A 210,658-nucleotide genomic window follows, 5' to 3' on the forward strand; every position below is an offset into this window, starting at 1 on the left:
CACATGATGGCCGCGGTTGGGCTCGATGAAGAAGTGTCCGTAACAGGTCTGGGCCAAGGCGTTCTTGGGGAGCCATCGCTCGCCCGCCTCCTTCTGGTGGCCGGGCTCGTGCGCGGTGTTGATACCGATGCCCGCCACTGTGCCGAGCGAGATGGTCAGTCCCAGCCTGTCCGGCCATGACAGTCCGCCGCTGGTCAGCAGCCAGCATCCGACTACCAGTCCGGCGTACTGCAGGGGCAGGTAGAGGAAGGTGCACCAGCGGTAGTAGCGGTCCTTCTCCAGCCAGGCCAGCGCATCGGCGGGCGGGTTGACCGAATCCTTGCCGATCAGCTGGTCCACGACCGGGAAGATCACGTACAGCACGATCACCGCGGTCCACCAGAAGGCGCCCAGCCCGGTGGCCTCGGCTAGTCCCCACCCCAAGAACGGGAACAGGGGGACCACCAGACCGATCAGCCACAGATAACGCTTGGGGTCCCGCCAGGTGACCGGTGCCCCCTCGATGTCGGCTGTTGCTGCCATGTTGCCTCCTCGGCCTCGCGTTTACACGCTCGTACTCGAACGTCCAGCATTTAGACAGTTGTTCGGTAAAGTGTCAATGAGTTGAGCGGAATTCGCTCGCTAAAGTGGGGGGCACGATGACACGATTTCGCGAGAACGTTCGATCCTTGCTCCGTGAACAAGTTCTGGACGCGGCCTACGAACTCGTCGCCGCCGAGGGCTGGAGCAAGCTGCGGCTCGCCGCGATCGCACGCGTGGCCGGCATCAGCCGGCAGACCCTCTACAACGAGTTCGGTTCGAAGGAGGCAATCGGGCAGGCCCTCCTCCTGCGTGAGGCGGAACGATTTCTGCTCGGTATCCAGCAGGAGCTCGACGCCCACCGCGACGACCTGGAGACAGCGGCCGCCGCGGGGGTCGGCTTCGCTCTCCGGCAGGCCGCCGACAACGCACTGATCAAGGCCATCCTCACCGCCGCGCGCGGGGGCGATGACGAACTGCTCGCGTACCTGACGACCCGGCCCGAACCGGTCTTCGACACCGCTGTCGCGATGCTGGACGCATACGCTGCGGACGCCTGGCCCGACGTGGACACCGAGTCGCGCAGCCTCGCCGTGGAGACGGTGGTGCGGCTCACTGTCAGTCACATCGTCCAACCGGCGTCCTCGTCCGAGGAGTCAGCCCGGCGCATCGGCCGGATCACCGCCCGGATCGCTCACGCTCCCTGACAGAGCCCGCTCTCGCCTCCCAACGGAACCAGGCTCCGAGGAGCCGCCACGGTTCAGCGACTCCGAGTTCGTCTGCGTGGCGGTGGTCCAGGCGCTGCTCGGTTACCGCTCCGGGGCGCGACGGCTGAGCCTTGCCGGTATATGCCTGCGGTTACGCCTCGTGGCGGATTCCGAGCGGCATCTCCCCGATCGGCGTGCGGTGGGGGCATTGCTGCCCTCGACGATCTGCAGGACCTTGGCGTCCCGGAAGAGCCGGCCGATCCGGCACTCCGAGGGCACTCCGTACGCACCGTGGATTGGAACGTGTCCGCGGCTGATCGGAACGCCACGTCGCTGGCGTACATCTTGGCCATGCTGGTGAGCTTCCGGGGCCGCTGTCCGTCGTCCATCGCCCGCGCGGCGCTGTCGACCAGCAGCCGGGCCGTCTCAACGCCCACCGCCATGTCGCAGACCTTGGCCTGCACGATCTGCAACTCCGCGATGGTGCGGTCGAAGGCCTGCCGCTCACGGGCGTAGCCGACCGCGTCGTCCAGGCAGGCCTGCGCCAGCCTGACCGCGGGGCCTCGCCACGCCCAGCCGGCCCCGCTCGACGGCGTGGCTGCCCGGAACCCCTGCCCCTCCTCGCCGAGGAGCGTCTCAGGGCCCAGCCGGAGGTTGTCGAATACGACATCCCCGGTGGTCAGCGGACGGAAGCCGAGCTTGTCGTGGTACGGGCCCAGCCGCAGGCCCGGGGTGTCGCGGGGGATGATGAAAGCCGAGATGCCCCGGTGCCGCAGCGACCGGTCGAAGGACGTGAAGGAGGCGAAGAAGTCGGCGACGTCGAGGTTGGACATCCAGGCCTTGCTGCCATGGAGGACGAACCCCTCGCCGTCGCGGTGGCTTGTGGTGCGCATTCCGCCGACGTTGCTGCCCGCCCCCGGTTCGGTGACCGCCGCCGTACCGAAGGACCGTCCCTCGGCCAGCGGCCGCAACTGCCGTACTGCGGCATCGACTCGGAGCAATCTGTTCACGCCTAGGACCGGAACATTCCCCGTTCCAGGGGCGTCTACGTGCGCATTGCGGCTTGCTTCATGAACGGGCGATCCACCGTTGCGGAGCCCAGCTGGGGGCGAGAACGATGTTGTCGAGCGTGTGCAGCGTCGTATGCGCTGTCGGCTCGTTCTCGTACACATCGAGGCCGGCACCCGCGATCATCCCTGTGGACAACGCCTGTGCCAGCGCGGCTTCGTCCACGACCGGTTCGTGGGCTGTGGTGATGAGGAACGCGCCCGGATTCATTCACTCGAGCGCGGCGGCGTCGATCAGGTGTCGGGTCTGCGGCGGCAACGGGCGGTGCAGGGAGACGACGTCCGATGTCTGCAGCAATTCGCTGAGCCCGGCCGCCCCGGAGAGAGCCTCAGTGTGGGCCCAGCGGCGGGAATGGTGCACAATCTCCATGTCGAACGCCGCACCGCGCCTTGCCACGGCTCTGCCGATGTGGCCCATCCCGATGATCCCGAGCCGCTTGGATCATGCCGCCCCGGAGCTCACGAGACGGTCGCCTTCGGCGATGCGGCTCGTTACCGCCAGGATGAGGGCTAGCGTGAGATCGGCCGTGGCATCGACCGGTACGCCCGGGGTGTTCGTGGCCCGTTTGCGGCACGGCGTCCATCAGGATGAACTCCGAGTGGGCGGCGTAGTGACACCCCCGACATGTAACAGCGCTTCAACCTGCTGTCGGTGTGGCGTCGAAGGCAGCCTTGAGTCTTCACGTCAAGGGCACCGCGCTGGACGACAGCACCCAGTGGGCTTCGGTCGTCTCAGCCCGGGGGGTGGGGCTCCTGCGAGGAAAGGCCCCGCAATATGACATCGACCAAATGTGCCACGGGCTGGTCGGAGTGTGCCGTGCGGCCGGTCGCCGCCAGCACGCTCCGCTCCCACAGGGCGCCGAACAGCAGCAGCGAGATGTCCCGGGCGCAGTCATCCGCAATCTCGCCCCGGGCCCGTGCTCGTTCGACGGAGCGATGGACCAGGTCTTCGCGCCGCTCGCTGACCTCCGCGCTGACCCGGGCGAAGAGGTCGGGGTGGAAGTGTGCGTCGGACATGAGCCTGGTGCCGGCCAGACCGCGGGAGCCGCGCATCATGTTCGCGTAGTCCCCTCCCAGTCGTATGAGCTCCTGCCGCAGTGAGCCAAGGTCCTCGTCGACCAGTCCGGGAGTGAGCTCCTTGAATGCATCGACGAGCAGCGCCGTGCGGTCGGCCCAGCGCCGGTAGAGGGCTGGGCGGCCGACTCCGGCGCGTGTGGCCACGACGTCGAAGTTGAAGCCGCTCCAGCCCTTCTCGGCGTAAGCCTCGATCGCGGCGCGCAGGACGTTGTCCCGCAGCTCGGGATTCTCCGGTCGGCCGATCCGCCGTCTGGTGGGGGAAGACACAAATGACAAGGCTACTCGATCAACCCGTGGCGCCTTGCGGCCTCGCGTGCACCGGCGATGCCGAGGAAGTCGTCGTAGTCCCACAGCGAGCCGAGTTCACCCTCCAAGGAGACCGTGGAGGCGTTCTTGGCGAGGACCTGGTACGCGGCTTCCATGCCCGCCTTGGCGGCCACGTGCCCGAGGGCGAAGTAGATGACGACGTCCGCGCCCTGCCTGGCGTGATCGGCTGCCGACTGCCCGGGCACGTCGATGGCGTAGACGGGTACCCGGGCCTCCTTCTTCAGCCGCTCGTAGGAGGTGTCGTCCAGTACCTGGGGGGTCGCGATGAACAGACCGTCGGCTCCGGCCTCCTGGTAGGCAAGGACCCGGTCGACCGCCGCCGCCGGGCCTTCGACTCCGGCCGCATCGGTTCGGGCGATGATGGCGAAGTCCTCCGAGGCCCGTGCGTCGACCGCAGCCCTGACCTTCTCGACGGCCTGGGCGACCGGGAGCACCCGTGGCTGCATGGTGAGGTGCTTGCCGAAGTCGTGGTCCTCGATGTGCACCGCGGCGGCACCGGCCCGCTCCAGTACCTGGACGGCCCGGGCGACGTGCAGCGGGTTGCCCCACCCGCCTTCACCGTCGACGATGAGCGGCACGCCGGCGATCGGCGCGAGACGACGTACCTGATCCGCCATGTCCTCCAGGCCGAGGTAGCCGATGTCGGGGATCCCGTACCTGGTCGCGCCGGTGGCGTAGCTGCCGATGTACGCGGCTTGGAACCCGGCGTCGCGTACCAGCCGGGCGGAGATCCCGTCGTAGATCGACGGAACGATCAGCGGGTCGTTCGAGGCGATCGCTTCGCTGAGCGTCGGCATGGTCATCCTTCCCAGGGCGCGCGCAGCGCCGGACGGTCGATCGGAACGCCGCCGATGATCACTTGGGAGATCCGGCGGGTGTGTGCGATGTCCTCAAGTGGATCGGCGTCGAGGACGAGCAGGTCGGCGCGTTTGCCGGGCGTGATGCTGCCGCGGTCGGCCAGACCCAGCAGCTGGGCGGGCAGCAGGGTGGCCGCCCGGATCGCCGCCAGTGCGGGCATCCCGGCCCGCACCATCGCTTCCAGTTCCAGGTGCTCGGCGAAGCCGATGAACTGGGAGCCGACGCCGCTGTCGGCCGACAGCAGAACCCTCACGCCGTTCTCGGCGAGCAGGCGCAGCCCGCTCTCGAGGATCTCGTAGGCCTTGCGCCAGTCGGTGTCCACCGATGCGGCGAAGGCCTGCAACTGGGCGCGTACGGCGGCCCGGTGGGCCGGCAGCACGGTCTCGGCCAGTGCGGGGTCGTCCAGCCACGCGGTGTCGCCGAAGAAGCCCTTCTGGATGCTCATCGACGTGAACACGAAGGCGTCGTGTTCCAGCAGCAGGTCGATGAGCTCCTGGTCCGGGCCTGGCTCGCGGACCATGTGGGCGATCCCGTCCGCTCCGGCCCGTACGACGGCCTTGGCGTCTTCGAGATCGAAGATGTGCGCGATCGCCCGCAGACCCTGCGCGTGCGCCTCCGCGATGATCGCCGCGGAGATCTCTGGCCCGAACTTGGACTTCTGCCCCCACCGGTCGTCGACCCAGAACTTGATCACGTCGGGCTTCTGGGCGGCAAGTTCCCGCACCGTGCGACGTGCCTGCTCGGGGCCGGTGACCTCGTGCAGCACATCGGTGGCGAAGAACGGCCCGGCGTTTTCCGAACCTGGGGTCGGCGCGACCAGCCCGCTCCCGGCGCTGAGCAGAAGCGCCAGCTCGGGGTCGGCCAGCTCACCGGACCGCTGGGCGTCCCGGATGGCCAGTTCGGTGCCGTCCCGGTCGGTGCCGAGCGACTGGAAGACGCTGACCCCGTAATACGTGAGCCGGCGCAGGTGGTCCAGGACGTTCTCGCGCGAGTAGTTGCGCGGGTGCGTCTCGCCGTCCTTGAGATACCCGATATGCCCGTGCGGGTTGACGATCGTCGGCATGACGGTTTTCCCGCTGAGGTCGACCCGCTTCCCGCCTTCGGGGACGGGTACGTCCCGGGCCGGGCCCGCCGACTCGATGATCCCGTCGCGTACGGCGATCACCGCGTCGTCCAGCGGCGCGCCGCCGTCGCCGGTGATCAGCCGGCAGCCGGTGTAGTACGTGAGGGACATCTCACTGCTCCGGGATGAAGCGGAAGGAATCGCCGTGGCGCTTGATGCGGCCGCCGCTCGGGGTGCCGAAGTGCGTCCCGATCACGAGCGTGGAGGTGTCGGCGAACCGGTCCAGGAACGCCTGCCGGGTCTCCGCCGACGCCTTCTGGTCGGAGTCCAGGCTGGCCGACCAGTCGGGACGCCCGACCTGGCAGGCGGTGTGCATCAGGTCCCCGGTGATCACGGCACTCTCGCCCCGGGATTCGATGAGCACCGCTACGTGGCCGGGCGTGTGGCCCGAGGTGTCGATCAGCGACACCTCGGGTGTGACCTGGCTGCCCGCGTCGGCCCACGTGATCAGACCGGCGTCGGCGATGGGCCGCACGGAGTCCTCGTACACCGCGACGCCGTCGACCATGTCGTGCGCCCACTCCGAGTATCCGTCACCGGACCCGGCACTGCCGCTGCGCGCCTCCGCGTACGCCTTCCAGTGGTCGAACTCGTGCCTGACGAAGAAGTACTCGGCGTTCGGGAAGGTCGGCACCCACGCGCCGTCCACCAGCCGCGTGTTCCAGCCGACGTGGTCGACGTGCAGGTGCGTACAGACGACACCGTCGACCTCGGCCGGGGACCAGACCTGCTCGAACCGCTCCATGAAGTCGGTGTCGAGCATGTTGAACAGCTCCATGGCGCGCTTCTTGCTGTTGCCGATGCCGGTGTCGATCACCAGCTTCTTCTCCGGCGTCTCGACCAGGAGGGCATGGACGCTCATGTTGATCTGGCCGTCCTTGACATAGACGGGCCGCAGCCAGTCCATCTCATCGATCTCCGCGCGAGTCGAGCCGGGCAGAGCGTCGCCCAGCCACTCCAGCGGCTGCCAGTGGGCGACCTCGTCGACCTTCGTGACGGTGACGTCACCGATGTTCCATCGCTCCGTTGCCATGGATCTCTCGTTTCTGTTTGACCTTGTCGGAGTCCGAGTGCGACCCCTGCCCTGAGTTTCGAACGAGAAGTGTACGTAAGTCAATGCTGGTGAGTGGCATTTCTGACGAGTCGAGGAGTCACGGGTCCGGTCGGCATGTTCGGGTGTGCCACGAGGGTGGCGCCCAAACCCTTGTCGGGTAACGGGAGGAGACTGGCGGATGGACCGCACTGATCGGTGCATCGGCCGGCGGGAGGATTTTGAAGACAGCAGCCACCCGGACGGCCGTCGCGATGGCGCACTGGCCGGGTCCCGAGTTCCTGCGCTCGTCCGTCGCCGGTGGGGAACAGGCCGACCCGCGGCCACGCAGCCGTCGCGGTCGACGCCAGCCCGCATTGGATACTGCACGCTGGCAACGCCTTCGGTCACCACGGCACCCTCGACGGTCACTCCCTGTCCCCACCTACCTGCGGCGCATGGGGGCAGTCATCGCGTACGACGGAAAGAAGATGCGCGACAACCACGCCCGCCTCGCCGATCTGTACCGTCGGGCCGAGCATCTCGTGATCGTCAATGCCCACGACCCGGTCCTGTACGAAAGTGCGCGCACGTGCGAAGGGCGAGGCGGAATAATGACGATGCGGTACGGCTGCACTTTACGAGCCGTGAGCGGCGGGAGATTTTCCGGCCGTCCGCGGCCCGGGGAAGGTCCTTTCAGAGTCCATCGGCGGTCGGCCACGGCACCGTCGGCCCCTGGTCGTACGAGCCGGCTCGGACCGGCCTGCGCACCGCAGAGGGCGAGTGATCGAACGGATCGGTGAGCACCTGTTGCTCACCCTGCGCGGCCGCCTCCCCCTGAACAGCCTGCGAGGCGAGGGCGACCGCGCCGCCGTGGAGTACTTCCTGCGCTGGCCCGACCCGGGACCGCCAGCCCGACAAACGTCTTGAAAGGTGGGGTCTATGGTCTGCCCTGCGGCCTCCGGCCAGCAGGTCGCGATCTGCGGCTGTACTCGAGTGGGGCTGCGTCAATTCCCACTGGTCAGGGGCGTAGTTTGGAGCTAAGCGGGTTGACGGTGCATCAGGGGGCCGGGGGCTGGTCCCGGACGCGTGTTCGTCGTTGGTGGTGGCCGTCGCGGTCAGTGGCCTGGTGGAATCTGTGCTCGAGAAGCCAAGTTGGTCGACCAATGGCGCACTGCGGCGAACTGGCCTTCAGTTTGTTCTGGCTAGTCGTGGTCAAGTACCGCGAATTGCACGGCGGCATCCTCCGGTTGAGTGCCCGGGAGTCCTGGTCTGGAGATCTTGGGACGAGCAGTACCTGGCCCTCCCCTTGGGGGAGCCTTGCTGCGGCGGGACAACGCGGGACATTTCTGTGTTGTACGGTGCGGGCGTGGCCCGCGAAACCCCCGTTCGCGCGCCACACCTGTATGACGGGCTGGCGACTGCTCGGTCACCGCGCTCAGCGTCGAAGGCCCTTAGAGGGAACAGGAGTTGGTGCTGCGGGCGGACTGCTGGTGATCCGCTTCGTGGGCTGGGCTGGGGCGGTGTGTGTTTGGCGGGGGCCGGTTCCGTGGGCGAGTTCCTCGGTGAGGTGGTCGAGGAGGCCGGCGGGGGCGTAGGGGGAGGCATGGATGGCCCAGGTGGGGTGGTCGATGCTCGGGCCGACCCAGATCGTCCATGTGTCGAGGGGGGTGTGGAGTGCCTGGGCGGCGAAGGCGTCGAATTGCACGCCGACATCCTCCTGAAGGGTCTGCCAGCGCAGCCAGCGTCCGTCCACGGTGTGCGTCCAGCCTGCTTCGGCGACGGGGCGGGTTGCGTCGGTGACGGTCTTCTCGGTGACAGGACTGCCGACGGCTGTTTCCCATGCGTCTCCGGCGGCGAGGACGGTCAGCAGGGTGTTGAGGATGGGGGCGGGTGTGGTGGCGGCGATGGTCATGTGCCACATACGGTCGCTGACCGGTGTCTCGTACGCGGCGATGGTCCACTTCGGGTCACGGGACCGGGCATCGTGGTCGAAGAGGACGCGTAAGGTGAGCGATTCGTGGTTGGCGATAGTGGTGTTGTCGTCCCAGGTGCGGTACTTCTCCCAGTCGTTGTTCTCCGTGAGGAAGTCGTTCAGCAGGGCTTCGTGATCGCCGGGGGCGGCTTCGTAGGAGGGGACCCTCTCGATACGCGGGGCAGCGGGGGCTTGCGCCGTGTCGGGTGAACGGAGGCTGGTGCGTGCCTGGGCGGTCTGCTGTTCGATGTCGGTCATAGGTGCGGGTCCGGGGCGTACGGCGTCGCCGTGAAGGCGTTGGAAGGAGGCGAGGGCCTGGGCGGGGGATTCGAGTCTGTCGGCGATGGAGCGCAGGTGGTTCTCGCCGTGCAGGGCGACGGTCCCTCCGTCGAGATAGGTGCCGATGGCGACGGTGGTCCAGCCGTCGTGGGCATGGGCGTGGATGATGAGCCGACCATGGCGGATGTCGTCGTAGATGGTCTGGGCTGCGTTGGAGGCCTCCCGTACCTCAGCGCGGGTCAGCCAGTGCATGGGGTAGTTCGCCCAGGTCCATTCCTCGTCGATGGCTTCACGTAGCCGGGGTGTGATCTCGGTGGTGATGCCTTCGGCGTGCAGGGCGTGGGTGGCTTGGTGGGCCCAGTAGGGCTCTTCGTGGTCGATCCGGCCCAGGACCATGGTGTGGTCGTCGAGGTTCTCGAAGCCGCGGGCGGCCAGGAGGGCCTGAGCGGCGCGGTGGTGGGTGCCGGTGAGGGTGGCGGTCACGGCGCTGGTGTGGGAGGGGTGGGTGTCGAAGCGGACGTGGGCGTCGATCGGGTGGTCGGACATGGAAGTGGGGCTCGATTCGGGTTCGGTCCCGGCTGGTGGGTTGGCCGGGTCCGGTGATTGAGGTCATTGGTGGGCGCGTGCGGAGGTGAAGGCCGGCCGGTTGGGCGGACCGGCCCGGGGGGCCGGGGCGGGGCGTGCCGAGGTCCGGGTGGCGGGCGAGGGGGCTGGAGCTGTGGCGCGGTTCCAACGGGTGCGCAGGGAACTGAGCTCGGCCAGGGCGCGGCGGCTGCCGGTGATGACCTGGTGGGGGGTGTTCGCGGTGTCGTCGGTGTAGGCGGTGATCCGGTCGGCAACCGCGCGGGCGCGGGCGAGGACGGCGCGCCGGAGGATTCTCTCGCCCCAGTACTCGGGGGAGCCGGCGGGCGTGGAGACCAGGGCCATCAGGTCTTTGGGGGTGAGGGAGTCGGTGAGCAGCCCGCGGTGCTGGGCCTCGCCGAGGACGGTGACCGGGTCGACCATGTCGCCGCGGTGGACCAGCGCGGTGATGGACTGCCAGAGCGCGGCGTGCAGCGGCAGCAGGAAGTCCGCCTCGGTCAGCCACCGCATCTGGCGGACCTCCGCCGGATAGGCGGTGGCGGTCGCCAAGAGGAGACGCTCTTCGCCGAGGTCCTCCTCGCTGGGCCGCCGTGAGACATCCGGAGGGAGTGCGGTACGGGGGAAGGAGCCGGGGTGCGGGGCGAACTGTTCGGCGAGGGAATCCAGGACGCGGCCGATGTCGTCGGCCAGGCCGAGCGTCGCGGCTACCGGGTTGGGCAGACTAGGGTCGGTTGCGGTGGAGGTGAGGCGCTCGGCGTGCCCACGCAGAATCCGGCGAGCGTTGTCGGCGCGGATCATCCTGGCGTATGCCGCAGCGTGCTTGGGCTGCGGGCAGAACTGGATGAGGGCGTGGACGTAGGAGGCGTTCAGGCCGCGAGCGTGCGGGCGGGCGTGGTCCAGCACGGCGTTGAGCCAGGCGGTGTCCTTGGCGTGGTCGGCGGGTTCGGGCGGCGGGAGCGTGCGGATCGCGGTGAACAACGCGGCGTGGGTGTGGCTTTCGAAGTGGCGGGCGATCAGCGGCTCGGTGTCGGTCAGACGGGCGGGTTCGAGGAGGAGGGCGCCGAGCAGGGCCTGCTCGGCGTAGTGGACCGGCTTCGGCGGCGGCGTGAGGTCGAGGTCGTCGGATTCGGGGGTGTGGGGCATCAGGTGGCGAGGGCGAAGTCGTCGGGGTTGAAGGGCTTGTTGAGGTGTGGGGCGAGCAGGTGGGCGGCCAGGCGCGGGGGGACGGCGTTGCCGATCTGCGAGAAGCTTTGGCCTTTGTTGCCCTGCCACGGATAGTCGGCGGGGAAGCTCTGCAGCACGCCCGCTTCCCGCGCTGTGATCTTGATCGGAGCCGATGGCGCTTGCTGCTCGTCGTCCGGAAGGCTGGAGGCGTGGTCCGGGATCCGGGCGCATTCGTTGGCGCGGTGGCCGAAGAACAGGGTGTCGGCGGGCTCGTCGGCCCGGCGCACGGTGGCGTTGGTCTGGTTGTTGCTGCGCAGTGACCACGACCAGCGGTGCGCCTCGGCGGTGAACGTGGGTGCCGGAGTGTCTGCGGGGCGGTTCTCACCGTGCCGGTCGGCCCAGCCGGAGCCTTCCCGGCGGGAGGCCAGGACGTGTTCGGCGTTGGGGTGGGGTGTCCAGGTGCCGCGGTCGCGGGCGTCGGTGAGGGTCTTGCGGGAGCCGGAAGGGAAGGGTTCGGGGCCGCCTCCTGGTCCGCCGCCGGCGCACACGGTGGGCACGGGCCGGTCGGTGGCGCCCCAGCCCAGGGCTTCGGCCATGGACACCCAGCGGTCGCGGCCGGGCCCGAAGAGTGATTCGGGTTCGGCGGACTGTGCGTGGGTGGGCGGCGGAGGTGCGGCGGTGCGGGTGCGGGAGGCGAGCAGGATCGCCCGCCGCCTTGTCTGGGGTACGCCGTAATCGGCGGCGTTGAGGATGCCGGTCCATACGGAGAATCCCCAGGTCCGCAGGATCGCCGCGTACTGCCGCCACAGGGGCAGGACGTCGGGGACCTCCTCCATGAGCACCCACTCGGGCTCGCCCGCCAGGTTCAGGGTGTGCAGGTAGCGCATGGGTTCGGCGGCGAGGAGCGAGCGTGCGTCCGCGCACGCGCCGAGCAGCCGCTCGCGGGTGTCGCGTCCGGCGGCGAGGTCGGCGACGGCCTGGTGGACGAGGGGCTGGTCGACCAGGCCGAGGCGCTTGCCCGCCATGCTCCATGCCTGACAGGGAGGGGAGGCGATCAGCCCGAGGATCCGGCCGGAGAAGATCCATGCTGGGTAGACGGCGACGTCGGTTCGGATCGTCAACTGCCCGGCCCGGGCACGGGTCTTGCAGGCCCATTCGTCCCACTCCAGGCCGACATCCCGCGCGCTGAGGACGGTGAGTGCGTGGCTCCAGCCGCCGGGACCGGCGAACAGATCGAGGATGATCCGCCTCAAGAAGCCAGCCCGAAGTCGTCCTGCACCGGCTCGGCTTCACCCCGGCAGGCCCAGGGAGAACAGCCGTCGACCACACCGTCCTCCAACTCCTCGACCACGGCTGTCCGGTCGTCGAGCCCCTGCTGACGCGCTGCCCATTCGGCGGCCGTGACGTGATCGATGGGGGCCTGGTCGAGCGGGACGCGGGAGCGGTGCAGGAACGCCTGCCCGAGCAGACGGTTCCCGGAGGCGGTGGCGCGGGCGTTGCCCTGGCGGATGGCCGCGTCGAACGCCACCACGTCCGCCCATTCCTCAGGACTGGTGTCCCGGATATTCCGCCACTGCTGATTTCCGTGAAATGGACAACCCAAACAACTTGATTTTGGTGTATTCCCCAGGCCGATAGAGGTCAGGAAATGGATACAATCCGTGCGAGACCAGTTGAGGTCGATGAGTGGATGCCGGTTGCGCATGTACTTGACGTCGGCGTCCTTGGCCCGGTGGAATTCGTCTGTCGAGATGCCCACCCACTGCTCGACGAATACATCCTTCGGGATGCGCTGCGGGTATGGGTATCCGAGGATTTCCCGGACTTTCTTCTTGATCGGCTTAATTTTATATTCACCGGTGCACTTGCGCCTGGTCATGCCCTGTTTCCCGTCCTTGTTGAGGACGTAAAGAGGCATGGAGGCGAAACGGTGTTCAGGGTCGAGAGCATCGTCGCGGATATTTCCGGAGGAGACCCGCAGGACGGGTATTCCGGCGGGGATGGCGATCTCCCGTTCGAGGCGGTCGAGATGCTTGTAGACCGCTCGCGGTTCCCAGCCGGTATCGGCAAAGATAGCGTAATCTACTTTCGGGAGAATCCCCTTGGCGGAGAGGGCGAGCATGGCGCTGGACTGAATTCCGGCACCGAGTGAAATGCAGGTGAGCGCAGGGGTTGCGGAGATGGCGGGTCCTTGTGTTGGGCGGGGACGGTCGGGCAGCGTCCGTGGGAGAAGGAAGGGCGGTCAGCGCCGTGCGCGGGCCGCGGTGGTCGCGGTGGGAACGGGTAGGCTGGGCTGAGGAGCGGAGACTCCACGGGCGGGAGACGCGCTCAGCGGGAGGGTGCGCGACGCTGCTGGGACGGGCCGGCTGGCCGGCCTGGTGAGCCGGAACGGACCGCGGCGAGCTGTGCGGGTGGTGCCGGTGGCGGGTGTTGGAGGACGGTGAGCCCGGTCAGCAGGCTGGTGTGACCGGCCTTGGTGAGATGCAGGCGCCAGCTGGCGAAACTCGTGTGGTTGACCTCGCGGCGGACCAGGCCCCGGGATTCCAGGGAGTTGGTCGTGGCCCGGGTGACGTGCAGATTTCCGTCGCAGAAGGCATAGGTGTGGCCGGCCTGCTCGGACAGGGAGACGGTGCCGAGGGAGACCTCGCGCAACACGGCGTACTGCAGCGGGGAGAGCCGCCCGGCCGGCGCCGTGACGACGGTGGCGTTGTCGGCGGGCGGCAGGACGGGGCCCAGCGACTCGACGGCGTGGATGCACGCGGCGGGCACCTGGGCGAGGAGGCTGCGGGCGGCGTGCAGGGGCTTGCTGGCCGCAGCGGTGAGCCGGTGATCCCAGTCCGGCCCTTCTGCTTCCGGCTGAAGCCGACGGCCGTGGGTGACGAGTCCGGCGACGATCTGCTCGGAGGCGAGCTCGACGTGGTGAACAGCGGTGACAAGCCGCGACGTCGTCTCGCGGAGCTCTCGGTGCCCGTGGGCCAGGACCCGGCACGTACCGGCCCAGGGGCGCAGTCTGGAGGCGATCGCATCGGCTGTGTCCGCGAGTTCCGTGAGCACGCGCAGCTTCAGGGGGAGACCGACATCGAAGGTGCACCACAGATCATCACGCAGCGCCATGGTCTTGCTGCCGAGCTCGAACAGGTCGCCGAGCGTGCCGCGGGCAGGAGGGATCACGCGGCCGTCCCGAAGTCACCCGGCTGCGGTGCGTGCTTGGCAACAGCGCGGGCAGTGATGCCCCGGGACGCGCGGGCGGAGGCCGCGGACAGCTGCTCGGCGCCGGGCTCCGCGTACCAGGGGCGCAGGTCGAGCATGGCGGCGCGCAGGCCGGTGGCGAAGACGAGGGCGGTGCCCTTGGGCAGGGCGCGGATCGCGTCTGCGGGCAGGATGCGTTCCTGGCGCATCGACACACTGGTGGACTTGCCCGAGTCGGAGGTCGAGGTCGAGGTGGTGGCCACGTCGTGGTCGCCGATGAGCCGGGACAGTTTGTCGGCGAAGTCGGGGTCGTCGATCCCGGAGCCGATCACCTTGACCGTGCTGGCGGACCACATGGCGTCCATGCCGGCGTCGCCCCACACCTTCTGTCCCTGGCGGTAGGACTGCAGGATGGTGATCGGGATGATCCCGCGCGAGCCCAAGTGGCTGTACAGGTCGGGCAGATCGGAGATTTTGCACACGTTGGCGGCCTCGTCGAGGATCGCGAGCATCGGCGGGTCGAGGCGTCCGCCGGCGCGTTCGGCCTGGGCGGTCGCGGCCCGCATGACGGAGTCCGCGCACGCGGCGATCAGCGCGGACGCTCCGCCTCCGCCGTCCTTGGACAGCAGGTAGAGGGTGTCGGTGGACGTGACGAACGCGGACGGCCGGAACTCGGGGACGTCCTTCTGCGGGGTGACCCAGCGGGCGATCTCGGTGTTGAGGAGGGCGGCGGCGTACTGGCGGGCGGTCTCGTAGATGCCGTCCCGCGTTTCCGGCGGCCCTTCGACGGTGCCCTTGAGCTGGGCGGCGACCGCGGTGAAGGAGTGGTCGCGCAGGATGTCGAGCGGGGTGCGGTCGGCGGGGTATGCCAGCCACTGCATGACGTCGGTGACCGGCCGTTCGTCCAGGGCGGCGGCGAGGAAGAGCTGGGAGAGGATGTTGCTGCCGGCCTTGGACCAGAAGTCGCCCTGCTGGGAGGCGTCTACGGACGCGGCGAGGAAGTGGCCGGCCAGGCGGCCTGCGCCGTCGAGGGTCTTGGCGTCGGCGAGCGGGTTCCACCACATCGCCCGTTCGGCGTGGGCGATCTGCTGCGGGTCCATCGACCACGTCCGGCCCGCCGCCGCGCGGGCGTCGAGGGTGGCGGTGTAGGCGTCGCCCGCCGCCTTGTTGGAGGTGAGCAGGACCGGGCCGGGCGCGTTGAGCATGGACGGGATCGCCAGCGAGGTGGTCTTGCCGGAGCGCGGCGCCATGATCGCGACGGCGACGTCCTCGTACCCCATGCGGACCTCGTGGCGGGTGCCCTGGAGGTTGCCGAGCAGAATGCCGGTGTCGGCGGCGTCGATGTGCTTGACGCCCGTGAGACTTGGCCGCAGGGAGCGGGCTTTGGCGGTGATCGCCTTGGCCAGGAGCGGCTCGATGTCCCTCGGCTTCGCCATTCCGGCGGTCTTCTTCTTCCGGCCGCCGCCGGCGTTTGCGTGCCGGGACCACACGACGGCGACGGTGAGGGCAAGGGCGATCATCGCGGTGGCGGGGATGATGCGGGTGGCGATGAGCAGGGACGTTTCTCCGGCATGCGGCCAGAGCTGGTCGGGGTGGAGGAGTGCGCCGGTGGGCTGGTACGGCGCCCAGGGGCCGGAGTTGGTGGCCCGGGCGGCGAGGTTGCCGCACAGCCAGGCGAGGTTGGACAGGGGGACGGCGATCGCGAGGGCGCCGAGGAGCACCTTGAAGGCGATGTCGTAGCCGTCGCTGCTGGAGGAGGCGGAGGGGTTGTTGGGCAAGGGCAGGGTTCCGGGGGTAGAGGGGGACCGGGTCAGCGCGTACGGCGGTGCAGCTCCGGCTGGTGCGGCGGAGGGGGTGGCGCGGGGCGTGCGTGCCGGGCGGCGAGGTATCGGACGCGCTGTTCCAGCGGATCCGGCAGGTCGGCCGGACCGTCCGGCGCGGTGGCGGTCTGGACGTGGGGACGGATCCAGCGGGGCAGGGCCCGCAGATCGCGGCGCAGGGGTGCGGGATCGGTAAGGGCCCGGATGAGCGGGGTGATGAGGTGGGCTGGGGTGGTGGCGTCGAGGCGGGCCTGCCAGACCCAGTCCCCGGGGTCGTCACTGAGCGAGGTCGTGATGAACCAACGGTCGGAGCCGTGAAGGACGAAGCGGTCCACCTGGACGTGTCCGTCGGGAGAGGCGAACATGCCGTCGTCGATCTGGTCCCAGTCGGCCTGCCGGAGCGGCTCGAAGGGATCGCTTACAGCCGTCCCGGCGGGTGCGTCATCGGGGGCGGTCAGGGCGTCGGTCAGGGCCGCGATGATCTCGACCGGAGTGCGGGCATCGAAGCTCGCGGACCAGGCGGGCCAACCGGGTCCGGGGGCGTGGTTCAGGCTCCACCACGGTGCGTCGGGGGCCGGCTCCAGTCGCAGGAGGGTCTTCTGGTCGGGGCTGGTGAGCATGACCCGGGGCGTCAGGGGGTCGTGGCTGTAATTCCAGCCGCAGGCGCGGTGAAGGGGGACGGTGATCCAGGTGGGATCACCGCCGCCGTCCAGGTGTCGGCGTCGCGGCGGGCGGCGCGCCGCCCGTAGGTCTCGTCGTCGTAGGGCCAGCAGTCGGGATCGGCGTGCTGGTCGGAGTAGGCGTCCCACGCGGCCAGGACCTGTTCGCCGGCGCGGAGGAACGCGGCGAGCCGGTCGAGGCGCTGCTGGTGGATGACGCTCGGCGGGGAGGGCGGGGAGGTCACAGGGGGTCTTTCATCGGTCATCGGGTGCGAGCCGCCGAGGCGGCGGCACCGGCGGGGTACTCCCTGGTGCGGACCCGCCAGAAGAAGGAAGAGAGGGGCACGTCGTTGTTGAGGTGGCTGTATTCGGCGACCGCCCGCTGGTCGGGGGAGCGGGCCTCGAAGCCGGTGCCGTTCTCGCTCTGGGTGATCTTCCAGCCGGCGGCGCGGACGACGTCCCACGGTTCGGGCGCGTCCGCGGGTGCGGGGATGAGGAGCGTGTCGGTGAGTCCGGCCAGGACCTCGGCCGGGATCCGCCAGGTGAATCTGGCGGACTAGGCGCGGGAGTTGGGCGGCTGGACGGTGAGGCGCCACCAGTTGCCGGACGGGGCGAACTGGGGTGCGGCTTGCAGCCGGGCCTGCAGGTCGGGGCTGGTGACCTCGGTCTCCGGGGACGCCGGGTCGGAGGTGATGGTCCAGCCGGCGGTGAGCAGGGCGTGGGTGACGTGGCGGGCGTCGCCGGGACCTGCGAGGTGCCGGGGGCTGGTGGAATGGAGGATCGTCGACTCGTGGTCGCGCCGGAAGGCGGTCAGTTGCCGCTCGGTCACCGGCATGTACCGCTCCTTGCGGTATCGCCGTGCCCGGTACGGATCGGGGTTTGTTCCAGCCAGCGCAGTGTCTGGTTGAGCGGGTGGCGCAGCTGGTCGACGGCCGTGGCGGCGTCGAGGTACTCGCGCACCAGGCTGGTCACGGTTGCGTCCCACGGGCAGTCCCCGTGCTGGGTCAGGCGGCGGGAGACTTCGCGCAGAACCTGGGCGAGGGTGCCGACAAGGGCGGGGCGGCGTGGACAAGCGGGGCGAGCAGAACGGCGGCGCCGACGTTGTCGGGGCTGACGCGTAGATGGGCGGTGAGCCGGGCCAGGCTGTGGACAGCCCTGTGGATATCTTCCGCAGTAAGGGCGTCGTCGCAGGTCAGGTCGATCATGAACCTCCTTGTGGCCGAGGGGAGTTGGGGACAGGGGGTCGGACGGGACCGCCCGAGGTGGGTCAGCGGCGTCGGGCGCCGGCCGTGGCGTACGGGCCGGTGGTGCCGGACGGGTTGCGGGTACCGGTGGTGGCGAAGCGGGCCCAGGTGGCGGCGCGGGCGGTGGTGATACGGGCCTGCTGCCAGGCGGAGAGCTGGGAGGGCAGGACCGACACGGAGGTGGTGCGCACCCGGCGCGTGGGCGGGACGTGCCCGCGCGGACGCATCACCGGCTGCGGGTCGGCCAGCGCCGTGGCGAACGCCTCGACGAGGTGCAGCGGGGCGGTCGGGGTGAACACGGCGTCCCAGGTCTGCCCGTGTTCGGTGCGCGCTCCCGCCCACCACAGGGCCTGGCCGCGCTCGTCTTGTCGGTACTGCAGCCAGGTGTCGCGGCCGGGGTGGACGGCGGTGAACGTCTGGTCCTCACCCCGCTCGGTGGTCCAGCCCTGTTGCTCCAGCGGCGCCCAGGCGTTGGGCGCGTGCGCCAAGCGGGACCGGGTGAGGGTGTCGGTTACGCCGGCCACGATCTCCACCGGGGTCTGCCGGCCGAACGTGGCATGCCACGCTGGCTGAGAGCCGGTGGCCTTGCCGGAGATGGTCCAGCCGCCGGGATCGGTGTGCGGGTCGTAGCCGATGCGGACCGTGTGGTCGGGGCTGTCGAAGACGAACGGGCCACCTCGGTGGGAGGAGTCCTTCCAGCCGGAGGCACGCAGGAACTCGGTGACATGCCCGAGGTTGCCGCCGCCGGCGAGAGAGCGGGGCTCGATGAGGTAGTGCTGCTCGGCCTGTTCGCCTCCGGCGCGCGGTGTGCTCCAGCCGGTCCACTGTTTCCCGCTCACCGGCGTCTCCTCACGACCATGGCGGTCGGCACCGGCTTCGGCGCCGTCGTGGGAGCCGGGGCCACGGTGCTGGCGAGGGCGTCGAGGACCTCGGTGTGTTCGTCGAGGTCCATGCCGATGTCATGGAGTTCGTTGGCGGCGCGGCCGATGGCGAGCCAGACCTCGGGCGGGAGGAGGCCATGCTCGGACGTGTCCTTGGCGAAGTGGGCCCCGGTGACCATCAGCGTGGTGAATCGGCCAAGGACGCCCTCGTCGCAGTCGAGGACTCGTCCCAGGATCTGGGCTGCCTGGCGCGACGGGGCCTGGGAGAGATGTTCGGCGAGCTGGGTGAGCTGTCGGGCGATGTCGTCAGCGAGGCGGACGGGGTAGGAGATCGGGTCGGTCACGGGCCTCCTGGAGGCAGACGGGTCGGGGTCAGGTGTGGTGGCCGAGGCGCCGGGATTCATCCAGCGCGGGTTCGGGGCGGCCGGTGGACAGGGGGTTGGCCCTGCCCCGGGTGCTTGGGACGAAGGCGCGCAGGTATCGGCGGAAGAGGAAGACGGCCAGTCGGGGTGGACGATCAGCGGTGATCGGCGGCGGACGTCGGTGTGGTGCGCGGGGTACGGAAAGCTCCTGAAACGGGGGTGATGAGCGGGGAACCAGGGGGTGTGGTCAGCGGGTACGGGTGAGGGGCGTACGGCCGGTGGAGAGCGGCGGTGCGGCGGTCGGTGAAGCGGCGTGTCGACGGCCACGGGCTTCGGCGATCCGTGCTTCGAGTTGTGCCTGTTCGTCGTCGTAGCCGCGCGGGGTCTGGGTGATGCGGGTGTAGGGCGCGCAGCCGTGCAGCGGTGTTCCGATGGCCATCCGCGGCAGTGGGTCGTCGCGGGCGAGGCTGTGGGTGAACGCGGCGATGATGCCGGGCGGGGTGTGCGTGCTGAAGGCGGCCGTCCACCATCGGAATCCGTCGACCGTGCAGGTGGCGTGCCACGGGCGTGGCGCACGGTTGGGTGCGGGCTCCTCGGTGAAGCGGACCAGGCCGTCCGGTGACACGGTCGTGGGTGTTGCGGCAGTGGCATCTGTCGTCCACCCGGCCTCGTGCAACGGGCCAAGAACAGCAGGCAGTTTGCGGGAGGCCGGGCGCGCCATGGCGTCGACGAGTGCGGTGACGTACTCGACGGGTAGGTGCGCGCCAAGGAGTGCTGCCCAGTCCTCCCCGAGAGAGGTGGTGGCGCGCAGGCTCCAGGTCCAGGCTCCCCGGCGGTTGAGGACGACGTGCAGACGGCCGTCGGGGCTGGTCAGGGCGGTGTGCTGGTCGATAGTGGACACGTTCCGCCAGTTGTGGCCGCGTAGCAGCAACTCGGTCAGGTGTTCACAGTCGCCGCCGCCGGCGAGATAGCCGGGTGCCGCCAGGACATAGGGGGTGGGGTGGGGCATGGGCTCCTGTAGAACGGACAGAGGGCCGGGTCGAATTCAGCCGGCGCGACGAGAACGGCGGGGCCGGGACGGCTCGCCGGCCGCGGATGTGCGAGCGGGCGGTGCGGAGCGCTGAGCGCGGACCTCCGCAACGGCGCTTCGGTAGGCGGCTTGGTCGAAGAGATAGTCCGGGATGGAGACGACGTACCCGGCTACCAGCAGCGTGGGAACGGCACGGGAGGCGAGCTGCTTCTTCTCGTCCTCCCCGAGGTGGGCGGGGGCCTCGTGCCAGACGTAGGCCGGACCTGCCGGGCTGGCGGGCCGGACGGTCCGGCGTTCGAAGCCGAGCTCGTCGAGCAGCGCGAGGAGCCGCTCGGGGGCGCCGGTGGGGGTGTCGGCGTGGACCGTGTCGGTCAGGGGCTTGCGGTAGATCTCGACGTCGGTGCCTTCGTCGTCGGCACGATTTCCCATGAGGGTGGAACTCCTGGTGTGGTGTTGCGGCTCCCGGAAAAGGGCGTGTTACCGGGTCCGGTGCGGGGCCCGGGCCGGTGAGGCGGGCGGCTGGGCCGGCGCCGTGTCCGGTGCGGACCGGCCAGGCGGGCGGGACAGCAGGACGCCGACGCCCAGCTCGGACAGCCGGTGGCCGACGGCACGGACGGACGCGGCCACCCGGGCCGAATCGCCGTCGGACAGCACGAACATGTGCCGGGCCTCGTCGAAGACGAAGCCGTACTCGGTCAGGGCCGTGGCGACGTCGTCGCGGTCGGGCTCGGCGGCCACGAGGTCCTCGCCGGACCAGGTCAGCACCACACGGCCCTGCTGGCCGGCCTGGGTGGTGGCGAGGCGGGAGGCGTTGTCCCGCACCTGGGCGAGGGCCGTGTCGTAGCGGGACAGCAGGCGGAGCGAGACGTGCTTGGCGGCACGGAAGGGGTCCTCGTCGACGGCGATGCCGTCGGGTTCGCGGACCCCGTGGAACGCCTCGACGGGCAGGTCCTCGGGCGCCATGGCGGCGATGAGGAAGCCGTCGTCGTGGCCCTTGCGGTCCATGACGAACAGCCGGGTGCCGTCCGCGTGCCGGGTCAGGACGGCGCAGTGGTCGACGAGGTGCTCGGCCATGGCATCGGCGACCTGGTCCATGTCCCAGACATCGGCGGTCAGTTCGTCGTGGTCGGTGTCGCCGCCGCGGTCGGGGTGGTACTGGCTGCTCCACTGGCCGGGCAGTTCGCCGGCGAGGACGGCGGCGAAGGAGGCCAGGGAGTCATCGGGCGCGTGCAAAAGTCTCCTCGGGGAAAGGGGCGGGTCATCTCCGGCGGCCGGTGGGGACCGGCGCGGCGGGGAGAACACCGGGGCTGGTGGGGATACGGGGTGGCGAGCAGGCGCAGACGGCGGAGGCTTCCGTCTCGCCCGGGCCGGTCTCGGCCGTGCACGGCCGCCGAGCGGGGTGGGGTGCATGCCGGTCGGCGAGCTCGGTGCGGGTGTGCGCGAGGTCGGACCGAACGATCTGGAGCCGTTCGTCGGCGAGGTAGCGCAGCCGCTTCGCGATGTGCCGGTCGGACGGCTGGCCGAGCCCGTCGTAGAAGTCGGCTGCCGCGATCAGCACGTCGCCCAGGGCGGTCAGGACACCGTCGTGCGTGGCGGTCCACTCCGTGAGGACGTCGGCGGCTTCGTCCGTCGTGGCTGCCTCGCGCAGTCGCTCGGCGAGGTGTGCGACCTGGGCGCCGAGCGGGAGTTCGTATGGTTCGCGGCGGTCGGTGTCGAAGGCTTCGTCGCAGTCGACGTGGTAACCCACCGCGCGCAGCCGGGCGACGGCGCGGGTGGCGATCTGTTGTTCTTCGGCCTCGTGGAGGCCGGTGGGGAGGCGGTGGTAGCGCTCGTGTAGCCGGGTGACGAGGACGAACCCGGTGCGTTCCAGGATGCTGTGGGCTTCGGGGTCTCCTCCGCGGGCGAGGACTTCGCCGGAATGGACGTCGCACCGGAGGGTCAGCAGGCGGTCGGCCAGGGCCAAGGGCAGGAACCTTCTAGTGGGTTGGTCGAGCACGGGCGGACGCGGCCGGGGGTCGCGGGACGGGCTGTGCGGTGGTGGGAATCGGCCGGTGGGGTGCGGTGGCCAGGTCTGCCGCGGTGGTGTCGAGGTCCTGCTGGATGCCGTACAAGCGGTGGGCGATCCACTCCAGCTGCTGCCGGGCTCGGTCGGCTCCGGGTGAGTCGGGCTGCAGGCCGAGGCGCTGTGCGGTGTGCTCGACGACCGCACGGACGGCGGCCAGCGGCCCGTCAGCCTCATCGCTCACCTGCGTGAGCAGCGCCGAGAACTGCATCGCAGCGCTCAGGACGACGGGCGGCGAGGACAGTGAGTCCGCTACGGCGGAGCGGAGCCTACGGGGTGCGGTGTTCGGGACGGGGAGGAGTCGGAGGTCGGATTCGATGCGCCGTGCCTCGTCCGACAGCCGGCGGAGCAGGGTGTGGGGCTGCTTCTGCCAGGTGCCGTCCTCGCGGATGAGGCTCGCGAGGAGGTCGAGGCGTCCGGGCTGGGCCTGGATGGCGAACCAGCGACAGCCCTGCTCGTCGCCGGGGACCGCGAGGTGCGCGGTGCGGGCGAGGCGGTGGGCGATCTCCGACCACTCGGGTCCGGTGAGCGCCCGGTCGTCGGGGTGCAGACGAATTGCCGCGTGCCAGATGGCATCCCGGCCGCCGTGCCGGTCCGTGGTGGCGGGCCACTTCCAGCACGGGTCGTCCAGGTGCTCGGCCCACTCGTCGGACGTCCAGATGTCCGTACCGTCAGGGCGGTCCGACGCGGCGTAGTCCACGTGGCCCGGCCAGTGGGCGACCACCGTGTGCTCGGTCAGCCCCTCCTCGACGCAGACAGGACGGCCCAGAGCCTCGGCGAGCGCCTCGGAGGCGGAGTCCCCCAGGGGCGCCACGCGCACGATCATGTACGCACCTCGGCGGCGCCTCGCCCTGCCAGCTGGTGGATGTCCTGGCTGGCGGCAATCAGCGATCGCTCGCGGACCAGATCGGCGTGCACGGACACATCACCGGGCGGCAGCAGGTCCAGCGCACGGTCGATCGACTCCAGCGCGGCCTGGTGCCGGCCGAGTTGACGCAAAGCACCCGCTGCACGGAAGAGCACGATCGGATCGGTGCGTACGTCGAAGGGAGGCCGGGCGGCGATGGCCAGCATCCGCTCCGCACGCCCGGGCAGGTGGTGGCCGAGCCACAGGCCGTGCAGCAGCACATGCAGTGTCTTGGGGTGATCACCGGCATCTGCGAGGACCCGGTCCATCAGGGTCAGACCCTCGGTCTTGGACTGGCCCAGCAACGCGAAGGCATACAGGGCGCGGCTGTAGCAGTCCAGGCTCTCGCGCGCGGTGGGCGGCAGCTGGTCGACGAGCGACTGAAGGGTGGGGCAGCGGAAGTCGTAGCGCAGCGCGCTCAGATACAGGTGCCGGTAGGTCCGCGCGGTGATCGAGTCGGGCCCGGGCGTGCGGATCTGCTCCGGACGCAGCTGGCCGAGCACACTGCGTCCGGCGGACCGGGCCGTCCACGCGGCGTCGGCGCACACCTGCGCCGATTCCTGCCAGGTGGCGTCGAGTTCCCGCAGGTCGCACGCGAGCCGGGCGGGCCACTGGTGACTGGCAGTGGCGTTCCGGGCCCGGCTGTCGGCACGGAGCAGGGCGAGGGCGCGCCCCGGGCGGCGGGCAGGGACCGTCATCGGCCGCCCCGGGCGTCGGTGATGTGCACGAGCTGGTTGAGATGGGTGAGCGTGTACCAGCCGCAGTCGAAGGAGCCGCTGCCGACGGGCACCCTGGGCAGCACGTAGTCCTCCAGAGCGCGCCGGTAAATCAGACAGTCGGGGCAGTGATGGGAGAGGTGGACCATGTAGCGGGGGTGGGCGGTGATGAAGGTGCGCTCCTGGCCCTTGGGGTTGCGCAGCCGCCAGCCGTCTTCGTCCGTCGGCAGGTGCCAGGAGGGGGCGACGATCGTCATGACGTCGCCCGAGAGCCTGCCGTCGCCGACGCCTGTAGGGATCACGACCGTGTCGCCGGGGGTGAAGTGGGCGTGGGTGATGTCCCTTTCGGCGGTCAGAGTTTCCAGGGAGGGTCTCCAGACGGAGGGTATGTGGGAGGGATGAGAGGCGTCGGGCACGGCAGCAGGTCCTTCCACGAAGAGCACTCGGTGGCGGTGGGAGGATCAATACTCCGGACGAACTCCGGTTTCGCTAACCGGGGACCGTCGGGTATACGCGCCGGTCGGCTACCGGTACGGGTTTTCGGTGCCGCGGTCGTTCGCGGTTGCGGCGTCGAGGAGTTCGGGCAGGTCGGTGCCCTCGGCATCCCTCTGGTCGATCCACCACCCGGCCCGGGTGATCGCGCGGATCTTCTCCTCCAGCACCGTCCAGTCGGCCTCGGTCCAGGTGCCCTCGGTGACCAGGGCGGCGTACGCGCGGGTGGCCAACTGGTGGCGGGAGCGTTCGCCCCAGTCCCGGGCGCGTTCGGTGCCCTCCAGCGGCGGCATCTCGAACTGCTCGGCCCACACAGCGGCGGTCTGCTGTTCCTCGGCGCGCCTGGCGGCGAGCCACTCCTCCTTGCCGGCGCTGTCGGCGTCGCGGGCGGCCTTCCAGCAGTCGGTGCAGTCCCGGGAGGCGAGCCAGCGGGCGAAGCCGGCGCGCTGGTCGGCGGGGCGGTCGGACAGGTCGTGGACGACGTCGTGGGTACAGGGGTGGGTGACGGTCCAGTGCGTTCGGACCCCTGGGGAATGCCGTTTGATGGGCGTTGCGTTCGAGGTCGGGCTGCTGGTCTGGGGCTTCAAATCGAGTGTCTTTCGTTGGCGGTTGGGGTGGTGGCCTGCGTCGTTGTGGAGGGTTGTGCGTCAGATGCGCGGTTCATGCGGAGGACGGGGGTGGTCTGGAGTGCTTGGCGGTGGTCGCGGGGACGCTTCCGCTTTCTGCGTTGTCTCAGCGTGTCCTGCGGATGGCGTTGGTGGCCGCCGTGGCGATGGCGGCGGGAGCGCTGGAGGGCCGGGGTAGGTGCAGCAGGGTGGTCCCCGGCAAGTGGTGGGACTTGGCGGTGAGGGTGAGTTGGAGTACGGCGCAGCCGGCGGTCGTGAGCTGCTTGACGCGGGTGACGGCTTGAGCGGTTTCGTCGCTGGCGTACCGGGCGTCGGTGACGATCACGAGGAGGCGGCCGGCGCCGGGGCGGCTGAGTTCGAGGCCGTGGTCGAGTGCGTCGATGGCGTCGCCGAGGTTGTGGTGGCCGCCCTTGGCGTCGAACGTCGTCACGCGTTCTGGTGCTCGGTGGGTGGGTCGGGTCAGTGCGGTCAGGTGCCTGTCATAGGCGATGGTGGCGGTAAGGGAGTCGGGGTCGGTGAGGGCTGCTGCGCGTGCCACGATCCAGGCAGCGGACGCGACGGGCGCGCAGGCGGCACGCATGGAGCCGGAGACGTCGACGGCGATACCCACACGCAGCGGTGGGGTGGGGGAGTTGCGGCGGCGGGTGTGGGTGAACGGCTCGGCGGTGGGGACCGACCCGGCCGCGCGCTGAGCGTCGCGGGCGAGGGCCGCGCGCATGTTGAGGCGGCCGGGCGGGGTGGGGCTGGTGGTCCGTTCCTCGGTCCGCTCGCGGTAGGCGGCGGCGCGCAGGGCGCGGCTCAGGCGGGCGGCGGCACTCTGCTCGGCGGCGGTGGGCCTGCGGGTGCCGGTGACCGGGTTGCCGTAGGGCGCCGGTGTGCCGTCGGGGGTGACGGTGGTGCCACGGGCGTTGAAGACCGACTTGGCGGTGGCGGCTGCTTTGCGTCGCCGGCCGGCCCGCTGGGCGCGGTCCTGAGCCTGCGCCGTGGACTGCGCGGCCATGGCATTGGCCGCTGCGGCCTGTGCCGCGAGGTCGGCGGCGTCGGTGGCTGCCGTGCTGTCCATGACGACCCCCACGGCGCCGGACAGCAGATCGGTGAGGTTCTCCGGCACGGGCAGGGCGGGGGCCGCGGTGTCCAGAGCGTCGCACCATTGTTGAGCGTGCGCGAGCATGGTCGTGGCGTCGTGGTCGGCGCACTGATGGGCTGCGGTCCAGATGCGGGTGAGGGCGGCCAGCAGGTTGGCGCCCAGCACCTTCTCGCACAGATCGGCGACGGCCCGGGTCTCGCCGACGTCCAGGATGCCGACGTCACGGCGGCCGAGGACCAGGGCAGCCACGCCGGCGGCGTGCTCGATGCCCTGGAGGGTGGGATGCGCGATGTCGGGCATGGCCAGGGTTCGGGCACTGGTGCGCAGGTACGTGCGGTCCGTGGGCCGCCGGTTCAGGTGTGCGCCTTCGACACGGCTCTCCTCCAGCAGGAGCGCGGCCTCGACGACACGAGGGTCCGCTCCGGCAGGCGGTGTCCAGACGGAGTGGGCCGCGTGCGCGGCCTCGTGGACGAACACTCCCCAGGCGGCGGGATACCGCTCCTCGTCGCCCACGATCCGCGGATGGATCTCGTGGGGCTGGAGCGGGGCGAACAGGCCGGCGTCGAACTCGACCTCGCCCAGAGTGGGGAAGAACGCGGCCGGTGCGCCGCTGCGCGTGCCGGGGCGGCAGGTGACGAGGAGGTCCTGGCGGCCGGAGAGGTCGACCAGCCGGTCGCCGAGTTCGGCTCCCACGCGCAGCCACGCGTGAGGGGAGGACCGGGGCTGCGCGGGCGGGGCGCCGTCGTCGACCCAGCGCGCGAGGTCGGCGTCGTCGTCCCGGGCGGTGGCGGGGGACTGGACGTGGTGGTGGGCGCTCATCGCGAGCGGCCCCGGTGCGCGGAGCCGATGCCCGGGGGCTGCCGGACGGCCGAGGCGGAGAGCTGCTTGCCGAGAGTGAGGGGAGCGACCTCCTTGACACCGGCAGCCTTGATGACGGCAGCGGCGACGGCGTCGCGATCCTCCACAGGAGCGATGCCGACCAGGTTCGCGAGCGCGGCCCTGGTGCCGAGGACGGCCTCGGTCTTCTGGTAGCTGAGCAGTTCCCGCAGTTGGGGGGCCCAGCCCAGCTCGCCGAGTTCGACCTGGCGGGCGAGGTGTCGGGCGACCCGGACCACCCGGGCATCGATCCTCAAGGCCAGGGCGAGGTCGTAGTCCGTGCCGATCTGGATCTGTACGCTGAACCGGCTCGCGAGCGCCTCCGTCAACACCGCGCCGTGGACGCCGGGATTGTGGCCCGCCACCACGTAGAAGCCCGGCTCGGCCTTGATGGTCTCGCCCTTGTGGGCCTTGACCTGGATCTGCCTGCGCCCGTCCATCGCGGGATACAGCGCCGCCAGGACCTTCGGTGAGATCAGGGTGGCGTCGTCGATCAGCAGGGCGCGGCCCTCGGTCATCGCGGTGACCAGCGGACCGTACTGGAAGACGTAGGCTCCCGCGTCGTCCTGTGTGTACTCGCCGATCAAGTCGCCGACCGTGGTGTCGCCGTCACCGGCGACGGTGAGCAGGTCCTCGAACGCCGCCTCGACCAGACTCGTCTTGCCGGTGCCCGGAGGGCCGTAGAGCAGCACCGGCACGTCGGCGTCGCGCAGGCGATTCAACGCCTCGACGTCGGGCAGATCGGCCAGCTCCCGGGGGTGGTAGACCTGGCCCCCCGCGCGGCGGATCGGGCCGGTCTGCCTGGGCGGCGTGGGCGCTGCGGGAATGGTCGTGCGGGCCGTGGCCGCCTGGGCGCGGGGAGAGTGGGTGCCCGGTGGGCTGATCACAGCGGTCTGCGCGGCTGCGGCGGTTTTCGCGTTCGCGCGGAACTCCGGTTGTCCGGTTCCGCCTTGGTCGGCCTCGCCGCGTCGCACCAGGGTGAGGGCGGCGTTGCGGACGGCGCCGTGGGAGTGGCCCAGCTGCCTGGCCATGTCCCCGATGGTGAGCGTGTCCGCCGGCCGGTCGGCCAGCAGTCGGGCCACCTTGGCCCGTAGTTCGCCCCCCTTGGTGCGCGCTGGACTGGTAGGCGTTCCGGGTGTGGTCACAACGAGGGTCCTTCAACAGGTGCGGGTGCGGGCGGGGTTGGCGATGCGCTGGAGAGGCTGGCCGCTCTCGGAGCGGATCACGGACTGTGCCGACATCGGCGACCGGGCCGACCGGGGCGTACCGTCGGCGCTCACCGGCCGACCGAGGGCTCGGTCCAGGTGCACGGGACGGCCGGCAACGAGCAGCTCGCCGGCTGCCGAGCAGGCCCGTGCGTCCGCTCCGTACCGGGTTCCGTCGCTCGGCAGGCGCAGCCTGGCGTCTCTTCGAAGCCGTCCTGGAGCAGGATCCGCCGGGCGGCGGCGTTGTAGCCGGTGGTGGTGATCTCGCCGGTGGTGGTGTGCCGGATCGTCATGAACGGCTCTGCTGGTGCTTCGGGCAAGGCGGATCTCCTATCGGTGGTGGCGGGAAAGCGGTGGGGTGTCGGGCGAAGGCGAGGCGGGCCCGGAGCTTCCAGCACATCAACGGTGCGTGGCGGGACCACGAACGATGGGCAATGACTGCCGACATGCTCCAGGGCGGGCCTCACCGCCCCGCAGCTACCTGACTCGCCTCTCCGCACGTTCCGATAGCCGGGTGTACCAACAACTCCCATGTACAAGATCTCCTTGTGTCGGGGTGCGGCGTGGGGCGCCGGTGGGTTCAGCGGGTGTGCGCGGGGCGCGGGTGGTGCTGGGTGAACTGCCGGGCGGCGCGGTCGAGTAGGTCTATGTGGCGTTGCGAGCACCGGGAGGCTTCGGTGGCCAGCGTGCTGTCGATGCGGGGGTCGAGGGTGCTGACGGCGTCCAGCCCGGCGGCGCGGGCGACAGCCAAGCGCAGCTCGGCGTCTACCCAGGCCCGTTGATCGGCCGAGGGGACCGGGGTGTTGTCGTCGCCGGGGCCGGCGAGGCGGGCCAGGTATTCGCTGGCGCCGCCGAGGATCTCGGGCAGCGGGATCTCGTCGGAGGCCATCCAGCGTCCGTGCTCCAGCAGCGTGACGATGGCACAGCGCAACACGGTCATCTCATCGTGGTGCGGCGAGGTGCAGATCTGGCAGCTCCAGTTGTGACAGTCCCACGAGGACGAGGACGGATCGGGGTCGGGCAAGGCAGAAGGGCCTTTCAGAGCGGGGCGGATGAGGAGCGGGGTGGTCGTGACGTCCCCGGGGCGTCAGCGGCTCTGCCGGCGTACGCCGGCAGGCGGTGTGGGCTGGGCGGTCATCGCGGGGCTCGCGCGGCGTGCCGACGGCGGGGCGGATGCGGCGGGGGGTGCGGGGCGCAGGTCCGGGTCGAGGTCGACCGCGTAGCGGGCAGCGAGGAGCATGTCCGCTGCCCAGCTGGCGTGTTCGTTTTCCCAGGCGCGGCCGAGGTCGAAGGGCAGTCGGACCCATTGCCCGCGCAGCGTCGGGTACGTCAGGAACCCCGCGCGGGCCAGGATGTTCGCTGCGAACGCGTCGTACCGTCCTTCGACTTCGACCTCGCCGCCTTCGCCGCGGGTGATGCGGATCGGATCGCTGGTCATGCTCACCGGCCCCGTCCCTGCCCGGAAGCCGGGGCGCCGCCGACGGCGGGCAGCGTCGCCGGTGCGGAGGCGGCCAGGGCGCTGATGCGGGAGGGGCGTACGGCGGCGGCCTGCGCGATACGAGAACGCCGTACGGCCAGGTCGTTGCTGGTCGTCGGCCGGGGAGGAGCCGATGCGCGGGCGGGATCGAGAGTGCTGTCGGCCTGCACTCGGTAGCCGAGGCTGCGCAGGTCGTGAACGGCTTGGAGAGTGCGGCGCAGCCAGTCGCGTTCCGGCTCGGTGAGCCGGTACAGGCCCGGCGAAAAGGGAACGGGCTCGAATTGCTCGCGGACGAGGAACCAATCGGCCAGATGGGAGGTGAAGCTTGCGTCGGCGGTGGCGACGAAGCCGTGTTCGGGGTGGGTGCGGAAGTGGAAGTGGTGGGACAGAGAGGAATCCTTTCTGCTGATCAGCGGCGTGGGCCTGGCGGACGGGAAGGGCTTGGCACGGCGAGCTGGGCGGAAGGAGCGGGCCCGTTTCCGGGCGGCTGGGCGGGGCTGCCGGGCACAGCGGAACGGGCGATGCGCACGAACGCGTCGCGCGCGCCGAGCCAGGTCTCGATGGCCGGCACCGCCTGCAGCCCGAGCTGCGTGCGAACCTCGGCCGGGGGCCGCAGACGCCACGGCTGGGCTGAGCCGGGGTGACGACGGTGCCGCCAGGCGTCGAGCGCGGCCTGGCTGCCAGCGAGTGTCTCGCTCAGCTGGGCCACGATGTCGGCGTCCGCGGAACGTTCCGAAACCGCGGCAGCGCACTGCTGGAGAAGGCCGGGTGCGTGAGTGAGGACGGGGTGGAAGGCCCGCCAAGCGCGCACGGTGAAGGCCCTGTTCGCTGTCGCCACCTCATCCCCGTTGAGGAGGGTGCCGTCGCTGGAGCGGCCGGATTCCCAGATCGCTGTCACGGCGTCGTACTCGGCACGGAGTTCGTCGAGTGCGGTGACCACGGCGTCCAGACGCCGTGCGTGCAGGGCCTGGTGGTAGGCGGGCAGGAACGTGTCCGTGATGGCCTTGGCCGCCTGGCCGGGCCGGCTGGGGAGGGCGATGCCAGTCGGCGCGTAGGGGTTGTCGTAGCTGTTGTCGAACTCCTGGTGGGAGGCGAGCGCCCCGACCAGATAGCCGAGTCGGGGATCCTCGCCCCGGTGGGCGAGCAGCAGTTCGACTCCGGTGTCGCTGGTGAGCTTCGCTGCGTACGGCACCCGCTGGTCCTCCACCGTCCGGACGAGTTCACCGCGGTCCCACAGCCAGGGCAGCAGGTCTCCCTGCCAGACGGGGTGGCTGTAGATCTCGACCTGGGCAGTCCACGTCCCGGGCAGCAGTTCGGCGATCCGGTCGGCGACGTCGCCGAGGAACGGGCGCTGGCTGACGGCCACGGTGGTGCGGTGGCGGTGGGCGAGAGACAGCAGCTTCACTGCGGCTGTCCGGATGTCCGGGCCGGGCGTGCTGTAGGCGCCGTCGTTGCGTTTGGTGAATCCGGCCTGTTCCAGGGCGGTGTGGGCCCACTTGTACTGCTCGCCGTGGGCGACGGCGACCAGGCCGACGGTGCGGCTGTAGGCGAGCGTGATCGCGGCAGGAGGGTTCGCAGGCAACTCGGGTTCCTTCGGTGGACTTCACGGGCGGGCCCGCTGCCGTGGCTGCGCGACGGCAGTCGGCTGGGTTCGTAGGCCGGTCGTTCGCGGCGTGGAGGGCCCGGGCGGTGTGGTCGTCGCGCGCAGGTCGGCGGCGGTGTTGCGCAGACGGGCGCGGGCCGCGACGTATTTCTCGGCCGTCATGATCCGCAGAACCCCGGGGTCGTTGCGCAGATGCGAGTGGGCGAGGTCCCCCACTGCCTCGCGTTGGAAGCCGGTCGTGGCGAACGTCAGAGCCTCGGAGAGGATGTCCAGCGCCTTCGCGATGCCAGCCGTGGCCCTGGTCAGCCGGACCAGGGCAGCGCGTTCAGGCGGGTGGACCGCGGCCGGTGCGGTGAAACGTTCCTGTGCGCGCTCGGTGGCCTGCTGCAGGTGGTGGGCCAGGACGGCGATGTCGTCGGTGAGCGTGACCAGGTCGACGGCCCCGGGATCAGTGGGGAACTCGGCGGCCAACTCGTCCAGACGCCGGGCCAGGTGATCGAAGGCGGCCTGGGCGATCGAGGAGGACATCAGACCACCCCGGCCCTATCTCTCGGCTGCTGTAGGTTCCGCTTTTCTGTGAGCATCCGCCGTCCAGCCACCTGGGGCGTTGACCGCAGTGAGCATTCTTGGAGGTGGGGCTAGTCGCCGATCATGAGCACTCGCCTCTGCGATCGATGCTTGGGTGGTGGCGGTGAGTAACGGGCATTGCCCTTTGCGGGCAGGCTCGTGGCCGTGAGGGAGGGATTGGGCTGCTCCTTCGAGGGTCGGCTTCGCAGGCCATGCGCGAGCCGGGCCCGCTGAGATTTGCGGCTGGAGGGGAGCTTCAAGTGTCGTGACGATCGCCGGTTGGGCTAACCGGCGATCGTCGGCTATGTTGCGCCGTGACCGCGACCCAGGCTCCTCGGAGGCGGATGTTCGATCCCGCCCGGCAGTCATGAATGGGAGAATCGTTCCATGCCGGATCTCTTGCCTTCGGACGACTCGGACGCCGGGACCTCCGCTCTCGACACCAGCGTCATCCCGCTCGGTGAGCGCGCCCTACGGGGCGTTCTTGGGCACGTAGTCGCTGTCGGCGACGAGGCCGAGGCGACCTACCTCGAGGTCAAGAGCCCACTCGACATGAACAGCAAGGCGACCGCGGCCAAGATCGCAAAGTTCCTCCTGGGCGCAGCGAACCGGCGTCCGGGGGAGGCTGCCCGACACTTCCACGGCTACGCGGTCCTGGTCATCGGCGCACAGACGAACAGTGCTCCCGGAGTACTGCGCGGAACCGAGGCGCACGAGCTTGAGGACCGGCTCCGCCCCTACCTCGGGCCCCAGTTCCCGGCCTTCGAGTTCGGCCGGATCGGCGTCGACTCCGACCACGAGGTCCTGTTCATCATCGCCCAGCCGCCGGAGGACGGCCAGACGATCTTCCCGTGTCACAAGAGCTATCAGAGTGACGACCGCCGCGACAGTCTCGAGGACGGCGCGATCTACGTTCGAGGCACCAGCAACACGCGGCCCGCACGTTCCGGAGAAGTCCTCGCCCTCGTCGAGCGCGTCCGCCGGGGCGGGAGGTCACCGATTGACCTTGAGGTGCAACTGCTCGGCCCGATCTGCAGGGTCGACGGCGTGGACGAGGTCCTGGAGAGCCTGCGCCGCTACGAAGAGGAGCAGTTCAGCAAGCAGCCGACACCGGCTGCAGACACTCTCGCCTCGACGCCGTTCGTATTGCCGTCGAGCGTCTTCGGTAACCCGAAGCCGCTGTCGACGGAGGACCGAGAGCAGGCGCTCGCCGCATGGCAGAGCAAGAAGGCCGAGCACATCGCCAAGGGTCGGGAGCACCTCCTAGGCGCCGGGATGCCGGGTGCCGGCGTCCAGGTGGTCAGTCGCGATCGTTTCGTGTCCAAGCCGCACCTGATTCTGACGTTCCATAACTGCGAGGTGTTGGATTACCTCGACCCGGACGACGCAGACTTCGAGAAGGCCGTCGAACCAGTGCTGGGGCCGCACGAGCCGTTCCTGCCGAGCTTCGACCACTCGACTATCCGACCCCTCCCGCGGGGCTATCCCGTGACCTGGAGCACCCACGGCGAGGACGCCGAAGTTGTGCTCACTCCGGAGTCGTTCCGTCCGAACGTACTTTGGACGAGCGACCAAGACGACTACGTCATCATCGCGAAGGATCCTGATGCCAGTTCGGTGGAGGTCTCGTGGGAACTTACCGAGGACGGCAACGACGCGGTGACCAGTGGGGAGCTCCGGGTGCCCACCGAGCCCCTCGTCGACGCGGCCGACCTGTTCAAGTCGGTCTTCCTCAGCACGGACGAAGACCTCTGATAATGATCTTGTGGTGGGTCGTGGTGACCGGACGGATGTGGCGTGGGAACGCGTAGCGCCCCTGCTGCCAGGTGTTGCTGGTCGTAGGCGGCCGTGGCGTGATCATCGGCAGGTGATCAACGGGGTGTTGTGGCGTTAGCGGACGGGTGCTCCGTGGCGTGAACTGCCGGAACGCTATGGGCCGTGGCAGACGGCCTACGAGCGGTTCGCCCGCTGGGAGGCGGACGGAACCTGGGCCTGTCTGCTGGAACAGGCCCAGGTCCGGGACGACTCCGTCGGGGCCGTGGAGTGGACCGTGTTGGTCGACTTCACGATCAGCCGGGCCCATCAGCACGCCGCCGGCGCCCGTAAAAGGGTGCGGAGGCGGGGGGAGAGAGCTGGAAGATCCGGCACGCGCGGCGGCTCGCAAGGCGCTGGGGCGCTCGCGCGGCGGACTGACGACCGACAACTGACCGCTACTAAACGTTACCTCTGCTCATGATCACGCGGGAATGCTCGATCGGTGCTCATGATCACGCGGAAGTGCTCGCGAAACTGCGGAACCTACAGCTGCTGGGACGAGAGAGCGGACCGCAGGGCGCGTCCGTAGCACCATGCGTGCCGTCGAGCACTGGCCTCCAGTACGTCGTAGGAGTCCTGGCGGGTCATCTGGCCCGCGTGTTTGCGGTAGCGGTATACCGGGACGGGCAGCAGGATGCCCGGCGCGAGGCTGGTGACGCCGATCGCGGCCATGTAGTCCTCGCCCTGGACGAGCCCGCCCATCGGGGCGGCGCGCACGAGGTCGGTGCGGGCGAGGATCGTGGTCGGCCCGATCGGGATGGTGTCCGCAGGGTTCTTCCAGTATGTCCAGACGTCGCCGGCCGCGTGCCGTCCGGGCGGCGTGGGGCAGCGCCACAGGGAGATCGTGCCGTCGGGGCGGAGGTCCTGGCTGTATCCGGCGCACCAGCCCACCCCCGCCGTCTCCAGCACACGCAGTCGCACGGCCATCGCGTGGTCGGGGAACGTATCGTCGTCGTCCGCCCAGTTGACGTAGTCGGTGCGCACCTCGTTCAGCGCGAGGTTGCGGGCGCACGCCGCCCCCACCGGGCGGGGCAGCGGCAGGACGCGGACACGGACATCGTCGGCGAGCGGGGCCGGCAGCCGGGCGGGGTCGGCGCCGTCGAGCGCGATGACCGCCTCCCAGGGCACCTCTTGGCGAGTGAGGCTTTCGTACAGGGCCGTCAGGTGGCCGAGCCGGTCGGGCCGCAACTGGGTGGCGATGACGACCGTGATCTTGGCGGTTTGGGGGTGCAGGAGGTTCTCCGCGGCAGAAGGGCGTGAAGGGTCAGCGGCGCGGTGCGGTCCGCGCCGTCGGAGCGGGGGCGGAAGCCGGTGTCGGCGTGCTGGGGGCGGTGGTCCGGGGCGGCAGGGTGGCGGGGATCGGGTGGCCGGGGCGCCAGCGGTAGGTGCCGTTGCTGAACCGGGCGCGTGGGTCGGTGTCCCAGGCCACGACGGGGCCGCGGTCTTCCGCGTCGAGCGGGATGACTTCGATGCCGCCGCGATGCAGGACGTATCCCCAGTCCAGGCCACCATGGGATGTCTCGGTGACGGTCCACTGCTCGGGCTCGGCCGCTCCAACGTTGATCACGCGGACGTTGTCGAGCTTCCTGCTGGGGTGTTCGTCGCCGCCGACGAGTTCGGCGCGCACGGGTTCGGGGGCGCCGTCGAGGAGGTCGGTGCCCAGCTGGGACCAGCCCTCGGGCGCTTCGTCGATCAGGTGCCGGCACAGGGCGTCGAGGTCACCGGCGAAGCGGTACTGGTGGGCGCCGAGCAGCAAAGGGAGGTGGTGGCTGGGGTAGCCGTCCCAGTGGACGTACACGCCGGCATACCCGGTGTCGGTGGGGCGGGCGATGAAGGATCGGGTGGCCAGAAGTTCTCCAAGGTCGTTCGGACGGTGGGTAGTTGACGCCCCGATCAGGGGCGGCGGCGCACGGGATGGGTCGAGCCGCTGTCGGCGGCTCGGCGGTGCTGCTCGATGACGGTGGGCGCCGGGGCAGCTCCCTGGCCGGGCGGAGTGTCGGTGAGCCGGCCGGTGACGGCGGCCAGTGCACGCTTCAGGCTGCGCAGCGCGGCGTCGTGGCCGAGCGTGATGTCCAGCTGGCTCTCGGCCGGGGTGGCGGTGCCGGGGCGGGGCGCGAGCCGGTGAATGTCGGCGAGGCCGGTCACGGCCGTACTCAAGTGTGCGGCCGTCCGGTTGGTGTGTTCGAGCGCGGTGGCCAGCTGGACGAGGTAGGCGCGTCCCGTGTCGGTGGTGGCGAGGGGGCTGTCGGCCGACCGGAGTATCTCGCCTATGAGGCCGGAGGCGACGTTGTACACGGAGACGAGCTGATGGAGCAGGGGCGCGAGGGCCGACTGCGGGCTGCCGGTCTGCGGTGAGGTCAGGCCGGTGGCGGTCTGCTGGATGCGGCGCTGCCAGGTGGCGAGCTGGGTGCGGATGTCGGCGTCGTCGGTGGTGCTCATCGGCGGCGCCCCTGGCGCGGGTTGCCCGGTGGAAGGGGTGGGTGGGAGCGCGGGCCGTCCAAGGAGTGCATGGTGATGTGGAAGTCACGGCGCCGCAGGCGCTGCAGGCTCTTGACCAGCTGGTGTCTGGTCTGCTCGGGGGTGAGGGCGTCCGGCAGGTGGCATTCGCCGGTGGCGGGGTCGAGGAGAAAGCCGCCGTGCGCGAGGAGTTCGATGAAGGCGCTGATGTAGCCGGTGCGGATCCGCGGACGCTGCCGGTCGTCGAGGGTGACGTGGACCTGGAAGGGGCCGGGACTGCTGCGCCGGATCGGGGTCGACGAGGCGAAGCGGTAGTCGCCCAGCAGCCGGCGGTGCACCCGGGCCGCGGCCCGGACGGGATCGGCGGGCACGGCGATGCCGCGCGGGGCCCTGAGGCCCTGGACGTGCTGATGGCTGGTGTTGGCGGGCAGCATCGGCAGCACCAGGAATTGGTCCGGGCGGTGGGGACGGGGCATGACGTACAGCTGCAGGCCCCAGTGGTTCGTCAGCACACTCCGCTGGACGGCGTCCGTCTGGAAAGCGGCGCACGGCAGGGGGCCGCTGTCCCAGATCCGGTTGCTGGCCGGGTCATCGGCGATGGGCACCGCGGTGGCGGCAGGCCGCCAGCCGGGCAGGCGCTCGGCGAGCCCGTGGGTGAATTCGGTTACGTGCAAGGGCGGTTCGGTTCCTTGTGCGGGCGGGTCGCGTGAGGGGCGGCGGTTACGAGGAGGTGGTCATGCCGTGGGCGTCAGTGCGGCGGCAGGTATAGCCGAGCAGCGTCGACTTGGCGGGCGTGGTGGGGACGGTGGCGACGTCGGAGCAGGTGAACGTGTACGTGAAGGACGGGGAGTTGGTGGTGCCGAGCCAGGCGCGGTCGTCCTTGTCCGGAATGATCTTCAGTCCGGCGGCGACGGTGTCGCGCTGGGTGTGGGTGTGCGCGAAGACGACGAGGGCGCTGCCGGTGGTGGTCTTGAGCGCGTAGCTGTCGGTGAACTCCGGGCCGGCGGCGGAGAACACGGTGGTGCCCCGGGTGCCGAACTTGCGGGTCGTCTTGTCGTGCACCGTGATCTGCCGGGCCGACGCCTTGGCCGTGGCGAACACCTTCTTGCCGCTCAGGTCGCCGCCGGTGGCGAAGTTGTCGCCGACCGCGGAACGCAGGACATCGACCGGGGCGGCGACGTTCTTGGCGGAGGTGGCGTCGAGGGCGGTGGCGTAGCCGTCCGCGTCGAGGGCAATCTTCGGGAGCTGCTTCTTGTCGTCGAGGTCGACGGCGGCGACCACCTCCCACCGCTTCGTCGTCGCCTGCTCGGCCATGACGAGGAGACGCGGGTACTTGTCGGTCTTGCCGCTGTAGGTGACGGCGGCGAACCACTTCTGCTGGCCGGCGGTGAAGCGGGGGATGTAGACGGTGGTGGAGGCGAGGTTGTACGACCACGGCTTGTACGTTTCGCGGTCGGCCTTGGGCAGGCCCTCGTCCTGCTCGTAGTCGGCGATGGACATCGCGTACAGCGGGCCGTCCTCGATGGTGTCGAGCAGGCGGCGGTTGTGGGTGGCGTTCGCCTCATTGTTGATCTTGGAGTAGTGGGCGATCTGGGCGAGGGCGGCCTTCTTCGTCAGCGCCGGTTCGGCGGTCGGCGCGGGTGAAGCGGTGCGGTCGGCCTTGGCCTTGGTGGTGTCGGTGCTGCCCGGGGTGGTGCAGGCGGACGCGGTGAGTGTGGCCGTCACGACGGCGGTGAACAGGAGGGCGGTACGACGGGTGGAGGCGTGCAGCGGAATGAGGATGCTCCGGGGAAGTGGGGCTAGCGGGTACGGGAGGTGGCGGCGGAGGCCGCGGGCGCGGGGTACGGCGGGGCCGCGTGCGGTGCCGTCCGGGTGTCCGCCGCCGTCCGCAGGTCCTTCGCGGCGCGGGCGAGGAGCATACGAACCTCGCGCATACAGTTCGTAAGTCCCTGGTGCACGGCGGCGGTTGACCGGGCGTGGGCCGGGCTCGGGGGTTGGTGGGCGAGGTCGGCGAGGTGGCCGAGGTGGTGGACGGCGTGGCCGAGGGCGGCGAGCGCGGCGCCGGTGGGCTCGGCGGCGGAGGCGAGCGCGAGCGCGGTGCGACGGCCGGTGACCGTGAGTCGGCTGGGGTAGTTGGCGGCGGCCCGGTGAAGGCGCGCGTGCTCTCCGGCCAGGTAGCCCAGCAGGCCGGCCAGGTGGCGGATTTCATCGTCCAGGATCTCGCTCACTCCGGGATCCAGGCGGATCTGGTCGGGCAGCGGAAGGCGGTCGGCCACACTTCCCAGACGGTCGGCCAGGCTGTGCAGCAACGCCTGCTGGTCGAGATCGGAAGGGTCAGGACCGGACAGCGACAACTCCGGGATGGCAATAGGGGAAGGGGCTACCGTCGCGCCGAGGGCGGCGGCTTCGTGGGCACAGGCGGTACGCCCGGCCCGGTTGCGGGTGGGCGGGGCGGCTGGGCGGGGACGGCCGGCGCGGCGTGGCGGAAGTTGACGCCGATGCCCTGGGCGGTGAGCAGCCGGACGGCGGTCTGGAGCAGATGGGCGCGCACCATGTCGGGGTAGGAGGCGGGCAGCACGAACGCGAACTGGTCCAGGTTGTAGGAGAAGTGGCAGCCGAACAGCACCAGACGGGCATCCTTGGGCACGCTGTCGTACGGTGCGCCCACCACGCCGTCGGGGTACCAGACCAGCGTGACGCTCTGGGCGACCTCCGGCGCGGGCCGGCGGTACGGAGGCTCGGGCCGGGCACGAGCGTCCTCGCGTACGGCATCCAGGGCTGCGCGGTAGCGGGGCAGCAGGCGGCGCGCGATCGCGGAGGCGGCACGGACCGGATCGTCGGTGACGCTGATGTCCATCACCCGGTTGTCCACCACGCTGAAGTTGTGCGGCTTGACGCCATCCGGTTTCAGCGGTGCCACCAGGAACCGGTGCGGCTTGTGCGGCCGGTCGATGACCAACAGCCGTGCGTCACCGGGGCCGTGGAGCACCGCACCCTGATGAAGGTCGTAGTCGTACAGCGCCGCGTGGGCGAAGCCGTGCTCCCAGAGCCGGTCGGCGGCCGGCCCCTGGTCCTCGAAGGCGGGATAGGTCTCGTCCTCGCTGCGCCATGGACCCGGCAGGTGCTGGGCGAGGGCGGTGGCGAAGGCGGACAGGTCGGCGGCGGACGTTATGGGCTCCTTAGGCGTGGTCAGCGGGTACGCCCACGGGCCGGTGCGGACGGCGGGGACGGGACGGCCGGTGGGTGGGGCGTGCTATGGGCTGTGCTGTAGTGATCGGCCACGGCTGCCTGCTGGTTCTGGCGCGGAGGGTGGGCCAGGGCCTGCATCCGGTCGACGACGACGTGCAGATCCTCGCCGAGCGCGCGCACGGTGGCCGCGGCGTCCTGGAGGTCGTCGTGCAGATCGAACCCGTCGTCGTGTTCGGACTCCTTGGCCTTCTCGGCCGCTGCCTCGAAGAACTCGGCGAGGCGTTCTAGGAGCCCGTCGGTCGGTTCCAGGACCTGGTCGGCGAGGCGGGCGGCTTCGTCGTACGACGTGGCGGCGTTGAGCCGATCCGTCAGGTCCAGGACGTGGCGGCCGAGTATGTACCGGCCCGCCGGATCGGTGGGTGTGCTGGGCAGGGTCATCGGCGGTGTTTCGGTGTCGTGGTGGTCGGAGGAGGCCGTATTTGGCCGGAGGTGCTGGGCGGGGCGGACGTTCATGCCGAAGCCGTGACCGGCGAGATCGCGGGCGGCGGCCTGGATCCGCGCGAGGCCCTCATCGACTCCGTCAAGGGTGGCCGGCAGGAGGAGGGTGTTGTCGCGCGGGCAGTCCTGGAAGCCGTAGCCGTACAAGGCGTTGCGGACCTCTGCGGGCAGGCCGTCGTCCGGGGTGGTGAAGGTTCCGTCCGGGTGCCAGGTGACCTTCACGGTGCCCATGACCTGCTGGGGGTGCACAGCGGCGCACGGGGCTGGGCAGCGGGCGGGCGTTGTTCCGCACGGCAGCCAGCGCGTGCTGATACCGAGGCAGGAGCCGGCGTACGACAGCGGCGGCGGCCCGGACCGGGTCGTCGGGGACGGCAATGCCGTTCGGCTCACGCACCACCGAGACCTGGTCGGGAGTGAAGCCCTCGGGCTCCAGCGGGGCCACCACGAACTGGCGGCGGTAGCGGGGCCGGTCGGCGACGTAGAGCTGCTGTCCGTGGGGCCCGTTCAGGACGGCATCGTGGCCGAGGACCTGCTGGCTGACGATGTGGTCCACATGGCCGAGGCCCCAGAGCCGCTCCACGGCGGGGAACTGGTCCTTGTAGGCGGCGTGGCGGTGATACTCGCTCGTCCACGTACCAGGCAGACGGTCGGCGAGAGACGCGGCGAAGACGGACAGGAAGGTGGTGCGGGGCGTGGGCATGGGTTCCTGAGGTACTGCGGCGGGTGGTGGACCCGTCGCCGGTCAGTGCCGTGGTCCTCCGAACCCGGGCTGAGAGCCGGGCGGGGCCGGGGGCGTGCCGGGGGAGACACGGTTCTGCTTCGTGAGCGCGTCGGGATCCGGGGGCGGGTCGTAGTGCGCGTGGAGGATCTTCAGGTCTGCTTCGGCCGCCATGGCCAGTGCTGAAGCGATGCTGCTTGCGGCGCTGCGGAGCAGCCAGGGTGGTGACTCGGGTTCGGCTCCGCGGTTTTGGCCCTTCCACGTGGCTGTGGCGGCCAGGTGCTCGATGACCTCGTTCAGGAACGGCGTGACGGCGTCCAGCAGGGCGTTGAGGGCGGTGCTGAACTCGGCGGGAGTCTCGGCCGCGTCCAACGCCGTGGTGTAAGGGCTCAGGTCCGGGGCGGGGAAGGGCTCGGGCGGCAGGGTGTGCCGAGTGTGGAAGGCTTCGGCGTCGCGATCGGCCCAGCGGTACAGGTCGTCCCTGGTGGCGGAGCGGGTGTGGTGGGCGTGGATCTGGTCGGCGGTGCGGCCGACGTTGTCGTACAACTCGAAGTCGGGGTGCTGCAGGGGTACTCCAGGTCAGGTGTGTGTGTCAGCGGTGCCGTCGGGCCCTGTGCGCTGACGGGTGAGGGCTGATGGGCGTGGCGGAGGCAGGTACTGTCCGCGCGGCAAGACGGCGGATCCCGTCGTCGACAGCTGCATCGAGTGTTTCGGTGACCGGCAGGCCCGCGGCATGGAGCCGTCCGGCTGCTTCGAGGCCGCCGGAGTGCAGGACGGCTTGAGCGCCGACGGCTTGCGCGGCACGTCCGTCGTCGACGGTGTCGCCGATGAGGAGGACGGGGTGGGGGCGGAGGTGGGAAGGGAGGGTCTTGAGGTGGTCGGCGAGCACGTTTGCCTTGGTCCCGTCCGAGCCGCGGCGTCCGTCGATCTGGTCGAAGAAGCCGGCGATTCCCAGCCGTTGGACTTCACCGCGCAAGAGGTCTTCGGGATACAGGGAGAGGAGGGACTGGCTGTGTCCGAGGCATCGCACACGGGCCAGGACCTGCTCGGCTCCCGTACGGAGTCGCGGTGGCCGGGAGCGCAGGAAGTTCGCGAAATCCACCTGAGCCTGGGCCCATTCGCTGTCGGTGAGGGGCCGGTTCACCAGCCGGGTGTAGAAGCGGCGAATGGGCAGGACATGCTGTGCCTGGTAGGTGGCGAGGTCGATGGGGGCGGCTTGCAGCCTTTCGAGCGTGTGGTTCACGGCATCGAGCAGGTCAGCCCGGTCGTCCTTGAGAGTGCCGTTCCAGTCCCAGACGATGTGGATGGGCATAGCGGTAATGGCTCCAGCGGGTCACAGGGGCTTGCGGAGGTGCATGCGGGCGTCGGTGTCGAAAAGTGCCAGCTCGTGGGGGTGGAGTTGATGTTGGACGATGAAAGATCGTCCGGCGACCCGCCAGAGCCCGCGTCCGCGGTTGAGATGGGCGATGGCCTCGGTCTCCACGGCGGTCAGGCCCAGCAGGGAAGCCGCGGCGTGGAGTTGGTCGGTTTCCTGGCGGTAGATGATGCGGGTGGAGCAGTCGGCGAGGAGGCCCTCGGCCAGCGCGCGGCCCCTCGATCCGGCGTCGCCGGCGGTGAGCAGGTCGGACAGGCGGTGGATCACCATCAGGTTGGCGATGCCGAGGCCGCGGGAGAGTTTCCACTGGGACTGCATGCGCTGGAGGAGTCCGGGGTGGCGCATGAGGCGCCAGGCTTCGTCGTAGACGATCCAGCGCCGTCCGCCGTGCGGATCGGAGAGCGCGGATTCCATCCAGGCACTCGCGCAGGTCATGGCGAGGACGAGGGCAACGTCGTCGCCGGAGCCGCCGAGGTGGGACAGGTCGATGGTGAGCATCGGCGCGTTGGGGTCGAAGGCGACGGTGGAGGGGGCGTCGAACATCCCGGCGAGATCGCCGTGGACCAGTCTCCGCATGGCGTGGGCGAGGTCGCGGGAGGCGTCGCCGAGGTGGCCGGACATCGTGCCGCCGGCGGTGTCGAGTTCGGCCGGGTTGTTGAGGGTGGCGGCGATGTCGCCGAGCAGCGGGGTGCGTCCGGTCGCGGCTGCGCGGGTGACCACGGTGTCCAGGGCCACGTCGAGGCCGGTGTGTTCCATCGGCATCAGGTCGCGTCCGAGGACGGTGCGGGCCAGGGAGCCGAGCAGCAGCAGGCGGCGCTTGCGGATCTCACCGGCCCAGTCGGCTTCGGAGACGCTGTTGGGGCGGGGTGCGGCATCCAGCGGGTTCAGCTTGCCCGGCAGGCCGGGGCCGAGGGCGACGGAGGTGCCGCCGAGTGCGGCGGCGACGGGGGTCCACTCGCCTTTCGGGTCGCACGGGACGTAGATGCGGTATCCGAAGGCGACCGACCGGAGGGCGAAGCTCTTGGCGAGCGCGGACTTGCCCTGACCGATGACACCGGCCAGCAGGAGGTTCGGGTTGGTGAAGCCCTCGACCTTGCCGTATAGGGCGAACGGATCGAAACAGAAGCTCGCTTCGGCGTGGACGTCGCGGCCGATGTAGATGCCCTCGGCGCCGAGCCCGCCTTCGGCGAGAAACGGATATGCGCCGGACGCGGTGGCGGTGGTCATGCGGTGGGAGGGCAGCTTGAGCTTGTTGCCGCGGGCCGAGGCGGGTCCGGTCCGGCCCGCGGGAGGGTAGAGGGCGAGGGGTGTCTGCTGCTCGGCGGTCTCGGTCCCGGCCGGGTGAGAGGCGGCCTCGGCGCGGGCCTTGGCGGCGGCTTCGGAGAGCTGACGGCGAGCGGCCTTGCGGGTGGCCCGGTCGGTGCCGTGCGGGGTGAACAGGGGGGAGGCCGAAGCGCGTCGGGCGCGTCGGGTGGGCCGGTGGGTCATGGCGGAGCGTGCTCGATTCGGCGCGGGGTCTAGAGAGTGCAGTTGGTGGTGTGGCCGTGCAGTGGCGTGGCGAGGTCGGTGGGGGTGGTCTTGCGGCGGATCGCGTGGGAGGCGGCCAGGTGCCGCTGGCAGATGGTCAGCACCAGCGGGCCGTCCGGGAGACGTTCTGGCCGGCACTCTTCGGCTCCGGGGCTTTCGTCGCCGGCGGGCACGGTGTGGAAGGCGTCGTGGACGGCGGCGGTGGCCTGCCACAACCGCAGGTGCGCGGCGGCCAGATGGCGTCCGGCGGCCGGATGTGGGGGCCGGGTGGAGTCGGTCAGCTGGTCGAGCAGTTGGTGGGCTGCGGTGAGGTGGGCGTGCAGCGTGTCCAGGTGCAGGCGGTCGGCCGGTGCGCCGGAGGTGGTGTGGGCGCGGGTGTGGTGGCGTAGACCGGCGGTGGCGGCGCGGAGGTAGGGGTGCGCGTCGGTGGGGCGAGGTGCGTTCAAGGGGGTCCTTGGTGCCGCGGAACGGCGAGGTCAGTGAGGGCGGGAACCGGCCCCGGGCGCTGCGGGGTTCGGTGGCGGCATAGGGGCGGGCACCGTGTGGCAGCTGGAGCGGAGGGTGAGCGGGGGGCCGTCATAGTGCGGTGCGTGCGAGGGGCAGGGCGGCGAGGGTGAATGCCTCGGGCTGCTGGTAGTACAGCCGTCGCAGGTCGACCTGGGCGGTGACCGCGGCGGTTTCGATCTGCGCGCAGGCGGCGTCGAGGGCGGCGTCGGAGTCCGCGCTGACGGTGAGCAGGCCGGTCAGGGCGATGTCGGCGTGTCCGGCGATCAACTGGCGCTCCCGGACCTTGACGTCCGCGTACTCGACCGAGTCGGCTTCGGAATCCACCTGTCCGCGGCGGGCGCGTTCGTTGGCGTCGGCGATGATCGCGGCCTTCTTGCGCTGGACGTCGCGCAGTGCGGACTCGAGCCCCTGCGGCACGTATATAAGGGACAGGCTGCGGCGCACCCCGGCGGTGAACATCAGCCCGTGCAGGAACCCGGAAGTGGTCTCGGTGCGGGGCCAGTTCTCGATCCAGTACGTGGTGTGGCGGGCGCTGTCGGTGCCGAGGCGGTCGTACTCCTCGACCTGGACGACCGGCCCGGCCGCGTGCGGGTCCGCCTCGGCCCGCCCGTTCGGCGACCATTGCTGGAGAGCGGAGAGGGCGTGCGGGTCGTAGGCGGTGCGGATGACCGCGGCGATCTCCCGCGCATTGAGCCAGCCGGTCACCATCAGCCCCGCACTGCGCGCAGCGAGGGCAATGGCCGAGGTGGTCTGCTCCAGCACGGTGAACGCGCCGGGAAGTCCGCCGCCGGCCTGGCTGATGAGGCGCTTGGCGGCCTTGAGGTCCAGGCTGATGGCGAGGTATGCCTCGTGCGGGGCGGCGGCAGGTCCTGCGGAGGCGACCAGCTCGGAGTACACCTGCCCGGCGACGGGGGTGTCGGGCCGGCCGTGCTGGGTCCAGTGGCGGGCGAGGGTGTCGCCGGAGTCGGGGACAGTGCGTTCCAGGACCTGAACGGTGGCGACGTGTCCGGTGCGGGCGATGCCGGCCAGGGCCCTGCCCCAGCTCGCCACGTTCGCGTTCTGCGCGGCCGGATCGAGCAGCGCGAACGCGCGGCTGCTGACCCGGGCGACGGCGGTGAGCCGCTGGTGGTGCGGGTCGTGGACGGCGGCAGCCTGATTGGCGGAGTCGCCGGGTGTGACGACCTTCAACGAGGCAGCCGTGCCGGGCAGGTGCAGCACGCCGTCCTGGCGGGGCCGGGAGGCCGGCCGGGCCAGCCACAGCGTCTGGCCGGTGCGGCGGCGCTGGGCGTAGCGAGCGACGACCGGTGCCCAGTCGATCAGTGACCTGCCGTTGCGGCGGATGGCGACCAGCGCGGTGACGACCGCCCACAGCGGGGTCAGGGCGATTGCGCCGAGCAGTCCGGTCGTGACCACCGTGATGAGCAGCAGAGCCAACGCGGCGGAGACGAGGGTGAGTTGGGGGAGGGAGAGGCCGAGGAGGATGCCGCGCCGGGAGCGGTGCGGGAATTTGACCGTGATCGGGGAGACGGAGAGTTCAGACAAGGGCCGGTTTCCGGTGAGGCGCGGGGCGGAGCCGGGACGGCGCACCCGAACGCGGAGTGCGGGGCGCCGTCCCGGCGTGGGGTTGGGTCAGAGGCCGGTGGGCGGAGGCGGTGGAGTACCGGTCCCGGCCGTACTCGCGGAGTTCGGCCCAGGCGGGGAGCCCTGCGGTGGAGGGGAGGCGGCTGCGGTCGGGGGTGCGGACATGAACCCGCTGCCCTGACCGGTGGATCCGCCACCGGACTGCGGTCCGGGGGTGCCGCCGAGGTGGCCGCTGGTGTCGTCTCGCGGGCTGGTCGGCGGGGGCTGCACAGCCTTCTCCAGACCGCTGGCGGCCCCTGCGCCTGCGGATGACGCGGCGTTCGAACCGCCCGAGTCCGTGCCGGTGTCCAATGTGGGGTTGGCGGCGATGTCGCCGGGGAAACCACCCACGTCCGGACCCTGGGGAGCGGCGCCCGCTCCGGCCGCAGCACCACCGACTCCGGCGGTCGTGACCGCGGCAGCGGCCTTCCGGCCGGCACGTTCGGCGTGCTGGCGGGCGATCTGCGCGCCTGCACCACCAGAACGGTGCAGTGATTCGGCGTCCGAGCCTTCGGAGGCGGCCCAGTGCACGAACTTGAACGTGGCGTAGGGGCAGAGCAAAACGAGCGTCAGGATGACGATGCCGGCCATGACGTCGGCGAGGGCGGCGGTGCCGTCCTTGGCCTCGGTCTTGCCCATGGCCGCGATTCCGAGGACGAAGATCACGGTCATCAGGAGCTTGGAGACGACGAGGGTGGCGGTGGCTTCGATCCAGCCCTTGCGCCAGCGCCGGGCGACCTCCCAGCCGCCGCCGGCTCCGGCGAAGACGGCGAGGGTGACCATGACGAGGATGCCGACCTTGCGGACCATCATCACGCACCAGTAGAGGAAGGCGCCGATCGCGGCGCCGACACCGACGAAGACCGTCACCAGCCAGCCCAGGCCGGACAGGGAGGCGATCTGGCTCACCTTGACGATGCGCCGCACTGCCGTGGCGATGTCCAGGTTGGCGGCTTTGAACAGTCCGTCGGACAGGGCGTCGACCACTTCGATGGCGACGGTGGTGAAGGCGATCGCGGTGAAGGCGAACAGCACGCCGCCGGCGGTGCCCGTGAATGCCTGGATGAGGGCCTGGCCGTCGCGGCGGATCGCCGCTCTGACAAGTTGTGCGCAGAAGGTGGCGACGAGGACGATCAGCCCGATCGGCAGGATCATCTCGTAGTTGTCGCGGAACCACGTCGCGTTCAGGTCGACCTTGGTGGTGGTGTCGACCGCCTCGGCGGCTAGGTCGGCTGCGGCGGCGGCGAGTTCGCCCGCGCTCTTGGCCATCCAGTTGCCGATGGCCTCGCCGGGATTGGAAGCGAAACTGGCTGCGTCTCCGACGGCACAGAGCTTGTCCGCGAGGGGGAGGTCGCAGAAGCCCAAGGGGGTCACCCCTCCTTTCACAGGTGGGTTGGGGGCGTGTCAGGGCACGACGTGGGGGGCGATGGAGACCAGGGAGCAGTCGGCATTGGGGCGGCACTGCACGGCGAGGGTGATCGAGCGGTCCTCGGCGCCGGCTCCGCCCTTCTTCCAGGCGATCTGCTGCTTGCCGGTGACGGTGACGGCGTAGATGTACGCCTCGGTGATCGCCGACGGGTCGTCCGCCAGGGCCTGTTTGAACGCCGAGGGGTAGTGGGCCTCGGACACGGTGGCGGTGGCGTACTGGTCCTGGTCGGCCATCCGCGACCACAGCACCGGATCCGGCACCTGCGCGGTGAGGGAGGACCAGTCGGCGTACTTGGTCTCCGCCGTCAGCCACGCCCTCATGCCGGCGAGTTGCTGGTCACGGCTGGTGGCACGGGTGTCGTACGACCACAGCATCGCCGCCGCGGCCTGGGCGAAGGCCAGCGGGTCGGCCACCGGTGGCGGCTTTGCCACCGAACCGGCCCCGGCAGACGCAGTCGGGCCGGCGGAGGCCGAGGTGCTGCTGCTCGCGTCGTACGGAGTGCTGGTGGTGCTGTCGCTGGTTCCGGTGCGGCCGGTGAACACGGCGACGGTGGCGGCGAGGGCGAGCAGGACGGCGAGGCCGATCGCGATGACCGTGATGCGCTGTCGGGTCGACCAGCCGAGGCCGTAGCCGGACAGGGAGGGGAATCGTTTCGGCATCAGTGGACTTGCGATCCCAGGGCGGAGAAGAACGCCACGACCCCGTTCGCGGCGCCGAGGCCGAGGGCGGCGCCGGCCGAGACGACGGCGCCCTTCTTGCCGTTGGCCTCGGCCTGGTGGCCGCCGGTGTGATGGCCCCAGGCCCACACGCCGAGCGAGACGGCGAGTGCGCCGACCACGGCGACGATGGCGAACAGGTTGATCGAGTTGACGACGTTCTTCAGCACGGCGAGGCCGGGCAGGCCACCGCCCGAGGGCGTGATGCCGGGGTCGTAGGCCAGGTACTGCACGGTGTCGAGCAGGTGCAAAGGGAGGCTCCTTGCGCACGCCGAAGCTGACGCGCGGGAATCAAAGAAGAAGAGAGGAGGAGGGCGAGGCGGCGGCCTCGGGGAGGCGGGCCGACAGCCGTGCGGGGACCGGCCAGGGCAGGTCGGCGCACGAGAAGCGGCGCGCACGAGGGCCCAGCAGCATTCGTGCCGAGCCTGGGGAGCGATCGCACGCCGGCCGGCGCCGCCTCAACGGCGCCTCGGCTCAGACTTCGAGCCGGCCGCCGGGGCGTCCTACTTCGGGATCGGCGGGGTGGGCGCGCCGTTGCTGCCGTACGGGTTCGCGCACTGGTAGATCACGTAGCCGCGGATCTTCTTCCCGTCGGACTTCCGGGTCACCGTGCCCCGGGTGAACCAGGTCTTCTGGCTGCGCTTGTACGCGAACTGGTCGTAGGCGATCTTGTCGTGCCGGTAGGCGACACCCAGAACAGCGGCGGTCTTCGACGGGGCCTTGCGTACCTTGACCGCGCTGCACGAGATGGTCGTGTGGCCGGTGTCGTACGCCTGCGCCGTGGAGGCGGTGGCCAGACCGCCGGCGGCGACGGCCAGGCCCATCGAGGCGGCTACAAGGGCATGCCGGACGCGGTGGTGAACAATCATGCAGATACTCCGTGGTGTTGAGAGATAGAGGGGAGGGAGATGAGGAACTCGTCCTGCCGGCGGGAATCGCCAGAGGAGTGAGGACGCGGCCCCGAGGGATGGAGCGGTGGGCAATCCCGCGCAGGTGCCGTGTCAGCGCTGTGCTGGTGATGGCGGAAGGAGGCCTGGGCGGCGGCTAGAGGACACGGCGGGCGGCGAGGATGTCCCAGTCCGCCAGCGGCGTGATTCGAACAGGCTTTCCCGTTCTGGGGGCCTCGATCGCGAGTCCCGAGCCGATGAAAAGGCCGACGTGCTCGGGGCGAGCGGCACTGCCGCGGGAGAAGATCAGGTCACCGGGCTTCAGCGCCTTCGGGGAGACGGCCTTGCCCTCGCTGATCTGCGTGTACGTGGTGCGGGTGAGCTGGATCCCGGCGTGCGCGTACGCCTGCTGGGTCAGCGAACTGCAGTCGCAGCGGCCCATCGGATCCGGACCGCGTGGCGCTGTGCAGGTACCGCCCCACTGGTACATCGTGCCGAGTTGCTGCATCGCCCAGACGATCGCCGTGCGTGCCTTCGGGTCGGCGTCCCCCGGGATCGAGTAGCCCTTGGGTACCGAGCCTTCGGGGATGGTGCCGTACCCGGAGCCGTCCTCGGTCGCCGCACACGATGTCGTGCTGGAGGTCGTGTCCGGGTCCGTGCCGGCGGCGTCGGGGAACGTCTGGGCGATCGCCTTCTGCAGGGCGGTCGCCAGCTCCTCCCACTTCGCGTAGGCGTCGGGGTAGGCGGAGCGCTGGACCTTCTGCGCGGCCTGGGTGACGGTCAGCTGCTGCCAACCGTCCACCGCGAGCAGGTGCTCGTAGAACTGGGTGGAGGCGTAGACGGGGTCGCGGATCTTCTCGGCGGTGCCCCAGCCCTGGCTCGGGCGCTGCTGGAACAGCCCCAGCGAGTCGCGGTCGCCCGAGTTGAGGTTGCGCAGCCGCGATTCCTGCATCGCGGTGGCCAGCGCGATGATCTGGCCCTTCTTCGGCACGTGGAGGCTGATCCCGGTGGCCACGATGGTGCGGGCGTTGGGGACCTGCTCCTCGGGCAGGGACAGGCCCTCGACGTGGACGTCCTTGGCGGACGCACCATTGAGGATCTTGGTGACCTGCTCGACGACGGCGTCGGTGTCGACGTCGCCCACGCACGCGAAGGACGCGTAGGTGGTCTGCGCGGCCTCGCTGCTGGTGGCCATCAGCATGGCAGTGCCGGCGAGGAGGAGAGGGGAGAGGACGAAGACGCCGATGCCGGCGGCTATGCCCTTCAACCGGGGGCGCCTCCGGAACGGCACTTACGGCCCGGTGGCCGGGTTTCGGGCAGGGGAGAGCAGAGAACTGTCACAGGGGGTCCTTCGAGGGCAAGATCCCGGCCGCGGTGGCAGAGACGGAAAGGGCACTGCGGCACGGGTGTTGGGTGAGTCGGGGAGTGCCTGGCGAGCAGCGGCTCGGCTCGTGAGGCGGGGGGTGTCAGGTCATGTGGGCCGGGACACGGAGGATCTCCATAAGGGCAGGGGTAGGGGATTGCGCCATCGGCGGTGTTCGCCGGGCAGTTCCAAAACAGTAAGGGCCAATCCCCGGTTGCCGAAATCGCGGGCGGTCAAGCCCTGAATTCCGGGGCCGGGAAGTGGCGATGCGTCTCAACCGGGGATCGTGCCCTACAGTTTTGACTCCTCCCCTCGCCACCCCACTTTCATAGGACTGCGGTGCCCTCATGCCCGCATTCGGCTTGACCGGGGTTACGTGCGCGAGCCGGAGTTCCCTTCACCCGACCCGAAACTGGGGTACCTCTTTGCCTTTTTCCCTGCACCAGGGCGACGCGCTCAACGCCCTCGTCGATCTTCCGGATGGCTGCGTCGACTCCGTCATCACCGACCCGCCGTACAACTCCGGTGGCCGGACGGCGAAGGAACGCACGAGCCGCAGCGCCAAGCAGAAGTACACCTCCGCCGACGCCCAGCACGCGCTGCCGGACTTCACCGGCGAGAACATGGACCAACGCAGCTATGGGTTCTGGCTGACGCAGATCATGACCGAGGCCCACCGCCTCACGCGCACCGGTGGAACGGCGCTGCTGTTCACCGACTGGCGCCAACTGCCCGTCACCACCGATGCCATCCAGGCCGCCGGATGGCTGTGGCGTGGCGTGCTGGCCTGGCACAAGCCGCAGGCCAGGCCCCAGAAGGCCCGCTTCACCCAGAACTGCGAGTTCATCGTCTGGGCCTCCAAGGGCGCCATCGACGCCTCCCGCAATCCGGTCTACCTGCCCGGCTTGTACTCGGCCTCACAGCCGTCGGGCAAGAAGCGGCAGCACATCACCCAGAAGCCGGTCGAGGTGATGCGCGAGCTCGTCAAGATCGCCCCGCCGGGCGGTACGGTGCTCGACTTCTGCGCCGGATCCGGCTCGACCGGTGTGGCCGCCCTTCTGGAGGGCCGCGATTTCATCGGCGTGGAGAAGACCGAGCACTACGCGGCGATCGCCGCCGACCGGCTGACCGAGACCCTGCAACAGACCCTGGCCCAGGACGATTTCGTTCTCTCCTCCTGACCCGCGCGGACTGCTGGACATGGCCGGAAACCGCCTTCCCGGATTCCTTCCCGGCCGCCGCGTGCAGGCGTTATAGCACCGGATCCCCGGTTAGCGAAACCGGGGATTGTCCGGATGGTTGGAGCCGCTATCCCAGTCCATTTGGAAGCGGCTTCAAGGAGGACCCTTTCGTGCCTGAATCCATAAGTCCCAGCGATGACGGGGAAATGGAACCGGTCCGGTTGCCGGACACGGATCTGGAAAGTATTGACGCGAGTGTCCGCAAGCTGCTGGCGCAGTCGGCGGAGCAGGCCAAGCAGCTCGACAGCCTCTCGACTGTGCCGGGACCGCGTGAGTTCGAAGGCTTCGGCATGCCGGGATTCGCCGGCCTGCCGGTGCCGCCCGCACCGCCGGAGCCCCGCCCGATCCTGGAACTGGACGGCGAGGAGTACGAGGACGAGCTCGACGCGCTCTCCGACTGGGTGGACGACTTCCTCATGCCCGTCTACGGCACGGAGGTCACCACCGCCACGCCGTGGTGCCACAAGTGGCAGGAACACGACGGAGTCGTCGCCTGGCTCCACGCCCTGTGCCTGTCCTACCAGCAGCACAAGGACCCCGAGGCAGGCCTGTCGGGTCTGTTCGTGTGGCACCGAGACTTCCTCACCCACGCCATGGCCGCCGTCCGTGCCCCCGGCGGTCCGCTGTCGGCCTGCATGACCGACCCGGACCGACCCGCCCACCGCCTGCTGCCCGGCCCCAAACCCTCCACCCGGTCGGCGAGTTCCCGCAGCGAAGGACCACAGTCGTCCGGCGAGCCGGGCCGGACCGCCGCATGAGCGGCTCCGAAGCCCGGCCGGCCTTCGGCCTGTCCTTCGACCCCCGCGCGCTGACCGACCTGCTCCAGGCCCCCGGCGACATCCGCGACCTGGCCCTCGACCAGCTCCAGAAGGTCGTCAACGCCCAGCTGTTCGGCGGCAAACTGACCGAGGAACTCGCCGGATACCGCAAGCTCTACGTCGACCACCGCAATGCCTGGCGCCTCGTCTACGCCCAGCGCCCGGCCCCGCCCGGCGCGGTCCACCGCACCGAGATCCACGTTGTCGCCGTCCGCCCGCGCGCCCGGCACGACGTGTACAAGACGGCCCGGGCCCGTCTTGGTATCGCCCGGCGTCCGATCGGCGTGCGCACGCACGCCGCCCGCTCCCGCTCCCCGCAGTTGGACGCCCAACGGCCGCCGGTCCCCAAGCCGGCACCGCCGCCGTACGCCATGCCCGGCCTTCCCCACCCCGCACCCACGTCCAACTCCCTGAAAGGCCCTGCCCGTTGACCCGTCTGCCCTTCATATTCGACCGCGTCGCGGAGGTGCTGGCCGTCGAGCCCCCGCGCGCCAACCCGCACCACCTGATGATTCTGGACATAGCCGGGGACTGCCACGACCTCGACCAGGAACTCGACTCCCTCGTCGGCGACCACGCGGACGGCGTCTTCGCCATCGAACGTCCCGAACTGTTCGCCCGCCAGCTTGCCGAACGCCTGCGCCTCGAAGTCGAGTTGACCCGGCTGGTGTCCCAGACTTGCTGCTGCGCACCCGCCTCCGGCGCCACCGAGGCTGAGGACGATGCCCCGCTGCACTGTCGGAGCCGGCCCGAGACGATCCTGCACGCCTGTCTCGACGCGTTCGCCGCCGCCGGGGACCCGCCCGCCCTGTCCGCAGAAGCGCTGGTCGACGTGCTCGGCGACCTCTCCGGGGGCATCGACGGGCGTGGCCCGTACGCCGGGCTGACCGAGGTCCGCCTCGCCAAGTTCCTGGCCCTGAACAACGTGTACGCCTGCGCCATGGACGACGACCGGGAGGTCAAGGGATACCGGCGCGGTGCCGTGCAGTTCGCCCTGAAGGGCTACCCCGGCTGAACCCTCGTCCGTTCACGATCCGCCCGGCGACCGCAGCGGACTGGCCTCTGGCCGACCGTCTCCACCAGCGCTGCTCTGACACGAATCTGCTCCTGCGCTGGGGGCGGACCCGCATCACCCGGCACGACTTCATCCGGCTGCTGGACCACTGCGAGGTCTGGCTCGGCCTCGACAGCGAGGGCGGTCCGCTCGCGATGGCCTCGGCCGGGTTCGTCAGCCGCGAGGGGGGCGTCGTCGATCTCGGACTGCAGGTCGCCGACGCCCACCAGCGCCGCGGCATCGGCACCCGGCTGGCCCGGCACGCAGCCGCCCACGCCCGCCGCCGAGGCGCCCACACGCTGACCGCGTTCACCGACGCCTCCAACACGGCGATGCTGCGCCTTCTCGCTCATCTCGGGCCCGCGGAACACACCCGCGACGGCACGTACCTCGATGTCCGTATTCCGCTCGGCGATACGCGTTCCGACCACAGTCCGCCCTGATCGCCCCACCGAGAAACCACCCCGTCCATGCCTCCCACGCCACCGCACGTGTCCACGAAGAAGGTGCTCACGGCGCTCGATCACCGCATCGAGGCCGCTGTCGGCCACAGCATCGATCAGCTGTGGCAGCACCGTGACCGCGACCTCCTCGACGAGCCGCACGCCCGCCTGGCCGACGTCCACCGCGCTCTGGTCCAGGCCGAACAGGCCGTGACCTTCTACCGGGTCCTGCTCCAGCGGCTGGCCTCCGGCGAGTTCGAAGTCGACCAGGCGTTGTTCACGCGCATCCACCGCACCGTTGCCACCCTGGAGGAGGCCGCTGTCACCCGCGACGAGCGCGAGCACCAGGTCACTGCGGCGCTGGAAGGCATCGAGGCCGCCACCCGCACGCTCGGAACGGGGTCGGTGACGGAGCTGTCGGCCCCGGACCAGGCGGCCCTGCTGGCCATCGCCCAGGGAGCCAAGCTGCACGAACACCTGCTCACGCAGCGCCTGTCGGTCGTGACGGCCTCCGGCGTCCGGGTCGCCTACAGCCAGTTCCAGCGGTTCGAGGCGGCCGGTCTTGTCGTGCGCGACGACTCCCATCCGCTGCACGCCGGGCAGCCCATCACCCTCACCGACGCCGGCCGCACCCTCCTGGCCCCACCGCGAGCGCCCGGGGTGCCGACCGCGGCGCCCGTACAGCGGGCCGGAGCCTGGCCGACCTCCCACACCTCCCGTCGCTGAACCCCTCGGCGCTGCGTCGCCCGGGCAGCCGTTCCTGCCGCCGATCCGAAAGCATCGATGACCGAAACCACCCCTGACTTTCGCCTTGGCGGCTATGCGGCCGTCAACGACCGGGTTGCCGAGCAGTTCTGGCAGCAGATCACCATCAACGACAACTCGCTCAGCGTGCTGGCCGAACACCACACCGGCGATGACCAGCACAGTTACTACGTCCTGCACGACCGGAGCGCCACCTGGGGCTTCCCCGGCGACCCCCAGATCGTGGCCCTGCACCTCAAGCGCGATGCCGCCACGCGTACCTTCCGCTTCGACCGAGCCGAACTCCCCCTGCCAGCCATGGCCCAGTCCTGGCTGATCGCCCGCGGCTGCCCCGAGGAAGCGATCCTTGTGCCCGAGGGACTAGGCACCACTCCGGCCGATGACGCCACCCGGGCTCTGGAGGAGCGGCTGCGCCGAGACGGCGATCACTTCGCCCTCCTGCGTAGTTACACCCACGACGTGACGCAGCCCATCCAGACCACGGTGCTCCTGCGCGCCCTGGACGAGCGGGCACCCGTGCCCTTCCGGGTGCTGCTGGAAGAGGTGGACGCCGACACCTGGACGCACACGCTGCGCGAGGGCGGCTTCGCCACCTATGAGGCCGCCACGATGTGGTGGGCAGCGCACTGGAGCGGCGACGACATCCCGCTGCCCACCGTGCCACCGCCTGCCCGCCAGCTCACGCCGCCTGTGGCCGCGCCGCGCGCCGTGCCGCCTACACCACGGGGCGGGCCCGGCCGCTGAGGCTGCCCCAACGCCCCGGGATTTCCTGGCGATTCACGCCGACGGCCATCGGCGGCGGCGAAACATAGCACCCCATCTCCGGTTAGCGAAACCGGAGATTCTCCGGACTCTTGAATCCGGCCCGCACAGGCAACTGTCCGGCCTGCATTACCTGTTCCTTCTTCCCTGACATGGAGCTCAATTTCCCATGCGCTCAACCCGAATTGCGATATCCGCCGCACTGCTCGGTGCGCTCGCCCTGCCCCTCGCGGCGGCTTCTTCGGCCGCCGCAGCGCCGACGTCCGTCGCCACTGCGGTGTCCGCGTCGTCCTGCACCAGCAACCCCTACCTTCCGTGGGCGGTCCACGGCACCAACGCCGTGACCATCCGCTCGAAGGCCACGACCAAGTCCACTGCCGTCGGCATCCTCTACAAGTCGCACAAGTTCAAGGTGCACAAGACCACCAAGGGTGCGAAGTGGGTGTACATCACCGACAAGACAACCGGTGTCAAGGGCTGGGTTTCCGGGACCTACGTCTATCGCGACGTCCGCATGTGCCTCGACTAACCAGTCCGCCACCTTCTCCGAATCGTCCCTGAATCGCACTCGTCTGTAAGGCAGTTGGGACGTGAAGTGCCACGCGCTGTCTCCCCGAGTCCAACGGAAAGGAATTTTCCTGTGCCCGATGCCGACGACGTGCTGGGCGTCCTCACCGAGCAGATCCAGTCCCGCTTCCAGATGCCGATCGCGGAGCTGTGCCGTGCGGTAGCCGCCGCCCCGCAGGCCCACCCGGACGCCACCACGATCGTGCGCTGGCACGGGCTGCTCACCGAGGCCCAGCAGGTGCTGGACCGGGCCGAAGACGCCCTGGCCGAAGCCCTCGCCCAGCACGCGGACACGGTGCCCGACGGTGAATTCGTCGAGCTGCCCGAGCAGGTCATGCAACTCGCGGACATGGTGAACATCGCGCACACCGTCCGGGCGGGCCGTGCCATGAGCCTGGCCCACCTTCTCGACCCTCAGGCGATCGGGAACCGGGGCTCGGGGACATGGCGGGGCGCGGCGCCCGCCGCCCGCCGGGGCCCGGCCCTGCCCACCGCCGCACCGTCCGTGCCCGCCACCGCGCAGGCACCCGTACGAGGAGCGGCCCGGTGAGCGTGACCGACAAGACCTCCAGCCAAGACAGCCTGCTGGAGCAGACGTTCGGTGCCCCCGTGCGTGACCTGTACGCGCAGGCGTCCGTCCGCGATGCGTCCAAGGCGCTGCGGCGGGCGCTGGAGCTGCGCTCCTTCCTCGTGGTGGCTGAGGAGCAGGTGGCCTGGGTACGGGACCGTGTCCACGAGGCCACCGCCGCCGACCGTGACATGAGCGAGCTGTCCACCGACGACCTTCGCTTCGACGCGCAGTGGCTGGAGGCGGCCTTGGCCGGACGCGACGGCTACGTCGCCGCCCTCGGCCGGCTGCTGCGCACCATGCCACCGCCCGGCCCGGTGACCCGCCGGCCCGTACGGCTCATCCAGCCGGTGCTCCCCACCGGCCTTCCGCCCGCCGCCGGCGCCCGCGCCGGGGCGGCGCGAAGGCCCCCTTCGTGAAAGCCCCGATTGCCCGAACCCCGTGCCACCGCCCAGACGATCGCCGAGCGCATCGAGGACCTCTACGCCAGACCGCTGGCCGACCTCGAAGCCCTCGCCGCCACCCACCCCGACGCCAGCATGCTCGCCGCCCTGATCACCGGCCTCACCGACCTGCAGTTCGCCGAACGCAACATCGCCTTCCAGCGACAGCGGCTGCTTCAACTGGCTGACCCGGAACGGGAGATCGGCTCCTTCGCAGCAGGCCACATCCGCGACTGCGCCCGCCGCCTCTCCGAATCCGTGGCCACCCGCGATGCCCACACCAAGACCCTGAGCGGCGTCCTGGCCGGCCTGCACCGCGTCCCCGCCCCGGACCCGAAGCCCGAGCCGACCGTGTCCGCCGCACCGGTTCCCACTCCCGCGCGTGCCATCGCCCGCACCCGCTGACTTCCCCATCCCCGTCCGAGGAGTACCCCGTTGGCCGCCACCGGTCCGTCCCGCACCACCCTGAACGATCTGTCACGCGTCACCGAGAGCCTGCAGATGCTCGCCCCCAGCTGGAGCGTGTGGGTGCTGATGACCCTCTCCTCCCAGCCCCTGCGCTACACCGAGGTCAAGGCCAAGCTCGTGCTCCTGGCGGACGGCCAACTCCACCCGAAGCTGGGCAAGCTCGTCGACGCCGGTCTCGTCGAACGCACCGAGCACACCCCACGGCACGTCACCTACGGCCTGACCCGCCGCGGCGCCGACCTGATCCCCGTCCTGCCCGCACTCGCCACCTGGGGCGACACACACCTGGAGAAGCCCCTCGTACGGAACAAGACCACCGGCGAACTTCAGCCGCAGCCGATACCGGTGGCCCAGCACATCGAAGACACGATCGCCCTGATCAGTCCGCGGCACTCGACGCCACTGGTGTGGGCACTCAAGACCCGCGGACCGGCGAGCGCGAAGGCACTGGCCGCCGAGGTCATGCCCCACTACAGCCTCAGCCGCGTCTACCCGCCGCTGCGCAGGGTGATCGACGACGGGCTGGCCGAGGTCACGCCCGACGGCGAATTCCAGCTGTCCGCCAGCGGCCGGGCCCTCGCCCCGGTCTACCAGGCCCTCTCCGCCTGGGCGGCCGGACGCCCACTCACCGACGTCCACCCGCTGTGGGGTCAGGCCCTGACACCGGCTCAGGCCCGGCCGGGACCGTGGCTGACCACCCAGTCCCGCCAGCCCACGCCCCCGGCCGTGGCTGCCCCAGCCCTGCCGGCCAAGACCCCGGCCACGCCGTGGCAGGCCAGCGACCTCTTCTCCCACCAGATACCCGCCCGCCCCCTGGCAATCTCGCCGGCCGGAGGCCCGCGCCGATGACCAACACCGCGATCCTCCACCACCCCCACGTGGGCCGGGTCATCAACGCCCTGTGCCGGCCAGCAGTGATCCGGCTGGTCAGCGAGATCGACGACAACGGCCCCATCAGCCGCAGCCGCGGCAGCCTGCGAAGCGCGTTCGGCGACCTCACCACCCACCAGCTGCGCCACGCCATCGACGTCGCCCGCACGCTCGGCGTGGTCCACGCCGGCCCACACGCCACCGCCCGCTACCGGCTCACCCCAGCCGGCGAAGACCTCGCCGCGCTGTACGACACCGCCGCCCGCTGGTCCCGCACCCACCAATACCCCAGCACTGCCAGCGACTTCGTCACCCGCGTCCAGCACACCCTGAAACTGCTCGGAGACGGGGGCGCCGTCCTTCCCGCCGAGGCGGCCTTCGCGCTTCCTACGCTGCAGTCGGCGCTGGCCGAGTGGCTCCGGACACATCCGCAGGTCCTGCACGCCGTGGCCTCCCGCTCCTCCCACGCAGCGGATGAGACGGAGCACGCCGCGTGAGAGCCCGTCCCGGAAACCGGCCCTCCCGCCGGCCGGTTTCCCCCTTGCTGCGGGGCGTCTATCTGCCGCGCAGCATGGACGCCGCCGCGTTCGCCATGACGACGTACGGCATCCCCCTGCTGGTGCTCGCCACCACCCACTCCGCCGCCCTCACGGGTCTCGCCTTCGCTCTGGAATGGGCGCCGCGACTGATGGCCTTCGCCGTGGCCGGAGCCCTGGTCGACCGCCACGGCACCACCCGCGTCTTCCGCCTCGCCGCGACCGCGCGGGCCGCCCTCGTCCTGGCCGCCGCGATGATCCTCAAGGCCCAGACCGGCGGGCTCGGCGAGACCGTCACCGTCATGGCGCTCGCCGCCGGCACCGGCGTGCTCACCGAGTTCAGCTACATCGCGGCCGAAACCGCCGGCGGGACCGCCAGCCGCGCTGTCGGCTCGCGCGCCCACCGGGTGCAGTCGGTGCTCCTCGGCATCGACCAGACGGCGACCCTGGCCGGACCCGCGCTCGCCGGCCTGCTCCTCAACTACACCGGCGCCACCGGCATACTCGCCGCCACCGCCGCCTTCTCCCTACTTGCTGCCACCCTCGCCCCACAGAAGCACGCGGACCAGCACACCGCCTCTCCAGCCGTCGTACGACAGGGACTGCGGACGGGCTGGCAGGCCTTGTGTGCGCTGCCGGCGCTCGGCTGGCTCGTCGCCGGGCTGACGCTGTCGAACCTCGCCATCGGCGTCCTCCAGGCAGCCGCGCCCGTGATCGTCGTCCAGGAACTCGGCCACTCCAGCGCCGATGTCGGCCTGCTCTGGTCGGCCGCCGCCGCGGCCTCCCTGATCGCGATCGCCCTGTGCCGCCGCGGCATCGACCGCTACGGCCTGTGGCCGGTCGGCGCCGCTTCAGCGGCGATCGCGACCTCGGCCTGCCTCGCCCTCTCGCTCGCCGGCACCTACTCCGCCTATGTGGGGCTGATCGCGGTCCTCATGGCTGGCGAGGGCGGCATGACCGTCGTGCTGCGCACCCTGCGCTCCCATCTGATCCCCGCCGACGTGTTCGGCAGCACCCTCGCGCTGACGATCCTGCTGCTCCTGCTGCCCTTCCCGATCGCCGGGCTGGTGGTCGCCGCCGTTCCGCCCAGCCAGCTCGGCCACGCGATCAGTGTGTGCGCCGTCCTGCGGGCCATCGGCCTGGCCACCGCCTTCACCCGGCTGCGCACCCTCCCGGGCCTGCGCCCTTCGGCCGCCTGACCTTCACGCCCTCCCGCCCCGTCCACCCGTCCGCCTTCCTAGAGGGCAGCCAGATGCCCATGCCCCACGCCGTGCAGCAGGACTTCCTGCCTCTTGTCGACGTTGTTCCCTCTCGCGCCGGCCGGCCCACGATTCACCGAGCAGTTCCTTGCGTGCGACGCCGAACACCCCTACGTCTACCGGGTGTTGGAGCGGCTGACTGCTCACCGGCTCACAGCGGGGGCCACTCGTATCGGCCTCAAGGTCCTCTTCGAAGCCCTGCGCTGGCGCCTTTCGTCAGGCGTGATGGGGCTGACCAGCAACTTCACGGTCCTGTACGCCCGCGAGCTGATCGCCCATGACCCCCACTGGGCTTCCGCGTTCGAGCTGCGCCGCCGTCGCACTCCCTGATCCGGCGGTGAGCCACCGGTCCGACTCCCCTTTCCTCACCCGTTCCCACTTGGAGACTTCTGTTGCCGTTTCGCCCCGTCGTCCTGGTCGTCGCCGCCGCTGATATGGAGGCCGAGGCGTACCGCGCGTACTGCCTTCAGAGCATCGCCGCCCACTACGACGTCGTCCTGATCACCGGTGCCGAACCGACGTGGGAACGCCCCTACCTCCTGGACTGGGAAGTCGCCGATCCCATGGAGCAGTCGGCCCTCTCCGCTGCCGGCCAGGCCCTCGCCGAGCGGCACCCGGTGGTGGGTGTGATGACGTGGACCGAGTGGCACCTCGTGCCCGTGGCCCGCCTTGCCCGTCGGCTCGGCCTGCCCACCGCCGGACCGGAGGTGATGCAGGGCTGCCGCAACAAGGCGACTTCCCGGGCCCTGTTCGCCCGGCACGCGGTGCCCTCGGCCGCCTCGACCGGCGTCCGAACCATCCAGGAGGCGGTCCGTGCCGCCCAGCACCTCGGTTACCCGGTGGTCCTCAAGCCCGCCTCCCACGCCGCGAGTGTCGGCGTGATCCGCGTCGACAGCCCTGAAGAACTGCCGGACGCGTACGCCTTCGCCGCGCAGGCCGCCGGCCTCGGGGTGGAGAGCACTGAAGTGCTGGTCGAGGAGTATCTCGACGGCCCGGAGGTGAGCGTCGAATGTGTCACTTACCAGGGCACCACCACCGTGGTCGCCGTCACCCGCAAGACCGTGGGCATTCCGCCGTACTTCGAGGAGATCGCGCACGCGGTCGACGCGGTCGACCCGCTGCTGGCCACGGTGTCCCCGGCAGCGCAGGCGGCCCTGAAGGCCCTCGGGGTTCCCGACGGCGTCAGCCATGTCGAACTCCGTCTGGTGGACGGCCGGCCCCGGCTGATCGAGGTCAACGCCCGGCTCGCCGGTGACATGATCGGCCACCTCGTCCACCTCGCCACCGGCGTCGACCTCGCCCGAGCGGCGGCGGACATCGCCTGCTCACGTGCACCGGACCTCACCCGTACGCGCAGCCGTGCGGCGGCGATCCGCATGATCTACCCCGCCCACCCGGGCACCCTCACTGCCCGCCGCCTCACCGACGGCTTCAACGAGCAGACGCCGTGGCTGGAGCGGGCCCACTTCCAGCGCGACGTCGGCGACCAACTGGTGCTGCCGCCGGACGGTGACCTGTTCACCGCCCGCATCGGGTTCCTGATCACCACCGGACCGACCGCCGCCGTCGCCCAGGCCCGTTCCCAGGACGCATACCGCCACCTCACCGTCCAGGTCGAACCCCAGCTGGCCACCACTTCCGCGCCGGGCTCGGCGGAGTGAGCGCGACGACTGCTCGCCGGGCTGTCCACGATCGCCGTCTGCTGACCGGGTACTTCGCCGCGCTCGGGGTCGTGATGGCCGTCTGGGGCGCGCGGATGCCGGCCGTTCAGCGGTCGGCCGACCTGAGCACCGCGGGGCTTTCCCTGGTCCTCCTCGCCGCCGCCGTCGGCATGGTCGCCGGCCTTCAGGCCGGCGGGCGCATCGCCGTTCCTGCCCGTCAGCCGCTGCTGCTGACCAGCGGCACCGTCGGCCTCGCCGCCGCCCTGGCGGTGCTCGGCGCCTGCCGCACGCCGACCGCTCTCGCGCTGGGGGCGTTCGTATTCGGCATCGCGCACGGTGTACTGGACGTGGCCGTCAACGCTGCGGCAGTCCGCTGCCAGGGCCACCTCGGCCGTCTCATCATGGGGTCCTTGCACGCCGCTTATAGCCTTGGCGCTCTCGGTGGGGCCGCGCTCGCCGCCCTCACCTCCCAGACCTCCCACACCTGGCTGTTCGCCATGACCGGGACCGCCGTCGCCGCGGTCGCTCTGGCGATGGCTCCAGCAGCACGCTCCCTGGGCGCGCTCGACGAGCCGACGCCGACGCCGACGCCGGCCCAGCGTTCGCCGGACCTGAAGGACTCGCAGGGCCTGCCCCGGGTGCGGTTGTGGCTGCTGGGGGCGTTGGCTGGGGCTTGTCTGCTGGGAGAGGGGGCTGCGGCCGACTGGGCGGCCGTGCACCTGCACAGCCTCGACGCGTCGACGGCCGTCAGCGCCGCCGCGTTCGCCCTCTACAGCGCGGCCATGGTCACCGGACGGCTCGCCGGGGACCGCCTCACTGCCCGTTTTGGTGCTCCGGCGGTCGTACGCACCGGCGCCGTCCTCGCCGCGGCCGGCCTCACAGGGGGTTTGACCCTGGCCACCGTCCCGGCGGCTCTGGTCGGCTGGGCGGCGCTCGGGCTGGGTCTGTCCGTCACCGTCCCCAGTCTGATCACCGCCGCCGGAGTCGGCGGACCCCGCGCGGTCGCAAGCGTCGCGGTCACCGGCTACGCCGGCCTGCTCGCCGGCCCCGCCCTCATCGGCGCGCTCGCCACCGTCACTTCCCTGCCCTACGCGCTGCTGCTGCCTGCCCTGCTCGCGGCCGTCGTCGCCGCCCTGTCCCACAAAGCCCTGGAGAACCCCACCCCTTGACCAGCACTTTCCTCACACCGACCGGTGTGGACGCCGTGATCCTCGACTACAACGGAGTCCTCGGCCTCCAGCCCACCCCCGACCAATGGCAACACCTTGCCCGCACCGCCGACTGGCCCGATCAGGACCTAGCCGGCTTCCAGAGCGCCTTCTGGAACGTCCGCGAGGCGTACGACGCCGGACAGTTGAGCGACCTGGCGTACTGGGCCAAGGTCCTCGGCGCCCACCCGGGTCCGCGCCTGCTGCGCCAACTGCGCGCCGCCGACACCGCCATGTGGACCACCACCGACGACCGTGTCCTCGCCGTCCTGGAGCGCGCCCACCGCAGCGGACTGCCTCTGTTCCTGCTGTCGAACGCCCCGCTTCATCTCAGTGATGTTCTCGACGCCACCGACTGGTGCCGCCGGCTCATGACCCGCGCCTTCTACTCGGCCCGGCTCCTGACGGTGAAGCCCGACCCCGCCGCCTACCAGCAGGTTCTGGCCGCGACGGGAGTCCGCGACCCGCGGCGGGTGCTGTTCGTCGACGACCGGGCCGACAACTGCCACGCAGCAGCCGCTCTGGGCCTGCGGACCCTGCACCACACCGGCCGGATTGCCGACCTCGAAGCAGCCCTCCTGCACACCCCGGGCTGATCCGCCTCCCCGAACCCCCTTACCTCTCAGGACTCCTGTGCCTTCGAACGACGACCTTTGGACCGGCGGGGACGTCTACGTCTTTCCGCGCTACCTCGCCGGGCTGCCCGGGCACGCCGACCCCAGCTTCGCCCCGGTGACCCACTGGCCCCACCATCATCCCGACGTCGGGCCGTGCCAGCTCGTCATCACCTCGCCGGACCACCGCATCCGCATCGGATGGTTCGGCGATGACTACGACACGTGGCTGATCAGTGCGGCCCAGGACCCCGTCTCCGCTCCCTGCTGGACTGCCCGGATCAACCAGAACACGCCGCCCGAGATCGTCGAAGGACTCACACGTGCCCTCGCCGCCGAATGGGACGCAGACAGCGACTCCTTCCTCACCAGGCCCTCGGCGTCCTGGAGCGACGCGGTACAGCCTCTGCTCGACGCGGGCTGGGACCGCGAGCCCCTCTCGCGCGGCATGGTGGAGATCGTCTCCCCGGACGGGCTGGCCGGAGCGAGCATCGACGTCGTCAGCACCGGCCCCGACGCCGAGGCGGTGACGTTGTGGGCCGGACCGCCGGGCTGGGGAACCCGTGCCGAAGCGACCTTCACCGCACGCACGCCGAAGCATCTGATCGCCGCCACCGCTGCCGCCCTCGCCGATCCCACCCCCGTCCTTCGCTACGAGGCCAGCCTGCATCCGCGGCTCGCCAGCCTTGTCCGGCTCGCCCCCGTCGAGCCGCCACGTCCGGCCACGCCGACCCCGCTGGATGTCCAGCGTGCTGCGGCAGCCCGGCGCCCGGCCGCTACGCCGGCCCGCAACGTGCGCCGATGGACTACCAGCACGCCCCCGCCCGCACCGGCGGTCGGCTCCCGCCCCGGGCTTCGCCGCTGATCCACACCACCCACCCATGTGAAAGGGCGCGAAATGCCCCTGCACGCCGAGCAGTTCTTCACCCGGCAGCTCACCCTTACCGGCGGCACCGTCATCGGGGACACCTACTACGCCACCCCACAGCCGGGCTCCCCACTGCGGCTGAGGATCGGCTTCTCCCGCACCATCGGCGCCGACGAGTACGACGGGCTGCGGCTGCAGATCCTCCATGCCGAACAGGGCGGCGTCCTGGACACCGTGATCCTCACGTTCGCCGACCACGACACCTTCCGTAGCCGCGACACCGCCATCGGCCGCTACCCGGGCCACGACGGCTACGCCCTGGTGCGCGACTGGCACCAGCGCGACGAGCCGCCGTGGCAGGGAGCCGCGACCACGAAGTTGCGCCGCGCGATCGAGCAGTACACCCTCCTCTGGTTCCCCCAACCCCCGGCGACGCCCCAGCCGAACGCGGCAGTGACGCAACGGGCCTTGTCCGGTCATCCGCCGGCGCCCGAGCCGAACGGGTTCTGGCTGGTGGATCCCGATTTCCGCGCCCGGCTGCAGTCCGCCACCCACCTGCTGCTCGACATCGTCGCCGACTGCTTGGACGACGACTTCCGCCTCATCCAGGCCCTTGACGGCGCCCGCTACCACGCGGGTGAACTCCTCGGGATCCCGGACGAATTCGGGGTGCTGGTCGAAGCCGAGGCGGCGGCAGAGATCGTCGGACTCGGGACCCGCTCACCCTTCGACCCCGCCGTCACCCGTGGCCTGGTCCTCCTCGACCAGCGCCCGGCCGAGGAACAGGAACGAGCCGTGAGGGCCGCACTGCGCCGCTGCGCCAGCACCGCGCTCGGCAGCCACAAACCCATGCCCGCAGCGGCGCCGCCGCCCCCGGCATCCGCCCGCACCCGCTGACCCCCTCCTACCAGGAGCCGCGTGCCACCCCACGACGACACCATCGACGGCGACGTCTACGTCTCCCCGCGCTACCTCGCCAGCACCACGGGGACCGGCGACCCCGCCCTCGCGCCCTTCCTCGACCTCGGCTGGAACCTGCAGCACGACAACCTCGGCAACGTCTACGTCCACGCGCCCGACCGCAAGGTCCGCCTCGGCTACCTCCCCGAAGGCGAGGACGACGGCCTGTGGCGCATCAACGCCTACCGGGACCCCTTCGGCCCGCCGACCTGGGGCGCCTGCTTCAACGACTCCTGCCCGACCGAGTTCGTCACCGCGTTCACCACCGCACTCGCCGAGGCGTACGAGCAGGGCCCGAACGCCTACCTCGCGACACCGGATCCCGAGAGCACGACCCGTGACCCGTTCCTCGCGGTCGTCCCGCTCATCAAGCGGGGCTGGCAGATCGACCACCCCCGCTGGGGCGTCTTCGCGATCCACTCCGCCGACCAGTTCGCCGGACTGGAGTTCGCCACCGGACGCCTCGACGCGGAAGCCGAGCTGACCACCCGCGACGCCCGCTGGCAGATGTGGGCCGGCACGTCCATCGACCGCCCCGCCTGGTACGTCACCGCCAGCACCAACACCCCCGTCGCCCTGATCACAGCCGTCACCGAGTGTGTTTCCGACCCCGCGCCGCTGCCTCGCTGGCGTGAGGACACCTACAGCTACGTCCAGGGCACGGCCCAACTCACCCCGATCCTCCCGCCGAGCCCACCGGCTCCCACTCCGCTCGACGTCCAGCGCGCCGCCGCCCGCCGCCCGGCAGCCCTCACCGCCTCCAGCGTCCCGCGCTGGAGCACCACCAGCCGCCCCGCCTTGCCCGGCCCCCGCCGCTGACAGGCACCAGAGAGCCCAAATGTCTTTCCACGCCCGCGAGTTCTTCGCCGAGCTGATGCTCCCCTTTCCCCACAGCACCGTGGTGGGCAACACCTACTACGCCACTCCCACCCCGGGCAGCTCGCTGCGCCTGTGCATCGAGTTTGCGCCCACCATCTACGCGGACACCTACGGCGGCCTGCGTGCGTCAGTCGTCCACTCTGACCGGGGCGAGATCAACGCCGTCGCCCTCAGCTTCGTGGACCACGGCACCTTCCACCGTCGCGACGAAGCCAAGAACACCCCCAGGAACAACTCCACTTACGCCACCTTCAACACGCGCTACCACCAGGCCGACCAGCCCCCGTGGGAGGGAGTCGTCACCACCGGACTGCGCGACGCGATCGAGCAGTACTGCTCCGTCTGGTTCCCCGGCTCCTGGCCGGCATCCCCACCGCCCCGGACAACAGCCCGCACCGCCCGGCACGTGCCCGCTTCTGCCAGCTCGCCTGCCCGCCGAAGGACCTGACCCACCTCCCCATCAAGACCAATGAGTCCCTCACCTCGTGCACGCCCGTACCTTCCGCAGCGTCCTCCGACCGACGGCCCTGGCCGGCGCAGTAGCCGTCACACTCGCCTGGGCCCCGGCCGCTTCCGCCCTGTCGGCCGAGCCGACTCCCTCCCCGACGGCCACCGAGACCTCCGACGAAGTCGGCAGCGTCGCGATCACGAAGAAGGACCCGGCCGGCGACGTCATGCAGGGCGCTTCCTTCCCGGCCGACGTGAGCCAGTGACAAGCACGGCCTGTGTGCAGGTACTCATGGCCTGCCGGGGCTGCCGCCCCAACCTGTGTCACCAGGGACCCCAGGGATCTCCTGAAGACGTAACCTCGTCTTCGGCGGAGGCCCGCGCGACGGTGCCCATCAACTCCACTGCCTCTGGGAGCCGTTCCATGACCGCTCCAAACGTCGTCCAGCCGCCTTGGTCGGTGCGGTTGTGGCAGTACCGTGACACCCCGACCCGCGGCTGGACGACCCGGCTGTTCTCGGACACAAATGTCCAAGGGACACCAGACAGCGAATCGGTAGGCCCCTACCGGATCGCCTCGCGTGACGCTCCGCCCGACCATCAGCCGGGTCAGCTGCGCCCCGTTATGGAACTGGCCAGTTGGTTCCGCGACCCCGGGGACGAGGCACCGGCCTCCGACAGCGCAGGCTGGACAGGGTTGTCGATCCATCAGGAGATCACCGCGATGCTGTCCCTGATCCTCGGAGTCCGACTTCGAGGCGACGATCCGGTCATCCACCGCAACAACGGCGGGACCATCACCTCCTACCACCCGAGCACGCGCTCCGTGCCGAGTGCGCCGACGTCGCCGTGGGCCTCGCCGATCATCCCGGACCTGCCGGATACGCCAGCAGACACCGCGTCAGCCCGTGGATACCTGGAATCCCTGCCGGGCCTTGCACCGCAACACGCCGTCGACCTTGTGCGGGCCGCCCGGCAGTACGCCGACGCACTGTGGATCGCCGAGGGCGAGCCGGAACTTGCCTGGCTGATGCTGGTCAGCGCGGTGGAGGTCGCCGCGACCTCGCAGCAGGTCGCCACCGCCGACTATGCACAGCTGGTCACGAGTGGTTTCCCTCTCGCTGCCGAGGCGCTGGTCGAGCGAGGCGGTGACGAACTATTGGTGCGAGCCGCCGATACGGAGTTCGCCGGTCTGATCAAGGCCACCGGCCGGTTCCTCGCCTTCGCATGCGCGTTTCAGCCCGACCCACCTGAGCCGCGTACCGCCGATCAGGCCGCCCAACTGCCGTGGTCCCGGCGGGGAATGGAAGGCGCGCTCAAGAAGGTGTACGAGTACCGCTCGGCGCGCCTGCACGCCGGGGCGCCCTTTCCCTGGCCGCTACTCATTCCGCCCCCAATCGCCGGCGACGGGCTGCCGGCCGAACGGTTCACCAATGGCCCGTACGGGAGCGGCGATACGACCTGGTCGGCCGAGGAACTCCCGATGACTCTGGCGCTCTTCGCCCATCTCGTCCGTGGCATGCTGCTGCGCTGGTGGAGCACGATGGCCGACGGAGCAAGTGCAGCCACCGCGTAATCACCAGCAGAATCGGGAAGCACCTTTTCAGTTCCAGCTGGCCGGCGCCAAGAACGCCCCCGGATACGGCCTGAACACGCTGTCCACGGCCGCTGGCAGCGGGCACTGGGCGGTCCTGCCCGACTGCCCCGCCCCGGGCGCGGAGCGGCGGGACGTCACCATGGTCACTCACCGGCTCGGCCGCTTGACCGAAATTTTTGGCACCGGCAGCGAGTACGCCGAACTCACCTGTTACCAGGATCGGTAGTTGGCATCAGGCGACGTTCGCGACCTGCGCTGATGCCAACTAGGTTCTACGACTGGAAATACGCAATCAGAGGGATAGTTGGCACTTTGGTACACCGCAGGTCAGGGGATGTTTCTCTGGCAACCCCGATGCAGTGTCCCTGCTGATGATCCGTACGGTGATGCATTCACAGCGCCACGTCGCAACAACCTGTGACCAGCACTTTTAGGTGACACTCAACGTCTTGTCTGGCCTGGGGTGATGTCAACTACAGTAGTTCGGGTAGTCCGCAGTCAGGTGTAGCAACTCTTGTTGGCACCGTCGTACAGAATCCATGCCGCCGGACTCAACAGCAGTGGTTTGCTTCATCAGGCTCTTCACCAAGTGGTAATTATCCGGGGCCACTTCCTGCAACACTGAACGCTTTAACCAGCACCGCGTTGGCGACCGCTGTCAATTGGCCGAGGAGCAATGCTTCAAATCCGAAGTAAGGACTGGCCTGGAACATCCCGGTGCGGGCGTATCCGAAAACCTCTTCCGATCCGAAAAGCGTTCCTCGATGTCCCGTGTGCGACCGCTTGTCGTACAGCGGGCCAGCGATTTCTTTCACCTCGCGTTGCGTCAGCACTGTTTTGAGTGCTTTTCGGAAGCGTTTCTCGGCAACTCCCTTGCTGTGAGTACATTCGGGATGGCAGTTACAGAGATCGTCTGGGACGAAGCGCATACCGACGCCCTCAATTGCGGCGACGTAAGTGAGCAGCGCAAGCGAGGGGTGGCGCCTCTGCAGGCGCACGGCCTCGTAGTACGCGTTGAGCGCGATGGCTAGTCCGGAGTCGTTATCGAGCCTCTCCCACGCCTGGTCCACCCACCACGGCAATTTCCAGTTCCCGGTTCCCGGAGGGACGTCGCCGGTCCATTCCTGGCCTTCCGGCATCGAGAACCCAGGGTTGACCGAGATAGGAACCTTCAAGGTCGGACCGGTGGGGCTCTGGGGCCAAGGGTGTGACCGCGGCTCCCAGAGCAGTCTGGTACTCAGCGTCAACAGGGCGCAGACGCGGCGCAACTGGACCTGCGCAACCGGAACGACGCGATCCCAGTGGTATGTCGTGACTCGACCAGTGACGATCACCGGGAAGGTGCGGCGGATGCCGATGAAGTGGGAGTCGACGCGCTCTGGTCCTCGGAACTCGCGCATGTAGACACCAGCAGAGGCCAGGTCAAGAGGCCCGAGGCTCCTTGCTGTGAGCTCTCCCAGGGTGTCAGGTCCAAGGCCGACCGAGGGGCTCAGACCTACCAGTGCATCCCAGACCTGAGGCTGCTGGTGGCGGCCGATCTCGCTCACTGCCATGTGCGCACCAATACGCCAGGGATCGACCTGGTCAGGGGCCAGTGTGCCGTCCTCGCCGACGACAGTGCAGGCGATGCCGACGGGGTGAGGGTGAACGCGAAGGATGCTCGTTACAGATCCGTGCAGGGGCGGCCCCATCTCCACAGGCCCTCCGACACCATCGGTACCACTGATGCGGTGAAAACCGGAACCGCCCATCGCATTCCCGAGGTGGTGAGCCCATTCGTCACCGTCTTCCGCGAAGGCGACCGGGAAGCAACCGATGTCCTGCTCCCACATGATGGACTCCTGCCCCTTCAACTACACCAATGTCGGTCGGTCGCCACTACCGCGGCCGGCTCATTTAGCGTCGCACGATCTATGTCATCGTCCCGTTTCACTCGGGTGCGACGCTACCGAATAGACTGTCGCGATTGGCACCGCTCATCGCTGCCTGTTCACGTCCTGTGCCAACAGTCGCGGTCTGGGGCGCTGATCGTGGCCACGTTAAGCGGGTGGCACGAGGCGGCGCTGCCCAGATGCTGGACGAGTTCGTCCCGTCGGCTGGCTAGCGCAATGACGATGTCCCTCGGTGCGTCGTCTGGCAGTCCCCGTCCCCGTTGGTCCTGATGCCAGTGCCCGAGAAATTCCAGGATCAGGTCGGCGATTCCTCTGCCTGCGTGGGCAGTCAGGATGTCGGCGGGGAGAGCGAACTGACCGGTGTGGATGGCCAGGTTTCGGCTTGCGTACATCCACGCCAAAAGGCCGTGGAAGAGTTCCTGTTGATCTTTGAGCCAGTCAACGAGAGCTGACGGTGCCGCGAGTCGGTGTTGCCAGGCGGTCAGCTGCTCCCGGGCCAGGCCGCCTGCCACATCAGCCAGTACGGTCAGTGCGTCCGACGTCTGCTGAACGGTGGGGGGAGTCGACACCTGCCGTGGTAGTACGGCATCCAGGAAGTCGTTCAGATCCAATTTCCAGCTGGACATGTTCAATGGATGGTCGCGGTCGCCACCCTGCAGGAGGTTCTGCCGGACGACGTCAATGGCCGGGGCGAGAACCTTCTCCAGCTGCACGGCATTCACTTGAGCCTCGGCTTGCCGTCGGCGGATAACTGCCAGCGAGTCCGTGAGGCGGGATGCCGCCTCTTGTGCGGCGGCAGTGGTGCCCCGGTTGGCTGCCGCGAGCGAGCGCTCGGCCTTAGCCAGCACAGTTACGAAGCTGTCTGCATACCATCGTGTGTGACGCAGCTGAGCGTTCGCTGAATCCGTCACAGACTTATAGACGCTCAACAACTGCTGTCTCACGCTGTGCAGAGCACACGCTTTGGCGATGGTCTCGAAGTCAGCCGCCGTGACCCCGGTCGATTCGATGGCGCTCCAGGCCAGGGCCACACTGGCCACCGGGGCATCCACCTGGCCGGCCAGATTCGCCATGCGCAGAGCTGGTCTGAGAGAAGCGGACCACCCGCTGGTGAGGGGGCGAGCACTCTTGCCACCACTCACTCGGCTCTCCGTCAGCAGCGGCCTATTAGTGGGGTCGATTACGACCGAAAGCGGGCTGAGACCCAACTCCATGAGTCGCTGCCCTGCCGCATATTGGTCCAGTGTCTCCGTCAGCTCCCTCCGGGCCTGGGCGATCGCAGTGTGGGCGTCCGCGGCCTGCACAGGTACCTGAACCAGCGTGCCGGAGCCGACCCCTCCGATCACGGCCGTGACCAGGCCGCGCACCGCAGGGCTTCGAGGAACCCCTGGAGGAAGGGCGGGTCCGACCAATGGCCACTGCGCCGCTCCAGGGAGGAGCCGATCCAGTTCTTCCAAGAGCCGTGTGCCCGATACAGTCAGGGCGACCCGGTACTGCTTCCGCGCGGGCCATAGGATGTCAGCCAGTTTTGCCGCATCCACCGGACCGCGATTGAACGCCGCAACGAGATCGTCCTTGAGAGCGAGCCCGTCCCGCCCTTCGAGCGCTACGAGAACTGCGACTTGGCCGCGGATTTGACCGGCTACGGCCGGGGTCAGAACGGCGCCGTTCCACAATGTGGCAAGCGCGGAGCGGACGGCGCTCGCGACGGGCTGGACGAGAGCCTCAAGTTGCTGGGCGTACGTCTGTTTTACCACTGGCGTGAGACTTCCCGCCATGGCGCTGTTCACCAGCGTCAGAAGCTGTTGGGCCTGCCCGATAACGAAGGCGCCGTTCGGCGTGACGCTGTGCGCGGGTACCGCCGCCTCCACATTGCTCAGGGCCTGCGCAAGTACAGTTCGAGTCAGGCCCACACGCGGCTGATCGACGCGGGTGTGGCTCTCAAGCACGTGGTGGGACCGGGTGAGCGCCAGCACGGCACTGTTCGCGCCGACGACGTGTTCGCTCAGATAGGTGCCGGGTTCGAGTGCACGAAGCACACCTTCCGCCAAGGCCCGCTGTTGTTGAGTGAGGTTAGCCCGGTCGAACGATCGAACTGCATGCGGATCCCACACCGTGTAGCGCATCGCCGAACACTACTGTGTACGTCATCGATCCTGCCTGCCCAGCCGTTGCAGAGAGTCGGAGTTGGCGGCGCGCGGCTTCTCCGGGCCGACCGATGAAGCCGACTCGGTGCGCTTCCACAGGTCCAGCCAAGGCGTCACCACCGTTGGCACGCCGAGCCGATGTCCGTCGAGGATCGAACCGCTCTGCCTCGAGGACACGAAACGAGGACGCTGTACGTGACATTGGGTGCGATGCTGTCTGCTGACCATCGAGAGGGGAGAGAGCGTGCTGCGCGAAGGCGTGAGACCCGAGACGGTTGTCCTGGCAGTAGCGAAAGCGATCGAGGCCAAGTTCAGCCGCAGTGACTGGATCGAACTCAGTCTCCTCACGGGTGTGCGGGAAGAAGTGGTCAGCCACGATCGGCTGCTCCGCAGCCTCAACTGGGGTGACGACGACTACTTCGGTCATGTCGCTGACATGGTGCCGCTTCTTCTGGGCGCTTCCGAGCGACAGCCGGGCTCACAGCGGCGATCGGTCAGTTCCAGGTTTCCCAACTTCGCACAGGTTGAGCAGTTTCTCGACCTCCCGGCCTGGCTACGCACGTCCGAGCCTGACCTCTATGCGAAGCTGTACGGCGGCCCTGTTCCGGTGGATGCTCTGCAGGCCGCTGCCGCCGAGTTGGGTGTCATCGATGTCGACGAGCATGCAGTTCGAATCCGTCGAGGTCTACGGGAGGACCCGGCACAAGCTATCGGTTCGGCCAAGGAACTACTGGAGACCGTCCTCAAATCCATCCTGGGGCTCCATGGCACGGGCAAAGAAACCAAGCTGGATGTGCCTGTGCTGCTTCGGAAGGCCAATGTCCAACTGGGCCTGGACGCCGGTGGCGTTCGTGGAAGCGATGCCGCGGCGGAGCAACGCCGCAGGATGCTGGGGTCTCTCGCCCAACTGGTGATTTCCACAGCGGAGTTGCGTAACGCGGGTTTCGGGACTGGACACGGCTTGAGTCAGCGCCCTGAGCTGGATGTTCCAACCGCTCGCATGGTCGTTGCCGCAGCAGTCACGGTGGCCCAGTTCTACATTGAGGCGCATGCTGCAACCGCCCAGAACGTTTGACGGCGACGGCCGATCTCGATGCAAACGCCGACGATCGACAAGTCCTGTCCTGGCCAACGCCGCTGCGTTAGCCGTTCGGGTTGGGCGTCAAGCACCTGGTCATGGGGCGGGACCCCGAGTAGTTCCTGTGGTGTCGAGCCCAGGAACGAGTGCCCGGAGGTCCCGTGTTGCAGCAGTCTGCCAGTGTCGGGCGGAGCCTGACACCCCTCGACTGTATGCCCCAGGCCATCTGGGCGAGTTGACCGAGATCATCGATCCCTGCCTGGTCGACGCGGTTGTCGCCGAGACAGGAGCCCAGGAACAGCGGCTGCGGCTGTTGCCCGCGCGGGTGGTGTACTTCGTGCTCGCGCTCGCCGTGTTCGAGTGTGTCTCGAATACAGGGGTGTGGGCGAAACTGACCGCCGGTCTCGGCAAGGTGGTGACGGCATGCCCGTGTACGTCCTCGCTGTCGCGTGCGCGACGCCGGTTGGGCACCGCACCGCTGCGCCGACTCTTCGAGGTCCTGGCCAGCCCGGTCGTGACTCCGACTGACGGGACTCGTTCTACCGCGGACGGCGCCTGGTCGCCCTGGACGGCACCACCCAGTGCGTCCCCGACGATCCCGCCGTGACTTGGCACTTCCCCAAGCACATCGGCGAGGTGAAGGAGTTCGGCTATCCGATGGTCCGCCTGGTGGCCCTGGTGGAGTGCGGCACCCGTGCCCTGCTCGACGCCGCTTTCGGCCCCGGCCGCATCGGCGAACTGTCCTACGCTCACCACCTCCTGGCCAGTCTGGACGCCTCCATGCTGCTGCTGGCCGACGCCGATTACGACGCGGTGGACTTCCTCAACGCGGTGTCCGGGACCGGTGCCGCGTTCCTGCTGCGCTCCACCCGTAAACGCTGCCCCACCACCCGACACACGCTCCCGGACGGCTCCTATCTGACCTTCATCCGCTCCCAGCACTACCGTGCCGGCCGAGGATACGGCCGACGCCTGGAGGTCCGGATCATCGAAGCCTGGATCACCGTCCGTCTCGAAGATGGCACTCAGCGCACCGAGTTATGGCGCCTGATCACCAGCCTGCTCGACGCCGACCGCTATCCCGCCCTGAAACTGATCGAGATCTATCACCGCCGTTGGGAGGCCGAGACCTGCTACTTCTCGCTGAAGTCGGCCATCCTGGACGGCCGGATCCTGCGATCGAGGACCGTTCCCGGCATCGAGCAGGAGTTGTACGCCCTGCTCACGGTCTACCAGGCCCTGATCCGCACTGCGGATGATCTCGTCTTCGTCCGCCCGGCACTGCCCGCACACCGCATCAGCTTCACGGTCCTGCTGCGGGCCGCCGCCGACAATATCGTCACGGGCGACAGCTCCCACCGATCACGGCTCCGGCCACGTTGGTGGGCTCCATCGGCTGGGCCGCCCTGGCTGACCTTCACTCGCCACGACCCCGCCACCGACTGAAGGCGCGGATGCGTAAACGACACAGCAAATATCCCTTTACCCGCCACCGTCATCCCCGCAGGTGCATGGGCTACAAGCTCCACACCGCGATCATCACGGACGGCATCCTTGACAAGACAACACCCGGCTAAGCGCAGCGGCGTTGCCGCCGAGTGGTGTAGCCGATCAAGGCGCCGGAATCCGCAGGTCGGGGCCGGTGGCTCAGGCTGGTCGGGCGTTCAACTCGCCTGTGAGGCTGGGTCAGGACTGGAGCAACACGAGCAGCTCCCGAATGTCGGCCGCTTCGCTGGTAAGACCAAGGCTTTCGAACATGCTTGCTGCACGCGTGAGATGAACGGCGGCCTGGTTGATGTCGCCTGCGGTGATCCATGCCAGGCCGATGGCGCCCAGAGTGTGCGCGTACAGATCGTGGGCGTTGGCGCGTTGGCACGCTGCTTGGGCTTGCAGTAGGTAGGCGATCTTCTGCTGGGGCGTGAGGATGGTCAGCAACTCGGCGCAGGTCATCAGGATTGCCGCTTCGTCGCGGGGATTGCCCATGGCGCGGCTGACGGCTTCGATGGCCCGCTCGCAGACAACCTGTGCTTCGTTGGACTGTCCCGATGCCTGGAGTGCGAATGCTGCCGTGCAGAGCGCTTTCGCTTCGTTGGTGGTGTCGCCGAGTTGCTGGAACAGTGAGGCGGCCTCTTCTGCTGCGGCGCACGCAGCTGTGACGTTCCCCAGCTCCTGGTGGTCAAGGGACAGGTTGTTCAGTACCGCGGCCTGTTCCTGCAGGTCTTCACAAGCCCGTTGGATCGTCAGGGCTTCCTGGTGGATCTGCAGTGCGTCGGCGGGTTTCCCCCAATCGCGCAGGGCCGAACCGAGCCCGTTGAGTGCCTTGCCGCGTTCCTTGTGGTTGTCGATTGAGGCGAAGAGGTCGGCGGCCCGCCTGTGAGCGGGGACAGCCTCCTCGTAGCGTGAGGCCTCGGCCAGGGCGATGCCGAGGTTGTTCCACGCTCCTGCCTCGGCGGCGAGCGCTCCCGCTTGGTGGGCAATGCTGCACGCGATCGTGGTCACGGCGATCAAGTCATCGAAGTACCCGTGCCAGATGAGGTAGTCGTAAAGGATCACCGGGAGTCGGAGAGCGATGTCCTGGTGCCCGATGCCGGCTGCGGCGGCCACGGACGCGGTGAGGTTGACACGCTCGCTGTCCAGCCAGGCGAGCGCCTTGTCTTGGTCGGCGAATTCGCCTGGCGCAGATGAGTGTGCCCCCAAGGTGAGGTGCGCGCTTGCCGCGAGGGCGGTTGTGGTGTAGTGCTCGAGCAGTCGGCTGCGTGCCTGAGCGTGAGTCCCTGCCGTACCCAGCGCCCCTTCTCCTCCGGCATTGTTTGCTGCAGCCTGCTGGGTGTCGAGCGCGAGTTCGGTGGCGTAGTCGCGGACGAGGTCGTGCATCGACCAGCGCTTGTTCACGCAATCGAGCAGGTGCGCTTGGACGAGAGCGCGGAGTATGGTGCGGACGGCTGGCAGCGGGCGGGCGGCCAGCACTGTCACTGCTTCAAGGCCGATGTCGGGACCGGGGTTCAGCGCCAGGAGCCGAAAGAGCTCGGCATGATCCGGGGAAAGCCGGTGGTAGGAGAGATCGAAGGAGGCACGGACAGCCCGTTCTCCGTCGTCCAGGAGGCTCAGTCGTGACCGGGCCGTGGCTAGCTCGGCCGTGAGTTCGGCGATGGTCTGGTCGGGTTCCAGGATCAGCAGGGCGGCGCTGATGTGCAGGGCTAGCGGCAGGTACCCGCACAGACCGGCCAGTTCTTCGATGCCGTCTGCGGCGTCCAGGACGCGTCGGTCGGCGGGGTTGGCTCTCTGCAGGGCATGCCGCAGGAGTGCCACCGCCGCCTCGGGGCTGAGCACGGCAAGATCCACGAGCCGGGCGTTGAGGGTCGGCAGGGTGTGCCGGGAAGTGATCAGGACTTGGTGCCGGTGGTTGCCGGGGAGCAGGAGACGGACCTGGTCGGCGCTGGCGGCGTTGTCGGCCACGATGAGTAGACGTTGTCCCTGGTCGGCCCGGTTTTCCAGCGCGGACCGGTACAACGCTGCCCGTTCCTCAGCCGCTGCAGGAATGCCGGCCGGGTCGACGCCGAGGGCCCGCAGGAACGCCTCCAGAGCCTGGCCTGGCTGCACCGGGCTCTCGTCGTATCCGTGCAGGTCGATGAAGAGGCTGCCGGTGAACCAGCCGGCCTCGGCGGCAGCATGTCCGCAGGTCAGGGCGAGTGCCGTCTTGCCCACGCCGGCGAGCCCGGCGACTGAGGTGACCAGTATGGGCGGTATGACATCATCCGCAGCCGAGGCGGTGGTCGGCCCGGCCCCTGAGCAGTCCGCGTCCTGCTGCGGTGACCCGGTGCGCGGCCGCAGGACTGACAGAACCTGCTCCACCTCTGTGCCCCGGCCGCTGAGTTTTGAGGGCGCAGCGGGAAGAGAAGCCAGCGCGGTCGGCGCTGGCGCGGGCGGGTACACACTGATCGTCAGAGGGCTGTAGTCGCCCGTGGTGACTGCGCCTATGCTCCCGGCGGCCGCGACGGAGCGCGGGCCGGATGCCGCCACGTCGGCATCCGGCATCAAGGACTGCCGGTCAGCAGGCGAATTCTGCGCTTCGGGAGTGGGTTTGGGCTTCCTCTGCCACGGATTCATGCGCGTGTGTCGTCTCCGGTGAAGGCCTCGCCGACCTCGCCGGCCGCTGCGACGCCTCGATCACCCATCGCCTGTGCCGAACCGGACGTCCCTGCTGCTGCCGGGGGTGCCGCAGGGGGTGCGGCGAGTGTGACGCGATCACCGGTGACCACTCGTCCGATGCTGCCGCCGGCCGCGACGGAACGTGCTCCCGCCGCTGTCGCAGCCGCCCCATGGTCGCCGACCGCAGACGACCGCACCAGTGTGTAGCAACTCAACGCAACCCCGACCAGGCTGGCGACCGAACCAGCCACGCTCGCTACCTGACCAGCCGTGTCGAGATCAGCAAAAGCCGCGACGACACCCAGCCCCACCGCTACCAGGCCGCACAGCACTGCCAGCAGCCACATCACAGTCCTCAGCCGTCCCGTCACACACGCATCATCGCATTGGGGACTGACATCCCCGTCTGCTCGACGCCCGCGTGATACCGGGCCCCAAGACGCCCGCCCGCCTACGGGTGGACACAGCCGATGCTTCCGCTTCCCCACCGGCACGCAGGGACACGGACCCAGTGGCGGCCGGCGGATGACTCGAAAGCGAAGTCGGGGCGGGCAGATAGCGTCGTGAAGCGCAAAAGGGGCGGAGCGGTCGGCGTTGTCGGTGGTGCCTGAGACAGTGATGGGGTGGATAGCCAGGCAGAGCGAATTTTCGATGATGCGGTCAGGACCGGCCGCAGGAACGCCGTCACCGTGGAGATGGCTCGCCGTCATTGTCTGAACATGACGTTCACCGAGTTCGGCGGGCGGGGAACGGCCGAAGCGGTAACCGGGTTGCCGATCAACACGCGGCAGGTGGGCTGCCTGGTGGCGCACGGCGGTATCGGCGCCAATCTGGCCTGGATCGCTGGCGAGTTCTACGAACAACACTGCGTGGGATGCACTCATCGCCGTCCCACGGGCGACGTGCCGAACCTCGCCACGGTCATGGACGAGCAGAAAGATGCAGCGGCCCAAGTCGAGGCGGCCGAGCGTGCTGAAACGGCGCAGCGGCACCGCGAGTGGGAGCAGCGTGCCGAGCACCGTCGGGGCGTGCAGGCGTCCTCGGACATGGCGATGGCCAGTGCTCTCAACGATATCGGTGTCCTGGACCAGGAGCCCGGTGCGGAGCGGGACAGGGCGGCCTGTGACGGTGCGCTGCGGCGGTTGACTGCGCTGGCGGAGCGGGCGCCGGAGACCTTCAGCACCGTGGTGATCGAGTTGGCCCTGGCTCTGGTGGCCGACGTGCACCGCTCGGAGTTGTTGACGCCGTTGCGGCACGTGGCCCGTGTCCGCAGCGAGTGTGCCGCGGATGTAGTGCGGGCAGCCCTGGACGCGTTGAGGCGCAGTCCTGTCGAGGAAGCCGGCCGCTGTGTGGCCGACCTTTTGACTTCGCGCGATGCTGGCCAGCTCGACGGGGCGGTGATCCGGTCGTTGGTGTATCTGGCTGATCCGCGAAGTCGGCGTTTTGGGTCCTATGAAGGCGGAACCGGGGACGCCAGCGCTCTACGTGCGGCAGCCGGAGCGGCCCCTCGATCGGTGGCCGCTGTGCTTGCCGGCATGCTGCCCGCCCCCCGACCGTCCGCGTCACTTGTGGTGCCTGCCGGAGTGCGGCCCGCACCCCGGACACGAAGAGAGGCCGAGACCGATCGGCGAGCTGCCGCAGCCGCGGTGCGGGCCCTGGCGTTCACCCACGCGGACGTTGCGGGTCCGCTCGTGCCGGCGATGCTGCTGAATCTGGGCGTTGACGGCGACCACCACGACGACCCCGCGCCGGTGGGCACGATCCAAAAAGCCCTCGCCACCCTGCTCGTCCTGACGGTGGGCGACGTCCCTGCCCAGCTCGAGCGGGCCGGCAGCACCGCCGCAGACACCGTGCGCCAGCGCCACTTCGGGGTCCTGGAACAAGCCGGCCGCCTCATCGACCCCGGATACAGATTCCGGACCGCCAGCGATCCCCAACTCGATGAGAGCCAGCAGCGGACCGTCTTCGAGTACCTGCTTTCCACGTGCCTGACCCGCATCGGGGGAGACTGGGGCGACGACGTACGCGTCCCGGCCGCGACCCTGGTCGAGCAGCTGGCCCACACCCACCCGGCCTGGGCCCAGCCACATCTTGATGCCCTCCTGGGCTCGGCGCTGACCGCCATCGACACGCTGGAGTCGACGGACACCGCCTCCGCCCCGCTCCTGGCCACCCCCGAAACAGTCCCGCCCCAACTGCGCTTCCTCGAACGGATGGGGCACCAGCAGTCTCTGGCGTCCAGTATCGCCAGGCTCCTGCACGCCCTGGAACACATCGCCACCGTCGACGTAACGGCCGTGTGCGGGGCGGTCGTCGACACCATCGCCGACGAACGCGACAGCCAGCGCGGACCGGTCATCGTGCCGCGACTGCTGCCGTTGCTGGGGAAACTCGGACGACGCCACGGCGACCATCCCGGCCTGCTGCGGATGATCCTCCCGTCGCTGCACACCTACGTCGTCGGCTCCGATATCGCCTCACGGTCGGCCGCACTGAGCGCCTGGGCAGACATCGGCGGCACCCACCGTCTGCCCTCCAGCATCTCCGATCTCCTACCGGCTCTGCTCACCGACTCCTACCTCGGTGTTATCAACGGCGTTCTCGACACCGCTGTCCGTCTGGACTGGAGCACCCAGGACACAGCCTCTCTGCTGGACTACGCGCTGTTGGTCTGCACACACGTCAACGCCGACCAGTTCCCGGACACCGTCAAGAAGGCCATGGCGGCGGCCTCCCGTCTCTCCCGGAGCGATGCGGCCCTCAGGATCCACACGGAACGGGAGATCCTCCGGCGCGCCGCCGACCTCGACCGCTACGACCTGCGCGACGCCCTGAGCCGTGACTGGCTGCCGCAGACCGCCTCCACTGTGGCCATGGCGCAGCTGCGCCTGCGCCAGGTGCGCGACCCGTACATCAACGACCAGTTCAACGTCCACGACAACGAGCAGCTGTGCGCACTGTTGGACTGCGGCCCGGGCCTGGCCGGCCTCTTGGTGGAGGACCTGAAGGCGGCCGCCCTCGAACTCGGGCCGCACGGCATGTTCGGGGCGGCCGAATACGCCGAGGTCGCCTGGCGGGCAGCTCGCCCGGGAGATGCCGCCGCCATCATGAACGCTGTGCTTGAGGTGATCCCGGACCAGCCCGCCTTCACCGCCTACAGGGCCCTGTCCTCGCTGATCGCCGCTGCGGCCGCGTTCGACGCAGCCGCAGCAGCCCACGACGACACGAGTGCGGCCGCCCTCGCGCTGACACACGCCGCTCACGCCATCGGTGCAGACAGCGACACCCACGCTCTGGCGGAGCAGGCTCGCACCCGTGTCACTGTTCGCAGCCTTCTCGCGGGCCACGAACCAGTGCCGGTCACTGGCACAGACCAGCACGATCCAGACCAGCGCCCCGGCCATACCAGCAGCGACCCGGCCGCCGACCTGCGTGCCCGCGCAGCCCACCTACGTGCCACCGCGGACACACTCAGGGGCCAGTCCCAAAAGGCAACACCGACCGCCGCCTACGTGTGGTGCTTCGCCGGGCTGTGCGAAGTGGCCGCCGTTCTGATCACGCTCGACGCGGCCGAACTCGACGCCGACACTACGCAGATGACCGCGCTGGCCACCGCGGCCCGCCGACGCGCAGCCGTCATCACCACCGAGCTTCGGAAGCGATTCACTGACGCTGACCCGCTGGCCGGCCCCGTGTTGGCCGCCCTCGCGCGGGTGCAGTCCCTCACCGACGCCAGCGGCGTCGCGGACCTTCTCGCCGACTGGGCCGCCCTGCCCCTGCCACTGGTGGTCGCCCGCGGCCCGCGCCGCACGCTGCTCACTTCCGGCACGGCCGCCGCGGACAACGCCCCGGACTCCCAGTTGGCAGAGGACCAGCCGGCTGTCGCCGTGGTACTGGCCAGCGTCGACGGACACCTCATCACCGGCCCGCAGGTCCTGCGCCCCTCGACGGTCTACGAACTCCGCCTCGACGTACGCACCGGCCCCTGGCCCGAGTGGGCCGAGACCCTAGAAGCCGAACTCCTCAGCCACTTCACCCCCAACGAGGCACAAACACCCGCCTACTTCTGGCCGCGCCCGCCAAGCCCGAACGGCCCGGCGACACTGAACGCCACCGGCACGCTCATCCTTCGCTTTGGGCTCCCCGCTGGCAGCCCTGCTCCACCGTTCCTGGTACATCTGCGATGGCGCGGCACCCGGGACGGCAAACCGGTCACCCAGCGCCTCGACGTCGCCGGACACCACGAAATCCGCTTCCGCCCCTTCCACCCCGCACGCGACTTTCTGACCAACTTCCCTGTCTTCGACGAACGCCTGCTCGCCCTCTACGAACGCCTCCACCACGCCGGCTACGACGAGGACCAGCTCCAGGCCTTCTGCCGCCTGTTCACTGCCATCTGCCGTACCGGGCTCACCATGACGTGGAACAAGCAGTACAAGCGCGGCAGCCACGTGACAGAACGCAAGTTCCACGACGACCTGTACAAGGAACTGCAGGCAGAGCCGGAAATCGGCGGGCGCCTGGAGCGGGGCAACCCGCTCGCCCTGGGCTACCTCGACGTCCGGCACGACGGAATCACCGCCGAGCTGAAGGTCGAGCGCAAAACCCCGGTCACCCAAGAGAGCGCCCCCAAGTACATGGGGCAGCCCACACAGTACGCAGCCGCGGACGGCGCCCGCCTGTCGATCCTGTGCATCCTGGACATGAGCCGCAAGACATCGCCTGTCGGAGTGCCGGAGAACTACCTTTTCACCCTCCAGCCGGCGCTCCATGGACTGGCCAATCCGGAGGCGCCTTCACTCGTCGCAGCCATCGTCGTCAACGGCAACCTGCCGACCCCCAGTACATGGTCGCGCCGCAAGACACCCGTACAGCCCGCCTCCTCGCCCTGAACCCCCTGACACCCGGCCGCCTGTGCGGAGGGCGGCCGAGGCTCTGGCCGACTGCCCTGAATCGGATTGCTGTTGGTGTGGCTACCGCGTCATGCTTGCTGAAGCCGTGCGGTTGCGGACCAGGCGGTTCACCTATTCCTGGAGGGGCTGATGGGAACCCACGGTCAAGCGGGGGCGGATCCAGGGGCGCTGCACCGCAGCAGACTTGAGGCGTTCGTGCTGCGCGCCCGCCGGGTGGAGGCACACTCCCTGGCGGCGGGCTGGGACGCGCTGGTTGCTCTAGCCGGTGCCCCGTATGCGGTGACGGCCCTCGACGACGGCGAGGTACAGGTCCGACAGGATTACCCGGCCGAGGAGATCGTGGAGTCGGCCGCCGCCCGGGTCAGGCCGCTGCTGCTGGAAGGTGACGCCTGCTCGTATCTGAAAGCGCTGGCCGCGGTGGGGTACTTCTGCCGGGAGCCGCACGACACGACATGGACGAAGGCCGCGCGGGTCGAGTGGCGGACGCGAGCGGACGCGAATGCCCCATGGGAGGACGGCGGCTACCAGGTCATGATCGGAGACGACGTCACGGGCTGGACCGCCGAACTCGACGACCGCAAGCTGGCCACGGCATGGATCTACGGCGACGTGGTTCACCATGACACCGACCTCCTCGAAGAGGCCGATCCCTTTGGCCTGTCCGAACGGTTCCGTGCTGCTGTGCCTCTGGTCGCCTGGGCCATGGTCAAGGCGATCGAACTCCTCAACTACGTCCGGGCCCTCCAGACCGATGGGCTTCTCGGGCTCCCGACAGCACTGTTCGACCGGGAGGTCGTGCTGACGTCGACCTGCTGGGAGCACAAGGTGCGGGCGTACGCGGCACCGGTCGGAACGCCTGCACCCGCTGATGCACTGGATCCCTTCACTGATCCGTGGACCCCCTGGTCGGGCAGCACTGTCCTGCTGCACGCAGACGACTGATCCCGGCCGGCAGTCCGCATATCTGCGTGGGCGACAGCCTCGTCACGGAGGCTGCGGGCAGCCTGTGCATCCGCCGGACCCGCACCCGTGCCTCTTACCGGAAGATCTGCTGTCACAGGGCGGGTTCGTGACTTTCCCACCGCCGGAAGTGGAGGCCCGGAAGGATGAGCCGTGGTACCAGGGAGCAGGCCTGTTACGGGAGAGCCCATGGACAAGACGAGCCGACCATCAGCACGACGCCGCAGCGCAGGGGCTACGGTCCTTCCCGCCGTCCCGGGCACACCGCATATGCGAACTGCCCGCGCCGTTTCCCCACGTACTGGACCAGCTTACCTACGCGACGCTGGATGACTGTCGGCAGTGCCAGCCCACACTGCTGGACAGTGTCGCAGGTGATACGCGAGCGACGCTGGAGGCTGGTGTCCTGGGCCTGTTTCCTCACGTCGGAAACGTACTGTGGCATCCCGTTGTGGAAGTTCGCGTAATTCCCCCGGCTGAAGTTCATGAGCGTCTCCATGGGGAGCGCGGAGTTGCTTTGCCGAGACCCGGGGGATGTCGCAACTTCCCGGGCCGCCCCAACCAACAGTAGGGGTGGAATCCGTCGACGAGCGGATGCTGCGGCGAGCCCGTGACGAGCACTGGCACGACTGGCAGCAGTACCAGAGGGTGCGGACTGACTGGGCGTCCCGAGCCGGATCGATGGCGCATTATCTTCGAGCTGCCGGACGACCAGGAGCAGGCCACCCGACAGCGTCTGAACGCCTTCGTCACGGTCCTTGGCAACACCCTCGACCTTGGCAGCCGCCCTTCGCCCGCGTCCAGGCCAGAGCCCGACTCTGCTAGCAGCGAGGACGAAGGCTCCACTCCACACTCCCGCTCAACACGACCGGAACGCTCCCGCCACACGTCTGGGTTTCTGATGGCCACCAGGATCAGCGAGATGCGGGCGACGGCCGCCTCCGGGCTGAGGAGCCGTACGGCGGTCCCGGCGGCGGCCCTCGCGGCGCCGTAACGGGCATGAGTTTTGGTGGGGTCGTGCCCTCTGTATTCGGCACGACCCCACGTCACTCGGATGCCCACGAAAATGCGGGCGTGACGCACGGCAGTGGGTCACCATAGGTGGGGTGAGTACCAGCAAGAAGCATCACTACGTTCCACAGATGTATCTGCGGAACTTCGCGGACACCAAGCTGCGGACGCAGGTCGTGCGGCTGGAAACCAAGCAGTCGACAACCGCGCGGATCAGCACGGTCGCTGCGACGAACCACTTCACCGGCTCACGGTCAACGGCGAGCACAGTCTGCATCTTGAGGACGCGGCAACCGCGTTGGAGGGCCGCGCGGCGCAGCCGCTGCTCAGGTTGATCGACCCAGGCAAGCATATGTGGCCGCTGCCTGACGAGGAGCGGCTGACTTTGGCCTTCTTCATCACCTTCCAGTACCTGCGCGTGCCCGCGGCGCGGGACACGTTCAGCAGTCTTGTCGAACAGCTTCCTGAGATGCTCGGCCAGCGCCTTCCGGCGGAGCTCCAGAACCTGGACATCCCGCTGGCCCATGCCGCCTCCATGATCGGCGACGCTCTGCCGGAAGGGACGGGAGAGCTCTGTAACCGCTCCTGGGCCGTGATCGACTTCCAGCGAAAGCGCCTGGCTACCTCGGACGTTCCCGTGGTCCCACTGCCGGACGAGAACACGACCGAACAAACTGCTGCCGGCCTGAGATCCCCAGACGGCGTGTACTTTCCGTTGTCCCGCCAGACGGCGCTACTCATCGGTCCACCTGGCACCATTCCCGAGGATGATCAGATTCTGTTCGGCAATGCGCGCACCGCACGCATGTTCACCGCTGCCACGCTCGCCTGGGCTCGTGACTGTCTCTTCCACCACCCCGACGACGACCCGCTGCGCGGCTTCGACCTGCCGCAGCCCTGGCGCGGGGAAATCCGGTGGGAACGCATGGGGCCATCGCAATCCGTGCCATAGCCCACTGTCGCGAAGACAATCGCGTCATGACTGGATCAGGTGAGACGCGTGGGATCGGCTTGTTGAGATCACGACTCGAACGAGTGAGACGGGACAGTTCGCCTGAGGCAGACGAGAAAGATCGCGAAGGGGACTGGCCAACGCTTCGGGGGCATGTCAACGTAGACACCTTCCCGGAAAATGCCAGGTCAGAGAGGTGATGCCGGTGACGGTGGAGGTTGTCCAGCCCGGATTTTCCACGACCGTCGAGGCTCTGCGGCTGCACTCCTGGAAGCTCGGTCCTGGTCAGCCGACGCTGGTGACCGACCAGTTCACGGACGCTGGCTTCAAGCTGGTCGTGGACGACCGTGCCGATGTCCATGTGAACAGCAAGGACGGGCGGTTCTACCTTGGCTGGTTCCCGACAGGGCGCCCTGGCACCGATGGTGAGGGCTGGGTCATCGCGGTCACCGGCACAGCGAAGGACCCCGGGTATCGGATGTCGTTCGACACCGAGACCCCGGCGGACATCGTCGCCGCCGCTGTGGCGCGGGTCCTGGCCACATCCCAGGCTGTCTGAACGGCGTTGCGGCCGATGGCCGTCACCGGGTTGTTCGTCACACCCCATCCTCTGCGGTGCCCTACTCCGGGGCGCCCTTGTCCGCTACTGCTAGGAGAACGTTGTGGACCCTCACCTGCCCGATATGACTGTCGGCGAGGTCATCGATCTTCTGGCCGCTTGCGACCGTCAGGCGCCGGCCCGGCTCGCCATCAACCCCCTCTTCCCCATGGCCCACCGTCTTGGCGGCGTGATCAACACCCGCGACGAGATGGGCAGCCCGGTGGTCTACATCGCCGAAAGCAGGGACGCCGAACAACTCGGCTACCTTCCGCCCGACGTCGCCGTTGCTCTGACCTGGCAGGAGCCGACCGAGGCACCCCCGCGCCGGCGACGCAAGGCGACCGGGCCCGACCACGACGGCCACTGACCCACCCACGACGTCCCGGAGGCGCCCCTGAACTCGCACTACCCCATCGACCCCACCCACCCCGCCTCGCCGGACCCGGTGTACTGGGTCACCCCGCGTCATCTGGCCGGAGACGACGATGCTCTCGCCGAGAGAACCGGCGACCTTTTGACCGGCATGGGCTGGCGACTGTGGCCGACCTCCCGCCACACCCTGCTGTACGTGAGCCCGGACGAGCTGCGCGGCGCCGAGTGGATCCTCGCCAGCTACCCCTTCGAACTCGGCGGACTGCCCGTGGCCTGGCAACTGTCCGCCCGGCCGCACGCCACGAGTGCCCTGACGGAGTGGAACGCCTACTTCACCACCGGCGTCCCCCACGAGGCGCTCGCGGACCTCCTCGTCGCCCTCGACGCCCGCGAGGCGCCCGAGACCGGTTTCGACGACCCGGAGGCGGTCCTGACGGCGCTCGTCGCCCAGGGCTGGATCAGGGACGTGGACCGTCCCACGAACGCTGCCACGGACCCCGGCTTCGCCTCCAGCATGTCGCTGGAGGAACTGCCCTCGCTTATCCAGGACGTCGACCCGCGCCCCGACCTGATGGGCTGGCAGGCGTGGGCGGAACCCGTCCTGGGTGCCCCGTATCTGTGGTGCGCCAGCTTCAGCGCCAGCGTCCCGCACGACCTCGTCGCCGTCTTCGCCGCCTCGCTCGCCTCGCCGGTCCCGGTTACGCGCCGCACGCTGCCGGACAGCGCGGAAGGCCGGCTCACCGTGATCCGCCGCAACTGAAATCCCATGCGCCCCGAACCGGCGCCCCGACCGACCGTCGCCTTCCCACGAGCGGCTGCGAGTCGTCCTGCCGCCCGCGGATCCGTGCGCTCCCGCGCCGTCCCGTTTCGCGTCTCCCTTCCCTGGAGGTCTTGTTTGTCCCTGCCGCTGATCCGACTGGCCATCGGCCGTACGAACGGCACCGCCCACCACGGTGTCCTGCTCGACACCGGGCCGCTGACCGCCTGCGCGACCCACACGCGCGATCTCGAACCCATCGGGGAGAACACCGCGCACCACATGTGCCAGAGCTGCACCCGCGCCTTGCTCGTCCTCACCACGCTCCCCCACGAGGGTGGCGAACCGGAGTTCCGTCCCGGTGCCGACACGGGCAAGAGCGCGGTCGCGCACAGGCCGATCCCCGGGCACCTGCTGGGATACTGCGGTAAGCCGCTCGACAACCGGTGTTCGGCCGCCCGACGGGTGTGTGCCAACTGCACCGGCCTCGGCGCCGCCCTCGACGGCCTCCGCCACCGCGCCGGTGACCTGTTGGTGAGCGCCGGCGAGCCGTGCCACACCGACGACACGGTGCTGTGGGCACCCAGCGGCCGAGACAACCTCGTCACCGGCCACTGCCGAGACGTGACGACCGGCCAGGCCCTGTGCGCGCGGCCTCTCTCCGGCCCCAACCCCGGTGCCCCCAACGAGTGCGCCCCCTGTCGGCGGATCTGGCAGGAGGCCGAGGCCGCCCGTCAGACCCACACGCTCCCCAGGCTACGGAGGCGTGCCCGATGGTGGCCGCAGCGACGTCAACTCGACACATTCGACGACCGTACCGGCACCCTCCGGCCGGGCGACGCCTATGCGCTCTCCGGCTGCGTCGAGACGCATCACGTCGTGACCGCGGTCGACCGCAGCCGCAGAAGCCACACCCATCTCGTCGCCTACCTCCCCACCGCCGACCGGATCGTGGATGTACGGCTGCACCGCGACCGCCTGGTCACCGTCCAGCGCCCCTACTGAACGGCTGACGTGGAATGCGGCACCTTCGTAGGCACGTTCCGTGCCGCATTCCGTAACTCATTGGCCCGGCAGGCCCTTTCGGCCTGCCGGGCCTTCGCCGTTATCCGGCGTTTTCCTCGGGCGGCTGGGCGTACCGGATGAAACGCGCGACGCCTTCTCCGACCGCCAGGTGGACGTGCAGATGGCGATTGCCCTGCTCGTCGCCGATGCTGGTGATGGCCTGGCATCCGCCGTGCCGACGGATCACCTCGGCTGATGTCTCCTGCACCATGGGCGGGCGGAACGCGAGCACCTCAGGTGTTTCCCGCACCACGTCGACCGCGACGCGCCCTGGCAGAACGTGCGTGCAGTACCAGTCTGGTTCGTCGGCTTCCACGACACGCACCGTAGAGCCACCGCACCGCACTGGGAGCCGGTCTGGATACGGGTGTGCCCCTGCCAGCGAGGGCAGGGGCACACCCGTGGGCGGGCGGGGTTCAGTTGGTGGTCTGGGCCTTGGCCAGCGCCTTGTCGAGGTGGGCGTCCACGAGCCCCGGCGAGCCGGAGACGATCACCAGAACGTTGCCGGTGCGGATAGCCGTCTGCTTGACGACGCTGCGCTGCCCGCCGACCGAGTAGGTCAGCAGCTGGCTCCACCGCTCGTCACCCAGGTCTGGGGCGGCCGTCTCCTGGGCGCTCATGTCGATGACGGTGTTGCCCGACACGAGCTGGTAGGCGGGGCAGGAGACCATCGCGTCGAAGATCTCGCCGATGCCCGTCGACAGTTTTGCCGCGGTGTCGCTGTAGAGCTCCTCGGAAACCTCGGAGTCGCTGCCGCCGGCGTACGTGAACGATGCCTTCGCCTGGCGAGGGAAGGTCAAGTCGGTGCCGGTCGCCGCGTTACTTCCGAGCTTGGCCAGTGCCGGGCAGCCGAGCACGGCGACATCGTCGTGTGAGGCCGATCGCTGCGGCTTGCGGGTGTAGCCCTCGCCCAGGTCGCTCTCGTCCAGGAGCCGCTCGGCCAGCGCGGCCGAGGACAGCGGCGCGGACGACGGGGCGTTTCCGTCCGCCTGACGTGCGGGAGCGGCGGTGGAGGACGTCGGATCGGCGGAGGTGGTGTTGCCGTTCGAGCAGCCGGTCAGAGCCAGAGCGGCGAGAGCGCTGAGGCTGAGGACGGTCGTGGTGGGAAGGCGCATGCGAAACCCCTAAGTGGCCTGTGAAGCGGACGGGTTGACTGGTCCGGCCCTCCGGGCACCGGCAGACAGAAGGGGAGTTGGGGTTTCAGGGGTTTCGTCGGCTCAGTGGCCGAGGTGGCGCAGACCCTCGTCGAGGGTGGGGTGGAAATGGTCGACCGGACCGGAGTTGCGGTTGAACCAGGCCGGGTCGAGGCGGGGCTCCGTCGTCTCGTGGCTGGCCCGGCAGCGCAGCCGGATCGTGTCGTCGCGCATGCTGAAGATGATCCAGTCCCGGTATGCGCCGCACTCGGGGCACGCGGTGACCTCCCCGTCGATGACGAGTGGCTGCTGCCAGCGCATCATCAGGCCCTCTACGTCCTGGCGCGAAGGGACTCGCAGATCCGGCGGCAGGAAGTCGGGCACCACCGAATCCGCGACCGGTACCGGGGTCGGTGCGGGCGGCTGGACGTGGGGATGTGACTGAACGGCGTGCAGCAGCGCATGACCCGCACGCTGGGCTTCGCGGAACTCACGGTCGGCGCGAGCGCGTCCGAACATCCGGTCTCCTTCTTTCGTCTGACAGGCCACAAGGAGGGTGCCTCATGCGCCTGACCTGCTGCAACTCTCAGACTCCGTAATCACCGGGCCTTGCCCGACCCCTCGCTTCGGCTCGCCTTGGGCGTCGTCGTGCGCCGTGTCGGGGTGGTACTGGAGTGGTGGGGCATCGTGGACGCGTCGGCTGGCAGATCGGCCATGCGGCGCAGCCGCCACACCAGCACGTCGCTGACCGAGTCCGCAGTGTCCATCTCCCGCCGCTCGGCGGCCTCGGCCAGCAGTGCCGCCGGATCGTGCCCGAGGCTCTCGGCGTCGGCGAGGGTGGCCGCGAGGGCGTACCAGCCCGGCTCGGCCAGGATCTGCTCGGCCAGCTCGGGCACCGCCGCCCGCAGATGGGCGGCCTGCTTGTGGCGCAGAGGCTGCGACAGATGCCGGCCCCGCTGGTACAGCACCCCCAACGGAACGCTGGCGGCGGCCTGGTAGGCCGCACGCAGGTGCTCGGCGGCCTCGCGGGCGGCGGCGGCCTGCTGGGCATGGTTCTTCTTCGCGTGCCAGTGGGCGGCGGCGGTGACGAGGAAGAACGCTATGTCGATCAGCATCGCCGTGGTCGCCCCGTCCTCCCCGCGGCCGAGCGCGGGCCCGCTGTAGACGAGGTCGCGGGCGGCCTGGCGCAGGGCGCGGTCGTGCCCGCGCTCGGCCTTGACGTGGGAGCGGGTGGCCCGCTCGAACGCGAAGGCCGCCTCGCGCAGTTGATCGCGGGTGTGGGCGGCGGAGGTGTTGGCGAGCGCGTCCAGCACCTCCCCGGCCGCCGCGATGTGCGCGGCCACCTGCGCGTCCTCACCGTCGTCGATGACCAGCACCGCCTGCCAAGCCACCGCGGCGGCGCGCCGCCGCGCCGTTGCCGGACCGCTCGGCGCCGGGCCCGTGGCCTGGTCCGAGGGCGCGCCGGTGTCCTGGGAGGAGGTGTTGCCGGACCAGCGTTCATGGATACGGGGCAAGGACAGGTCGGGCGAGAGCGTGGAGCCCGCGTAGAAGACCGGCTCCTGGTCCTCGTTGCGGTCGTCGGGCAGCGCGACCTTGTAACCGAGCAGGTCACCCGAGGGTGCGACGCGCTTGCGGATCAGTACACCGGCGGCGGCCAGGCGGTCGAAGAACTCCGTCTCGCTGGTGGCGCCGGCCACCGCGCGGCGTACGGTCTCGCGCAGTTCCTCGCGGGAAGCGCGGTCCTTGCCCAGACGTTCAGCCTTGTGGCGTTCGGCGCTGGTAGGGCGCTTGGCGGCAGTGCCGTCCCCCTTGTTGAGCCGCCGCAGCCCCAGTTCGGCTTCCAGGAGACGGGCTTTGGCCTGGACGCGTGCGGCGTCGTGGTCGAGATCGGGCTTGTAGCCGTCTTCGCGCACCAGGGTGGCGATGATGTGGATGTGGTCGTCGGCGTGCCGGACGGCGGCCCACCGGCAGCCCGCGCCCTGGTCGGGGTCGTCGATGCCGGCTGCGGCGACCATGCGGCGGGCGATGTCGCCCCACTGTTCGTCGGACAGGATCCGGTCCTCGGGGGCGTTGCGGACCGACAGGTGCCAGACGTGCTTGGCGGGGCGGTCGGCTGCGTCGATGTTGTCCAGAGGCTGGTCGAGCAGCTGCTGGAGCTGTTTGTACGTGGCGTTCGCATCGCGGCCGGGGTCGGGGGCGTTGTTGTCCCAGGACGCGACGAGGTGGGGGTCGATGTGCTCCTCGTGCGTGCCCTTCCCGTACAGGTAGTACAGCAGGCCGACCGTGCGCTTCCCGCGCTTGTGAATCTTGGGAACCATGCCGTGACCTCGGTTCCTAGTTCTGGGCGAGGAACTGGTCGGTGGCGTCCTGGACACGCTGTACCGCACGCTGGGTGGCGGCGATGACGGCATCGAGTTCGGCGGGCTGGGCACCGGAGTTGATGGCGCGGGCCACCTGGTTGAGGTTGTTGCCGACGTGGCCGAGATGCCGGCGGGCGGCGAAAAACTCGGAGACCAGCTCGCGGCGTCCGGCGATGGCGGCGACGGTGTTGTCGAGGTCGCTGGCGGCGGCGAGGCCGCTGCGCGCGAGGAACGCGGGCAGGCTCGTACGCGCGGCGGTCGCGGCGCTGGCGAGCAGGGTCTTCTCTTCGTCGTTGAGGCGGACGCTGCACACGTGGACACGCTTGTGAGCACGGGACTTCGGCGAGCGTTTACGCGAGGCGTTCTTCGCGGCGCGGCGCTTGCGCGGCGTCTGCTTCTCCTCCGGCTGCGATCCGCCCTCGGTCGCTGCCTCGTGGACCAGCGCCCCCCGGTGCTGGTCCGCTCCCGCCACCCCCGGGGCGGGATTGGCCAAGGACGCCTTCCCCGACGGGGAAGAGCGTCTTGGCCGATAACTTGCTCGCCCTGAGACCGAGTTGGGAACCGGCTCATCGGGGGTGGGGGCGGGGCTTGTACTCGGGTGCGTCATCGGGTGCGGTCCCTGGTGGTGCGGAGGCGGTACTGGATTTCGGCGGCGAGGTCGACCACGGCGGCCGGTCCGTCGAGGACCCGGACGCGCGATTCGGGCGTGTCCTGGACGAGCCACTGGTTGGTCGGCACACGGACGGCCGCGTGCAGGAGCCGGTGGCGGACCAGGACGTCCGCCCAGGCGCTCGCCTCGGCGGCTGTGGGGACGTATGTGCGTGGGTGGCGGGGACGGATGGCGGACCCTCCCTGGCGGTGGCGGGGGCGGTGGCGGTGGCGGTGGCGGTGGCGGTGGCGGTGGCCCAGCACGAGGCCGGGCCACCCAAGCGACTGGGTGAAGTGGGGGCCGCCTGACCTGCATCTATGTGGCCTGTCAGCCGCACTCGGGGCAGCGTGCGAAGTGCCGGCTCATCGCGCGGGCCATGTTGTGCTTGACCGTGATCGCCTGCTTCGCGCTGGTCTTGGCCGGTGGGGTGCCGGCTTTGCGCTCCGCATAGGCGGTCAGGAAGCGGATGTCCTTCTCGAAATCGGACCTGATGCGCGACAGGCGCGGGCACGTCTTCACCGTGCACTCCTCTTCTTCGTGGTGGACGTGGCCGTTTCGTGGCGCAGACGCTCCAGGACCGGCGTGAGGCGGTCGTTGCGGATGCCGATGTCGTGGGCGCGCATGATCTCCCTGAGCTGGGTGCGCGTGACTTCGGCGTTCCCGTCCCGTTCCAGCAGCTTGGGCACGTGGGGACGGAGCTGGGTGACGAGCTGGTCCACACTCACCTTCCCCTGCCTTCGGGACGGCTTGCCCTGACCGCCTCGGGACCGGCTCCGGGACGCCTTCGGCCTCCTGCGCGCGGGGACCGAGTGGGGACGGTCCCCGCCCGACTCGGTCCCCGTTCCGGTGCCGGGGGCAGCGTGGTCCCCGTCGTTGGGGACCGGTTGGGGACGGTCCCCGTTGGGCTCGGTCCCCGTTTCGGAGTCGCGGGCATCGTGGTCCCGGTTATGGGGAACCGGCGTCGGGGACGGGAGGTCTGGGCTCTGAGCTGCGGTTTTGTCCCCGCGTTCCGGGCTCGCGTCCGTGCTGTTCCCGGTGTTGTCGGTCCCGGGGACCGCGTTGTCCCGGTACCCGTTCACGGCCTCGCCAGTGGCGGCCTCCATGTCCAGGTCCCCTATTGCGTCCCGGTCCCCGGTCGGCGTGCGGTCCCCTGTTTCGGGGACCGCGGGGGGACGGTCCCTGCTCTCGGCGGGTGCCGTCTCGGGGACCGGATTCGCATGGTCCCCTTCGGGACCGTCCCCGATCGGCGTGGTGTTCGCGCTGGGGACCGAGAGCAGGCGGATCGGCCGGTCCCGGGATGCCGTCCCGCCGGCGAGGGACGGGCGGACGGGACCGTGGTCCGTGTCCCGTGACGGCTGCGTCCAGGGCGAGGGCAGGTGGACGGTCGCGAGCGCGGTGGCATGGCGGCGGACGGCGAGCTGGTCCAGGAGATCGCACCTTTGCTGGAGGTCGGTGCCGACGCCGGCCTTTGCGAGGGCCTTGGACAGCCGCCGGGTGATCCGTCGGCCCCGCCAGCTCTCGCGGCTCTTGGGAGAACGTTCCGCCAGGCGGGCGGCCAGGGCGACGGCCTGGGCGGTGGCCCGGTCGCGGGTGATCTGGGCGGCGTCACGGTCACGTTCGGCGATGCCGAGGCGGGACAGCAGGCGCTCGCGCGCTTCCCGCCCGAGGGTGGCCAGGATTCCGTGCGAGGCGGCGCCGGGCTTGCGCAGCCGCAGCTCGATGCCCATGGCCTGGTGCCACAGCATCGCCGCCATGATGGGGCCGACGAAGGCCCGCACGGTCCCGCCGATCGGTCCGGACTCGGCGTAGGCGGGGATCACCTGCACGCCAGTGATCATCCAGACCAGGACTCCGGGCAGGCCCGGTGCGCCCTGGGTGTTGAGGTTCTGGCGGGCCATCAGCGCGGTGGTGAACAGCGCGAGTTCGGCGGCGCCGAACATGGCGATGCGCTCGGCGGTGCCGGCCATGTCGAGGTAGTCGGCGGCGAAGCGCCAGCTGGTGTCGGCGCTGTAGGCGGTGCAGCCGATCGCGGCGAGCGCCGCGACCCACACCGCCGGCGCGGATGAACGCACCGTTCCGGCGCGGGTACGGCGGCGCAGGATAAGCCACCCGCCCACGAGCACGGCAAGGACCGGCAGCGCGACGGCGGCGGTGATCACGGGAGGCATCTCGAAGGAGAAGGCAGCCAGGGGGATGGCGGTGGGGTGGGTCATGCTGCCCTACCTTCTTTCGCACGACCCGGTCGTTCGCGACGATGGGGTCGCGCGAGCGGGGCAGGGATGGGTTTCATGCTGGCTGCCGTCGATGGCTGGAGAGGCTGTTCCCCCTGTCCCGCCACTTCTTCCGGACTGCTGATTAGGCTCTGCGGACCATCGCTGAGTAGGGCGAGGACAGGCGGAAGGGGTCGCGCCACACGTTGCACGGCGAGGGGAGCGTCATGGCCGCCACTGCAGGCTTCGACATCGGCAAGGACTTCCACTGGCTGGCCGCCATCGACGACCGCGGCCGGCCACTGCTCAGCCACCGGGTCGGCAACGACCCGGAATCGATCGAACAGGCCGTCGATGAACTGCTCACTGTCCGGGCCGAGCACCACGGTCTCACCACCGGGCTCGACGTGATGGGCGGCATCGCCGGACTGCTGACCGCGATGCTGCTGGCCGCGGGCTTTCGCTGCGTCCACGTGCCCGGCCTGGCCGTCAACCGGGCCCGCCGCGGCACGCGGGGCGGCGAGAACAAGTCCGACCCGCGTGATGCCAGGGTGATCGCCGAACAGGTCTTGCTCCGCGACGACTTGCGGGCCATCACCCTGCCCGAGGAGGCCACCGTCGAACTGCGGCTCCTGGTCAGCTACCGCACCGCGCTGGCCAAGGAGACCACCGCCCGCATCAGCCGCCTGCGCGACCTGCTGGCGGGCATCCACCCGGGTCTGGAACGCGTGGTGGACCCGACCCAGAAGACCAGCCTGTTGCTGCTCGCCCGCTATGTCACGCCCGCCGAGATCCGGCAGGCCGGCGCCGCGCGGATCAGCAGCTACCTGGGCCGGCACGGCGCCTACCGGCCCGCCGTCGGGAAGCTGACCGAGGCCGCGCTCGACGCGGCGCGTGCTCAGCGCACCAGCGTGGTCGGGGAACGCCGCACCGCCCAGCTCGTCCGTGAACTCGCCACCGACCTGATGGCCGCCAAGGACCGCCTCAAAACGCTGGAGGCCGAGATCGAGGAGCTGGTGGCCGCCCACCCTGACGGGGCCCTCATCCGCAGCCTGCCGGGGATGGGGGCCGTCCTCACCGCGGAGTTCATCGCGCTGGTCGGCGCCATCGACCGGTTCACCAGCCCCGACGCCCTGGCCGCAGCGGCCGGACTTGCCCCGGTCCTGTCCCAGTCCGGCAGGATCCGCTACTCGCGCAGTGCCACAGGCGGCGACAAAGCCCTCAAACGCGTCTTCTACCAGTCCGCGTTCTGTGCCATCCAGCGCGATCCCGTCTCCAGGACCTACTACGACCGCAAGAGAAGCGAGGGCAAGCGGCACCATCAGGCTCTGATCGCCCTCGCCCGACGCCGCGTCAACGTCGTCTACGCCATGCTCCGCGATCGCAAGCCCTACGAAGGCCGACCTCAACTCCGCCTCATCGCTTGACATCAGCATTAGGCAGCCTTTCCGAGCGCGGTGATCAGAGCGTGGGTATGCACCTGGCGGGGCACGGGCGAGGAGGTGACCTCGTCCTCGTCCTCGTCGGTGGAGGGCTCGGCCTCGTCGTACAGGCCCCAGTAGCGGTCGCGGTCGGCGACGGCGTGGGCCGCCTTGCGCATCAGGTCGCGGGCCCAGTCGAGTTCGAGCTGGAGAGTGTGGGCGAGGCGCTCGGGAGACCATCCGCGGGCGTAGGCGTGGCGGATGATGGCCTCGCGTTCGGCGTCGCTGAGGTGGACGTCGCGGCCCTGGAAGGCCGCCTTGACCCGGGCGTAGTCGAGGCGCTTGCTGACCCGGGCGTGCCAGGGGCGGCGCTCGATCTCGGTCAGTCCGCCCCACATCCCGTGGCGGTTGTCGTTGTCGAGGGCGTAGTTGAAGCAGTCCTTCTTGACCGGGCACCGGCCGCAGATGGACTTGGCCTCCGCGGCGGCCTCGTGGTCGCGCGGGGCGTGGAAGAACAGCTCGTCGGCGTCCTCGGCAGGCATCCCGTGGCACAGGCCCCGGGCATGCCAGCTGTGGTCGGCGATTCCGCGCAGCGTCGGGCGCGCGGTGTCGTTCGTGGTGATGGTGCGCAAGAGGATCTCCGGGTACGCCTCAGCGGTCGTGCGGCGCTGGCAGGGTGGGTGCGGCGAGGCGCGGCGATGAGGCGGGGCAGGGGCGCGGCGGTGCCGCAGCGGAGGTGAAGTCGGTTGCGGGGGAGGCCGGTTCAGCGGCGTTGGAAGCGCCGGTCCGGCCCGGTGAAGTGAACCGGTGTGCACATGCCGGACAGGCGGGACAGGACCCGGTCGCCGATCACGTCGCGCAGCACCGGCTGCTGCCGTGGCATGCCAGGCTCGCGGACCGGCGGCAGGTTCGTGGTGAAGATCGTCGGCAGGCGGTTCTGGCAGCGCCAGTTCACCAGCCGGAAGGTGATCTCCTCCGTCCACTGCGAGCCCTTCGCGGCGCCGAGGTCGTCGAGCAGCAGCAGCGGCACCCGCACGATGCGGCGCAGCATGTACTCCGGGTCCACGCCGGACTGCGGGCGCATGTCGGCGTACAGGTCGGCGGTGGTGGCCGCGTGCCAGCTCACGCCGCATCCTGCGGCGGTCAGGGCGCGGATCGCGCCGTACGCCTCGTGGGTCTTGCCGGCTCCGGTGTCGCCCCACAGCAGCAGCGACGGGCCGTGCGCGATCCTTCGGCGTCCGGCCGATCCGAAGTGCGGGTGGAGTCCGCCGGTGTTCGGTTCGACGGCCGCCTCGGTGATGGAGCGGACCCAGGCGGCGACGTCGGGGTGCTCGACCACGGCGTTGCGGTAGTCGACCGGGATACGCGCCTGGGCGGCCTCCAGGGCCGGGATCGGCTCCGGGGTGTCCGGCAGCGGCGCGGTGGGGTCGATGCCGCGTTCGGCCAGCTTGGCCTCCAGGCGTGCCCGGAGCCGCTCACCGATGGCGGGCTGGGGGTCGGCGAGGTGCGTGCGGGTCACAGGCTGCCTCCGAACGTCGTCGGCTCGGTGGCCGGGTTGAGGTAGGGCGTGTAGCAGGAGGTGCTGGCCCAGGGCCCCGCGCCGGAGGCGGACGACGGCACCGAGGCAGCCTGCGGTGCGTTGACGACTTCGTTCACCAGGCTCGGCAGGACGCTCGGGTGCAGGCTCTTGGCCCGCAGTCGCTCCATGGCTTCGAGGATGTCCTTCGGGTCGAAGCGCTCGTCCAGCAGGACCTTGACCTTGCGCCCCAGGAGCCCGAGGAAGTCCTGCGGCGGTCGGTGCCGGCAGCCCCGGATGTACTCGGCCATCAGCTCCTTCGCGGAGACCGGTCCGGGGACGGCGTCAGGTGCGGGCGCCTCGCGCCCCGTAAGGAGAGATCCAGGATCCAAGATCCTAGATCCAGAACAGGAGCCCTCCGGTAGTCCTCCCGTAGTCCTCCGGGAGTCCTCCAGGAAGGGCGCCTGACCTGCAGTTTTCCCAGGCGGTGCCGCAGCCGGTGCAACAGGGTCTCCGAGCGGCACGGATGTCGGCTTGCTCGCGACGGCAGCGGGCTCCGCAGGCTCGGTGGCGCTCGGAACGGGGCCGCGGACCCCTTCGTGCGGGCTCCCGGAGTCCTCCGGGAGGATTCCGGGAGACGTCACGGACGGTGCCGTGCGCGTGGTGGGGCAGGCGCCGTTGTGGCACTTGCCGCACTGCTGTTGGCCCTGGTGGCTGGGGCAGCGCGGCACCCGGGACGCCGTGGGCTTGTTGATCTTCTGGTGATGGTCCCACGTCACGACGTGGAGCCACGTGCGTCCGTCGCAGCCGGTGTAGCGGCAGATCAGCCCGGCGGTGGCCAGTTCCTCCAGGTCCTGGGCGACGTGGGCGGCGGTGTGCTCCGGGCGCAGGGCCCACAGACGTCCGGCGATGATCGCCGGGTGGTCGCGGTGACGGCCGGAGTCGTCGGCCTGTGTCATCAGCCCGATGAAGGTGAGCATGGCGGTCACCGAGCACTCGGCCAGCGACTCCGACTCGAACATCTCGGGCTTGACGGTGCGGATGCGTGCCATCAGACATCACCCTCGCCTTGCCGCACGGCCAGCTGACCCGGCGTCGGCGCTCGGCGGATGGGGACGGAAGGGACACGGGCTGCCGCGCAGGCCGGGCGGTCGGGCCTTTTGCGCAGGGCAGGAGGCATGTAACAATCCCCTTTGCAGTGTTGCCACGCTGAAGCGCCCCGTGGAAGGGATCAGCGTGGTGAAGGTGGGCAATCTCCGCCCTTGCCGGGGCGAGTTGCCGTTGAGCGTTCGGCGTCCGGGAGTTAGCGCTCCCGGGCGCCGCCGCTGTACGCGGACCTACATGTCTGGTCGGTACCTGCCGTGCTCCTCACGTTCGTGGGCCCGGGCGGGGTACCTGGGGGACGACGAACATACGCACGACACTGCGTCAAGATCCAGAGTTGGTTCTTAAACTCTGTACTAGTTGCAGAGCGTGACGCGATGGCCGGGCCTCGTGATCGCCACAAGGCGTGGCCGTAGCCACGCGAAGCCTCCGAACGGCCGTAGCTGCAGTCGCCCAGAGTGCTTGGAATGCGGCAGCGCGCCTGATTCTCGGCAGGCTCACGAAAGTCGCATCGCGCAGGGGGGCGCGTGCGTCGGCCTTCCGTGGACGCCCATCGAAAGCCGGGCTGGCTTCCGTTTCTGTGCCGGAAATTTTCCCCAGAACGGCTCGGGCTTGAGCTTTCTCAGAGGCTTCGAGAGGCAGGGCTCGTGTATGAAGGGGGCGTGAAATGTGCTGCGAGCGGGTCTCCCATCGCTCTATTGAACCGATTACGCATGTAAATACATGACTCATGAGAGCAGGCTTCCCAAACCAACCGAGGAGTGCTGGCGGTGGAGAACTTGTCATATCCGGGGCACGCCAGTCAACACCAGTCAACGGTGGCGTACGGTGGTGGTGTCGCAAGGGTCGGATATAGGGGAAGTTGATCATGAGTGGCTTGCCGGGGCGAGTGTCTGCCGATGAAGGGGCCGTGTTCCGCGAACGGCTGAACTGGCTGTTCGAGCACGTTCACCCTCCGCGGCGAGGGGTCTACAGCAACAAGGAAGTAGCCGCACGGATTGCCGGTTTCGGAGGCTCGCTCTCCGACTCCTATATCTCGCTGCTGCGCACCGGGAAGCGAGTCAACCCGTCCACGGAGACCAAGGCGTGGCTAGCCCGGGCGTTCGGATTCCCGCGCGACTTCTTCGATGACGACGACCTGGCAATCGAGGCGATGCACCAGTTTGCTGCGGTCAAGTCGAAGCAGGCCGGGATCGAGAGCGTCCTCTACCGAATGATCGGGCTATCCGAAGACGGATTTGCCCAAGTCCTGAAGGAAGTTGACAGGGTGAGAGAACTCGAAGGGCTCCCCCCAGAGCCAGAGTGACACCATGTCAAATAGACTCAGAAGAACGAGAAACAGAGAGAACTATGTGGTCGTCTCCTCGCCAACAGTCGAGTCTCTTGGCGGAATTGAAACTCCCTCAGGTCGCAAGCGTCCGTGACCTCCGGCACGAAGTGACCCGCCGGACAGGGCGCGCGGTGCACATCGAGGCGGCCCAGACCGTTCCGGGGCGGCGCTGCGGCGTCACGTACGTCACCCGCAGCGCCTTCTACGTCTTCTTCGACCCGCGGACCAGCCGCGCCCACCAGGATCACGTCATCGGCCACGAGTTGGCCCATCTGTTTCTCGGCCACCACGAACGCGGTCAGGTGCCCGCAGCGGAGCCGCAGGACCTTGCCCCGCTGCTCGACCCAGACTTGGTCGAGATGATGCTCGGGCGCAGCAGCTACGAGGAGGCCGAGGAGCACGACGCCGAACTCCTCGCCTCCTACCTGTCCGGCCGCGTCATCGAGCACCGTCTGCGCACTGCGTCCCCGACGGGCGACGACATACAGGAGCGGGTCGCCCACACCCTTCTCAGCCGCAGAGGGAGCGACCGGTGAAAGACCTCTTGCATCCAATCAGCCTGACCGTGGCGCTGGTCGGCCTAACATTCCTGCTCCGTGACCTTCCCGCCCGGCGCAGGGACACTGCCTGGGCGGCGCTGACGGCCGTCTACCTGCTCTCGGCGCTCAGCTTCCTGTTCTCGATCAGCTCCATGTGGCGGGCCATCGACGACACCCTCGGCACACGGAACCTTGCCGTGCCGCTGGCCATGAGCTGCGTGGTGGCACTGCTGGCTTGCCAACAGGTTGTCCTCAGCCACTGGGGGTCACCCGCCGACCGGGCACAGCGCATGTCGCGGTACTGGCTCGGCTCCGGCGCCGCCGTCATCAGCGGGTTGTTCGTGCTCTTCTTCCTGCTGACACCAGCCGTCCAGCGGCCGACGGACTTCACCCTCTACTACGCGCACGACCACCTCTACGCGACCTACCTGACCCTCTACATCAGCGCCTACACCTTCGCCGAGCTCTACCTGACCATGGCGTGCTGGCGCCTGGCCAGCCGCAGCCCCCGCACGGCCGTCCGTATCGGCCTGAGGATCGTCTCCGTCGGCGCGGCCGTCACCCTCGGCTACAGCGCCGTCCGCATCGGCGACGTGATCGCCGCCGCCCTGGGAACCTCACTGGCCGGCTGGGAAGACTTCGCCTGGATCTGCGGCGACATCGGCACCATCCTCACCCTCGTCGGCTGGCTTGTCCCCACCCTCACCGCCCAAGTGCAGCGCACCGCCTACTGGATCGGCCTGCGACGGGCCCACCGCCAACTGCACCCGCTGTGGCTCGCTTTCTACCGGGCCGTACCCGAGATCGTCCTCACCCCCAACGACTCCACTGCCACAGGCCGCCCACCCACACAAGGCATTTCCTTCCAGGTCTACCGCCGCGTCGTGGAGATCCGCGACGGACAGACAGCTGTCCGCCCCTACCTCGACCATGACGTACGCGAGGACAGCGAGCGGCGGCACCGAGCCGTCGGCCTCTCGGGAGACGAACTTCACGCGGCCATCACCGCTGACCAGATCCGCGCCGCCCTCTCCGCCCACACACAGGGCACGCCACCGGCCCGATCTACTGACTTCGCCGACCAGAACGTGGAATCCTCCCACCCCATCGAGGACCTCACCGTCCTGAGTGCTGTCGCCCGGCACTTCGCCCGGCACGAGCGCCCCACAGCCCGCGAGGATGTTCTCCGGTGACCACGGACTGCACAGCCCTCCCGGCTCACGCCCGGCTCAGCGCTCTGAACCGGCGTCTCATCTCCAGCCGCGAACTGCTTGACCTCCACCATCAGCGGATCCAGGCCAACACCCTCAACGCCGTCGTCACCCTGGACATCGACGAGGCCCGGCAGGCAGCCGGCGCCTCAGACGACCGCCGTGCACGGGGCCAGTCCGTCGGCCACGTCGACGGGCTGCCGCTCACAATCAAAGACTCCTTCGAAACCGTCGGACTGCGTACCACCTGCGGGGCCGAAGAACTGTGCCACCACATCCCCGCACGCGACGCCGACGCGGTCGCACGGCTCCGCCACGCCGGAGCCGTGATCATGGGCAAGAGCAACGTCCCCGCCTACTGCCAGGACCTCCATACCGACAACACTCTCTTCGGCGCCATCCGCAACCCGCACGATCCCACCCGTACCCCCGGCGGCTCCTCCGGCGGAGCCGCAGCAGCCGTCGCCGCCGCACTGACCACCCTCGAACTCGGCAGCGAGCTCGCGGGCTCCCTACGCCTGCGGGGTGTCGCCCTGGGCGCCACCATTACCCTCGGGTACAGCGAGGTGCGCATCGGCGGCGTCATCGCCGATGCCTTCGACACCTCCCTCGCCGAGTGGGAGAACTTCGCGTGGACGTGCGGCGACGTCGGCGCCATGCTCACCCTGATCGGCTGGCTGGTGCCCACGATCACCGACCAGGCTCGGAACGTCCAGTACCGGATCAAGCAGTACCGCAGCTACCGGGGTCTGCGCCCCCTGTGGCTGGCCTTCTACAGCGAGGCGTCTGAGATCGCTTTGCCGATCGACCGGGCCGACCCCGCCCAGCGGCGCCGTTTCCGCGGCATCGGGCTCAAGCTCTACCGGCGGGTGGTCGAGATCCACGACGGCCGCTTCGTGATCCGTCAGTACCTCGACGCAGGGGTCCGAGAACGAAGCGAAGCCCACCGCCGGGCGAAAGGTCTCCACGGTGAAGAGCTGAACGCGGCCGTCACCGCCGACCAGGTCCTCGCCGGCATCGCCGCCCGCGCGGGAGGCAACCATTCCGACCCCGCCCGGCTCGCCGACTTTGCCGACGCCGACCGGCAGGCCAGTCGGCCAATGGGTGACATCGACGCCCTCCTCGCCGTCGCCCGGCACCTGCCTCGCGAACCTGCCCGCACCCCCCACCCCGAGCGAGCTTCCGCATGACCGACCTGATTCTCCAGCCCGCGCACGCCCAGCTCCGCGCTCTCGACAGCCGTGAGATCTCCAGCCGCGAACTGCTCGATCTTCACCTCGACCGGATCGACGCAAGCACCATCAACGCCGTCGTCACCCGGGACGACGACGCGGCTCGGCACGCTGCCCACACCGCCGACGAACGCCGCGCCCGCGGGCAGAAGACCGGAGCCCTCGACGGCCTCCCCTTGACCATCAAGGACAGCTTCGAGACGGTCGGACTGCGCACCACCAGCGGCGCCGAGGAGCTTCAGCACCACGTTCCCGATCGGGATGCCGACGCGGTCGCACGGCTCCGCCACCAGGGGGTGGTGATCATGGGCAAGACCAACACCCCCACGTACTGCCAGGACCTCCACACCGACAACGCACTCTTCGGGGCGACCCTCAACCCTCACGACCCGGCCCGGACGGTCGGCGGCTCCTCCGGCGGCCCCGCCGCAGCGGTCGCCGCCCACCTGACCCCCGCCGATCTCGGCAGCGATCTCGCCGGCTCACTCCGCCTGCCGGCCCACTACTGCGGGGTATACGGCCTGCGCCCCACCCACGGACTCGTCCCCGCCCGCGGCCACGTTCCCCGGCCGCCGGTCTGGCTCACCAGTGCCGACATGGTCACCCCGGGCCCCCTGGCCCGCCACCCCCGAGACCTCGACCTACTACTCAGCGCGCTGACCACCCCGGCACCAGCCGAGAGCACGCCATGGCGCGTGAACCTGCCAACGGCCAGCCAGAACGTGGAACGGCTGCGCATTGCGATCTGGGCCGAGGACCCGAACTGCCCCGTCGACCAGGAAACCGCCCAAGCCCTCAGCACCGTCGAGGAAGCGCTGACCGCAGCTGGAACCCTGGTCCGCCACGCCCCCGGACCTGTTCGCTTCGCAGACTCCACGTGCCTGTTCGAACAGCTGCTGCACGCCACCGCCACGGCCACCACCGACGACAAAACCGCTGCCGCTGAACTCGCCGCCGCGCGACAACTGCACGACGACGACTCCAGCCCCCGCGCGACCTTCCTCCGACACCGGACCCAAACCCACCGCTCCTGGCTGCGCGCGAACGAAGAACGCGCCCGACTCCGATCGGCCTGGCAGCGGTTCTTCACGGAACACGACATCCTCGTCACACCAGCCGCACCCACCGCCGCCATCCTCGCAGGCAGCCGCGTCCTTGCAGTCGACGGCCAGGAGCGGAACTTCTTCGACCAGACCGGCTGGGCCAACCTCACCAGCCACATCGGCCTCCCCAGCCTGGTCGTACCAGTGACCACAACCGCCCAGGGCCTGCCTCTTGGCATCCAGATCATCGGCCCGCCATACGCGGACCGCGTTCTGCTGACGGTGGCGGACGAGCTGGAACCCGTGCTTCGGGCGGCCGACTGAGGACGTCGCCTTCGCCCCAAGGCCTATTAGATGGGTGGCACTGACCCTTGGTCGGCTTTACGACATCGGGCTGCACAGTCCCTTCGCCGTCAATGACTGTCTGAGGACTATCTCACCGGTATCCAGAGCGCTTGCGAGGTCGCGGTGTAGCACGTCCGGTAGCACGCCTGAGTCGAGAGCACAGCTCCGGAGTAGATCCTCACACTCCTGCCGTTGTGCGTCCCTCCCGAGTACGCCGAAGAGAGGGTGGGCCAGAACCTCGCGGGCTGTGTATCCATTGCGTGCCTCCGTCGTCCGCCGAACGATGTCGTCAGCGAGGAGACGAGCTTCAGGGCGTTGAGCTGATCCGACCACGTCCAGGACCGTGAGACCGAGTCGGACGTCGAAGACAGTAGTACCGGCCTTCCCGTCGTAGTTCAGATAGGTGTTCGTCAGACACGCCACCGAGTCGCTGGCTGGTTGCTGCGCGTCGCGGCGGCATAGAGCCGTCAGGCACGCGGTGACAGCCTGCTCCCATGGCTCACCCGGTGCCGTATCGGAGAGCAGTTCGTCAGCGCGGCTGGTCTGGCCGGCGGTGAGAGCTGCGATGACGGCGACCTGGCGGCCGTCCAACATCCTGGTGCCCACGCCCCGGTGCCGTTCGATATGAGCCAGTGCCTCGTCCCATCGCCCCGTGGTGGTGAGGGTCCGTGTGCCGTCAGCGAGGAGCACGCGCCACAGCCAAGCCCGCACCCCTTGCCGGTCGTCAGCGGTGGCGGTGATGTCGGCTGGAACGGTGATGCCTTCGAAGGACACAGGGGTGGCGGTCCCGACGGCCTCGTACAAGTCCAGTAGTCGCTGGCGCCCTTCGTCGGTTCGGCCGGCGCGGATCTGCAAGCGGGCGAGGTTGACCAGGGGCTCCAGCCCACGGATGGCGCTCATGGCGGGTAGAGGGCAGGCGCGCATGTAGGCGGCGGCGTGCCGATGGCAGATCGATCGGGCGAGATCCGGAAGATCGAGATCCGAAGCGACGAGCGCCGCCTGGTTGAAAACGGTGGAGGCCAATCCCTGGTCGCTCCCTTCAGCGGCTCTGGCTGCCAACTCGGTGAGGGAGCGCACGCGGTCGGGCAGTGGCAGGCAGGCGGGGCGGAAGCGGGCAATTAGTGGGAAACGTCTTGCTGTCGGGCCGTTCGGATCCATGGTCTCTCCGGGCGACGTTGGCACGGTGGTGGGTGAACGCGCGGGGCGGTACCGGTCGGAGTGGCCGAGTGGCACCGCCCCTCGTTCATCGGCGGTCGTCTGTACGGGGCGTTGTCACCGCCAGTCGACGACCATGCGGTTGAGCGGGGTGCCGAGGGCGAAGAGTCCGGGGCGCTGGTCGGTCACCGGGGCGTCGAGGGGTTGGATCTCGAAGGTGGCCTCGCGACCGCGGTACTCGCGGTCCCAGGTGCGGATCACTTCGGCGACCTTCGCGGCCAGCTTGTCGCTGCCGGGGCCGTGGCTGATGACGCCGAACTCCCAGAGCTTGCCGCCCTCGGGGGTCTTCGTGTCCGACAGGCGGCGGGCGAGGTAGGTGATGGCGCCCTGGTCGACGGCCGCGGTGGAGGAGGGGTAGGGGTCCTCGGTGAGGACGGTGCCCTTCGCTTCCTTCGGGAACAGCATCCTGATCAGACCGCTGGGCAGGGAGCAGGAGACGAACAGCTCCATCCACTCGGGTGACTCCATGGCCCGGACCGTCATCCCGGTCCATTCCTCGGTGCGCGGCTGCTCCAGCACGCCGGCCAGCGCGTCGGCGTCGAAGTGCTGTCCGGCAGGGGCCTGGAGGCGTACGGTGCCGTCCGCGCTGAGGGGGATGACCCGGCGGTCGTCGTCGGCGATTCCCCGGCGCAGCGGCATGAAGGTGTTCATCTTGCTGCTGACGCTCGTCCAGCGTCCGTCGCGCTGTTCGTAGGCGATGGACCGGGACACGCTGCCTTTGAGGCGCTGGGGCACGACGAGCCGTCCGCCGGGGGCGAGTTGCTGCATCCAGGCGTGCGGGACTCCGTGTGCGCCGACGGTGGCGATGATCCGGTCGTATGGCGCTCCCTCGGCGTGGCCGACGGCGCCGTCATGGGTCAGGACCTGAACGTTGGTGACCCCGGCCGCGTCGAGGTGTGCGCGGGCTCCTTCCACGAGGTCGTCGTCCACGTCGATGGTGGTGACGTGACCGCTCTTGCCGACCAGGTGGGCGAGCAGGCCCGCGTTGTAGCCGGTGCCGGCGCCGAGTTCGAGAACGCGCTCGCCGGGCTGGGCTTCCAGCTGGTCGAGCATGAGCGCGACGACTCCGGGCTGGGAGGCGCAGGAGATCGCCGAGCCATCCGTGTCGTACTTGATATTGACCGGCGCGTCGGCGTAGGCGTCTTCGAGAGAGGCGTCGGGCACGAACAGGTGCCGGGGGACGGTGCGCAGCGCGGATTCAACGGCGGCGACGCGCGCGTTTCCAGTTGCGCGTACCTGGTCGACCAGGGCGTTGCGGAGCCGGGTGGCCTCGGCGTCGGAGGTGGTGATCGTGGCGGTGTTCACCTCCTCGACGCTAGTGGTTTCGGACGTGGCCCCGGCGGGCGACGCGGTGTTGTCACTCGATCCCATGACTGCCTCTCTTGCGATGGTGAACATGGCGCTCTGGTCTCCGGACGGGAGACCTGCGCGGTTGGCGTGGAAGATCAGGTGGTGTGCGACGACGGCTCGCAGCCCGCGCGTAAGACGCCCGCCGATGGCAAGCCGGGCAAGGGTTGTCCCGGTCTCCTCGAAGGCGGCGACCCAATCGGCTTGCCCTTCGAGCGATCCTCCAGGAAGGCACAGACTGTGGGCATCGGCCGTCATCAGCTTCTGCATCGCCGCAGTCAAAACGGTGGCCCGTTCGGGAGTAGCCGGTTGGGCGGCGGGGCGGAACACGCAGGCTTTCGCCCATACGTCCCCTTGCTCGAACCAGTCGAGCCTGGCGGCCCTCATCAGTGTGCTGATGAGGAGTACAACGGTCTCCCGGCGGCCCAGCCGACCAGGGCCGGGCTGGTACCTCAGCAGATGATGGCTGTCGTGATGGAACAGGTCGTGGGCGGTGTCCATTGCCTGTGGACCGCCGAAGGCGTCGGTCTCCGGTTCGTAGAGTTCACGTACGAACGCCGTCGCCGTGCCGTCGTTGACGAGGTCGTTCAGCAGCAACTCGACGAGCGGGGACGGTTCGGGGGCGCGGTATCGCAGCCGCCAGGGCTGCTTGTTCATGAACCACCAGTCGGTGAGCTGACCGTCTTCCTCGGCCGCGCGCAGAATGGGGCCGAGGCGTTCGGCGACGGCGCGCTTGCCGGTCTCGCGATCGGTGAAGGTGATGTTGTGCTGGTGCCAAGGGTCCGGGTGCACGGCGGTGGTCCTTCGGTGGGTGGGTCAAGCGATGAGCAGGCAGGCGTCCCAGGAGGTTTGGGGCGGGGCTCCGGTCGCGGGGACCAGGAGTGCCAGAGCGACCCCGGCGGCGCCGTTCAGGAAGCCGGGCTCCGCTTCCTTGTTGTGGACGATTGCCGTGGCGGCATCGTCCGGATCCGTGCCCGGGGGACAGAGGACGGTCAGGAGGGCTGGGATCGCCGCGCGCAGCTGACCTGCGGTCGAGGGGTCTGCGTCGTCGGAGGTCCGGGCGGCGATGTGGGCGAGGCCGGCGAAACCGTGGCAGAGGCCGTTGTCCGCGGTGGCGCTGAGCTGCGCGGAGTCGGTGAGGGCAGCCACGAGCGCGTTCTCGGCTTCGATCTGACGGCCGGTGTCGCCGAGGGCGAGGGCAGCGAGTTGCTGGGCGCGGGCCAGTCCCGCGGTGCCGTAACACCATGACGGCCGCCGTGGCGCCGACGGAGTGAGGAGTCCGGTGCGCAGTTCGGCTCGATTGACCCAGTAGGGCCAGACGCGGCCACGGCTCGTTTCGTCCTGCCACCGGTCCAGCCAGGCCAGGATCGTCCGCAGGGCTTGATGATGATGACCGACGAGGGTGCCGCGACGGGCGGCGAGCGCAAGGAGCGCGAGTGCCCCGCCGATCCCGTGCGCCATACCGGCGTTGCCGTGTCCGTCCGGGAACCGGCTGTCCGGTCGGCCCGAGGGGCCGGTCGGTGTCCACCAGCCGGGCAGGACCTCGCCGTGGTGAGTGACCGGTGCGGTGAGGCGTACGCAGTAGTCGAGGATGGCGCGTACTTCGTCACCGGTGGGGTCGCGGCGCAGGAAGTAGGCTCCGTATCCGGTCAGGCCCCGGATCGTGTCGAACTCGGCCAGTTCCGGCAGTTGACCGGCGTCCATGCGGCGGTGCGCGGCATCCAACCGGCGGTGGACGTCTGCGGCCAGTTGGCGGTCGACCAGGCCCAGGGCGCGCTGGTAGGCGCCGGGCGTGTGGTCGGCGGCACAGGCCATGGCGTGCGCGAGGGCGGGCACTCCGTAGAAGGGGTGGCTGTCGGAACCGCTGGTGAACGGGGAACGTACGGCTGCACCGAGCCAGTCGTGGGCGCGCTGCCACGGACCCAGACCGAACGCGGCCCGCTCGATGTGGAGTAGCGCGACGCCGGTCGGACCGTACGCGAGATGCTGGCGAACGGATGTGCCATCTGGCCCCGGTAGTTCCGTAGCAGGGCGGGCCAGCAGATCGGCGACGGCCTCCGTCACCTTGAGCGTGATGGGGTCGTTCACCGTGGCCTCCGGGACATCCACGCCATGGCGACGGCGCGCGTGACGTACAGGCAGGCCGCTTCCTCGGGGAAGTCGACCGCGACGTGGCGGACGAAGTGGACGTGCAGCAGAGAGGAGAGGACATCGTCCTCCACGATGCCCTGGGCGTCCGGGCCCGGGACCTGGGCTCGGTAGGCCACCAGCCCTGCGTGCCGGTCGGCCCACGCCTCCACGATGGCCTGCCCCCCGGGCACACCGCGCAGGGCCGCCCAGTCGCCGGACGGGTCGGACAGCCGTACTGCTTCCGTCAGTTGAGCGCGGGGGACCGGTGCGGGTGCGGTGCGGGGAATGTGGTCGATCAGCCAGCGCATGCCGGCCTCGGTGCTGCCGAGGAACGCGATGGTGATGGCGATGCTGTGTGCGGCCACCAGCGTGCGCTGGTTCGAACGCCGAGGCTGGCGAAGCTGAGCGACGACGGCGCGCGAGTCCGCGCGGAACACTTCCTCGGCTGCGTCCCAGGCCGCTCCGGAGCCCCAACGGCCCATCTCGCGGTACGAGGTGGGATAGCGCAGATCCGACAGCAGCCCCTTGGTGCGCAGTTCGTCGGCCCAGGTGCTGATCGTACGGACGGTCTCGGTGAAGGCGGTGGAATCGGGCAGGGCGATACGCACTCGTAGATGCTGGTCGGGATCCCGGAAGCGGATGAACCACCAGGGCGGAGAGCCGAGTTGGGCCATCAGGCCGGGGATGTGATCGGCAAGGAGGAGGTCCTGGCGCCGTACGTCTCCGTAGAGGGTGGCCAGCAGCAGGGACGAGATGCCTGGAGTCTGGATCTGCGCCGGTGAGAGGGCACGGTCCGGGGTGGGGGCCGGCAAGCGCGGCCATGCTGGAGGTTGCGTCGCTTTGAGCGGTACGACCACCTCATGGGCACGGCCGCCACACCAGTCGTAAGCGCCGTGCGGTGGGGCTTCGATGAGGAGGGTCGGGCGGGGACGGTTCAGGTGGTGGCGCAGGAGGGTGCGGTGGCCGGCGTGGTCGAGGTCGAGGAGCAGTTGACGGTCGTCCTCGGTCAGGAACACGCGGTGCGGCATCCGCCGTCGGATCCGCCAGTCGTCGAGCGCCACGTCCCATTCGGCCTGGGGGCGGTCGCGGCCTGGGAGTTCCGCGGGCTCCAGCCGCCACCGCGCGGGGGCGAGCACGATACGCCCGTAGCGCAGCCGGGGCAGGAACGGCATGGCCGTGGCCGCGCCCCAGTCGAACAGAGTGACCTGGGCGCACTGAGCGCGGGACAACTCGGTGAGGAATCGGACGAGCGGCGGGGTATGCGTGGCGAGGTTCAACGCGTGCATGCCCACGGCTTCGACCCGGTGCCCGCGCTGGGGGACGGCCAGGTACATGCGGCGGCCGTCGCACGCCACCGCCAGGTCGTCGGGCGTGAGGACGACTCCGTCGGGGGCGCGGTGTTCCTGGACGCTGATCACGGTGGGCAGGATCTGCGGGGTGCGGGTGACATGGGTGCTCGTGGGCAAGAGCGGGGGAAAGGACAGCTGGGCAGGGACGGTCCCGGTGTCCGCCGCCGGTAGGTCGACCAGCTCCGTGTTCAGGGCGGCACGGTCCTGGGCGGCCAGCACGCTGAGGAACCTGCCCGAGATGACGCCGCCGCCTCGGGACACGCTCACGATCTCCACCCGAAACCGCCCGCTCTGCAAGTCGTCGGTGCTGGCGGCGTGTACGCGGACACCGATCTCCAGGTGCGGCGGCACCCTTGGGCGCTCGGGGCCGATGTCCATCGCGGCGATCAGGTCCTCGGTGAGGAGCACTTCGTCGCGGCCGTCGATGGCGGCGGCCTGGGCCAGCCCGACCAAGGTGTCGTCCCGTACGGATGTCCGTCGGCGACGCACGTCTGCGGATGTGCCCGGGTATCCATCGGGGAAACCGGTGCCGCTGTCTGCGACGACTTCCTTGAGGGGCACCATGGTGCCGATGCCGTACCGCTCGTAGAACCGTCGCTGGTACGCCTTCCAGGCGGCGGTCCCGTACGGGAGGGTGCTGACCCGGGTCAGCGCCCAGGCAGCACGCTCGATCTCGCGGGCCACCGCCTCAGGCAGCTCGACTTGGGCATCCAGACGGAGATCGAGAGCGAGCGGGTGGCGGCGAACACCTGGAACCAGGGCCCGCATCCGCGCCGCCGTGCCGGCCCGGCCACTGCGGGAGTCACATCCACGCAAGTCGGCCTGCACCGAACGGAGTTCGCCGATGGTGGCGGCGACCGGTGCCACGGAGTCGGCGTGCACGGTGTCGAGGCTGCTCAGCAGGTAGGTCAGCGCGTCGGTCTCGGTGCTCGGCGCGTGCAGGCTGGAGATCAGTACCTGGTGCCGCATCAGATCCTGCACGAGCCGGAGCGCCTTCTCCGGCCCTGCGTGGGGGAACTCGGAGACCAGCTTGTCGGCCAGATCGCCTGCGCGGATCGGTGATCGGGCGGCATCCAGGACCATGCGCACCGGCGCGGACAATCCGATGGACGCCTCGACAGCGTGCCGCGGGCCATCGTGGATGTCGGGCTTGTACGGCACAACGAGCCGATCGCCGCGTTCCGCGACGACGTTGTTCAGGACCACCGGTAGACGCCCAAGTAGTTCCGGACACGACTCCAGTTGCTCAATGACGGCCGCCAGCCATTCTGCGCTCGCCCGGCCGATCGCCACATGATCCGAACCCCACACCGTGGCTGCTCGTGGCCCGAGAGCCGCTGTGGTCACACCGGCGAACAAGCCGAAGGGAGTCGCCCGATGCTCGGCACGCAGCAGATAACGGGCCACGGAAACGACCGCGCGATGCACATCCCGCGAGGCCGGACAACCGGATGAGCACAGGGTCCGAACCCGGGACGCGAGTACAGGGCTGGCGTGTTCCAAAGCCTCGACGAGGTCCTCGTGAGACCACACATCCCGCAGCCACGCGAGCCGGGAAGCCGCGCCGTGGGGTGAAGGGTCATCAAGGTCAGGACACGGAGAAGCGGGAAGCTCCGGCCAGGCAACTGCACGGACAAGAGCGGTCTTACCGGCGCGGTAGCCAGTGCTCGAAGCCATCACAACCTCCGTGATCCAGACGGGGCGGCCGGTGCCCGCGCGATGCGAGTTGCGAGGCACCGGCCTGTATTGACGTGTTCTTGGGTCAGGCCACGTTGGTGGTGCAGGCGCCGCAGGTCGAACCGCAGCCGTCGTCCGTGGCGTTGATCAGGCCGGCGACGTCCGCGACCTCGACCAGGGTGACGTCGAGGTCAAAGTCGTCCGTCGTCCCGGCGCTCGGTGGGAGCGCCTTCGTGCTGGGCTGAATCTGGGGACTCATGTCAACTCCAGGTACTGGAAGGTGAGTTGCGGATAGTGGTTCTGCCGGGCGCCTGCTCGCTGAGCGAATTGAGGCGTCGAGTGGTGATTCCCGGCCACCGACCCGAGGTGCCATGCCCCGATCTTGGAGTGGATCTGGGCCGCCTTTCCCTGGGCTGGTGTCTTGCGCCGCCCTCTGGAATCGGGCTCGGAGGGAGCGAAACCAGAGGGCGACTGTCTGTCAGGCTCTGCTGGCGCCGGTGCCGTTCTTCTCAGCGCTGGTCAGCAGGCTGCGGGCTGAGGAATGGACGACCGTGCCCCTCTGCCGGGTACCGCTGAGGATTCCCCGTTGCCTCAGCGGCCTGAGCGCGGACTTGAGCGTGCCTTCGGTGGTGCCGAATTCCTCGGTGAGCGCCTTGGTGCCGGGGATCCTGCTGCCTTCCGGATAGGTGCCGTCCTTGATCCGCGCTATGACCACATCACGGATGTGCGGGGACTGGGTTCTCGGCAGGGTCCAGGTCTGTATCTGGCCCGATTGCCTGCGCACCTGGAGGGTGGGGCCGGCGGGCGGGGCGTCGGGGTCCATAACCACAGTGCCGAGAGCGGAGATGCCGAGGGTGAGTCCCGCATGGGCGAGCCGGGCCAGAGCCCGTCGTACGGAGTCGTCGAGGACACCGAGTTCCACGCACAACCGGTCCCGTGAGGGGAGCACGTCCCCAACCCGGTAGATGCCGTCGGCTATACGGGTCCGCAGGACCGTTTCCACCCGATGGGCCTCGCTCCCTTCGTCCAGGCCTTCTCCGAGGTCGACGAGGCGGTGCACGAGCCCGGAGGGGCAGCCCAGGAAGGCGGCGATGCCGAGCATGGATCCTCCCGCGCGGTGGGCGGCGGCGACCGCGTTGGCGTACCGCTCACGGTCGTCGTGGGTGAACCGCACGCCTGGTGTGTAGACGGGCAGTTCTATGAGGTGCTGCTGCCAGGGCGGGGCGTCGCTCGCGTGCGGGCGTCGGCGCTCTTTGGCACGGGCGTCGGCGCCCATCTGATTGACGGGTCCCGCGTAGGGTTCGCCGCTGGTCACGGTGGTCTCCATCGGGTGGGTGCTGGATGGGGGGAGTACCGGTCCTGTGTCGCTGTGCCCCAACACGGCGGCACAGGACCGGAAGCCGGCCCGTCGTTCCCTGAATCACCGACGGTCCAGGGAACGACGGGCCGTGCCCTCGTCGTCGAGCGGGGTGTCAGGACATTGCTCGACGACGAGGTGTTGAACCCGCGCGTGGCATTCCGGTTTCACGGCGCTGCCGCGCGCGGCAGCTTTCAGACGACCGTGGATCTAGACCGTTCCTGGGCGTGCGGAATACCTACGGTGGCTTCGTCCGCCTCGGTGGAAGGAGGTTCCTGACCAGAGGGTTCGGCGGCGTTCACCCGGGCGGCCGACGTGTTGACGGACGGAGAGCGGGTCCTGTCAGGAAGGAGACGGTCAGGGGTGAAGAGGTAGTCCGCAGCTGCTCTGCGGAACGTCTGGCCGAGCCCGGAGGACGTCTTCATGCCACTCCCTCCGTAAGGAAGGCGGCGAAGCCGTCGGCGTCGTACACAGCGAGCTGGCTCCACGGATCAGCGGCGGCACCAAAGCGCGCGATCTGCTGCGTCATGTCGAACAGCAGACACAACACGGTGGCCGTGATGCGATCCCACCGGTCGCCCGGCGAGGGGAACGGCAGCCGGGATCGTGGACGCGCGGGGACCGCCTTACCCAGGGGTGTGGCGGTCTGAGTTGGGCCGGGGCTGCTGCACGTGCCGTCAAGAGCGGCGGAGTGGGACTGGGGCACCGAACGTCCTGTTCAGGAGTGGTCTGGGCTGAATGGAGGTTGGGGCCGGGTGTGGTTCCCCTCGGGCATTGACGGCCGAGGGGAACCACACCCGGCAGATCATGCGGATCTCAGGGATGCGAATCGGGCCGTCCAGGCAGCCGGGTCGTCCGTCTCTTCAGTGGTAGGGACCAGGTCCGGGCTCGCCCAGACCTGGTTGAAGATGTCGAGACCGTGCTCGGCGATGATGTCGCCGACGCTGCCCCTCGCCCGGTCGAAGAAGTCGCGCGTCCCTAAACCCGGGACGGAACCCTGCAGGGCACGGAAGCGCGGGCTGGCGTGCGGGCTGAACTCATTCGTCACTACCGGGGCGCCGAGGATCTTGGTGGTGACCTGGTGGTCCGCCCAGTAGGCGTGACCCTCCAGCAAGAACTTGTAGTCGCGGTCCGCCGTACCACGGAGGTGTGGGAAAAGGGTGTCCTGGGCTTCCCAGATGCGGCCCTTCGTTGTCGTGTACTGCGTCAGGTGGGTTGCCTCGTGCGCGACGGTCTTATAGAGGAAGGGTTCGTCCTGGAGGTATCCGCCCTCCCGGAGCGACTTCGGCAGGACGACGATCTCCGGCTTCCCTGGTACGAGGGACGCGGAATGGGCCGCGATCAAAGGCCATTGCTGGCGCAGTGTCTTGCCGTTGGCCTTGATGGTGGCGTACGCCGTGCGCATGTCCGCCCACGGAGCGGAAAGTTCGGTGGCTTCGGTTCCCAACTGCCGCTTCAGCCTGCGGACGTGGGACTTGCGCCAGGCACGGGGACGCATCAGCCGGATGACCACGGAGTCGGGCAGAGGCAGCCCGGTGATGCTCTCGACCAGCGGTAACGTCTCGTCGGCAATGGCCTTCAAACGGTCCGCGAGCGGATCGAACCGGCGGCCGGCTTCGTTGCGTACGACAACAGATGGCATCGTGCTGCTTTCCTGAGAAGTATTCTAATTTGCTTCTATCTGGGCTCCCTGTTGCCGAGCCGGGAGGTGTGGCTCGGCAACAGGGAGCGGAACCCGTACGCGGCAATTCGATTGACGGGACTGCCACGCACGGGGGCTCATGCGGCGGCCAGCCGCTCGGACCACTCGATCTCTGCTTCCCCGAGAGCGGTCTTGGCGAGGTGGATCCGCTGGAACTCACCGGTCCCGGCGGGCGGATAGGTGTACTGGATGTCGCGGAAGAGGCGTTGGAGCAGGTAGTCACCGTCCAGGGCGCGGGCGCCGTGCAGTTCCATCGCGTCCCGCGCGGAAGCAGCGGCCAGTTCGTGGCCGGTGTGCTTCGCGCCGATCAGCTGGGAGTCACAGGGCAAACCGCGGTCGAGGAGGTGGACGGCCTGATAAGCGGAGCCCTGAGCGATTTGCAGACGGGCCTGCATGCCGCCGAGCCGGTCCCGCACGACAGGCAGTTCGGACAGGTGCCCGTCGTACCGGGGACGACTCCTCAGCCACTGGGCGGTGGTCTCGACGAGAGCTTCGTGGATGCCGAGACTGACCGCGGTGAGGTTAGGGCGGCCGTAGAGGATGCTGCTGCTCTGCGCGACGAACAGCCCCTGGCCGACGTCCCCAAGCACATTGGCCACAGGTATGCGAACACGGTCAAGGCGCAGATGACCGACGGTAAAGCCGTGCAGACCCAGACCTGGTCTGTGCCGCTGCCGGGTCAGTCCCTTGCGGTCGTGCTCGACCAGGAACGCGGTCAAAGCCTGGGAGGCGGAGACGCCGGGCGGCGCCGTACGGGCGACAACGACATGGAGACCGGCCAAGTGGCTGTTGCCGATGTGGACCTTGCTCCCAGTGATCACCCACCAGTTGCCGTCCCGCTCGGCGACCGTCTCGATCCCCCCGATATGACCGCCCGCCTGCGGCTCGGTCACCGCGATCGAGAAGAGCAGCGTCCCGCCCGCCGCTTGTGGGAGCCACTGCGTCTTCTGCTCGACGGTCCCCCAGAGCTGCACCGCGCCGGCCGGGATCAGGCTGGCTTGGAGCATGGCCGCCGTGGCTGCCGACACCACACCGGTCCGATGGATGAGCACCGTCCTGGCGACGTGCCCGGCCGCCATCCCGCCGTACTGCTCAGGGACTGTCACTCCGAACCAGCCCTGCTCGGCCATGAGTTGGGCGATCCTGCGCTCGACCTTGTGCGGCGAGGCCTCCATACGTTCCACGCGGGGCGCGATGAACTCGGCGGCGAAGGCATCTGCCTCGTGCCAGAGCCGGTAGTGGTCGGGGGTGAGGTAGGGGGTGAGTGCGGTGGGCGGGGTGGTGGACATGGTCGTCTCCCTCTCCCTGGTGGAGTCGCAAGGCGGCGTACGGCCGGGTCCCCGAGCGCGGGGCTGCCGAGTGGGGGGCGAGGCGGAACTCAGTGCGCCGGCGCGCCGCTGGTCAGGGCGTGCAGGATCTCGGCGCCGCTGGCCTTGACGGCGTCGAGGAGACGGCGGGCGTCGCTGAGGGCGCGGGCTTCGGGGTCGATGGTGCACACGGTGCCCAGCGCGATGCCGGTCTCCCCGTGGATCAGGGGTGAGCCGAAGTAGGAGCGGATCCCTACCGCGTCGGCGACGTAGTTGCCGGAGAAGCGGGGCGAAGCGTGGACATCGGGCAGGGGCAGCGCCTTCCTCCGCTCCATCACGGCGGGGCACCAGCCGTGATCGAGTCTCATGGTGCGGGGGACGATGAGGTGGCCGCTGTCCGGCGGCGGATTGTGCAGGCCGACGAACGTCTGCTCGCCCAGGAAGATGTTGACGAACCCGTAGAGCATGCCGGTCACCTCAGCAAGATGCCGGGCGAACTCGTCCATCAGCCGGTCGGGAGAGGTGGGGATGCCCAGGCTCCGGATCAGCTCATCGCGGGCCTGCTGCTCGGCGATCTTCCGAGCCTGGGCTGCGCTGATCTCCTGGCCCAGTTGGATCGTGCCGGGGTGCGGGACGATCGTCTCGGGCCGGACGCCAGGTTGGCGGCGGGCGGACCGGGACGGGAGCGGAACGTGGGTGGGATGTGTCATCAGGCATCCAGGTGGGTGAGGTCGGCGGGGGTGAGTTCGAGGGCGTGGTCGACGAGGCGCAGCAGGACCCGTGCGACCGACGACTTCACACGGGCATCGCAGGTCACGACCGGGGTGCCGGGCTTGAGCGCGAGGGCCTGGCGGACCGCGTCGATCGGATAGCGGTGAGCGCCGTCGAACTGGTTGACGCCCACGACGAACGGCAGCCGTGCGCGCTCGCAGAAGGCAATCGCCGGGAAGCTGCGGTCAAGGCGGCGGGTGTCGGCGAGGACGGCGACGCCCACGGCTCCGCGGGCCAGGTCGAACCAGAAGTCGACGAACCGGTCCTGGCCGGGCGTGCCGAACAGCATCAGTTCCACGGGGCCGTCGTCGCTGTCGACGCTGAGGCGGCCGAAGTCGAAGGCCACCGTGGTGGTCTCCTTCGCCTGTACGCCGTCCAAGTTGTCGGTGGAGGTGCCGGCCTGGGTCAATACCTCTTCAGTGGTCACCGGCTCGATTTCGCTGACCGCGCCGATGAAGGTGGTCTTGCCGACCCCGAAGCCCCCGGCCACCATGCACTTGAGCATGATCGGGGCGCCACCGTGCGCGGCGGCTGCATCTGGGCGAGACGAGCTGGCGGTATCAGCCAGCCATGCGGTCGAGACCGACACGGAGTTTCTCCAAGAGCTGTCGGGACGGGCGGTCCCCGAGTGGGTCGTCCGGGGCGGTAGCTGGCGTGTAGGCGTCGGTGTCGGTGACGGACAGTTCCAGGACCCGGGCGTCGACGAGATCCGAGATCAACACTCGGGTCGCGGCGAGCGGGAGACGGATGGTGCCCGCAAGTTCAGCCACCGACCGGCGCCGTTGCCGGCACAGGGACGTGATCTGCTGGTACTCCTCTGCGGCCAGGCTCACGCCGGGCCTGCCCCGCCCCGCCTCCAGTACGGTGTCCGGGCTCAGCAGATGGCGACCGCGGGTACGGCCGCCGGTCACGACGTAGGGCCGTACGAACGCGGCAGCCGCAGGGGCGGGGTGCGGCATGTGTCGGCTGGGGCTGGCCATCAGGCGGTACGGGCGGGCTCGACCATGTACTCGGCGAAACGGTCCACTAGCTGGCCCATCTCCCACCCGATCGTGCCCACGCTGGCCTGCGGTTCGGCGATCACTCCGAGCACAGTGTCGACCTTGCCCTGTTTGGTGCCCGGTTGGTTCGGGAAGGCCGCGCTGGTGCCGGCGATGCAGACGAGGATGATGCCGTCGGCACGCTCGATGAGTACCTGCTGGAGGGGGGCCTTGTGTCCCTCCGGGCCCGGGATGTTCTCGCTCAGGGAGGCCAGCGAGCCCAGGGTCGCGGCCCACTTGTGGGCATAGTCCCGGTGGATCCCGCTGTCCACCAGCGGCAACGCGTCCCGCGAGATCAGGAGCGCATGGCGGACACCAGGGACCTTCTCGACGAAGCCCCTTAGCTGGTCGGCCAGCTTCTGGCGTACATCGGCGGGGTTGGACGCGGCATCCGTCGCGTCGTGGGGCTGTGGCGTGTCGAGGGTCATGGGAATCGCTCCTGCATATCTGGACCGGCCGTCGTCGCCGAAGGCCATGGGTAGGTGGGGGCTAGGAGTGCGTGGCCGGCCGGACGCTCTGCGGGTCGTGCGGGGCACGGCCGGAGCGGAAGCTGTCTCGGAACTCGGCGGCCAGGCCGAACCGCGGCCGGGCCGAGGGAGGCCTGAGGGGAGCGGGCTCGGGCTCCACGTCTTCCGGAACGCGTTGGGGCAACGGCGGCACGCCTCCCTCCTGGCCGACGCCCGGCGGCGCCAGCGCCGTGTGTGGGGTCACGGCGGGCGGTGGCGGAGACGTGTACTGCAGCGTCGGCACCGCTGCTGGCGTGGGGAGCGCGGAAGGCGCGGCCCTCTGTACCAGCAACCTGTTCGGCACGACCACCAACGCGGTGGTGCCTCCGGTGGAGTTCTCCGACAGATGGACAGCGATCCCGTGGATGCGGGCGATCTTCGCCGCAGTCAGCAGACCGAGCTTTCCAGCTCTGACCAGCGGGGTCACATCAACCTGGTCGGGATCCTCCAGCAACAGGTTGTACCGAGTCCGGTCCGCCGACTTCATCGGAATGGCCACGCGGTCCTCGACCTCGATCGCCAGACCGCGTGCTACCTGCTGTGCGCGTACCTGCACCTTGGCCGATTGGTCGCAGAACGCCGTGGCGTTCTCCACGAGTTCGGCCAGTAGGTGTGTCAGGTCCGGCCCCACATGCCGAGGCAACCCCAGATCGACCCCGACCGTGCTCGCCGCGATGGAAACCTGCGAGTAGTACTCGACTTCCTGCACGGCGCCCCGCAGCAACTCCACCACGTTCACCGGCTGTTGATGACTCCGCAGGGACTCGCCGGCGGATGCGGACTTGCTCTCCACCCAGCGACGCAACCGCGTCACCAGATGATCGAGCTTCCAGAGCGTGTCCAGCTGGTCCGGATCATCCGTCTGGCGCTGTACGAGATCCAGAAGCTCCAACGCCCGGTCGAGGAGGGCGTGTTCACGCCGCGCGAACTGGCCGTTCATCGACAGCAGCACCGACGACCGCGACTCGCTGTGAACACGGATCAGAGCGTCAGCGGCCTGCACCTGAAGCTCATCCAGCAGTGCCACCACATCATCGGCCGGGCCTGCCCCCTCAATTGGCGGAAGGCTCTCGGGCACCGACGGTGTACCGCCCCGGCACAGTTCCTCAGCCGTGAACTGCACGAGTTTCTCCAGAGCGGCTGCCGCCGCGGTGACCCGCTGCAACTGGGCTTTGTGCGCCTGGTCAACAGCCTTCGCCGCTGTGCGGGAACGGAAGACGCCGGCCACGGTGGCGGCCACTGGGCCGCACGTCACCAGTGCCAGAAGGTATCCGGTCGGAACCTGACCTGTTCTCCAGACGATGACGGCGACGCCGAGGAACGCGGTACAGATGACGAGTGGTGGGGCGACCGCCGATCGGATCTGTTCGAGCACGAAGCGATCGATCGGAGCACGACGCTTTCCTTTACCCCGGCCGTGGGGAGCCGGGCGTGCAGAAGGCTGGGGGGCAGGCATGAGTTCCTCGGAGTCAGGTTCGAGTGGGGGTGAACGGGCTCGTTGTGCGGTCAGACGACGGGGAGGATGACCTGCACCTTCTTGCCCACGACCTCGCCGTCGGCGTTCTTCTTCAAGCCCCACGACAAGCGGCCCTTGTAGTAGGCGACCCACCACAGGCCCTTCGGCCTTCCCACCACGGAGCCGCTCTGATTCGCTATGTCGACGAAGCCGGGAAAGTCGCGGAAGGCGTCCTGCACCTCAATGAGCAGTTCACGGGTGTTGGCGTCGACCATCAGACGCAGCGTGATGGTGCCGTCGGGGAATGCCGCACCGTGGTTGACGGCGTTGTCCACCAGCTTGTCGGCGAGGCGGGCGGCCTTGTCCAAGTTGCCCTGCCAGTGCCCATCCATCAGAGCCGACCGCACCCGCTCCCGCGCGAGGGAGCCGACATCCGTACCGGCCACCATGGCCACGATCCACTCGAAGGCTGGCTCGACCTCCGTTCTCAAAGTCATCAGAGGCGTGACGACCTCATGGGCACCGGCGTGGCTTTCGGGGCTGGCCGTAGCGGCGTCAGTTGAGGAGGGCATGAGAGCGGATCTCCAGTAAGTGCACGAGCAGGTCAGGAACAGGACGTCGGGGACAGGGAATCGGGGGCGGCGATCGAGAACCGCAGACCCTTGTCCGTTGTGGAGAGGCGCAGCGGACCGGCTCTCGGCACAGGCACGGATCGGTCACCAGCGCCAACTGATCGGCGACTTTTCGGATTCACGGTGGGAGCCGATAGCGCTTCAGCTGCGCGAGCGTCAGTCGGCGGGAGAGCGAGGGAGCACCAGGTCATGGTGCCGTCGCGGCTAACACCCCACTCCTCTGCGAGAGCGGCGACGAGCATCAGCCCCCGGCCGTTCTCCGCCTCGGCGCCCGCCTCACGTTGTTGAGCCGGAGTCGGGTTGCCGTCGGAAACCTCGATCCGCAGTTCTTCGGCAGAGCTGACGACCCGAAGCCCGATCGTGTTGCCGTGGCAGTGGCGCACAGCATTGGTGACCAGTTCCGAGATGGCGAGCGCAGCCGTGTCATTGAGTGCTGTGAGGCCCCAAAGGCGCAGGTGTGCCAAGGTAGTCCGTCGCATGAGCCGGACGTGGGCGTCGGCTGGGGCGAATGCCACCTCGAAGCCACGAGTGGTCGCCCGCTCTGATCCGGCCGGGGCGCGCTGGTCGCAGCGCCCTCGGCCGTCCTCGTTGTTGAGCGCCTTACGGAACGTCATGGACCTATCGCACCGTGCTCTCAAGCACCCTGCCAGGGGAATCTAGAGGGGGAAAAACTTGTCAAGGGGGAAACCAACGGGGGGATCTGAAGCCATGATTGGGTGCAGTCCACCAACAGAGGTCACACTCATGCCAGCAGATCCGTTCGCCGAACTGCTTCTCCAACTACGTAAGCAAGCGGGACGCACTCAGGACGAACAAGCAGAGGCGATCAACACTGTCTCCGGCCGGGACACCATGACCCGCCGCGAGATCAACCGGTATGAACATGGTCAGAACATCCCCACCAATCACACGGTTGCGCATATCGCGACGGCCTGCGGCTTCCCCCCTGAACAGTTGCAGCGGGAGGCAGCAGCCGCCCGCGCCCGGCGGAGGAAGGGGCACCGCCGTGGAGGGGAGGAGCTGGATGACGTGAACCGCCGGACACTGGTTGGTGGCGCTGTACTGGGCGCTGCTGCTGCCGAGCCGTGGGGCCGCCTGGCGCACGCCCTCAAACGAGGGACGAAGGTCGATGCGACCGGAGTGGACGCGCTCACTGATCACGCCGCCGCGCTCCACGTGAGCGAGCATCACCTCACGGCCCGTCAGCTCCAGGGCAGGGTCGAGGCGCACCTTGACGCCATCACTGCAGCTCTGCCCCGTGTCGGCGAGCGCGAGCGCGCTGTGACCATTGCTGCTGGTGAAACGGCTGCCCTCGCTGGGTGGGTAGCTTGGGACCTGGGCGACTCCGGGAGAGCGCGCGCCTACTACGAGGTCACGAGCGCGTGCGCTGAGGCCGCCGGACATCCCCCACTGCGGGCTTTGGCCCTGGCGTACGCCAGTTATGGCGCCGCCACGCCGGAGAAGGCTATGAAACTTCTGACCCAAGCTGCCCAAGATGTCCGGGGGCCGGGTAACGCGGCCGCTGCCGCCTGGGTCCACGGCCGCCTTGCGGAGGAAGCAGCGACTGCCGGCGATGACACCGGCGCGCTGCGGGCCCTGGAGCGCGCCCAGACCGTGTACGACTTCGCAGACCACACCACCGAACAAGCATGGGTGCGGTTCATGACCCCGTACCGCCTCGACTCTCTGTCATTGTCGGTGTACGGGCAGCTCAGGCGGCAGGAATTGGCGGAGACCGCCGACAACGCCGTCGACCGTCTCGGCGATGAGCTGCCGGAGTCAGGGGTCGTGGTCCTGGGCGACCTGGCCTCAGCGCTGCTGCGCGGAGGAGACATCGAACAAGGTGTCTACGTGTCGCATCAATTCGCAGCCGCGGCCGAGGCCCGACCGAACACCATGGGCAGGGCACGTGCGCAGGACATTGCCACGCTGCTTCCGGGCCGGGAGAAGGAACTCGCCTGGCATCTGCAACAGCTGGCAGCGTGAACTGACGTGCGGCTGCTGCATACAACGCTCCGTGCAGCAGCCGCTCCTCGGCGGCGGTCCGCGCCTTACCTCACGGTCGACTGCTCAGCCACCCACGACAGGTAGGCTGCGGACCCGCCGGTGATCGGCAGAACGACCCACTCTGGAACCTCGTAGCTGTGTTCCCGGGCCACCCACGCCTCAAGTTCCGGAAGACGGTCGGTGGTCGTCTTGTACGAGACCCGCCATTCCCGAGCGGTCTCGATCTTCTCCTTCCACCAGTACACCGCGGTCAACGGCGGGTCGATGTGGGCGCCGGCGGCCAGCCGGTTCTCAACCGCGCCTCGTGCCAACGCCGTTGCCTTGCTCTCGTCGTCGATGGTCGTCTGCGCCACCACGATCTCGCTCACCACGCAACTTCCCTCCTGGTCGATGTGCAACGACCCTATCTAGACCCAATGCCGTGACTCTGTTGGTGATCTTCGGGAGTCATCCGGCGGCTGCGTTGCAGAGGGTGTGGAATCGGCTTGATCGTGTGCGTCCTCGGGGTGTTTCGGCGATCCAGTCGGCGGTGCGGGTGAGGTTGCAGGCCATAGCGGTGAGTACGTGTTGAACATGCGTCTTGGCGAGCCCTCGGTAGCGGGTGCGGCGTAGGCCGTTGCTTCGGACGGTCTGAGAGAGCGTCGCCTCGATGCCGGCGCGGACGGCATAGCGTCGTTGCCATTGCTCGGTCTGCTGGTCGAGGCGGTTACGGGCCTGGATCTCGTGCAACGGCTTTGGGAGCAAAGCGATCGAGCGGGGCCTGGTGGCCGAGGCGGTGCACGGGTGGCGGTCCGGGCAGGCCAGGCAGTCGGCCTTGGCGAAGCGGAACTGGAGGTACTCGTGGTCCTTGATGCGGAGCGTCCCCGGCTGGGAGCTGGTCTTGCCGCGGGGGCACGTCGCCTGCCGTAGGTCCCAGTCGATCGTGAAGGCGGACTTCCCGAAGCCCTCGCCGCTCTTGGCCTGGCGGCTGTGGTCGGCGACGATCGGGCCGAGCAGTGTGATCCCGTGGACCTGCTGGGCGCGTTGGACGTGGGCCGGGGTGATGTAGGCGGCATCGACCACGTGCTCGGCCGGAGCCAGGGCCGCCTGGACCAGGTCGTCGTGGATCTGCTCGGTGAGCCGACCGTCCTGGACGGGGGCGATCGTGGTGGCCACGTGCACCACGATCTCGGGCCGCTGTTCCTCGCAGGTCTCGGTGTAGTGCACGCGATAGCCGCTCCACTCGGTGCCGTTCTTGGTGCAGTAGTGCGCGTCGGTGTCGTAGGGGGAATCGAAGCGCAGACTCGCCGGTGGCAGCGCGTGCCCGTCACGCCAGCGGAGCTGTCCTTCCTCGTCCCAGTAATAGTGGTGAACCCACACCTGTCGCAGGATCTCCACCTGGGGAAGTGTCCGCAGCCGGAGCGGGGCATCCCGGGACCACAGGGCGGCCAGCACCTTCTGCCCGTCCCGTCCGAAGACCTCCGCCCGCGCGATCACGGCCTCCGGTCCGCCGGACACTTTCCGGATCTCGATCTTCCGTCCGTACCGTTTGTCCCACTCGGGTTCGATCAATGGCAGCAGCCACCCCGGCGCGATCTCCGCCAGCTCCTCCAGGGCTGCCCGCAGGCTCTCCCCGGCCAGCTCCAGTCGGCTGAGCCGCCGCACCGCGGCCAGCACATACGTCGCGTCGGTCCGCTGCCGCCCGCCGGACTTCAGCAGCCCCGCCTCGGTCAGCCGCTTGAGCATCACACGCAGCATCCGGTCCGCCGCGTCGCCCTCGACCAGCCGTGCCCGAAAGTCGCACAGGAGCGAGTGATCGAACCCGGTGTCCTCCAACTCCAGGCCCAGGGCGTACTTCCAGTCGATCCGAGTGCGCACCGCCTGGGCCGCCGCCCGGTCCGACAGGTCCTCGGCGAACTGCAGCACCGAGACCAGCGCCAGCTGACCCGGCGAGAACCCGGGCCGCCCATCAGCGGGATAGAGGTCGGCGAACTCCTCGTCCCCGAACAGCACATCGAGGCGATCCCGCACCAGCATCGCGGGGGTCCCCTTCGGACAGGCCGCCCAGGCCGTGCGCACGGTCCGCGCCGGAATCCGCTGGTAGTCCCCTGGCTGCAACGACATCAGGCCCGCCTCGGCCTCGGCACCGCCCCGCTGTCTCCACTGAAGCACCGGCCGGAGCGACTGTCAGCACCCACGCTGAGTAGGCCCGGAGCGCGGTGCCGGGATTGCGCCCGGTCCGTTTCTCCGGACCTCTCGCCGAACCCGCCGTGCGCCTCTCAACGCAACGGGCTCTCCACGGTCTCTGTCGTCAGGCGTGGTTGGTTCCGGTCCAGGGGTTGGGGATCCTCGACGCCCGGTAGCGGTAGCGGGTGACCGTTACCGTTTGGAGGTCGAATAGTTCGATCCCGTCCGCGTGCGGGCGACGCCAGCCCCCTCGGGGGTCGGCGAGCCACCGGCGGACGTCCTTCCACCTCCAGCGATGCAGGGCTCTCAGCCACCGGACCACTCGCCACCAGACGAAGTACTCCAGTTTGCCGAAGGTGTCTTTCGCCACTGCGTGCTTGAAGTAGTTGGCCCAGCCGCGCATGATCTGGTTGAGACGGATCAGCACGTCCCTGGGAGGGTGTTGCGACGTCCTGTGTGTCAGGGCACGGATCTTCGCCTTCAGCGACCGGAGGGGCCGGTCGGCGATGAAGGTGTAGACGTACCACTTGTTCGTGCCTCGCTTGCGGCGCCACTGGATGCGGAACCCCAAGAAGTCGAACCCGTCGGCCATGTGCACGATTTGGGTCTTGGCCGGTGACAGCCGAAGGCCCAGAGGTTCCAGCACATGAGCGATGTCTTCGCGCAGTGTTGCGACGTCGTCGCGGGTGCCGTGCACGAGGACAACGAAGTCGTCCGCGTAACGGATAGCCCTCCATCGGGGCAGTCCCAGATACCGACGTCGGTCCCGCCGGGAGCCAGTGCTCAGCTCCCCGCCGTTCTTCCACGGCCCGTGCAGGTGCTCGTCGAGCACCGACAGGACAATGTTGAAGATCAACGGTGAGAGGATCCCGCCTTGCGGGGTGCCGGTGTGGGTGTCCTGGTACTGGCCGTCCTCGGTGAGGACACCAGCCTTCAGGAACGCCTTGACCAGCTCCAGCACGCGCTTGTCCTTGACCCTGGCCCGCACCGCGTCCATGGCGGCGCGGTGCGAGACGTTGTCGAAGGCCGCCTCGATATCCGCGTCCAGCACCCACCGATAGCCTCGGGTGCCGAAATAGTGGATCTCAGCGATCGCGTCCTGGGCCCGCCGGGCGGGCCGAAACCCGTAGGAGACCGGCTCGAAGTCGGCCTCGAAGATGGGCTCCAGCACCAGTTTCAGTGCCGCCTGGACCAACCGGTCCTCCACCCGGGGAATCCCGAGCTTGCGGACTTTCCCCAAGCCACCTGGCTTGGGAATCTTGCGTTCGCGCGCCGGCATCGGGCTCCAGGCCCGTGCCTTGAGACGCTCACGCACCTCGGCCAGGAAGGCGGGGACGCCGATCTCGGACTCGATCCAGACGACCGTGCGGCCGTCCACTCCGGGAGTCCGCGCCCCCTGATTGCCCGCGACCCGGTCCCACGCGATGCGCAGGGTGGCCGGGTCGTGCACGAAGTTGAACAGGTCGTCGAACCTGCGGCCGGGGTCGGCCGCTGCCCAACGGTGAAGCTTGGTCTGCATCTCCGATACCCGCTGGCGGGGCCCCACTTCGGGGTCCGCCGACGGAGCACCGCCGTTCGGCGGCGCATCTTCCGGCATTGCAGCATCCTTCCCTTCTCGAAACTGCTGCCGCCCTTCCCCATGTGACCGGCTTTCCCGGCCTCGGAGTACTACGGCGGCTCCGCCCCGTCCCGGACCGATCAGTCGTCGGTGGACTCAGCCCCGCAGCCACCGCCGGACGCGGTATGCGGGGCAAGGACCGGGACGGTTCCCGTGTTCACTGTGGTTCGCTCGATGAAGGAGGAGCCCGACTGTGTCCCTGTGGCATCGCCGCGAGTACGCCGCAGACCTTCCCCACGGCCTCCCGGACGGCTCTTGAATACCGCCCCAGGAGTTCTCCAGATCACCCGGAAGGCTGACCAGGATGCGCGCCACGCCCGGCCCAGATCCACCAGGTTCGAGCCGGTGTCGGTTTGAGAGACGTAAAACGCCGGTTCCTCGCGTACTCCTCTCCATCACGCTCGCCGGACCCCCACCATCTGGCAGTACTGGCACGTCCCGGCTTTGTCAGGGCCGCTTTCCGTCCTCCCCGGCACCACCCGGATCAGACTGCCCTCAGCTTCAACAACCCCGCTGCGACGGGGCGTTGGTGCAGGTCTTCCACCTCCACTCGAACCAACAGCGCCTCACGGCGCAATCAAGATCACCAACAGAGTCATGCCGTTGCTTTACGTGGTTGAGGGTTGGGGTCGTTGGATGCGGACTGCTCGGGCGCCGGTGCGGGTGGGTTGGGGCCAGGCGTGGTGTCCGGCCCGTTTCAGCAGGTAGTTGGACATCTTGCGTTTGACGACGTGGGGCTGACTACGCAAGCGTCTGCGTGGCAGGAGGCGTTCGAGCAGGTCGTGCTGAAGCAGGACAAGGGCTCTGACCAGCAGCTCAGGGGGAAAAGCTGCCCGGCGTGACGGTCACGCTGCGCCGGGCGGAGCGCAGGGTTTCGGTGAAGGAGACCCGGTCCGGGTCCAGGCCCCGGGTGGCCGCGGTTCTCACCATCAGCTCACGCAGCGCATGATGGACCAGCAGGTGGGCCCAGATCTGCTGCAGGACACCGTCGGGCGTCTTGCCGGTGAGCACGACGCGGGCTCCGCGTTGATGGGTCTTGAGCTCGGCGAAGACAGCCTCCACCTCCCAGCGTTCCTGATAGAGCGCAGCCAGCTGGCGGGCCGGATAGCGACGGGCATCGAGCAGCGTGGTCACCAGCCGGTAGTCCTCGTCTTCGCGGCCGGTGCCGTGCAACTGATAGGCCACCACCCGCACCGGGACCGGATCACGGTGCGCCCGGTCGGTGGTGGCGTGGATGCGCGAGAGCCACGATCCGTCCCGCAGCATCCGCTCCACGGGCAGGACCCGGTTGGCGGGCACCCGCCACAACAGATCGGCACCGCTGTCGGTGAAGGCTCTCCACATGGGCACGCCGAGGAACTCCCGGTCTGCAAGGACCAGTTCGCCGGGCCCGCAGGAGCGTGGCAGGCGGCTGACCAGGGTCACTTCGCCGGTGCGACAGCCGGCCAGCTCCGCATCCAGCACGAGATGGGTGCCCACCTCGATCAGGCATGCCATCCGCACCTGGGGAAAGCCGGACTTGTCGTGGCCGCGGCTGTTTCCGGGACGGCCGAACGCGGCCTCATTCGCCGCACTGTCGGCCACGTCCCAGCAAGTGCCGTCCACCGCCAGCAGCCGCATCCCTCGCCAGAAGCAACCCGGAGTGGCCTCGGTGCCCATCGGCTTCGCGGTCGTGGCAAACAGCACCCGCAACGGCTCCGATCCCAGGCGTTGGCGGGCCCGAAACAGTGACGACTTCGCAGGGATGCGCCACTCGCCCAAGAGCCCCTGGCTCCGCAGGCCCTCGACCAGGTGCCGCATCACCTCCAGATACGGAGCCGGCGAGAACAGGGCAAGGGCGAGCACGAAATACACCACCAGCCGGGCCGGCAGCAGACGTCTACGATGCTCCGCACGACCACAGGCAGCCACCACACGATCCACCAACCCAGGCCGATACACCCAGGTCAGCAGCCCCAGCCCCGATAACTCGCCGACATCCGCAGACACCCGCACCACCCCCGGGAAGCACTACGCAGCAGCGTACGCCCGCAACTAAAACAGCGGCATTGTATCTAGACCGCCTTCGGCGGCCGAGATCACCCGGACTCAGACAGGCAAGGTCCACAGGTACGTGTCGGTTGTCATCTGCCTCAAGCTGCGCGACGACATTGGGTCGTGGCCCTAGGGCGTGTGTCGAAAGCCGGGTCTCACGCCTTCCATGTATCGAACGATGCATGTATCGTTCGATACATGGAAGGTGTTGAAGTGAGCGCTGCTACTGCCAGTGCCGAGCGTGGGTCGTCCGGCGATCCTGTGCGGTGGCGTCATCGTCAGGAGAGCTGGGACCGTGAGCGGCCGCGGATCGAGCGTGTCCAGGACCGCGGATGGTTCTCTCTCTATGTGGAACCGCCCTACGAGGACGGCGATCGGCAGATGCATGCGGTCACCGGCGACGGGCAGTACGTCGGGGCAATGTACTTCGGGGAGCATCCCACCTGTCCCGGAGCGATGGAGGGCGTGCCCGAGGTGCATCCCGATCACCGGCGGCGAGGGATCGCCACTGCGATGTACGACTACGCCACCGAGCTCGATGGGCGGCCGATGGTGCCATCCGACAGCCCGAGTGACGACGCAGCTGCCTTCTGGCGGGCTCGCCGGGCGGCCGTTGATGCGCAATATGAGGTCGAAGCCGAAGCGACTGCCTCCTCGCTCGCCGCCGCTACCCAGCAGGCGCGCCACGCTCGGGAAGCCGCAGCGCGCCTCGCGCCGGCGGACTTCACAGCTCAGGCGGACGGGGAAGCGGGGGACGCTGAACGCGCTCTCGCGGGATGGGCGGCGCTGCGCGACCAGCGTGACCCCCTCGTGCAAGCCGCTCTTGCCGCCGGAGTCAGCAAGACCCGCATTCAGGAGATCACACGTGTCTCCCGGTCTACCATCGACCGCCAGTTCGGTCCGCTGCCGCACAGGGTGACGATGAAGCGCCCTGCTGAGGACTTCGAACTGCACACAGAGGTGACGGCTGATGCAGCCGTCTACTGTCTGATCGATCGCCGTACGGGAAAGGAGGTGTGGGACCACAGGTTCGCCCTGGACGATCAGAAGGGGGTGATCTACCACTACGGCAACGCGGTGGCGGCCAGTCATGGCGAGGAGGAACTCTGGGGCACCGAACGCATCCAGAGTCTCCGGTCTGGGCAGTGCTATCTGTGTGCCAAGGACCTGCAGCACCACGGCCCCGTGATTCTCCGCGCCGCCTATGAGGAGCTTCGCCCAGACGAGTTCCGCGTCCGGGAAGTGCTCATCGTCGCGTGTTTCGAGGATTCGGCCGCCCAAGCGCAGGTGCCGCAGGACGCATCCACCGTGCGGTGACGTGGGGCGCGGCAGTCACCGCAGCACCGCCGAGCCCATGACGCCGACGTCGGTCACCGTCGGGGCGTCAGCGCCTGCACGGGCAGCGAGCGGCAGCATTCTGCTCGGTCACAGCCACTCGTTGATGGCTGCTACGAGGACGGTCGCCTCGTAGCGGACGGCGAGCTTCTCGTATCTCGTGGCCACGGCGCGGTTCCTTTTTAGCCGGTTGATGCCGCACTCGACCGCGTGGCGCTCGCGGTAGTATACCGGGTCGAACTTCGGGGGTCGGCCACCACGCGAGCCGCGTTTCTTGCGGTTGAGTGCCTGATCGGCCTTGTCCGGGATGGTGCAGCGGATGCCGCGACGACGCAGGTAGGCGCGTTTCTTGCGGGAGGCGTACGCTTTGTCGGCACGAACCCGCCTCGGCAGAGTGCGCGGTCGGCCGGGACCCAGGCGGGGCACCTGGACACGCTCCAGAACAGCCTCGAACTGCGGGGAGTGACCCCGCTGTCCGGCGGTGATCACCATGGACATGGGCTTTTGCCGCTGTTCGACGGCCAGATGGAGTTTGGTGGTCAGGCCGCCGCGCGAGCGTCCGAGCCCGTGGTCGGCCGGTTCGACGGATATGCCGCCGGGAGGCTCCTTCTGTAAGTCCCCCTTTTGCGTGCTCCAGCAGCGTGCTGGTGGGCACGGACGATCGTGGCGTCGACGTTGATGTCCCAGGTGATCAGGTCTTTCGCGTCCGCCCGGGTCCGGAGAGCGGCGAAGTCATGGTGCCAGGTGCCGCTGCGCTGCCAGCGGCGGAAGAGGTCGTACACCCGGCCCCATGGCCCGTACTGCTGCGGCAGGTCCCGCCATGGGACGCCGGTGCGGACCCTGAACCGTATGCCGTCGATCAACTGCCGCCTGGTCCATACCGACGGCCGACCAGGCTTCTTACCTTTGGGCAACAGCGGCTCCAGCACTGCCCATTGCTCGTCCGTCAGGTCTCCACGCCTCACGAACCAAGATCATCTCACGGTCTAGATCCACTTTTGACACACGCCCTAGTGCACCCCGACCACCTGACCTGGATGGGAGATTGGTCTGACGGCGGTCAGTAGACTCTGGCTCTTCGGCTCCTTCCGTGACGCCTGTGGTCCCTTGGCCTGGCTGCCGCCCATGGGACCTTGTCGCTGGGCACCCAGTGAAATGGCGGCTTCGCGGCGAGGGGTATGCCACAGCCGCTCCCGGTCGGTCAACGCCCGCTCTGGGTAGAGGCGTACGCCAAGAGCACCGCCAACTGGCAGCTGCGGAATTTTACGGAACGGACCAGATGCCGGCGTCGCACCGGGCTGTGCGACGTCCGTAGGAATCGGTGTCGTGGGGCCAGCCGTCGGGGCCGGGAGCTCTAGTTGGAGTAGTCAGGTCGAATCGTAATTCGCCCACGGCAGACACGAAAGACTGGAATCTCCTTCGGGAGCTATGTCAACGTACAAAACCCCGTCAGTGCGAGGTTGGTAAGAGACCCGCCGGGATACCCGATGAGGAGCTCTCTTTAGTTGAGGCCGCACTTACCCAGTCGCCAGCAAGACACTCTTGCAGGACGGCGCGAGCACCATAGCCCACGATTCCCGATTATCGAAACCGGGGATCCTGCAGATCATTGATGTCGTTCGTGGCGGCTGTACGTAGAGGTGGAGCCGCGCGTGGCGTATGACGACTCCCAAGTTCAAGGAAGACATCAATGGCTCGTCCCCCTGCACTCAAGCTTGCCGAGGTCCTGCAAGAGATCCGCATGAGTCCATCGGCCTTCTACCGCTTGCGTGCCAGAGGCCAGGCCCCCCGAATGATCAAGCTGCCTAACGGCGAACTACGCTGCCGCCGCGCCGACTTGGATGCATGGTGGCAAGCGTGTGAAAGGGATACGCCTGAATGGCGATGAGTTACAAAGTCCGGTTCTGGGAGATACGCGAGCGGACCGATCGTCCCTCCAGCTTCGAGGTCCGCTGGACGGTCAACGCCAAAGAGAACTCCGAGTCCTTTCGAACCAAGGGGCTCGCGGACAGCCGACGGTCCAAGCTGATGGCCGCCGCTCGCGACGGCGAACCATTCGATACGCAGTCTGGTCTGCCGGCCTCCGAGATACGCGCTCTAAGGCAACGTACGACGTGGTACGTCCTCGCTAGGGAATATGTTGAGCGGAGGTGGGAGCGGACTCCAGGAAACACTCGCCGCACGATCGCAGAGGCCCTGGCCACGATTACCCCAATGTTCGTCGAGGGAGGCGCTGTCTACCGGGAACCTCGCGTGCTACGTCGAGCCCTGTACTCGTGGGCCTTCAACAAGAAGGCGTGGCAGGACGATCCCCGAGAAGAGTGGCAAGCCGCACTCAAGTGGCTGGAGCGCCACTCGCTGCCTGTCAGTGAACTGGAGGAGCCGGATGTCTTGAGGCGGGGGCTCGACGGACTCTGCCGGAAACTCGATGGGACAGCGGCTGCCGCGAAGACCGTGAAACGAAAGAGAGCAGCGGTCAACGAGGTGTTCGGCGAAGCAGTCGAACGCGGCTACTTCTCACACAACCCGCTCAATGGTCTTCGCTGGTCGGCGCCAGAAGTCGACGATGAGGTCGACCCCGACTGCGTGCCGAACCCCGTTCAGGTCGCCCGACTGCTGTCTGCTGTGAAGGCCCTGCCTGGTCGCGGCCCTCACCTGTACGCCTTCTTCGGTTGCATGTACTACGCCGCCATGCGCCCGGCGGAGGTCATCCACCTCCAGAAGTCACAGTGTCGGCTTCCGGCGAGTGGCTGGGGACTTCTGAACTTGAAGGGCGGCGTCGTGACCGCCGGTAAGGAGTGGACAGACGATGGTGCAGTACACGAGATCCACTCTCTGAAGCGCCGTGCAGCCAGGGCCACGCGACCGGTCCCGATTCCTCCCGTCCTCGTCCGCATGTTGCGCGAACACATGCGACAGTTCGGAGTTGCTCCCGATGGACGTGTGTTCCGCAACGCGGCGGGAAACTACATCGATGCCTCGGCGTACGGCATCACCTGGGGGCGCGCTCGCGAGGCCGCTCTTACTCTGGACGAGCACTCCCTGGAGCTGGCCAAGCGCCCTTACGACCTGCGCCACGCCGGCATCTCGTTCTGGTTGGCCTCCGGGGTCGATCCAGCGGAGTGCGCGCGCCGAGCAGGCCAGAGCATCCAGGTCCTCTTCCGCTACTACGCCAAGTTCCTCGCCGAAACGAGGAACCACGCCAACCGGCTGATCGAGGCCTCCATGGAGCGCTGGGAGGGCCCGGCGGATGATGCAGCAGAGGGAGAGTTAGCGGAACCTTGGCCCGGAAATGCCCCGGAACTGCTGGTCAGAGGTGGGACAGCGGTGGGAGATATCGGGAGTAAGGGCGCGTTTCGACTCGCCGCTTGATTGCGCACCGAGAGGGGCGCCTGACGGGAATCTTCCCTGGTCAGGCGCCCCTTTTGCTGTGCCTAGAAGAAGCCCAGCTTCTTCGGCGAGTAGCTCACCAGAAGGTTCTTCGTCTGCTGGTAGTGCTCCAGCATCATCTTGTGCGTCTCGCGGCCGATGCCGGACTGCTTGTAGCCGCCGAACGCCGCATGCGCGGGGTAGGCGTGGTAGCAGTTCGTCCACACCCGCCCCGCCTGGATCGCACGGCCCGCGCGGTACGCGGTGTTGATGTCGCGCGTCCATACGCCGGCCCCGAGGCCGTACAGCGTGTCGTTGGCGGTCTTGATGGCGTCGTCGAAGTCATCGAACGACGTGACCGAGACGACCGGGCCGAAGATCTCCTCCTGGAAGATCCGCATCCGGTTGTCACCCTCGAAGATCGTCGGCTGGACGTAGTAGCCGCCCTTCAACTCACCGTCGTGCTCGATACGTTCGCCACCGGTGAGGATCCTGGCGCCCTCCTGCCGACCGATGTCCAGGTAGGAGAGGATCTTCTCCAACTGGTCGTTGGAGGCCTGCGCACCGATCATCGTGTCGGTGTCGAGCGGATGGCCCGGCTTGATCAGCTCGGTGCGGGCGACCGCCGCCTCCATGAACTCGCCGTAGTGACCGCGCTGGACGAGCGCCCGTGACGGGCAGGTGCAGACCTCGCCCTGGTTGAGGGCGAACATCGTGAAGCCCTCGAGCGCCTTGTCCCGGAAGTCGTCGTTCTGCGCCCAGACGTCGTCGAAGAAGATGTTCGGGGACTTGCCGCCGAGCTCCAGCGTGACCGGCTTGATGTTCTCCGAGGCGTACTGCATGATCAGCCGCCCGGTCGTGGTCTCACCCGTGAACGCCACCTTCGCCACCCGCGGGCTGGACGCGAGCGGCTTGCCCGCCTCCACGCCGAAGCCGTTGACGATGTTGACGACGCCCGGCGGCAGCAGGTCCGCGATCAGGCTCATCCAGTAGTGAATGGACGCCGGGGTCTGCTCGGCGGGCTTGATGACGACCGCGTTGCCCGCCGCCAGCGCCGGGGCGAGTTTCCAGACCGCCATCAGGATCGGGAAGTTCCAGGGAATGATCTGCGCGACGACCCCGAGCGGCTCGTGGAAGTGGTACGCGACGGTGTCGTCGTCGACCTCGCCGAGCGAACCCTCCTGGGCGCGGATCGCCCCCGCGAAGTAGCGGAAGTGGTCGATGGCCAGCGGGATGTCGGCGGCCAGGGTCTCGCGTACCGGCTTGCCGTTCTCCCAGCTTTCGGCGACCGCCAGCTTCTCCAGGTTCGCCTCCATCCGGTCGGCGATCTTCAGCAGGATGTCGCCTCGCGCGGTGACGGAGGTGCGGCCCCAGCCGGGCGCGGCCGCGTGCGCCGCGTCCAGCGCGCGCTCCACGTCCTCGGCGGTGCCCCGCGCGACCTCCGTGAACGGCTGTCCGTTCACCGGACTCGGATTCTCGAAGTACTGCCCACGAGCCGGCGGCACGTACTCGCCGCCGATGAAGTGGTCGTAACGCGCCTGGTAGGAGACGATCGCGCCCTCGGTGCCGGGCGCCGCGTAACGGGTCATGCTGGTCTGCCTCCCGGAGAAGCGCTGCCCGCCGTTGGACAGCTCTCGCCGCGAGGCTAGGAGCGCGGACGTTGCAACGACGTTGCGGACGAAGCAGGTCGGCCCTGCCCGGCAACCGACCGACGCCGCGCCGCGAGCGCCGCGGGGTACGGTCGGCCCGGTGGCGCGGCCTGTTCGCGCTCCAGTTCCTCCAGTCGGGCCCGCACCGTCGCCGTCGGGCGTACGGCGGCCAGCGCCCGCCATACGTCGAGGTCGTCCTCACCCCACGGGGCGCGCGCCCAGTCCGCCAACAGGTCGGGGTCGCGACGCGCGATGAGCGCCGTACGCAGCCCGTCGGCGAGGCGGCGCCGCAACCGCACCACGGCCGGGGCCCCCGAACCCGGCAGCAGCGGACCGGCGTACGCCGCCGCGGCCGCCGTGACCGCACCCGTATCGAGCCGCCGTTCGACGACCGCCACGTCGGACTCGACCGGCGCCGTCAGCCGGTAGGGCCGCGAGCCCAGCAGGCCGGGGCCGAGCAGCCGGCGCAGTCGGGTCAGCTCGGCGCGCAGGGTCACCGGCGTCACGGACTCGTCCTCGTACAGCGCGCACAGCAACTCGTCGCCCGAGAGCCCCTCCGGGTGTCTTGCGAGCAGCACCAGGATCTCGCTGTGCCTGCGGCTGAGCCTGACCTTCCGGCCGCCCGCCACCAGTTGGGCCTCGTCGCGGCCGAGCGCGGTCAGCTCGACCGTGTCGGCCGCTGCTTCCGCCGGTGCGAGCAGTGCCAACTGGGACTCGGCGGCCCGCGCCACCGCCTGCACGAAACCGAGACTGTGCGGATGCGCGAGCCCGTCCCCGCCCGTGATGTCCACCGCGCCGAGCACCCGCCCCGTGCGCGGATCGTGCACCGGCGCCGCGGCGCACGTCCAGGGCTGGACCCGGCGGATGAAGTGCTCGGCCGCGAACACCTGCACCGGTCGGTCCACGGCGACCGCCGTTCCCGGCGCGTTGGTGCCGACCGAGGTCTCCGACCACCGCGCGCCCGGTACGAAGTTCATCCGCCCCGCCTGCCGTCGCGTCGCCGGGTGTCCCTCGACCCACAACAGCCGGCCCTGCGCGTCGCACACCGCGAGAAGGTGCTCGCCGTCCGCCGCGAACGTCCCCATGAGCTCCCGGAAGAGCGGCATCACCCGGGCCAGCGGATGCTCCGCCCGGTAGGAGCCCAGGTCGCCGTCCGTGAGCTCCACCCGTGCCGTGCCGTCCGGTGCGACGCCGGCCCGTGCCGATCGCCGCCATGAATCGGCCACCACGGAGCGCACAGGGCGAGGCACCGTGCCCGCCTCGGTGAACGCCTCGTGCGCGCGGCGCAGTATCCGCACCCGCTCGACGGGATCGGCTCCTGGTTCGAGGGCCACCCACGGTTCGGTCAACTCGGCCTCCCGGTAGGCGATGCGGCTGAGACCATCGTCACTCCCGGTGCGGGCGCGGACAAGCACCGTGACGGAGCTCCTCACGCGGCGCTCACATGGGCGTGGGTCGTCGGGGGAGCCGCGGCGGGCGCTCCGTCAGGCGAAGTTGACGAGCTTTATGTACCGCGTCCAGTCCCAGTTCGGCCCCGGATCCGTGTGGTCGGTGCCCGGTACCTCGTAGTGGCCGATGATGTGAGCCCGGTCCTTGGGGATGCCGTGCTTCGCGCAGATCGCCGCCGTCAGCTTGGCGGACTCCTCGTAGAGCGCGTTGGTGAAATAGGCGGGCCGGTCCACCCAGCCCTCGTGTTCGATGCCGATGCTGCGGGTGTTGTAGTCCCAGTTCCCCGCGTGCCAGGCGATGTCGCGCTCCCTGACGCACTGGGCGACATGCCCGTCGGCCGATCGCACGAGGTAGTGCGCGGACACCTGCTTCTGGGGGTTCTGGAAGATGGCCACGGTCCTGGGAAAGGTCTCCTGCGTGACGTGAATGACCACGTAGTCGAGCGGATAGGCCGTCGGCCGACTGGACGCCGTGTAGTTGGAGGTGCTCGCCGGTGCCCATTCGGCGAGCGGATAGTCGACGGCCGCCGTCTCCGCCGTCGCCTGTGTGCCGGGAAGTAACGCGTAGGGGAGGGCGGCGAGGGCGGCGCCGCCCTTGAGCAGGCGTCGCCGGCTCGGGAATGATCTGGCCCGTTCCATGGGGGAGTTGCCTTTCGGTGATGGGGGACGAGGGCAGCCGCGCTCAGCGTCGCAGCGTCGCGGCGGTGTCACGCAGTCGCGCGTGCAGGCCGCGGTGTGTCTCGCGCGCGGGCAGCCACTCCTTGCGGATCTTGGCGACGCACGTGTAGTTGGTGTCGCAGACGTTGGCGAGCGGCGATTCGACCGCCTGGGTCGCGAACTGGTAGGCGTCCAGCTCGCTGAACCCGTAGTCGCGCACCAACCACTGCACCAGGTCGAGCTGCGATATGCGGAACGCGTCCTCCAGCGGGCGTGCCGAGCCGGTCGAGATGATGTGCGTATCGGACTCGATGCGCGGCCAAGGGGTGGCGACTCCCTTGAGCAACTCGACGATCACCACCGTGTTCATCGCGCACTCGACGGCCACACCACATGTCTCGCCCTCGCCCTGCCGGGCATGCCCGTCACCGAGGCTCAACAGGGCGCCCTCGACGTTCACCCCGAGGAAACAGGTGACGCCGACCCGCATCTCCGGAGTGTCCATGTTCCCGCCGTGCGCGTCGGGCACCAGCGCGGAGCGCACCTCGAGGTTCGCGGGCGCCACTCCGACGGTGCCGTGCATCGGGTCCATGGGCAACTCGATCCGGATGTCGCTGTCCCGGGCGCTGAACAGGGCGGTGCGCCGCTCCCGGTCGAGCTGCCAGATCCACACGGTCTCCGGCAGCGGAGGCTGCAGCGTGGCCGTGGTGTGCGTGGAGGTGAGCGCGCCGAACAGCGGGACCGTCGTCGAGGCCGCCCAGTCCCGAGCGGGCTCGATCGACACGAAGTGCACCGCCACGGTGTCGCCCGGCTCCGCGCCCTCCACATGGAAGGGGCCGGTCTGCGGATTGAGGAACGGGAACTCGCACACCTCGGACACCAGGTCCTTCTCCGAGCGCACCCGCCCGGCGAAGCAGTCCTCCGTGTACAGATCGAGGACGGTGCCCGGCGCGATGCGTGCCACGGGCGGCGCGCCGCCGAACGTCCAGGCGTATTCGCCCGGTTCGGGGCGCACGGTCAGGATGCGGGGGTCACTCATGGCTGCACGGCTCCGCTCTGCCGAAGGTCGGGGGACTCGGGGGAGGAGGTCTCGTCGAGGTGGACACGGGTGGTCTCGGCTATCCGCCCGGGATAGCGGCGCGACAGGACGATCAATACCACGACCCCGGCCGCCATCCAGACTCCGACAACCGGTCCCGCATACGAAACGGGCGCGGTGAGTTCGGAAACGAAGTCGAAGACGGGCAGGCCCGCGGCCGTCAGCAGCGCGGGCACGAAGGCGACGATGCCCAGCAGAGGGAAGAGCAGATGCCGCACCGGTTTGAGCAACTCGCGTCTGCGGCGCAGGAAATAGCCCGCACAGGCGAGGTTCACCACGATGTACACGCCGATGACGACCGTGACGATCACCGTCGCGAGCAGCAGGAACGCCGTGACGGGGTCGTAGTACAGACCGAGGCCCAGCACAGCCGCGACCGCCACGCCGCACTGCGCGGCGACGCCGGCGACGGGAGAGCGGTGCCTCGGATGCACGTGCGCGAAGAGCCGCGGGAACACCTTGATCCGGGCCAGGGCGAAGGCCGTACGGGTCGAGACCGTCGCGCAGGCGTTGGCGTTGGCGATCGTGGAGTTGACCACCGCCAGGAACACCAGCACCCAGAACAGGCCGAAGGAAGCGCGGGCCACGCCTTCCCAGGACGCCGCGCCGGAGGCTCCGAAGCCCCCGAAGCGGTCGGGGCCGAAGTACACCGACATGGCGTACGTGGTGAGGACGTAGAAGAGACCGATCCCCAGCGCCGCGCCGAGGACCGCGCGGTGCATGGTCCGGCGGGGATCCTTCGTCTCCTCGGCGAGTGGTGCCGCCGCCTCGAATCCGGCGAAGGCCAGCACCGTGTAGACCGATCCCGCGAACACACCACTGACGCCTTCGTACCCCTCGGCCGTGTGCGAGGTCCCGAAGACCGACAGCGTGTTATCGCCCCCGGCCCTGGCGATCAGCCATATCGCGAAGACGAGGAAGACCAGCACCTCGAAGACGCCGAGGACGGTGCCGAAGCGGGCCGAGGCGCGCACTCCGAAGTATCCGGCGACCGCGATGATCGCCGCGCCCGCGAGCGACCACGGCCACCACAGGTCGTCCGGGAAGGAGGACCATTCCTGATGCAGTGTGCCCGCCGTGGTGAACCCGAGTTGCAGGAGCAGCAGCGGTGGCACCAGCGCCTCGACGAACACATAGCCCCAGCCGACTAGGAACCCCACGGCCGGGTGCAGTCCCTGGGCCGCGTACGTGACCACCGAGCCCGCGGTGGGCAACTGTCGTGCCAACTCGGCCACACAGGACGCGGTGAAGAGGCAGGCGACGAGGGCTATCAGCACGGAAAGGGGCAGACTGCCACCCGCGAAGGCCGCGCCCGACGGAATGGACGCGGCGACCGCCGCGGCCGGCGCCATGGCCGTGATGCTCTGGAACAGGACCTCCCGCAGCCCAACAGCCTCGCGCCGCAGTCCCGGAACCGTCTCCCCCGACATCTGAACCCCCCGATCCCCCGATTCGCCCGGACAGCCGGCCATCGGCCCGACGGCTGCGCCTCGCGTGAATTACGGTACGGCGCTTGCCGGTTGGGCGGGAGGGCACGGCGTTCGTCGGTGGACAACTCCGGGACTGTGGACAACGTGGTCACCCGTGAGGGGGAAAGGGACCCTGAGTACCGCGCCGTCGACCGCGATGGCCGCGATAGCTGTGATGACCGTCGTGACCGTCGTGACCGTCACGACGGCGATGACCGCGCTACGCCCGCTCCGCGAACCCCGCCGGATCGTCGAGCACCGCCCGCACCACCGAGTGGGCGGCCCCCAGCAGTGGCCCCTCGGGCCCCAGAGGTGACACGGACACGGCGCAGGCGGGGCCCGCCGTGCGCCGCGCCAACTCGCCCTCCAGCGAAGGAAGCAGCCACGGTGCGAGACCGGCCAGCGCTCCACCCAGCACGACCGTCTCCGGATCGAGGAGGTTGACCGCGCCCGTGAGTGCGATCCCGAGCGCGGTCCCGGCGTCGCGCAGGGCACGCCGTACCTCCGCGTCGCCCTGGGCGGCACGCTCGGCCAGCAGCCCGACCCGGTCCTCACGCGGCTCCAGACCGGCCGCGCGCAGCACGGCCTCCTCACCCGCGTACTGCTCGAGGCAGCCCCGTCCGCCGCACGGGCAAGGAGGCCCGTCCGGCCACACCGGCACATGCCCCAACTCGCCCGCGAAACCGCGGGTTCCGCGCAGCAACCGTCCGTCCACGACCACGGCCGCACCGATGCCGATCTCCGCGGACACATGCAGGAAGTCACGTGGGGTGGCATCGCCGAGCCACAGTTCCGCCAGACCGCCGAAGTTGGCCTCGTTGTCCACGGTCAGCGGGAGGTCCCCGGGCAACAGCGCGCCGAGATCCGTGTCATGCCAGTCGAGGTTGGGGGCACGGACCACGGTCCGGTCGTCGCGGGCCACCAGGCCGGGCACCGCGACCGCGAGGCCCGCGGGCCACAGCCCCTCCCGTTCGGCCTCGGCGACGACCTGCCGCACCAGCGCGGTCAGCTCCTGCAGCACCGGCTCGGGCGGCCGTCCGCGGTTCGTGCCGTGCCGCACCGCCCGTGCCCGTACGTCACCGCGCAGATCGACGGCGCACACCGCCAGATGGTCGACGCCCACCTCCGCGCCTATCCCGGTGGGGCCGTGTCCGCTGACGGCGAGTGCCGAGCCCGGTCGCCCCACCCGTCCGGGCCGCTCGGGGCCCAGCTCTTCGAGGAGCCCCGAGCGGATCAGCTCGTCCACCAGCGTCGAGACCGCCGCCCGCGTCAGACCGATGCGCGAGGCGACGGCGGCACGCGACAGCGGCCCCTCCGCACTCACGGTGTGCATGACACGGGAGAGGTTGCGGCGGCGCATGCCCTGTTGGGTGTCGGGCAGTCGACGGCCGGAACCGGTCGGGTGGGCCTCGTGCAGTGGTGCGGTCATGCCTCCGTCAGTCCTCGTCCGGCCGGTCCCACTAGGGGCTGTCCTCGTCCGCGCTCGCTCAGTGCTCGCTCAGTCCTTGTTCGGTTCCCGTTCCAGGAGCGGGGCCGCGTCGGAGAGTACCCCGGCGATCCTGGCGAGCGTCTCCTCGTCCCGGTCCACGGCGTCGAGCACCGGCCCGTGGGCCGTTCCCCAGCGGCGGGCCACCGCGGCCGGGTCCTCGCCGGTCAGCAGGCCCGCGGCCTGCGCGGCGGCGCCCAGCGCGACCAGTTCCTTGGCCTCGGGCACCTGAACCGGACGTCCCGACAGCCGGCGGACGGTCTGCTGCCAAGCCGTTCCCCGGGCACCCCCGCCGATGAGCAGCAGCGGCGCGGAGCGGTCCGCGTCCGGGTCGAGCACCAGGTCGAGGGCGCCGAGGAGCGAGTGGACCGCGCCGTCGTACGCCGCCTGGAGCAGCTGGCCGCCCGTCGTGTCGTGCCTGAGGCCGTGCAGCAGCCCCGAGGCATGGGGCAGGTTCGGGGTGCGCTCGCCGTCCAGGTAGGGGAGCAGCGTCACGCCCGCGCCCGGTTCGACCGCCTCGCGGTCGAGGCCCAGCAGCGCGGCGACACGATCGACGGCGAGCGTGCAGTTCAAGGTGCAGGCCAGCGGAAGCCAGTCGCCGCGTGCGTCGGCGAAGCCCGCGACGGTGCCGGTCGGGTCGGCGGGGCGCCGTGTCGAGACGGCGTACACCGTGCCGGAGGTGCCGAGGCTCAGTACGGCGGTGCCGGGGCGCAGTCCGAGGCCGAGCGCGGCGGCGGCGTTGTCACCGGTGCCGGCGGCGACCAGCGTGCCCTTGGAGAAGGGCAGCTCATCGCGGGCGTGCACGGTTCCGGCCACCTCGCCGGGCCGGGCGATACGGGGGAGCAGCGCCGGGTCGAGTCCGACGTGCGCGAGGACTTCGTCGTCGTACCTCTCCGTACCGGACGCCCACCAGCCGGTACCGGAGGCATCGCCGCGGTCGGTCGTGCCCTCTCCCGTGAGGCGTTCGGTGAGGTAGTCGTGGGGCAGCCGTACGGCCGCGGTCGCTCGGACGGCGTCGGGTTCGTGCTCGGCCAGCCAGGCCCACTTCGTGACCGTGAAGGAGGGGCCGGGCACGCTGCCGGTGCGCTCGGCCCAGGCCTTCGGGCCGCCCAGCTCCTCGACCAGCCGACGTGCCTGTGGCGCCGAGCGCACGTCGTTCCACAGCAGGGCCGGGCGTACGGGATCACCCTGGGCGTCGAGAGTGACGAGCCCGTGCTGCTGGCCGCCGATCGACACCGCGGCGGCCTCGTGAGCCGCCTCGCCGCACTGGTGCAGCGCCTCGCGGAGCGCGTCCCACCACTGCCGCGGGTCGCTCTCGCGACCCGCCCCGGTGGAGACGGTGTGCGGCGCCTGCCCGCTCGCCACCACCCGTCCGGTCGACGAGTCGACGACCAGGGCCTTGGTGGACTGGGTGGATGTGTCCACCCCGACGACGAGCGGACCCTCGGCTGCTGACATCGGGCTCTCCCTCTTCCGCGGCTCCGCGGGATCTGTCCTGGTGATGGGGTTTGCGGACCGGTGTGGCCCAGGTTTCGCATTTCGTCTCTTCCCAGAGATGCCTCCGCATACTAATTTGTTAACCGCCATGACGAAATAGTCGGAGCTAGCAAGGAGCCGCGGCATGAACTACCAGCCCACCCCCGAGGACAGGTTCACCTTCGGCCTGTGGACCGTCGGCTGGCAGGGAAGGGACCCGTTCGGCGACGCCACCCGGCGCGCCCTGGACCCCGTCGAGTCGGTGCAGCGCCTGGCCGAGCTCGGCGCCCACGGTGTGACCTTCCACGACGACGACCTGATTCCGTTCGGGTCCTCGGACAGCGAGCGCGAGTCGCACATCAAGCGCTTCCGCCAGGCCCTGGACGCGACCGGCATGCGGGTGCCGATGGCCACCACCAACCTGTTCACGCACCCCGTCTTCAAGGACGGCGCGTTCACCGCGAACGACAGGGACGTGCGTCGCTACGCGCTGCGCAAGACGATCCGCAACATCGACCTCGCGGTCGAACTCGGCGCGCAGACGTATGTCGCCTGGGGCGGCCGTGAGGGTGCCGAGTCCGGCGCCGCCAAGGACGTGCGCGTCGCCCTCGACCGCATGAAGGAGGCCTTCGACCTCCTCGGTGAGTACGTGATCTCCCAGGGTTACGACCTCAAGTTCGCGATCGAGCCGAAGCCGAACGAGCCGCGCGGCGACATCCTGCTTCCCACCGTCGGCCACGCGCTCGCCTTCATCGAGCGCCTGGAGCGCCCGGAAATGTACGGCGTCAACCCCGAGGTGGGCCACGAGCAGATGGCCGGGCTGAACTTCCCGCACGGCATCGCGCAGGCCCTGTGGGCCGGCAAGCTCTTCCACATCGACCTCAACGGCCAGTCCGGCATCAAGTACGACCAGGACCTGCGCTTCGGTGCCGGTGACCTGCGCTCCGCGTTCTGGCTGGTCGACCTCCTGGAGAGCGCCGGGTACGCGGGGCCGAAGCACTTCGACTTCAAGCCCCCGCGGACCGAGGACTTCGACGGGGTGTGGGCGTCGGCAGCAGGCTGCATGCGCAACTACCTGATCCTGCGGGAGCGTACGGCCGCCTTCCGTGCCGACCCCGAGGTCCAGGAGGCGCTGCGCGCGTCGCGCCTCGACGAACTGGCGCAGCCCACCGCGGCAGACGGCCTGACGGGGCTGCTCGCGGACCGTGCGGCCTTCGAGGAGTTCGATGTGGAGGCGGCCGCGGCGCGCGGGATGGCCTTCGAGCGGCTGGACCAGCTCGCCATGGACCACCTGCTGGGCGCGCGGGGCTGATCGTGCCCCGGTGAGGTCCGGCCCGTCTCCTGGCGGGCCGGGCCTCACATCTCGCTGCGCGGACCCGGCGGGGAATGCTCCGGAATCATGCGATCCACGGCATGAGTGCGTATCAACTTCGGCACAGGGGTCGCCCCATGACCGGTTCGAGGCGAGTCTTGACGGTATGGCCACCCCGCCCTTACCGCCCCAGCCTCCCCGGCCGCCAGGAAACACACCCCCTCCGGGAAACGGTGGCTTCGGCCCGCCGCCTGGAGACTACGGGCCTCCTCCGGGAGACCAAGGTCCCCCTTTCGAGGGCTACGGCCCCCCTCCGGGGGGTGACGGTCCCGAGCCTCCCTCTGGATTTCCCGGTGGTCCGGGAGGCCCCGGTGGAGGGCGGCGCCGCACCCCGCTGTTCCTCGCGCTCGCCGCGCTCGTGGCCGTTGTGGCTGTCGTCGCCGTGGTGCTGATGGTCCGTGGCGGCAGCGACACGCCCGACAAGAAGGGGTCCACCGAGAGTGGCGGCACTCAGGGATCGTCGTCCCCGTCGCTGAGCATTCCGTCCGAGCTGCCCAGCGAGCTGCCTTCGTCCCTGCCCTCGTCCCTACCTTCGTCCTTGCCCTCGGAGCTGCCGAGTGATCTGCGCAGCATCCTGCCGAGCGACCTGCAGTCGCTCCTCCCGACCTAGGGAACGGCGCGCCGCCGTAGGCCGCTGAGGTGTTGGGCACGCGCGCGTGGACGCCGTTTCGCGACTCACGCACGCGTGCCCGACGAAAAGGATCCTGAGGTCAGATCCCGTGCGGCAGCCGTACGTAGGTGACCGTCGTCTCGATACCGCTGTCCACCAGGCGGCCCTGCGCGTCGAACGCGCCCGCCCCGTCGGTCATCCCGAAGTCGTTGTCGTTGATCAGCGCGAGTGTGTCGTGGTCCACGCGCGCGATGCCCTCGATCTTTCCGGGTACCCCCGCGACCGTTCCCAGGTCCACGACCAGACGCTTGGCGAGCACCGGGACGCCGGAGGCGGCCGGATCGTCGAGCTGTTCCAGAGAGGGGGACGTCGTGTCGCTGTCCCAGGGACCACCGAGGATGTCCGCGCGGCGCGTGAGCTCCACCACCTGCAACCGCGCCGCCTTGTCCGTGCGTTCCTCCACCAGCAGCCGATCACGGCCGACGGCCACCACGGAGGAGATCTTCAGCTCCGACGTGTCGTCCTCGCTGGGGTCGACCACGTTCACCGGGTCGAAGCGGTAGGCGTACTCGGCGGTGACGGCCCGCTTCTTCGGGGAGAAGCGCAGCAGCCGAGTCGTGCGCGAGGCGTCCCCCGCGGCGCCGTCCGGCAAGGAGAGCGGGCTCTGCACGGCCATCACCAGGTCGCCGCCGGGAAGCTGGGCGAGCCCTTCGAAGCCGCGATTGATCTTCCGGTGCAGCAGGACGGCCGGCAGCGCTTCGACCACCGGGTAGTCGGTGCCGGTCAGGTTCAGTCCCTTGGGCACATAGCGCGTGAGGACCCTCCCGCGCGCGGAGACATGGATCAACGAGGGACCGTACTCGTCGATGAGCCAGAAACTGCCGTCCGCGGAGCGGACGATGCCTTCGGTGTCGACGCCGTTCGGGTTGTACGTGAGGGGGGTCTGCGCGTCATAGGAGTACGGCGCCTCGTCGCGCCCCGCCTGGTTGGACAGCCCGGTGACGGGCTTCCTGGAGGACGTGGTGATCGGGAGCGCGTCCAGCACCTTCACGGTGTCACCGGACACCCTGATCTTCACGATCGCCGGGTCGAAGCCGGGCACCGGGAACGTGCGGCGCTTCTTGCCGTCGACCTTGATCTGCCCATTGGGGCCGCGGTCGGTGACCGTCCAGAACTCGCCCCGGCGCCCGGCCGGGTAGATGTCGCTGCCGATCCCACCGAGGTCCACGTCCCGGTCGTCGCCCACCGTGCCGGGCAGCAGCGCGTTGCTGAACGTGCCCAGGGGGATGTCGCGGAGGGTCGCGGTGCGCGTGACCCTCGGCTGCGCCGGGTAGCCCTGAGCGTTCGCGGTGCCGACCGCCACGAGGGCGGCCAGCATCGCGAGCGGTACACCCGCGGCGACGGTTCGGTGGACGTGGCGCCGGCCGACGGCATGCGGGGACATCGGGCCTCCTGAGGCACAAGTTCGTTGACAGCGGCCAGAGTTGGCCGCTGCGCCGAACGTCGTGCGACTTCGAGGTGAACGTGGGGCGTCAACCACTCATCGGGTCGCCGCTCGGGTCTCCCTGCGCCGTCGCGAAGGCGGTGGCCGGATCCCCCGCCGCCGGCCCCGCGGGCGTCCAACGGCCCCGCTCCTTGCGGTACGGCCACCATCGGCCGTCACGCCCCAGACGTAGCTGGGCAGGTGCGCCGACGGCGGTCCAGCGGTTGCGGGTGGCACGCAGTCGCGGCCGCTCGTCCTCGTCCCAGGCCGCCTCCAGGGCGGCACGCGCGCGTGCGAGTGCCGCCGCCTCCACGGCCCACTCGTCCTCCAGCACGGCCAGCGCGACCACACCTCCGTGGTGCCAGGCGCGTACGGCGAGCGCCAGTTCCTGCCGGTCGCGTCCCGATCCGTCGGCCAGCCGCTCGACGATCGCACCCTCGGGGGCCAGTGCCGCCAGCCGGACCGCGTCCTGCTCAACTGTCAACTCCGCCGGTGCTTCCCGCCCGTGAGTCGGTCCGAGCGCCTCGGCGAGCAGTCGGTGCGCCTCGGCCGCGGTCGCGGTGGCGAGGAACTCCAGGGCGGCCGGGTCGACGCCGGGTGCGGGCGCGGCCTCGGTGTCCAGGGAGGGCGGCCGACCGGGCACCTCGGGCAGTATGGGAGGAGCGGGCAGGGGCGGCAGGATGTCCCCGGCCGCGTACGCCTCGCAGGCGTCCACGCCCTGCTGAGCGGGTTCCGGGGCGTCCGGCCGGTTCTTCGCGGTCGTGCTGCCGCGCGACTGAAGCTCGTCCAGCAACGTGCGTTCGGTGCGGCCGCGCATCAGCAGCAGGGCGAACGGATCCTGGTCGAGCAGCCGCGCCATCTGATAGCAGAGCGCCGCGGTGTGCCCGCAGTGGTCCCAGGCCCCGCAGTCGCACTCGGCCTCCAAGTCGCCCAAACCCGGAAGCAGCTCGACTCCCGACGCCGCCGCGTCCTCCACCAGATGCGGCGGCATCTCGCGGTCGAGCAGCGCCGCGACATGGCCGGCCCGTTCGACGGCCATGTCCAGGAAACGGTCCCACTGTTCCTCGGACAGTTCCTGAAGCAGCACGTCCGAGCGGTGTGCGGTGCCGTCCCGGTCCCGAACGACGGCGGTGACGCGCCCCGGCCGCACCGACACGGCGCCCACCGCCCCCGTACGCGCGAGTCTGCGGCCCGTCTTCACCGGCTCCGAGTCCAGCGCCGCGTCCTCCAGCGCCTTCAGCCAGGCCCGGCCCCACCACGTCTGCGCGAAGCCCTGCCCCTGTGCGGGCGGCAGCGCCGCGAACGTACGCTCCTCGTTCCCATCCGTCATCGTGCGTCCCCTCGCAGCTCCACCAGGTCGGCCAGTTCGGCGTCGGTCAACTCCGTGAGCGCCGCCTCTCCGGCGCCGAGGACCGCGTCGGCCAACTGCTGCTTGCGCCGCAGCATCTCGGCGATGCGGTCCTCGATGGTCCCCTCGGCGATCAGTCGGTGCACCTGCACGGGCCGGGTCTGGCCGATGCGGTACGCGCGGTCCGTGGCCTGCGCCTCGACGGCCGGGTTCCACCAGCGGTCGTAGTGCACGACGTGCTCGGCCCGCGTCAGGTTCAGGCCCGTGCCCGCGGCCTTCAACGACAACAAGAAGACCGGGATCTCGCCCTCCTGGAAGCGCTCCACCATCGCCTCGCGCTCATAGACGGGCGTCCCGCCGTGCAGGAACTGCGTCGCGACGCCGCGCACCGCGAGATGGCGCTCGATGAGGCGCGCCATCCGCACGTACTGCGTGAAGACCAGAACGCTCGCTCCCTCGGAGAGGATGGTGTCGAGCAGCTCGTCCAGCAGCTCCAGCTTCCCGGACCTGCCCGGGATCTTCGGCCGGTCCTCCTTGAGGAACTGCGCCGGATGGTTGCAGATCTGCTTCAGCCCGGTGAGCAGCTTCACGATCAGACCGCGCCGCGCCATGCTGTCCGCGGCCGAGATCTCCGCGAGGGTCTCACGCACCACCGCCTCGTACAGACCCGCCTGCTCCTTGGTGAGCGAGACGGCACAGTCGGTCTCGGTCTTCGGCGGCAGCTCGGGCGCGATACCGGGGTCCGACTTGCGCCGCCGCAGCAGGAACGGCCGGACCAACTGGGTGAGCCGCTCGGCCGCCGCAGGATCCTGAGCGCCTTCGACGGCCTGTGCGTAACGCGTCCGGAAGGAGCCGAGACTCCCGAGCAGGCCCGGCGTCGTCCAGTCGAGGATCGCCCACAGCTCCGAGAGGTTGTTCTCCACCGGCGTGCCGGTGAGCGCCACACGCGCGCGTGCGCCGACGGTGCACAGCGCTCGCGCCGTCGCCGAGTAGGGGTTCTTCACGTGCTGCGCCTCGTCCGCGACGACCATGCCCCACGGCACCGCGGCCAGTCGCGGCGCGTCGAGCCGCATCGTGCCGTACGTGGTGAGCACGAACTCCCCGTCCACCAGGCCTTCCAGACTGCGCCGCGAGCCGTGGAAACGGCGCACCGGCGTGCCGGGCGCGAACTTCTCGATCTCGCGCTGCCAGTTGCCCATCAGGGAGGCCGGACAGACCACGAGGGTGGGGCCCGCCGCCGACGTGTCGGTCTGCCGGTGCAGATGCAGGGCGATCAGCGTGATCGTCTTGCCCAGGCCCATGTCGTCGGCCAGACAGCCACCCAGTCCCAAGGAGGTCATTCGGGCGAGCCAGTTGAGGCCCCGCACCTGGTAGTCCCGCAGCGTCGCGGTGAGCGCGGCGGGCTGCCCGACCGGCTCCTGACCCTCCGGGTCCGAGAGCCGCTCCCGCAGCGTCGCCAGCCACCCCGTGGGCCGAACGTCGACCCTGCGGCCGTCGACCTCCGTGGAGCCCGTCAGAGCGGCGCTCAGCGCCTCGACGGGCGTGACCTTGCGGTCCTGTTGCGCCCGGGCACGGCGCACCTCCTGCGGGTCGACGAGGACCCACTGGTCGCGCAGCCGTACCATGGGGCGGTTCGCCTCCGCGAGGTGGTCCAGCTCCTGTCGTGTGAGTCGCTGATCGCCCAGCGCGAACCACCAGTTGAAGGCAAGCAGCGCGTCCGCGGACAGGAAGGAGGGCGCGGCCGACGCGACCTTGTCCGGACTCCGCTCGTCGTCCGGCGGGCCGATGACGGCGCGCGCGGTCAGCTTGCGCGCCAACTCCTTGGGCCAGTGCACGTCGACGCCGGCGGACCCCAGCATGCCGGCGCCCTCGCCGAGGAGTTCGGTGACCTCCTCGTCGGCGAGTTCGACGGCGTCCGGCACCGTCGCCGAGAGCAACGGGGTGAGCGGGGGCCAGGCGCGGGCCGCACGGCGCAGGGCGAGCAGGACGTCCATCCGCGCGCGCGGGCCGAAGGCCGCCGATCCCGCCCAGACGGCGGAGGCGTCCGCGACAAGGCCCGGGTCGTTCACGCTGTGCACCTGCAGCACCCCGCGGAACGGGAGCCGCGTCTCGTCCGCCCCGACCGACGCCAGCCCAGGGACCTCGACGCGCAGCGAGACGCGTACGCCCGCGTCGTGCCCCGCGGCCACGTCGGCGGCCCAGGCGCGCTGCTCCGGCACATACTGCGGCTCCGGCGCCGCGAAGGCCGCGCCTCCCGCGGCCGGCGACGCGGCGGGGGAGCGGGGCAGCGCGTCGGCGACCGCGTCGAGGAAGGCTCGCAGCAACCGCTCGGGGTCGGGCAGCCGCACCGGCTCACGGCCGTCCACCGGCACGGCATGCGCGTCGGGCGGCATCGCCGCGGCGAGTTCGCGTACGCGCTCCAGGTCGTCGGCCCGCAGTGGACCGGCACGCCACGCGTCGTGGTCGCTCGCCGTCAGCCCCGGCAGCAGCAGCCCCCGTGCGGCGAGTTGGAGGGCGAGCACGGCGGCCGCGCCCCAGAACGTGGTCGCCCGGTGTGCGTGCGCGGCGGCCCGCGCGCGTGTGAGGACCGGCAGCGCGGCGCGCACCGGGAGTAGGACAGCGGGCACGGTCACGAGCTCGACACCGTCGTCTCCGGGCAGTGCGACGGTCAGGTCGTCGAAGGCGCCGGACGCCACCACAGGTGGGACGTCGCCGTCGGGCCGCCAGAAAGCGACGCTTCCGGTACGGGACGGATCGGCGGGCATGAACACGGCGCAGCATGGGGCCAGTTCGGAGATCTCGGCGGGCGTCGCCGCAGGAATTCTCTGCACAGCGATAGCGCATTCCTCAAATTTGACTACTGGGTCGGAGTCGCCGAGGGTACAGCACCGCGTACACCGGGCGGGGATGCCCGGACCGTGAGGCGGCTCTTCCCGGGCCGGGGTGTACGTAACCCCCCTCGATGGACGGGGAAAGCCTCAGTACGGACGCGGGTGGTGGCGTCATGGTCGCCGAGGGTCACTGGTTCGTACGTTTCATCAGGTCAGCCCCTTGCCTGAGAAACCGGAGACCCGCCATGCCCCAGACCGCCACAGCCGTCGTGGAAGACCTTCCAGGGGTGGGTGTAGGGCAGAGCCCCGGAAGCGACTTCGCGCCCCTCCTGCGCACCGTCAGGGCCCGGGGTCTCCTGGACCGGCGCCACGGCTGGTACGCACGCGCGATCACCGTGAACGCGCTGGCCCTGGCCGCGGTCGTGACGGGTGTCGCCTTGATCGGCAACTCCTGGTGGGCGCTTGTCCTCGCCCCACTGCTCGCCGTGTTCTCGGCCCGCACGGCCTTCATAGGCCACGACGCGGGCCATACGCAGATCACCGGCAACAAGTCGGTCGGCCGTGCGATCGGCCTGGTCCACGGCAACCTGCTCCTCGGACTGAGCTATTCCTGGTGGAACCACAAGCACAACCGCCACCACGCCAACCCGAACCACATCGACAAGGATCCCGACGTCGTCGCCGACGTCCTGGTCTTCACCGGTGAGCAGGCCGAGGCCCGGGTGGGCTTCCGGCGCTGGCTCACCCGCAACCAGGCCTGGCTCTTCTTCCCGCTCACTCTCCTGGAAGGTGTCGCCCTGAAGGTCCACGGCTTCCAGGACCTGCGCCGGCAGCCCCCGCGTGAGCGGGTGGTGGAGGCACTGCTGCTGGTGACCCACGTCGTGGCATACGCGACCTTGCTGCTCACCTCCATGTCCCTCGGCAAGGCCCTGGCCTTCGCCGCGCTGCACCAGGCACTGTTCGGCCTGCACCTGGGCATGGCCTTCGCGCCCAACCACAAGGGCATGGAAATGCCCGACCCGGACGGCGAGCGCTGGGGGCATCTGCGCCGCCAGGTGCTCACCTCCCGCAATGTCCGCGGCGCCGCCCTGACCGACTGGTTCCTCGGTGGCCTCAACTACCAGATCGAGCACCACTTGTTCCCCAGCATGCCCCGCCCCCATCTGAGGCTCGCCCAGCCGCTGGTGCGCGCACACTGTCGGGAATCGGGTATCCCCTACGCGGAAACCGGGCTCGTCGACTCCTACCGGCAGGCCCTGCGTCACATGCACGAGGTCGGCGAACCCCTCAGGGCCGAGGAGCCGCGGAAGGTCTCAGGGGGTGAGTGAGCCCGGAGGGTCTCAGGGGTGGGTCAGGGGAGCGCCTCAGGGATGTCTCAGGGTCGCGCACTGGAACCGTGAGAGGCGTGGACCCGTTCTCAGGACAGAGAGCGGCAGCAGCCGCGAAGGAGGCGACACATGTCGAAGAACGCGAAGATCGCCGCAGGTGGTGTGGCGGTCGGCCTCATCCTGCTGATCTGGTTGCCCTGGTGGGTCTCCTTCCTGATCGTGGTGGGAGTTCCGGCGGCCGCGTACCTGACGCTGGACCCCTCGCAGCGGCGCAGGCTGCGCCGCGTCACCCGCAAGGAACTCGGCCGCTGAGGCGCTGCCGACCGGGCGCGTCTCCCGGCATGCGGGAGACGGCTCGGTCGCCGCTCGCGGATCGTGCCGCCGGCAGGGTCCGCGAGCGGGCGCGTGCCCCGCTTCGTCCGGGGCGAGGAGCGACCCACTGCGCGACCGCTCAACTGGGGCGTACGGCCATCTTGTCGAGGGCCTCCAGGAGGCCGGGCAGTTCCGGGCCCCGGCCGACGGGCAGGACCTCTCCGGGCTCCTCGTCGAGGAGGACGAAGGCGATGTCGTCGGTCCGGGCGACCATGGACCAGCCGGGGCCGTCCGCACGCAGGGTCCGGGCGTCGCCGGTGGCGAAGGACGAGCGGACGCGGCCCAGGGGCGGCGGGGTGTCCACGTAGGAGCGCGCCTCCGCGAGCACCCGGCGGATACCGTTGCGGGTCTCGCCGCTGCCGCTGTCGCCGTCGGTGCTCTCGGTCTCGTCCTGGTGGGCGTCCTCGGGCCGGGCGGTGTCCTCCGGCGTGACGAAGTCGCCGTCGTCGATCTGTTCCCGCCAGATCGCCCACTGGAGGGCGATCTCGTCGGCTCCGAGGCGTCGTTGGGCCGGTCCCCAGATTGCGGTGTTCGGTGGGGTGAGCGCGGGCCGATCCGTGAGCTCGGGCGCGGGGTCGTGCGGGGCCGGCACCCCGGGAGCCGCGACGGCGACGTCCAGGGGCCAGCCGGGCAGCGCGGAGACGACCGTGCGCTCGTCGGGCGACAGCTCGTGCTCCATCCCGCAGTCCCAGGACGCGATGGCGACGGCGACCAGCGAGACGTCGTCGATGACGACCGTCCACCGTGCACCCTCGCCATCCTGGCCGAGCACGAGACCGTACCCGTCGGCCAGGGGTGCCAGGTCGAGCGCCGCGCAGGCCTCCGGGTAGTCGTCCCCCAGCACGCTGGGGAACTTCGCGGGCGTCAACAGCACCGCTGTCAGCACATACAGCGCGTCGTCGTCCCCGGTGGCGACGGCGCCATCGTCCGTCCCGGCCATCCCAGCCTCCCGATCGCTACGTTCGTCGGCGCACCATAATGCGACCCGAAGGCGCTTGTCACGAGCCCGAAACAGACGCGGAGCTGCAGTTATCCGGCTGGACGGGGGCGAAACGCCCTGCCCGGGCCCACCGCGGTCAGGCGGCGGGCAGGCCGAGCAGCGTCCGCGCCACCGTCCGAGGCGACTCGTCACGCTCCCGCGCCAGAGCGATGACGGCACGGCAGGCCAGCTCGTTCACCCCGAACGACAGCGCCTCGGGCGACACCCAGGCCGCGGCCTCGTCGATCTGCTCCTGGTCGTCCTCCGCGCAGGCCGACACATAGGCCGCGGCCGCCTCGAAAAGATTGTGTGTACGTTTCTCCGGTCGCCGCTTGGCGGGCCGCTGCGCCTTGGCCTCGTCGGCCGCCTTCCGGCGCCATATCTCGCGGAGTCTGCCGAACATTCCGGTCATCGGGCCACCTTCCCCCTGCGCGGTTGCCATCGCTGATCGTTCACCTGCTGCTACTCAACGTAGAGTTGAAGGCCCGGCGGCAGAAGAGGGACGGTCCGGTGAAGTGTCGCGAACGTTCCCTTCGAGTGAGTCGATCGTGGCCCGCAGCCAGGTGAGTTCGGCCCGGCTCGTGGCACGGGCGATGGTGAGAATGCCCTGCCGGAAGGGATCGTCGAGCTCCTCGGCGCGCAACGGCCGGTCGCCTTCGTAGAAGAAGCTCGCGGGCTCCTCCAGGAAGGCGAGCCTGCGGCGCAGTACCGCGGCCTGCGCCGCGGAGTCGGCCAGGTGCCTGAGGAAGGCGAGCACCGTGAACCAGCGGTTCTCGTCGGTGATGTCGCGCTGTACGGGGTCCGCGAGTCGGCGGCGCAACTCGCTTCTCCCCTCCTCGGTGAGCGTCAGGACATGACGAGGGGCAGCCACGGAGCCGGGCTGCGTCGCCCGCGCCAGCAACCCCGCCTTCTCCAGTCGCTTGATCGCGGGATACAGCGTGCTCTCCGCGACGGGCTTCACATGGCCGGTCAGCGCGGTGATGCGCTTGCGCAGCTCGTAGCCGTGCAGCGGGGCGTCGTACAGAAAACCGAGGATGGCCAGCTCAAGCATGCCCCGCATTCTGCCGCACCAGCGGTGTACATCACCTCCGTTGTACATCGCTTCCTCTATACATCGAACCCGATGTATTCTCCTGGAACGCGAGAAACAAACAGGCAGACCTGAGGGAGAGCGATGAGGCAGGCCGAGTTCGACGGCAAGGGAAGCTGCATCCGCTGGACGGAGGCGACGGGCGCTGAACCGGCCCGGGTGTACGTACACGGACTGGGGTCGGCCTCGACGGTCTACAACGCCCACATCGCGGCCCGGCCCGAACTGGCGGGGCGCCGGACCCTGTTCGTCGATCTGCCCGGTCACGGCATCAGTGATCGGCCCGCGGACTTCGGCTACACCCTGGAGGACCACGCGGACGCGCTGGCGTCCGCCCTGGACGAGGCCGGTGTCACGGCGGCGGAGCTGGTCGCGCACAGCATGGGCGGCGCGGTGGCCATCGTGCTCGCCCATCGGCGTCCCGAGCTCGTGTCCAGGCTGGTCCTCGTGGAGGCGAACCTCGACCCGTATCCACCGGTCAAGGCGGGCAGCAGCGGCATCGCCTCGTACACGGAGGAGGAGTACGTCGAAAACGGTGGCCACGCGCGCGTGCTCGACAAAGTCGGCCCCTCCTGGGCGGCAACCATGCGGCTCGCCGACCCGCGCGCGCTGCACCGCACCGCGATCGGCCTCGCGCGCGGCACGGTCCCGACGATGCGCCACCTGCTCGAAGGGCTGACAGCGGACCGTGTCTACCTTCAGGGGGCACTGAGCGGTGAACTGGCGAACAGGGAGGAGCTGGAGACCGCCGGAGTCCGGGTGGTGACCGTTCCCGGTGCGGGGCACAACGTCATGTTCGACAACCCCGACGTCTTCGTGGCCGAGGTCGCCGGAAAGGTCTGAGGCCTCAGCCCCGCCGTGTGGCCAGCGCCAGGAAGCGGGCGTCCTCGTCGACGTACGACGTCATGTCCCAGCCGGAAGCGGCCAGCAGAGGGCGGAGATTGGCCTCCGCCCTCAGGTCGTCCGGTGTGATCCGGCGCCCCTGGCGCGCGGCGAGCGCAGCCCGGCCGATCGGATGGAACAGTGCCAGCGTGCCGCCGGGCCGCACCACCCGCGCCAACTCCCTCAGATTCTCGGCGGGGTTGGGCAGATGCGCGATCAGCCCCGCCCCGAGGACGGCGTCCAGCGACTCCGTGCGCAGCGGCAGCGCGGTGACGTCGGCGAGCAGCAACTGCCCGTCGCGGTGCCGTCCGGCCCGTACCGCGGCCGCCAGCATGGCCGGTGTCAGATCGGCTGCGACGACCACTCCGGAGGGCCCCACGGCCGCGCGTAGCGGCGGCAGCGCCCGCCCCGTGCCGCAGCCCGCGTCGAGCACACGGTCCCCCTCGCGCAGCCCGAGTTCGCCGACCGCCGCCGCATAGGCCGGCCCGTCGTCGGGGAACCGCGCGTCCCAGTCGGCCGCGCGCGTCGTGAAGAACTCCTGGACGTGTGTGTGGTCGTCGCTCATGTTCCGCATGATCTCTCACCGACACGAAGTACGACGCTGTGCACACGTTCGAGCGTCATGTGATCGGTCACGTACCTGTCTGTGTCATATTTCAACACCTTTCGAAATGCGCTCCCTTTGTGCGCCCCTGACCGGACTAGCGTCCCTGGGCCATGGGACACCTGGACCACGCCGCCTTCGGCTGGCTGACCCCCGTGCTGTCGTACGTGATGGCCTGTATAGGCGCCGCCCTGGGGCTGCGCTGCACGGTCCGCGCGCTCGGCGCCACCGGGCGCTCGCGCCGCAACTGGCTGCTCACCGCGGCCTCCGCGATCGGCACCGGCATCTGGACGATGCACTTCGTGGCGATGCTCGGCTTCAGTGTCAGCGGTACGGAAATGCGCTACAACGTGCCGCTGACCATCCTCAGTCTGCTCGTCGCGATGGTCGTCGTCGGCGCGGGCGTCTTCGCCGTCGGCTACGGCCGCGACCGGGGCCGGGCGCTCGTCCTGGGCGGGCTCACCACCGGACTCGGCGTCGCGAGCATGCACTACCTGGGCATGGCGGCGCTTCGGCTGCACGGCGTCGTGCGCTACGACCCGGTGCTCGTCGGGCTCTCCGTCGTGATCGCCGTGGTCGCGGCCACCGCGGCCCTGTGGGCGGCACTCAACATCAGGTCGCCCGTCGCGGTCGCCGTCGCCTCCCTCGTCATGGGTGGGGCGGTGAGCAGCATGCACTACACCGGAATGATGGCGGTGAGCGTGCGTGTCAGCCCCTCCGGGGAGGCCCTTCCCGGGGCCACGGCGATGCAGTTCATCTTCCCCCTCGCCGTCGGCCTCGGGTCCTATCTCTTCCTGACCTCGGCATTCGTCGCGCTGTCCCCGACGGCCCGCGAGCGCGAGGCATCCGCATCGGCCCAGCGGCCCGTCGAGAGCGTCGCCCGCTAGCTAGTGGCCGGCCCGAGCCACGACGGCTCGGACGACACGCCCCGAACCACTCCGAGCGAGGAGGCCATGCGTACACCCCGTAGGACCCCTGCAGCCGGCGCCGAGCCGTCGGCCCCACCCCCGCAGCGCGGCCGCCGCGCCCACGCGGGACCACCCGCCGACGAGTACACCGACCCCGACGAGGACGCCACAGGGACGCCGCCAGAGGCATCCGCGCGCGCGGGACGATGGCGCATACGTCCTCGTACGGTGCGGGCCAAGATCGTCTGTCTGCTCATGGTGCCGGTCGTCTCGCTGCTCGCCCTGTGGGCGTACGCCACGGTGAGTACCGCCCAGGACGTCGCGCGGCTGCGGCAGTTGCAGCGCGTGGACTCCACCGTCCGAGCCCCGGTCGACGACGCCGTCGCCGCGCTCCAGGCCGAACGCGCGGCCGCCGTCCGCCATGCGACCGACCCGACCTCCGAGCCACAGAGCGATCTCAAGACGCTGGCGGAACGCACGGACCGCGCGGTGGCGAAGCTGCGACTGGGCGACCACAACACCGTCGCCGACGGCGCCGACCTGCCCGCCGGAGTGGCCGGACGGCTCGACGCCTTCGTCAACGGGGCCGAGAGCCTGGGGCCCCTGCGCACCGCCGTACTGGAGCGCCGAACCGGATGGGACGAGGCGTACGGGCAGTACACCAGGACCATTTCGGCGGCCTTCGCGGTCGGGGGCGCCCTTACCGGCATCCAGGACGCCGACCTGGGCTCCGACGCGCGCGTACTCCTCGAATTCTCCCGGGCAGGCGAGGCGCTGGCGCAGGAGGACACCGTGCTGTCCGGTGCCCGGCTCGCCCACACCCTGGACGGTGAGCGACTGCGGCAGTTCACCGGGGCGGTCGCCACCCGCCGCGCCCTGACCGACGCCGCCGTCGCGGATCTGCGTGGACCCGAACAGGCCTCCTGGCGCGACCTCGTGACGGGGAGCGCGTACGCCGACGTACGCGCCGTCGAGGACAAGGTGCTCGCGTCGAGGCCCGGCGGAAACGCCGTCGACGCCGCGCCGGAAGCCGACTGGAACACCGCCCACGCGCGCGTGCAGGACGCCATGCGCGCCATCGAGGCGAAGGCGGGCCGGGGTGTCGCGGACCGTGCCGACCCCTTGACCCGCGGTCTGCTGACACCCGCCGGCGCCGCCGTCGTGTTCGGCCTCGCCGCCGTCGCCGCCTCGCTCGTGATCTCCGTACGCATCGGACGCGGCCTCGTCGTCGAGCTGGTGCTCCTGCGCAACAGCGCCCTCGAGATCGCTCGACACAAGCTGCCCGAGGCGATGCGCAAGCTGCGCGCGGGGGAGGAGATCGACGTCCGCGCGGAGGCTCCGCCAGGACCACCCTCGGAGGACGAGACCGGACAGGTCGCGGAGGCCCTGGGCACCGTGCACCGGGCCGCCCTGCGCGCCGCCGTCGAACGCGCGGAACTGGCCAGCGGGATCTCGGGGGTCTTCGTCAATCTCGCCCGGCGCAGCCAGGTCCTCGTGCACCGCCAACTGAGCCTGCTGGACAGCATGGAGCGCAGGTCCGAGGACCCGAACGAACTGAGTGACCTCTTCCGGCTCGACCACCTCACCACCCGGATGCGGCGCCACGCGGAGAGCCTGATCATCCTTTCCGGCGCCGCACCCGGCCGGGCCTGGCGCATGCCGGTCTCGCTGACGAACGTGGTCCGCGCGGCCGTGTCCGAAGTCGAGGACTACGCGCGCGTGGAGGTACGTCAGCTGCCCGAGGCATCGGTCGGCGGCGCCGCCGTGGCCGACCTCACCCACCTCCTGGCGGAAATCGTCGAGAACGCCGCCCAGTTCTCCCCGCCGCACACCCGCGTCCGCATCACCGGCGAACCGGTCGGCAACGGTTACGCCGTGGAGGTCGAGGACCGAGGGCTCGGCATGGGCAAGGAGACGCTCGACGAGGCCAATCGGCGCATCGAACAGTCCGAGGCGCTGGACCTGTTCGACAGCGACAGGCTCGGTCTCTTCGTGGTCAGCAGGCTCGCGGCCCGGCACGGCATCAAGGTGCACCTGCGCACTTCGCCCTACGGGGGCACCACCGCCGTCGTCCTGCTGCCGACCGCGCTGCTGCACGGAGGCGCGGCGGAACGTTCCCCCCGCAAGACAGACAACGAAAGGCCCGACGAACGCGAGTACGCGCGTGTGTCGGCCGCCCCAGAGCACGACTCCGTCCAGGCGCCCATCGAGCGGCCCGCACTCGTGCCCCTGGTGCAGACCGCTGTCGAACCCCCAGCGCACGGCTCGCCGGAAGCCCCCGTGAACGTCTCGTCCGAAACCCCTCTGAACGGCTCGCCGGAAACGACACCACCTGGAGTCACCACTTTGCGGCTGCACCGCCCTCCGGACGACTCCGAGGGGTCCGACGACCTCCCACGGCGCGTACGGCAGGCGAGCCTCGCGCCCCAACTGCGCGCACAGCGAACCGAGGAGCCGACACAAGTGGCGGCCCACCAGCACGACGACACACGCACCCCAGAACTCGTACGGGACCGTATGGCGGCCTACCGCGACGGCTGGGCGCGCGGCGGCGGCAGAACACCCGGTCGCCGCGTCACCCCAGCCCCCGATGCGGGCAGCGACAGCAGTGAAGGAGACCCCGCATGATCCAGGACCCGAGCATGAGGGCAGCCCAGTCATCCGGCGAACTCGACTGGCTGCTGGACGACTTGGTGCTACGCGTCGCCGAAGTGCGGCATGCGGTGGTGCTGTCGAACGACGGACTGGCGGTGGGTTCCTCCACCGGCCTCAGGCGTGAGGACGCCGAACACCTGGCCGCCGTCGCCTCGGGCTTTCACAGTCTGGCCAAGGGCGCGGGACGTCACTTCGGCGCCGGGGGCGTACGCCAGACGATGGTGGAGATGGATGACGGCTTTCTGTTCGTCGCGGCAGCGGGCGACGGCTCGTGCCTCGCCGTCCTCACCGCGGTCACGGCCGACATCGGTCTGGTGGCCTACGAGATGGCGCGGCTGGTCAAGCGCGTCGGCGAGCACCTCTACACGCCTCCGCGGGTCGCCGCGCAGCCGCCCGCCGCCGGATGACCGAGGGCGGGCGGCGCAGATGACCGAGGACCTCGCGGGCAGCCAGTGGTACGACAGCGAAGCGGGACCGCTCGTCCGGCCCTACGCGATGACGGGCGGCCGCACCAAACCGGGCCCCACGGGAGTGCGCTTCGATCTGATCGCTCTGGTCACCCTCGACAAGGGTGCACCCGGAGTCGACGAGGACTCTCTGCTCGGGCCGGAACACCGGGCCCTCATCGACCTGTGCCGCACAGAGACGCAATCCGTGGCCGAACTCGCCGCGGGCGCGGACCTGCCGGTGGGCGTGGTCAGGGTGCTGCTCGGCGACCTGCTGGAACTGGGCTGCGTCACCGTCAGCCGCCCGGTGCCGCCCGCACAACTGCCCGACGAGCGGATCCTCCGCGAGGTGATCGAGGGACTGAGGGCGCTCTAGATGAACGACGCGACTCCACGCATCCAGGGGAACCACCCGACTCCGCATACCCAGATGAACGACACGATTCCACACACGCGCACACATGCACCGACGCACACCCGGCACCGTTCGACCGACGCCGACGGCTGCCGCCACTCCCGAGAGAAGTGATCGATGGTCTCCGAGAACTCCGACGCCTCGGCCGACGAAACGACCGCCCTGGCGTTGAAGATACTGGTCGCCGGCGGGTTCGGCGTGGGCAAGACCACCCTGGTGGGCGCGGTCAGTGAGATCAAGCCGCTGCGCACCGAGGAACTGCTCAGCGAGGCGGGTCAGTCGGTGGACGACACCGACGGCGTGGACCACAAGGTCACGACGACCGTCGCCATGGACTTCGGACGCATCACCATCCGGTCCGGCCTCTCCCTCTACCTCTTCGGCACGCCGGGCCAGGACCGGTTCTGGTTCCTGTGGGACGAGCTGTCGCAGGGTGCGCTGGGCGCCGTCGTCCTCGCGGACACCCGCAGGCTCGAGGACTGCTTCCCCGCGGTGGACTACTTCGAGCACCGGCACATCCCGTTCGTGGTGGCCGTCAACTGCTTCACGGGCGCCCGGGCCTACGGCGCCCAGGACGTGTCCCGCGCCCTCGACCTCGACCGTGGCACGCCCGTGGTGCTCTGCGACGCCAGGGACCGCGACTCCGGGAAGGAGGTACTCATCCGGCTCGTGGAGTACGCCGGGCGGGTGCACACCGCCCGGCTGCTCGACTCCGTCGGCTGAGACCACGGAAGAATCGGGCCGAGGCCTCCGAAGGAGAGACCTAGGCCGCCATCGAGGCCCAAGCCACGACTTTCTCGATCCTCACGCGGACGAGGAGTTCACCCGGGACGCCGTTGCGCTTCCCGAGCTCCTCGGCCCGATCCTCACCCATGTAGCGTGCGCCGATCCGAGCTGCCCAGTGACGCAGCTCGGCCAGATCCTCCGACAACTCGGCACGACCCTCCAGAACCACGAAGTCGAACGGCGGTTGGTCGTCGTCCACGCATAGGGCGACTCGCCCGTCGCGGGCCAGATTCCGTCCCTTCACACTGTCCTTCGCGGTGTTGAAGAGCAGGTGGTCGCCGTCCAGCAGAAACCAGATCGGCGCCACGTGCGGACTTCCGTCGGCGCGGACGGTCGACAGCTTTCCGGTGCGGGTGCCCTGCGAGACGAAGGCCCGCCATTGCTCATCGGTCATCTTCTGTGCCATGCGCCCATCCTCCTTGCCCGGAGGGCGGCCGTGGGGAAGGCTGGCTGGTCGGATCCTCCAGCCAGGGGGAAAACATCACGGGGAGATGGAGCATGGCGCAGAACACGGGGCTCGGCTGGCTGCTCGACGACCTGACCGAGCGCGTCGAACACGTACGGCACGCGCTGGTGTTGTCCAACGACGGGCTGGTGACCGGCGCGAGCACAGGACTGCGACGTGAGGACGCCGAGCACCTCGCGGCGGTCTCGTCGGGCCTGCACAGCCTGGCGAAGGGCTCAGGTCGGTACTTCGGCGCCGGTCAGGTGCGCCAGACGATGATCGAGTTCGACGACGCGGTACTTTTCGTCACCGCGGCGGGCGCGGGCAGCTGTCTGTGTGTCCTCAGCGCCGCGGAAGCCGACATCGGCCAGGTCGCCTACGAGATGACACTGCTCGTCAACCGTGTCGGCGAACACCTCGGCGTGGACGTACGCCAACCGGAACGTTCGTCTTCCGTAGATCTCTGACCTGTGGATACGTCATCGCGGTGAGAGTTATCCACAGGCTCGTCGCGAGATCCGCCGAACCGGCTACGGTTTTTCTCGAAGCGAGCGCCCGACGGCGCGAGCACCTCACTCCACGGGGGAGAACCGTCATGTCCGGCAACACCATCACGCAGTCCGCCGCCCCGCAGTCCATCGCATTGCAGTCCACCGCATCGAGGCCCGCCACAACGTCGCTCGCACGCGCCGCGCGAGAACTGGAGCTCAAGCGCGGCGAGTTCGACCTCGCCCTGCATCTCGGATGTGTCCGCACCGTTCCCGACGAGGGGGGAGGCGGACGCCGCGTCAATCGTGCGGAGATCGAGCGGGTGCGCTCCGAGGACGGCTTCCCCGAGGCATTGCGGGAACGCGTCAAGGCCGTCGGCACCACGGAGGGCGCGGCGCTCATGGGCGTGACGGCCGCCAGGTTCACGCGCTTCGCCCGCCTGGGTCTGGTGGTGCCCGTGAAGTTTTACCTGAACCGGTACAGGGCTGTGGTCTGGCTGTATCTGGCCGAAGAACTGCGCCAGTTCGGGGCGGACGAGCAGAACGCGAGGCTGCTGAAGGGCCGTACCCCCGAGGGACTCCGCGACCAGCTGGAAGCCGGCCTGGACCTCCGCCCCCGCAACTGGCGGGGTCGGCACATGGGATTCCTGCTGCGGCAGACCGAGGACCCCTGGGCGCAGGCCGCGATCGTGGCCTCCCTGCTCGACCCCGTTCAGGTGGCCGAGATCGTCAGGGACCCCTACGAGCGCGCGTATCTGAACCGCTTCCGGCCCGAGCGGGCCGCCCACGGCGCCGCGCCGGACACGCCCGCCGCACACCTCGTCTCGCGCATCATGACGGCCGAGGATCCCGACGAGATCAGCTGGCTCCGTGCCGACCTGGGCCAGGCGCTCGTCGAGGCCCGAGAGCTCCGCCCCGCGCCCCGCCCGACCCCGAAGGCCCCGCCGACGCCGGTCTCCCCCTTGAGCGCGGCGGATCCGGCGGTCTCGCGACCGCGGGAAGCCGCCCTCGACGACCCGGCCCCGAGCGTGGAGCCCGAGCGGCCACGCAGGCTCCTCGGGTGGCTGCGCCGCAGAAACCCCTGACCCTTTCCCTGCATCCTTACAGCGCCCGAAAAAGCCCCTCCTGGACGACCGAGACGAGCAGGCGTCCCTCCAGGTCGTAGATGCGCCCGCGGGCCAGCCCGCGACCGCCCGTCGCGATCGGCGACTCCTGGTCGTACAGGAACCACTCGTCCGCGCGGAACGGCCGGTGGAACCACATCGCGTGGTCGAGCGAGGCCATGTCGAAACCGCGCTGACCCCACAGCGGCTCCACCGGGATGCGGACGGCGTCCAGGAGGGTCATGTCGCTCGCGTAGGTGAGGGCGCAGGTGTGCACCAGCGGGTCGTCGCCCAGTGGCCCGACGGCACGCATCCACACCGCGCTGCGCGGCTCCGCGTCCTTTATCTCCTCCGGGGTCCAGCGCAGTCCGTCCACGTACCGGATGTCGAACGGCTGGCGGCGCGCCATGCGCTCCAGCGACTCGGGAAGCGCGCCCAGATGCTCGGTGATCTCCTGCGAGACCGTCGGCAGCGACTCCGGGTGCGGTATTTCGCGGGCCGGCGGCAACTGGTGCTCGAAGCTCCCAACCTCAGGCTTGTGAAAGGAGGCGGTCAGATTGAAGATCGTGCGCCCCTGCTGCACGGCGGTGACGCGACGGGTGGTGAACGAGCGCCCGTCCCTGACCCGTTCGACCTGGTACACGATCGGCACACCCGGCCGGCCCGGGCGCAGGAAGTACGCGTGCAGTGAGTGCACCGGCCGGTCGGCCTCGGCGGTGCGCCCGGCCGCCACCAGGGCCTGGCCCGCCACCTGGCCGCCGAAGACCCGCTGCAGCGATTCGTCCGGGCTGCGGCCACGGAAGATGTTGACCTCGATCTGCTCCAGGTCGAGCAGGTCGACGAGCCTCTCGGCTGGGTTCGTCATGTGTGGGATTCTCCTGTGCTCACAACTGGCCGACGTCGGTGACCTTGACGACCGCGCGACCCTCCGCGTCGGAGGCCACGAGATCGACCTCCGCGCTGATACCCCAGTCGTGGTCACCGTTCGGGTCGGCGAAGGTCTGACGGACGCGCCACAGACTGTTCTGCGGCTCCTCCACGATCGACAGCAGCTTGGGGCCACGAGCGTCGGGGCCCGTGCCGAGGTCCTCGTACTCGTCCCAGTACTTGTCCATCGCCTCGCCCCAGGCGTCGGCGTCCCAGCCGGACTCGCCGTCCATCTCGCCGAGCTCGTCGACGTTGTCGAGCGCGGCGAGTTCGACACGGCGGAACATCGCGTTGCGGACGAGGACACGGAAGGCACGGGCGTTCGACGTGACCGGCTTGACCTGGTCGGCCCTCTCCTGGGCCTCCTCGGCCGTCATCTCCTCGGGGTTGGCGAGCTGCTCCCACTCGTCGAGGAGGCTCGAGTCGACCTGGCGCACCAGCTCGCCCAGCCAGGCGATCAGATCCTCCAGGTCCTCGGACTTGAGGTCGTCCGGGACGGTGTGTTCAAGCGCCTTGTAGGCACTCGCGAGGTAGCGCAGGACAATGCCCTCAGTACGGGCGAGCTCGTAGTAGGAGACGAACTCCGTGAAGGACATGGCCCGTTCGTACATGTCACGGATGACGGACTTCGGCGACAACGGATGGTCGCCGACCCACGGGTGGCTCTTGCGGTAGGTGTTGTAGGCGTGGAAGAGCAGTTCCTCCAGCGGCTTGGGGTACGACACGTCCTGGAGCCGCTCCATGCGCTCCTCGTACTCGACGCCGTCCGCCTTCATCGCCGCCACGGCCTCGCCGCGCGCCTTGTTCTGCTGGGCCGCGAGGATCTGCCGCGGGTCGTCCAGGGTGGACTCCACGACGGACACCATGTCCAGGGCGTAGGAGGGCGACTCGGGGTCCAGCAGCTCGAACGCGGCGAGTGCGAAGGTCGACAGCGGCTGGTTGAGCGCGAAGTCCTGTTGCAGATCCACGGTGAGGCGCACGATGCGGCCCGTGGCGTCCGGCTCGTCGAGCTTCTCGACGATGCCGCCGTCGAGGAGCGAGCGGTAGATCGCGATCGCCCGCCGGATGTGCCGCAGCTGCTGCTTGCGCGGCTCGTGGTTGTCCTCCAGCAGATGCCGCATCGCCTCGAAGGCGTTTCCGGGCCGGGCGATCACCGCCAGGAGCATGGTGTGGGTGACCCGGAAGCGGGAGGTGAGCGGCTCGGGATCGGAGCCGATGAGCTTCTCGAAGGTGTTGTCCGTCCAGCCGACGAAGCCCTCGGGAGCCTTCTTGCGGACCACCTTGCGGCGCTTCTTCGGGTCGTCGCCCGCCTTGGCGAGCGCCTTCTCGTTCTCGATGACGTGCTCGGGCGCCTGTGCCACGACGAAGCCCGCCGTGTCGAATCCGGCGCGCCCGGCGCGGCCGGCGATCTGGTGGAACTCGCGGGCACGGAGCGTGCGCACCCGGTTGCCGTCGTACTTCGTCAGCGCCGTGAACAGCACGGTGCGGATCGGGACGTTGACGCCGACACCGAGGGTGTCCGTGCCACAGATGACCTTCAGCAGACCGGCCTGGGCCAGCTTCTCCACCAGCCGCCGGTACTTGGGCAGCATGCCCGCGTGGTGCACGCCGATGCCGTGGCGTACGTACCGGGAGAGGTTGCGGCCGAACTTGGTGGTGAAGCGGAAGTTGCCGATCAGCTCGGCGATCTGGTCCTTCTCCTCGCGCGTGCACATGTTGATGCTCATCAGTGCCTGCGCCCGCTCCACGGCCTGTGCCTGAGTGAAGTGGACGATGTAGACCGGAGCCTGCTTGGTCGCGAGCAGCTCGGTGAGCGTCTCCGTCAGCGGGGTCAGCACGTATTCGTAGGAGAGCGGCACGGGCCGGGTCGCCGAGCGGACCACCGACGTGGGGCGTCCGGTGCGCCGGGTGAGGTCCTGCTCGAACATCGAGACGTCGCCGAGCGTCGCCGACATCAGGATGAACTGCGCCTGCGGCAGTTCCAGGATCGGGATCTGCCACGCCCAGCCGCGGTCGCCCTCCGCGTAGAAGTGGAACTCGTCCATGACGACCTGGCCGACGTCGGCGTGCTTGCCGTCCCGCAGCGCGATGGACGCCAGCACCTCGGCGGTGCAGCAGATGATGGGGGCGTCGGAGTTCACGGAGGCGTCGCCGGTCAGCATGCCGACGTTCTCGGTGCCGAAGATCTTGCACAGCTCGAAGAACTTCTCCGAGACCAGTGCCTTGATCGGCGCCGTGTAGAAGGTGACCTCGTCGCGGGCGAGCGCAGCGAAGTGGGCGCCCGCGGCGATCATGCTCTTGCCCGAGCCGGTGGGCGTCGAGACGATCACGTTCGCACCCGAGACCACCTCGATCAGCGCCTCCTCCTGATGGGGGTAGAGCGTGAGACCGCGTTCCCCGGCCCACGACTCGAAGGCTTCGTAGAGGGCGTCGGGATCTGGGGTCTGCGGCAGCTGATCGATGAGGGTCACGCCCCCATCTTGCCTGTCGACCCGCTCGATGGGGGAATCGGATGCTCGTCCGAAGATCACGACCGTTACGCTGTGGCGCCGACGAAGCGTCAGCGTATGCGGGCAACTGGACAGCGGCTAAAGAAGAATGGGGCGGGGAACGGCCATGATGGGACCAGCACACTCACTCTCGGGAGCCGCGGCCTGGCTCGGCGTCGGAGCGGCAGCGGCCGCCACCGGTCACACGATGCCCTGGCCGGTCCTCCTCGTCGGCGCCCTGATCTGCGCGGGTGCCGCGCTCGCACCCGACCTGGACCACAAGGCGGCGACGATCTCGCGGGCCTTCGGGCCCGTCTCACGGACGCTGTGCGAGATCGTCGACAAGCTCTCGTACGCCGTCTACAAGTCGACCCGCAAGCCGGGCGACCCACGGCGCAATGGCGGCCATCGCACGCTGACGCACACCTGGCTGTGGGCGGTGATGATCGGCGCGGGCACCGCGGTCCTCGCGATCACAGGTGGCCGCTGGGCGGTCCTGGCCATCCTCTTCGTGCACATGGTGCTCGCGATCGAGGGACTGCTGTGGCGGGCCGCCCGCGGCTCCAGCAGCGACGTCCTGGTCTGGCTGCTGGCCGCGACCAGCGCCTGGATCCTCGCCGGAGTCCTGGACAAGCCGGGCAACGGTTCGGACTGGCTGTTCACCGCGCCGGGCCAGGAGTACCTGTGGCTCGGCCTGCCGATCGTCCTGGGCGCCCTGGTGCACGACATAGGCGACGCGCTCACGGTGTCCGGCTGCCCGGTCCTGTGGCCCATCCCGATCGGCCGCAAGCGCTGGTACCCGATCGGCCCGCCCAAGGCGATGCGCTTCCGGGCCGGCAGCTGGGTCGAGCTCAAGGTGCTCATGCCGGTCTTCATGCTGCTCGGCGGAGTGGGCTGCGCGGCGGCGCTCAACGTCATCTGAGCGAGCGCGTCAGCCCCGCAGGCCCCAGGAGGAGCTTCAGCCCCGCACGCCCGAGGAGGAGTGTCAGCTCCTCGGGCCCGAGCGTGGGGGGCAACCCCTCACGCCGTCCCGTCCTTGCCCGCTCCCTGCCCCGCACCCCCGTACCGCCTCTCGAACTGTGCGATCCGGCCCTCCGAGTCCACGGTCCGGGCCTTGCCCGTGTAGAAGGGGTGGCTCTCCGAGGAGATCTCGACGTCGACGACCGGGTAGGTCTCACCGTCGTCCCACTCGATGGTCTGGTCGCTCGTCGCGGTGGACCGGGTGAGGAACGCGTACCCGGCGGCGCGGTCGCGGAAGACGACGGAGTGGTAGTCGGGGTGCTTGTCCTGCTGCATGGGTGCTCCTTGGGGGAGAGGGGCGGGGGCCGGTCAGCCGGACGTGGTGTCCTCGTCGACGATGTGCATCGCGGCCTCCTCGGCCGAGGCCGCGGCCCCGTCGATGCCGACGTCGGTGGCGATCAGACCGCTCTCGTCGTCCTCGTGCGCTCCTTCATTGGGGGCGACGAGACGACCGGAGCGGCTGGCGCCCACTTCGTTGTCCCAGGGTTCGCCGTCGGTGCCCTGGCAGTCGCCGATGCCGTCCCCGTCCGGCTCGGCGACGTCCGGCATCTCCTCAGCGAGGCGCTGGTCCAGGGTCTCGCCCTGTCGGCGCTCCGCGGCGGTCACCCCGGAGTGCTCCACCGCCCACGGCCGCTCCGGTGGGGACCAGCCCCGGTCGAGCGGGTCACCGACACCGTCGGAGAGCAGGGTGTCCTCGGAGTCGAGCAGCCCCGCGTCGTCCTGTACCTCGGATCCGTCGGGCTGGTAGACGTCGTCTCCCCATCCGTCGACGCTGTTCACGGGTACCTCCAGGTGATGCGGGCGAGCCCGATCCCACCGCGCTCGACGGCGGGCGCGCGGGCCACTCGACACAGGCTTCGCCCTTCGCGAACCGGGTGGTTCCCGGGCGTTCCCCGAGCCGGTGCCGATATCCAGCCTTCCACTCCGGTTCGGCACTGCGCAACGCCACACGGTCCGAGGCGGTACGGGCCCGCCCGCGGAGGCAGGTCCCGGGCGCCGGTGCGACCGCTGCCGCACACGAGCCCGGACCGCACCGGCAGGGCATCCTCACCCGTGCCAGGACCTCCACAGCGACGCGTAGGCGCCGTCCGCCGCGACCAGCTCGTCGTGACTGCCCAGCTCACTGATCCGGCCGTTCTCCACGACGGCGATGACGTCCGCGTCGTGGGCGGTGTGCAGCCGGTGGGCGATGGCGACGACGGTGCGTCCGCCGAGGACGCGGGCCAGCGAGCGTTCCAGGTGACGGGCCGCGCGCGGGTCGAGCAGCGAGGTCGCTTCGTCCAGGACCAGGGTGTGCGGATCGGCGAGGACCAGCCGGGCCAGGGCGATCTGCTGGGCCTGGGCCGGGGTGAGCGCGAGCCCGCCCGAGCCGACCTCGGTGTCCAGACCGTCGTCCAGCGCCCGTGCCCAGCCCTCCGCGTCGACCGCCCCCAGCGCCGCCCACAGTTCGGCGTCGACCGCTCCCGTCCTGGCGAGCAGCAGGTTGTCGCGCAGGGAGCCCACGAAGACGTGGTGCTCCTGGTTGACCAGGGCCACGTGGGAGCGGACCGCCTCGGCGGGCATCCGGGACAGTTCGGCACCGCCGAGCGTGACGCGGCCGTCCCGGGGCGCGTAGATCCCGGCCAGCAGCCGGCCAAGGGTGGACTTGCCCGCACCGGACGGTCCGACCAGCGCGAGCCGGGTACCCGGGGCGACCTCCAAGGAGACCTCGCGCAACACGTCCACCCCGGCCCGGTAGCCGAAGCGCACTTCGTCCGCTCGCACGTCCCGCCCGTCCGGGACCATCTCCGGGTCGCCCGCGTCCGGCTCGATGTCCCGGACACCGACCAGCCGGCCCAGCGACACCTGGGCGACCTGCAGCTCGTCGTACCAGCGCAGGATCAGGCCCACCGGATCGACGAGCATCTGCGCGATGAGCGCGCCCGTCGTCAGCTGTCCCACACCGATCCAGCCCTGGAGGACGAAGACCCCGCCGATCATCAGGACCGAGCAGAGGATCACCACGTGTGTGACACCGATGACCGGGAAGAGCACCGTGCGCAGCCAGAGCGTGTAGCGCTCCCAGGCCGTCCACTCCTTGATCCGGCGCTCCGACAGCTCGATGCGGCGCTCGCCCAGGCGGTGCGCCTCGACGGTGTGGCCCGCGTCCACGGTCTCGGCGAGGGCGGCGGCGACGGCGGCGTAACCGGCGGCCTCGGAGCGATAGGCGGACGGTGCGCGCTTGAAGTACCAGCGGCAGCCGATCAGCAGGATGGGCACGGCGACCAGTACGGCGGGGGCGAGCGGCGGCGCGGTCACGGCGAGCCCGCCGAGCAGCAGGGCCACCCACACCACGCCGATGGCGAGCTGCGGTACGGCTTCGCGCATCGCGTTGGCGAGCCGGTCGATGTCCGTGGTGATGCGGGACAGCAGGTCGCCCGTACCGGCCCGCTCGAGGACGCCGGGCGGCAGCCCGACCGACCGTACGAGGAAGTCCTCGCGCAGATCGGCCAGCATCCGCTCGCCGAGCACGGCCCCGCGCAGCCGCACCTCGCGGACGAACACGGCCTGCACGACGAGTGCGATGACGAACAGCACGACGGTGCGCTCCAGATGGAGTTCCCGCGCGTGGTCCGAGACCCGCTCGACGATCGAGCCCAACAGGTAGGGGCCGGCCATCGAGGCCACCACGGCCACCGTGTTGGCGGCGACGAGCAGCAGGAAGGCCCGACGGTGCCGCCGGAAGAGTTCGGTCACGTAGGCGCGTACGGTCGCGGGGGCACCGACGGGCAGGGTGTGCGCCGTCGTCGGGGCCGCCGGGTCGTAGGCCGGTGGGGCCAGGCCGATCATGCGGTCTCCTCGATTTCTTCCAGTTCCTTCAGTACGCCGCCCAGGTCGGCCGCGTCTTCTTCCCGCACGTGGCTTGGTGCGGCCCCGTCCGCTTCCCGCACACCGCTCCGCGCGGCCTCGTCATCGGTCTCCCGGGTCACCACGGCCCGGTACCGCGGCTCACCGCGTACCAGCTCGCGGTGGACGCCGACCGCCGCGACCTCGCCCTCGTGCACCAGGACGACCCGGTCCGCGTGGTCCAGGAGCAGCGGCGAGGAGGTGAGGACGACCGTCGTGCGTCCCGCGCGCAGGGCGCGTACGCCTTCGGCGATCCGGGCCTCGGTGTGCGAGTCGACCGCGGAGGTCGGCTCGTCGAGGACCAGCACTTCGGGGTCCGTGATCAGCGACCGGGCCAGGGCCAGGCGCTGGCGCTGGCCGCCGGAGAGGGAGCGTCCGCGTTCGGTGATGCGGGCCTCCATCGGGTCCCCGGCGTCCAACGACCCCTGGGTGAGCGCGTCCAGGACGTCGCCGCACTGCGCTGCGGTCAGTGCGGCCTCGGCGCTGACAAGACCCGAGGAAGGCACGTCGAGCAGCTCGCGCAGCGAGCCGGACAGCAGCACCGGGTCCTTGTCCTGGACGAGGACGGCCGTACGGGCGGAGTCGAGCGGCAAGTCGTCGAGGGGTACGCCTCCGAGGAGCACCGAGGTGCCCTCCTCCGTGGGGTGGCCACCCAGCCGCGCGGCGAGCACACCCGCCGCGTCCGGGTCGCCGCACACCACGGCGGTGAGCCGCCCGGCGGGCGCGAGCAGCCCGGTCGCGGGGTCGTACAGATCGCCGGCCGGCACCTCGGCCGAGCGCGATCCACCGCTGTCCATGGCCCGTTCCAGGGACAGCACCCGGGCGGCGCGCGTGGCGGACGGGCGGGAGAAGGAGTAGGCCATCGCGATCTCCTCGAAGTGTCGCAATGGGTACGTGAGCAGCATGACCGCGCTGTACACGGTGACGAGTTCGCCGACCGTGATCCGGCCGTCGCGGGCGAGGTGAACGCCGCGCCAGATGACGGCGATCATCAGCAGGCCGGGCAACAGCACCTGGATGGCCGAGATCAGCGACCACATCCGGGCGCTGCGGACGGCCGCGCGGCGGACCTCCTGGGAGGCGCGGCGGTAGCGGTCGAGGAACAGTTCCTCGCCGCCGATGCCGCGCAGCACGCGCAGGCCCGCGACGGTGTCCGAGGCCAGCTCGGTGGCGCGTCCGGCCTTCTCGCGCTGGAAGTCCGCGCGCCGGGTGGCACGGGGCAGCAACGGCAGTACGGCGAGCGCCAGGACGGGCACACCCACCGCGACGAGTACGCCGAGCGCGGGCTGGTAGACGACCAGACCGACACAGACCAGCACGACGGTCAGAGCGGCCGCCGCGAACCGCGACAGGGCCTCCACGAACCAGCCGATCTTCTCGACGTCGCCGGTCGAGACCGCGACGACCTCGCCGGCCGCGACACGTCGCGTCAGGGCGGAGCCCAACTGGGCGGTCTTGTGGGCCAGCAGCTGCTGGACGCGCGCGGCGGCGGTGATCCAGTTGGTGACCGCGGCGCGGTGCAGCATGGTGTCGCCCAGCGCGATGCAGGCGCCGCACAGCGCCAGCAGCCCACCGGTCAGGGCGAGTCGGGTGCCGGAGCGGTCGACGACTGCCTGGACGGCGAGGCCGACGCAGAACGGCAGCCCGGAGACGGCCACGAAGTGCAGCAGTCCCCAGGCAAGGGCCTTGAACTGCCCGCCGAGCTGATTCCGGCCGAGCCACCACAGGAATCGGGGACCCGAGCGCGCGTCCGGCACACCCGGGTCAGGATAGGGAAGGTCTTGAATCTGCATGACGTCCCAGTGGCTCGTGTAAGGGGTGGGGTCAGGGGGTGGGGCCGGGGCGATGCCGTGAAGTTCCGGCGACCGACCGACCGTGGGGGGTCGGCAGCAAACCGTGAAAGGTTCGCGTCACGGTGCGACCGGAGGCAAACGGTTTTTCATCCCAGGACATGGATTCAGGACAGAGAATCGGGACACGCGTTCGGGAGACGGGAGTTGGGTCAGGGGCTCCGCGACAAGGCTGGGACCGCTTCCGACCCATCGAAAGTGTGCCCGGAAAGACAACGCCTGACCGAGAAGTCGGGGGGGGTAGGGGTTATTCGTCCGATACGTGATGCAACGATGGGCCGCATGCGAAAAGACGGTGCGAGGCGTACGGGACTCACGGCTGTGGCGTGCGGTGTCCTCGCTGTGTTCCTGTCGGCCTGTGGTGGTTCGGAAGGGGGGAACGGGGCGGTGAAGGGCCACGGCGGAGCCGGTGCCAAGGGCGAACACGCCCCCGCGCGCAACGTCGATCTGACCCGGATACCGGAGGTCGGCAATCGCCTGCAGGCCCGGATCCCGTCCAACGCCCACCAGGTGGTGGCGGTCTACGGCGAGGGCAGGGACTCCGCCGACTCCACGGTCGTGCTGTACGCGAAGTCCGGTTCCACCTGGGAGGTGCGGCGTTCCTGGCACGCGCACAACGGGACGAAGGGCTGGACCACCGACCATCACGAGGGCGACAAGCGCAGCCCCGTCGGGGTGTTCTCGCTCACCGACGCGGGCGGAGTGCTCGACGACCCGGGCGCCCTGCTCCCGTACGACCACTCGGCGGCTTATCAGGCTCCCCGTGACTGGGCCAGGTCGCACTGGCACGACTTCGACTACGTCGTCGCCATCAACTACAACCGCCGCGTGGGCACCCCGCCGGACAACCCGGACCGCCCCCTGGGTCAGTCGAAGGGCGGCAGCATCTGGCTGCACATGGACCATGGCAGCGGTACGTCCGCGTGTGTCAGCGTGCCCAAGCCGGCCATGGAATACCTTCTGCGGACGCTCGACCCGCATCAGCACCCCGTCATCGTGATGGGGGACAAGGCCGATCTGAAGGTGTAGCGGCCGTGGCCGACCGGGCTGTCCCGCGTGGCGCGGTGACCGAGTGCCCATTGCGGGGCGGGCCGACTCCCCCGTAGAACACCGCACATGAGAAGACGGATCGTCATGTCCATGCTCGCCGGAGTGATCCTCTCGGCGAGTACCTTCCTGGGAGCGGGCCCGGCCTCGGCGGCACCGCCGGCGGACGCTGCCCGGCCCGCCGCCACCCCCGCCCGGTCGGCGGATCGGGTCGCCGCCACGCCCCGCGACGCGCCCTCCGAGACACCCGCCGGGACTGCCGCTGCTACGTCCGCCGGTACGCCCGCCGGGACTGCCGCTGATGCGCCCGCCGAGTTCGGCACCGACTGGCACGACCCCCTGACCGCCGCCCCGCCGGTGGCGAAACCGGCCACCAAGTCCTGCGCGGTGACGGTCGCCGAGGCGCAGTTCCGTGACTTCACGCCGTATCGGGGCACGTACACACCGCCGAGCGGCTGCGGAGACCGCTGGAACAAGGTCGTCCTGCGACTCGACGGCAAGGTCAAGGGGCGCCAGTTCGACCGGCTCGGCTATCTGCACATCGGCGGTGTCGAGATCTTCCGTACCTCCACCCCGGAGCCTTCGCCCGACGGCATCGAGTGGTCCGTCGAGAAGGACGTGACCAGGTACAGCGACACGTTCCGGCGCGGCGGCGACGTCGAGATGCTCATCGGGAACGTCGTCGACGACACGTACACCGGAGTCCTCGACGTGAAGGTGACCCTGACCTTCTACGCGCAGGGCGGCGCCGTGAAGTCCGCCGCGACCCCCGACCGTGTCCTCACCCTCCAGGACGGCACCCTCACCACCCCGCGCAACAGCGAGCGCATCGTCGCCGAGGTGTACGCGACCGGCTCCGGCGGCGGCTGCGAGGAGTACTGGTACCTGACGGTGCCCGAACCCGCCCCTTACTCCTGCAAGGCGGACAACGGCCCGTATCGCGAGGTGCAGGTCAAGGTGGACGGCCAACTCGCCGGCATCGCCGAGCCGTTCCCGACCGTGTGGACCGGCGGCTGGTCCAACCCCTTCCTCTGGTACGTGATCCCGGGCCCGCGCGCCTTCGACATCAAGCCGATCGAATACGACCTCACGCCCTACGCCGGTCTCCTCAACGACGGTCGTCCGCACCGGATCGACGTCTCCGTCGTGGGCGTCCCCGCGGGTCAGACCGGCTGGAGCACCCCGGTCAACGTCCTTGTTTGGCAGGACGCGAAGCGCGCGCACGTGAGCGGCGCGCTCACCGAGGTCAGGGCGGGCGACCTCACCAACTCCTCGACGTACACACCCGGTTCGCGAGAGCGGCTCGACACCGTGGGCGGACACCGGCTGACGACCGCCGGATACGTCGACACCTCGCACGGCCGGGTGTGGACCACCGTGCGCCGCACGCTCGCCAACACCTCCGCGCACCACTGGACCGACGGCGAGAACACGGACGCGCTCAAGGCCACCTGGACCGACGACGAGACGGTCACCGTCGACGGGCGCGGACCGGCCGGCGTGAGGCGCACCCACCGCACGTACACCATGGACGGCACCACGACGCTCGCCGCGGACGACCGGTTGCGGACCGTCCTGACGCTCGGCGACCGGGCCGCGGTCGACGAGACGCGCGGCGGCCGGCGCACCACGTGGTCCCGGCTCGACGACACGTACGCGGGAGACGCGACGTATACCGCGAACGTGCCCCGCGACCAACGGCATGCGGTCGGTACGACGAGCGAGCGCTACCGGCTGTACGGCTCGAACGGCTGCTACGACCGCGTTCTGGTCACCGTGCAGGGAGTGTTGACGCGGGACCGCAGCGACTGCTGAGCCTGCCGGGGCCCCGGGCGGGGAACGGGACGTCTGTTCCAGGATTTACATGGACGTGACACAGAGGTATCCGGCGGCACCGGCAACTCCTCAATAGTGATCGCTGCGGAAGGAAGTTTCCGCATACCAGAAGTCCCCTCGGAGGAGTGCCCGTGCCGCCGTCTGTACCGTCCCCGCGACGCGTCGCACGCATACTGCGTACCTCACTGTTCGCGCAGGTCGCCTGCGCACTCGTACTCGGAATCGTCGTCGGAAGGTTGTGGCCGGACACGGCCGCGACCTTCCAGCCGCTCGGCGACGGTTTCGTACGCCTCATCAAGGCGGTCATCTCACCGCTCGTGTTCTGTGTCGTGGTCGTCGGCATCACCAAGGCCGGTGACCTGAAGGCCTTCGGCCGGATCGGGCTCAAGGCCCTGATCTGGTTCGAGGTCGCGTCCACCGCCGCGCTGCTCCTCGGGCTGATCGCGGCGAACGTCGTCGGCCCGGGCTCGGGCATGCACGCCGACCCCTCGAAGCTCGACGCCTCGGCCGTCGACGGCAAGACCGGCGGCGGCTCGCTCCCGTCGACCGGCGAGTTCATCCTGAACGCGCTGCCGCAGAGCGCGGTCGGGGCCTTCGCCGAGAACTCCCTGCTCCAAGTCCTCGTCCTCGCCTGCCTGGTGGGCGCGGCACTGCTCCACCTCGGCAACTCCAAGGTGCCCAAGGTGCTGCCCGCCATCGAGCAGGTCCAGGACGTCGTCTTCGCGATCGTAGGCTTCATCATGAAGCTGGCCCCGCTCGCGGTGTTCGGCGCGATGGTCCACCTGGTGGGGGAGTACGGGCTCGGCGTCATCAAGACGTACGGCAAGCTGATCGTCCTGTGCTACGCGGTCGCGCTGCTGTTCCTCGCGCTGCTCGCCGTCGCTCTGAAGGCGGTCACGGGGCTCAGCCTCTGGAAGTTCGTCCGTTACACCCGCGAGGAGATGCTGCTCGCGCTCGGTACCGCCTCCAGCGAGACCGTCATGCCGCGCATGATGCAGAAGCTACGCCAGGCGGGCTGCCGCGACGACGCCGTGGGCCTGGTCCTGCCCACCGGCTACTCCTTCAACCTCGACGGCGCCTCGATCTACCTGTCGATCGGTACGTTGTTCATCGCGCAGGCGGTGGGTGTGGATCTGAGCCTGGGCCAGCAGATCACTGTCGTCCTCGTTCTCATGCTGACCAGCAAGGGCATGGCGGGTGTGCCGGGTTCCGCCTTCCTCGCCCTGTCGGCGACGGCCTCCTCGCTCGGTGTCATCCCCGCCGGAGCCGTCGCCCTCCTCCTCGGCGTGGACCGCATCATGGACTCCATGCGCGTCGCGACCAACCTCCTCGGCAACTGCGTCGCCGTCTTCGCGGTCTCCCGCTGGGAGGGCGCGCTCGACACGGAGCGGGCGAAGAAGATGCTGGACGGCGAGATCGCCTTCGTGGAGGAGGACGACGAGCCGCGGACGCCGGAGTCGCCGACGGAAGAACCGGGGCCCGAGTCGACCAGGGCGGAAGTCCCCGTCCGTTCGACCAAGGCGGAAGTTCCGGCCCAATCGGTCGAGCCGGAAGTCCCCGCCCTGTCGGCCAAGGAACCTGCCCCCGAGGTCGGTTGACCGACCCGGGACGCGTCACCGCCCCGGAGCCCCCGGAACGGGCCGCGCGCCCCCACTCCAGCCGTACGGAGTGGGGGCGCGCGGCCCGTCGCGTTGTCCGCCGCGTGACGAGGCTGCCCGCGGCAACCCCTCAGCAGCGGTGCTCAAGCCTGGGCATGCCGTCCACCAGCGTGTCCAACAGCCCCCCGAGCACCTCGCGCTGCTCGTCCGTCAACGGCGCCAGGATCTCCTCCGCGGCCGACCGGCGCGCGCCGCGCAGCTCGCGCAGCGCCTCGCGCCCCTCGTCCGTGACCTCGATCCGGATCACCCTCCGATTGGTGGGATCGGGGACCCGGCGCACCTTCCGGCTCGCCTCCAGGCCGTCGACCAGCGTGGTCACGGCCCGGGGCACCACCTCCAGGCGCTCGGCGAGATCCGCCATGCGCGGCGGTGAGCTGTAGTGCGCGAGCGTGCGCAGCAGCCGGGACTGGGCCGGGGTGATGCCCAGCTCGCGCTGCTCAAGGTGCCGCTTCTGGATGCGGTGCACACGTCGGGTCAGCCGCAGCAACTGCTCGGCGAGCAGGCCGTCGGCATCGGGGGTGGTCATACGGGAACAATATCAGGATGCGGTTCATTGTGAGTATAGGTAACAATGAGCTAAGCTCCGCCAGGCATCGTTTCCCTGCCCTGTGTAACCGTCGTCTCACCTCCCGTAGGAGCCCATGCGTCCCGACCAATCCACCTGGACCCCGTCACCCGCCGAGGGCGAACAGCCGCGGCAGGTGCGCCGCATCCTGAAGCTGTTCCGGCCCTACCGCGGCCGCCTCGCGATCGTCGGCCTGCTGGTCGGCGCCTCGTCCCTCGTCACCGTCGCGACCCCCTTCCTGCTGAAGGAGACCCTGGACGTCGCGATCCCCCAGGGCCGCACCGGTCTGCTGAGCCTGCTCGCGCTCGGCATGATCCTCAGCGCGGTCGTCACCGGCATCTTCGGTGTCCTGCAGACCCTGATCTCCACAACCGTCGGCCAGCGCGTCATGCACGACCTGCGCACCGCCGTCTACGGCCGGCTGCAGCGCATGTCGCTCGCCTTCTTCACCCGGACCCGCACCGGCGAGGTCCAGTCCCGCATCGCCAACGACATCGGTGGCATGCAGGCGACCGTGACCTCCACCGCCACCTCGCTGGTCTCCAACCTCACCAGTGTGGTCGCCACGATCGTCGCGATGGTCGCCCTGGACTGGCGGCTCACCGTGGTCTCGCTGCTCCTGCTGCCGGTCTTCGTGTGGATCAGCCGACGCGTCGGCAACGAACGCAAGAAGATAGCGACCCAACGCCAGAAGCAGATGGCCGCGATGGCCGCCACCGTCACCGAGTCGCTCTCCGTCAGCGGCATCCTGCTCGGCCGCACCATGGGCCGCGGCGATTCGCTCACCAAGGCGTTCGAGGCCGAGTCCGACAGTCTGGTCGACCTCGAGGTGAAGTCGAACATGGCGGGCCGCTGGCGCATGTCCGTCATCGGCATCGTCATGGCCGCCATGCCGGCCGTCATCTACTGGGCCGCGGGCATGGCCCTCCAGTTCGGCGGCCCGTCCGTGTCGATCGGCACGCTCGTCGCCTTCGTCTCGCTCCAGCAGGGTCTGTTCCGGCCGACGGTCAGCCTGCTGTCCACCGGCGTCCAGATCCAGACCTCGCTCGCGCTCTTCCAGCGCATCTTCGAGTACCTCGACCTGCCCATCGACATCACCGAGCCGGAGCGCCCGGTCCATCTCGACCAGGTCAAGGGCGAGATCCGCTTCGAGGACGTCGAGTTCCGCTACGACGACAAGAGCGGCCCGATCCTCGAGGGCATCGACATCACCGTCCCCGCGGGCGGCAGTCTCGCCGTGGTCGGCCCGACCGGCTCCGGCAAGTCCACGCTCAGCTATCTCGTGCCACGGCTGTACGACGTCACGGGCGGCCGCGTCACGCTGGACGGCGTCGACGTACGGGACCTCGACTTCGACACGCTCGCCCGCGGGATCGGTGTCGTCTCCCAGGAGACGTACCTCTTCCACGCCTCGGTCGCGGACAACCTGCGCTTCGCCAGGCCCGACGCCACCGACGAGGAACTGCAGGCGGCGGCCAGGGCGGCCCAGATCCACGACCACATCGCGTCACTGCCCGACGGGTACGACACGGTCGTGGGTGAACGCGGCCACCGGTTCTCCGGCGGCGAGAAGCAGCGCCTCGCCATCGCCCGCACGATCCTGCGGGACCCGCCGGTCCTCATCCTCGACGAGGCGACCAGCGCCCTGGACACCCGCACGGAGTACGCCGTGCAGGAGGCCATCGACGCCCTGTCGGCCAACCGGACCACGCTCACCATCGCGCACCGGCTCTCCACCATCCGTGGCGCCGACCAGATCGTCGTCCTGGACTCCGGCCGTGCGGTCGAACGCGGCACGCACGAGGAGTTGTTGGAGCGGGAGGGGCGCTATGCGGCCCTGGTCCACCGGGACGCTGAACTGGAGCCGACAAGATGACGATATGCCGGGTTTGTAGGCTTTAGCGGGTTACCGTGCCCGCATGCAGATGAACACTCCGCCACGGAGCACGATTCGACTGACGCGCCGGGGCCGGGTCGCCCTCATCGCGACCGGAGCCGTCGTGGCGGCCACCGCCGTGACGGTGCCGCTGCTTACCCTGACCACGGAGGACGGGGAGACGCGGCCCACGTCCCTCGTCATCCCGGAGGGCTGGCGCACTGGCCAGGTCTACGAGGCTGTCGACAAGGCCCTCGCGTTGCCCCTGGGATCCACCAAGAAGTCCTTGGCCAAGGCCAACCTCAAGTTGCCCACCTACGCGGAGGGCAACCCCGAGGGCTACCTCTACCCGGCGACGTACCACATCGACAAGACGGCGACTCCCGAGTCCCTGTTGGCGCTCATGGTGAACACCGCGAACAAGAAGTTCAGCGGCAGCCCCATCACCGCGGGCGCCCAGCGCAACGCGATGAACCTCTATCAGGCGATCACCATCGCGAGCATCATCCAGGCCGAGACCTCCACCAAGGCCGACATGGGCAAGGTGGCCCGGGTCATCTTCAACCGCCTGGAGCGGGGCATGCCGCTGCAGATGGACGCGACCCTCGACTACGCGCTGAACCGCTTCACGCCGACCACGACCACGAACGACACGAAGCTCGAGAGTCCCTACAACTCGTACCAGCGCATGGGGCTGCCGCCCACACCGATCTCCAACCCCGGCCAGGCCGCGATGCGTGCCGCGATCAACCCCACCCCGGGCAACTGGCTGTACTTCGTCACGGTCAAGCCGGGCGACACCCGGTTCACGGCCAGCTACGAGGAGCAGCAGAGGAACGTCGCCGAGTTCAACCGGCTCCGGAGGAGTGCCTCACCCTCGACCTCGAACTCACCCTCGACCTCGAACTCACCCTCGAACTCGATTTCGACCCCGGTTCCGGGCTCGCCGTCCGCCTCGGCCCTGAGCTGAGGCCCGCTGCCCGTTGCGGCACCGCCCACGAGGTCTGCGAGCCGGCCACGGGGCATCAGGCGCCGACGGTCACTCCCGCCAGCAACCGCCTGATGTCCCGTACCGCCGCGCGCCCGGCCCGGTTGGCGCCGATCGTGCTGGCGGAAGGCCCGTACCCGACCAGATGGATCCGGGGATCGGCGAGCGCGCGCGTCCCCTCGACGCGGATGCCGCCGCCCGGCTCGCGCAGCCGCAGTGGCGTCAGATGATCGAGGGCGGCACGAAAGCCGGTCGCCCACAGGATGACGTCCGCGTCGACGTGACGGCCGTCCGCCCACTCGACGCCGTCCGGGGTGATCCGGTCGAACATCGGCTGCCGGTCCAGCACGCCGTCGGCCAGCGCCTGCCGGATCGCGTCGTTCAACGGCAGCCCCGTCACCGACACGACACTCTTGGGCGGCAGCCCCTGCCGGACGCGTTCCTCCACGAGCGCGACGGCCGCGCGCCCCACGTCCTCGGTGAAGGGTCCCTCACGGAAGACGGGCGGCCGCCGTGTCACCCAGGTGGTCGCGGCCGCGTACGGGGCGATCTCCATCAGATGCTGGGTGCCGGACGCGCCGCCGCCCACGACGACCACCCGCTGCCCGGCGAACTCCTCGGGCCCCGGGTACTGCGCCGTGTGCAACTGCCGCCCCCGGAAGGTCTCCTGGCCCGGATAGCGCGGCCAGAACGGCCGGTCCCAGGTACCCGTGGCATTGATCAGCGCCCGCGTCGACCACGTACCGTCGGAGGACTCGACCAGGAGCCGACCGCCGGCACCCTCCCGCACGGCCCGCACGTCCACCGGCCGCCTCACCCGCAGGTCGAAGGTGCGCTCGTAGGTGTCGAAGTACTCCGCGATCACCTCGGAGGACGGCCGCGCCGGGTCGGCGCCCTCCAGCTCCATACCGGGCAGGGAGTGCATCCCGTGCACCTTGCCGTACGTCAGCGACGGCCACCGGAACTGCCAGGCGCCGCCCGGACGCGGTGCGTGATCCAGCACCACGAAGTCCCGTTCCGGCTCGAAACCGCTCCGCCGCAGGTGATAGGCGCTGGACAGTCCCGCCTGCCCAGCGCCTATGACGACGACATCGACCTCGCGGACTTCACGCGCCTGCGCCCCGGTGTTGTTCACGCTTCCACCAACTCGACCGGGGCGCGGGATCTTCCCGAACGGCGAGGCCTGTGAGCCACCCGACGCGCGACCTGTCGGCCGGTAACCAGGAGGGACGGTCCTCAGGAGTCCTTGTAGACGCGGGGCGTGGTGGTGGAGGGGGGCAGGCCGCCGTTGAAACGCGTGTCCACGAAGGCGGCGAAGTCGACCTTGCCCGGGATCAGCTTCAGCTCGGTGAAGGTGTCCGCGATCCGCTGCTCCGACGCGATGAGCGGCTTGTCGACGGCGACCGCGATCCGGCTGGCGTTGGTGCGCTTCACCGAGGCGAGCGCCACCTCGTACGGCAGGCCGGTGTCCTTCGCCCACACCTTGGCCCAGGCGTCCGGATGCCGGTACACCCAGTCCTGGGCGCGCCGCAGCCGCTCCAGGTAGTCCTTGACGGCCGCGGCCTTCTTGGTGTCCTTCAGCGCACTCGGCGCCGCCACCTGGAAGCTGAGCCCGTTGACGACGCCGTCCCCGTCGGCCAGGATCCGGCCCTGCTGGGCATTGAGGACCTGTGAGGTGTACGGGTCCCACACCGCCCACGCGTCCACCTTGCCGCCGGTGAACGCGGCGAGCGCGTCGGCGGGCTGCAGATACTTGACCTTCACATCGCTCAGCTTCAGACCGGCCTCCTTGAGCGAGGCGATCAGCTGGAAGTGCGCGGACGAACCCTGCGCCACCGCGATGGACCTGCCCTTGAGCTCCTCGGGCTTTCGCAGTGACGAGTTCTTCGGTACGAGGATGGCCTCACCCTTGGACGTGCCGTGCCAGGCGGCCACCACCGAGACCTTCGAGCCCGCGCCGGCCGCGAAGACGGGCGGGGTGTTGCCGACGCCGCCGATGTCGACGGCCTTGGCGTTGACGGCCTCCAGAAGGGGCGGCCCGGATGTGAACGTCGACCACTTGATCTTGTAGTCGAGGTTCTTGAGTTCTCCGGCGGCCCGCAGCACCGCCTCGGAACCGCCCTTCTGGTCACCGACGTTGAGCGTGAGGGAACCCTTGCCATCGGTTCCGGCACCGGCGGTGTCGGCGGCCGAGTTCCCGCCGCAGGCGGCCAGGAGCAGGGTCAGAGGGAGGAGCAGAGCGGCGGGGACGAGGTGTCGGCGCATGACGATTCCGTTCGATTGGTTCAGGTGAGGTGAGGTGAGGGTGAGGCGATGGCGAAGGGCGACTGGTGGGGGTAGGAGGAGCTCAGGCGACGGTGTCCACGCCCAGGCGCTCCAGGAGGCCGGCACGCAGTTCGGCGAAGCGGGGGTCGGCGATGTCGCGCGGGCGGTCCAGGTCGACCTGGGTCTCGTACGCGATGACACCGCCGTCCATGACGAGGACCCGGTCGGCGAGCAGCACGGCCTCCTCGACGTCGTGCGTGACCAGCAGCACGGCACAGCCGCGGCGCCGCCACAGTTCGCCGACCAGCCGCTGTGCCTTGATGCGGGTGAGGGCGTCCAGCGCGCCGAACGGCTCGTCGAGCAGCAGCAGATCGGGTTCGCGGACCAACGCACGGGCCAGCGAGGCGCGTTGGGCCTCGCCACCGGAGAGCGTCTTGGGCCAGGCGTTCGCGCGGTGGGTGAGTCCGACCTCGGTCAACGCCTGCTCGGCGACGGCGCGTTCGGGCCTGCCGGGCAGCCCCAGCAGGACGTTGCGCCACACCTTCTTCCACGGCATCAGCCGGGGCGCCTGGAACGCGACGGCCTTGCGCCGCGGGACGAGCACGGTGCCCTCGATGTCACGGTCGAGCCCGGCGAGAATGCGCAGCAGCGTGGACTTGCCGCAGCCGCTGCGGCCGAGCAGGGCCACGAACTCGCCCGGACGCATGTCGAGTTGGAGGTCGTCGATGACGGCGCGCCCGTCGAAGGAACGGGTGAGCCCCTGCACGCGTACGGCGGAGGCCTGGGTGATCGGGTGTTGCCGGCCGGTCGCGGTCTTCTGCTGGGCGGTGGCGCCCTTCTGGAGGGTCACCGGCCCGTGAACGTCGGTCGCCATTGCAGCAACAGCCTTTCGAGGGAGCGGACGACGAAGTCGGCGAGCAGGCCGAGGAAGGCGTAGACGATCAGGCAGACCACGATCACATCGGTCCGCAGGAAGTCACGGGCCTGCACCATGAGGAAACCGATCCCGGCGTCAGCGTTGATCTGCTCGGCGAAGACGAGCGCGAGCCAGGCGATACCGAGGGAGTAGCGAAGCCCGGTCATCGCCCCGGGCAGCGCGCCCGGCAGCACGACATGCCGCACGAGCCCCCACCGCGAGAGTCCGAGGGACTCCCCGGCCTCGATGAGCTGGGAATCGACGCCGCGGATACCGGCGTACACGTTCAGATAGAGGGGGAAGGACACCCCCAGCGTGATGATCGCGATCTTCGGGGCCTCGCCGATCCCGAACCAGATGATGAACAGCGGGATCAGTCCCACGAAGGGCACCGTCCGCAGCATCTGGACGCTCGCGTCCACGAGGTCTTCGCCGACCCGGAAGAGCCCGGAGACGAGGGCGAGTCCGGTACCGACGAGGGTTCCGAGCAACAGCCCCACCGCGACGCGCTGCAAGGAGACGCCCATCGCGTCGGGCAGTGAACCGTCGGCGACCAGATTGCCGCCGACCCGCGCGATGGTGCCCGGCGAGGCGAGGATGTCGGAGGTCAACACCCCTGTGCTGCTGAGGAGTTGCCACAGCGCGAGCAGCAGGAGCGGGCCGGAGGTGCGGCGCAGCCAGCGGGGCACGCGGGTGCGGCGGGTGGAGAGGGGGACGATCGGAACGAGCTCGGGTGGCGCCGGCTGGGCCGCGCCACTCTTGGAGATGTCCGATATATCGGGCTCGGAGGGGGTGGGCGGGGCATGGCTGATGCTCATGAGTGCTCCACGGGGAGGAGAGCGGCCGGAGAGGAATACGCCATGGCTCCGCCGCGTCAGCGGCTCAGTCAGAGCCGCGACGTGCGGGTGGAGCGGAGCGGGGGCGTGGTGGAACGGGGGAGTGAAAGGGCGTCAGCGGCCGCGGCGACACGCGGCGGAGGCCACCCGCAGCAGGTCGATGTGACCGCGCGTGGTGAGCATGGCTGAACGCAACATGCGGGTGAAAGTAGCCAGGTGGTCCATGCCCGGTCAATGGTGTCTCGCGGAATGGAACGCGTGTACAGCGGAAGGGGACGCCTGTACAAGGGTGCGGGCTGTCGGTCGTGTCCGGAAACCCGCGGGCGGGTGAGAATCAGGTCATGCCCGATGCCTTCACCACCCGAGTCCTGAACGTCAACACCGGTTCGGCGGAGACGGTCGTCGACCTCACCCGCGACTGCGAGGCCTTCCTCCGAGAGGCGGCGGCAGGCCGCGACGGCCTCCTGAATGTCTTCGTGCCCCACGCCACCGCCGGTGTCGCGATCATCGAAACCGGCGCCGGAAGCGACGACGACCTCCTCGCCGCGCTGCACTCCCTGCTGCCCGCGGACGACCGCTGGCAGCACCGCCACGGCAGTCCCGGGCACGGCCGTGACCACGTACTCCCCGCCGTCGTCCCGCCCCACGCGACGCTTCCGGTGCTGGGCGGGAGGCTGGAACTGGGGACGTGGCAGTCGGTGTGCCTGGTGGACACGAACCGGGACAATCCTGTGCGAAAGGTGCGTTTGAGCTTTCTTGGGGGTTGAGTCTTCTTGGGGGTTCATGATCCGGCGGCGACCGCGCCCGTGGGGGACGGGGGTACGGTGGTGGTACCGAGCGCACCTCGCATGCCGTCATCCGTTTCGGCGTCGTTCTCGGGGAACGGCAAGGTCTGGGCCCATGTGGTCCGGCCGGAAATGAGCCGCCCCATGCCTTCTGGCCAGCGCAATTGCGCCGTCTTCCGTATTCCGTCCCGCGCCCAGCGTTAGCGGACTCCTTGGTTCTCACGCTGTTTCCGAGGCCCTCCGGCACCTCGCTTCACACACCCGCGATGAACAAGAGTCACATGACAAGGAAGCGCATGAGCCTGATGAGCCTGGGAGTGCTTGCCTCCTCCCGCAAGGAGAACGAGTTCCGGTTGCCGTTGCACCCCGGCCACCTCGACCGGATCGCCCCGGACGTACGCGAAAGGATCTTCCTCGAAGAGGGCTACGGCCGGCGGTTCGGCGTCGGCGACGACGCTCTGCGACCACTCGTGGGAGGTCTGCGCTCCCGAGAGCGGCTCCTCGCCGAGTGCGATGTGCTGCTGCTGCCCAAACCGATGCACGACGACATCGCCGAGCTGCGCGAGGGCCAAGTGCTGTGGGGATGGCCGCACTGTGTGCAGGACGAGAAGATGACCCAGATCGGCATCGACCAGAAACTGACTCTCGTCGCCTGGGAGGCCATGAACCACTGGACGTCCACGGGTGCCTTCAGCGTCCATGTGTTCCACAAGAACAACGAACTCGCGGGCTACTGCTCGGTGCTGCACGCCCTGCAACTCGGTGGGCTGACAGGTAGCTATGGCCGCCGCATGCGTGCGGTGGTCATCAGCTTCGGCGCCACGGCGCGCGGAGCGGTCACCGGCCTCGGCGCCATGGGCGTCTCCGACGTCACGGTGCTCACCCAACGCGCCGCGGCGGCCGTGGCCTCGCCGATGCCGTCGGTCGTGATGGGCCACTTCGAGGAGCAGGAGGACGATCCGTCCCGGCTTCGGGCCCTCACCGCGGCCGGTCCCGTGCCGCTCGCGGAGTACCTGGCCGGGTTCGACATCATCGTCAACTGCATCCGGCAGGACACCGACGCGCCGCTGATGTTCGTCACCGACGAGGAACTCGCCCTGTTCCGGCCGGGCACCTTCTTCATCGACGTCGCCTGTGACGCGGGCATGGGCTTCGAATGGGCCCGTCCGACCACCTTCGGCGAGCCCATGCCCTCGGTGGGGCCGGGCTGCCACTATTACGCGGTGGATCACAGCCCGTCCCATCTGTGGAACTCGGCCACATGGGAGATCAGCGAGGCGCTCCTTCCCTATCTCCGCAAGGTCATGAGCGGTCCCGTTGCCTGGGACGCCGACGCCACGGTCAGAAACGCCATCGAGATTCGCGACGGCGTGATCCAGAACCCGAAGATCCTCTCCTTCCAGCACCGGTCGGCCGCGTATCCCCACGACCTCGAGGTCCCGGCGCCGCGCCCCGCTGCTCAGGTGGCCTGACGACGCCTGGGAGAGCCCGCGCGGCAGGCCTGCGTGGGCTCGCCCGGCCGGCCCTGCCGGTCGATAATGGTACTTTTCGTGTCCGGACGCGCGCGCCGTGCTAAAGTTGACGCCAGTTGTGGTTCCCGTAAACTCAAGTGCCTTTGATGACTTTATGTCGTCGGGCATTTTTGCATTTCGCAGAGCGTGGACCCCTGGGTACCGCCCGGAAGTCGGATTCGGTTCGTTCTTGCAATTCATTCGGTTCACCGCTGCCGAGAATTCCTCGATACGTGCCATATCGAGGAAGGTTCTCCATGAACCGCTCAGCTCGCACGAGTGACCGTTTCGCCAAGACCCGTCGGCAGGGCGCCCAGGGGCGCCCCGGCGCCCGTTCAGGCGGCGACGGCCGCCGTCCCGCCGCACCGCAGGGCGAGTTCGCGCTGCCGGAGACCATCACCCCGGCCCTCCCCCCGGTCGCGGCCTTCGGTGAGCTGGATCTCCCCGTCGAGGTGCTGAACAAGCTCACCAGCCTCGGCGTGAACGAGCCGTTCCCGATCCAGGCCGCCACGCTGCCGAACTCCCTCGCGGGACGCGACGTCCTGGGCCGCGGGCGCACCGGATCGGGCAAGACGCTCGCCTTCGGCCTCGCGCTCCTCGTGCGCACGGCAGGACAGCGGGCGGAGGCCCGCAAGCCGCGCGCCCTGATCCTCGTTCCCACCCGCGAGCTGGCCCAGCAGGTCTCCGATGCGCTCACCCCGTACGCCCAGTTGCTGAAGGTGCGGCTGGCCACCGTGGTCGGTGGTATGTCGATCGGGCGGCAGGCCGCCGCGCTGCGGGCCGGGGCCGAGGTTGTCGTCGCGACCCCGGGCCGCCTCACCGATCTCGTCGAGCGCAATGACTGCCGCCTCGACCGGGTGAGCATCACCGTCCTGGACGAGGCCGACCAGATGGCCGACATGGGTTTCATGCCCCAGGTCACCGAGCTGTTGGACCAGGTGCGCCCCGACGGTCAGCGCCTTTTGTTCTCCGCCACGCTGGACCGCAACATCGACCTCCTGGTCCGTCGATATCTCCATGACCCGGTGGTCCACTCGGTCGATCCCTCGGCGGGCGCGGTGACCACGATGGAGCATCACGTGCTGCAGGTGCATGGCGCCGACAAGTACGCCACCGCCACCGAGATCGCCGCCCGCGACGGGCGCGTGCTCATGTTCCTGGACACCAAGCACGCCGTCGACCAGTTCACCAGGCACCTGCTGGGCAGTGGCGTGAAGGCCGCGGCACTGCACAGCGGCAAGTCACAGCCCCAGCGCACGCGCACGCTGGCCCAGTTCAAGACCGGTCACATCACGGTCCTGGTAGCGACCAACGTCGCTGCCCGCGGTATCCATGTCGACGATCTCGACCTCGTCGTCAACGTCGACCCGCCCAGTGACCACAAGGACTACCTGCACCGAGGCGGCCGTACCGCCCGCGCCGGTGAGTCCGGCAGCGTCGTCACGCTCGTTCTGCCCGGTCAGCGCCGCGACATGATCCGTCTCATGTCCGACGCGGGCATCCGGCCACACGTCACCCAGGTCCGTTCCGGCGAGGCGGAGTTGAGCCGTATCACCGGCGCGCAGGCTCCCTCCGGTGTTCCCATCGGCGGCAGCCGGCCGGTCGCGGAGCGACCCGAGCGCGGCGGTGCCCCCTTCCGGGGCCTGGGTACCCGCCCGGGCCGCGCCGGTGGCGAGTCCCGCCGGGCCGCCGAGGCACGCCAGACGGCCGAGGCCCGCAAGGCCGCTCGGGTTCGTCGAGGCGCGTAGTCCGAGCGCCTGAAACCTGCCCGCTTCTCCTGACCTGTCGATGAGCCTCCCTCGCCGAGGTTCACACGGAAGAGGGACATACGAGTGACGCGGTGACCTGTCCGGAACGTCTCGAACGCATCTCCGACCGGATGGGCAGCGGAAGGAAACGGCTGAGGTATCTGCTCGCGATCCTGATCGCCGAAGGGCTGACCAACCGCCGGACGGCCACGGTGCTGCGACTCGGTGAGGACGCGGCCACGGGCGACGAGAGCGGCCAACTTCCCACGATCGAAGGCCACATGGCGGTTCGGCCGCACTAGCACATGAGTCGGTCCGGGAAGCACATGTGTCTCACATATCCGCGCGACAGGAGCATCCGGTTCCAGTCGTGCGTACTATCTCTACACTGCTGCAGGCCGTGGCAGTTGTGTCCTGCGAGTGATTGGCCCATGTCATGTCTGAAGTCAGCTCCAACTCCCACTCCACAGAACTCACGTCGCAGTACATCGCCCAGGTGACGGGTGACCTTGAGCGCAATGCCAAGGAGCAGGAGCGTGTCGGTGCGGAGATCGAGGCCCTGCAGGAGCAGTTGCGTGCCCTGCGGCACGATCACACCGTGCTGGTGAACATGCAGGACGCGCTCGGCGGTCCCGGCTCGACCCCCGAGGCGGAGGCCGCGGCTGCGCCGTCCGTGCCTCACCAGGTCTCTGCCGAACCCAAGCAGAGCAAGGGGAAGAAGGCGGCCGCCACGGGCGCCAAGAAGACGGCGTCCAAGAAGCCCGCCGCCAAGACCGCATCCGTGAAGGCGTCCACGGCAGCGGCCAAGCCGACCCTCGTCGAGCTGATCCGAGGGCACCTGGAGAAGCAGAACGAGCCGCGTTCCGCCGCCGAGATCACCACCGCGCTCACACAGGCCCACCCCGACCGGAGCGTGAAGACCACGGTCGTGCGCACGACCCTCGAAGGACTGGTCGCCAAGAGCCACGCTCACCGCACCAAGCAGGGTTCGTCGGTCTTCTACACCACGGCAGTCACCTCGGATCCCGCGCCGGCCGAGCCGCAGCAGGAGACGGTGTCCGACTGAGCATCCGAGAATTCGTGCTGTACGACCCAGTAGTCGTCCTCCTCGGCCGAGGCGGCGCACAGGTGGTGGCCGTCCATCGAAACGGCGAGGAACACGGGGGAGCCCGTCACCGCGGCGATGCGTGAGGGCAGGTGCTCGCCGACCGGGTCCGTGACTGCCACCCAGCCGATCTCACTTCCGCCCGACAGGGGCGGAAGGATGAGGAACTCGCCCTTGTCGCCGTACAGCGCACTCGCCGAAGCGTCGTAGTGACGGAAGTAGTTGTAGTGGAGGCCCGTTTCGGGGTCGTAGTACTGGCGCCGACGACATCGGTGACGATGGCGAAGAAGCGGGAGTCGATCTCCTCCTGCGGGGCGTCGGCGGCGGTGACACGTTCCGTCCGGGCGAGGGGGCGCAGGCTCTGGTGGTCCCAGGTGAGGGTGACCGGGTGCGGCAACCGCGCGGAAGTGCTGGTCTGCTCGCACAGGGTCGTGCCGTCCCAGACGAACACCACCTGTTCGACGACGGTTTCGCCGTCCTGCGCCAGGCGGGAGTTTCCCGTACGTCGACCCAGCGGGTCGTAGGTGTAACGCCGGCGGGTGCCGTCCAGGGTGACCACCGAAGTGAGTCGGTCCTCGGCGTCCCACTCGTAGCGTCAGGTGTCGGGTTTGCGTGAGAGGCGAGTCTTCTGTCGGAGGACGATGCGGCCCAAGGCGTCATGTTCGTAGCGGACGTTGCCGGCTCGGGTGATGTGCGTGCCGGTGTAGGCGCGAGCGCCCACCGCCTCCTGGCCGGGGTGACCCGACGGCCAGGTCGCCTGTGTCCGGTTGCCCGCCTCGTCGTACGCATAGCTCTCGGTCCAGTCGGCCGCACGGACCGCCGTCACCCGGCCTGCCGTCCGCCTCCACGACTGCGTGGTCAGGCGGCCCTGGGCGTCGAAGGTGTGCTCCAGGGTGAGCCTCTCGCCGATGCGGCGGGTCAGTTCGCGGCCGGCCTCGCCGTAGGCGAAGTCGATGGCCCGGCCGGAGGCCGGCATGCCGGTGCGACGCCCGGCGGCGTCGTACGTCCACGTCTCGCTCGTGCCGACGGGGAACAGGCACTGGCCGGGGGCTTCGTGGTGCGGGCTTTGTCGCTCTATACGATGAGGCGTCCGGTGGGGGATTGGGGGAGAGACCATTGGGTTGGGCGGTGGACGAGCGTCGCGGTGATACCGGGGACGGTCATGCGTACGGCGACGGGTTCGACGACGACCGGTCGCCGTCCGCCGCGAGTGACGACGCGGGCGCGCGACCGCGCGGCCCGCTGCGCCGGTTCGCGCTGTTCGTCGGGCGCACGCTGTACGGCGAGTGGTACGGCATCGTCGTGGATCCGGTACGGCAACTCGTGCGCCGTGGGCTGTCCGGACTCCTGCTGGCGTTCGTGGCCGTCTTCGGGGTCATCTTCTTCCACGCGCTCGCCCAACATCCCACCGGTGCGGTGATCGTGCGGCTGATCGGCGGAGTGAAGGCCTGTCTGCCGCTGCCCCTGGCCCTGTTACGCACTCCGGTGTCGCTGTACGTGCCCGCCCTCGACCTTCCCGTGTGGGCGGGCATCACCCAGCTGTTCTTCGCCTTCGCGCTCGCCGAACTCGCCCTCGGCCGGGCCCGGACACTGGTCATCGCGTACGCCACCACCCTGGCCGGCACCCTCACGGTCCGCGTGATGATCGCGCTCGGCCCGGGCTGGTGGGGGCTCGGCCTGCCGCCCGAGATCGGGCAGGTCCTCGACACCGGACCCTCTGCCGCGGTGGTGGGACTGTTCACCTACCTGTCGGTCATCCGGCGCGCCCCCATCGTGTTCGCGCTCACCGGCGGCTCGATGGTGTGGGAGTCGATCGTCAAACCCAATCTGGCAGGCCGTGAGCACCTGATCGCCGTGGGCGCCGCGATTGTCCTGGCGGTGCTGCACGGGCGCTGCCGAAGACTGTGGGATTCCCTCGGCGCCCTGCTTTTCTCGGCATGGGAACGCAGTGGCCTGGAGCGGCTGTTCCCGCCACATGGTGAGGGGCGTACGCAGGGCGGAAGGACTCAACCGCGCTGAGGGTCCCCGACCGGGGACGGCCGTCCCCGCGATCGGAGGAGAGGCGTGTTCAGAGGGCGCGGTCGAAGAGGTCGAGCAGGGCTGCCCAGTGGCGTTCGGTGGCCTCGGCGTCGTACGCGGCGGTGTCGGCCATGGTGTAGCCGTGGTGCGCGCCGGTGTAGACCTCGCTGCGGTGGCGGACACCCGCCTCGGTGAACGCCTTGTCGAGGCGCTCGATCTGCTCGGGCGGCAGGGAGGCGTCCTGGTCGGCGTGGCCGAAGTACAGCTCCGCGGTGACCCGCCCGGCGAGCAGGTGCGGGCTGTCGGGCGCGTCGGTCGCCAGCCGGGCGCCGTGGAAGCCGGCCACGGCCGCGACCCGCTCGGGATAGGTGCCGGCGGTGCGCAGGGCCAGGCCCGCGCCCATGCAGTAGCCGGTGGTGCCGACCGGTCCGTCGGCGGCCTGCGGGCAGGCCGCCAGCCAGGACAGATAGGCGTCGGCGTCGCGCATGGCCAGTTCGGGTGTCAACTCCCGGATGATCGGCATGAGTTGCTCGAACAGCGCCGGTCGGCCGGCCGCGTCGATGAAGTCGGGCAGCTCCACCACCGGGGCCGGCCCGTGGCGGTAGAGGAGGTTGGGAACCAGCACGGTGTAGCCGGCCCCGGCGAGCCGGTCGGCCATCTCCTTCAGCCGGGGGCGCAGTCCGATGGCGTCCATGTAGAACAGCACCGCGGGGTGGGCGGTGTTGTCGTCGGGGTGGGCCAGATAGGCGTCGGCCGCGCCGTCCTGGGTGGGGATGTTCACGGAGGTTCCGCGTACGTCACGTACCTCGGTCATGGGCGTCCCTCTTCTTCTCTCGGGCGTCTTAGGGGCGTCTTCCGGGCGTTTCGGGGTGCCGCGCGGATCTCCGACGGCCACCTGATCGCGGCGGTCCCGTCGAGCAGTCTGGCACTCGTGGTGCGCTCGGTTCGGCAGGGCCCCGCTGTCGTTCCCGTGGCCGGAGCCGCCGTCATGCGCAGACGGATTCCTGGCGCGCCGCCGGACGCGTACGAGCCTGGTACCGACAGTCCCAGGAAAGCCGGGCTACTGGTTGTGCGCATCGTCCGGTCGCAGGGTGGAGTCATGACGACAACACTCATCACCGGAGCGAACAAGGGGCTCGGCCACGAGACCGCCCGCCGGCTCGTCGCCGCGGGTCACACGGTCTACGTCGGCAGCCGGGACGCCGAACGCGGACGCCGGGCCGCCGAACAGCTGGGCGCCCGGGCCGTCCAGCTCGATGTCACCGACGACGCGTCGGTGCGGGCCGCCGTGAAGGCCGTCGAGGCCGAGGGCGGGCTTGACGTACTGATCAACAACGCGGGCATCGAGTCGAGGGGCGAGGGCAACTCCGTGCTCGGCGCCGCGGACGTGACCGCCGACGTGATGCGGGAGACGTTCGAGACGAACGTCTTCGGCATGGTGCGCGTCACCCACGCCTTCCTCCCGCTGCTCCAGGCCTCGGCCGCCCCGGTGGTGGTCAACGTCAGCAGTGGGCTGGCCTCGCTGGCCCGGGTGAGCGATGCGAGCACCCCGGCGTACGCCTACCCCGGCGTCGCCTACCCGGCTTCGAAGACCACCGTCAACATGATCACCGTGCAGTACGCGAAGGCGTTCCCGAACATGCGGATCAACGCGGTGGAGCCCGGCTTCACCAAGACCGACCTGAACGGGAACACCGGCATCCAGACTGTCGAGCAGGGCGCCGAGATCATCGTCCGGATGGCACAGATCGGCCCCGACGGTCCCACCGGGGGCTTCTTCGACGCCGAAGGCACCCTTCCCTGGTAGTCCCAGCCGGTACGTCACCACGTACGCGTGCCAGACCCCGCGACCGCCACTCCGCCACTCAGCCCCACCGCCACTCAGCCCCACCGCCCCACCGAACAAACAGGAGCATCGACATGACCGTGCAGTCACTTCACGGCGGAACGTTCACCATGGCCAAGGACCTGACGGTCACCCGCATGGGCTACGGCGCCATGCAGCTCGCCGGTCCGCACGTGTTCGGGCCGCCGGCCGACCGGGACGCCGCCGTGGCCGTTCTGCGCGAGGCGGTCGAGCGGGGGATCACACACATCGACACCTCCGACTTCTACGGCCCCTACGTCACCAACCAGATCATCAAGGAAGCGCTGCACCCCTACCCGGCCGGCCTGCACATCGTGACCAAGGTCGGAGCACTGCGGGACGCCGAGGGAGGCTGGCCGAAGGCGCTGTCGCGCGACGAGCTGCGCCAGGCCGTGCACAGCAACCTCGAGAACCTGGGCCTGGACGCACTCGACGTCGTCAATCTGCGGGTCGGAGGGCTCGACGCTCCCGAGCCGGGTTCGCTCGCCGAACCGTTCACCGTGCTCGCGGAGCTCCAGCAGGAGGGGCTGATCAGGCATCTCGGTGTCAGTACCGTCTCCGCCGAGCAGATCAGGGAAGCCCAGTCCATCGCGCCCGTCGTGTGTGTGCAGAACTTCTACAACCTCGCGAACCGCGCCGACGACGCGCTGATCGACTCCCTGGCCGAGCAGGGCATCGCCTACGTGCCCTACTTCCCCATCGGCGGTTTCTCCCCGCTGCAGTCGGACACCCTGCACGCGGTCGCGGGCCGGCTGGAGACCACTCCGGTCGCCGTCGCCCTGGCCTGGCTGTTGCAGCGTTCCCCGAACATCCTGCTCATCCCCGGCACCTCCTCGGTGGCACACCTGCGTGACAACGTCGCCGCTGCCGCTCTGGTCCTTCCCGAGAAGGAGCTGGCCGAGCTGAACGGGATCGCGGTGTGAGGAATGCGGAGTCGTCACGCCCGAGGCACGGGCGTGGCGACCCCGTGGCGGTGTCCGGCGCGCCCTTTGCCCGCGCCGTGTGCTCGCACCGTTCGATACGAACTTGTTTTTCACGAACATGTTCGTTATCCTTGTGCGGCATGACTCCAGAGAAGCCCGCTCCGATCAGCCGACGGGAACGCCCGGCGAAGCCCGCCCTGACCAGGCAGGGAATCATCGACGCCGCGCTGGCGATCCTTCGTGACGAGGGGCTGGGCAAGGTGACGATGCGCCGCATCGCCGCGGCCCTCGACACCGGGCCCGCGTCGCTCTATGTCTACGTCCGCAACACGGGGGACCTGCACGCGCAGATCCTCGACTCCCTGCTGGGGCCGGTGAAGGCGCCCGCGCCGGAGGCCGGGACCTGGCGGGACCGGTTGAAGGCGCTGCTGGTCGGCTATGGAGAGGTGCTCTTCCGGCACCCGGAGATCGCCCGGATGGCGATGTCCACGCAGCCGAGCGGCCCGAACTACCTGGCGCTGGTCGACGCGATCCTCGGCCTCCTCGACGAGGGCGGGGTGTCGGGCCGGGAAGCGGCCTGGGCCATGGACCTCCTGCTGCTGTATCCCACCGCCGTGGCCGTCGAACACAGCTCCCCGAAGTCCGCCACGCAGGAGTCCGACGAGTTCTCCGCCCTGGCCGCGAAGATCGCCACCGCGGACCCGGCGCGCTACCCCCACATCGCCCGGCTCGGCGACACGCTCGTGTCGGGAGACGGCCCGAGCCGCACCGACTGGGCTCTGGACGTCATCCTGGACGGAGTCCTCGCCGCGGCCTCTCGCGCGTCGGCCGAACAGCGCGGCTGGTGAGAGTGGGGTGTGTGTTTCCCCTGTGTTGCAAGTCGCGCCCGAATGTATGTCTAGGGTTGATCCGTAAGCGCGGGCAAGCAGCGAGGGCCGTGACCAGGCTCTCGGAACATGTCTCCGGCGGTACGGACAACGCGAGTTCAGCGCCTCGCACCTGAGAGTGGTTGTCGTGGCGGCAGGCGGTTGAGTGCCGGAGCCCGCGGGGGAGCCGCCCGCGGTCTGTGCCGCGGGTGAGGGAACGACAAGGGGTGTTGATGGAAGGCGCGGATCTTCCAGTGGGGGACCGGTGCGCACCGGTCCGTGACGTCGCCGATCAGTTGGCGCGGTAGGCGCCTGTGCGGTGGGACGAGGGCCGCGAGGACGCGGGGGGATCGACACAGGCGCAGGACCCGGAGCAAAGTCACCGCGGAACGGGTGGCCGCGCCGCGGGCCGGGCCGTCCCCTGGGTCATGCGACAGCAACGCAAGGGCATACGACCCCATATCGTCGTCCTGGCGGCGTGGACGTTGCTCTGGTTCCTGCTGGTGCAGAGACACGGGGGGATCTCCTGGCACTACCTGCGCACCGGGGGCCAGCTGCTCTTCGGCGCCGTTCCGGGTGGCGGCCTGGCCATCTACGCCAACCATCCGGAGTTGCAGATAGGCCCCGTGAGCTTTCTGGCGGCCGCGCTGTTCGCCCCGCTGCCACCCCACATGGCGGAGGTGCTGGCGGAGGCGGTGATGTCCGCACTCGGCCTCTACATGCTGGTTCTGGTCGGCCGCACTGCGGCCGACCACAACCGCGGCACGGGACTCAACCACCGCCGACTCCAGCAGCGGGTGCTCGTGGCAGGGGTGGCCTTCATTCCCATGTGGGTCGAAGTGGCGGTCCGCTTCGCCCACTTGGACGACGTACTCGCGCTGTTCTTCACCACTCTGGCCGTACGTGCCCTGGTGCGGGGCCAAGGGCGCACGGTGGGCATCATGCTCGCGCTGGCGGTGGACTCGAAACCCTGGGCGCTGGCGTTCGCGGCTCTGCTGCTCGCCCTCCCGGCCGCGCAACGACGCAACTCCGCGCTCTGGACGGTCGGCCTGGTGGCCGTCGCGTGGCTGCCGTTCTACGTCACCCATCTCAACTCGGCTGCCGCCGCCAGATTCACCATCGCCAACCAGCCCGCTTCGGCGCTGCGTTGGCTGGGCGTCCTGGCCCCGGCCACGCCCTGGTGGGACCGCCCGGCCCAAGTACTCCTGGGACTCGGTCTCGGCGCGCTGGCGGTACTCAGAGGCCGCTGGCCCGCGGTCGTGCTGCTCGGCGCCGATGCCCGCATCGCACTGGACCCGAGTGTCTACACCTACTACAGCGCCTCGATCCTGCTCGGCACCCTGCTGTGGGACGCGGTCGGGCAGCGTCGTTTGGTGCCGTGGTGGAGCTGGATCGCCCTGCTCTCTCTGTACGGCAGCACCTTGTTGGTGCCCTCGGACCGTGTCTGCGGCCTGATCCGGCTCGCCTTCGCCGCCGGTTCGGCGGGCTACGTCCTGCTCGGGCCCGTGCCACGCCGCCGGCGAACCATGACGGAGGCTCCTTCTCCGGCGTCCCCCCAGCTGTGACTACCATCCGCAGGGATGAATGGGTTGATGAATGTCACACGGCTAAAAACCTCCCAATTCAGGCATAGGCGTATTTACCGCCCACCGAGGTCTCTTCCGTCCCTGTAGCGTCGCCGTCATTCGGGATTCGAGATGGGCCCGCGCATGGGCTCCCGATGTGACCGCAGACACAGAGCAGGGAATCTTCATGCCGGACATGCACGCACTGCGCCGCGCGCGGCGTGGACTGGCCGCGACCGCGGCCGCCGGGTCGGCGCTCGCGGCGCTCTTCGCCGCCACCCCGGCCCAGGCGAGCACCGCCGACGCCACCTCCGCAGCCACCGCCACCGTCGGCGGCTCCCAGGTGAAGTGCACCTCGCAGCGGCCAGGGCTCGCGGCCCGGCTGTCCAAGGACATCGCGGGTGCCCTGCACGGGCGGGACCACGCCGCGGCGCTCGCGCTGTACGACCGCACCACGGGGACCTCCTGCGGCTTCCGGGCCGACACCGCCTTCGACTCGGCGAGCGTGGTCAAGGTCACGATATTGGGGGCGCTGCTGCGCCAGAGCATGGAGCAGCACCGGGCCCTGACCGCTCACGAGGTGGAACTGACCACCGCCATGATCACCAAGTCGGACAACGACGCGACGAACGCCCTCTGGCACCAGATCGGCCACGCCGGCATCCAACACTTCCTGACCCTGGCCGGGATGGGGGACACCGTCCCCGGGCCCAAGGGCTACTGGGGGCACACCCAGGTCACGGCCGAGGACCAGCTGAGGCTGCTCCGACTGCTCACCTCGGACAACTCCGTCCTCGACCAGGACGCGCGTACGTATGCCCTCCGGCTCATGAACCGGGTCGTCCCCGAGCAGCGTTGGGGAACGCCCGCCGGGGCCCCCGCGACGGCGACCGTTCAGGTCAAGAACGGCTGGCTGCCGCGCGACACCCACGGCTGGCGGGTGCACAGCGTCGGCGCGTTCACCGGCGGCGGCCACGACTACGGAATGGTCGTGCTCTCCCAGGACAACCGCACGATGGCCGACGGCGTCACGACCGTCGAGGGCGCCGCCCGTGCCGTCAACCGGGACCTGAACACCTCAACTGCCGCGTAGGCATTCCCCTTTCGCGCCGATCAGTCGGAGGTTAGGCTGCGGGCAGCGAGTGTGATTCCCGAGGAGTCGAGACATGCCCGGTCGTCCGAGCGCGCGTTGACGTCGTAGGCCCTGAGCGGCCCGTCATCGCGTGCTGCCCTTGATGCGCGGCACAGCGAGCCTTCCCCCACCTGAACCGTCTGCGTCCTCGACGTGCGCCGGGTGGCGGGCTCTGTCTTGCGCGACCCAAGGGGTTTCCTGTGCCGGACGCTTCCTCCTGTCCGCCCTCCTCGTCCTCGTCCTCCCCGTCTTCCTCCGCGTCCGGCTCGGGGCGTCCTGTTCCGTCGGCCCTCCGGCGCGACGCCGACTTCCGCCGGCTGTGGGTGGGGCAGACGGCCTCCCAACTCGGCGAACACGCGAGCCTGGTGGTCCTTCCGCTGATCGCGGTTCTCACCCTTGACGCCGATGCCGGCCGGTTGGGCGTCCTGCGCGCGGTGGGGCAGGCACCGACCCTGCTGCTCGCGCTCCTCGTCGGCGCGTGGGTGGACCGATGGCGGACCCGCACGGTGATGGTGCTGGCGGACCTCGGCCGGGCCCTGGCGCTGGGCGGCGCCGCCCTGGCCGGACTCCTCGGCGGGCTCGGCCTGCCGGCACTCCTCGTGGTCGCCTTCACGGTCGGGGCCCTGTCGGTGTTCTTCGACGTGGCGTACCAGGCCTCTCTCGTACGACTGGTGGAACGCGACCGGTTGACGCGGGCCACCAGCGCGATCGAGGGCAGCCGCTCGGCGGCGCAGATCATCGGCCCCGCCCTGGGCGGCGCGCTGGTGTCCCTTCTGTCGGCGCCGATCGCCGCCGGGTCCTGCGCCCTGTCCTTCGCGGGGTCGTTCCTTTCGATCCGGCGGATCCCGCGCAGCGAATCGGTCCCCGAGCGGTCGGGACGGGCCCCTCGGGTCTGGCGCCGGATCCACGAGGGCCTGCGCTTCGTCGCCGGGGACACCTGGCTACGGACCGTGGGTCTGGCCTCGACCGCCTTCCAGTTCTCCTTCGCGGCGACGATGACCGGCTATCTGCTCTTCCTGCCACGGGACTTGCACCTGTCGGGCAGCGTCGTGGGGCTGACACTCGCCGCCACGGGGCCGGGCGCGCTCCTGGGTTCTGTACTGGCCGCCCGGCTCCCGGGCAGGTTCGGTCACGGCGTGGTGCTCGTGTCGGCGGCGGCGCTCGGCGACGGCGTGATGCTGTGCGTGCCCGCGCTGAGCGGCCCCTCCGCGGTGACGATCCCCTCGCTCGTCGCGGTCAACTTCGTGTTCGGGACCTTCGGCCAACTGGTGAACGTCACGGTCATGGCCGTGCGGCAGGCCGTCACCCCGGACGGGATGCAAGGCCGCGTGGCCGCGACGATCACGTTCGTCGGCATGGGGGCCGCCCCGCTCGGCTCGCTGCTCGGCGGCTTTCTCGCGGGGGAGTGGGGGCTGCGCACCAGCCTCCTGGTGACGGCCGCCGGCATGATGCTGTCCCCGGCGCTGATGGCCCTGTCCCCACTCGCCCGCCTGGGACGCGAGCTGCCCCCGCCGGACGTGCCGCCCGGCCATCGCCCCCTCCCACCGGGCTGAGCGGTCGCGGAGGCGGCGTTCAGCCGCCGAGGCCGCTCACCTCTCCGTCTTCGACCCGTTCGGGTAGCGGTCGCGCATGGCGGGGCTCGCCGCCGGGCCCGCCGTGAAGACGAAGGCGTCGCTGTTGTCGAGCCGGCGGCCGGTCCTGGCGTCGACGACGACGGGCTCGACCTCCTCGCCGCTGTCCGCGTCGACGAGGATCATGCTGCGCTCCCGCGGTGCCAGCCGGGAGTTGCCCCAGGCGGCCAGGGCGACGATCACCGGGCGGAGCGAGCGACCGAGCTCCGTCAGGACGTACTCGTGGCGTACGGGGTTGGTCTGGTACGGCCGACGCTCCAGCAGTCCGTCCGCGACGAGGCTCTTGAGCCGGGCCGTGAGCATGCTGGAGGAGATTCCCAGGTTCTCCTGGAACTGGTCGAAGCGGGTGTAGCCGTCGAAGGCGTCGTGGAGGATCAGCAGCGTCCACCACTCGCCCACGTGCTCCACCGTCGTGGACAGCGGGCACTCCCGGTCCTCCAGCCTGATCCGGCTCGCCACGGCGACCGCCCCTTCAGTTACTGCTAAAGTCGAAGTTAGTACCTTCTATTTTAGCAGTAATGGGCCGGCGCTGCTCGGCATGCCCGCACCCGGGAACGGAGCCACCATGACCAACCACCCCGGCGAATCCCTCGACGGCCGCCGTGCCCTCGTCACCGGCGGTACCAAAGGCAGCGGCGCCGCCATCGCCCGGCGCCTCGCCCAGGCCGGCGCGACCGTACTCGTCACCGCCCGCAGCCGTCCCGACGAGATCGAAGAGAAGACGTTCATCGCCGCCGACCTGTCCACGGCCGACGGCGCCGCACAGGTGGTCGGTGAGGTGGAGGCCCGGCTCGGAGGTGTCGACATCCTGGTCAACACCCTCGGCGGCTCCGAGGCGCCCGCCGGGGGTTTCGCGGCACTCGGCGAGGACGACTGGGCCAGGGAACTGAACGTCAACCTGCTGGCCGCCGTCCGCCTGGACCGCGGGCTGCTGCCCGGCATGATCGCGGCCGGAAAGGGCGCCATCGTGCACGTCACATCGATCCAGCGCCGCATGCCGCTGTGGAACGGAACCCTCGCGTACGCCGCCGCCAAGGCCGCCCTCACCACCTACAGCAAGGGCCTCGCCAACGAGGTCGCCCCGCACGGCATCCGCGTCAACACCGTCTCACCGGGCTTCGTCCAGACCACCGCCGCCGACCACCTGGTCGCCAGGATCGCCCACGACGCCGGCATCACCCAGGACGCGGCACTGGCCCGGCTCATGGACTCCCTCGGCGGGATCCCCCTCGGCCGTCCCAACCGTCCCGAGGAAGTGGCCGAACTCGTCGCCTTCCTCGTCTCCGACCGCGCCTCGGCCATCGTCGGCGCCGAGCACGTCATCGACGGCGGCACTACCCCCACGGTGTGAACCGCCCTCACCCACAGCACCTGAAAGACCCCACCACCGGGAGGCCCGCCATGAAGCACGACCAGCACCGAGCCATCGCTCCGGACACCCTGCCCGAGGTGATCACCCGCTATCTCGCGGCGCACCGCGCCCACGACACCGCCGTGGCCATCGCCACGTTCACCCAGGACGCCACGGTGATCGACGACGGCAACACCTACCAGGGCACCGCCGCCGTCGAGCGGTGGCTGAACCGGTCGGCGACCGAGTTCACGTACACCATCGATCTCACCGGGGCCGAGCGCACCGACGCGAGCCACTACACCGCCACGCACCACCTCGAGGGCGACTTCCCCGGCGGAACCGTCGACCTGCGCTACCGGTTCACGCTCCGCGGCGACCTCGTGGAACGCCTCGTCATCGAACCCTGAAGCCACTCCCACCTCTAGCTCGAGGCCAGTTTGCGGAGTATCAGGGCGGAGAGCGGCGTGGGGAGGGCGCGCAGGGTGCGGACCAGGGTTGTCGTGGTCCAGGGGAAGTAGGCCTGTGCCGGTTCTCTTTCCAGGGCGCGTACGACGTGTCGTGCCGCGCGCTTCCGGCTGACCTGGAAGGGCTTGGGGAGACCGTCGGCGCCGACGCGGTCGGTTGCGACGAAGCCCGGGTGGACGCTGGTGAACCGGATGCCGTGGGGCGCGAGTTCGACGCGGGCGGTGTCGATGAGGGTGCGGGCAGCGGCCTTCGCGGCGGAGTAGGGGCCCTGGCGGGGGATGCCCATCAGGCCGGCCAGCGAGTTGGTGTGGGCGATCAGGCCTCCGGCGCGCTGGGTTTTCATCTGTGCGATCAGCGGGACGATGTAGTGGACGACGACGTCGTAGTTCAGGGCCGTGATCCGTGCGATGTCGGCCACGGTGACCTGGTCCATGGACATGTCCGGTCCCTGGCCGGCGTTGAGGAGCGCGATGTCGACGGATCCGTACTCCGCGACGCACGCGGCCACCACGGCGGAGGCCGCCCCCGGGTCCAGGGCGTCGGCGGCGATGTCCAGGCAGGCGCTGCCCGCGGCTCGGATCTCCTTGGCCACGGAGGCGAGTTCGGGCGCGCGCCGTGCCGTGATGACCAGCCGGTTGCCGTGGTGCGCGAGTCGGCGTGCCACCTCCGCGCCGATGCCCGAGGAGGCACCGACGATCAGGACGGTTCGGTCGGTGATGCGGGTCATGGTGTCACCTTGCCCGCAGGACGGGCCGTCACAGGAAGTGCCGGCCCTCGCCCCGGTACGTCGGCACGGTGTCGACCACCTCGCCGCCGCTGACCAGGTGGAGTTCGCCGACCCGCTCGCACAGTTCACCGGCCTTGGCATGCCGCAGCCACACCCGGTCTCCGATGCGCAGGACCTGCGCGGGCTTGCCGAGCAGCGGGGTCTGCACCTCGCCCGCCGCTTCGGTGGCGGTGACGCGCAGGCCGGGGGGCCAGGCCAGGGTGGGCAGCCGGTCCTTGCCGGGCGGCCCTGACGCGATCCATCCGCCGCCCAGGAGCGTCGCGATCTTCGGGGAGGGGCGGCGTACGACCGGCAGCACGAAGTACGCGGCGGGGACGGGCCGGAAGGACCGGTAGAAGTCGAAGAGCCCGGGACCGTACAGGCCGGAGCCCGCCGCGAGTTCGGTGACGGCGTCCTCCCGCGTGGTGGTCTCCAGGCTGCCGGTGCCGCCGCCGTTGACGAACCGCAGCGGGGTGACGGCACGTACGGCGGCGACCGCGGCCTCCCGTCGGTGGCGCAGTTCCTTGACGGAGGAACGCTGCATCGCGCGCACGACGGCCCGCTTGAGCAGCGAACCGGGCTGGTTGTCGCCGAGGCCGGCGACCTGGCCCTCGTACCCCATGATTCCGGTCAGTTCGAAGCCCGGACGGGCCGCGACCTCGCGGGCGAACGCGGCCGCCTCTTGCGGGGTGTGCACCGGGGACCTGCGCGGCCCGAGGTGGAGTCGGCCGCCCGCCAGTCGCAGGGCGGCGTCCAGCTCCAGGCAGACGCGGACACGGGTCTGCCGGGGGCCGGTCGCGGCGTCCACGAGGTCGAGGTGCTCGACGGAGTCCACCATCAGGGTGATCCGGGAGGCGAGTTGTTCGTCGGCGGCCAGCCGGCGCAGGGCGGTGGCGTCGGTGGTCGGGTAGCCGACGACGACGTCCTCGAACTCCTCGGCCAGCCACAGGGCTTCGGGCAGCGTGAAGCCGAGGATGCCCTGGAACCCGGGGCGGGCGAGAGCCCGGCGGATGAGGGCGCGCGAGCGCAGCGACTTGCTCGCGAGCCGTATCGGTTTGCCGCCCGAGCGGCGTTCGAGGTCGACGGCGTTGGCGTCGAAGGCGTCCAGATCGATGACGCCGAAGGGCGGCTCCAGGTCCGCGGTCGCCGCCCGCAACCGGTCGAAGCGCCCCTGTTCCGCGGGGGCGGACCGGGCCGGGGTGGTGGCGGTGTCGGTGGTCATCGGTTGGTGTCTCCTCGCTCGCGCACCACGGCCGTGGCCGGGGCGATGCTCCTACTGCGGCGTTCCGCCATGGCCGCCACCTTGGGGATCACGAAGCGCATCAGCCGGGGGAACACCCCGGCGACCCGCTGAACGCGTCCGCCGACGGCGGGGTGGACGACTTCGACCGGCTTCTTCACGATCGCGTCGACGATGACCGAGGCGACCTTCTCGGGGGTGAGCGGCTTCTCGGCGAAGGTGATCACCGCGCTGGGGTCGGCCATCTCCTGCTCCAGCATCGGCGTCCGGGTGCCGGGCGGGTGGATGATGCTGAACGTCACCGGTCCGCCCCGTTCCTCGATCGCCACGCTGTGGTGGAAGGCGCGCAGCCCGTGCTTGGTCGCGCCGTAGGTGGTGTAGCCGGACAGCGGCAGGAACGAGCTCATGCTGCAGACGGTGATGATGTGCCCGTGCCCCTGGGCGCGCATCCGGGGCAGCGCGGTCAGCGTCCCGGTCATCGGGCCGAGCAGGTTGACCTCGACCATGTGGCGGTGCTGTTCCAGGGACAACTGGCGTGCGTATCCCGTGTGGATGATCCCGGCGTTGTTGACGAGAACCTCGACGGGGCCGAGCCGGGCCGCGACGGCGTCGAAGGCCTCCTCCCAGGCGTCCTGGTCACGGATGTCGAGGGAGACAGCGCAGGCGGCGGGGCCGAGTCGGTGGGTGAGGCGGGAAGCACCGGCCAGGTCGATGTCGGCGAGGGCGACCCGATGGCCGCGGCGCACCGCCTCGCGCGCGGTGGCGGCGCCGATGCCACTGGCCGCGCCGGTCACCAGGACCACGCTCATCGCGGCCTCTCCTGGCATGTGCCGCCGCTGCCGTACGAGGTGTCGTCGTGGGCGCCGTACGAAGTGCCGTGGGCGGCATCGCCCGTTCGATGTCCGTGCATGTGAACTCCCAGGAGGCGGGCGGGGGATGTCCCCGTGGACGGAGTGCGCGTGTCCGCGAGCGAAGGGGGCGGGCCCGCTGTCGGGGAGGGCCCGTGCGTCCGCGGTCAGGACGGCAGGACGTACGCCTCCAGCCGTGCGCCGTCGAGCTGTGCCGCGCGCTCCGGGTCGTCGGTGGGGACGGTGGCGGCGTACAGGGTGTCGCCGCGCGGGCCCGCGACCAGGCAGCTGAGCGTACGTTGGCTGGTGGCGACGCGGTCCAGGATCGTGCCGCCGGGGCCGACCCGGACGCACTCGCCGCGCAGCGCGTTGGCGACCCAGGCCGTGCCGTCCTTGCCCGGTGCGATGCCGTCCGGGGCGATGGGGGTGTCGGAGCGGTCGGCGATCGCCTGGTGGTCCAGCAGGGACGAGACCCGCCGGGTGATCCGGCCACGCAGCCCGGGACGGTTGAGGGACTGCCACAGCCAGGCCGGGACCAGCGGAGCCCAGGGACGTGGCGGGCCGAGCCGTCCGTCCGGCAGCACGGGCAGCGCGGTGAGCCGCATCGCCAGTGTCTCGGCGACCAGCAGGGTCCGCCCCTCGTCGATGAGGAAGCAGCCGTTGGGGAACACCAACGGCTCGCTCAGGCCCAGCAGTTCGCCCTCCGGTGACAGGCAGGCGAGCGGGGCCCTGGGCGGGCCCGGCGGTGCGTAGAGCATGGCGTTGGGCCGCTGTCGGACGAAGCCGTGGTAGTCGAAGCCGAAATTGCCCACGTAGGCGCGGCCCTGCCCGTCGACGAGCATGTCGTTGACCGGGCCGCCGGCGATGTCGCCGAGGTCCGCGTGCACGACCAGGGAGCCGTCCGGTTCCTGGCGGTGGACGCGGCGTCCGTCCATCGAGACGACCAGCATCCGCCCGTCGGGCAGCCAGCCGAGGCCGCCGGCCCGGCCGGGGACCTCCAGGACGGTCTCCGGTTCCCCGAGGGTGTCCCAGCGGTGCACCGTCCCGTGGGCGAAGTCGCAGAACCACAGCGCGCCGTCGTGCCAGCGCAGGGACTCCAGCGTGCCGAATCCGTCCAGAACGACAGTGGCTTGCGGTCGCACTTCCGCCTCCTGAGGGGGCTCGTGCCAGGCGTCGGGTTCCGCTACGGTCGCCCACCGCGCGGAAGTAAGTCAAGAGTCTTGGACGCTTGACTTACTTCTTGGCGGATCCGCGCTCCGAGCCGACGTGCGGCCCGTGGGTCTGGCTATCCTGGCGGACGAACCCGCAGGTGAAGAGGGGAGATCGTGTGTCCCGTATGGCGGCGAGCGACCGGAGGGCCGAGCTCCTCGAGGCCGCGATCCGGGTCATGACGCGTGACGGCGTGGCCAAGGCCACCACCCGTGCGATCGTCAACGAGGCCGGTATGACCCTCGGGGCCTTCCACTACTGCTTCGACTCCAGGGCGCAGCTCCTCGAACGCGTCACCGAGACCCTCACCGAGCGCTACGTCGCCGAGGTCCGGGGCCTGTTCGCGCCGCACAGGGACATCCGCGACAGCGTCCTCGACAGCCTGCACGCGTTCTGGAAGGGGTTCGAGGCCAACCCCGGCGAGCATCAGATCAGTTACGAGCTCACCCAGTACGCGCTGCGCAATCCCGGCTTCGAGAACATCGCCAGGAGACAGTACGAGATCTTCCTGGCCGCCTTCGCCTCCCTGCTCGAACTGGCCGCCGACAACGCCGGGATCGAGTGGACGCAGCCCGTGCCGATCCTCGCGCGGTACGTGCACTCGGTGATCGACGGCCTGAACATGACCTGGCTCGTCGACCGCAACAGCGACCACAGCCAGGCGGTTCTGCACCTGCTCGCCGACCACCTTCTCCAGTACGCCCGACCGTCGGCGGCCTGACGCGTGCGCCGTCGGCGGCTTGGAATGGGCTATGATCGATCTTGAGCAGACCGCCGGAAGTCTCGGCGGCAGACCTCGCGTTGGTGGTCCAAGGAAAGACGCCCCGCTTCCTGCGGGGAGATGCAGGTGCAAGGCCTGCCCGGCGCTCCACAGAACCCCGCCTCCGGTACTCCGGAGGCGGGGTTCGCTCGTTGCGGCCGGTGCCGTCAGCGGTCCCGGAGGGGCGCGTTCGAGGTGCGGGTCCAGGAGAGGACGCCGGTGAGCGCGATCCGCAGGAGGGCGCGCAGTTCGACGTGCAGGGGGGCCCTGCCGTCGGCGGCCTGCGTCCACCGGTAGAGAAGCCCCAGGTAGGCGTCGCGCAGCATGTTGCCCGCCACCACCGGGTCGATGTCGCGGGCGATGTCCCCGCGGGTCTGCCCCATCGTGATGACCTGGGTGAAGACGTGCCCCGCGTAGTCGGGCTCCTCGAGGAGGGGCTGGCCCGACCTGACCCAGGCGGTCAGCATCACTCGGGTGAGGTCCGGCTCCGCTTCGTTGAAATCGGCCAGGGCGGCCATGCACCGTTCCAACTGGACGGTGGCGTCGTCGTCCTTGTGCGAGAGCGACTTGTCCATGAAGGTCCGCAGGTCGTCCTGGCGCTGCTCCGCCCACGTCGTGACGACGTCTTCCTTGCGCTGGAAGTGATTGAAGAACGTTCCCCGGGCGACATCGGCGCGTTCCGCGATCTGGTCGATCGTCGTGCGTTCGTACCCCTGCTCGGCGAAGAGCTCCAGAGCTGCCGTGTACAGGCGGTCGTGCATGCGCTGCCTGCTCCGTTCCCGCCGGCCGGGGGGACGTACGGGCTGGGAATTCTCAACCGTCATCGGCTCTCTCTTTCTCTCGGCTCCGACCGGACGTCTCCGCGAACCTTCGGAGTCGACGACGGGCATCCCTACCGTCGTGCCAAGAGACCGGGTCCACGGCGACCGTATCGGTATACCGTAGTCCATTAATGCATTGCGGTTCTAGGTGCGGTACGTGACGCGTTGAACGCAGGAGCGGTCGTACCGCGTGTAGCGCGGTACGACCGCTCCTGCTGAAGGCGACGTGGTCGCCAGGACAGGCCTCAGCGGCCCTAGGGCGCCGCCTCCTCGCGGAGGTCGGCCGCGATGGCGGCGGCGCTCTCGTTGCCCAGCAGACGGCTGGTCGGGAGATCCACCCCGAGTTCCCGGTGCAGGATGCGCCTGAGCTGGGTCGCCATCAGCGAGTCGAGGCCCAGGTCGCGCAGTGACCGCCGTGGATCGACCCGGTCGACGGTGGTGCCGAGCATCGTCGCGGTATGGATGAAGAGGCGCTCCGCGGGCGGACGGGAGGCGTGCGACCGGTCGGCCTCCGCTTTCGGCAGGGGAGCCCGCTCGACGGGAGGAAGCGCCGCGGGCGCCGGCGCGGTGGCCGCCGTCATCGCGTCGGGTTCGTGGTGCGCCGCGTCGGACCGGCCCGGCGACCGGACCATCGCGATGCCCTCGAACTCGGCGAGCACACGCCCGTCCGGCGCGGTGAGCAGGACATCGCAGCGGGTACGGTCCCGGTCGGCTTCGGGGGCCGAGCGGGCCGTGCTCCAGTACTCGCCGCCAGGTGCGTCGGCCAGTAGGACGCGGGCGAAGGAAAGGGGCAGATGGGCCCGCGTCGGGTCGTCCGCCGCCGTGGAGTGCGGCCAGGCTCCCAGCATGGCCAGCAGACCGGCCTCCAGAGCGCCGCTCACCGCACCCGAGGGCGCGTGCAACCGCGCCACCGCCTCGCCCTCCCGCCGCCACACCTGTCGTACGGTGCGCAGCGCCGGGGCGACGGAGTACCCGCGGGCCTCCGCCCGCCGGTAGAACTCGGCGCCAGGCACGTACTCGCCGCACCGGGTCAGCGCGCCGTCCAGCGGGGCGAGCCCGGAGGCGTGGGCCGGTGTCGCCGCCGCCCGTGCGGTTCCCGCCACGCACAGGGCGGGCGCGCCGGACCCCTCGGAGACCACCTCGACCGCGAAGGTGAACTCCCCTTCTCCCGTAAGGGGTTTCCTCTCCCCGGCCAGCGAGTCCCTTGCCCCGGCCGATCGATCCAACCGGATCCGCACCGTGGTCCGCGGAGCGTCGGACAGGAGCGGCAGCCCGTCACCGATGCGGGTGTCGAGCAGCTCGACCGGTCCCTCGCCGACCAGGTCGCGCACCGCCTCGGCGACCGCCTGCAGAAACACCGCGGGCGGCACGGGGGACAGTCCGCGCACCGACACACCCGTGTCCAGGTCCGCGACGCCCAGCCGCGACAGCCGGACCTGACGTTCGTACAGCCGCACCGGAGCCGTCGACGGGACGCTCTCGACGCGGTGGTCCTCCGCATCCCACGTGTACAGCGGCAACGGTATTCGGCGTTTGTCGTCGCCGTACCAGCGCCGCCAGTCGACCCGGGCGCCGAGGGAGAACGCCCGGCCCATCGCACGGGCGGTCGCCGTCGCCTCGCTCTGCAGCCGGACCAGCGTGGTCACCACCTTCGGCGCCACGCCGGCCGCGCTCTGCACGTCGTCGATCGCCTGGGCGAGCAACGGATGCGGGCTGACCTCCACGAAGATCACGTCCCGGGTTTCGGCGAGCTGCCGCACGGTTTCGGCGAAGCGCACCGGACGGCGCAGATTGTCCACCCAGTAGGCCGCGTCGAGGTCGGCGCCCCGCACGGAGGCGCACCGGACGGTGGAGACCATCTCCGTCCGCGGCGGCGCCGGCGCCACGTCCGCCAGCCGTGCCAGCAGGTCGTCGCGTATCTCGTCCATGAGGGGGGAGTGGGAGGCGACATTGACCTTGACCCTGCGGCACAGGACGTCGCGCCGCTCCAACTCGCCGGCGATCTTGTCCAGTACGACGGCGTCGCCGGCCAGCACGGTGGCGCTGGGCGAGTTCTCCACCGCCACGCACACGTCGTCGCCGTACGCCTCGACGAGCTCGTGCGCCTCGGTGGGGGACAGCTCCGTGGCGAGCATCGCGCCGCGGCCCGCGAGGCGCTGCATCAGGCTGCTGCGGCGGCAGATCACCCGCGCCGCGTCCCGCACGGACAGGGCACCGGCCACGCACGCGGCCACGGCCTCTCCCATGCTGTGTCCGACGACCAGGTCCGGTTCCACCCCCATGCCGCGCCAGTGGGCCGCGAGCGCGACCTCCACGGCCCACAACGCGGGCTGCACCTTCTCGACGGCGTCGGCGAGCTCCGCGCTGTCGTCCAGCAGCAGGTCCACGACCGACCAGCCGAGCTCCTCGCGCACCGCCGCGTCGCACTCCGTCAGTGCCGCGCGGAAGGCGTCGGAGGTCCGCAGCAGTTCCCGGCCCATGCCGCGCCACTGCGAACCCTGCCCGGAGAAGACGAAGGCGACCTCGCGCGGACCGTCGAAGCCCGCCTCGTGCATCCCGCCGTCGGGCGTCGGCTCATCCGCCGCCAGGGCGCGCAGTACGTCGGCCAGGGCGTCGTGCGAGTGGCCGACGGCCCACAGACGGAAGGGGTGTGCGTCCCGGCCCGTCGCAGCCGAGCGGCAGATGTCCCGCAGCCGTTGGCCGCGGCCGGGCCCGTCCGGCCCCAGATGCTCGGCGTGGCGGGCGGCCAGCCGGCGCAGGGCCGTGGGGGTGCGGGCGCTGAGGACGAGCAGGTGCGGGCCCGCGTCCTCGGCCGACCGCGGTGTGTCGGTGTCCGGGCGTGATGCCGCTTCTTGGACGTACTCGCCTATCACCGCGTGCGCGTTGGTCCCCGACAGGCCGAACGAACTCACTCCGAGCACCGCGCGGTCGCCCCTGGGGCGCAGTGGCGTGTTGCGGTCCGCCACCGTGACGGGGAAGCCGGGCTCCGTGAGCTGGGGGTGGGGTGACGTCAGGTGGAGCGAGGCGGGCACCGTGCGGTGCTTGGCCACGAGCACCGTCTTGATGAGGCCCGCGATGCCGGCGGCGGCCTCGGCATGGCCGATGTTGGTCTTCACCGAGCCCACCAGCAGCGGTGCCCCGGCGTTGTCCTCGGCCCCCAACGCCTCGGCCAGCGCCCGCAGTTCCACCCCGTCACCGACGGTCGTACCGGTGCCGTGCGCCTCCACGTAGTCCACCTGGGACCCGCTCACCCCGGCGCTGCGCCAGGCGGAGCGGACCATCGCCACCTGCCCGGACACCGCGGGCTGCAGGAGCAGGCCGCTGCCGTCGCCGTCGTTGGTCACCGCGCTGCCCAGCAGCAGGGCGTGCACCGGATCGCCGTCCGCGAGCGCGTCGGACAGTCGCTTGAGCAGGACTGTGCCCACGCCCTCGCTGCGCACGAAGCCGTTCGCGGAGCTGTCGCCGAACTTGCACCGGCCGTCCGGCGCGAGCATCCGCCCCTGGGAGTAGGCGACCGCGTCGGTGGGCGTGAGGATCGTGTTGACCCCGGCGGCGACGGCCAGTTCGCACTCCCCGGTGAGCAGGCTCTGGCGTGCGCTGTGCAGGGCGACCAGGGAGGACGAGCAGGCGGTGTCCAGCACCAGGCTGGGCCCGCGCAGGTCGAAGGCGTGGGAGACGCGGCCGGCGGTGACGGCGCGCAGCCTGCTGCCCGCCATGGCCCGCACCTCCGCCGTGGCCGACGGTCCCGTCGCGTCGCCGTATTCGGCGGTCGCCTGTCCGACGAACACTCCGGTGCCGCTGCCGCGGACCGTGGAGGGCGGGATGCCGGCGTCCTCGAACGCCTCCCACACGACGTGCAGGAGCAGGCGCTGCTGCGGGTCCATGGTGCGCGCCTCGCGCGGCGATATCCCGAAGAAGGCGGCGTCGAAGTCGAACACGCCGTCCAGGAAGCCGCCGTGACGGGAGATCAGCCGGTCGGGCGTGCCGGGCCGCGGGTCGTACCAGGCGGCGACGTCGAACCTGTCCCGCGGCACCGGTACGACGGCATCGGTGTTGCTCTCCAGCAGTTTCCAGAACTCCTCCACCCCTGGTGCCCCGGGGAACCTGCATCCCATACCGATGATCGCGATCGGTTCGACTGTGTTCACATCCGCGCCTTCCTGACGAGTCAGTAGTCCAAATCTATACCGAAGAACAAACTTGATCCGAAGTCCTTTTGATGAAGGTGTCGTTAAGGGCGGGTCATGGCGGAGGGATCGTGTGTAACAAACGCCACATGAACGGATTTTGACGGCGCCTTTGCGCACGAGGTGCCCGTGGCCCCACCGGGGCGCCCTGGGGATTCCGGTGACCTCGAGTCGACTATTGAACTCCAGTACATCTATGTGCTTCAGTTGCGACGCGATCCCCACCACCGAGTGCGAAGGAGCAGGCATGCTCACCACCAGGAAGCTGGGCCGTCAGGGGCTGGAGGTCTCGGAGCTCGGCCTCGGCTGCATGGGAATGAGCCAGTGGTACGGCGCCACGGACGACCGTGAGTCGGTCGCCACCGTCCACCGGGCACTGGAACTGGGCTACACCCTCTTCGACACCGCCGAGGCCTACGGTCCCCACGACAACGAGGTGCTGCTCGGCCGCGCCCTCGCGGGCCGCCGTGAACAGGCCCTCATCGCCACGAAGTTCGGCTTCCCGATGAAGCTGAAGGACGGCACGACGGCCGAGGCCGACAGCCGTCCCGAGCACATCGTCGAGGTCGTCGAGGCCTCCTTGAAGCGCCTCGGAACCGACTACATCGACGTGCTCTACC

General features: G+C 69.7%; 204 protein-coding genes and 7 pseudogenes. 84 read left to right on the forward strand and 127 right to left on the reverse strand.

Annotated elements, in window-relative coordinates; all coding sequences use genetic code 11:
- Positions 1 to 522 (reverse strand): annotated as a pseudogene (locus tag KVT44_RS31615) (alkane 1-monooxygenase); the annotation flags it as partial.
- Positions 523 to 638: 116 nt separating this feature from the next.
- Between KVT44_RS31615 and KVT44_RS31620 the strand changes: the two are divergent.
- Positions 639 to 1,226: a TetR family transcriptional regulator gene (locus KVT44_RS31620; RefSeq protein ID WP_217570480.1), complete on the forward strand. Its 588-nt coding sequence runs from the start codon at positions 639 to 641 to the stop codon at positions 1,224 to 1,226.
- Between the two features lie 53 nt (positions 1,227 to 1,279).
- Here the strand turns inward: KVT44_RS31620 and KVT44_RS31625 are convergent, their stop codons facing one another.
- The 15 genes and pseudogenes from KVT44_RS31625 to KVT44_RS58490 form a co-directional block, all read right to left on the reverse strand.
- A complete protein-coding gene (locus tag KVT44_RS31625) occupies positions 1,280 to 2,236 on the reverse strand; it encodes an acyl-CoA dehydrogenase family protein (RefSeq protein ID WP_217570482.1) in 957 nt (318 codons plus the stop codon).
- A 58-nt stretch (positions 2,237 to 2,294) separates the two neighbouring features.
- Positions 2,295 to 2,720 (reverse strand): annotated as a pseudogene (locus KVT44_RS58485) (NAD(P)-dependent oxidoreductase).
- A 305-nt stretch (positions 2,721 to 3,025) separates the two neighbouring features.
- A complete protein-coding gene (locus tag KVT44_RS31640; RefSeq protein ID WP_217570488.1) occupies positions 3,026 to 3,637 on the reverse strand; it encodes a TetR/AcrR family transcriptional regulator in 612 nt (203 codons plus the stop codon).
- A gap of 11 nt (positions 3,638 to 3,648) precedes the next feature.
- A complete protein-coding gene (locus KVT44_RS31645; RefSeq protein ID WP_217570490.1) occupies positions 3,649 to 4,494 on the reverse strand; it encodes an oxaloacetate decarboxylase in 846 nt (281 codons plus the stop codon).
- Positions 4,495 to 4,496: 2 nt separating this feature from the next.
- Positions 4,497 to 5,789: an amidohydrolase family protein gene (locus tag KVT44_RS31650; protein ID WP_217570492.1), complete on the reverse strand. Its 1,293-nt coding sequence runs from the start codon at positions 5,787 to 5,789 to the stop codon at positions 4,497 to 4,499.
- A gap of 1 nt (position 5,790) precedes the next feature.
- Positions 5,791 to 6,711: an MBL fold metallo-hydrolase gene (locus tag KVT44_RS31655; RefSeq protein WP_217570494.1), complete on the reverse strand. Its 921-nt coding sequence runs from the start codon at positions 6,709 to 6,711 to the stop codon at positions 5,791 to 5,793.
- A gap of 425 nt (positions 6,712 to 7,136) precedes the next feature.
- Positions 7,137 to 7,271, reverse strand: a complete 135-nt coding sequence (locus KVT44_RS60150) for a hypothetical protein (protein ID WP_302832130.1) — start codon at positions 7,269 to 7,271, stop codon at positions 7,137 to 7,139.
- 875 nt (positions 7,272 to 8,146) lie between these two features.
- On the reverse strand, positions 8,147 to 9,508 hold the full coding sequence (locus KVT44_RS31660; RefSeq protein ID WP_217570496.1) for a DUF317 domain-containing protein: 1,362 nt from the start codon (positions 9,506 to 9,508) through the stop codon (positions 8,147 to 8,149).
- Positions 9,509 to 9,571: 63 nt separating this feature from the next.
- On the reverse strand, positions 9,572 to 10,687 hold the full coding sequence (locus tag KVT44_RS31665; RefSeq protein ID WP_217570498.1) for a DnaB-like helicase N-terminal domain-containing protein: 1,116 nt from the start codon (positions 10,685 to 10,687) through the stop codon (positions 9,572 to 9,574).
- A complete protein-coding gene (locus tag KVT44_RS31670; protein ID WP_217570777.1) occupies positions 10,687 to 11,952 on the reverse strand; it encodes a DNA cytosine methyltransferase in 1,266 nt (421 codons plus the stop codon). Before KVT44_RS31670 ends, KVT44_RS31665 begins: the two co-directional genes overlap by 1 nt.
- Before the next feature lie 5 nt (positions 11,953 to 11,957).
- On the reverse strand, positions 11,958 to 12,830 hold the full coding sequence (locus KVT44_RS31675; protein WP_217570500.1) for a hypothetical protein: 873 nt from the start codon (positions 12,828 to 12,830) through the stop codon (positions 11,958 to 11,960).
- Positions 12,831 to 13,036: 206 nt separating this feature from the next.
- Positions 13,037 to 13,879: a hypothetical protein gene (locus tag KVT44_RS31680; RefSeq protein WP_217570502.1), complete on the reverse strand. Its 843-nt coding sequence runs from the start codon at positions 13,877 to 13,879 to the stop codon at positions 13,037 to 13,039.
- The gene (locus KVT44_RS31685) at positions 13,876 to 15,675 is read right to left on the reverse strand and encodes a type IV secretory system conjugative DNA transfer family protein (RefSeq protein WP_217570504.1); all 1,800 of its coding nucleotides are present in this window, start codon (positions 15,673 to 15,675) and stop codon (positions 13,876 to 13,878) included. The genes KVT44_RS31680 and KVT44_RS31685 overlap by 4 nt, the downstream gene beginning before the upstream one ends.
- Positions 15,676 to 15,707: 32 nt before the next feature.
- Positions 15,708 to 16,337: a DUF317 domain-containing protein gene (locus KVT44_RS31690; protein ID WP_254650149.1), complete on the reverse strand. Its 630-nt coding sequence runs from the start codon at positions 16,335 to 16,337 to the stop codon at positions 15,708 to 15,710.
- Positions 16,338 to 16,348: 11 nt separating this feature from the next.
- Positions 16,349 to 16,621 carry a hypothetical protein gene (locus tag KVT44_RS58490; protein ID WP_254650150.1) on the reverse strand — a complete coding sequence of 91 codons (273 nt, stop codon included), beginning with the start codon at positions 16,619 to 16,621 and terminating at the stop codon, positions 16,349 to 16,351.
- A gap of 24 nt (positions 16,622 to 16,645) precedes the next feature.
- Between KVT44_RS58490 and KVT44_RS31695 the strand changes: the two genes are divergently transcribed.
- A complete protein-coding gene (locus KVT44_RS31695) occupies positions 16,646 to 16,936 on the forward strand; it encodes a hypothetical protein (protein ID WP_217570506.1) in 291 nt (96 codons plus the stop codon).
- On the opposite strand, the gene KVT44_RS31700 is transcribed toward KVT44_RS31695, so the two are convergent.
- The 21 genes from KVT44_RS31700 to KVT44_RS31800 form a co-directional block, all read right to left on the reverse strand.
- On the reverse strand, positions 16,933 to 17,211 hold the full coding sequence (locus KVT44_RS31700) for a hypothetical protein (RefSeq protein WP_217570508.1): 279 nt from the start codon (positions 17,209 to 17,211) through the stop codon (positions 16,933 to 16,935). The genes KVT44_RS31695 and KVT44_RS31700 overlap by 4 nt on opposite strands.
- Positions 17,202 to 17,348, reverse strand: a complete 147-nt coding sequence (locus KVT44_RS31705; protein ID WP_217570510.1) for a hypothetical protein — start codon at positions 17,346 to 17,348, stop codon at positions 17,202 to 17,204. Before KVT44_RS31705 ends, KVT44_RS31700 begins: the two co-directional genes overlap by 10 nt.
- A 32-nt stretch (positions 17,349 to 17,380) precedes the next feature.
- Positions 17,381 to 17,581, reverse strand: coding sequence for a hypothetical protein (locus KVT44_RS31710; protein WP_217570512.1), 201 nt, complete (start codon positions 17,579 to 17,581; stop codon positions 17,381 to 17,383).
- Between the two features lie 62 nt (positions 17,582 to 17,643).
- A complete protein-coding gene (locus tag KVT44_RS31715; protein WP_217570514.1) occupies positions 17,644 to 18,459 on the reverse strand; it encodes a DUF317 domain-containing protein in 816 nt (271 codons plus the stop codon).
- Complete coding sequence (locus KVT44_RS31720) at positions 18,456 to 18,845, reverse strand: hypothetical protein (RefSeq protein WP_217570516.1); 390 nt, start codon at positions 18,843 to 18,845, stop codon at positions 18,456 to 18,458. The genes KVT44_RS31715 and KVT44_RS31720 overlap by 4 nt, the downstream gene beginning before the upstream one ends.
- A 265-nt stretch (positions 18,846 to 19,110) precedes the next feature.
- The gene (locus KVT44_RS31725) at positions 19,111 to 19,872 is read right to left on the reverse strand and encodes a DUF317 domain-containing protein (RefSeq protein WP_217570518.1); all 762 of its coding nucleotides are present in this window, start codon (positions 19,870 to 19,872) and stop codon (positions 19,111 to 19,113) included.
- Positions 19,873 to 19,908: 36 nt separating this feature from the next.
- On the reverse strand, positions 19,909 to 20,322 hold the full coding sequence (locus tag KVT44_RS31730; RefSeq protein WP_217570520.1) for a hypothetical protein: 414 nt from the start codon (positions 20,320 to 20,322) through the stop codon (positions 19,909 to 19,911).
- Positions 20,323 to 20,370: 48 nt separating this feature from the next.
- On the reverse strand, positions 20,371 to 21,126 hold the full coding sequence (locus KVT44_RS31735) for a hypothetical protein (RefSeq protein ID WP_217570522.1): 756 nt from the start codon (positions 21,124 to 21,126) through the stop codon (positions 20,371 to 20,373).
- 25 nt (positions 21,127 to 21,151) lie between these two features.
- Entirely contained in the window at positions 21,152 to 21,856 is a 705-nt protein-coding gene (locus KVT44_RS31740; protein WP_217570524.1) for a hypothetical protein, read from the reverse strand.
- 13 nt (positions 21,857 to 21,869) lie between these two features.
- Positions 21,870 to 22,781: a hypothetical protein gene (locus KVT44_RS31745; RefSeq protein ID WP_217570526.1), complete on the reverse strand. Its 912-nt coding sequence runs from the start codon at positions 22,779 to 22,781 to the stop codon at positions 21,870 to 21,872.
- Entirely contained in the window at positions 22,778 to 23,560 is a 783-nt protein-coding gene (locus KVT44_RS31750; RefSeq protein ID WP_217570528.1) for a hypothetical protein, read from the reverse strand. The genes KVT44_RS31745 and KVT44_RS31750 overlap by 4 nt, the downstream gene beginning before the upstream one ends.
- A complete protein-coding gene (locus KVT44_RS31755; RefSeq protein WP_308314168.1) occupies positions 23,557 to 23,994 on the reverse strand; it encodes a hypothetical protein in 438 nt (145 codons plus the stop codon). Before KVT44_RS31755 ends, KVT44_RS31750 begins: the two co-directional genes overlap by 4 nt.
- A 108-nt stretch (positions 23,995 to 24,102) precedes the next feature.
- Positions 24,103 to 24,540 (reverse strand): hypothetical protein, encoded by a 438-nt coding sequence (locus KVT44_RS31760; RefSeq protein ID WP_217570783.1) that lies wholly within the window; start codon positions 24,538 to 24,540, stop codon positions 24,103 to 24,105.
- A 262-nt stretch (positions 24,541 to 24,802) separates the two neighbouring features.
- Entirely contained in the window at positions 24,803 to 26,602 is a 1,800-nt protein-coding gene (locus KVT44_RS31765; protein ID WP_217570530.1) for a hypothetical protein, read from the reverse strand.
- Complete coding sequence (locus KVT44_RS31770; protein ID WP_217570785.1) at positions 26,599 to 27,741, reverse strand: AAA family ATPase; 1,143 nt, start codon at positions 27,739 to 27,741, stop codon at positions 26,599 to 26,601. Before KVT44_RS31770 ends, KVT44_RS31765 begins: the two co-directional genes overlap by 4 nt.
- Before the next feature lie 194 nt (positions 27,742 to 27,935).
- Positions 27,936 to 28,157: a hypothetical protein gene (locus KVT44_RS31775; RefSeq protein WP_217570787.1), complete on the reverse strand. Its 222-nt coding sequence runs from the start codon at positions 28,155 to 28,157 to the stop codon at positions 27,936 to 27,938.
- A gap of 287 nt (positions 28,158 to 28,444) precedes the next feature.
- Positions 28,445 to 28,804: a hypothetical protein gene (locus tag KVT44_RS31780; protein ID WP_217570532.1), complete on the reverse strand. Its 360-nt coding sequence runs from the start codon at positions 28,802 to 28,804 to the stop codon at positions 28,445 to 28,447.
- 147 nt (positions 28,805 to 28,951) lie between these two features.
- Positions 28,952 to 29,302 (reverse strand): hypothetical protein, encoded by a 351-nt coding sequence (locus tag KVT44_RS31785; protein ID WP_217570789.1) that lies wholly within the window; start codon positions 29,300 to 29,302, stop codon positions 28,952 to 28,954.
- A gap of 2 nt (positions 29,303 to 29,304) precedes the next feature.
- Positions 29,305 to 29,511, reverse strand: a complete 207-nt coding sequence (locus KVT44_RS31790; RefSeq protein WP_217570534.1) for a hypothetical protein — start codon at positions 29,509 to 29,511, stop codon at positions 29,305 to 29,307.
- A gap of 239 nt (positions 29,512 to 29,750) precedes the next feature.
- The gene (locus KVT44_RS31795; protein ID WP_217570536.1) at positions 29,751 to 30,923 is read right to left on the reverse strand and encodes a hypothetical protein; all 1,173 of its coding nucleotides are present in this window, start codon (positions 30,921 to 30,923) and stop codon (positions 29,751 to 29,753) included.
- Positions 30,924 to 30,944: 21 nt separating this feature from the next.
- Positions 30,945 to 31,472 carry a hypothetical protein gene (locus KVT44_RS31800; RefSeq protein ID WP_217570538.1) on the reverse strand — a complete coding sequence of 176 codons (528 nt, stop codon included), beginning with the start codon at positions 31,470 to 31,472 and terminating at the stop codon, positions 30,945 to 30,947.
- Positions 31,473 to 31,910: 438 nt separating this feature from the next.
- On the opposite strand from KVT44_RS31800, the gene KVT44_RS31805 reads away from it, so the two are divergent.
- Together KVT44_RS31805 and KVT44_RS31810 are read left to right on the forward strand one after the other, a co-directional pair.
- Positions 31,911 to 33,266 carry a hypothetical protein gene (locus KVT44_RS31805; RefSeq protein ID WP_254650151.1) on the forward strand — a complete coding sequence of 452 codons (1,356 nt, stop codon included), beginning with the start codon at positions 31,911 to 31,913 and terminating at the stop codon, positions 33,264 to 33,266.
- Positions 33,267 to 33,276: 10 nt separating this feature from the next.
- A pseudogene (locus KVT44_RS31810) lies at positions 33,277 to 33,709 on the forward strand (IS5 family transposase); the annotation flags it as partial.
- Positions 33,710 to 33,809: 100 nt separating this feature from the next.
- Here the strand turns inward: KVT44_RS31810 and KVT44_RS31815 are convergent.
- The 19 genes from KVT44_RS31815 to KVT44_RS31895 all read right to left on the reverse strand — a co-directional run bounded on the left by KVT44_RS31815 (position 33,810) and on the right by KVT44_RS31895 (position 49,516).
- The gene (locus KVT44_RS31815) at positions 33,810 to 34,481 is read right to left on the reverse strand and encodes a glycosyltransferase (protein WP_254650168.1); all 672 of its coding nucleotides are present in this window, start codon (positions 34,479 to 34,481) and stop codon (positions 33,810 to 33,812) included.
- Positions 34,482 to 34,590: 109 nt separating this feature from the next.
- The gene (locus KVT44_RS58495; protein WP_308314169.1) at positions 34,591 to 35,124 is read right to left on the reverse strand and encodes a hypothetical protein; all 534 of its coding nucleotides are present in this window, start codon (positions 35,122 to 35,124) and stop codon (positions 34,591 to 34,593) included.
- A gap of 95 nt (positions 35,125 to 35,219) precedes the next feature.
- Positions 35,220 to 35,765 carry a hypothetical protein gene (locus KVT44_RS31820; protein ID WP_217570544.1) on the reverse strand — a complete coding sequence of 182 codons (546 nt, stop codon included), beginning with the start codon at positions 35,763 to 35,765 and terminating at the stop codon, positions 35,220 to 35,222.
- A complete protein-coding gene (locus KVT44_RS31825) occupies positions 35,762 to 36,457 on the reverse strand; it encodes a hypothetical protein (RefSeq protein WP_217570546.1) in 696 nt (231 codons plus the stop codon). The genes KVT44_RS31820 and KVT44_RS31825 overlap by 4 nt, the downstream gene beginning before the upstream one ends.
- A gap of 46 nt (positions 36,458 to 36,503) precedes the next feature.
- Positions 36,504 to 37,508, reverse strand: a complete 1,005-nt coding sequence (locus tag KVT44_RS31830) for a hypothetical protein (RefSeq protein WP_308314170.1) — start codon at positions 37,506 to 37,508, stop codon at positions 36,504 to 36,506.
- Positions 37,509 to 37,582: 74 nt separating this feature from the next.
- Entirely contained in the window at positions 37,583 to 38,137 is a 555-nt protein-coding gene (locus KVT44_RS31835) for a hypothetical protein (RefSeq protein WP_254650152.1), read from the reverse strand.
- 26 nt (positions 38,138 to 38,163) lie between these two features.
- Positions 38,164 to 38,772 carry a hypothetical protein gene (locus KVT44_RS31840; protein ID WP_217570548.1) on the reverse strand — a complete coding sequence of 203 codons (609 nt, stop codon included), beginning with the start codon at positions 38,770 to 38,772 and terminating at the stop codon, positions 38,164 to 38,166.
- A 200-nt stretch (positions 38,773 to 38,972) separates the two neighbouring features.
- Complete coding sequence (locus KVT44_RS31845) at positions 38,973 to 39,641, reverse strand: hypothetical protein (RefSeq protein WP_254650171.1); 669 nt, start codon at positions 39,639 to 39,641, stop codon at positions 38,973 to 38,975.
- Positions 39,553 to 40,170: a hypothetical protein gene (locus KVT44_RS58500; RefSeq protein WP_254650153.1), complete on the reverse strand. Its 618-nt coding sequence runs from the start codon at positions 40,168 to 40,170 to the stop codon at positions 39,553 to 39,555. Before KVT44_RS58500 ends, KVT44_RS31845 begins: the two co-directional genes overlap by 89 nt.
- 42 nt (positions 40,171 to 40,212) lie before the next feature.
- Entirely contained in the window at positions 40,213 to 40,734 is a 522-nt protein-coding gene (locus KVT44_RS31850; protein ID WP_217570552.1) for a hypothetical protein, read from the reverse strand.
- A gap of 46 nt (positions 40,735 to 40,780) precedes the next feature.
- Positions 40,781 to 41,500, reverse strand: coding sequence for an HAD family hydrolase (locus KVT44_RS31855; RefSeq protein ID WP_217570554.1), 720 nt, complete (start codon positions 41,498 to 41,500; stop codon positions 40,781 to 40,783).
- 21 nt (positions 41,501 to 41,521) lie between these two features.
- The gene (locus tag KVT44_RS31860; RefSeq protein WP_217570556.1) at positions 41,522 to 43,051 is read right to left on the reverse strand and encodes a VirB4 family type IV secretion system protein; all 1,530 of its coding nucleotides are present in this window, start codon (positions 43,049 to 43,051) and stop codon (positions 41,522 to 41,524) included.
- 29 nt (positions 43,052 to 43,080) lie between these two features.
- Positions 43,081 to 43,536, reverse strand: a complete 456-nt coding sequence (locus KVT44_RS31865; protein WP_217570558.1) for a DUF6238 family protein — start codon at positions 43,534 to 43,536, stop codon at positions 43,081 to 43,083.
- A 130-nt stretch (positions 43,537 to 43,666) separates the two neighbouring features.
- Entirely contained in the window at positions 43,667 to 45,139 is a 1,473-nt protein-coding gene (locus KVT44_RS31870; RefSeq protein ID WP_217570560.1) for an SCO6880 family protein, read from the reverse strand.
- Positions 45,140 to 45,226: 87 nt separating this feature from the next.
- Positions 45,227 to 46,582, reverse strand: coding sequence for an ATP-binding protein (locus tag KVT44_RS31875; RefSeq protein WP_217570795.1), 1,356 nt, complete (start codon positions 46,580 to 46,582; stop codon positions 45,227 to 45,229).
- Between the two features lie 39 nt (positions 46,583 to 46,621).
- Complete coding sequence (locus KVT44_RS31880) at positions 46,622 to 47,305, reverse strand: hypothetical protein (RefSeq protein ID WP_217570562.1); 684 nt, start codon at positions 47,303 to 47,305, stop codon at positions 46,622 to 46,624.
- Positions 47,305 to 47,613: a DUF6112 family protein gene (locus tag KVT44_RS31885; RefSeq protein ID WP_217570564.1), complete on the reverse strand. Its 309-nt coding sequence runs from the start codon at positions 47,611 to 47,613 to the stop codon at positions 47,305 to 47,307. Before KVT44_RS31885 ends, KVT44_RS31880 begins: the two co-directional genes overlap by 1 nt.
- A gap of 252 nt (positions 47,614 to 47,865) precedes the next feature.
- Entirely contained in the window at positions 47,866 to 48,231 is a 366-nt protein-coding gene (locus tag KVT44_RS31890; protein WP_217570566.1) for a hypothetical protein, read from the reverse strand.
- A gap of 175 nt (positions 48,232 to 48,406) precedes the next feature.
- A complete protein-coding gene (locus KVT44_RS31895) occupies positions 48,407 to 49,516 on the reverse strand; it encodes a C40 family peptidase (RefSeq protein ID WP_217570567.1) in 1,110 nt (369 codons plus the stop codon).
- A gap of 521 nt (positions 49,517 to 50,037) precedes the next feature.
- Here KVT44_RS31895 and KVT44_RS31900 point away from each other — a divergent pair.
- From KVT44_RS31900 to KVT44_RS32020, 25 genes are all read left to right on the forward strand, one after another.
- Positions 50,038 to 50,793, forward strand: coding sequence for a site-specific DNA-methyltransferase (locus tag KVT44_RS31900; protein ID WP_217570569.1), 756 nt, complete (start codon positions 50,038 to 50,040; stop codon positions 50,791 to 50,793).
- Between the two features lie 206 nt (positions 50,794 to 50,999).
- Positions 51,000 to 51,611, forward strand: a complete 612-nt coding sequence (locus KVT44_RS31905; protein ID WP_217570797.1) for a DUF4913 domain-containing protein — start codon at positions 51,000 to 51,002, stop codon at positions 51,609 to 51,611.
- Positions 51,608 to 52,102, forward strand: coding sequence for a type II toxin-antitoxin system RelE/ParE family toxin (locus KVT44_RS31910; RefSeq protein WP_217570571.1), 495 nt, complete (start codon positions 51,608 to 51,610; stop codon positions 52,100 to 52,102). The genes KVT44_RS31905 and KVT44_RS31910 overlap by 4 nt, the downstream gene beginning before the upstream one ends.
- Complete coding sequence (locus KVT44_RS31915; RefSeq protein ID WP_217570572.1) at positions 52,099 to 52,686, forward strand: hypothetical protein; 588 nt, start codon at positions 52,099 to 52,101, stop codon at positions 52,684 to 52,686. Before KVT44_RS31910 ends, KVT44_RS31915 begins: the two co-directional genes overlap by 4 nt.
- A gap of 17 nt (positions 52,687 to 52,703) precedes the next feature.
- Positions 52,704 to 53,168 carry a GNAT family N-acetyltransferase gene (locus KVT44_RS31920; RefSeq protein WP_217570799.1) on the forward strand — a complete coding sequence of 155 codons (465 nt, stop codon included), beginning with the start codon at positions 52,704 to 52,706 and terminating at the stop codon, positions 53,166 to 53,168.
- Positions 53,169 to 53,216: 48 nt separating this feature from the next.
- A complete protein-coding gene (locus KVT44_RS31925; RefSeq protein ID WP_308314171.1) occupies positions 53,217 to 53,894 on the forward strand; it encodes a hypothetical protein in 678 nt (225 codons plus the stop codon).
- A gap of 57 nt (positions 53,895 to 53,951) precedes the next feature.
- Positions 53,952 to 54,677, forward strand: coding sequence for a hypothetical protein (locus KVT44_RS31930; RefSeq protein ID WP_217570576.1), 726 nt, complete (start codon positions 53,952 to 53,954; stop codon positions 54,675 to 54,677).
- A gap of 187 nt (positions 54,678 to 54,864) precedes the next feature.
- Complete coding sequence (locus KVT44_RS31935; protein WP_217570578.1) at positions 54,865 to 55,224, forward strand: SH3 domain-containing protein; 360 nt, start codon at positions 54,865 to 54,867, stop codon at positions 55,222 to 55,224.
- 111 nt (positions 55,225 to 55,335) lie between these two features.
- Positions 55,336 to 55,812, forward strand: coding sequence for a hypothetical protein (locus tag KVT44_RS31940; RefSeq protein WP_217570580.1), 477 nt, complete (start codon positions 55,336 to 55,338; stop codon positions 55,810 to 55,812).
- Positions 55,809 to 56,249: a hypothetical protein gene (locus KVT44_RS31945; protein ID WP_217570582.1), complete on the forward strand. Its 441-nt coding sequence runs from the start codon at positions 55,809 to 55,811 to the stop codon at positions 56,247 to 56,249. Before KVT44_RS31940 ends, KVT44_RS31945 begins: the two co-directional genes overlap by 4 nt.
- A 9-nt stretch (positions 56,250 to 56,258) precedes the next feature.
- Positions 56,259 to 56,678 (forward strand): hypothetical protein, encoded by a 420-nt coding sequence (locus KVT44_RS31950; RefSeq protein ID WP_217570584.1) that lies wholly within the window; start codon positions 56,259 to 56,261, stop codon positions 56,676 to 56,678.
- A 30-nt stretch (positions 56,679 to 56,708) separates the two neighbouring features.
- A complete protein-coding gene (locus KVT44_RS31955; protein WP_254650154.1) occupies positions 56,709 to 57,590 on the forward strand; it encodes a helix-turn-helix domain-containing protein in 882 nt (293 codons plus the stop codon).
- Positions 57,587 to 58,108 carry a hypothetical protein gene (locus tag KVT44_RS31960; protein ID WP_217570586.1) on the forward strand — a complete coding sequence of 174 codons (522 nt, stop codon included), beginning with the start codon at positions 57,587 to 57,589 and terminating at the stop codon, positions 58,106 to 58,108. The genes KVT44_RS31955 and KVT44_RS31960 overlap by 4 nt, the downstream gene beginning before the upstream one ends.
- Positions 58,105 to 59,346: an MFS transporter gene (locus tag KVT44_RS31965; RefSeq protein ID WP_308314172.1), complete on the forward strand. Its 1,242-nt coding sequence runs from the start codon at positions 58,105 to 58,107 to the stop codon at positions 59,344 to 59,346. Before KVT44_RS31960 ends, KVT44_RS31965 begins: the two co-directional genes overlap by 4 nt.
- Positions 59,347 to 59,439: 93 nt before the next feature.
- Complete coding sequence (locus KVT44_RS31970; RefSeq protein ID WP_217570588.1) at positions 59,440 to 59,736, forward strand: hypothetical protein; 297 nt, start codon at positions 59,440 to 59,442, stop codon at positions 59,734 to 59,736.
- 104 nt (positions 59,737 to 59,840) lie between these two features.
- On the forward strand, positions 59,841 to 61,067 hold the full coding sequence (locus tag KVT44_RS31975) for an ATP-grasp domain-containing protein (protein ID WP_217570805.1): 1,227 nt from the start codon (positions 59,841 to 59,843) through the stop codon (positions 61,065 to 61,067).
- 74 nt (positions 61,068 to 61,141) lie between these two features.
- On the forward strand, positions 61,142 to 62,236 hold the full coding sequence (locus KVT44_RS31980) for an MFS transporter (protein WP_254650176.1): 1,095 nt from the start codon (positions 61,142 to 61,144) through the stop codon (positions 62,234 to 62,236).
- Positions 62,233 to 62,871 (forward strand): HAD family phosphatase, encoded by a 639-nt coding sequence (locus KVT44_RS31985; RefSeq protein WP_217570589.1) that lies wholly within the window; start codon positions 62,233 to 62,235, stop codon positions 62,869 to 62,871. The genes KVT44_RS31980 and KVT44_RS31985 overlap by 4 nt, the downstream gene beginning before the upstream one ends.
- Positions 62,872 to 62,908: 37 nt before the next feature.
- Positions 62,909 to 63,754, forward strand: coding sequence for a DUF317 domain-containing protein (locus KVT44_RS31990; RefSeq protein WP_217570591.1), 846 nt, complete (start codon positions 62,909 to 62,911; stop codon positions 63,752 to 63,754).
- Positions 63,755 to 63,787: 33 nt separating this feature from the next.
- Positions 63,788 to 64,654 carry a hypothetical protein gene (locus KVT44_RS31995; protein WP_217570594.1) on the forward strand — a complete coding sequence of 289 codons (867 nt, stop codon included), beginning with the start codon at positions 63,788 to 63,790 and terminating at the stop codon, positions 64,652 to 64,654.
- Positions 64,655 to 64,675: 21 nt separating this feature from the next.
- Complete coding sequence (locus KVT44_RS32000; RefSeq protein ID WP_217570596.1) at positions 64,676 to 65,536, forward strand: DUF317 domain-containing protein; 861 nt, start codon at positions 64,676 to 64,678, stop codon at positions 65,534 to 65,536.
- 19 nt (positions 65,537 to 65,555) lie between these two features.
- The gene (locus KVT44_RS32005) at positions 65,556 to 66,044 is read left to right on the forward strand and encodes a hypothetical protein (RefSeq protein WP_217570598.1); all 489 of its coding nucleotides are present in this window, start codon (positions 65,556 to 65,558) and stop codon (positions 66,042 to 66,044) included.
- Positions 66,045 to 66,081: 37 nt separating this feature from the next.
- On the forward strand, positions 66,082 to 66,309 hold the full coding sequence (locus KVT44_RS32010; RefSeq protein WP_217570601.1) for a hypothetical protein: 228 nt from the start codon (positions 66,082 to 66,084) through the stop codon (positions 66,307 to 66,309).
- 158 nt (positions 66,310 to 66,467) lie between these two features.
- Positions 66,468 to 67,619 (forward strand): hypothetical protein, encoded by a 1,152-nt coding sequence (locus tag KVT44_RS32015; protein WP_217570603.1) that lies wholly within the window; start codon positions 66,468 to 66,470, stop codon positions 67,617 to 67,619.
- On the forward strand, positions 67,603 to 67,866 hold the full coding sequence (locus KVT44_RS32020; protein ID WP_217570605.1) for a hypothetical protein: 264 nt from the start codon (positions 67,603 to 67,605) through the stop codon (positions 67,864 to 67,866). The genes KVT44_RS32015 and KVT44_RS32020 overlap by 17 nt, the downstream gene beginning before the upstream one ends.
- A gap of 370 nt (positions 67,867 to 68,236) precedes the next feature.
- Here the strand turns inward: KVT44_RS32020 and KVT44_RS32025 are convergent, their stop codons facing one another.
- A complete protein-coding gene (locus tag KVT44_RS32025) occupies positions 68,237 to 69,472 on the reverse strand; it encodes a hypothetical protein (RefSeq protein WP_217570606.1) in 1,236 nt (411 codons plus the stop codon).
- Positions 69,473 to 69,630: 158 nt separating this feature from the next.
- The gene (locus tag KVT44_RS32030) at positions 69,631 to 71,658 is read right to left on the reverse strand and encodes a hypothetical protein (RefSeq protein WP_217570608.1); all 2,028 of its coding nucleotides are present in this window, start codon (positions 71,656 to 71,658) and stop codon (positions 69,631 to 69,633) included.
- A gap of 265 nt (positions 71,659 to 71,923) precedes the next feature.
- On the opposite strand from KVT44_RS32030, the gene KVT44_RS32035 reads away from it, so the two are divergent.
- From KVT44_RS32035 to KVT44_RS32045, 3 genes are read left to right on the forward strand one after another with little or no spacing between them, the layout of a single operon-like run.
- Positions 71,924 to 72,754 (forward strand): abortive infection family protein, encoded by an 831-nt coding sequence (locus KVT44_RS32035; protein WP_217570611.1) that lies wholly within the window; start codon positions 71,924 to 71,926, stop codon positions 72,752 to 72,754.
- Positions 72,729 to 73,364 (forward strand): transposase domain-containing protein, encoded by a 636-nt coding sequence (locus KVT44_RS60155; protein ID WP_302832131.1) that lies wholly within the window; start codon positions 72,729 to 72,731, stop codon positions 73,362 to 73,364. The genes KVT44_RS32035 and KVT44_RS60155 overlap by 26 nt, the downstream gene beginning before the upstream one ends.
- Positions 73,322 to 74,203, forward strand: coding sequence for a transposase (locus KVT44_RS32045; protein ID WP_254650179.1), 882 nt, complete (start codon positions 73,322 to 73,324; stop codon positions 74,201 to 74,203). The genes KVT44_RS60155 and KVT44_RS32045 overlap by 43 nt, the downstream gene beginning before the upstream one ends.
- A gap of 240 nt (positions 74,204 to 74,443) precedes the next feature.
- Here KVT44_RS32045 and KVT44_RS32050 read toward each other — a convergent pair whose 3' ends face one another.
- Positions 74,444 to 76,864, reverse strand: a complete 2,421-nt coding sequence (locus KVT44_RS32050) for a tetratricopeptide repeat protein (protein ID WP_217570615.1) — start codon at positions 76,862 to 76,864, stop codon at positions 74,444 to 74,446.
- 761 nt (positions 76,865 to 77,625) lie between these two features.
- Here KVT44_RS32050 and KVT44_RS32055 point away from each other — a divergent pair.
- The 8 genes and pseudogenes from KVT44_RS32055 to KVT44_RS32090 all read left to right on the forward strand — a co-directional run bounded on the left by KVT44_RS32055 (position 77,626) and on the right by KVT44_RS32090 (position 87,477).
- A complete protein-coding gene (locus KVT44_RS32055; RefSeq protein ID WP_217570617.1) occupies positions 77,626 to 81,798 on the forward strand; it encodes a hypothetical protein in 4,173 nt (1,390 codons plus the stop codon).
- A gap of 150 nt (positions 81,799 to 81,948) precedes the next feature.
- Positions 81,949 to 82,761: a hypothetical protein gene (locus KVT44_RS32060; protein WP_217570619.1), complete on the forward strand. Its 813-nt coding sequence runs from the start codon at positions 81,949 to 81,951 to the stop codon at positions 82,759 to 82,761.
- Positions 82,762 to 83,885: 1,124 nt separating this feature from the next.
- Entirely contained in the window at positions 83,886 to 84,125 is a 240-nt protein-coding gene (locus KVT44_RS61105; RefSeq protein ID WP_368857596.1) for a DUF4238 domain-containing protein, read from the forward strand.
- Positions 84,056 to 84,742 (forward strand): annotated as a pseudogene (locus KVT44_RS32070) (DUF4238 domain-containing protein); the annotation flags it as partial. The gene KVT44_RS61105 and the pseudogene KVT44_RS32070, both read left to right, overlap by 70 nt.
- A gap of 205 nt (positions 84,743 to 84,947) precedes the next feature.
- The gene (locus KVT44_RS32075; protein ID WP_308314174.1) at positions 84,948 to 85,301 is read left to right on the forward strand and encodes a DUF317 domain-containing protein; all 354 of its coding nucleotides are present in this window, start codon (positions 84,948 to 84,950) and stop codon (positions 85,299 to 85,301) included.
- A gap of 124 nt (positions 85,302 to 85,425) precedes the next feature.
- Positions 85,426 to 85,710 carry a hypothetical protein gene (locus KVT44_RS32080; RefSeq protein ID WP_217570623.1) on the forward strand — a complete coding sequence of 95 codons (285 nt, stop codon included), beginning with the start codon at positions 85,426 to 85,428 and terminating at the stop codon, positions 85,708 to 85,710.
- A 78-nt stretch (positions 85,711 to 85,788) separates the two neighbouring features.
- Positions 85,789 to 86,475: a DUF317 domain-containing protein gene (locus KVT44_RS32085; protein ID WP_217570625.1), complete on the forward strand. Its 687-nt coding sequence runs from the start codon at positions 85,789 to 85,791 to the stop codon at positions 86,473 to 86,475.
- 135 nt (positions 86,476 to 86,610) lie between these two features.
- A complete protein-coding gene (locus tag KVT44_RS32090) occupies positions 86,611 to 87,477 on the forward strand; it encodes a hypothetical protein (protein ID WP_217570627.1) in 867 nt (288 codons plus the stop codon).
- Between the two features lie 100 nt (positions 87,478 to 87,577).
- Here the strand turns inward: KVT44_RS32090 and KVT44_RS32095 are convergent, their stop codons facing one another.
- The 8 genes from KVT44_RS32095 to KVT44_RS32130 form a co-directional block, all read right to left on the reverse strand.
- On the reverse strand, positions 87,578 to 87,853 hold the full coding sequence (locus KVT44_RS32095; protein WP_217570629.1) for a hypothetical protein: 276 nt from the start codon (positions 87,851 to 87,853) through the stop codon (positions 87,578 to 87,580).
- A 100-nt stretch (positions 87,854 to 87,953) separates the two neighbouring features.
- Entirely contained in the window at positions 87,954 to 88,652 is a 699-nt protein-coding gene (locus KVT44_RS32100) for a hypothetical protein (protein WP_217570631.1), read from the reverse strand.
- 102 nt (positions 88,653 to 88,754) lie between these two features.
- Positions 88,755 to 89,189, reverse strand: a complete 435-nt coding sequence (locus KVT44_RS32105; protein WP_254650155.1) for a hypothetical protein — start codon at positions 89,187 to 89,189, stop codon at positions 88,755 to 88,757.
- A gap of 80 nt (positions 89,190 to 89,269) precedes the next feature.
- Positions 89,270 to 90,988, reverse strand: a complete 1,719-nt coding sequence (locus tag KVT44_RS32110) for a relaxase/mobilization nuclease domain-containing protein (RefSeq protein WP_217570633.1) — start codon at positions 90,986 to 90,988, stop codon at positions 89,270 to 89,272.
- Positions 90,989 to 91,004: 16 nt separating this feature from the next.
- Positions 91,005 to 91,523, reverse strand: coding sequence for a plasmid mobilization relaxosome protein MobC (mobC, locus tag KVT44_RS32115; RefSeq protein WP_254650156.1), 519 nt, complete (start codon positions 91,521 to 91,523; stop codon positions 91,005 to 91,007).
- Between the two features lie 110 nt (positions 91,524 to 91,633).
- Positions 91,634 to 91,942 (reverse strand): hypothetical protein, encoded by a 309-nt coding sequence (locus KVT44_RS32120; protein ID WP_308314175.1) that lies wholly within the window; start codon positions 91,940 to 91,942, stop codon positions 91,634 to 91,636.
- 64 nt (positions 91,943 to 92,006) lie between these two features.
- Positions 92,007 to 92,198 (reverse strand): hypothetical protein, encoded by a 192-nt coding sequence (locus KVT44_RS32125; RefSeq protein ID WP_217570637.1) that lies wholly within the window; start codon positions 92,196 to 92,198, stop codon positions 92,007 to 92,009.
- Positions 92,195 to 93,892 carry a hypothetical protein gene (locus tag KVT44_RS32130; RefSeq protein ID WP_217570639.1) on the reverse strand — a complete coding sequence of 566 codons (1,698 nt, stop codon included), beginning with the start codon at positions 93,890 to 93,892 and terminating at the stop codon, positions 92,195 to 92,197. The genes KVT44_RS32125 and KVT44_RS32130 overlap by 4 nt, the downstream gene beginning before the upstream one ends.
- A 224-nt stretch (positions 93,893 to 94,116) precedes the next feature.
- Here KVT44_RS32130 and KVT44_RS32135 point away from each other — a divergent pair, with 224 nt between their 5' ends.
- On the forward strand, positions 94,117 to 95,316 hold the full coding sequence (locus KVT44_RS32135) for an IS110 family transposase (protein WP_217570641.1): 1,200 nt from the start codon (positions 94,117 to 94,119) through the stop codon (positions 95,314 to 95,316).
- Positions 95,317 to 95,324: 8 nt separating this feature from the next.
- On the opposite strand, the gene KVT44_RS32140 is transcribed toward KVT44_RS32135, so the two are convergent.
- The 3 genes from KVT44_RS32140 to KVT44_RS32150 all read right to left on the reverse strand — a co-directional run bounded on the left by KVT44_RS32140 (position 95,325) and on the right by KVT44_RS32150 (position 97,878).
- Positions 95,325 to 95,942: a WhiB family transcriptional regulator gene (locus tag KVT44_RS32140; protein WP_217570643.1), complete on the reverse strand. Its 618-nt coding sequence runs from the start codon at positions 95,940 to 95,942 to the stop codon at positions 95,325 to 95,327.
- Positions 95,943 to 96,073: 131 nt separating this feature from the next.
- Positions 96,074 to 96,829: an ATP-binding protein gene (locus KVT44_RS32145; RefSeq protein ID WP_217570645.1), complete on the reverse strand. Its 756-nt coding sequence runs from the start codon at positions 96,827 to 96,829 to the stop codon at positions 96,074 to 96,076.
- The gene (locus tag KVT44_RS32150; protein ID WP_217570647.1) at positions 96,826 to 97,878 is read right to left on the reverse strand and encodes a hypothetical protein; all 1,053 of its coding nucleotides are present in this window, start codon (positions 97,876 to 97,878) and stop codon (positions 96,826 to 96,828) included. The genes KVT44_RS32145 and KVT44_RS32150 overlap by 4 nt, the downstream gene beginning before the upstream one ends.
- Before the next feature lie 920 nt (positions 97,879 to 98,798).
- Between KVT44_RS32150 and KVT44_RS32155 the strand changes: the two genes are divergently transcribed.
- From KVT44_RS32155 to KVT44_RS32175, 5 genes are all read left to right on the forward strand, one after another.
- The gene (locus KVT44_RS32155; RefSeq protein WP_217570649.1) at positions 98,799 to 99,236 is read left to right on the forward strand and encodes an XRE family transcriptional regulator; all 438 of its coding nucleotides are present in this window, start codon (positions 98,799 to 98,801) and stop codon (positions 99,234 to 99,236) included.
- Positions 99,237 to 99,367: 131 nt separating this feature from the next.
- Positions 99,368 to 99,796, forward strand: a complete 429-nt coding sequence (locus tag KVT44_RS32160) for a secondary metabolite protein (protein ID WP_254650157.1) — start codon at positions 99,368 to 99,370, stop codon at positions 99,794 to 99,796.
- Positions 99,793 to 100,992: an MAB_1171c family putative transporter gene (locus KVT44_RS32165; protein ID WP_217570651.1), complete on the forward strand. Its 1,200-nt coding sequence runs from the start codon at positions 99,793 to 99,795 to the stop codon at positions 100,990 to 100,992. Before KVT44_RS32160 ends, KVT44_RS32165 begins: the two co-directional genes overlap by 4 nt.
- Positions 100,989 to 102,200 (forward strand): MAB_1171c family putative transporter, encoded by a 1,212-nt coding sequence (locus KVT44_RS32170; RefSeq protein ID WP_217570652.1) that lies wholly within the window; start codon positions 100,989 to 100,991, stop codon positions 102,198 to 102,200. Before KVT44_RS32165 ends, KVT44_RS32170 begins: the two co-directional genes overlap by 4 nt.
- Entirely contained in the window at positions 102,197 to 103,609 is a 1,413-nt protein-coding gene (locus tag KVT44_RS32175; protein WP_217570654.1) for an amidase family protein, read from the forward strand. Before KVT44_RS32170 ends, KVT44_RS32175 begins: the two co-directional genes overlap by 4 nt.
- A gap of 57 nt (positions 103,610 to 103,666) precedes the next feature.
- Here KVT44_RS32175 and KVT44_RS32180 read toward each other — a convergent pair whose 3' ends face one another.
- The 15 genes from KVT44_RS32180 to KVT44_RS32250 form a co-directional block, all read right to left on the reverse strand.
- A complete protein-coding gene (locus KVT44_RS32180) occupies positions 103,667 to 104,788 on the reverse strand; it encodes a hypothetical protein (RefSeq protein ID WP_217570657.1) in 1,122 nt (373 codons plus the stop codon).
- Between the two features lie 114 nt (positions 104,789 to 104,902).
- Positions 104,903 to 106,984 carry a methyltransferase, FxLD system gene (gene fxlM / locus KVT44_RS32185; RefSeq protein ID WP_217570659.1) on the reverse strand — a complete coding sequence of 694 codons (2,082 nt, stop codon included), beginning with the start codon at positions 106,982 to 106,984 and terminating at the stop codon, positions 104,903 to 104,905.
- Positions 106,985 to 107,008: 24 nt separating this feature from the next.
- Positions 107,009 to 108,280, reverse strand: coding sequence for a lanthionine synthetase C family protein (locus KVT44_RS32190; protein ID WP_217570661.1), 1,272 nt, complete (start codon positions 108,278 to 108,280; stop codon positions 107,009 to 107,011).
- Positions 108,277 to 111,348, reverse strand: a complete 3,072-nt coding sequence (locus tag KVT44_RS32195; protein ID WP_217570663.1) for a lantibiotic dehydratase — start codon at positions 111,346 to 111,348, stop codon at positions 108,277 to 108,279. The genes KVT44_RS32190 and KVT44_RS32195 overlap by 4 nt, the downstream gene beginning before the upstream one ends.
- A gap of 85 nt (positions 111,349 to 111,433) precedes the next feature.
- The gene (locus KVT44_RS32200; RefSeq protein WP_217570664.1) at positions 111,434 to 111,607 is read right to left on the reverse strand and encodes an FxLD family lanthipeptide; all 174 of its coding nucleotides are present in this window, start codon (positions 111,605 to 111,607) and stop codon (positions 111,434 to 111,436) included.
- 219 nt (positions 111,608 to 111,826) lie between these two features.
- Positions 111,827 to 112,663, reverse strand: a complete 837-nt coding sequence (locus KVT44_RS32205) for a GntR family transcriptional regulator (protein ID WP_217570666.1) — start codon at positions 112,661 to 112,663, stop codon at positions 111,827 to 111,829.
- A gap of 847 nt (positions 112,664 to 113,510) precedes the next feature.
- A complete protein-coding gene (locus tag KVT44_RS32210) occupies positions 113,511 to 114,347 on the reverse strand; it encodes a zinc-dependent metalloprotease (RefSeq protein ID WP_217570668.1) in 837 nt (278 codons plus the stop codon).
- Positions 114,348 to 114,484: 137 nt separating this feature from the next.
- Positions 114,485 to 115,696, reverse strand: a complete 1,212-nt coding sequence (locus KVT44_RS32215; protein ID WP_217570670.1) for an acyl-CoA dehydrogenase family protein — start codon at positions 115,694 to 115,696, stop codon at positions 114,485 to 114,487.
- An 89-nt stretch (positions 115,697 to 115,785) separates the two neighbouring features.
- A complete protein-coding gene (locus tag KVT44_RS32220) occupies positions 115,786 to 116,424 on the reverse strand; it encodes a GAF domain-containing protein (RefSeq protein WP_217570672.1) in 639 nt (212 codons plus the stop codon).
- Positions 116,424 to 116,990 carry an ATP/GTP-binding protein gene (locus KVT44_RS32225; protein WP_217570674.1) on the reverse strand — a complete coding sequence of 189 codons (567 nt, stop codon included), beginning with the start codon at positions 116,988 to 116,990 and terminating at the stop codon, positions 116,424 to 116,426. Before KVT44_RS32225 ends, KVT44_RS32220 begins: the two co-directional genes overlap by 1 nt.
- A 55-nt stretch (positions 116,991 to 117,045) precedes the next feature.
- Entirely contained in the window at positions 117,046 to 117,465 is a 420-nt protein-coding gene (locus tag KVT44_RS32230; RefSeq protein ID WP_254650158.1) for a DUF742 domain-containing protein, read from the reverse strand.
- Positions 117,465 to 117,953, reverse strand: a complete 489-nt coding sequence (locus KVT44_RS32235) for a roadblock/LC7 domain-containing protein (protein ID WP_254650159.1) — start codon at positions 117,951 to 117,953, stop codon at positions 117,465 to 117,467. Before KVT44_RS32235 ends, KVT44_RS32230 begins: the two co-directional genes overlap by 1 nt.
- Before the next feature lie 61 nt (positions 117,954 to 118,014).
- Positions 118,015 to 119,406, reverse strand: a complete 1,392-nt coding sequence (locus tag KVT44_RS32240) for an ATP-binding protein (protein WP_308314176.1) — start codon at positions 119,404 to 119,406, stop codon at positions 118,015 to 118,017.
- A gap of 131 nt (positions 119,407 to 119,537) precedes the next feature.
- A complete protein-coding gene (locus KVT44_RS32245; RefSeq protein ID WP_217570678.1) occupies positions 119,538 to 119,984 on the reverse strand; it encodes a hypothetical protein in 447 nt (148 codons plus the stop codon).
- Positions 119,985 to 120,091: 107 nt separating this feature from the next.
- Positions 120,092 to 120,733 carry an ATP-binding protein gene (locus KVT44_RS32250; RefSeq protein WP_217570680.1) on the reverse strand — a complete coding sequence of 214 codons (642 nt, stop codon included), beginning with the start codon at positions 120,731 to 120,733 and terminating at the stop codon, positions 120,092 to 120,094.
- A gap of 130 nt (positions 120,734 to 120,863) precedes the next feature.
- Between KVT44_RS32250 and KVT44_RS32255 the strand changes: the two genes are divergently transcribed.
- Positions 120,864 to 122,105, forward strand: coding sequence for a helix-turn-helix domain-containing protein (locus KVT44_RS32255; RefSeq protein ID WP_217570683.1), 1,242 nt, complete (start codon positions 120,864 to 120,866; stop codon positions 122,103 to 122,105).
- A gap of 65 nt (positions 122,106 to 122,170) precedes the next feature.
- Here KVT44_RS32255 and cutA read toward each other — a convergent pair whose 3' ends face one another.
- The 4 genes from cutA to KVT44_RS32275 form a co-directional block, all read right to left on the reverse strand.
- The gene (gene cutA, locus KVT44_RS32260; RefSeq protein WP_217570685.1) at positions 122,171 to 122,497 is read right to left on the reverse strand and encodes a divalent-cation tolerance protein CutA; all 327 of its coding nucleotides are present in this window, start codon (positions 122,495 to 122,497) and stop codon (positions 122,171 to 122,173) included.
- A gap of 76 nt (positions 122,498 to 122,573) precedes the next feature.
- Positions 122,574 to 124,277, reverse strand: a complete 1,704-nt coding sequence (locus KVT44_RS32265; RefSeq protein WP_217570687.1) for an IS1182 family transposase — start codon at positions 124,275 to 124,277, stop codon at positions 122,574 to 122,576.
- Between the two features lie 139 nt (positions 124,278 to 124,416).
- Positions 124,417 to 125,811, reverse strand: coding sequence for a group II intron reverse transcriptase/maturase (gene ltrA, locus KVT44_RS32270; RefSeq protein WP_254650161.1), 1,395 nt, complete (start codon positions 125,809 to 125,811; stop codon positions 124,417 to 124,419).
- Positions 125,812 to 126,726: 915 nt separating this feature from the next.
- A complete protein-coding gene (locus KVT44_RS32275; RefSeq protein ID WP_308314177.1) occupies positions 126,727 to 127,899 on the reverse strand; it encodes an IS4 family transposase in 1,173 nt (390 codons plus the stop codon).
- Between the two features lie 243 nt (positions 127,900 to 128,142).
- On the opposite strand from KVT44_RS32275, the gene KVT44_RS32280 reads away from it, so the two are divergent.
- Positions 128,143 to 129,261 (forward strand): hypothetical protein, encoded by a 1,119-nt coding sequence (locus KVT44_RS32280; RefSeq protein ID WP_217570692.1) that lies wholly within the window; start codon positions 128,143 to 128,145, stop codon positions 129,259 to 129,261.
- A gap of 108 nt (positions 129,262 to 129,369) precedes the next feature.
- On the opposite strand, the pseudogene KVT44_RS32285 reads toward KVT44_RS32280, so the two are convergent.
- Positions 129,370 to 130,244 (reverse strand): annotated as a pseudogene (locus KVT44_RS32285) (IS5 family transposase).
- 725 nt (positions 130,245 to 130,969) lie between these two features.
- Between KVT44_RS32285 and KVT44_RS58505 the strand changes: the two are divergent.
- Positions 130,970 to 131,167, forward strand: coding sequence for an AlpA family transcriptional regulator (locus KVT44_RS58505; protein WP_254650162.1), 198 nt, complete (start codon positions 130,970 to 130,972; stop codon positions 131,165 to 131,167).
- Positions 131,158 to 132,651: an integrase gene (locus tag KVT44_RS32290; RefSeq protein ID WP_254650163.1), complete on the forward strand. Its 1,494-nt coding sequence runs from the start codon at positions 131,158 to 131,160 to the stop codon at positions 132,649 to 132,651. The genes KVT44_RS58505 and KVT44_RS32290 overlap by 10 nt, the downstream gene beginning before the upstream one ends.
- Positions 132,652 to 132,713: 62 nt before the next feature.
- On the opposite strand, the gene KVT44_RS32295 is transcribed toward KVT44_RS32290, so the two are convergent.
- The 7 genes from KVT44_RS32295 to xylB form a co-directional block, all read right to left on the reverse strand.
- Positions 132,714 to 134,237 carry an aldehyde dehydrogenase family protein gene (locus KVT44_RS32295; protein WP_217570694.1) on the reverse strand — a complete coding sequence of 508 codons (1,524 nt, stop codon included), beginning with the start codon at positions 134,235 to 134,237 and terminating at the stop codon, positions 132,714 to 132,716.
- A 56-nt stretch (positions 134,238 to 134,293) separates the two neighbouring features.
- The gene (locus KVT44_RS32300; protein WP_254650189.1) at positions 134,294 to 135,646 is read right to left on the reverse strand and encodes a helix-turn-helix domain-containing protein; all 1,353 of its coding nucleotides are present in this window, start codon (positions 135,644 to 135,646) and stop codon (positions 134,294 to 134,296) included.
- A 135-nt stretch (positions 135,647 to 135,781) separates the two neighbouring features.
- Positions 135,782 to 136,384: an N-acetylmuramoyl-L-alanine amidase gene (locus KVT44_RS32305; RefSeq protein WP_099924096.1), complete on the reverse strand. Its 603-nt coding sequence runs from the start codon at positions 136,382 to 136,384 to the stop codon at positions 135,782 to 135,784.
- Between the two features lie 43 nt (positions 136,385 to 136,427).
- A complete protein-coding gene (locus KVT44_RS32310) occupies positions 136,428 to 137,441 on the reverse strand; it encodes an acetamidase/formamidase family protein (RefSeq protein WP_217570696.1) in 1,014 nt (337 codons plus the stop codon).
- Positions 137,438 to 138,931, reverse strand: a complete 1,494-nt coding sequence (locus KVT44_RS32315; RefSeq protein ID WP_217570698.1) for an APC family permease — start codon at positions 138,929 to 138,931, stop codon at positions 137,438 to 137,440. The genes KVT44_RS32310 and KVT44_RS32315 overlap by 4 nt, the downstream gene beginning before the upstream one ends.
- A 259-nt stretch (positions 138,932 to 139,190) precedes the next feature.
- Entirely contained in the window at positions 139,191 to 140,399 is a 1,209-nt protein-coding gene (locus tag KVT44_RS32320; protein ID WP_099924099.1) for an ROK family transcriptional regulator, read from the reverse strand.
- A gap of 69 nt (positions 140,400 to 140,468) precedes the next feature.
- The gene (gene xylB / locus KVT44_RS32325) at positions 140,469 to 141,914 is read right to left on the reverse strand and encodes a xylulokinase (protein ID WP_217570700.1); all 1,446 of its coding nucleotides are present in this window, start codon (positions 141,912 to 141,914) and stop codon (positions 140,469 to 140,471) included.
- Positions 141,915 to 142,077: 163 nt separating this feature from the next.
- Between xylB and xylA the strand changes: the two genes are divergently transcribed.
- Together xylA and KVT44_RS32335 are read left to right on the forward strand one after the other, a co-directional pair.
- On the forward strand, positions 142,078 to 143,244 hold the full coding sequence (gene xylA, locus KVT44_RS32330; RefSeq protein WP_054228923.1) for a xylose isomerase: 1,167 nt from the start codon (positions 142,078 to 142,080) through the stop codon (positions 143,242 to 143,244).
- A 418-nt stretch (positions 143,245 to 143,662) separates the two neighbouring features.
- The gene (locus KVT44_RS32335; protein ID WP_225900227.1) at positions 143,663 to 143,914 is read left to right on the forward strand and encodes a hypothetical protein; all 252 of its coding nucleotides are present in this window, start codon (positions 143,663 to 143,665) and stop codon (positions 143,912 to 143,914) included.
- A 100-nt stretch (positions 143,915 to 144,014) separates the two neighbouring features.
- Here KVT44_RS32335 and KVT44_RS32340 read toward each other — a convergent pair whose 3' ends face one another.
- The 3 genes from KVT44_RS32340 to KVT44_RS32350 form a co-directional block, all read right to left on the reverse strand.
- Positions 144,015 to 145,358 (reverse strand): esterase-like activity of phytase family protein, encoded by a 1,344-nt coding sequence (locus KVT44_RS32340; RefSeq protein WP_217570702.1) that lies wholly within the window; start codon positions 145,356 to 145,358, stop codon positions 144,015 to 144,017.
- 88 nt (positions 145,359 to 145,446) lie between these two features.
- Positions 145,447 to 146,727, reverse strand: coding sequence for an SWF or SNF family helicase (locus KVT44_RS32345; protein WP_217570704.1), 1,281 nt, complete (start codon positions 146,725 to 146,727; stop codon positions 145,447 to 145,449).
- Positions 146,724 to 149,576, reverse strand: a complete 2,853-nt coding sequence (locus KVT44_RS32350) for a DEAD/DEAH box helicase (RefSeq protein WP_217570706.1) — start codon at positions 149,574 to 149,576, stop codon at positions 146,724 to 146,726. The genes KVT44_RS32345 and KVT44_RS32350 overlap by 4 nt, the downstream gene beginning before the upstream one ends.
- A gap of 245 nt (positions 149,577 to 149,821) precedes the next feature.
- Here KVT44_RS32350 and KVT44_RS32355 point away from each other — a divergent pair, with 245 nt between their 5' ends.
- Entirely contained in the window at positions 149,822 to 150,904 is a 1,083-nt protein-coding gene (locus tag KVT44_RS32355; RefSeq protein ID WP_217570708.1) for an acyl-CoA desaturase, read from the forward strand.
- Positions 150,905 to 151,033: 129 nt separating this feature from the next.
- Positions 151,034 to 151,216 (forward strand): hypothetical protein, encoded by a 183-nt coding sequence (locus tag KVT44_RS32360; protein WP_054228918.1) that lies wholly within the window; start codon positions 151,034 to 151,036, stop codon positions 151,214 to 151,216.
- Between the two features lie 139 nt (positions 151,217 to 151,355).
- Here the strand turns inward: KVT44_RS32360 and KVT44_RS32365 are convergent, their stop codons facing one another.
- The 3 genes from KVT44_RS32365 to KVT44_RS32375 all read right to left on the reverse strand — a co-directional run bounded on the left by KVT44_RS32365 (position 151,356) and on the right by KVT44_RS32375 (position 153,306).
- The gene (locus KVT44_RS32365; RefSeq protein ID WP_217570710.1) at positions 151,356 to 152,216 is read right to left on the reverse strand and encodes a hypothetical protein; all 861 of its coding nucleotides are present in this window, start codon (positions 152,214 to 152,216) and stop codon (positions 151,356 to 151,358) included.
- A gap of 136 nt (positions 152,217 to 152,352) precedes the next feature.
- The gene (locus KVT44_RS32370; RefSeq protein WP_217570815.1) at positions 152,353 to 152,658 is read right to left on the reverse strand and encodes a hypothetical protein; all 306 of its coding nucleotides are present in this window, start codon (positions 152,656 to 152,658) and stop codon (positions 152,353 to 152,355) included.
- A 63-nt stretch (positions 152,659 to 152,721) separates the two neighbouring features.
- Positions 152,722 to 153,306, reverse strand: coding sequence for a PadR family transcriptional regulator (locus KVT44_RS32375; RefSeq protein WP_217570712.1), 585 nt, complete (start codon positions 153,304 to 153,306; stop codon positions 152,722 to 152,724).
- Positions 153,307 to 153,429: 123 nt separating this feature from the next.
- On the opposite strand from KVT44_RS32375, the gene KVT44_RS32380 reads away from it, so the two are divergent.
- Positions 153,430 to 154,188 carry an alpha/beta fold hydrolase gene (locus tag KVT44_RS32380; protein ID WP_217570714.1) on the forward strand — a complete coding sequence of 253 codons (759 nt, stop codon included), beginning with the start codon at positions 153,430 to 153,432 and terminating at the stop codon, positions 154,186 to 154,188.
- A 4-nt stretch (positions 154,189 to 154,192) separates the two neighbouring features.
- Here KVT44_RS32380 and KVT44_RS32385 read toward each other — a convergent pair whose 3' ends face one another.
- Positions 154,193 to 154,792 (reverse strand): class I SAM-dependent methyltransferase, encoded by a 600-nt coding sequence (locus KVT44_RS32385; RefSeq protein WP_217570716.1) that lies wholly within the window; start codon positions 154,790 to 154,792, stop codon positions 154,193 to 154,195.
- Positions 154,793 to 154,944: 152 nt separating this feature from the next.
- Between KVT44_RS32385 and KVT44_RS32390 the strand changes: the two genes are divergently transcribed.
- The 5 genes from KVT44_RS32390 (at position 154,945) to KVT44_RS32410 (ending at position 159,978) form a co-directional block, all read left to right on the forward strand.
- Positions 154,945 to 155,718, forward strand: coding sequence for an MHYT domain-containing protein (locus KVT44_RS32390; RefSeq protein WP_054228914.1), 774 nt, complete (start codon positions 154,945 to 154,947; stop codon positions 155,716 to 155,718).
- Positions 155,719 to 155,784: 66 nt separating this feature from the next.
- On the forward strand, positions 155,785 to 158,367 hold the full coding sequence (locus KVT44_RS32395) for a sensor histidine kinase (RefSeq protein ID WP_217570718.1): 2,583 nt from the start codon (positions 155,785 to 155,787) through the stop codon (positions 158,365 to 158,367).
- A complete protein-coding gene (locus KVT44_RS32400; protein WP_099924110.1) occupies positions 158,364 to 158,801 on the forward strand; it encodes a roadblock/LC7 domain-containing protein in 438 nt (145 codons plus the stop codon). The genes KVT44_RS32395 and KVT44_RS32400 overlap by 4 nt, the downstream gene beginning before the upstream one ends.
- Before the next feature lie 19 nt (positions 158,802 to 158,820).
- Positions 158,821 to 159,216: a DUF742 domain-containing protein gene (locus tag KVT44_RS32405; RefSeq protein ID WP_217570720.1), complete on the forward strand. Its 396-nt coding sequence runs from the start codon at positions 158,821 to 158,823 to the stop codon at positions 159,214 to 159,216.
- Positions 159,217 to 159,372: 156 nt separating this feature from the next.
- Positions 159,373 to 159,978 (forward strand): ATP/GTP-binding protein, encoded by a 606-nt coding sequence (locus tag KVT44_RS32410; RefSeq protein ID WP_075025430.1) that lies wholly within the window; start codon positions 159,373 to 159,375, stop codon positions 159,976 to 159,978.
- A 40-nt stretch (positions 159,979 to 160,018) separates the two neighbouring features.
- Here the strand turns inward: KVT44_RS32410 and KVT44_RS32415 are convergent, their stop codons facing one another.
- A complete protein-coding gene (locus tag KVT44_RS32415; RefSeq protein WP_217570722.1) occupies positions 160,019 to 160,447 on the reverse strand; it encodes a PPOX class F420-dependent oxidoreductase in 429 nt (142 codons plus the stop codon).
- 92 nt (positions 160,448 to 160,539) lie between these two features.
- Here KVT44_RS32415 and KVT44_RS32420 point away from each other — a divergent pair, with 92 nt between their 5' ends.
- Positions 160,540 to 160,953: a roadblock/LC7 domain-containing protein gene (locus tag KVT44_RS32420; protein WP_075025432.1), complete on the forward strand. Its 414-nt coding sequence runs from the start codon at positions 160,540 to 160,542 to the stop codon at positions 160,951 to 160,953.
- 128 nt (positions 160,954 to 161,081) lie between these two features.
- Positions 161,082 to 162,059, forward strand: a complete 978-nt coding sequence (locus KVT44_RS32425) for a DUF6397 family protein (protein ID WP_217570724.1) — start codon at positions 161,082 to 161,084, stop codon at positions 162,057 to 162,059.
- 16 nt (positions 162,060 to 162,075) lie between these two features.
- On the opposite strand, the gene KVT44_RS32430 is transcribed toward KVT44_RS32425, so the two are convergent.
- The gene (locus KVT44_RS32430; RefSeq protein ID WP_217570726.1) at positions 162,076 to 162,942 is read right to left on the reverse strand and encodes an acyl-CoA thioesterase II; all 867 of its coding nucleotides are present in this window, start codon (positions 162,940 to 162,942) and stop codon (positions 162,076 to 162,078) included.
- 19 nt (positions 162,943 to 162,961) lie between these two features.
- Positions 162,962 to 165,475, reverse strand: a complete 2,514-nt coding sequence (locus KVT44_RS32435) for an RNA helicase (protein ID WP_217570728.1) — start codon at positions 165,473 to 165,475, stop codon at positions 162,962 to 162,964.
- A 145-nt stretch (positions 165,476 to 165,620) separates the two neighbouring features.
- On the opposite strand from KVT44_RS32435, the gene KVT44_RS32440 reads away from it, so the two are divergent.
- On the forward strand, positions 165,621 to 166,415 hold the full coding sequence (locus KVT44_RS32440) for a metal-dependent hydrolase (protein ID WP_067372608.1): 795 nt from the start codon (positions 165,621 to 165,623) through the stop codon (positions 166,413 to 166,415).
- Positions 166,416 to 166,513: 98 nt separating this feature from the next.
- Here KVT44_RS32440 and KVT44_RS32445 read toward each other — a convergent pair whose 3' ends face one another.
- The 4 genes from KVT44_RS32445 to KVT44_RS32460 form a co-directional block, all read right to left on the reverse strand.
- The gene (locus KVT44_RS32445) at positions 166,514 to 166,789 is read right to left on the reverse strand and encodes a type B 50S ribosomal protein L31 (RefSeq protein WP_054228904.1); all 276 of its coding nucleotides are present in this window, start codon (positions 166,787 to 166,789) and stop codon (positions 166,514 to 166,516) included.
- Between the two features lie 33 nt (positions 166,790 to 166,822).
- A complete protein-coding gene (locus tag KVT44_RS32450; RefSeq protein WP_217570730.1) occupies positions 166,823 to 167,293 on the reverse strand; it encodes a DUF5709 domain-containing protein in 471 nt (156 codons plus the stop codon).
- 267 nt (positions 167,294 to 167,560) lie between these two features.
- Positions 167,561 to 169,342: an ABC transporter ATP-binding protein gene (locus KVT44_RS32455; protein ID WP_217570732.1), complete on the reverse strand. Its 1,782-nt coding sequence runs from the start codon at positions 169,340 to 169,342 to the stop codon at positions 167,561 to 167,563.
- Complete coding sequence (locus tag KVT44_RS32460; RefSeq protein ID WP_217570734.1) at positions 169,339 to 171,192, reverse strand: ABC transporter ATP-binding protein; 1,854 nt, start codon at positions 171,190 to 171,192, stop codon at positions 169,339 to 169,341. The genes KVT44_RS32455 and KVT44_RS32460 overlap by 4 nt, the downstream gene beginning before the upstream one ends.
- A 339-nt stretch (positions 171,193 to 171,531) precedes the next feature.
- On the opposite strand from KVT44_RS32460, the gene KVT44_RS32465 reads away from it, so the two are divergent.
- From KVT44_RS32465 to KVT44_RS32475, 3 genes and pseudogenes are all read left to right on the forward strand, one after another.
- On the forward strand, positions 171,532 to 172,278 hold the full coding sequence (locus KVT44_RS32465; protein WP_099924118.1) for a hypothetical protein: 747 nt from the start codon (positions 171,532 to 171,534) through the stop codon (positions 172,276 to 172,278).
- Between the two features lie 312 nt (positions 172,279 to 172,590).
- Positions 172,591 to 174,111, forward strand: a pseudogene (locus tag KVT44_RS32470) (peptide-N4-asparagine amidase); the annotation flags it as partial.
- Between the two features lie 152 nt (positions 174,112 to 174,263).
- Positions 174,264 to 175,730 (forward strand): cation:dicarboxylase symporter family transporter, encoded by a 1,467-nt coding sequence (locus tag KVT44_RS32475; protein WP_099925845.1) that lies wholly within the window; start codon positions 174,264 to 174,266, stop codon positions 175,728 to 175,730.
- A gap of 130 nt (positions 175,731 to 175,860) precedes the next feature.
- Here KVT44_RS32475 and KVT44_RS32480 read toward each other — a convergent pair whose 3' ends face one another.
- On the reverse strand, positions 175,861 to 176,316 hold the full coding sequence (locus KVT44_RS32480) for a MarR family winged helix-turn-helix transcriptional regulator (protein ID WP_060895164.1): 456 nt from the start codon (positions 176,314 to 176,316) through the stop codon (positions 175,861 to 175,863).
- A gap of 115 nt (positions 176,317 to 176,431) precedes the next feature.
- Between KVT44_RS32480 and KVT44_RS32485 the strand changes: the two genes are divergently transcribed.
- The gene (locus tag KVT44_RS32485) at positions 176,432 to 178,231 is read left to right on the forward strand and encodes an ABC transporter ATP-binding protein (protein WP_060895163.1); all 1,800 of its coding nucleotides are present in this window, start codon (positions 176,432 to 176,434) and stop codon (positions 178,229 to 178,231) included.
- Between the two features lie 43 nt (positions 178,232 to 178,274).
- A complete protein-coding gene (gene mltG, locus KVT44_RS32490) occupies positions 178,275 to 179,201 on the forward strand; it encodes an endolytic transglycosylase MltG (protein WP_217570736.1) in 927 nt (308 codons plus the stop codon).
- A gap of 55 nt (positions 179,202 to 179,256) precedes the next feature.
- Here the strand turns inward: mltG and KVT44_RS32495 are convergent, their stop codons facing one another.
- From KVT44_RS32495 to KVT44_RS61110, 5 genes are all read right to left on the reverse strand, one after another.
- Positions 179,257 to 180,354 (reverse strand): NAD(P)-binding domain-containing protein, encoded by a 1,098-nt coding sequence (locus KVT44_RS32495; protein ID WP_217570738.1) that lies wholly within the window; start codon positions 180,352 to 180,354, stop codon positions 179,257 to 179,259.
- Positions 180,355 to 180,455: 101 nt separating this feature from the next.
- Entirely contained in the window at positions 180,456 to 181,484 is a 1,029-nt protein-coding gene (locus KVT44_RS32500) for an ABC transporter substrate-binding protein (protein ID WP_217570740.1), read from the reverse strand.
- An 82-nt stretch (positions 181,485 to 181,566) separates the two neighbouring features.
- Positions 181,567 to 182,358: an ABC transporter ATP-binding protein gene (locus tag KVT44_RS32505; RefSeq protein WP_217570742.1), complete on the reverse strand. Its 792-nt coding sequence runs from the start codon at positions 182,356 to 182,358 to the stop codon at positions 181,567 to 181,569.
- On the reverse strand, positions 182,331 to 183,218 hold the full coding sequence (locus KVT44_RS32510; RefSeq protein WP_217570745.1) for an ABC transporter permease: 888 nt from the start codon (positions 183,216 to 183,218) through the stop codon (positions 182,331 to 182,333). Before KVT44_RS32510 ends, KVT44_RS32505 begins: the two co-directional genes overlap by 28 nt.
- 132 nt (positions 183,219 to 183,350) lie before the next feature.
- Positions 183,351 to 183,461, reverse strand: a complete 111-nt coding sequence (locus KVT44_RS61110) for a putative leader peptide (protein WP_352046812.1) — start codon at positions 183,459 to 183,461, stop codon at positions 183,351 to 183,353.
- A 116-nt stretch (positions 183,462 to 183,577) separates the two neighbouring features.
- Between KVT44_RS61110 and KVT44_RS32515 the strand changes: the two genes are divergently transcribed.
- The 5 genes from KVT44_RS32515 to KVT44_RS32535 all read left to right on the forward strand — a co-directional run bounded on the left by KVT44_RS32515 (position 183,578) and on the right by KVT44_RS32535 (position 188,346).
- Positions 183,578 to 184,003 carry a YjbQ family protein gene (locus tag KVT44_RS32515; RefSeq protein WP_075025445.1) on the forward strand — a complete coding sequence of 142 codons (426 nt, stop codon included), beginning with the start codon at positions 183,578 to 183,580 and terminating at the stop codon, positions 184,001 to 184,003.
- Positions 184,004 to 184,317: 314 nt separating this feature from the next.
- Positions 184,318 to 185,493 carry a N(5)-(carboxyethyl)ornithine synthase gene (locus tag KVT44_RS32520; protein ID WP_190169200.1) on the forward strand — a complete coding sequence of 392 codons (1,176 nt, stop codon included), beginning with the start codon at positions 184,318 to 184,320 and terminating at the stop codon, positions 185,491 to 185,493.
- A gap of 296 nt (positions 185,494 to 185,789) precedes the next feature.
- Complete coding sequence (locus KVT44_RS32525) at positions 185,790 to 187,280, forward strand: DEAD/DEAH box helicase (protein WP_190169201.1); 1,491 nt, start codon at positions 185,790 to 185,792, stop codon at positions 187,278 to 187,280.
- Positions 187,281 to 187,372: 92 nt separating this feature from the next.
- Positions 187,373 to 187,582, forward strand: coding sequence for a hypothetical protein (locus KVT44_RS32530; protein ID WP_190169202.1), 210 nt, complete (start codon positions 187,373 to 187,375; stop codon positions 187,580 to 187,582).
- 134 nt (positions 187,583 to 187,716) lie between these two features.
- Positions 187,717 to 188,346: a hypothetical protein gene (locus KVT44_RS32535; protein ID WP_217570746.1), complete on the forward strand. Its 630-nt coding sequence runs from the start codon at positions 187,717 to 187,719 to the stop codon at positions 188,344 to 188,346.
- Here the strand turns inward: KVT44_RS32535 and KVT44_RS32540 are convergent.
- Together KVT44_RS32540 and KVT44_RS32545 are read right to left on the reverse strand one after the other, a co-directional pair.
- A complete protein-coding gene (locus KVT44_RS32540) occupies positions 188,280 to 188,507 on the reverse strand; it encodes a hypothetical protein (protein WP_254650200.1) in 228 nt (75 codons plus the stop codon). The genes KVT44_RS32535 and KVT44_RS32540 overlap by 67 nt on opposite strands.
- Positions 188,508 to 188,588: 81 nt before the next feature.
- Positions 188,589 to 189,397: pseudogene (locus KVT44_RS32545) on the reverse strand (type IV secretion protein Rhs); the annotation flags it as partial.
- 245 nt (positions 189,398 to 189,642) lie between these two features.
- Between KVT44_RS32545 and KVT44_RS32550 the strand changes: the two are divergent.
- Complete coding sequence (locus KVT44_RS32550) at positions 189,643 to 190,404, forward strand: hypothetical protein (RefSeq protein WP_254650195.1); 762 nt, start codon at positions 189,643 to 189,645, stop codon at positions 190,402 to 190,404.
- A 49-nt stretch (positions 190,405 to 190,453) separates the two neighbouring features.
- On the opposite strand, the gene KVT44_RS32555 is transcribed toward KVT44_RS32550, so the two are convergent.
- On the reverse strand, positions 190,454 to 191,218 hold the full coding sequence (locus tag KVT44_RS32555; protein WP_217570748.1) for a dienelactone hydrolase family protein: 765 nt from the start codon (positions 191,216 to 191,218) through the stop codon (positions 190,454 to 190,456).
- 285 nt (positions 191,219 to 191,503) lie between these two features.
- On the opposite strand from KVT44_RS32555, the gene KVT44_RS32560 reads away from it, so the two are divergent.
- From KVT44_RS32560 to KVT44_RS32585, 6 genes are all read left to right on the forward strand, one after another.
- Positions 191,504 to 192,211 (forward strand): SDR family NAD(P)-dependent oxidoreductase, encoded by a 708-nt coding sequence (locus KVT44_RS32560; RefSeq protein ID WP_099925846.1) that lies wholly within the window; start codon positions 191,504 to 191,506, stop codon positions 192,209 to 192,211.
- Positions 192,212 to 192,324: 113 nt separating this feature from the next.
- Positions 192,325 to 193,194 (forward strand): aldo/keto reductase family oxidoreductase, encoded by an 870-nt coding sequence (locus tag KVT44_RS32565; protein ID WP_217570750.1) that lies wholly within the window; start codon positions 192,325 to 192,327, stop codon positions 193,192 to 193,194.
- A 140-nt stretch (positions 193,195 to 193,334) separates the two neighbouring features.
- On the forward strand, positions 193,335 to 194,042 hold the full coding sequence (locus KVT44_RS32570) for a TetR/AcrR family transcriptional regulator (protein WP_217570752.1): 708 nt from the start codon (positions 193,335 to 193,337) through the stop codon (positions 194,040 to 194,042).
- Between the two features lie 446 nt (positions 194,043 to 194,488).
- Entirely contained in the window at positions 194,489 to 195,625 is a 1,137-nt protein-coding gene (locus tag KVT44_RS32575) for a hypothetical protein (RefSeq protein WP_217570754.1), read from the forward strand.
- Between the two features lie 196 nt (positions 195,626 to 195,821).
- A complete protein-coding gene (locus KVT44_RS32580; RefSeq protein WP_217570819.1) occupies positions 195,822 to 196,718 on the forward strand; it encodes a serine hydrolase in 897 nt (298 codons plus the stop codon).
- A 239-nt stretch (positions 196,719 to 196,957) separates the two neighbouring features.
- Positions 196,958 to 198,310, forward strand: a complete 1,353-nt coding sequence (locus tag KVT44_RS32585; RefSeq protein WP_217570756.1) for an MFS transporter — start codon at positions 196,958 to 196,960, stop codon at positions 198,308 to 198,310.
- Positions 198,311 to 198,346: 36 nt separating this feature from the next.
- On the opposite strand, the gene KVT44_RS32590 is transcribed toward KVT44_RS32585, so the two are convergent.
- Positions 198,347 to 198,847: a helix-turn-helix domain-containing protein gene (locus tag KVT44_RS32590; RefSeq protein WP_180293106.1), complete on the reverse strand. Its 501-nt coding sequence runs from the start codon at positions 198,845 to 198,847 to the stop codon at positions 198,347 to 198,349.
- A 106-nt stretch (positions 198,848 to 198,953) separates the two neighbouring features.
- On the opposite strand from KVT44_RS32590, the gene KVT44_RS32595 reads away from it, so the two are divergent.
- Both KVT44_RS32595 and KVT44_RS32600 read left to right on the forward strand, forming a co-directional pair.
- Positions 198,954 to 199,739: an SDR family oxidoreductase gene (locus KVT44_RS32595; protein ID WP_217570758.1), complete on the forward strand. Its 786-nt coding sequence runs from the start codon at positions 198,954 to 198,956 to the stop codon at positions 199,737 to 199,739.
- Positions 199,740 to 199,789: 50 nt separating this feature from the next.
- The gene (locus KVT44_RS32600) at positions 199,790 to 200,149 is read left to right on the forward strand and encodes a nuclear transport factor 2 family protein (RefSeq protein WP_217570760.1); all 360 of its coding nucleotides are present in this window, start codon (positions 199,790 to 199,792) and stop codon (positions 200,147 to 200,149) included.
- Between the two features lie 14 nt (positions 200,150 to 200,163).
- On the opposite strand, the gene KVT44_RS32605 is transcribed toward KVT44_RS32600, so the two are convergent.
- From KVT44_RS32605 to KVT44_RS32620, 4 genes are all read right to left on the reverse strand, one after another.
- A complete protein-coding gene (locus KVT44_RS32605) occupies positions 200,164 to 200,934 on the reverse strand; it encodes an SDR family oxidoreductase (RefSeq protein ID WP_217570762.1) in 771 nt (256 codons plus the stop codon).
- Between the two features lie 28 nt (positions 200,935 to 200,962).
- Positions 200,963 to 202,195 (reverse strand): amino acid deaminase/aldolase, encoded by a 1,233-nt coding sequence (locus KVT44_RS32610; RefSeq protein ID WP_217570764.1) that lies wholly within the window; start codon positions 202,193 to 202,195, stop codon positions 200,963 to 200,965.
- Positions 202,192 to 203,022, reverse strand: coding sequence for an SDR family oxidoreductase (locus KVT44_RS32615; RefSeq protein ID WP_217570766.1), 831 nt, complete (start codon positions 203,020 to 203,022; stop codon positions 202,192 to 202,194). The genes KVT44_RS32610 and KVT44_RS32615 overlap by 4 nt, the downstream gene beginning before the upstream one ends.
- Before the next feature lie 206 nt (positions 203,023 to 203,228).
- Positions 203,229 to 204,203, reverse strand: a complete 975-nt coding sequence (locus KVT44_RS32620; RefSeq protein ID WP_217570768.1) for an SMP-30/gluconolactonase/LRE family protein — start codon at positions 204,201 to 204,203, stop codon at positions 203,229 to 203,231.
- A 194-nt stretch (positions 204,204 to 204,397) separates the two neighbouring features.
- On the opposite strand from KVT44_RS32620, the gene KVT44_RS32625 reads away from it, so the two are divergent.
- Positions 204,398 to 204,991, forward strand: coding sequence for a TetR/AcrR family transcriptional regulator (locus KVT44_RS32625; RefSeq protein WP_054228878.1), 594 nt, complete (start codon positions 204,398 to 204,400; stop codon positions 204,989 to 204,991).
- Positions 204,992 to 205,197: 206 nt separating this feature from the next.
- Here KVT44_RS32625 and KVT44_RS32630 read toward each other — a convergent pair whose 3' ends face one another.
- Positions 205,198 to 205,791: a TetR/AcrR family transcriptional regulator gene (locus KVT44_RS32630; protein ID WP_217570770.1), complete on the reverse strand. Its 594-nt coding sequence runs from the start codon at positions 205,789 to 205,791 to the stop codon at positions 205,198 to 205,200.
- 314 nt (positions 205,792 to 206,105) lie between these two features.
- On the reverse strand, positions 206,106 to 209,999 hold the full coding sequence (locus KVT44_RS32635) for a type I polyketide synthase (protein ID WP_217570772.1): 3,894 nt from the start codon (positions 209,997 to 209,999) through the stop codon (positions 206,106 to 206,108).
- A gap of 286 nt (positions 210,000 to 210,285) precedes the next feature.
- Between KVT44_RS32635 and KVT44_RS32640 the strand changes: the two genes are divergently transcribed.
- Positions 210,286 to 210,658: aldo/keto reductase (locus tag KVT44_RS32640; RefSeq protein ID WP_217570775.1), on the forward strand; the 373-nt coding region annotated here is incomplete at its 3' end.

The sequence above is a fragment of the Streptomyces sp. GbtcB7 genome (assembly GCF_019091445.1).
GTDB classification, from domain to species: Bacteria; Actinomycetota; Actinomycetes; order Streptomycetales; family Streptomycetaceae; genus Streptomyces; species Streptomyces mirabilis.

What these genes read in the sequence shown, in the direction of transcription:
- KVT44_RS31620 (WP_217570480.1), top strand. Translation starts at nt 639, where the DNA reads ATGACACGATTTCGCGAGAACGTTCGATCCTTGCTCCGTGAACAAGTT.
- KVT44_RS31645 (WP_217570490.1), bottom strand. Translation starts at nt 4,494, where the DNA reads ATGCCGACGCTCAGCGAAGCGATCGCCTCGAACGACCCGCTGATCGTT.
- KVT44_RS31650 (WP_217570492.1), bottom strand. Translation starts at nt 5,789, where the DNA reads ATGTCCCTCACGTACTACACCGGCTGCCGGCTGATCACCGGCGACGGC.
- KVT44_RS31655 (WP_217570494.1), bottom strand. Translation starts at nt 6,711, where the DNA reads ATGGCAACGGAGCGATGGAACATCGGTGACGTCACCGTCACGAAGGTC.
- KVT44_RS31660 (WP_217570496.1), bottom strand. Translation starts at nt 9,508, where the DNA reads ATGTCCGACCACCCGATCGACGCCCACGTCCGCTTCGACACCCACCCC.
- KVT44_RS31665 (WP_217570498.1), bottom strand. Translation starts at nt 10,687, where the DNA reads ATGCCCCACACCCCCGAATCCGACGACCTCGACCTCACGCCGCCGCCG.
- KVT44_RS31675 (WP_217570500.1), bottom strand. Translation starts at nt 12,830, where the DNA reads ATGCTCGCCCTCTCCGCCAAGGGGATTCTCCCGAAAGTAGATTACGCT.
- KVT44_RS31690 (WP_254650149.1), bottom strand. Translation starts at nt 16,337, where the DNA reads ATGCTCACCAGCCCCGACCAGAAGACCCTCCTGCGACTGGAGCCGGCC.
- KVT44_RS31700 (WP_217570508.1), bottom strand. Translation starts at nt 17,211, where the DNA reads ATGCCGGTGACCGAGCGGCAACTGACCGCCTTCCGGCGCGACCACGAG.
- KVT44_RS31710 (WP_217570512.1), bottom strand. Translation starts at nt 17,581, where the DNA reads ATGATCGACCTGACCTGCGACGACGCCCTTACTGCGGAAGATATCCAC.
- KVT44_RS31725 (WP_217570518.1), bottom strand. Translation starts at nt 19,872, where the DNA reads ATGCCCCACCCCACCCCCTATGTCCTGGCGGCACCCGGCTATCTCGCC.
- KVT44_RS31730 (WP_217570520.1), bottom strand. Translation starts at nt 20,322, where the DNA reads ATGGGAAATCGTGCCGACGACGAAGGCACCGACGTCGAGATCTACCGC.
- KVT44_RS31745 (WP_217570526.1), bottom strand. Translation starts at nt 22,781, where the DNA reads ATGATCGTGCGCGTGGCGCCCCTGGGGGACTCCGCCTCCGAGGCGCTC.
- KVT44_RS31750 (WP_217570528.1), bottom strand. Translation starts at nt 23,560, where the DNA reads ATGACGGTCCCTGCCCGCCGCCCGGGGCGCGCCCTCGCCCTGCTCCGT.
- KVT44_RS31765 (WP_217570530.1), bottom strand. Translation starts at nt 26,602, where the DNA reads ATGAGCGCCCACCACCACGTCCAGTCCCCCGCCACCGCCCGGGACGAC.
- KVT44_RS31775 (WP_217570787.1), bottom strand. Translation starts at nt 28,157, where the DNA reads ATGACGATCCGGCACACCACCACCGGCGAGATCACCACCACCGGCTAC.
- KVT44_RS31780 (WP_217570532.1), bottom strand. Translation starts at nt 28,804, where the DNA reads ATGACCGTGTTGCGCTGTGCCATCGTCACGCTGCTGGAGCACGGACGC.
- KVT44_RS31785 (WP_217570789.1), bottom strand. Translation starts at nt 29,302, where the DNA reads ATGACCAGCGATCCGATCCGCATCACCCGCGGCGAAGGCGGCGAGGTC.
- KVT44_RS31800 (WP_217570538.1), bottom strand. Translation starts at nt 31,472, where the DNA reads ATGTCCTCCTCGATCGCCCAGGCCGCCTTCGATCACCTGGCCCGGCGT.
- KVT44_RS31820 (WP_217570544.1), bottom strand. Translation starts at nt 35,765, where the DNA reads ATGAGCACCACCGACGACGCCGACATCCGCACCCAGCTCGCCACCTGG.
- KVT44_RS58500 (WP_254650153.1), bottom strand. Translation starts at nt 40,170, where the DNA reads ATGCCCACGCCCCGCACCACCTTCCTGTCCGTCTTCGCCGCGTCTCTC.
- KVT44_RS31855 (WP_217570554.1), bottom strand. Translation starts at nt 41,500, where the DNA reads ATGCCCATCCACATCGTCTGGGACTGGAACGGCACTCTCAAGGACGAC.
- KVT44_RS31860 (WP_217570556.1), bottom strand. Translation starts at nt 43,051, where the DNA reads ATGACCCACCGGCCCACCCGACGCGCCCGACGCGCTTCGGCCTCCCCC.
- KVT44_RS31880 (WP_217570562.1), bottom strand. Translation starts at nt 47,305, where the DNA reads ATGCCGAAACGATTCCCCTCCCTGTCCGGCTACGGCCTCGGCTGGTCG.
- KVT44_RS31890 (WP_217570566.1), bottom strand. Translation starts at nt 48,231, where the DNA reads ATGATTGTTCACCACCGCGTCCGGCATGCCCTTGTAGCCGCCTCGATG.
- KVT44_RS31905 (WP_217570797.1), top strand. Translation starts at nt 51,000, where the DNA reads ATGGAACCGGTCCGGTTGCCGGACACGGATCTGGAAAGTATTGACGCG.
- KVT44_RS31910 (WP_217570571.1), top strand. Translation starts at nt 51,608, where the DNA reads ATGAGCGGCTCCGAAGCCCGGCCGGCCTTCGGCCTGTCCTTCGACCCC.
- KVT44_RS31930 (WP_217570576.1), top strand. Translation starts at nt 53,952, where the DNA reads ATGACCGAAACCACCCCTGACTTTCGCCTTGGCGGCTATGCGGCCGTC.
- KVT44_RS31935 (WP_217570578.1), top strand. Translation starts at nt 54,865, where the DNA reads ATGCGCTCAACCCGAATTGCGATATCCGCCGCACTGCTCGGTGCGCTC.
- KVT44_RS31960 (WP_217570586.1), top strand. Translation starts at nt 57,587, where the DNA reads ATGACCAACACCGCGATCCTCCACCACCCCCACGTGGGCCGGGTCATC.
- KVT44_RS31975 (WP_217570805.1), top strand. Translation starts at nt 59,841, where the DNA reads ATGGAGGCCGAGGCGTACCGCGCGTACTGCCTTCAGAGCATCGCCGCC.
- KVT44_RS31980 (WP_254650176.1), top strand. Translation starts at nt 61,142, where the DNA reads ATGGCCGTCTGGGGCGCGCGGATGCCGGCCGTTCAGCGGTCGGCCGAC.
- KVT44_RS31995 (WP_217570594.1), top strand. Translation starts at nt 63,788, where the DNA reads ATGCCCCTGCACGCCGAGCAGTTCTTCACCCGGCAGCTCACCCTTACC.
- KVT44_RS32005 (WP_217570598.1), top strand. Translation starts at nt 65,556, where the DNA reads ATGTCTTTCCACGCCCGCGAGTTCTTCGCCGAGCTGATGCTCCCCTTT.
- KVT44_RS32015 (WP_217570603.1), top strand. Translation starts at nt 66,468, where the DNA reads ATGACCGCTCCAAACGTCGTCCAGCCGCCTTGGTCGGTGCGGTTGTGG.
- KVT44_RS32025 (WP_217570606.1), bottom strand. Translation starts at nt 69,472, where the DNA reads ATGTGGGAGCAGGACATCGGTTGCTTCCCGGTCGCCTTCGCGGAAGAC.
- KVT44_RS32030 (WP_217570608.1), bottom strand. Translation starts at nt 71,658, where the DNA reads ATGCGCTACACGGTGTGGGATCCGCATGCAGTTCGATCGTTCGACCGG.
- KVT44_RS60155 (WP_302832131.1), top strand. Translation starts at nt 72,729, where the DNA reads ATGCTGCAACCGCCCAGAACGTTTGACGGCGACGGCCGATCTCGATGC.
- KVT44_RS32050 (WP_217570615.1), bottom strand. Translation starts at nt 76,864, where the DNA reads ATGAATCCGTGGCAGAGGAAGCCCAAACCCACTCCCGAAGCGCAGAAT.
- KVT44_RS32055 (WP_217570617.1), top strand. Translation starts at nt 77,626, where the DNA reads ATGACGTTCACCGAGTTCGGCGGGCGGGGAACGGCCGAAGCGGTAACC.
- KVT44_RS32060 (WP_217570619.1), top strand. Translation starts at nt 81,949, where the DNA reads ATGGGAACCCACGGTCAAGCGGGGGCGGATCCAGGGGCGCTGCACCGC.
- KVT44_RS32080 (WP_217570623.1), top strand. Translation starts at nt 85,426, where the DNA reads ATGACTGTCGGCGAGGTCATCGATCTTCTGGCCGCTTGCGACCGTCAG.
- KVT44_RS32100 (WP_217570631.1), bottom strand. Translation starts at nt 88,652, where the DNA reads ATGCGCCTTCCCACCACGACCGTCCTCAGCCTCAGCGCTCTCGCCGCT.
- KVT44_RS32105 (WP_254650155.1), bottom strand. Translation starts at nt 89,189, where the DNA reads ATGTTCGGACGCGCTCGCGCCGACCGTGAGTTCCGCGAAGCCCAGCGT.
- KVT44_RS32110 (WP_217570633.1), bottom strand. Translation starts at nt 90,988, where the DNA reads ATGGTTCCCAAGATTCACAAGCGCGGGAAGCGCACGGTCGGCCTGCTG.
- KVT44_RS32130 (WP_217570639.1), bottom strand. Translation starts at nt 93,892, where the DNA reads ATGACCCACCCCACCGCCATCCCCCTGGCTGCCTTCTCCTTCGAGATG.
- KVT44_RS32135 (WP_217570641.1), top strand. Translation starts at nt 94,117, where the DNA reads ATGGCCGCCACTGCAGGCTTCGACATCGGCAAGGACTTCCACTGGCTG.
- KVT44_RS32150 (WP_217570647.1), bottom strand. Translation starts at nt 97,878, where the DNA reads ATGGCACGCATCCGCACCGTCAAGCCCGAGATGTTCGAGTCGGAGTCG.
- KVT44_RS32155 (WP_217570649.1), top strand. Translation starts at nt 98,799, where the DNA reads ATGAGTGGCTTGCCGGGGCGAGTGTCTGCCGATGAAGGGGCCGTGTTC.
- KVT44_RS32175 (WP_217570654.1), top strand. Translation starts at nt 102,197, where the DNA reads ATGACCGACCTGATTCTCCAGCCCGCGCACGCCCAGCTCCGCGCTCTC.
- KVT44_RS32180 (WP_217570657.1), bottom strand. Translation starts at nt 104,788, where the DNA reads ATGGATCCGAACGGCCCGACAGCAAGACGTTTCCCACTAATTGCCCGC.
- KVT44_RS32195 (WP_217570663.1), bottom strand. Translation starts at nt 111,348, where the DNA reads ATGGCTTCGAGCACTGGCTACCGCGCCGGTAAGACCGCTCTTGTCCGT.
- KVT44_RS32200 (WP_217570664.1), bottom strand. Translation starts at nt 111,607, where the DNA reads ATGAGTCCCCAGATTCAGCCCAGCACGAAGGCGCTCCCACCGAGCGCC.
- KVT44_RS32210 (WP_217570668.1), bottom strand. Translation starts at nt 114,347, where the DNA reads ATGCCATCTGTTGTCGTACGCAACGAAGCCGGCCGCCGGTTCGATCCG.
- KVT44_RS32215 (WP_217570670.1), bottom strand. Translation starts at nt 115,696, where the DNA reads ATGTCCACCACCCCGCCCACCGCACTCACCCCCTACCTCACCCCCGAC.
- KVT44_RS32220 (WP_217570672.1), bottom strand. Translation starts at nt 116,424, where the DNA reads ATGACACATCCCACCCACGTTCCGCTCCCGTCCCGGTCCGCCCGCCGC.
- KVT44_RS32225 (WP_217570674.1), bottom strand. Translation starts at nt 116,990, where the DNA reads ATGCTCAAGTGCATGGTGGCCGGGGGCTTCGGGGTCGGCAAGACCACC.
- KVT44_RS32230 (WP_254650158.1), bottom strand. Translation starts at nt 117,465, where the DNA reads ATGGCCAGCCCCAGCCGACACATGCCGCACCCCGCCCCTGCGGCTGCC.
- KVT44_RS32235 (WP_254650159.1), bottom strand. Translation starts at nt 117,953, where the DNA reads ATGACCCTCGACACGCCACAGCCCCACGACGCGACGGATGCCGCGTCC.
- KVT44_RS32245 (WP_217570678.1), bottom strand. Translation starts at nt 119,984, where the DNA reads ATGACTTTGAGAACGGAGGTCGAGCCAGCCTTCGAGTGGATCGTGGCC.
- KVT44_RS32250 (WP_217570680.1), bottom strand. Translation starts at nt 120,733, where the DNA reads ATGACGTTCCGTAAGGCGCTCAACAACGAGGACGGCCGAGGGCGCTGC.
- KVT44_RS32255 (WP_217570683.1), top strand. Translation starts at nt 120,864, where the DNA reads ATGCCAGCAGATCCGTTCGCCGAACTGCTTCTCCAACTACGTAAGCAA.
- ltrA (WP_254650161.1), bottom strand. Translation starts at nt 125,811, where the DNA reads ATGCAGACCAAGCTTCACCGTTGGGCAGCGGCCGACCCCGGCCGCAGG.
- KVT44_RS32280 (WP_217570692.1), top strand. Translation starts at nt 128,143, where the DNA reads ATGGAAGGTGTTGAAGTGAGCGCTGCTACTGCCAGTGCCGAGCGTGGG.
- KVT44_RS58505 (WP_254650162.1), top strand. Translation starts at nt 130,970, where the DNA reads ATGGCTCGTCCCCCTGCACTCAAGCTTGCCGAGGTCCTGCAAGAGATC.
- KVT44_RS32290 (WP_254650163.1), top strand. Translation starts at nt 131,158, where the DNA reads ATGGCGATGAGTTACAAAGTCCGGTTCTGGGAGATACGCGAGCGGACC.
- KVT44_RS32295 (WP_217570694.1), bottom strand. Translation starts at nt 134,237, where the DNA reads ATGACCCGTTACGCGGCGCCCGGCACCGAGGGCGCGATCGTCTCCTAC.
- KVT44_RS32305 (WP_099924096.1), bottom strand. Translation starts at nt 136,384, where the DNA reads ATGGAACGGGCCAGATCATTCCCGAGCCGGCGACGCCTGCTCAAGGGC.
- KVT44_RS32310 (WP_217570696.1), bottom strand. Translation starts at nt 137,441, where the DNA reads ATGAGTGACCCCCGCATCCTGACCGTGCGCCCCGAACCGGGCGAATAC.
- KVT44_RS32315 (WP_217570698.1), bottom strand. Translation starts at nt 138,931, where the DNA reads ATGTCGGGGGAGACGGTTCCGGGACTGCGGCGCGAGGCTGTTGGGCTG.
- KVT44_RS32320 (WP_099924099.1), bottom strand. Translation starts at nt 140,399, where the DNA reads ATGACCGCACCACTGCACGAGGCCCACCCGACCGGTTCCGGCCGTCGA.
- xylB (WP_217570700.1), bottom strand. Translation starts at nt 141,914, where the DNA reads ATGTCAGCAGCCGAGGGTCCGCTCGTCGTCGGGGTGGACACATCCACC.
- xylA (WP_054228923.1), top strand. Translation starts at nt 142,078, where the DNA reads ATGAACTACCAGCCCACCCCCGAGGACAGGTTCACCTTCGGCCTGTGG.
- KVT44_RS32340 (WP_217570702.1), bottom strand. Translation starts at nt 145,358, where the DNA reads ATGTCCCCGCATGCCGTCGGCCGGCGCCACGTCCACCGAACCGTCGCC.
- KVT44_RS32345 (WP_217570704.1), bottom strand. Translation starts at nt 146,727, where the DNA reads ATGACGGATGGGAACGAGGAGCGTACGTTCGCGGCGCTGCCGCCCGCA.
- KVT44_RS32355 (WP_217570708.1), top strand. Translation starts at nt 149,822, where the DNA reads ATGCCCCAGACCGCCACAGCCGTCGTGGAAGACCTTCCAGGGGTGGGT.
- KVT44_RS32360 (WP_054228918.1), top strand. Translation starts at nt 151,034, where the DNA reads ATGTCGAAGAACGCGAAGATCGCCGCAGGTGGTGTGGCGGTCGGCCTC.
- KVT44_RS32365 (WP_217570710.1), bottom strand. Translation starts at nt 152,216, where the DNA reads ATGGCCGGGACGGACGATGGCGCCGTCGCCACCGGGGACGACGACGCG.
- KVT44_RS32370 (WP_217570815.1), bottom strand. Translation starts at nt 152,658, where the DNA reads ATGTTCGGCAGACTCCGCGAGATATGGCGCCGGAAGGCGGCCGACGAG.
- KVT44_RS32375 (WP_217570712.1), bottom strand. Translation starts at nt 153,306, where the DNA reads ATGCTTGAGCTGGCCATCCTCGGTTTTCTGTACGACGCCCCGCTGCAC.
- KVT44_RS32380 (WP_217570714.1), top strand. Translation starts at nt 153,430, where the DNA reads ATGAGGCAGGCCGAGTTCGACGGCAAGGGAAGCTGCATCCGCTGGACG.
- KVT44_RS32385 (WP_217570716.1), bottom strand. Translation starts at nt 154,792, where the DNA reads ATGAGCGACGACCACACACACGTCCAGGAGTTCTTCACGACGCGCGCG.
- KVT44_RS32390 (WP_054228914.1), top strand. Translation starts at nt 154,945, where the DNA reads ATGGGACACCTGGACCACGCCGCCTTCGGCTGGCTGACCCCCGTGCTG.
- KVT44_RS32395 (WP_217570718.1), top strand. Translation starts at nt 155,785, where the DNA reads ATGCGTACACCCCGTAGGACCCCTGCAGCCGGCGCCGAGCCGTCGGCC.
- KVT44_RS32400 (WP_099924110.1), top strand. Translation starts at nt 158,364, where the DNA reads ATGATCCAGGACCCGAGCATGAGGGCAGCCCAGTCATCCGGCGAACTC.
- KVT44_RS32405 (WP_217570720.1), top strand. Translation starts at nt 158,821, where the DNA reads ATGACCGAGGACCTCGCGGGCAGCCAGTGGTACGACAGCGAAGCGGGA.
- KVT44_RS32410 (WP_075025430.1), top strand. Translation starts at nt 159,373, where the DNA reads ATGGTCTCCGAGAACTCCGACGCCTCGGCCGACGAAACGACCGCCCTG.
- KVT44_RS32415 (WP_217570722.1), bottom strand. Translation starts at nt 160,447, where the DNA reads ATGGCACAGAAGATGACCGATGAGCAATGGCGGGCCTTCGTCTCGCAG.
- KVT44_RS32420 (WP_075025432.1), top strand. Translation starts at nt 160,540, where the DNA reads ATGGCGCAGAACACGGGGCTCGGCTGGCTGCTCGACGACCTGACCGAG.
- KVT44_RS32425 (WP_217570724.1), top strand. Translation starts at nt 161,082, where the DNA reads ATGTCCGGCAACACCATCACGCAGTCCGCCGCCCCGCAGTCCATCGCA.
- KVT44_RS32430 (WP_217570726.1), bottom strand. Translation starts at nt 162,942, where the DNA reads ATGACGAACCCAGCCGAGAGGCTCGTCGACCTGCTCGACCTGGAGCAG.
- KVT44_RS32440 (WP_067372608.1), top strand. Translation starts at nt 165,621, where the DNA reads ATGATGGGACCAGCACACTCACTCTCGGGAGCCGCGGCCTGGCTCGGC.
- KVT44_RS32445 (WP_054228904.1), bottom strand. Translation starts at nt 166,789, where the DNA reads ATGCAGCAGGACAAGCACCCCGACTACCACTCCGTCGTCTTCCGCGAC.
- KVT44_RS32455 (WP_217570732.1), bottom strand. Translation starts at nt 169,342, where the DNA reads ATGATCGGCCTGGCCCCACCGGCCTACGACCCGGCGGCCCCGACGACG.
- KVT44_RS32460 (WP_217570734.1), bottom strand. Translation starts at nt 171,192, where the DNA reads ATGCAGATTCAAGACCTTCCCTATCCTGACCCGGGTGTGCCGGACGCG.
- KVT44_RS32465 (WP_099924118.1), top strand. Translation starts at nt 171,532, where the DNA reads ATGCGAAAAGACGGTGCGAGGCGTACGGGACTCACGGCTGTGGCGTGC.
- KVT44_RS32480 (WP_060895164.1), bottom strand. Translation starts at nt 176,316, where the DNA reads ATGACCACCCCCGATGCCGACGGCCTGCTCGCCGAGCAGTTGCTGCGG.
- KVT44_RS32485 (WP_060895163.1), top strand. Translation starts at nt 176,432, where the DNA reads ATGCGTCCCGACCAATCCACCTGGACCCCGTCACCCGCCGAGGGCGAA.
- mltG (WP_217570736.1), top strand. Translation starts at nt 178,275, where the DNA reads ATGCAGATGAACACTCCGCCACGGAGCACGATTCGACTGACGCGCCGG.
- KVT44_RS32500 (WP_217570740.1), bottom strand. Translation starts at nt 181,484, where the DNA reads ATGCGCCGACACCTCGTCCCCGCCGCTCTGCTCCTCCCTCTGACCCTG.
- KVT44_RS32505 (WP_217570742.1), bottom strand. Translation starts at nt 182,358, where the DNA reads ATGGCGACCGACGTTCACGGGCCGGTGACCCTCCAGAAGGGCGCCACC.
- KVT44_RS32510 (WP_217570745.1), bottom strand. Translation starts at nt 183,218, where the DNA reads ATGAGCATCAGCCATGCCCCGCCCACCCCCTCCGAGCCCGATATATCG.
- KVT44_RS61110 (WP_352046812.1), bottom strand. Translation starts at nt 183,461, where the DNA reads ATGGACCACCTGGCTACTTTCACCCGCATGTTGCGTTCAGCCATGCTC.
- KVT44_RS32515 (WP_075025445.1), top strand. Translation starts at nt 183,578, where the DNA reads ATGCCCGATGCCTTCACCACCCGAGTCCTGAACGTCAACACCGGTTCG.
- KVT44_RS32520 (WP_190169200.1), top strand. Translation starts at nt 184,318, where the DNA reads ATGAGCCTGATGAGCCTGGGAGTGCTTGCCTCCTCCCGCAAGGAGAAC.
- KVT44_RS32525 (WP_190169201.1), top strand. Translation starts at nt 185,790, where the DNA reads ATGAACCGCTCAGCTCGCACGAGTGACCGTTTCGCCAAGACCCGTCGG.
- KVT44_RS32535 (WP_217570746.1), top strand. Translation starts at nt 187,717, where the DNA reads ATGTCTGAAGTCAGCTCCAACTCCCACTCCACAGAACTCACGTCGCAG.
- KVT44_RS32555 (WP_217570748.1), bottom strand. Translation starts at nt 191,218, where the DNA reads ATGACCGAGGTACGTGACGTACGCGGAACCTCCGTGAACATCCCCACC.
- KVT44_RS32560 (WP_099925846.1), top strand. Translation starts at nt 191,504, where the DNA reads ATGACGACAACACTCATCACCGGAGCGAACAAGGGGCTCGGCCACGAG.
- KVT44_RS32565 (WP_217570750.1), top strand. Translation starts at nt 192,325, where the DNA reads ATGACCGTGCAGTCACTTCACGGCGGAACGTTCACCATGGCCAAGGAC.
- KVT44_RS32570 (WP_217570752.1), top strand. Translation starts at nt 193,335, where the DNA reads ATGACTCCAGAGAAGCCCGCTCCGATCAGCCGACGGGAACGCCCGGCG.
- KVT44_RS32575 (WP_217570754.1), top strand. Translation starts at nt 194,489, where the DNA reads ATGCGACAGCAACGCAAGGGCATACGACCCCATATCGTCGTCCTGGCG.
- KVT44_RS32580 (WP_217570819.1), top strand. Translation starts at nt 195,822, where the DNA reads ATGCACGCACTGCGCCGCGCGCGGCGTGGACTGGCCGCGACCGCGGCC.
- KVT44_RS32595 (WP_217570758.1), top strand. Translation starts at nt 198,954, where the DNA reads ATGACCAACCACCCCGGCGAATCCCTCGACGGCCGCCGTGCCCTCGTC.
- KVT44_RS32600 (WP_217570760.1), top strand. Translation starts at nt 199,790, where the DNA reads ATGAAGCACGACCAGCACCGAGCCATCGCTCCGGACACCCTGCCCGAG.
- KVT44_RS32605 (WP_217570762.1), bottom strand. Translation starts at nt 200,934, where the DNA reads ATGACCCGCATCACCGACCGAACCGTCCTGATCGTCGGTGCCTCCTCG.
- KVT44_RS32610 (WP_217570764.1), bottom strand. Translation starts at nt 202,195, where the DNA reads ATGACCACCGACACCGCCACCACCCCGGCCCGGTCCGCCCCCGCGGAA.
- KVT44_RS32615 (WP_217570766.1), bottom strand. Translation starts at nt 203,022, where the DNA reads ATGAGCGTGGTCCTGGTGACCGGCGCGGCCAGTGGCATCGGCGCCGCC.
- KVT44_RS32625 (WP_054228878.1), top strand. Translation starts at nt 204,398, where the DNA reads ATGGCGGCGAGCGACCGGAGGGCCGAGCTCCTCGAGGCCGCGATCCGG.
- KVT44_RS32630 (WP_217570770.1), bottom strand. Translation starts at nt 205,791, where the DNA reads ATGCACGACCGCCTGTACACGGCAGCTCTGGAGCTCTTCGCCGAGCAG.